The sequence below is a fragment of the Paenibacillus sp. FSL M7-0896 genome, from assembly GCF_037975415.1.
Taxonomy (GTDB): Bacteria; Bacillota; Bacilli; order Paenibacillales; family Paenibacillaceae; genus Paenibacillus_AQ; species Paenibacillus_AQ silagei.
Genome location: NZ_CP150250.1, coordinates 5592582 through 5823267, shown reverse-complemented (window position 1 = coordinate 5823267; position 230686 = coordinate 5592582). Strand labels below are relative to the sequence as shown.

The following is a 230686-nucleotide window of genomic DNA, read 5'->3' as shown; positions in this document are numbered from 1 at the left end:
ATTTCCCCGCTCGTAGAAACCTTGGGGCTACAGCCCCACGTGGAAGGCGGATGGTACAAGAGACTGTGGAATTCTCCGTTTGAGATTCCTCAGGACACGTTGGGCGAGGCTTATTCGGGCCCGCGCGCATCAGCTTCATCGATCTATTTCCTGCTTCATGCTGACGAGAGTTCGGATTGGCATACTGTATTGTCCTCCGAAATCTGGCTGTATCATTCCGGCAGCCCGATCGTGCTTAGTCTGGGAGGCAATGGCGCAGAGCCGGAGAACGTAACGGAGGTTATCCTGGGTCTGGATATCGCTGCGGGCCAGCAGCCGCAGGTAGTGATTCCTCCAGGCGTATGGCAGGCCGCCCGCCCGCTCGGCGAAGAGCCGGCGCTCGTCTCCTGCATCGTATCGCCGGAGTTCCATTTTGATGATTTCAAGCTGATCGACAAGAAATAAGCAGGTTATGTAATGGAGTACGGCCGGGAAGGGGCTGTGCTCCATTTTTGTACATAAGAGGCATACAATCTTCACGATTTGGCAACCTATTCGCTATAACGGGAACAGATTTCGCAATTGGATGATTATGAGAGCGGTAATACGGTTAAGGAAGCTTGTTGAATTCAAATTAGGCTTGGAGGGTATTCATATGAGTGAAAAGAACGCACCATTTACAGGCGGGCCTACCTTGAACGATGGAGTAACTATGCCGTGGCTGGGTCTTGGCGTATGGCAGACCAAGGATGGTGAGGAGGTTATCCGTGCGGTGAAGTCTGCGGTGGAGACGGGGTACCGCAGTATTGATACGGCTGCCGGCTATAACAATGAAGAGGGTGTAGGGCAGGCAATCCGTGAATGCGGAGTCCCCCGGGAAGAGCTCTTTATTACCACCAAGGTCCGCAACCCGGATCAGGGGTATGAATCGACACTGAAGGCCTTTGAAGTCAGCCGCAAGAAGCTGGGCCTGGAGCAGGTAGATTTGTATCTGATCCATTGGCCGGTGGCCGGTAAATATAAAGAAACCTGGAAAGCGCTGATCCATCTGCAAAAGGAAGGACTGGTCAAATCCATCGGGGTGAGCAACTTCCAGCCGCATCATCTGGAGGATATCATCGAGGACAGCGGCGTGGTGCCGGTGGTGGACCAGGTGGAATTCCATCCGCTGCTGACCCAGCGTGAATTGCTGAAGTATGCACGGGAGCATGATATCCAGCTGGAAGCCTGGAGTCCGCTCATGCAGGGAAATCTGGACCTGCCGCTGCTGAAGGAATTGGCAGAGCGTTACGGCAAGACGGTAGCACAGATTGTTCTGCGCTGGGATCTGCAGCAGGGTGTCATCACCATTCCGAAGTCGGTCCATCAGGAGCGGATCATCGAGAACGCCGGATTCTTCGACTTCACACTCAGCGATGAGGATGTTAAAGCTATCGAGGAGCTGAATCAGAACCACCGCTTCGGCCCGGACCCGGATAATTTCAATTTCTAAGCTACAGTTAGAGCATTATAAGCTGTAGATGCACAGAGCGGCCTCCTCAAGGGGGGCTGCTTTTTGTATTTGGCGGCAGTGTAGCATTTTTTTTAGGACTATTCATTTAAAATTTTTATGTTATAATCGTAATAATTACGATTAAAGATATGGAGTTGAATGCCATTATACGAACTTTGTTGCAACGCTTATTGCAGCTCATTCCTGTGCTGCTAGGCATCTCAGTCATAACCTTTGCGCTGATGCACCTAACCTCAGGTGATCCTGCAGAGATTATGCTGCGTGCTGATGGTATTAAGCCTACATATGAAGCCATTGAGGCGGCAAGAATTGCACTGGGTCTGGATGGACCTGTATATATGCAATATGTTCATTGGTTGTACCGTGTGCTCCACCTCGATCTGGGCATATCCTACAGCAGCAATCGTCCGGTATTCACAGAGCTGATGAATCGTTTCCCGGCTACTGCGCTGTTGAGCGGCTGTTCCTTATTGGCTGCTATTCTTATAGCTCTGCCTATGGGGGTAGGCTCTGCACTGTATCCGGGAAAATGGTTTGACCGGCTGGGAAGAGTATGTGCTCTGTTTAGCGTATCAATGCCAGGCTACTGGTTGGGTCTGCTCCTGATTTATTATGGTTCAGTGAAGCTGAAGCTATTACCTGTAACAGGGATGGATGGGGTCTCCAGTGTCATTCTGCCCGCTTTTACACTTGGGTTTGGGATGGCAGGGGTGTATATCCGTTTGATTCGTTCCAGTCTGCTGGACGTTCTGGCTACGCTCTACATCAAGGCGGCGAGGGCCAAGGGGGTGCAGGAATGGAGAGTCATCACCAGACATGCGCTTCGTAATGCACTGCTTCCGAGTCTTACCTTACTTGGGGTTAACATAGCAGGGCTTCTCGGCGGCTCTGTGGTCGTAGAGACTATATTTTCCTGGCCGGGGATTGGAAAGTATGTGATTGAGGCGATTTTTGCAAAAGACTATATTGTCATTCAGGGTTATGTATTATGGATGGCTGTCGTCGTTGTTCTGATTAACCTGGCAGTAGATTCACTGCATCTGATGCTGGACCCGCGAATCAGGCTGCGGTGACGCTGTAAAAGGAGTACGGTATTATGTTTCGAAGTAGCTTATTTAAGAATAATGGAGCGAAGCTGGGGGCAGGGATTATCCTTTTGTTCATTGGCGCCGGACTCTTTGCCCCCTGGCTCTCCCCTTCTGACCCGCTGCAGATTCACATGGAGCATAAGCTGAGTATGCCTTCCTGGGATTATCCGCTGGGTACGGATCATCTGGGGCGCTGTGTGCTATCCCGTTTAATCTATGGGACAAGAACTACGCTTTACTATTCATTTGCCGTTTTGACTGTAGTTTTTGCTATTAGTATCCCCGTTGGTTTACTGGCTGGTTACGCTGGCGGCAAAATTGATCAATTGATTATGCGGATCATCGACATCTTACTTGCTTTTCCCAGCTTAATTCTATCGCTTGCGATTACAGCCATGTTAGGCCCCAGTATGAAGAATCTGTTAATCGCTTTTGCAGCCGTCTGGTGGACGGGATATGCCAGAGTGATCCGCAGCCTGGTGCTTCAGATCAAGGAAGGCGGATATATCGCCGCAGCCGCAGCGTCGGGCACTTCCCATTTGCAAATTGTGCTCAGGCATATCCTGCCGGTTGCGGCGCGGCCCATTCTGGTTCTGGCTTCTATGGAGACGGGTACAATTATGCTCTCGATTGCGGGCTTGTCCTTCCTTGGTCTGGGAGCCCAGCCGCCTACACCGGAATGGGGGATGATGCTGAACGACAGCCGTGCCTATATTCAGACTGAGCCGCGGCTCATGCTCTTCCCAGGAATGGCCATCCTGCTGGCAGTTCTGGGCTTCAATCTGTTGGGGGAAGGCTTGCGCCGCTCAGCGCGTGATTACGATACCCGGGAGGTGAGTGTCCGGTAAATGAACAATGAATCCACCCTGCTGAAGGTTAGTCACTTATCGACCAGCTTCCATACCGGAAGTCAGCAAGTCAGGGCTGTAGAGGATATCAGTCTCGAAGTGAGGTCCGGGCAGATTGTTGCACTGGTTGGCGAGAGCGGCAGCGGGAAAAGTGTTACGGCGATGTCTATTCTGGGACTGCTAGATCCTCCAGGCGTCATTGATAGCGGAGAGATATGGCTTCGCGGCCACAACCTCAGGGAGTGCTCTGCCCGCCAGCTAAGGAAGCTCCGGGGAACTGAAATGGCGGTTATTTTTCAAGATCCCATGAACGCGCTGAATCCGGTGCTTCCGGTTGGAAGGCAGATCATGGAGACGATCGCCCTGCACCGGCAAGTCACTGGGCAAGAAGCAAAGCAACTGGCTATGAAGCAGATGCAGCAAGCGGGCCTTAACGATCCGGCGCAGCTATTTAGTAAATATCCTTTTCAAATTAGCGGCGGGATGTGCCAACGGGTGATGATCGCTATCGCGCTGGCTTCCGGGGCAAGCTTACTTATTGCAGATGAACCTACAACGGCTCTGGATGTAACCATCCAGGCACAGATACTCACGGAGCTGGATCGGATCAGACGGGCGAATCATATGGGCATCCTGCTCATTACGCATGATCTCGGCGTTGTCGCAGAGCTTGCAGATTATGTATATGTGATGAAATCCGGAAGGATTGTGGAATCAGGCAACGTCTTTGACATCTTTTCACGTCCAGTGCATCCCTACACTAAATACTTAATGGATTGCAGATAACAACTATGGAATTACATTTTCTACTGGGGAGGTGGTGATCCATGAAGCTGCTGGAGGCGGTAAGCCTGAATAAGAAGTATGGAATGAAAAGGGGGTGGTTCACATCTGAAGCCAGGAGTGTACAAGCTGTGAATGATGTGTCCTTCAGTCTGGAGAGCGGAGAAACCCTGGGACTGGTGGGTGAAAGCGGCTGCGGGAAGAGTACCTTAGCCAGGCTCTTGCTGGGACTGGAGAAACCCTCCTCCGGCAGAGTGCTGTACCGGAGTATGGATTATACAGATTGGAGCTTCAGCGAGATGCTTCAGATCCGCAGCAGGATGCAGATGGTGTTCCAGAACAGTCTGGCTTCCTTCAATCCACTGTTCACAGTAGAGCAAATTATCGGAGAGCCTCTGCGGAACTACGGGGAGAGGAAAGCCGGCGCGCGGAGAATTCTGGTAGCTGACACGCTTGAGCTTGTTGGACTTGAGCAGAAGCACATTCATAGCTATCCGCATGAACTCAGCGGCGGCCAGCAGCAAAGGGTCGGAATTGCCAGAGCCATTGCACTGCGCCCGGAGCTGATCATCTGTGATGAACCGTTCTCCAGTCTCGATGTCACCTTGCGTAAGCAGATGATGGATCTGTTGCAGGCATTGAAGCGTGAGCTGGAATTATCCTACGTGTTCATTACACATGACTTGTCGGTCGTGAACCGTTTTTGCGACAGTGTAGCTGTGATGGTTCAAGGGGAGATTGTGGAGAAGCAATCAGGTGAGGGGCTCATGCAGCAAGCAGACCACCCTTATACAAGGAAATTGCTCTCCTCGATACCTGTGCAAGACCCCCGCTTAAGGAGAAAAGATAGAGAAAAGGAGTACAGAGAATGAGAGCCAGCTCAAAGTCAAAAACTGTATTAACAACATCACTATTCATCCTGCTTCTTGTAATAATAATGGGGATATCAGGTTGTAGTCATTCTGATAGAGCAGCCCAAACCTCTGACTCCGGGGACAAGGCGATTACTGTTGCCATAGCGGCTGATGCCGGTCTTGACCGGCTGGATGCTGGGGCCTATGACGGTTCGATGAACGTACATGCGATGATATACGACGGATTAGTGGAGTACGGCGAGAAGGGCGAAATCCTGCCTTCGCTTGCGGAGTCATGGGACATCTCTGAGGATGGGAAGGTCTATACCTTCCATCTTCGTCAGGGTGTCAAATTCTCGGACGGTACGGAATTTAATGCGGATGCAGTCAAGTTCTCCTTCGAACGGTGGGTTAAAGATCCGGCCAATTCGCTGAATGTAGCTACCGCCATGGAATCTCTTGAGGTCGCAGACAAGCATACGATTACTATGACATTCAACAAAGCCTATTATCCTTTCCTGACCGAGCTATCCTTTGCAAGACCGGTACGGATTATCAGCCCTACCGCAGTGGAGCCAGCAGGTGATATTAACGGTACATTCGTCCGGGCGATTGGAACCGGTCCTTGGATGGCAGAGAGCTATAAGACGGATCAGGAAGCCGTACTGGTCAGCAATCCTAATTATTGGGGAGACCTGCCGAAGCTGTCCAAAATTATTATGAAGGTCATTCCTGATCCACAGTCCAGAGTACTGGCGCTGCAAAGCGGGGATGTAGATATTGCCGGGGGACAAATGGGGAAGCTTCCAGTCGAAAGTGTACCCGTGATCGAAGCGGATTCCTCACTAACTCTGCAAAAATCACCAGGAACAAGCTCGCATTTCATGATTTTTAACTATAATACATCTGCTCTGCAAGACCTGAATGTCCGCAAAGCGATTAATTTGGCGATGAACAAAAAAAGCATTGTGAACGATCTTATGAATGGTATTGGACAGGAGGCCAAGGGCTTGTTCCCGCTGACCGTTCCCTATGTCACAGAGTCCAATAACACATGGTACGGCTTCGATCCTGAAGAAGCGAAGCAACTGCTGGCCACTGCCGGCTATAAGGATTCGGATGGAGATGGAATTGCCGAGAAGGACGGAAACCCGCTTGAATTCAATTTCGTGCTGCAGCAGGCGGAATATCCGGAATGGAAGACCATCAGTGAGCTGATTCAGTCCGAACTCAAGAAGATTGGCATTGACGTCAAGCTTCAGGTGCTTGAGCCGAATGCTTATTATGATGCCTTATGGACAAGCAAAGCTTACGATCTCATCCTGTACCGGACCTATGATGATGCTTATAATCCGCATTCGTTCCTGTTGTCCCTGTTCCACCGAACCACTGAAGCACCTGCTGTGGTATGGTCTGATGCGGAGCTGGAAGCACAGATTGATAACGCAGTCGGAGCCATGGATCTTCAGGAACGTCAGAGTGCCTATGATTCCATATTTTTAAGCATGTATAAGGAAGCAATGTTTGCAGCTGTGTATTTCCCTGATGACATATTGGCTGTAAATCAAAGAGTGACCGGATTCAAGCCGGGGTACACCACGTTCACACCTGTCTTTTGGAACCAGCTGGATGTGGACAGTAAATGATCAAGATACAGTACTTGCCAAGAAGGAGTGAATGATAATGAGTATACAACAAGAGGTAGAACAGTATTGGGAAGGCGAAGCAGAGCTGTATAGTGAAGGAATCCAGAAGGAGCTGAACGGTTTCCAGCGGGAGGCCTGGCTGAAGCTTATCCTTGATCATGCTCCACAGAAGGACAGCCTGCATGTTCTGGATATTGGCTGTGGTCCCGGCTTCTTCTCCGTCATTCTCTCAAGCGCCGGACATTTGGTTACGGCCATAGATTGTACAGACAATATGCTGGAAGAGGCGCGTCTGCACTCCAGCCGGGAAGGAGTCGATGTAACGTTCCGCAAGATGGACTCGCATAAGCTGGATTTTGCTGCGGAGAGCTTTGATCTCATCGTGTGCCGCAATGTCACTTGGAGTCTTGCCGATCCGCAGTCAGCCTACAAGGAGTGGGCAAGAGTACTCAAGCCCGGGGGACGGCTGCTGGTCTTCGATGCCAACTGGAACCGTCATCTATGGGATGAAGAGATGGCGCGGAAGCACGCAGAGGATCAGCAGGCCTATATCGATAAGGGCTATGGTGAGCTTCCGCATCATACGAACATCGAAGAGACTGACCGTCTGAGTCTGGCCTTACCGCTGACAAGAGAGTGGCGGCCGGAGTGGGATGTGCGCGCACTCACAGAGGCGGGCTTCTCCGCTGTCTATACGGAAGAGAATCTGAACGGCCAGGTGTTGGATGAGCAACAGCAAGTCTTGTACCGGTCAACGCCGGTGTTCATGATTTGCGCTGAAAAATAAGGCAGACCGGCTTACTAAAATGTAAAATAAAAACAGCGACTCTCTTTGATGAGAGCCGCTGTTTTTGGTTTGAAGCGGCATCAGCCGATCGACACATTGTATGTCTTCAGCCACAGGTTGACCTGGGCCAGATAAGCGAATAATTGCGGGCCGGACATCAGCTGGCCGAACCACGGCAGATTGGTGGAGGACTCTGGCGATGCGGCGATTTCTCTGATTTTGGCCGGATCAATGAGCGGGAGAATGGGGGAGGAAGGATCGTCCAGAATGCTTAGTACCTGTGAGCGCACCTTGTTCAGATAGGCAGGGTTATGCGTTTTGGGGTACGGGCTTTTTTTGCGGTAGAGCACATCGTCCGGCAGTACGCCCTCCAGTGCCTTGCGCAGGATGCCTTTTTCCCGGTTGCCTACCATCTTAATCTCCCATGGAATGTTAAAAACATATTGCACCAGCCGGTGGTCACAATACGGAACGCGTACCTCCAGTCCCACGCCCATGCTCATCCGGTCCTTACGGTCCAGCAGGGTCGGCATGAAGCGGGTTATGTTGAGATAGGACATCACGCGCATCTGTGCCTCTTTGCTGGTCTCGCCGTCAAGCTTCGGTACCTCAGCCACCGCATCGCTGTACCGGTCTCCTAAATATTCCAGCGGACGTATCCACTCCCGGATTTCCGGCGATAATAATCCGGCACGCATATTGGGGGCCACTGACCAGGGGAAGGTGCCGGAAGATAACATCTCCTCGCGGTGGAACCAGGGATAGCCGCCGAAAATTTCGTCTGCTGCTTCGCCTGAGATGGCTACTGTAGCCTTCTTTTTGATCTCCTGGCAGAACAAATAGAGTGAGGAATCGACGTCGGTCATCCCCGGCAAATCGCGGGAGTACAGAGCGTTATCGAGTGCGGCTACCAACTCCGGGGTGTCAAAAGCAATAAAGTGATGATTCGTGTCCAGCTCGTCGACCATCCGCTGAATCCAGGGACCGTCGGCTCCGGGCTGGAAGCTATGGCTTTTGAAATGCTTATCGTTGTCAACATAATCGACGGAGAAGGTATCGACCCGGCCCTGGCCGGTCCGCTTGTAATAATCCACGGCAAGCGCAGTCAGGGCGCTGGAATCGAGTCCGCCGGAGAGCAGTGAGCAGACCGGAACATCGGAGACCAGCTGGCGCTCCAGCGTATCCTGAAGCAATTCACGCACCCGTGCTGCCGTCGCATCCACGTTATCGGTATGCTGGACGCTCTCCAGCTTCCAGTAAGCATAGCTGCGGATTCCGCTGCGGCTGTAAATCATGGCAGACCCAGGGCGAAGCTCGAATATATCTTTGTATACCCCTTGTCCCGGAGTCCGTGCCGGACCGATAATGAAAATCTCGGCGAGGCCCTCCGGTCCGACCTTCGGCTGGACGAGGGGATGCTGCAGCAGCGCTTTGGGCTCGGACCCGAAGACGAAGACATCATCGACTTGGCTGTAGAACAGAGGCTTCACGCCCAGACGGTCGCGGGCCAGGAATACCTGATCGCGCAAGCTGTCCCAGACGGCAAAGGCGAAGATGCCATTGAGCTTCTCCGTGCAATCCGGCCCCCATTCGATGTAGGCATGCAGCAGAACCTCAGTATCGCATTCCGTGAGAAAATGATGCCCGCGCTGCTTCAACTCTTTTTTCAGCTCAGGGGCATTATATAGCTCGCCGTTATATACTATAGCGTATAACTTATCCTCATGGCGGGCAATCATCGGCTGTGCACCGTTCTCGGGATCGATGACGCTGAGTCGGCGGTGTCCGAAGGCAATAGGCCCTGAAATCCAGGTTCCGGCTGCATCCGGTCCGCGGTTGGCTAACGTTTCGGTCATTCTGACGAGCAGCTGCGAGTGCCCGGTAAGATCACCGCGCCACTGGACAAATCCGGTTATTCCGCACATGTCTGATTCATCCTCTCTTTTGTGCGATTGTTGTCTGTCCTTTCTTTTTTGCCAAGTAATACAGATATATGCCGATTGAAGGGATAAAATGTATGTCCTTATCCGAACACTAGGGAAGAGGGAAATTTGCCAGGAGGGATGATGACAAGTGTATTACATTAAAGACGCCAAAATCCGCAGAATGACTGACTATGACGGCGCGCCTTGCGCAGAGGTTGGCGTATTGCCTGGAGCTGTGGGCGATTCCGCACTGCTGGTGTATATTGTTGAGGATCAGCGCGAGGAGGGCTATGAAATTGTCCGGATTCTGACGAATGATGCGGATACGGCCACCGACTGGTTCGACAATAATCTGCATGATGCCTTCAAGGACGTTACGGTTAGCGGCTTCACCGGCAGTACGGTGATGACTCCGGAGGATGAACGCTCCAAGTTCCAGCGCGAGCTGCTGATCTTCGGCGATCTGAAGCGGCAACTGGGCGAGCACTTCCGGCAGCTTCCCTGATTGACCATAGAGCAGGAGGCTTTCCGTGACGGCGGTTGCGGGAAGCTTCTTAACTGGAAGAGTTTGGTCTTGCTAATTCTGCTGAATTTGGTATAATGAATAACGTTGCGTTAATACATATCTCTTCAAAAGCTTCAAGTGATACAACGTTATCCTACATGTCCCGGTAGCTCAGTTGGATAGAGCATGCGCCTTCTAAGCGCACGGTCGGGGGTTCGAATCCCTTCCGGGACGTCAAAACAGCAGCCTTCCTTCGGGAGGGCTGTTTTGATGTCCGGGGGATGAGAACCCCCTTTTTATTTTGAGTAGGATCAACGTGGGCACTTGGGTGGACGCTCCGCAAACGGACCGTTGTTCCAATCGCTGTTGTGTCCAGATTTTATGTATTCCCCTTAGCGGTGAAAATCCGGACACAAAGGCGACCGCTATCGCTTTTACACAATCGTTCCGTCCGCTCCGCTGTTTAAGCGGGGTGCAAAATACATAACAATCCAAAAAAGCTCAAAAACCATCCATTCCAAAGGAGCGATCTTAATACGCTCAATTTAGAACGGACCAATTGACTCTAAATTTACTGAATGCGGCCCAAATGAGCGAATGAGGTACATAAGTGCTCCTGAATTCACCAATAGTGAGGAAAATGAGCAAATGAGGGGCATTAGTGCCCCAGAATGTGCCGGAAGTGGGTGTCGAGCGGAAATGAGGGGCCCCAGAATGTGCCGGAAGTGGGTGTCGAGCGGAAATGAGGGGCACAAGTGTCCCAGAATGTGCCGGAAGTCGGCGTCGAACGGAAATGAGGGGCATTAGTGCCCCAGAATGTGCCGGAAGTCAGCGTCGAGCGGAAATGAGGGGCATTAATGCCCCTAGGAGTGGGCGGATGGAGAAGGGAGAGTTGCTGTGCAAGCTGCACGGACCCGCATAGGTTCTGCTCATTCATCCGCTAGAGTAATTGGTTCTTAAGAGGCTGAAGACTCAATGTGTCTACATCCGCTCCGGCTTAGGCAGACCGAGTACGTCGAGAGCTTCCCCCAGCGTATCGGTGAAGCTCCGGGTCAGCCACAGGCGGAAGGTGATGCTGGCTTCCCCGCCCTTAAGAATCGGGCAAGCCGAGTAGAAGTTACTGAACAACGACGCCAGGGAATAGGCATAGTTACAGATCGTATTCGGCGTAAGCTCCCGGCTTGCTGTATAGAGTGTGTCTTGCCACAAGCTGAGCTGTCTCAGCAGGGCAAGCTCAGCCGCTTCGAGCTGCGCCGGGAACAGCGGTACCCCGCCCACGCCGTACTCGCCAACACTGTACTCGCCAACGCCGTACTCGCCAACACCGTACTCGCCAACGCCAGACTCGTCAACGCCGGACCCGCCAACGTCAGAATCGCTAGCGCCGAACTCGCCCACACCGGACTCGCCAACGTCAGAATCGCTAGCGCCGAACTCGCCCACATCAGACTCGCCAACGTCAGAATCGCTAGCGCCAGACCCGCTAACACCGCTCTCGCCACCCGCCGCCGCGGCCTTACTAAGCACGCGCTGCGCCCGGGCATAGGCGTACATCAGGTAGACGCCGGTGTTGCCGGAGATTTCCATTGCCTGCTTGAAGTCGAACACAATCTCGGTGCCCAGATTGAAGCGCAGCAGGTAGTAACGGATGGCAGCGGTGGCGATGAGCCGGCTGGACAGACCGTTTTTGTCCGAACGGGTGGATTCAATCATGTCTTCCATGAGCCGGACGAGCTCCGTTACCTTAATGCCGATTCCCTGGCGCCCGGACATGGCGTAGGAGCTTTTGCCGCTGGAGGTATCAATGCCCAGACCGGCCGCAGAAGCGGGACTCAGCGAAACTACCCCATAGCTGACATGATGCAGCGCGTCTGCCTGCGCACCGAATCCCAGTGCCTGGAGCGCCTGCTTGACCATCAGCTGCGGATATTCCTGCCGGTAATCGATGACGTTCACGACCTGGTCCGCCCGTCCAAAAGGCAGAGCCTGTCCGCTCAAGCCGGTCGTCCACAGTCCGCTCTGAAATTCGCTGTAGCTAAAGTCCTTCTCCAGCAGTCCGAACTTCCACAGATGATAGGCAATGTCCTTGGCGGTATAGGTCAAAATTCCGTTCGAGCGCACCAGCACCTTATCCTTCTGATGCTCCTCCAGCGTGTCTGGTGTAGCGTCTTCAGCGGGTTGCTTCAGAATCCAGCAGCCTGCCAGCTTGCCTTCGGTCTCCTGCACGAATATCTCCGTCTGCGACAGCAGCTCGAACGCCGAAGCCCAGAAGCCCTCCTTCAGAATGCTGCTCTCCCACACCAGCAGATCGTAGTCAATGCCGAACCCCCGCATCTCCTCCACATGCTCTTTCACGATCTGCCCGGCGACGAGGTTGCCAATCCAGGCAGTGTTGCCGTGGCCTTCCTCCAGCGCATGAAGAATCTCAGTTCGCTTCTGTACCATCTCCGGCTGCTGCGCATACGTTTTGTTAATCTCGGCATAGATGTCCCAGCAGTAGTCTCCGAACCGGACATGGGCTCCCGCCAGCGGAACATTCAGCAGACCGGCTACGGTATCTGCCAGCTGATTGCCGAGATCATCCACATAGTTGTGCACCTCAACGGTATGGCCGGTCGCCCGCAGTACCCTCACCAGCGCGTCCCCGATACATGAGTTTCTCAGGTGTCCAATGTGCATACTTTTATTCGGGTTGACCGAGGTATGCTCTACAATCACTTTCGACCCTCCTGCATGCTGGGGCAGCGTGAAACTCCCCTTCGACCGTGCCCAGGCCTGCCAATCCAGATACATATTAATAAACCCCGGACCGGCGACCTCGGTTCTCAGCACCAGTCCGTGAACAGAGCCCGAAGCTTCAAGCTCGGCAACGATCAGCCCGGCGATAGCCAGTGGAGCTTTGCGCAGGGGGCGGGCCAGCTGCATGGCGATATTGCTTGAATAATCCCCGTGGTCGGCACTCGCCGGCTGCTCCAGGGCAACATTTACTTCAGCGATGGCGGGCACGCCCAGGGTTAGCGCGATTTTGTGAACAGACTGCTTCAAGCTCTCTTGGATTAGCTCACTTAGCATTGGCATGAATAACAACCTCCTGAATAATATAACGACAAAAAAAGCCTTCATCTCCTAAGAGACGAGGCTTGTGCGCTCGCGGTACCACTCTCGTTGCTGAGCCTTACACGGTTCAGCCACCTTACAGGTTAACGGTCCTCGGCCGGGGCTTCCTACTCTAAGGTTCAGAAGTCCATCTCACGGGTGCGTTTCATGGTTCTAATCTGTACCGGCTTCCACTAACCCGGCTCGCTGGAGACTAGATATAAGACCATTACTCTCCCGGTCATCGATTCAATATGGGTTTGTATCAGTATAGCGAATTTCCGAAAGAAAGCAAGAGCAGATTACCGTGCAACAGGAGTCCTCCGGTTAAGAATTACTCGTCATTGGGCGCTCCTGTCAGGTTCTTGATGTCTGTTGAACCATAAATCAGCAGCACTATTACAATGACCAGCAGGAGTCCACCGGCAAATCCCTCTCCGTCAAAACTGTCCATAGCCCCGTCCCTCACTTTCACTTGCGTATGTGTTCAGGTGTTTTCGGCTTTCTTTTTCAAAGCGGCCATGATCTCGTTCAGCGTAAGGCTGCTGTTGTTATCGAGAAAGCTGACCAGCTTATCGACATTGTCATTGCTCAAATCACTTAAGGTTTTATATTTGCCCACCAGACTGACGAACATGGATGCGTCCGTGTACATCTGGATGGAGTCTACTTTCAGCTTGCCGGTCAACAGAAGTGCAGCTACAGCAAATTCAAGCCCCTTAGGTGTCTGGGTTTTGGAGCTGGACGGTGTTTTTTTGGCGGCGGGCTTCTTTCCTTTTCCTGGAGGGGGCATGGGAGTCCCTTCTTCCGTTCGGCGTTCGTATGCAGAAAGCGCGGCCCATGGGCGGTCTTTCCTTATTCAAGGATATGCGTGCCTGTGGTCATTGGTGAATAGGCTCAGGCCTGTGTCCACACCGTTACAGGAAAGTCCGAATATGAATATATCGTACTTTGACACTAGAACTTCAAGGGAGGACGAGACAGGATGGCGATTTTGTCAACAGGACCGATAGAGAACAATGCCGTTTCGGGAGTCAGACCTACGCAGACGGTGACGGTAAGAATAGTGAAGCGGAGTGCCCCGGGCAGCGCTACTATTAGTATTCAAGGGTATGTGCTGGGCACCACAAGAACGCTGTATGTCAGTGAGGTGATTGAGGTTGCTCCGAATCAAGTGGTAACCCGGGATTATTTTGCCGATCTGAATGCTTATGAATTTGTGTTCATCACTGGAGAAGTAGACGAAGATGAGCTCGGAATATCCGTGTGGGGCAAGACATCAACCGGCCAGCTGGTGAATGCACACCGTGTAGTGACGCATGAGAAATTAAGCTCAGACGTATAGAGGGTTAGGGTATTATTCTGGACTTGCCAGTTGTAAAATGAAACAGGGACCTTTCAGAGCTACTCGCTCAGAAGGTCCCTGTTTATATTGCGAATAGAGCAGAACGGGCTACAACAGGTTGTTCAACTCAGATCGAGAGGATTTCACGTATATCATGCTCGCTCAGGCTCGACAACGCCTCCTGCCCCGGCTGGATCACCTCGTCAATCAGGTTTTTCTTTTTCTGCTGCAGCTCGTACATTTTATCCTCCACCGTACCCTGGGCTACCAGGCGGATGACCTGGACGATCTTTTTCTGCCCGATCCGGTGGGCGCGGTCGGCGGCCTGCTGTTCGACCGCAGGGTTCCACCACAGGTCATAGAGAATGACCGTATCGGCGCCGGTCAGGTTGAGGCCGGTGCCGCCCGCCTTCAGCGAGATCAGGAACAGGTCGCGCTCGCCTTCATTGAAGCGGCTGCACAGCTCAACCCGCTGGGAGGCCGGGGTCTGTCCGTCGAGATAGAAATGCGTAATCCCCAGCAGCGCCAGTTCACGACTGATCATGCCGAGCATTTGCGTGAACTGCGAGAAGATCAGCATCCGTTTGCCGGAGCTCCGGCATTCGTCGATAATCTCCAGTAGCTGCTCGAATTTGCCGGAGCCTCCTGTGTACCCGTCCACGAACAGGGCGGGATGGCAGCACAGCTGGCGCAGCCGGGTCAGTCCGGCCAGCACCTTGAGCCGGCCGTTCCCGAAGCTGTCGCTGTCCAGATGCTTAAGCGCTTCTTTGCGCAATCTGGCCAGGTAGGCAACATAGAGCCGTTTCTGCTCCGGCAGCAGCTCGGAGGCCTGGAGGGACTCGATTTTGTCCGGCAGCTCCTTCAGCACATCGCTCTTCAGGCGGCGCAGCAGGAAGGGGCGGGCGCGCCTGGCGACCGTCTCCCGGGGAAGGTCATGGAACGCCTTCTTTCCGGGGAACAGTCCAGGGAAAACGACACTGAAGATCGACCACAGGTCCTCCAGCGCATTCTCCACCGGCGTACCGGTCAGCGCAAAGCGGTAGCGGGCCTGAAGCAATCTGACCGCCTGCGAAGTCTGGGTCTCATGATTCTTGATCATCTGCGCTTCATCCAGAATGAGCGTATGGAACGACTGCTTGGCATACTCATCCACATCTCTGCGCAGCAGCGGGTACGAGGTGATGATGACATCATGCCCGGCCGTGTTCCGCACGGTCCGGCTGCGCTCACCAGAGTTGCCGTCAGCAATGACTGCCTTAATCTCCGGGGCGAAGCGCTTCAGCTCATTGAGCCAGTTATAGACTAGGGAAGCAGGGGCAACCACCAGCGCAGGTACGCCGCTCTTCCGGATGTCCTCCAGCTCAGAGAGCAGGAAGGTGATGCTCTGCAATGTTTTGCCAAGGCCCATATCATCCGCCAGAATCCCGCCGAAGCGGTAATGGGCCAGCGTCCTCATCCACTGGAAGCCGTACTGCTGGTAATCCCGCAGCACAGGAGCCAGACTCTCCGGCACTGGGAAGTCCAGGTTTTCGGGACTCGCCATGTTGGCCAGCAGCCGCCGGAAGGAGCGTCCGGTCTCGATGGTCTGCCCCTGGAAGGTACCTGCATGGAGATGGAGGGCACGGACCAGCGGCAATGAGAACTCCGTACTCCGGATATCCACGCTGCGGACGCCGAGCTCGTTCATCAGCGCGATAATCTCCTGGAACTCAGCGGTATCCAGCGGGAGCAGAGCTCCGTCCTTGAGCCGGTGATATTTACGTTTTTCCTGGAGAGATTTCAGGACCGCGGTAATGTCATTCTCCGTGATGCCCTCCATGGCGAACTTGAAGTCCAGCCAGTCGGTCTTCTCGTTCCAGCTCAGGCTGACCTTGGGCGCTGCATGCTCCGTAAGCACCCGCTCCTTGACCGCAGTGGTCGTATAGACCTGAAGCAGCGGTTCCAAGAGCGGGATGGTATGGTGCAGGAAGTCGAATTCCCCGTCCTCGTCACGCATGATATATCCGCTCTCCGTCCGCGAGAAGGACTCATGGGCCATCAGGTCCAGAATCCGCCGCTCCGCTTCCCCGTCCCGCATCAGAATGACCTCGCTGCTCCGCTCATGCGCCTTCTCCTCCAGCGGATTGATGACAATCCCGTCGTACTGGAATTCCAGCCCGGCCAGCAGCCGGTCCCTTACCCGGTCCAGGTAGAGTCTGGCGTGTAGCCGGGTCTGGACGATCCGGTCCGCGATGGCGTCGGCAATGCTTACTCTGCCCAGCTTCTTCAGGCCGGGTATGACCCTGTCCATGAAGGGCTCCATCTGCTCAGGCGCAATCGCCAGGCTATCCCGCCGGCTGCTGCTGAGCATCCGCTTCAGCTCTGCGAGACGCCCGCATTCCTGCGCCGGGAGCTTCAGCAGCCTGCCTTCGGTCAAGACCAGCCCATAGCTCTCCAGAATCGTAAGCTGCTCAAGCCCCCGGACATCCAGCCGGTAGCCCTCCTCCTGTGCCTGGTCGAACTGGAAGCTGAGCGGCAGCGGCTCCTCCGAGACCGACAAGCGGTCAAGTTGAAGCTGTCCATGCTGAAGGCGTACGGCAGGCGCGGCTTCTAGCAGGGGGTACAGACTCTTCCAGAAAAAAGGGGCCACCGGCAGCAGCCGGTCATTTCCCGGATGGCTGGAGCTGGCAGCATACGGATTGTTGAGGCTGTTGTAGACTTTCTCATTCTGCATGATCTCAATCAGCTTCAGCAGGACCTCATTATCTTCCTTGGAGAAGCTGTGCAGGGCGGGGTCATAGCTGAAGTGCGCTGTGAACTCAAAAGGCTCACCCCGGCGAACCTGCTCCAGAAAAGGTCTGATCTTCTGCGCGATATAGAGGCGCTTGGGGCCCAGCTTCACTTCGATTCCAAGCATCGTGCTGCTGTAACCGAAGCTGAAGGGCCGGCAGATGAACTCGACCTGGAGCGGTGTCCGCAGGTCGATATACGTGCCGGCACCGCTTGGCAGCTGCCGCCCTCCGGTGAATATTCCGAGCATGCTGTTCACCAGCTGCCGGTCTGCGCTTCGCTCCTTGTGGTCTGCCCCGGAGAGGGGAGAGCTGCCTTGCACGAGCGGCAGACTGCCGTCCCTTGCGGGATAAGTCTCCTCTGCATCTGCCTGCATATCCGCAGCCTGTTCAGCTCCGGCCGCCCGGCTGCGGTAGAGGACCGCCACCAGCGCCGCCGCAATATGCTTGCAGAAGGGGCCGCCGCGATAGTAAGCCGGGCAGGTGCATTCCCCCTGCACATCTCCGTCACTGTCGATAATCAGCGCGATCTCATGGCTCTCCAGCCCATGGACCTCAGCGCGGTATTTGGAATATTCGTCTTCCTCGTTATGCTCCGTATAGACAAGATCCACCTTATGGGCATGATAATAAACCGCTCCCTGGTCAAAAGCAGCATTGCCGCACAGCAGCTTGATTACCCGTTCCGGCACCTGATAACCCACGTATACTCACTTCCTTTTATTGCTTCTGTCTAAGCCACCCCCACGGGGGATATTGTACTTAAAGATTATCCATTCCCGCCGATCCCGTGCAGAATGAAGCTTATCGTCTGTTCAATCTCTGCCTCATCATTCCAGTCCTGCTCCGGCATCAGCACCAGCCGGGTCAGCAGGTATCCGGCAATCGCGGAGATGGTAAAGCGGATAATCGCAGGAGTGGGCGCATCAATCACTTCACCTTCCGCTTTGAAGTGCTCGGTAATTGCAGTGACACGCGCCAGAACCTGCTCGAAGATATTCTCGGTCAGCTGCTCCTTCAGCGCAGGCTGGAAGGGGATCTCCTGAATGAGAATTTTGACGATTTTCAGATTCCTGCGGACGAACGCCAGCCGGTTCACCATGAAGGCCTTAAGGAAGGCTTCGTAGCTCTCGAACGGCACATCCAGCACACCGCTGAAGTTGCGCAGCACGAACGGGGCGATCATCCGGCTCATGGTGGGCACAACGATGGCGAGCAGCAGATCTTTTTTGGTCCGGTAATAACGGAAGATCGTGCCTTCGGCCACGCCGGCCTTCTGGGCAATCTCACTGGTGGCGGCCGCGGAGAATCCCTTCTCTGCAAAAACATCAATCGCCGCCCGCAGAATGGACAGCTGCTTGGGCGTGACCTGCTCCTTCTCGCTGAGGTCCAGCAGCTCCTGGACCCACTGGTCTTGCTCCAGCTGCCCCTGATCGGCAGCAGGGTTATTCTCCATCAATAGAACCTCCAGACTCTTGCAGTTCCTCCTAGTGTACCATAGCCTGTTCACCCTTTACATTCTGCGGTGCTTGCGCAGAGCCAGTACATTCAGCAGCATGAACAGGAGGGAGAAGCCGATCAGCATGAACACATCCCCGGCGATATTACTCCAGCCTCTGCCGCGTACCATGATATCCATCAGTGCCTCTGAGCCGTAGTAGATAGGGGTGGCGAGTCCAATGCGCTGGAGCCAGAGCGGCAGGGTATCCAGCGGGAATAATCCGCTCAGGAAGATCTGCGGCACAATGACCAGGGGGATGAACTGGATCATCTGCAGCTCATTGGCGGCGAATGCCGAGAGCAGGGTGCCGAGGGTCAGCGCCGACATCGACAGCAGCAGCGTCATCAGCAGCACGTAGCCGAAGCTGCCCGTCATCATAATCCCCAGCACCTGGATGGAGAACCAGGAGATCAGCAGGGCCTGGAAGATGGTGAAGATGCCGAAGCCGCACACATATCCGGTGACGATCTCCCAGCGCTTCAGCGGGGTGGAGAGCAGACGCTCCAGTGTGCCCGTGGTCCGTTCGCGCAGGAAGGAGACACCGGCAATCAGGAAGACAAAGAAGAACACGAACACCCCGATCATAATCGGGCCGAAGCGGTCGATCGTCTTCATATCCTCCGCGCCGTAGAGGTAGCTGATCTGCGGCTGGAGCTGCCCGCCGCCCGGAGCTTGCGGCCGGAGGCTCTGCGCAGCTTCCTGGAGCGCCATGATCACAGCGCGGTTAGCCGCCGGATTGCTGCCTTCAAGGACAACAGCAGGAGCGTCTCCCTTCATTGTAAGGAGAGCATCGATGGCTCCCGCCTTCAGGGCGGCCTGCCCGGATGCTTCATCAGCATAGCTGGTAACCTCAGCCTGCTCGGCTTCCAGCGCTGAACTGAACACTGCCGCGCCGCCGGAGACGCCGATCCTAGGCTCATAAGCATCGCTGCCGAACACCAGGCTCATCAGGCTAAGCACCAGCAGGGGAGCGATGAACATCAGCGCCATGGTTCTCCGGTCATGGATGAACTGCTGCAGAATTCTCAGGGTAATCGCCCGGATTCTCATCGGCGTACACCTCCATAGCAGAGGAAGGCTTCCTCAATGCTGGCGGTGCCGGTAGCCTGAAGCAGTCCGGCCGGGGTATCAGCCGCCAGCAGCACGCCGTCCCGGATCATCGCCAGCCGGTCACATTTCTCCGCCTCATCCATCACATGTGTGGTCAGCACAATCGTCGTTCCTTTGCGGTTCAGCGCCTTCAGCTCCTTCCAGATAGACTGGCGCAGCACCGGATCGATGCCGACGGTCGGTTCATCCAGCAGCAGCAGCGGCGGCTCGTGCAGCAGGGCAATCGCCAGGGACAGCCGGCGCTTCATGCCGCCGGAATATTGGTCCACCCGCTTCCGCAGATGCTCCTGCAGATTCACCAGCTCCATCACATCCCCGATCCGCCGTGTGCGGTTGCCGCCCTTCAAGCCATACAGAGCAGCGAAGAACTCCAGATTCTCCTTGGCGCTAAGCTCGGTATACAAGGCATCCGACTGGGCCATATATCCGATCTGCTGGAGCATGGCAAGCTTCGGCATCCGCACCCCCAGCACGGTGACCTCACCGGAGGTTACCTCGTCTATGCCCGTAAGCAGCTTGACCAGCGTGGTTTTGCCGGAGCCGGATGGCCCCAGAATCCCAAAGGTCTCTGCCTGATTCACCTGAAGCGTAATATCCTTCAACACTGTTTTATCACCAAAAGCCCGGTTCACATGAGTAACCGCAATGACAGGCTTCCCCTCATCCATACCAATCTCCTCCATTCGCCATAATAATGAGTGAGCGCTCACTCATTATACTAATGATTCCCTGCTCAAAAGTAAATAAAATTGTAAGGATTATCCGTTACTCCTGCTCTTGATCCGGGTAATAAAAGGGACATCCTATGGTTACCGGCATCCTGAAACCCAATTCACTAAAGGCGGTGGAATTATGGCAGGACATAAGCTGCTCCTTCCTCTGGCAGCTCTGCTGGCTGCGGCTGGACTTAGCGGCTGCGGCGATGCGGACAAGTCCGGCAGTGGCGGACGGTTTCATACCTTGGCAGACGAGAAGACGGAGGCAAGGCAATATTTGCCGGAGGATCTGCCGATTCCCGAAGGGGCAGGCATTACTTTTACCCAAGGTGAGCAGTCAGAGGGGAAGAAATCCTCCATGCTGGTCTATCAGACGAAGGAGAGTATGGCCGCTCTTGGAACTACATATCAGAAGTATGTAAGAGAGAAGGAGCTGGAACTCGGTACAGAGATTGTCGACAGCCATAACCTGCTGATTAACGGCAAAGTGAACGGCTCTTATTCGTATTCTATTATTGGCAGTCCCTTGGAATCAGAGCGCGGCGGGAACGAGATTATCGTGACGTGGATTGTGAATTAACACAGGATTTACAATAGGCCGGTCCGGGAGGGTTCCCGGGCGGGTCTTCTTTGGTTTGGGCTTGTAATTATTTTTACAGTTAATATTTCCATAACATTCCTGCGCAACAGAATTGACACTCGTAGACGAAAATAACATTAGCAGTTACCTATAGGAAAAGGGTGAATCTAATTGAAGAATAGTAAATGGATCGGCGCGGCTCTGGCTTCTGCACTTCTCGTAACAGGGGGAGCTGTTAGTGTTCTGGCCACAAGCAGCCAAGTAAGTGCCGCAGCTGTGAACACAGCAGCCGTAGAGGGCAGCATGTCCTGGAGCATCAACGGTACGCCGGTTACACTCAGCACAATTAACAGCGGCGGATACAAGCTCTATTCATTGAGCCAGGTAGCCGCAGAGCTGGGAGCAGGACTTGTGCACGGCAGCAGCGGAATCCAGCTGAATGACAGCAAAGGTCTACATAGTGTGCAGCTCCAGCCTGGCGTAAAAAGCTATCAGGTGGATGGCGAAGCCCTGGAATTCACAGTGGCCCCGGTTGTACGTAACGGCAAAACGTATGTGGAGCTGACGAAGCTGGTTACGGCGCTTGGCGGTGAGCTTGCGGCCGATGCCCACACGATTCTGAGCTTTGCCCGGCCCGCCGGTTCATTTGATACCCTTCACTGGAGCGCTGACGGAAGCCTGATTGCGAATAGAAGCGACGCGGAATCCACCCTGCTCTATAAATTCACCCAGACTCCAGGCAACTATGATCTGTTCTCTTCCAGCGAAGGCGCGGTGGATTTCGCAGTCTCCGCTGACCAGCAGTGGGGCGCATTCAGCGATGAGACCGGCCAGCTGAAGCTGATCAACCTGTCCACCGGCTTAATCAGTCCGCTCGGCAAGGACACCAGCGTGAAGACAGATATCGTGTGGTCCAGTGACGGCAAGACGCTCTATTTCGTCCAGGGCGACAAGCAGGAGAAGCTGGCACAGATTTCAGTAGAGACCGGAGAGATCAAGGCTCTGCTTGAAGATAAAGTGGAGAACAAATCGGAGCTTCGCATATCGGCAGACGGCAAAAGTGCAGTATACATCGTCAACATCACCGGTACCGCGAAGAATGATGCTGACAGCACAGAAGATTCACTTACCGTAGACTTCAGCAAGGCCGGAGAACAGCTCTATAAGCTGGATCTTACGACCAAAGGTGCTAAGCCGGCAGCCTTGACTACTACGCCTGACAACAAGCTGTATCCTGAGATTCTGGCTGGCGGCAGCGTGAGCTACCTGAGTGCGGATGCAGACGGCAATGCCGCTAACACGCTGAAGCTGATCACAGCAGACGGTAAAAGCACAGATGTCACCCTCGGTGCAGAGGTGAACTGGTCCACAGGCGTTAGCACGGGCCTCGTTGTCTCCGGGACTACAGCGGACGGCAGCACGGTAATTTACTCTATTGCAGGCAGTGCAGCTCCGGTTGAACTGTACCGGACAACTGAAGATGTATCGGAAGTGGCGGTATCGGCAGACGGCAGCAAGCTGGCTATTATAAGCGACGGCAAGGTACTGGTCATTCAGAACGGCAAAGCGCTGCAATTGTCAGTCTCACCGGAAGCTGCTAATTAATTACAACATTTATCGGCGCACACCGCCGGGAGGAGAATTCAGACATGAAGATGTTCAAAAAATTCACAGTTACAGCACTTACCGCGGTGATCGCGGTTACCGCATCCTTTGCAGGGGCAGCCGCAGCAGCGGACAGCCTCAAGGGTAAAATCACCGTTAACGGTTCTACGGCCCTGCTTCCGCTGACGCTGCAGGCCGCTAAGGAATTCCAGAAGCTTCACCCTAAAGTAAAGATCGCCGCTTCCGGCAAGGGCTCCGTGACTGGACCGCAGGCCGTGAAGAAGGGGATTGCCGATATCGGAGCCTGCGACTGGGATGCCAGCATTGATGTTCCGGGCTTCAAGGCCTTTGACGGACAGGTGGCGAATAAGGTCGCTGTGATTCCTTTTGCAACCATCGTTAATAAGAATGTCGGAGTAGACAACCTGACTACAGAGCAGCTCAAAGGCATCTACGCCGGGAAAATCACCAACTGGAAAGAGGTCGGCGGATCGGACGCGAATATCGTAGTGATCACCCGTGCCTTCGGCTCCGGTACGCGCGTTAACTATCAGGCCAAAGCGCTGGGCGGCGGAGACATCGTGAAGAAAGAGAAGAACTACAAGGAAACCGGCTCCAGCGGCGACATGAAAACAGCTGTAGGTACAACGCCTAACGCTATCGGCTACATCGACCTTGTCTATGTAACGGGCGGCGATATCAAGGCTGTGAAATTCAACGGTGTGGAAGCTAACACGGATAACGTAATCAACGGCTCGTACAAGATCTGGGCTTACGGCTACTACATGACGAAGGGCCAGCCGACCGGCGCGACCAAAGAATTCATCGAATATGTACAGAGCAAGAAGTTCCAGCAGGGCTCGCTTAAGAAGCTTAAGTTCATTCCAATCTCTGCGATGCAATCCTAAGATTCTTGAACCAAGCAAGCACAATAGATGGATAGGTAACAGCGGCCAGCTCCGGGATATACGGGGTTGGCCTCTTACAGGAGGGAAAGTATGGGGGCACCGGTTCATGGCCTGACAGCAAAGACACAGACAAGCCTAGAGGAAGTTAAACGTAACACCAAGCGGCACCGCAGACATCTGCTGGGCAACAGCATCTCCCGTTATTATTTTTTATTCAGCATCCTTGCGCTCTGTCTTGTGCTGGGACTAGTTATTGTATTCATCGGCAAAACGGCGCTGCTGCTCTTCACCCGCATCTCCCCGCAGGACTTCTTCTTCTCGTTCAACTGGACGCCGGAAGAGGATGCCTTCGGCGCCGCCGCCTTCATCGTAAATACATTGTCACTTACCGCGCTGACCCTGGTCATTGCCGTGCCCATCTCGGTCGGGATGGCTGTGCTCTGTGCGGAGATTGCCCCGAATTGGCTGAAGAGCTTCATCCGTCCGGTGCTTGATCTGCTGGTCGGTATTCCTTCTATTGTATACGGCTATCTGGGCTTGACCGTGCTGCTGCCCTTCCTGCGCAGAGTCAGCGGAGAAGGTCTCGGGGACGGACTGCTTGCAGCCGCACTCGTGCTGGCATTGATGGTGCTGCCGACCATCTGCCGGATCAGCGATGATGCGATTGTCTCTGTTCCGCGCAAATACCGCGATGCTGCATATGCGCTCGGCTCGACCCGCTTGCAGGTCATTATGCGCGTCGTTCTGCCCGCGGCCAGCCGGGGCATTATCTCGGCGGTGATTCTTGGCATGACCCGCGCAGTCGGGGAGACCATGGCGGTGGTGATGGTCATCGGCAATACGCCGCAGCTGGCAAAAAGCCTGTTCGCACCCACCTCGGTGCTGACCAGTAATATCGTGATGCAGATCTCCAACGTGGAGTTCGACTCCACCTGGAACTATTCCCTGCATATGATGGCCTTCCTGCTGCTGCTGATCTCGTTTGTACTCATTCTGATTATCCGGCTCCTGGGCCGCAAACGGAGGGACGCCTGATGAACGGATTCACGCGCACACGCCATACAGCCAGAGCCCAGCGGCGCAATAAACTGGCGACCATCGGCTTCTATACGCTGGGTGTTCTGGTCATGCTGCTAATCTTCTGGCTGCTGTTCACTATTCTAAGCAAAGGCTTGCCTTCGCTCAGACTGGACTTCCTGCTCAAGCAGCCGGAGGAGATCGATCCCGGCGGCGGGATTGGTCCCGTCCTGTTCAACTCCTTCTATATCCTGTTCATCTCGCTCCTGATCTCCGTTCCCATCGGGATCGGGGCAGGGATCTATATGGCGGAGTACGCGCCGGATAATGCCTTCACGGGTGCGCTGCGCATCTGCGTGGAATCCCTGTCCTCGGTGCCGTCCATCGTGTTCGGCCTGCTGGGCCTGGCGATCTTCGCCGAATATTTCGGCGTCGGCCTGACGATCCTCGGCGGGGGTGTCAGCCTGGCGCTGCTGAATCTGCCGATGCTGGCCCGCGTCACGGAGGAAGCAGTGCGAGCGGTCCCCGGCGAGATCCGAGAAGCCGGCTACGCCCTCGGCATGACGAAATTCCATGTCATCCGCAAGGTCGTCGTGCCAGTAGCCCTTCCGGCCATCGTCACAGGCGTCTGCCTGGTGGCCGGCCGCGCCTTCGGGGAGTCGGCGGTCATTATCCTGACCGCCGGGCTCAGCACCTCCGGCGAGATGTGGGACTTCAACCTTTTCTCACCGGGCGAGACGCTGGCTGTGCATCTGTGGTACGTGCAGTCTGAGGCCATCGTCGAGGATGCGCGGCAAATCGCGGATAAGTCTGCCGCTGTGCTGGTCTTTGTCGTGCTGCTGATCAACTTTATGTTCCGCTTCCCGCTGTGGCTGGGCAACCGCCGCCGGGGGCGTTGAGAGGGATGCGGATGCGCGGATTCACGCTATCGCTATAACCCTGTAAGAACAGGCTGCTCTGCTATGGAAGTTTCATGGCGGGCAGCCTGTTTGCTATGAAGGGGTTGGAGCTTCTGAGTGCTCCGGGAAGCGCTGAAACTCACCTCTAAATTTCCTGTTTCCCGGCCCTGATATGGTATAATTCGACTATAAAATACGTGCAGTCTGGACTAGCCTGTGCCCATTATAAAGGACAAGGAGGCAGAACGCTGTGAGTACGCAGAAGAAGAGTCGCCGTAAGCCGAACCGGAAGCAGACGACCGAGTATCCCTTGAATACACCGCTGCCAAGGCCGGAGCTGCTAGCCATTCTGCAGGCAGCCGATGAGATTATCGCCGCCGGAGGGCGTACGCTTTTGGCCAAGATCCTGAAGGGCTCGAAGGAGACGAAGCTGCTTGAACTCGGCTTGGATCACATTCCCGCCTATGGCTTCTACCGCGAACTGACGATGGAGCAGACCATGGAGAAGGTGGACGTCCTCATTGAGGCCGGTTACCTGAAGACCGAGCTGTCCGGGAAGCTTCCCATGATCGAATTCACCGTCTACGGCTGGACCGTCCGGCGGGAGCGGGCGACGGAGGAGCTGCTGCGGGAGTGGGAGAACTGGCTGGACCAAGGGATCACGCCGGTCAGTATGGAGTATCTGAAGGACCGGAACCGGGGGATGATTCTGATGTTCCTGTTCAAAATCCTTTGTTCCGGTGACCGGAAATACATTCCTTTTTTACAGCAATGGCAGCCCATAGAGTTCAGGAAGGTACAGGCTGAGATCAGGCAGGTAATAGCAGACCTGAATGAGCGCGAACGGCTGGTGGAGATGGAGTGGCATGAGCTGCTGCGGGAACGTGCGCAATCACTGATTGTACGTTCGCGCGATCCCGTTATACTTGTGTGTCAGGAATGCGACGGTCCGTTTGTATTCGATCACCTTGATTTTAGCTGCTACCGGGCAGATGGCATTTACTTTCCGGAGAAGTGTCCCGATTGCCTGCATCAGGAGGAGTCCTTGCATGAATAGGCTTGAACTGCGAACGAAGGTACGCCATGTGGTCAATGAAATCGTTTCGGAGAAGGGTTTCGTAAGTCCCCTGGATGTATTCTTGAGGATCGGGAAAATCACTCCTAAGCTCGTAGAAGAGTGGCGCTTCGGAAGAGTGCCATATTTGGAACGTGTGCTTCAGGGCAATCTGTCTCAATTCAGCTTTATCATGTCGCTGCTTCGCGAGAACGCGCGGGAGCTTCATTTGAAGCCGTCTTACACCGCCTATATGAGGTGGGGCAAAGGCCCGAAGCGACCGCTCCGCTTTTCAAAGTCCGGAGATCCCAATGTTGAGAAACATTACGCTACTCATTATGTGCCGGCTAAGCAGGAGGTACCTCGAAATCCATCGTTGACTAGTGGGAATATGCAGCCGAAGGGTGAGTAAGCAACATAATAAGAGGGGGACCTGCTAATGTTCAATACCGAACAAGTCAAAAGCTTTATTCTCCATCCGGAGCCGGCTGTGAGCAATACCGCTTTGAGGTATTTTGCCGACAGTTTCTTGTATGAGCACGATAATACGCTGATGCCGCTTGTGTTACAAAAGCTGAAGCAATGCAAGGATACCGAAGAGGTTCACCTGTTTCATGCTTATAAGTTCCCGCAGACCGAGGAAACGATCCGTGAGCTGCTGGCTTGGTACCAATCTCCTTCCACCCACTATAATACAAGATTTCTGGTGCTGGGAATTTTGAGGAATTGTGATCTTCGGCTATTGGACCCGTTCATGGAGTCTGTACAGGAAATTCCGGAATGGAAAATTAAGGTTGATCAGAAGATTCGCCTCTCAAAGATGACAGACCAGGAGCTGTTGGACGAATTCAGCTTATTTCTGGAGCAGAGTTCAGGGAAATACTGGGATGAGTTCGATAATGTGTACGGGGATGAGCTAGTGAATGAGCTGGCGCTTAGACAATGTCTGGACGCTGATACTGTGCTGGAAAAGCTGCGCGATAACGACCCGGATTCTCCGAGCTACGAAGTCCACTATCTAATCCAACTGGCAGGTCAGATGAAGCTGGAGACGGCTATCCCTGTGCTGTGCAGTTTTTTGGGTACAGATGATGATTTGCTTCCAACCACTTCCGTTGACGCGCTGGCTCAAATAGGCACAGCCGGGGTGATCAAGACGTTAACCGAGCAATATGTCTCTGCTTCACAGGAATTCTTCCGGATATTTGCCGCCGATGTATTCGGAAGAATTAAGCTGCCGGACTCCGAGGAGGCGCTGCTCGCCTTATTGCCGGAAGAACGTGATATTACCAATGCGACTAAACTGGCTGATGACCTTTGCCAATTGGGATCAAGCCAAGGTCTTCCGCTAGTTGAGGCCATGGTGGAGGAAGGCTATGACGAGGGGTACTTGAATCTCACAGAGTCCATCTATGCTTACTGTGTAATTTCTGATACGGCTCACCCGTCACTGCTGCAGTGGAAGAAGAAGCTTGATGCGGAAGAGGCGCGGATGGCCAAGCGCAGGAAAGAAGTAGACCGGATGTCTAGAGTTAAAGCCCCTATAGGAACTTATAACAGACTTAACGGAACTGACAAAACTTATATAAGCCCGGCAAAAGTAGGCCGTAACGACCCCTGCCCCTGCGGAAGCGGGAAGAAGTTCAAGAAATGCTGTGGTGCTAACGCTTAATGGGTGGGACTAGAGCCGGTTCATGTTGAACAAATAGAACGTAGCCACCAGCAGAGCTATCCGGACTGAGGGTACGCTATTCGCCGAAAAAACCAACTTTTCTGTCTTAAACGGACTCAGAGGACGTTAAACTGTTCATTCGAGCAGAAAAAGCGGAGAAACAGGTTACTTAACGGCCTTTGAGTCCGCATGACCCTGCGGACAGGCGGAATCCGCCGGAATAAGGGATCGTCAGTCCGCAAAGTTCGTGCATGGTTCTTATTCCTCCACTACTAAAGAGTGGTGGTTTCTTTGAAGGTTCATTTCCCGCTCAAACAGCGGAGAGGACGGAACGACCCGCGGAAAAGCGATAGCGGTCGCCTTTGTCTCCGGATTTTTACCGAATAGGGAAATAAATAAAATCTGGAGACAACAGCGATTGTAACAACGGTCCGTTCGCGCAGCGTTCACCCAAGCGACAAAAGAACATCCCGCTCAAAATAAAAGGGGGTTCTCATCCTCCGGATGACAAAACAGCCTTCCCGAAGGAAGGCTGTTTCTATGACGTCCCGGAAGGGATACAGCCAAAATTCGGCTGATTGCGAAGTAGTGCTATCGAAGCGTATGCTCCAACGTCCCCTCGCTGACGCGCTGGGTTCTCATCCCTCCGGACGACAAAACAGCCCTCCCGAAGGAAGGCTGTTTCTATGACGTCCCGGAAGGGATACAGCCCATTCGGGCTGATTGCGAAGTAGTGCTAACGAAGCGTATGCTCCAACGTCCCCGGCTGTCGCCAAGGGTTCTCATCCCCCGGACGACAAAACAGCCCTCCCGAAGGAAGGCTGTTTCTATGACGTCCCGGAAGGGATTCGAACCCCCGACCGTGCGCTTAGAAGGCGCATGCTCTATCCAACTGAGCTACCGGGACATGAAGACTGACTGAAAAGCAAGCAAAAATTATGTTATCATACATAGTTAACTTTTTCAACTTGTTTTTTTGAAACCGGGCAGGGATATGCTATAATCTACAATTGATTAAGGTTCAGAAGCGATTACAGTTCGGAGAAAAGGAGGTGCCCTCATGAATCAATTCAATTCCCCCGCCAAAGAGAACATCGTGCTGTTTCCCAAGACCCTGGATTACTACCAGATTCAGCTCACAGTTATGCTGGAGAATGAACGTTACGGGGAAGCGATGGAGCTGTTGCGTTTTTTGCTGCAGTGCCAGGGACAGGAAGAGCGGCACTACGAGGAATGGCGGTCGCTGCTGGAATGGCTGGCGGCGGCCTTCCCCTACGCGGCGCAGGGCGGTGACGGAGATGATGCGCCGGATGCGGAGGATATGGATCTGGGGGAAGAGGACATGGCCCGGATTCTGGCCAGATCCAAGCTGGAGGAGGATGCGGAGTACCCGGATAAGCTGCTGAAGCGGGTGATGAACGAACCGCTGTCTGAAGCGACCGTGCTGGCGCTGGAGCAGCTCTCCTACCTGGAGGGGAGCGGGGTGGATGAAGCGCTGACCGGCTGGCTGCAGCAGGCGGAGGTGCACCCGCTGCTGCAATTCCGCACGCTGCAGACGCTGCGGCGCAGAGGGGCTCAGGGGGCAATCAGGCTGAGCCGGGGCCATGAGGCTGCTGAGGTGGAGATCGAGACCGTGCCGCTGCAGAACGACGAGTTCCCGCCGCAGATCAGCCAGGTGCTGGAACGGGTGGCAGAGCAGGCGGAGGTGCATGAGCCGACGCTGTATTATTTTGCCCAGGAGCTGTGGGGGCAGTTCGTCATGTCCATCTACGGGACGGCGGATTACCGCAAGCTGCTGGATGGGGAGTATTCGGAGCTGGATATTTGGGCGGGGGCCCTGCACCAGATGGTGTCGGAGAGCCTGAACGGGAACCGCAAAGAAGAGGAAACACGGGGTATGTACGGCATCACCGATAGCATGCGCTTCCAATTTGAGGGGGCCTACCGTTCGCTCAGGGGATTCGTGAAGAGTTCTCTACTTGATAAATAAAGTAATGTTGTATATAATATAGTGGTTATTCTGTGCGTGAAATGTTGGACTATTTAAGTAAACATGTAACCTATTTTTGGAGGGAAAAGTATATTATGAAAGCAACTTGGGAAAAGATAGAGAAGAACCTCGGAGTTCTTGAAGTCGAAGTAGAAGCAGACCGCGTAGCTGCAGCACTCGACAAAGCCTTTAATAAAGTGGTAAAGAAAGCAAACGTACCTGGATTCCGTAAAGGTAAAGTACCGCGGCCGATTTTTGAATCCCGTTTCGGTGTTGAAAGCCTGTATCAGGATGCTATCGACATTCTTCTTCCTGAAGCTTACGGCGAAGCCGTTGAACAGACTGACATCTTCCCTGTAGACCGTCCTGAAGTGGACATCGAGCAATTCGCCAAGGGCCAGCCGTTCATCTTCAAAGCGAAGATCACAGTTAAGCCAGAAGTGAAGCTGGGCGAGTACAAAGGTCTGGAAGTTCCAGTACAGAAGGCAGAAGTTACTGACGAAGAGCTGGATGCTGAACTGAAGCGTCTGCAAGAGCGTCACGCTGAGCTTGTTGTCATTGAAGAAGGGGCAGCAGCGAACGGCGACATCACAGTAATTGATTTTGACGGTTCAGTTGATGGCGTTCCATTCGAAGGCGGACAGGCTGAGCGTCATTCCCTGGAGCTGGGCAGCAATTCCTTCATTCCAGGATTCGAAGAGCAGGTAGTGGGCATGTCCACTGGAGACTTCAAGGATGTTGAAGTAACTTTCCCTGAGACTTACCACGCTGCTGAACTCGCAGGCAAAGCTGCTGTATTCAAAGTGAAGCTGCATGAAATCAAGCGCAAACAGCTTCCTGAGCTGGATGATGAATTCGCCAAGGATGTTAGTGAATTCGACACACTGGAAGAATACAAAGCAGACCTGAAAGCACAGCTCGAATCCCGTAAGCAGGAAGAGCTGAAGAGCGTTCGTGAATCCGCGGTAGTTGACGCAGCAGCAGCTAATGCTGAAGTGGAAATTCCTGAAGCCATGATCGCCAGCGAAGTGGAGAACATGGTTCGTGACTTCGATACCCGTCTCCGCCAGCAGGGCATGAACATGGATATGTTCCTCAGCTTCTCGGGCCAGACTCGTGAAGACCTGCAGGGACAAATGAAGGGCGATGCTGAGAAGCGCGTTCGTAACAACCTTGTTCTGGAAGTTATTGCTAAGGAAGAGAAGATCGAAGTGTCGGAAGAAGAAGTTACGCAAGAGCTGGCTACTATGGCTGAAGCTTACAAGCGTACTCCTGAAGAAATCCGCAGCATTCTGGCAGCCAACGGTTCCCTGAGCAGCCTGAACGATGAGATCTCCCTGCGCAAGACCATCGAATTCCTCGTTAGCAACAGCGTGGAAGTTGAAGCTCCGGCAGCACCTGCAGAAGAAGCAGCAGAAGAAGCAAAGGCTGAGTAAGCTTCAATCCTTTACCTAGAACGGCTATCCATTAGCCTCCATAGAGATTTGATAAGGCACGTAAGTTTTTGTTACGTGCCTTATTTTTATCGGGGGCCGGGCGTTTGGTAGTACATATCATGAATCCGTCAATTGGCATTGTCCGTGGAATTGCGTTATAATGGCATGCACATGAGCAATGCGGTTTAGGGGCACAGTGAATAAATGACATCCCGCTTTGAACGTGTTAAAATATTTCTGAAACGGAAAGACTAATCTGTATAGAGAAAAGAGGTTGGTGGCATGAGTCTGGTACCAATGGTTGTGGAAACGACAAGCCGGGGAGAACGCTCATACGATATCTATTCCAGATTGCTCAAGGATCGCATCATCTTCCTGAGCAGTGCGATTGACGATGATGTCGCCAATCTGGTTATTGCGCAGTTGCTGTTCCTGGCAGCAGATGACCCCGAAAAAGACATTCACTTGTACCTCAACTCGCCCGGTGGTTCTGTCACAGCCGGCATGGGTATATATGATACGATGCAATATATCAAACCGGATGTTTCAACGATTTGTGTAGGGATGGCAGCCAGTATGGGATCATTGCTCCTGACAGCCGGAGCGCCCGGCAAGAGATATGCGCTGACCAACAGCGAGGTCATGATTCATCAGCCGCTTGGCGGCGTTCAGGGGCAGGCGTCCGACATCTGGATTCATACCGACTGGATTCTCAAGACCAAGGCGAAGCTGAATCAGATTTATGTAGAGCGCACAGGTCAGCCCCTTGACAAAATCGAACGGGATACAGACCGCGATAACTTCATGAGCGCGGAAGAAGCGAAGGAATACGGGCTCATTGACCAGGTACTCTCTTCACCGATCATATCTTAAAGGGGTGGTAAGATGTTTAAATTTAACGATGAAAAAGGACAACTGAAATGTTCCTTTTGCGGGAAATCACAAGAGCAGGTTCGTAAGCTCGTAGCGGGACCTGGCGTTTATATATGTGACGAATGCATCGAGCTGTGCACGGAGATTGTGGAAGAGGAGCTGGGCCACGAAGAAGAGCTGGATATGAAGGATATTCCGAAACCGAAGGAAATCCGTGATATCTTGGATCAATACGTTATCGGCCAGGAGCAAGCGAAGAAATCGCTCTCCGTCGCTGTATACAATCACTACAAGCGTGTGAACAGCCAGAGCAAGATTGAAGATGTGGAGCTGACGAAGAGCAACATTCTGCTGCTCGGACCTACAGGCTCCGGTAAGACCCTGCTGGCGCAGACGATGGCGAAGATCATCAACGTGCCTTTTGCCATTGCAGATGCCACTTCCCTTACGGAAGCCGGTTATGTGGGTGAAGACGTTGAGAACATTCTCCTGAAGCTGATTCAAGCGGCTGATTATGATGTGGAGAAAGCCGAACGCGGCATTATCTATATAGACGAAATTGACAAGGTAGCGCGTAAATCCGAGAACCCGTCCATTACCCGTGACGTATCCGGTGAAGGCGTTCAGCAGGCGCTGCTGAAGATTCTGGAAGGTACAGTCGCTTCAGTTCCGCCGCAAGGCGGACGCAAGCATCCTCATCAGGAATTCATTCAGATCGATACTACGAACATTCTGTTCATCGTAGGCGGTGCCTTCGACGGCCTGGAGCAGATGATCAAGCGCCGTATCGGCAAAAAAGTCATCGGCTTCAACGCTGCGGTTGAAGGACAGAAGGACCTCAAGGCCGGTGAATACCTGTCCATGGTATTGCCTGAGGATCTGCTGAAGTTCGGTCTTATCCCAGAGTTCGTCGGCCGTCTGCCGGTGATCTCGACCTTGGAGCCGCTTGATGAGAGCACCCTGGTACGTATTCTCTCCGAGCCTAAGAATGCGCTCGTGAAGCAGTATGTGAAGCTGCTGGAGATGGATAATGTAGCTCTGAAGTTCGAACCGCTTGCTCTTGAAGCGATTGCGAAGGAAGCGATCAAGCGCAACACCGGTGCCCGTGGACTGCGTGCCATCATCGAGAGCATTATGCTTGATGTGATGTACGAGGTGCCTTCACGGGATGACATTAAGGATTGTGTCATTACCGAGGAGGTTGTTAAGGAGAAGTCCCTGCCGGAGCTTAGTCTCAAGAAGGATAAGAAAAAAGAAGAAAGCGCGTAAGTCAGGCTTCATTACCCGGCCTGACCCGGCTTAACAATACAGCTCAGGGTCTCCACTTTCTCCCGCAAATCCCGCATGACCTGCGGGAGCGGAGAGGGTGGAGCTTTGATCGTTATGGGGGAGAAAACCATGTTCCTGAGACACCAGACCCGTCCCGTCAATGTTGGCGGAGTGATTATCGGGGGTAACAACGAGGTTGCCATCCAAAGCATGTGTACGACCAAGACCGCTGATGTGGAGGCAACCGTGGCCGAGATTCTGCGGCTGGAGGAAGCCGGCTGTCAGCTCGTGCGGGTAACGGTCAACAATGAAGAAGCGGCAGCAGCGATTAAGGAAATCAAGAAGCAGATTCATATCCCGCTCGTAGCGGATATTCATTTCAATTACAAGCTGGCCCTGCTGGCGATTGAGAACGGCATCGACAAGGTGCGGATCAATCCCGGCAATATCGGACGCCGTGATAAGGTGGAAGCTGTCGTTAAGGCCTGTAAGGAGAAGGGGATACCGATCCGTATCGGGGTTAACGCCGGTTCACTGGAGAATCACCTGCTGGAGAAATACGGTTATCCTACACCGGAGGCTATGGTGGAGAGTGCCTTGTACCATATCGGCATTCTGGAGGAGCTGGACTTCCACGATATCATCGTATCGCTGAAGGCGTCCGATGTGCCAATGGCCATCGAAGCCTACCGCAAGGCAGCGGAGGTCATTCCTTATCCGCTGCATCTGGGGATTACCGAGTCCGGTACTCTGTTCGCCGGAACAGTGAAAAGCTCCGCCGGGATCGGCGCGCTGCTCTCCATGGGCATCGGCAGTACAGTGCGGATCTCCCTGAGTGCTGATCCGGTAGAGGAAGTGAAGGTGGCCCGTGAGCTGCTGAAGACCTTCGGTCTGATCTCGAATGCGGCAACTCTGATCTCCTGCCCGACCTGCGGACGCCTGGATATTGACCTCTTCTCGATTGCGAACGAAGTGGAGGAGTACATCTCCAAGCTGAAGGTGCCGATTAAGGTATCCGTCCTCGGCTGTGCGGTGAATGGTCCGGGGGAAGCCAGAGAAGCGGACATCGGCATCGCCGGTGCGCGCGGAGAAGGGCTGTTGTTCCGTTACGGCAAGATGATCCGCAAGGTGCCTGAGGCGGAGCTGGTCTCCGAGCTGAAGAAGGAGATTGACATTATTGTGGAGCATTTCGAGGCGACCGGCGAGATTCCCGGCCGTAGTCATGCCGGACTGGCTCCGGCCGCTGCGCTCAGCAATTCGGAGAACGGGAATTAACAGAACGCCCCGTTCGTTACGAACCCTGTCCTAATTATAATTATGTCCATGTACCTGAAGTGCCCCGCTGCAGAAGTCTGTCCAATCAGACGTTTGCACCGGGGCGTTTTTTTATGCGAATCTTACGTATAGTCTTCTTCAACAAAGTTAGCATATAGAGCAGTAAGGGAAGAATCACCAAGAAGATGAACGCGAAATTCCCCCATACTTTTGCAATGATTTCATTAACATAAACGGTATTGATATAAGTATTCCAAGCGATGATGATGAACAATACAGCCAGGGGATAGATGAGATAGTCCTGCTTCCGCAGATGGAAGACGGATTGCAGCCCCTTCAGAATGGAGAAGTAGAGCAACGAGATTTTGATGAAAAAGGTCAGTACCCAAATGGTGATCAGAATGCCTTCGACCCGCTGCAGAATATTTCCGATATTGATCGTTTTGGCCAGTGCATAGGCGGGGAAGGTGCTGTTCTCCGTCTGTTCAATCCCGAGAATGAGCAAGCTGAGCAGCACGATGATGCTAAGGACCATGCCGCCTGTGAACGTGCCCAGCAGAAAGGCCCGCTCCCCGCTTTTTGGCTTCCTGACGAGTGGCAGGAAGGTCATCAGCACGATGAGTTCCTGAAACACAGCGGATTGATAGCCGCCAAGGAGGATAGGAGGTAACCCCCCTTCCAGGACCGGCTTGATATGATTCCATTCGATTTTGGGAATCAGGGCCAGCACCAGAATCAGGAACAGGAACAGCACCCAGGGGAATAATAATTCGCATACTCTGGCAAATACGACAACCCCTGAACTGACACTCACTATGGCAGCGATCAGGAAGATAATCTGGACCGCTTCAATTGGTGTTTCGGGCAGAATCTCACTGGTGATGAAGAAGCCGAGGTCGCCCAGCAGCGTACCGGTGAGAATCATGAAATAGAACAGATACAGTAGCGAGACAATTTTGCCAACCCATTTGCCGAAACCCGCTTCGAGTATTTCATAGAGATCTCTGCCGGGATACAGGCGGGCAACCGCGAGATACAGGATGACCATAATCAGATTAATCAGGAGGCTGCAAAGAGCAGCGACCCAGGCATCTTCTCTTGCAGTATGTGCTAATCCGCTTGGGATGATCAGAATGGAGGTTCCGATGGTGAGTCCGAAGGTCATGATATAGAACTGCCGTAAGGAAATACCCGAACGATTCTTCACAGGTGGTTCACTCCCTCGCTCATGAAAGTTATTTCAGGACAGAAGCTGCATGATACTGCGTACCCAGTCGAGCGGCCTGAACTGAGGCAAGTCTGCCATGTCCAGTAAGGTTGCCGCAACCGTAAGACTCCAGAGACTATAGAAGGCGGCTGCATCCCGCAGTGACCGTAGCCTAATTACGGCAGGTGTCTTCAGGATCAATACCAGTAACAGAAAGAACAGCAGAATCAGATTCCAAGTCATTTTTCCTCTATCTCCTGTTTCAAAGGTTGGATGATCGAACCGATGCGCTGAATCACTATCTTGGAGCGTACATTTACCTTGACGGTTCTGAAGCTGTCCTCCCAATTCTCGCGGTACGTTCGCCACAGACGGGGATACTTCCGGTGCAGGGCTTCGCCGAACCCGAAGATGTCAGCGCCGTATTTCTGCTGGACCTCCCGGATATTTTGCGTGAGGCTGAGGTCATAATCCTGCTCCAGATTCCTCTGAATATCTTCGATGCTGGCCGGATTATTCAGATTAAGCTTGCCTTGAATCGTGGTGAGATTGGCTTCAATATTTAGCCTTACCGTAAATTCAGGCTTGCCCTGTGCATCTAGCCGGACGTCCAGATTGCTGTCTGAACGGGTTATTATGAAGCCTGCAAGTCCGCCTCCGGGACTGTGTTCATTGCTAACTGTGGAGTCTACTTCATCCAGGACATAATTGACCGTTTTGCTGCCAGGTTCGTCCAGCCAGCCAACCAGCTTGTCTTTTTTGAACACTGCGATTCCCGCATGCTCGATCATGGTCTTCGGGCTGATCGTATCCACATTATTCACGGACCCTCCATTCTGCCTGTCTCCATTCAGTTGCACACCGGACATCACCGGGTTGGAGCCGCCGCGCTCCAGCTCGGTAATGAACTGCTGGAGAGTCACTTTCCCGGTGGCTGCCCATTTTTTATGCGAGACCAGAATCGAAGAATACAGGGAGTTCGCCGGAATATGCTCGAATGGGGTGATGATTTCCAGTATCTTGGAGGCCCTGGATTCCTTCGCCACCAGCAGGAAGAAATCCGTACGCAGCTCATGGTTGCGAGAGATGAAGTCCAGCACATCGCTGACTCCCCTGCGGGCCAAGGCCTCTCCGATGACTAACACGCGGATGTGGGCCAGATAGAGCATACGCGGAGTCATGCTCAACATACGCTGCAACGCATCGGGAACAGTTCTGCCAATGGCCTGATAAGTCACCACAGGCACCCCCCCGGAGCTGCCTCCCTTCTGGTTGCCCGCCTCCCCGGGATTCATCACCTGAACAGTGACGGCATAGCCGCCCGGATCGAGATCAATGCCGAGTGCCATGACGAGCGCCAGATCATTCAGCTCTTTGCGGCTCCAGCATCCGGTGAGCAAGGTAAGGCTGATGATCAGAAGGATACACAGGAATTTTCTCCACATGGCCAGCAGTCCTTTCGTTGAAGAGAGTTCATGTCGCCCTGCTAATTCTGCCCAAAATACTTCTTCATGGTGCGCCGGGATAAGCGGATGAACGTATCTTTCTGGCTCTGCCGGCGCATGGGGGCAAAAGAGGTCATGTAAGGGATGCCCATAGATTCAAGGCTGCACAGATGCAATCCCAGAATAATCAAGGCAATGATGATTCCGAATAGACCGAAGGAAGCGGCAATAACCATCAGGACAAACCGCAGCATCCGCACGGAAATTCCCACATTGAAGGCAGGCAAGGTGAAATTGGCGATGGCTGTAATGGATACGACGATAACCATGGCCGCCGAGACAAGCCCTGCATCGACCGCCGCTTGACCAATCACCAGCGTTCCGACGATGGACACCGACTGGCCGATCGACTTGGGCAGACGGATGCCGGCCTCGCGCAGAATCTCGAAGGTAATCTCCATGATGAAGGCTTCAAGGAAGGCCGGAAAAGGAATCCCCTCGCGCTGCCCGATCAGACTGATCAGCAGGGTGGTCGGAATCATCTCCTGGTGGAAGGTAGTGATCGCTATATAGAAGGAGGGAGTCAACAGTGCGATGGCAAAGCAGAAGAAGCGGAGCATCCGGACCAGAGTGGCAAAATCACTCCGCTGGTAATAATCCTCACTGGACTGGAAGAACTGCACTAATAGCGCTGGAACCACCAGGATAAACGGGGTGCCCTCCACCAGAATGGCGATCCGGCCTTCCAGCAGTGCGGATGCGGCCGAATCCGGCCGCTCCGTATTATAGACAGTCGGAAAGGGGCTGTAGCGCTGGTCCTGAATCATCTCCTCGATATAGTTACTCTCCAGCACACTGTCGAGCTTAGCGGCATCCAGCCGCCTGCGCAGCTCCTGCAGCACTTCGGGATCGGCATTGCCTTCAATATACATCACTGCGACATTGGTCTGGGTCTGCTCTCCAAGCTTCCGCTGTTCAATACGCAGCTTGGGGTTCTGGATACGCCGGCGGATCAGCGCCGTGTTCTCCCGCAGGGATTCGGTGAAGCCTTCACGCGGCCCTCTTACTACAGATTGGGATACCGCGTCTTCCACTGAACGCTGCTTCAGCGCTTCTGTACCGGCAGACAGCGCCACCCTGCTCCCTTCAATGAAGAGAATGGTGTTGCCGGACAGAATTTCATTCTCAGCTTCTGTATAGTTGCAGATCTCCCCCACCTTGCCGAGGGTAAGTGTCCGTTCCTGCAGCAGCTTAAGACAGGTCTGCGGATGGAAGTCGTCCATCTCATGGAACAGATTGGCATCCTCGTGGATGGCCTGGATCAACTCCCGCGGCTCCGACAGTCCTTCAATAAATATGATTACAGCGGACAAGGGGCCGAGCGAGATGAACCGGTAGATGATATCTGCGCTTTTGCCCATGCGGGCTTGCATTCCCTCAATCACGGAGGACAGAGATTCCGGCAGCTCCTCCTGCGGCGATTCTGCCTGTTCAAGTGGTGTCATGTGCATTCGCCTCCTGTTGTTCCGTATAGTCTTTCCGATTGTGGGAATCGTATGCAATTGAGGGACAACGAGGGCGGCGCTGGCTCTGTTTTTTTGGCGCAGGCGTTTACTAATGAGTGAAACGGCTATACTACCTAGTAGTAGTTGAATACAGGATAGATAGACGGAAGGATACAGGAGGGTGACCTATGGAACTAAGTATATTGCTGATGGTCGTGCAGCTCTTTTTCGCGCTGGTCATCGGCGTTTATTTTTGGAATCTGCTGCGGGGACAGAAGACGAACAAGACAGCGGTGGACAGGGAATCGCGCAAGGAGCTGGACAAGCTGCGGAAGATGCGGATGATCTCACTGACCAAGCCGCTCTCGGAAAAGACACGCCCCGCCTCCATTGACGATATCGTCGGACAGAAGGACGGGCTGCGCGCCTTGAAGGCCGCGTTATGCAGTGCCAATCCGCAGCATGTTATTATTTACGGGCCGCCGGGTGTAGGCAAGACGGCAGCGGCGCGGGTAGTTATGGAAGAAGCGAAGAAGAATGCGTTATCGCCATTCAAACGCGATGCCAAATTCACCGAGATCGACGCCACTACGGCGCGCTTTGACGAGCGCGGAATTGCCGATCCGCTGATCGGCTCCGTGCATGATCCGATCTATCAGGGAGCGGGGGCCATGGGGGTGGCCGGAGTCCCGCAGCCGAAGCCGGGCGCAGTAACCAAGGCGCATGGCGGCATTCTGTTCCTCGATGAGATTGGCGAGCTGCATCCTATTCAGATGAATAAGCTGCTGAAGGTGCTGGAAGACCGCAAGGTGCTGCTGGAGAGCGCCTATTACAACTCGGAGGACAGCAACACACCAGCGTATATTCATGATATCTTCCAAAATGGCCTGCCTGCCGATTTCCGGCTGGTCGGAGCCACGACACGGTCGCCGGACGAGATCTCGCCGGCGCTGCGTTCGCGCTGCATGGAGATCTATTTCCGTCCGCTGCTGCCGGAGGAGATTGCCGTGATCGGACGGGATGCCGTCCAGAAGATCGGGCTGAAGCCAAGCCCCGAAGCGGTCGAGGTCGTGCAGCAGTACGCTACGAACGGCCGCGAGGCGGTGAATATGATTCAGCTGGCTGCGGGCCTTGCCTTGACCGAAGGCCGGGATACGCTGAGCGCTGCGGAAGTGGAATGGGTCGCCAGCAGCAGCCAGCTGCCGCTGCGGACGGAGCGTAAGATACCATCCGCCCCGCAGGTCGGACTGGTCAACGGCCTTGCCGTCTACGGGCCCGGCATGGGCACACTGCTGGAGATTGAGGTCTCAGCCGCGCCAGCCCTTAACGGGCCGGGCAGGCTGAATATCACCGGGGTAGTCGATGAAGAGGAGACACGCGGAGGCTCCCGGACTGTGCGGCGCAAGAGCATGGCCCGGGGCTCGATTGAGAATGTGCTGACCGTCCTGCGCTCCATGAAGCTGGAGCCGGACAAGTATGACCTGCACATTAACTTCCCCGGCGGGACGCCGATTGACGGGCCGTCCGCCGGGGTGGCTATGGCGGTGGCCATCGTCTCTGCCATCCGGCAGCTGCCGGTGGACAACACGGTGGCGATCACCGGGGAGGTTGGCATCCATGGCCGGGTGAAGCCGGTCGGCGGCGTAGTCGCCAAGGTGGAGGCTGCCTTCCAGGCGGGAGCAACGACTGTGCTGATTCCGAAGGAGAACTGGCAGTCGCTGTTCGCCGATCTCGGCGCGCTGCGGGTGATCCCGGTGGACACGGTGGAGGAAGTCTTCCGCCACCTGTTCGGCACCGACACGGCAGACATCAGAATGCCCGCCGTATCCGGCGAGACCTTCTCTTCAGCGCCTTCACTGTTGAAGGCGGATGCTTCGGGCGAGAGTCTGCCGGGATAGTGGACGGCTGAACATTGTTTACATGAAGGGAAGCCTCCGGAATCTCTACCGGGGGCTTCTTTTTGCCGAAAATTTATAGGTTCCACACGATCCTGAAATAGTAGTTGGATATTCTCCACTTGCTGATGAACGATAGAGCCCTGCTACAATAGGAGTTGGAAAAACAGCACTTAAATCCACCCGTTTCCCCCACAGTTGCTATAACCAACAATATTAGATGCTGTTTTTCCAATTGCTTCAGTCTATCCCTCAGAAACGGGAGAATTAAGACACCTTTTTCCACTTGTTTGTTGATCTTGCTGATATGATATAATTATTAGATCAGTGTGTGGAGATATTAGTCTGCTTGACCGGCTAAAAATATATGTCTCAGGATACGTCTACCCTCTGAAATACTGTGTCAATGGAGATGACGTACATGCACGGAGAGACAAGACTGCCTAGAAACGCCAAGGAAGGTATTTTATTTTTACTCATTATTTCGATCCTATCGGTCAACACCATTGCGCCTGTGATTGTGGGACTGGAACGCGGGTTCAGCAAGGAAGTATATCTGGATACCCTGAAGGTCATTCCCTTCATGTGGATAATCGTCGTTCTGCTGGTGAAGCTGGTTGCCGGACCTCTGGTTGGCATCGTAATGCCGAGATTCATAGGATGCACCGATGGATTTAATGCCAGGGTTCTATTAAATATTGTACTGAATGTCACCGTATTATCCATACTGCTGTCTGTGATCGGGCCCTGGGTCGGCATGAGACGGATAAGTCTGGAGCCCATTAAGAACTTCCTTCACATCTGGCCGAGGAACTTCGGTGTAGCCTTCTGGATTGAACTGCTGGTGGCGCAGCCGATAGCCCGATTTGGTATGAAGCTTCTTCATGCAAGACAGGACCGCAAATCTGAAGGGTTCCAGGTATAGGGTATAACCGGACAGCCTGCTCTGCAAGACCATAATTCTGAAGGACGTCCGCAGGACGTTCTTTCTTTGTATGCAGACGGGCTTCCTCTGAATCCGGCAAACGGCATAGTCCTCTGAAGTTCAGCGAATACTAAAGGGCGACTATGCCAATAACGCCAATTGCGGACACGGGTTGTTGGTGTTTTCATGCGGCTTTTGTTAGAATGAATGCATATGACACTACTTATGAACCATGGGAGGTGCGAAAGCGATGATACAAAATAAATCCAAAGGTCGTCGTTTTCCTTTATTACCGCTTAGAGGTCTTCTTGTATATCCCAGTATGGTTCTGCATCTGGATGTAGGCCGTGAGAAGTCCGTCCGGGCACTAGAGAAAGCTATGGTTGAAGATAATCTTATTCTTCTCTGCTCCCAATCTGAAGTTAATATTGAGGAGCCGGGGCAAGAGGATATATTCCGCGTGGGTACAGTGGCGAATGTGCGGCAGATGCTGAAGCTTCCCAATGGTACGATCCGTGTGCTGGTGGAAGGCGTAGAGCGGGCTGAGATCATTCATTATACGGACAACGAGGAGTACTACGAGGTGATGGCGCGTGAGCTGCCGGAGCAGGAGGATGTGGACCAGGAGAGCGATGCCCTGATGCGCAGCGTACTGAGCCAGTTCGAACACTACATCACTTTATCCAAAAAAGTAACGCCAGAGACACTCGCTGCGGTCTCCGATATCGAAGAGCCTGGGCGGCTGGCGGATGTCATCACCAGTCATCTGGCGCTGAAGATCAAGGACAAACAGGAGATCCTGGAGACCATTGACGTCAGCAAGCGTCTGGAGAAGCTGCTCGATATCCTCAATAATGAGCGCGAAGTACTGGAGCTGGAACGCAAGATCAGCCAGCGTGTGAAGAAGCAGATGGAGAAGACCCAGAAGGAATATTACCTGCGTGAACAGATGAAAGCGATCCAGAAGGAGCTTGGCGAGAAGGAAGGCCGGGCCGGTGAAGCCGATGAGCTGCGCACCCAGATGGAAGAGAAGAATCTGCCGGAGCGGGTGCAGGAGAAGATTCTGAAGGAGATCGACCGTCTGGAGAAAATGCCGGCAAGCTCGGCCGAAGGCAGCGTCATCCGCAACTACGTGGATTGGCTGCTCGGTCTGCCCTGGAGTGAAGCCACGGAAGATGATCTGGATATCCGTAAGGCGGAAGAAGTGCTGGACGCAGACCACTACGGTCTGGAGAAGCCGAAGGAACGGGTACTGGAATACCTGGCCGTGCAGAAGCTGGTCAAGGGTCTGAAGGGGCCGATTCTGTGTCTGGTAGGTCCTCCGGGCGTCGGCAAAACCTCGCTCGCCCGCTCCATCGCCCGCTCCCTGAACCGCAAGTTCGTCCGCATCTCGCTGGGCGGCGTGCGGGATGAAGCCGAGATCCGGGGTCACCGCCGCACGTATGTCGGCGCAATGCCGGGCCGGATCATCCAGGGGATGAAGACGGCAGGCAGCATCAACCCGGTCTTCCTGCTGGATGAGATCGACAAGATGGCAGCGGACTTCCGCGGCGATCCGTCGGCGGCCCTGCTGGAGGTGCTGGACCCGGAACAGAACAATACGTTCAGCGATCACTTCGTAGAGCTGCCGTTCGACCTGTCGAACGTCATGTTCGTCACTACGGCGAATGCCGTGCACAACATTCCGCGTCCGCTGCTGGACCGGATGGAGATGCTGTTCATTCCCGGCTATACGGAGCTGGAGAAGCTGCAGATTGCCAGCCGTTATCTGCTGCCGAAGCAGCGCAAGAGCCATGGCCTTGCGGAAGAGCAGCTGTCCATCGGAGACGATACGCTGCTGAAGATTGTCCGCGAGTACACCCGCGAATCCGGGGTGCGGAATCTGGAGCAGCAGATTGCTGCCCTCTGCCGCAAGGCGGCGAAGCAGATTGTCTCGGAAGAGAAGGAACGCGTCAGCATTCTTCCGGAGGAGATCAAGGATTACTTGGGAGCCTCGAAGTTCCGTTATGGAATGGCTGAGCTGGAGGATCAGATCGGTACCGTTACCGGGCTGGCCTGGACAGAGGTTGGCGGTGATACGCTGCTGATTGAAGTCACGGTGGTTCAGGGCACCGGGAAGCTGACGCTGACCGGACAGCTCGGCGATGTAATGAAGGAGTCGGCGCAGGCCGCCTTCAGCTATACCCGCTCGAAGGCGGAGGAGCTGGGGCTTGCCCCTGATTTTCACGAGAAGAACGATATTCACATCCATATTCCCGAAGGTGCGATTCCCAAGGACGGTCCGTCCGCAGGGATTACAATCGCCACGGCGCTGATCTCCGCGCTCACCAAGCGTTATGTCTCCAAGCATGTGGCCATGACCGGCGAGATCACGCTGCGCGGACGCGTATTGCCGATCGGAGGCCTGAAGGAGAAGTCCCTGGCCGCCCACCGTGCAGGCTACAAGAAGATTCTTATGCCGAAGGATAATGAACGCGACCTCAAGGATATTCCTGAGAGTGTCCGTAATGATGTCGAGTTCGTGCCGGTATCCCATATGGACCAGGTGCTGAAGCACGCGCTCGTAGACCATGCAGAAGAAGTTAACACCGGCTCAGATTCAGATACAGAAATAAGCATTGAAGCGCCCAGTAGTGTGCATTAGAAAGGAAGTCTTATGAAAGTTAACAACGCCGAATTTATTATCAGTGCCGTAGGCCCTGACCAATACCCAGTGGATGCCTTGCCGGAGATTGCTCTGGCAGGGCGCTCCAATGTAGGGAAGTCCTCTCTGATCAACCGGATGATTAACCGCAAAAATCTGGCCCGCACCAGTTCTACGCCGGGCAAGACGCAGCATATGAACTATTATCTTGTGAATGAGAGCATGTATTTCGTTGACTTCCCGGGGTATGGCTACGCCAAGGTCTCGAAGACACAGCGCGCCTCCTGGGGCAAAATGGTCGAGAAGTACATGGCGGAGCGCGAGACGCTGAAGATGGTCCTGCTTGTCGTGGATCTGCGCCATCCGCCGACAGCCAATGACAAGATGATGTTTGACTGGCTGAAGCACTACGATCTGCCGCTCTGCGTAGTGGCTACCAAAGCGGACAAAATTCCGAAGACCCGCTGGCCGAAGCATATCAAGGTAATGAAGCAGGAGCTCGGTGTGCTGCCGGGAGACAGCTTCATTGCGTATTCATCAGAGATTGGACTTGGCAAAGACGAATTATGGGAACTTATAGATAGACATACTCTACCCACCGAAGAAGAGCTTCCGGCAGAACCGGATGATCAGGATTCCGGGGATGAACCGCAGCACGAAGCGCCTTCCGAGACTTAAGGGTTTGTCATTAAGAATTGAGGGATGTTTATGGCTCAGCGTCTGGCGATGGAATATGTGAATGCAACGATGCAAATGACCGAATTTCAGCTGAACCAGTTTCTGCTGACCGCTGATACCAGCTATATCAGTCACCGTGTGAAGGTACTAGGCGCGGGCGAACAGGAGATTGTGCTGGAGGAGGCCGGAGGCGAGGAGGTCCATCTGTCTTTTGAACGCAAAGGCGGCATCTATATGGGTTCCTTGTCCTGCAGGGTGGTGAATCCTCATCTGATTAATGCAGTCCGCAAACTATTCTTCATGTATAAGGGCACGGGGACCGTAAACCGGATTTATAAGGATCTTACAATGATGTACTACTATGAAGGCGGCTCGGTGCGCCGGATCTCGGAAGTGAGACCGGGCGGCACCAAGCTGATCTATCAGCATAAATATTCAGTGGCAGAGATGCTGGCTGTCTACAAGCGTCAGACGATAGAATGTGAGATTGAGCAGCTCCGTCAAGAGATTGATAGACTGCTCGATATGCGCAACCGTAGTCAGCAAGAGGCAGTAATTAAGGAAGTCGATGAGAGACTTGCAGAGGCGGCCGTCCGGCTGTTCCGACTGGAAGCATAAATGATATTGTTTTAAAATTTGGCAATCATTTCCTAGTGAAATGGTTGTATTTTTTTGCGAAAACTATACATATCCTCTACGAAAGGACCGATAAACAACATATGATAGATATCCATAGCCACATTCTACCCTTCATGGATGACGGAGCCGCTGATTACGACGCCGCTCTCGCCATGGCGCTTGACGCCCATAACGATGGTATTACAACTGTAGTGGCTACCCCCCACCATGCGAACGGAGTCTATATGAATCCGGCTCCGGAGATTGAAGCGGCGGTGCGGGTGCTGAACGCGAAGCTGCAGGAGGCAGGCAATCCGCTGGTCGTGCTGCCGGGGCAGGAGATCCGGATCTACGGAGAACTGCTCGATGATCTGGAGCGCGGACAACTGCTGACGCTTGCCGGTTCCCGGTATATTTTGCTGGAGATGCCCTCTTCGCGGGTGCCCCGCACGATGGAGGAGACCTGCCATGAGCTGGTCATCCAGGGCATGGTTCCGGTTATCGCCCACCCGGAGCGCAACGCGGAGATTGCTGCCGATCCGTCCAAGCTGCTGCGGTTAATAGAGCTTGGTGCCCTGGGACAGGTTACCGCACAGAGTATGGCCGGCGTATTCGGGAGTAAGCTGCAGAAGCTGTCGCTCGAATTATGCCGCCAGCATGCCGTGCATATTATTGCATCAGATGCGCATGATTCTGTGCACCGTCCCTTTGGATTAAGCGAGGCTTACGGAGTGGTGCGGCGGGAATTGGGAGAAGAATCATTCGACTTTTTTCTACAAAATGCGCGCGACGTGCTTGCAAATAACGAGATTAATCGAGTGAATTCTATTCAATCTAACAGCAAACTTCATAGATTGTTCGGATTTTTTTCTCGCAAAGGGTGACCTTCTGTGTCATTAATGGTAGAATGGGTATTACTGGATTCTTGCACTATTATTAATACAAATACATACCAAGAGGTGGATGACAAGTGACTTTGAAGAAAAAACTAGCAGTATCTACACTAGCAGTAAGCATGGCAGCGGCATCCGTTGCCGGATTCCCGTTCAGCAGCAAGGGGCTGGCTGAACATTTTGGAGTGAGTACAGCTTCCGCAGCATCACAGTCTAATGCAGAATTGAAGGCGAAGGTTGAGAAGATTTATGCTCAGCTTACAGAGACTGAGAGACAAGCCCTTCTTGCTTACGAGCAGGAAGCAGGCAATATCAGCGCTGAAGTTTTCGAACAGATTTTCCAACCAGTACTTTCCAAGCTTGCCTTAGAAGCTGATGATCTTGCAACTGCTCATAAAGCTTTCACAAGCGTATCCAGTGTAGTCTATGATGTGTATGATAAGGATTACACAGCAATTAAGGCTATCCGCTATGATGAGAAGAATGTTGACCTGCTGAAGAGAATTGCAGACAAGGCTGGCGTAAAGAATCTTACAGCTGAAGACTTCACTGAATTCCTGTTCGGCGACAAAGGCGTTGAAGCTGAACTTCGCACATTGATCAGCAGTAAGTCCAAAACTGATTTGATGAATCTGATTCTTAATGCTTCTAGCACTGATGATGCTCTGAATACATTGCTGGATGAAGCTATTACCAAGGTTCTGAATCACAACACAATTGAGGGTGGCCTTACCGTAAGCCAGGTAGTGTACAATCTTAACATTACTCCTGGAGATATTAAGCTCAGTCTCAAGAACCTGAAGGATATCATCCCAACAGCTAAGCCAGCGGTGATGGCTCTTGCTTCAGCTTATGTTAAAGCTTACATCAATGATCCCGTAATTACTGAGCCTAACCCTCCTGGAACTGGCAATGGCGGTGGCGGCAACGGCACAGTAACTGCTCCGGTTACGAACCCTACAGCTACACCAGGTGTATACGATGTATCCAAGCTGGTAACGATTGTGGGCGACAAAGCAACCCTGAAGCTCGTAGATGCTGACGTACTGAAAGCCTTCGATGCACTGGTTGCTGCCAATGCCGGTAAGACAGGTCTTACACTTACCCTGAACCTGGGTACAGTGAACGCGGCAACCGTAGAAGTGCCATTGTCCAAAGCAATCATCGAAGCAGCCAAGGCGAAAGGCATTGCCAACATTGCGATTACTTTCAACGGCTTGACCGTAACGATTCCGGTAGGACAGTTCAGTGAAGCTATTACACTGACTACTTCCACTGTAGCAGATACAACCGTAACTTCCTTGTCCAGCATGAAGCTGGCATCCAGCGTATATGACTTCGAACTGACTGTGGGCGGTGTGGTTACAACCACTTTCAAGGAGCCAATCATCATCAAGCTGCCGCTTAAGAATACAGAAGGCCTTGACCGTGAACTGCTGTCCGTTGCGAAGGTAGTCTACAAAGAATTGCAATACCAGGGCGGTGTTGTAGATGGTGATTACATCACTGAACCACGTGACGGCTTCTCTTCCTACGCTGTACTGGAGAACAAAGTCAGCTTCAAGGATGTTGCAAGTGTTCAGGCTTGGGCTGGAAGACAGATCTCAGTCGTAGCAGCCAAGGGCGCTATTGAAGGCGTAGGCAACGGCAACTTTGCTCCGAAGAACAATGTGACCCGTGCAGAATTCGCCAAGATGCTGATCCGCGCACTGAACCTGGAGAACAACTCCGCGAAGCAGAGCTTCGGTGATGTAAGCTCCACTGCCTGGTATGCTCCTTACGTAGCTGTTGCTGCTGAGAAGGGAATCATTACTGGACGCAGTGCAGCCCAGTTCGATCCTAATGCAACGATTACCCGTGCTGAGATGGCAACGATGATTGCCCGTGCCGTGAAGTCGCAGAAGCCGGAAGCTGCAACGAATGTCAGCTCCCTCAGCAAATTCTCCGATGCAGGCAAGATCGCTGCTTCCCTGAAAGACGGAGTAGCCTTCGCTGCCAGCAACAACCTGGTGATCGGTAACGCCGGCAAGTTTAACCCTAACAACACAGCTACACGTGCTGAAGCTGCAGTTATTATCTACCGTACAATCAACTTCAAGTAAGTAAATAGTATTGTGGAGAGCCTCCTCTCGTCGTATAGAGAGGAGGCACTTTTTTAGGATATAGGGTATAAGAATTTACAGCTTGGAGGGAAATGCACTTGTCAGCACAAGAATTGGATTTGCGCGATTATTTCCAGATTGTCAGGAAGAGACTGTGGATGATTATTAGCATTGTTATCGTGGCTTGTGTTCTTGCCGGGATCTACAGCTTATATATCAAGAATCCTGTCTACGAAGCTTCAACGAAGATCATTGTTAATCAGACGCCTACCCAAGCTACGGCAGCACAGCTGGATCTGAATCAGATCAATACCAACATTCAGCTGATCAATACGTACAAGGAAATTATCAAGACTCCGGCGATCCTCGATGTTGTGGCTAAGAACTACCCGCAGTTCGGGATTACGGCAGAGGAAATGCTGAAGAAGGTTAACGTGAGTTCTGTAAATAATACGCAGGTGATGACACTTGTCGTTCGAGATAATTCATACCAGAGAGCCGCAGAGATCGTGAATGCCATATCACTTGTATTTAAGCAGGAGATTCCGTCCTTGTTCAACGTACAGAATGTGTCCATCCTCAACGAAGCCAAGCTTAATCCGCCAGTTGCACCCGGACCGGTAGAGCCGAATGTGGTCATGAACCTCGCCATTGCTTTTATCGTATCCCTGATGATTGGTCTGGGGATCGCCTTCCTGCTGGAGTATCTCGATGATACGCTGAAGACAGAAGACGACATTAAGAAATACCTTGGACTTCCGACTATAGCTATGATTACCCGGCTGGGCCAGGAAGAAACCAAGACCACCGGGCAGCAGGCTCAGACACAGAGCAGAAAGGCGGGGGAACTCGAGCATGTCACAGCAGCCAAATAAACAACGTCATCTGATCACCGTGACCAACCCGCGTTCGCCGGTATCCGAAGCCTTTCGGGCACTGCGCACGAACATAGATTTCTCCTCTGTAGATGAACAGATCCAAATTATTATGGTCACTTCTTCCGGACCGGAGGAAGGAAAATCAACCGTTACTGCCAACCTGGCCGCTGCGTACGCGCAAGCGGATAAGAAGGTGCTGCTGATCGACGGTGACTTGCGTAAGCCTACAGCGCATAAGACTTTTACACTGAGTAACCGGTATGGGTTGTCCTCCTTGCTCTCGCAGCAGGCGAATCTGTCCGATGTGATTCAGGAATCCGGTGTGAACAACCTGTATCTGATGACATCTGGCCCGATTCCTCCGAATCCCGCTGAGATGATGGCCTCCAACCGGATGAGTGCGGTGCTGCAGGAGCTGCGTCAATTATATGATGTGATTCTGATTGATACTCCGCCGCTATTGGCCGTTACAGATGCACAGATTGTTGCCTCCAAGAGTGATGGCGTAATTATGGTGGTCAGCTACGGTAAGGTGAAGCGCGATATTGCAGCTAAGGCGAAGGCCAATCTGGACCGGGTCGGGGCCAAGATGCTGGGCGTGGTCCTTAACAATGTGAAGCGCAAGGCCAGTGAAGGCTACTACTATTACTACTATGGCAATTGAATTGTTTAATAGATAAAATGTTGTTTTTGGAGGCACTGAAAATGACAGCGAAAACCAGAGTGTTGGTATTATTCATGATCGATGTTGCGATCATATGGTTCAGCATCGTGACGTCCTACCTGTTCCGGTTCTACAATGAGATTCCGCCGGAATATGTGGTACAGATGATCGTGTTCGGCGTAATCTCCACGGTGGCCATCGGGGGAAGCCTGGTCTATTTCGGACTCTACCGCAGAATGTGGCAATATGCCAGTATTAACGAGATTATATCGGTTCTCAAAGCTATTGTAGTAGGAGCGGTGTTATCTTACGCTGCCGCATATCTGATCCTGCCCGAGCGCGTGCCATTCAGCATAGAAGTCCGGTCGATGGAGACGGTTCTGCTGCTGGTGGGAGGCGTCCGCTTCTTCTGGAGAGTCTTCCGAAGTGACCGGAGCAATAATAAGAATACAGAGCTTCATACACTTATTGTCGGGGCCGGAGATTGCGGAATCCTGATTGCCAAAGAACTGACGGGACCTTCTTTCGCGGACACCCGGCTGGTTGGATTCATTGATGACAGCGCCGATAAATATCACTTGTCCATACTGGGTGTACCTGTACTGGGTAACCGTTATGATATTCCGCGGATTGTGAAGGAGAAGGAGATTCACGAGATTATTATCGCGATGCCCTCGGTCTCCAGAACCCAAATATCCGAGATTATTAATCTGGCCAAGGCTACAGGTGCGAAGCTGAAGATTATTCCGGCACTGAATGACCTGATCGCTGGCAAGATCTCTGTCAAGAAGCTCCGCGATGTCAGCGTAGAAGACCTTCTGGGCCGTGAGCCGATTGTTGCAGACATGAACAGTATTCTGGGCTATGTTCATAACAAGACCGTACTGGTTACGGGGGCAGGCGGTTCGATCGGATCCGAGCTATGCCGCCAGATATCCCCTTTTGCACCGGACAAGCTGCTGATTCTGGGACACGGCGAGAACAGTATCTATACGATTGAGATGGAGCTGCGCAAGAGCTTCCCTTACCTGGAGATCGTGACCGTAATTGCTGATATTCAGGACCGCACCCGGTTAATGGATGTATTCCAGAGCTACAAGCCGCAGGTGGTCTTTCATGCAGCAGCACATAAGCACGTTCCTCTGATGGAGCGCAACCCTTCCGAGGCCATCAAGAATAATGTCTTCGGGACCCGCAATGTAGCCGACTGTGCTGACATGTATGGTGCAGAGCGCTTCGTGATGATCTCTTCCGACAAGGCCGTGAACCCGACCAGCGTCATGGGGGCTACGAAGCGGATTGCGGAGATGTATGTACAGAGTCTTAATGTAACAAGTCCTACCAAGTTCTCTGCGGTACGCTTCGGTAACGTATTGGGCAGCCGGGGCAGCGTCATTCCCGCCTTCAAGCAGCAGATTGCAGCCGGTGGACCTGTCACCGTAACGCATCCCGAGATGGTCCGTTACTTCATGACTATTCCCGAGGCTGTTCAACTGGTGATCCAGTCCGGTTCCTTCGCGAATGGCGGAGAAGTCTTTGTTCTGGATATGGGTGAACCGGTTAAGATCCTGACGCTTGCGGAGGATCTTATAACACTGTCGGGTTACGAGCCTTACAAGGACATCGACATCACCTTCTCAGGCGTCCGTGAAGGCGAGAAGCTGTATGAAGAACTGCTGACCGATGAGGAGAACCTGGGTTCCACTCAGCATGACCGGATTTTCATCGGCAGACCTAATGTCATCACCCGGAGCCAGATGGAGCTGGAATTCAAACGGTTAGAACGGGTGATCACCGAAGATGCAGAAGCCATCCGCGAAGTGATTAACCAGATCGTACCGATGCAGCCAGTGATCCAGGCAGCCATTAGCTAATTAGAGATGTGGAGGTACCTGAAGTGAAAAGATGGAAAAAAGTATTGATCTGGACGCTGTCGGTCATCGTGGTGTTAGGGGTTGGCGGACTATTCGCAGCCAATTATGCTGTCGACAAGCTGATGAATTCTATGGCTGGCGGCTTCGATGTGGAAGCTGGCAATACGCCTAGTGTTCCTCAGGGACAAGTGATTGAGCCTGTGGTAGCAGATAGCGACCCGTCTGCAGAGCCAGCAGCTTCCGTTGATCCTTCTTCAACCGCTACACCAGATAGTACGCCTGCTTCCAGTAATGCCGGTGAGCCGGCAGCTGCCAGCACGGACAAGCCTGCAAGCACTCCTGCTCCAACACCTGCGGGTGTGGATGGATTAGCCCATATCTCAACGGACAAGGCCAAGGAAGTTCAAGAGAACGTAACGATCACAGATAAAGCGAATGTGGCAGCAATCGTAGCTAAGCAGCTCAGTGTCTCAGATATCAAGAGATTGCAAGAGTTAGCCCAAGGCGGACTAACAACAGAAGAGAAGCGGGAAGCCCGCAGCATTATCCTCGGCAAGGTCACAGAGGAGCAATATAACGAATTAGCTCAGATTGCCAAGAAGTACGGCGTTAGCCAAGGCAAGACCCGGGATCAGATTCTGGCTGAAGAAGAGAAACTCAAAGCCCAAGAAAAAGGAAGTGAATAGGCATGTTCAAGATCAAGATTCCAGCAGCAGCACTTCTGAGCGTAGCCTTAATGGGCTGTGAGCCCCTGACGGCATCGGCTCCAGTTACTGTAGCGGCGGCTACTCCTGTAGCCACTGCAACAGCAGCACCTATTCCTGTAGCCACTGCAACAGCAGCACCTATCAAAGCATCCAATTCCATCAAAGTACAGAATGTGGATGTGACGATGCTATTCGATGGTGTAGCACTGCAGCCGCCAGCCGGACAACATGTGTTCATGTACAATAACACCACTTATGTCCCTTTGCGCTTCATGTCGTATGCCCTGCAGAAGAGCGTAAGCTGGGATGCCAAAAACCTAAAGGTAACCGTAGCGGAGCCAAGCAGCTCAGAGATGGTAGTCATTAAGGAATACCTGATGAATGCGACTTCCAGTCCTTCTTTTACAGCCAAGAATATTACGCTGAACAACGTTAAGGCAAGTTATGTATTTAACGGGAGTACGAAGGCATTGCCCCAAGGCCAGTCCAGTTATCTGCTGAACGGCTCGATCTATGTCCCTCTAAGATTCTTATCGGAATCTGTAGGAAATTCCATTAGCTGGAATCCGAAAACAAAGACCATTACAGCAAATTCCAAGAACTACGAAGAAAATACGGCTTCTGCGAAACCAACCGACAAGGGTCCTAGCCCATCTGCAAGTGCAACACCGGCACCAGCAGCAACTCCAACAGCTGAATCAGGTGGAGCAGCAGGCGGTTCAGGATCGGCAGGAACAGGGTCCGGTAAGGTTTCTTATGAGAGTATCACTAGTGAGACTGAGGCGAAGTTAAATGCGCTAAAATCACAAAGTACTTCTACTTTGTTTGGAATTGCTTTGGAATATGTGAATGCTACAGATGCTGCAACTAAGCAAAGTATTAAGGCCAAAGGGATAGAGCAACTAGCTTCTTTTAAAGCTTCATTTAACAGTATAATCGCTGACGCTGAACAAAAACTAAACACTAATGGATATAGCACAGCTATTATTGCTCAATATAGAGCTGCCTTTGAGGCTGAACTGGATAATGGAAGAGCTGCAGCTGAGGGTTTGGGGAAATAATAGATTTAAAAAAAGTATCAATATCAGAACAAACATGGTTTACAGTTGTAGGATGCATTCTATTCAACCGTAGCTGTAAACCATAGTATCTCAAGGACAAGGTGAGCGTATGAAGCCTTATATTATCGTCAAACAAACTTTAGATTTCATATTGGCTCTAATTGGAATGCTCCTGTTATGGCCTTTTTTCTTGATTATTGCCGTGGTGATCAAGTCCACATCTAAAGGACCTGTTCTATTCCGGCAAAAGCGGTTAGGCAGGAACAAGAAAGAGTTTTATATTCTCAAGTTCAGAACCATGCGTACAGATACACCAAGCGATATGCCTACACATCTGTTGCAAGACCCAGACTTTTTCATTACCAAAGTGGGCAAATTCCTTAGGAAGACAAGCTTGGATGAGCTTCCTCAGATTATAAATATTCTCAAAGGCGACATGAGCATAGTAGGCCCGCGCCCTGCGCTGTGGAATCAATATGACCTGATCGCGGAGCGAGATAAGTATGGAGCGAATGAGATTAAGCCTGGGCTTACGGGATGGGCGCAGATTAATGGGCGGGATGAACTACCGAATGAAGTGAAGGCTAAGCTTGATGGAGAGTACACACAGAGAATCTCTCTAGGATTGGATCTTAAAGTATTCTGTATGACGATCCTCAGTGTGCTGAAGTCAGATGGGGTTAGAGAAGGCGCAGTGAGCACAGAAGCCCCCCCCAACACCAAAGGAGCCTCGTTATAAATGGAGAAAAAAAGAATTCTTATCACAGGTAAGGGGAGTTATGTAGGTACAAGCTTCATCAACTGGGTAAAGCAATGGCCCGAGCAATACGAAGTTGAAGAGTTGTCAGTACGAGGTGAAGCCTGGAGAGAGCATGATTTCTCAGTTTATGATGTTGTGCTGCACGTAGCTGGTATAGCGCATGTGTCGACTGATCCAAGTATGGAGCAGGAGTACTATAGAGTTAATCGTGATTTAACGATAGAAGTTGCTAGAAAGGCAAAGCAAGAGAAGGTAAAGCAGTTTATTTTTATGAGTAGTATTATTGTGTATGAAGATAATGGTAGGGTTACACTTATCGATAGTGATACCCCAGCGAATCCTAGTAATTTTTATGGGAGGAGTAAACTACAAGCTGAAAAGGGTATACGAGGACTTGAGGAAGAGAAGTTTAAAATAGCAATATTAAGGCCCCCAATGATATATGGAAAAGATTCTAAGGGCAACTATAGGAAAATGGCTCGAATATCAAGAAAAATTCGAGTTTTCCCTGATTTCTATAATAAAAGAAGTATGCTACATATTGATAATTTGTGTGAGTTATTGAGACTTATCATAAATAATGAAGATAAAGGGTTCTTTTATCCCCAAAATAAAGAGTATTCTTCAACAACAGAAATGGTTAGGCTAATATCTCTTGTCCATGGAAACAAAATTCATTTCACAAAGATGTTTAATCCGGTTATGAAAATAACAGTAAAAAAAATAAGCATATTTCGAAAGATATTTGGAGATCTAATTTATGATCAGAAGATTAGTGTTTACAAAGAGAATTATCAAATTAGAACTTTAAAGGAGTCAATCAAGTTATCAGAAATTATAAACAGGAATGAGACATGAAATTGAAAAAGAAAATTCTAGTTATTGCACAATACTTCTTTCCAGAACAATTTAGGATAAATGATATTTGCTCGGAATGGGTGAAAAAGGGTTATGAAGTCACAGTAGTTACTGGTATTCCTAATTATCCTCAAGGTGAATATTATAAAGGTTATGGAATTTTCAAAAAAAGAAAAGAAATATATAACGGTATAAATATTCTGAGGATTCCACTGATTCCCCGTGGTAAAAGTTCGATTATGTTAATGATGAACTATCTCTCTTTTGTTATATCAGGCTTCTTTTGGAGTGTTTTTACTAGAATTAAAGCAGATTATGTTTTTATTTATGAAGTATCGCCAATGACTCAAGCATTACCTGGTGTTTGGTATGCGAAAAGAATAAAAATACCCTGTTATTTGTACGTTACAGATTTATGGCCAGAGAATGTTGAGATTGTGGCTGGGATTAAAAATCAACGTATTCTAAAAAGTATAGGTATTATGGTTGATTATATATATAAACGTTGCAATAGAATTTTCACCTCTTCTGAAAGTTTTATAGAGGCTATATCCGAACGAGGTATAGAAAATAATAAAATAGAATTTTGGCCTCAGTACGCTGAGGATTTTTATGTCCCAATAAATAATGGAAATGTTCATGTAAGTGAAATACCACAGGATGGAAAATTTAATATAATCTTTGCTGGGAATATTGGTGTTGCTCAGGGGTTAGATGTATTGGCTGATACTGCTCTAAAACTTAAAGAGGTAGGTGCAAAAGTTAGATTTAATATTGTGGGTGAAGGACGATACAAAGAAACTTTAATTAATTTGGTAAAAGAGTATGGTGTCGATAATATGTTCAATTTTATTGACAAACAACCTAGTTTACTTATACCTGATTTTATGTCCGTTTGTGATGCCACTTTGATATGTCTTTCCAGAAGTAAAGTATTCTCTATAACGTTGCCCGCTAAAACTCAATCTTGTCTCGCTTGTGGAATTCCGATATTAGTTTCTGCAGATGGAGAAATTCAAAAAGTTATAAGTGAAGCCGAGGCAGGTTTTTGTAGCAATGCTGGAGACGCTGGTGGTTTAGCTGAAAACATATTAAGGATGGTATCGTCTACAAAGGGTGATCGTGAGGATATGGCTCAAAATGCTCTACGATATTATCATACTCACTTTAACAAAGAAAAGCTTTTGAATCGAATGGATTTTTGGTTAAACTAATTAAAGTTGATTGGAGATAATGTGAATGTTTACGGATAAAACTTTATTAATAACTGGTGGTACTGGATCATTCGGAAATGCAGTTATGAGAAGATTTTTAGATACAAATGTTCAAGAAATTAGAATATTTTCACGAGATGAAAAAAAACAGGATGATATGCGGAAACTATATAGAAATGAAAAGTTGAAGTTTTATATTGGTGATGTTCGAGATTTAGCGAGCGTTAAAAATGCTATGCATGATGTAGATTATGTATTTCATGCAGCAGCTCTAAAGCAAGTACCATCGTGTGAATTTTTTCCGCTAGAAGCTGTGAAAACTAATGTAATTGGAACAGATAATGTTATAACTGGTGCCATTGAGATGGGGGTAAGGAAAGTCATATGTTTATCAACTGATAAAGCAGCCTACCCAATAAATGCAATGGGGATTTCAAAAGCAATGATGGAGAAAGTGTTTGTGGCTAAATCTAATACTGTTAGCCCTGATAAAACATTAATCTGTGGAACGCGTTATGGTAATGTAATGGCGTCTAGAGGTTCAGTGATTCCACTTTTTGTCGATCAAATTAAGAGTGGTGAACCGTTAACTATTACTGATCCTAATATGACTAGATTCCTCATGAGTCTAGAGGAAGCTGTTGAACTCGTTGTATTTGCTTTTCAGAACGCAGAAACAGGGGACATAATGGTGCAAAAATCTCCGGCTTCAACTATTAGAGATCTAGCACAAGCACTAGTTGAATTGTTTAATGTGAATAATGAAATAAAGATTATAGGCACACGTCATGGAGAAAAATTATACGAAACTCTTCTTACTAAGGAAGAGCATGTAGTGGCAGAAGATCTTGGAGGATTTTATAGAGTTCCCGCGGACAAAAGGGATCTTAATTATGATAAGTATTTTGTTGAAGGGAATAAGCAAATTCATCAAGTTGAGGATTACAACTCACATAACACTGAAAGGCTTGGAGTTACTGAGATCAAAAATAAATTAATGGAACTTGAATATATTCAAAATGAATTAAGAACTTGGAAAGGGAAATTCTAATGAAAGTACTTGTTCTTGGAGCAGCCGGTATGGCAGGACATACAATTTCGCTCTTTTTCAAAGAAAAAGGGCATGTGGTAACTGGTTTTAGTAGAAATGAAATTGGATATTGTGATGAAAATATTAATGGTGATATAACTGATTTTAGTTATCTCAATAGGGTAGTAGAGGAAGGGAACTACGATGCAATTATAAATGCTATTGGTATCTTAAATAAAGATGCCGAAGACAACAAAGATTTGGCAGTTCTTATAAATAGTTATTTGCCGCATTATTTGGTGAATGCAACAAAAAATATGAGCACTAAAGTTATTCAAATGAGTACTGATTGTGTGTTTTCCGGAAAAAAGGGTGGGTATATAGAAAATTCTTTTAGAGACGGTGAAACTTTCTACGATAGATCAAAGGCATTAGGTGAGCTTGAGAATAATAAGGATCTAACTTTTAGAAATTCAATAATTGGACCAGATCGAAATATGAATGGAATTGGTCTATTTAATTGGTTTATGAAGCAAGAGGGAGAAGTTAATGGGTTTACTAAAGCCATATGGACTGGAGTAACAACGTTAACTTTAGCTAAAGCAATGGAGAGAGCTCTCGAAGAAAATTTAACTGGTATATATAATTTAGTTAATAATTGCAACATTAATAAATTTGAATTACTTAAACTGTTCAACCAATATTTCAAAAATGATAGATTAACTATTTTGCAAAGCGATGCAATTTCAGTTGATAAATCTCTTATCAATAATAGAAACGATTTTTCATTTGTGGTCCCCAGTTACGAACAAATGGTTTCTGAGATGAAAGTATGGATTGAAGACCATAAAGATTTATATGCACATTATTTCTGAAAAGAAGGAGACACAAAATGAAAAAATTAAAATTAATGACAATTGTGGGTACACGACCTGAAATCATTAAACTTTCTGAAATCATAAAGAAATGTGATAAATACTTTGAACATATATTAGTACATACAGGTCAAAATTATGATTTTACTCTTAATGAGATTTTTTTCAAAGAATTAGGCTTAAGAGAGCCTGATTTTTATTTGGGAGTTGTTGGAGATAATCTAGGCCAAACTATGGGAAATGTTCTCTCAAAATCTTATGAAATAATGGTTGATCAGGCTCCAGATGCACTATTAGTTTTGGGAGATACTAATTCCTGTTTAAGTGTCATTTCAGCTAAAAGACTCAAAATCCCTATTTTTCATATGGAGGCTGGGAATAGGTGTTTTGATGAGAATCTTCCTGAAGAAATTAATCGGAGAATTGTTGATGTTACAAGTGATGTTAATCTATGTTATTCGGAACATGCAAGAAGATATCTTAATTCTTCTGGAGTACCAAAGGAACGTACTTATGTAGTGGGTTCGCCTATGGCAGAAGTTTTATCAGCTAATATTGCAAATATTAATAAAAGTAATGTTCTTGATATTTTGAAATTGGAAAAGAAAAAATATATTTTACTTTCAGCACATAGAGAAGAAAATATAGATAATGAACAAAATTTCTTTGCATTAATGAATGCTATCAATAAAATGGCTAAGACATATGAAATTCCAGTTGTTTATAGTACACATCCAAGGAGCAAAAACATAATAAATCAAAGAGGATTTAAATTCCATCCATTAGTTAGAACACTTGAACCGTTTGGTTTTTGGGACTACAATTACCTCCAAAAACACTCGTTTTGTGTAGTTTCTGATAGTGGTACACTTCCTGAGGAAGCTTCATTTTTTCAATTCCCAGCAGTATCTGTAAGGACGAGCACAGAAAGACCGGAAGCTCTTGATAAGGGGAATTTTGTTATTGGGAGTATCTCAGTCGAACAAGTACTACAAGCCGTAAATATGTCAGTTACTATGAGTAATAATGGAGATTTTGGAGTTTCTGTACCAGATTATATTGATGAAAATGTTAGCACAAAGATAGTTAAGTTAATTCAAAGTTATACAGGCATCATAAATAAGTTGGTTTGGAGAAAGTGAGAGATTTAGTGTGAATGATAAAATAGATTTTGTGATTATTTGGGTAGATGGAAATGATGATAAGTGGAGAGAAGTTAGATCAAATTACAAATCTGATTTTACTAATGATACTAATGTACATAGATATAGAGATTGGGATAATTTGCAATATTGGTTTAGGGGAGTTGAAAAATTTGCTCCATGGGTGAATAATATTTATTTTGTTACATGGGGGCATCTGCCCTCATGGTTAAATATTAAACATCCCAAGCTTAAAATTGTAAAGCATGAGGATTTTATTCCAAAAGAGTATCTTCCAACATTTAGTGCCAATCCAATTGAACTTAACCTTCATAGGATTGATGGTCTATCTAACAATTTTGTATATTTTAATGATGATATGTTTTTAATTAAAGATGTAAACGAAAATGTGTTTTTTAAAAATAATCTTCCATGTGATTCAGCAATAATGAATGTTCATTGCTACAATATAGAGGAAATGTTTATAATGACACCCTTTAGGAATATTGGGATAATTAATAAACATTTTAAAATGAAAGAAGTTTTAAAAAAGAGTCCTACAAAATGGTTTAATTTTAAATATGGTTTAAATGTACTTCGGAATTTTTATCTCCTACCATGTCCTAGATTTCCAGGACTATTACAGCAACATTTGCCAACTTCGTTTTCAAAAGAAGTTTTTAGTATACTTTGGAACAAGGAGTTTGAAGTACTCCATGAAACATGTAAAAATAAATTTAGACATATGTTAGATGTCAATCAATGGCTCATAAAGGGATGGCAAAATGCAAGCGGACAGTTTTATCCAAGAAAATATAATATCGGGAAGTCTATCGCTGCTTATGATATAAAAGCAGCTTGTGAATTTATTTCTAAACAACAAGGTTCCATGTTATGTCTAAATGATGTCGATATGGACGAAGAAACATTTATAACCTCTAGGGATTTGGTGAAAGCTAGCTTTAATACTATCCTTCCAAAAAAATCTGCTTATGAACTATAGAATTACATCAGGAGGAAATATGAAAAAAGTAGTATATTTTATTCCATCTTTAGGGACTGGTGGGATAGAAAAAATGGTGATTTCCTGGATTGAGAATATAGATAAAAATAAGGTTCAGGTTGATATTGTAACTCAAGGAATAAAAAATAAAAAAGCAAAAAGCTATTTAGAATTACTGGGGTGTAATGTGATTGATATGCCTTTTAGACAAAGGCAAATGGTAAAAAAACTTGCTTTTATGACTAAATTATTTAGATTGAAAAAGTATGACATAGTTCATGTGCACACAAGTGTTGCATTTGATTTTTTAGCACTTGTCATAGCTAAGTATTTTTGTGTAAGACATAGAATAATTCATAGTCATAATACCAATTCATTCTCAAATTCATTTATAAAAAGATTGCTTCAAAGATCCTCAAAGTTCTTTTTGAAAAGATACGCTACAGCTTTTTTTGCCTGTTCAAAAAAGGCTGGATCAGTAATGTTTGGTGATGATTTAATGGGTAAAGTTGTAGTTGTTAAAAATGGAATTGATATTGAAAAATTTAAATTTAACAAAACAATTCGTGAGGAAATAAGGGATAAACACAATTTATCAGAAAAACTTGTATTAGGGCATGTTGGGAGGTTCAATGAACAAAAAAACCACTCATTTGTTATTGATGTTTTTTATGAAATTACAAAAATAAAAAAAAATTCAGTTCTTTTGTTAATTGGTGAAGGTGAACTGTTTGATTTTTGTAGAAACAAAGTTGATAAACTTGATATATCAGATAAAGTTCTTTTTTTAGGTAGTCAAGATAATGTAAACAATTATATGCAAGCAATGGATGGCTTTATTTTCCCTTCGCTTTATGAGGGGTTAGGTATTGTTTTGGTTGAAGCTCAATGCGCTGGATTAGAATGTATAGTATCTAACGAAATTGTAGAAGAGGCAATATTATCTCAAAGAATAGAACAATTCGATTTACAGTTGTCTCCTTCTGACTGGGCTCATAATGTTTTGAAGTTACTTGATAATAATAAAAATAGACAAAATGCATGGGAGGATATTGTTGAAAAACAATTTAGTATTAAAGAAAGCGCGCAATTTTTAGAAGATTATTATTTTAAGTTAAGTTAGATTTATTGGAAGCTTCTATTTTTAATTCAAAGAAATAAATACTATTAGGTGGATATTATGAAAAAAGTAATACATATTATTTCCGCATTAATTTCGATTAATATATTTCTTTTGGGGTTACTACTCATTGATTATGATTTGCTTTTATTAAGCATACTACTCCTTTTAGTGGGAAATCTTTTTTTTGGCTTAACAAATGTAAGATATATCTTGTTTTTTATTTTTAATATTTGTATGTTTGTTTTTTTAATAAGTAGACCTTTTGTATCAATGATGAGAGGGGGCGAGTGGTGGCAGGTTGGGAGTGAACATGCTACTTTAAGTGCTCTAATTAGTTTATATTTATCATTATTTTTTATGTATATTGGAGCTTTTTGTCTTGATAAAATTATCTTAATTAAAACTAATGATTATTCGATGGTTAAAGATTTGCAACCTATAGAGTTAGAACATCCATTTATGAAAAATTTACAGAATATATCAATGATAATATTTTATATTGCGGTTCTGGCCTCTTTTATTGAGGGATGGGAAAAAATAATTTTCATGCAGTCTCATACGTATACTCAATATTATATTAGTTACCAGACTTCACAGAATTTTATTGTTAAGGGCCTAATTCAACTAATGAAACCATCTCTTTGTATTTTTTTAGCAACTATGCCTAATAAAAACAAAGCATTACTCCCACTTTCTTTATTTTTAATTTCTACATTACCCCAATTATTTGTTGGTATGAGATCACCAACAATGCTTGCCTTTGCGTTCATATTTTCTTATTTTTTCTTACGCGATGTTTATAAATTTAAAGAATCGAAAAGATGGATTGGGAAGATTGAAAAATTAGTTATTGTAATAAGTATCCCTTTATTAATGGCATTCTTATATGGGTATAATTACTGGAGGACTGGACGTGCAGTCGAATTATTTGAAGGAAACTTAATTACTAATTTTTTGTATCAACAAGGGATTTCTTTCGATGTGTTGGTTCAGGGTTTTGATGTTATGAACTTATTGCCTGAAAACAAATTCCCTGGATATATGTTCGGTCCCATATATGACAACGTCATTCATAATAGTTTAATTGGTAGACTTTTATTTGATACAGTTTCTATTAATAATCAATCTTTGGATGCATTAGCATTAGGGCATGATATGAAGGCGCATCTTTCATTTGTCCTTATGGGAAATAATTATCTGCAAGGCGCCGGTGTAGGAGTTGTTCATATACTAGAAGTTATACATGATATTGGTTGGATTGGATTGATCTTTTATAATTTGATTCTAGGTGCAGGTATGGTCAAAATGGTGGATTGGTTTGGATTATATAACGAAAATAAGTGGGTTTTAACAACTTTGGTTATATATGCACTGTTACAACTATTTTATACACCGAGATCAGATGCTATCTATATGATAGCTCCAATTTTTAGTCCATACTTTTGGATTTGTGTTTTTGTTTGTTATCTTTTTGCAAAAGCTAAAATGAGTTGGAAGAAAATATAAATTAATCTTTTTACTGGAGGAGTTATGAAAAGTGTTTTAGTAATTCTAGCGGAATTTTATCCATATCCTTCTTCAAATACAAATTGTGTAGAACCTTTTTTATATGGTTTGCTGAATGAAGGTTACGAAGTTGATGTTGTCACAAGAAGACATGACATTAGTTTACCAACTCAAGAATCTTATAATGGGCTTAATATTATCAGGGTTGATGATTATAAGACTATGAATACAGTTGCATTTAGTAAGTTGTTGAAAAATAAAACAAATAAATATTTAAAAATTATTAATAATTCTTTATCCTTTATTTCTAAGGTATTCTTCAGTATCAACTATAGGGACTTATATGGTGAACAAAGATATGCAGGTTGGGATATTAAGGAGGTTATGAATACTTGTATTAATTTAAATGAAACCCAAAAATACAATTTTATTTTGTCAATATCTCATCCAATTATTACTCATAGGATAGCCTATGGGTTAAAAAAGGAATTTAAAACTTCTAAATGGGCTATCTTCGAATTCGATCCATTTGCATACAATGATGATGAGTACGGGAGATTTAATAGAAAGAAAAGAGTCTTGCAAGAAAGTGAGTTGTTTAAGCAATGTGATAAAGTGTTCCTGACGCCCGAACTATTTGAATTTTATAAAGATACACCACTGAATAAATTTTCTGAGAAATTTCATGAGTTTAATTTTCCAAATATGAATGAAATTTCTTTTGAAAGTGAAAAATCTCTACTTAAAAAGCAGGAAGGGAAATATGATGCAGTTTACGGAGGAGCATTGTTAAAAACAATACGGAACCCAGTATTTATGATGAGTTTTTTACAAGAATTAAATGATATTGTTAATGTTACAATTATGTCGAATTCTAGAGTAAGGTTTTTGAAAAAAGAAATAAAAAAAATGTCTTCTTTAAATTTTTATTCAGGCCAAAACAAAGAAATTGCACATGCTACTATGTTAGATTCAGACATATTGGTGAATATAGGCAACACAGTAGTTTTTCAAACACCAGGTAAAATATTTGAATATATGTCTATGGGAAAACCAATAATTCACTTCAGTAAAATCCAAAACGATCCTTCAATTAAGTATCTGAAAAAATATCCATTGCTTTTTATAGTAAATGAAAAAAGTTTGGATATTGAAAAAGAAATAGAAAATTGCAGAAAATTTATTGTTGAAAATAAAGGGAAAAAAATTACATTTGAGGAAGTAATAAAATGTATGCCTGAAATGGATAGCGATTATATTGTAGGGAGTTTTCTTGAACAGATAAGCTCTTTAAATTGAGGATGGAATTTATGGGTAAAAGTAAAATTAGTGTATTTAATGCTATCAGTGCATTAGTATTATCTTTGGTTAATGGAGTATTAGGCTTGGTAGTGACAAGACTTGTCTTATCAAGATTTGGTTCAGAGTTTAATGGTTTAAACTCAGTAGCAACACAAATAATAAATATGATGCTTATAATTGAGGGAGGGATTACTTTAGCTACTAATGTAGCATTGTTAAAACCATATAGAAATCGTGAATTTAAAGCAATTAGTAGCATAATAATAGCAACAGGTAACATATTTAAGAAAATTGGTGTTATTTTTCTTATCCTTGGAGTAGTTGTTACTATAATATATAGTTACATAGTAAGAACATCTTTAGACAATATAATTGTAGTCTTGGTATTATTAATGACATTTGTCCCAGCAGCTATTAATCTTTATTTCACTATGAAATATCGTATTTTAATACAAGCAGAGCAGAAGGAGTACATTATCTCTTCAATAGCTATTTTAACAATCACTTTAGGTCACCTCATTAATATGTTCCTGATTTATTGTGATTTTAATGTTATGTGGGGAGTTAGATTAGTAGTTATGATCTGCTCAATACTTAATAGCGTAATTATTATAGTATATTGTAAGAGGAAATATAGTTTTCTTGACAAAAGTGTCAAGCCAGATTATTTATCTATTAGAGGGACTAAGGATGTATTTATACAGAAAATAACTGGAGCATTTTATAGTACATTGCCTATTATATTTATATCCATATTTTCTGCTTCAGGGACTGCAGCTGCAAGTGTCTATGCTGTTTACAATAGTGTTTTTTTACTAGTTAAAAGTATGTTGTATGCAATAACAAATGCCCCTCGTTTAAGTATGGGGCAAACTATAAGTGAAGATAAGAGTCAAAAGACATACAGTATATATTTGCAATATGAACTAATATCCCTTTTGATTTTAATTTTATTTTTGATCTCTACATCTACTTTGATAACTCCTTTTGTAAATATTTACACTAAAGGTATAAATGATATAAATTATACTGATTATTACATTTCTCTTCTTTTGATAATAATTACATTTTTAGAAATATTACATATTCCGAGTGGGCATATAATTAATATGTCTGGAAATTTTAAAATAAGCAAAATATTTCAAATTATTGCGTGTGGTATATTGTTAACCGTTACAATCGTAGGTTCAATTATTTTTGGGATATATGGGGTTTTATTTGGGGTTTTGTTAACGGCATTATTTTTAGCAATTGCAGAAATATATTATACTCATTGCGTCTTTTTTAAAAAAGGCCTAAAAACCTATTGGAAGATACTATATCCAAATATAATTGTAGGTATAATTTTAATTTCTCTTGAGTTGAATTTCACACTAAATATTGACCATTATTTTGCATTTATGATTAAAGGATTATTATTAATAATAATAAATTTCTTTCTTTTGATTCTTACTAATTTTTTATTTAATAAAAAATTAATGAAACCTATTCTTACAAGAATGAAAGATATAGTTCTTTGATATAAGCAAAAACTATGTTGAATGGAATGAATTCTAGAAAGATTAATTATAAGGTTGCTTATCAGAAGGGGTTTGGATTACTATTCACTATTTAACAAAATGTGGGTTTAATTCGTTGCCGACCGGCTGGGTCATGATAAACGTTATGCGATTGATCCGGCTAAGCTGGAGAGATTGGGCTGGAAGCCTACGTATACGTTCGAGACCGGAATTGCCCAGACCATTCAGTGGTATACGGAGAATGCACAGTGGTGGGAACAGATTCTTAGCGGCGAGTACCGGAATTAGCTTATGAGCCGTAACCTAAATAGAACTAAGATGGGCAAGCGCAGAAAAAGAATTCCCTTTCTGTACTTGCCCCTTCTGCTAATGGTCTTGCTGCTCCTGTGCGCCGGGCGTTTCCTTCCCGTATCGGAGACTCCAAAGCAAGCAGACGTCATCATCATCCTTAGCGGTGGCGGAGGACGGGTGGAGCAAGGGGTTAAGTTGTATCAAAAAGGCTACGCGCCGCAGCTCCTGCTGTCTAACGCTAAAGAGATCACCGGCCCCGCAGGTGACATGCGTGAAACAGCCCTTTCCTTGGGCATCCCGGAATCCGCTATTCTGACGGAAGATGCTGCCGAGAGCACCTACCAGAACGCCCAGCTTACGCTCCCGATCATGAAGCAGCACGGGTTCAAGTCTGCCATTGTGGTCTCTTCTGACTTCCATATGCGGCGGGTGAAGTTTATTTTCGATCATGTGTATAAGAAGTCGGGGATTGAGCTGACTTATATCGGGGCGGACTCGGGCTATAACGCGAAGGCGTGGTGGAGTGACCGGTATAGCCGGGAGACGACTTTTAACGAATATATTAAGATGATTGGCAATGCCTTCGGCTATAATGGCCCGGAAGCGAAGGGTTCGCTGGAGCAGATCAAGCGCTGGTTCCGCAGTGGGTGAAGCAGGGGAACAGTAGGGGCAGCAGCTTTGCAATTGTGATACCAGGACGACAGAGACCTTATGAGTCTACTAGATGTTTCTGCTGAATCATAACGCCGCGAAGCTGGCGGGATTGCCTGTCCGGAATTTGCCGGATATAATAACAGGATTCTAACAAAGAAGACATAGACGACGTTCATATGCAGCAGGTTATCTTTTCGATAACCTGCTCTTTATCTTGATTTACCTTAATTAAATTCTCCACCATCATCTTTATACACCTGACACTACGATATTCAAGGCTTTGATTTTCCCGTTATTAAGCGTGAAGCGGAAATCCAGTGGAATTGGACTGCCTTTGAAATTACCTGAAATGGTGGCGGTGACAACCGTTTCGTCATTTTTCTCCGCACAATTGGTGATTTCAGTCCTACCCGCAGCGTCTCTGTTTGCCTTCACAATGAACTTGCTGATAACTTCGGGACCATGAAATTCTTCTCCATTGTCAACTAATATGGCATCCTCTGCAAAGCAGTTAGCGAGAAGGTCACCGTCAAAGATATCTGAGGCATGATAATAGGCTGCAATAGGCTGCGGCAAAGGAATTGCCCTACTGTTAGAGGAAAGAACATTGTGCAGGCGTGTAATTTTATCCCCTTCCACAGTAAAATGAAAATCAAGATAGAGGGGGTCCGGTAGTCCGGTTTTGTCGTAATTTCCGTCTGATTTTGCGGTAACAACGATCTGCTTGGCATTCTGAACGACATTTATGATTTCTAGTCTTAAGCCTACTTCGAAATAATCGTGGTCGCTCCACTCTTTGATAGCGGTTTTCCCGTGATATTCTTTGCCGGCGTCAAAAACAACGGCATCCTCGGCAAAGATCGAAAGGAAGGCCGCGGGATCATCTGTATTTGTCGCATGAAAATGTTCCTCAACCGGTTGGGGTAATTGAATTTTGTTTATCATAATCATCATTCTCCTTTATAATGTGCGGACAACGCCGCAGTTGATTGTACACTTCTTAATATAAAGGACAAAACCTGACAACAGTCCGTCTGGTTTTGTGTTAATAAATATGTAAATATGACACACGGGTGTCGTGTTTAGAAAGATATACTGTACTTGAATTGAGGTGCTTTAATGCAGATCAGCAGACTTTTCGGCATTGTTTATTACTTACTTGAGAAAAAAGAAACTACGGGGAAAGAGCTTGCCGACCGTTTTGAAGTATCGGTTAGAACAATATATCGCGATATTGAGACATTAAGCAGCGCTGGCATACCTATCTATACGAATCAAGGCAGAGGCGGCGGAATCGTCATTCTTGACAAATTTATACTCAATAAGTCATTACTTTCTGAAAAAGAACAGGATGAAATACTGCTCGCCTTGCAGAATCTATCAGCAGCGCGGTATCCGGAAATTGAGACTATTCTTTTACGATTAAGCAGCCTTTTCAAAAAGAGTGATGTTAATTGGATTGAATTGGACTTCTCACCCTGGGGAAGTGATGAACGAAACAAAGAAAATTTCCATGCACTAAAAATGGTAATTATAAGCAAACATATTATTATATTCGAATATTTTAATACCTCAGGTGTGAAAAGCTTGCGCAGGGTTGAGCCGCTTAAGTTGATTTTTAAGGATAAGGCATGGTATTTGAAAGCGTATTGCTATGATAAAAGAACATACAGAACATTCAAAATATCCCGTATGGCTAATATTGAAATCACTGAAGAGGTTTTTGAGCAAGAGACATCAGTGGAATCTGCGGCTGAAGTGACAGATAATCAAGTTCAGAAATTTATTGATATTCGGTTAAAAATCTCTTCGGCTGGAGCGTATAGAATATATGATGACTTTAGTGAAAAAGAAATAACAAAACATGAAGATGGATCTTTTACTGTTATCGCATCGATGCCCGAAGGAGATTGGCTTTCAAATTACTTTCTCTCTTATGGTCCGATTATTGAAGCGATGGAGCCTCAAAGTCTACGGGATGCTGTTATGAGCAAGATAGAGGTGATGATGGGGAATTTGAATCGAAAGGGTGGACTTACCTTATGAGACTACTAGAGTCTCTATTTTTTTGCCCTCATGGCAAATGGGTTGCCTGTAGTTCACGGATTAGACTAATCTGCAGCAGTCTGCGTTATTGACCATTGGAATAATGTGACATATTATTACAACTATAAAAGAAATTATATTGGATTCCAGTTAGGTGGTGTTTGCGTGGTCCCTACTACTAGAACGATGATTCGCGATCAATTAGCGTTGTATTTGTCGCAGAAGGGAATGCCTATTAATCAATTCTCGGGACAATCCGGAATTAATTCAGGAACGCTCAGCAGGATACTCAGTGGTCACCAGCCCATTGCTATGAACCATCTGGAGCGAATCACCAAGGCGATGGATCTGCCGGAGGATCATTTTTATAGCTTATATGTGGATGAATGTTTCTTTTTCTCGTCACCCACCTGGCGGCGTCTAAGGCCATTTCTTGTGCGCTCCGCTGAGCTTGGCCGTCTGGATTGCGTTGAACAGGTGGTTCAGAATCTGCTGGAGAATCTGGTCTATGCCCCCATGCTGTTTGAAGTGGCTGAAGGCCTATTTCAAGAGGGGCTGTGGCAAGCTGCCGAATTACTCTATAAGAATGTGAGTGCCAGCGAGAAGTATCAGAATTCCGAGAGACTCGCAGTGTGTCAATACCGTCTATTCCGAATCGCCATTGGTAATGACCAGGCGCGGAATTTACAGGCGGCGCATCTCTTCGAAGGTTACCTGGACCGGCTGGATGAAGCGGATCAATTGGACGGCTTGAAGCACTTGGGTCATGTCTATGGTTCATTGGATCGATGGCATAAGGTGGATGAACTCGCGAAGAAGATGCTGCAATTAGCAACTATTCGTTATAATCTCCAGTGGAAGTCAAACCGTAGAGAGAGTAACGAGAGAAAACCTGAGAAACCCCTGTACTTCTATATCCTGTACGCACAGCTTATCCGTTCAAATGTGTGTGAGCAACTAGGAGACTATTCAGCGGCATTAGATTGGGTATCCCTCTATATGGACGGAAGCTGGATAAGGGAAGACGATGAAGAAGTGAAGCGTACTGTGGCTCAATTCCAGGAGTGGGGGCTCGCAAACAGACTGCTTTATCGGGTGATGGCAGGAAAATACGAGGCTCTCTCTGAATATATTGAATTTATCTCCCACCGGCCAGATGAGATATTTACAGCATTATACAGTATTGTCTTGTCGGCTAACCGCTATGGTTGGAATATTGATAATATTCTGGAGCGGTTTGCTGCCTATCTCCCTTACCGGACAAATCTTGCAGAGTATGGGATTAATCATAACCAACAAATCATAACCAACCAGTACTCCCAACTCCTTGCTGAATTAGCAGCCTACTATTTACATAACAAACGCAAAGAAGGAATTAGATTTGTCCTGCAAAGTTTAGAATCGTCTGTTAGAATCAATAACGAGAGCAATGTAATCAAATGTGTCGATCTGTTTGGGCAGCATCGGAATCAAGCAGATGAAGAAGAGAATCAACAATACAGAGTTCAAATTGGAGCATACCTATAAGTCTATGGGTTCGCTAGAGCAGATCATGCGCTGGTTCCGCAGATAAGGCGATTTTGGGAAATAGGCGGTAACCTTAAGGCTCTCCTTCCACAATGCGACAAACAAACCAGGTATCCCGGTCTATAATTAGGAGCAAATCTATTTATAGTCTGGGAGAAATGGACCATGCCTAATTATTATTTTAGGGAAGTGTGGACACCGTTACGCTTGTTCGGGATCAGATTCTACCGGGATGACCAGGACCGGCTGTGGGTGAAGAAGGGGAAGCAGCGGCGGAAGCTGGTACGGAAAGAGGATAATGAGACGATGGAGACCTGAGGGTCTTCATCTTTTTTTATAGGAAATGCAGGTGTATGATAATTCAGTAGACTAGATAGAGAGAAGGAGTGGCGGATATGTTGCCTAAGGAGAAAGTACATAAGTTAAGAGAGTGGATGGCGGAGCGCGGGATAGAGGCTTGTGTGGTATTAAGCGGGGATGCGCACATCAGTGAGTATGAGGGGGAGCACTGGAAAAGCCGCCGCTGGATTACCGGCTTCACCGGTTCCGCCGGAACGGCTGTGATCACGCTAACGGATGCTGGCTTGTGGACGGATGGCAGGTACTACATTCAGGCGGAGCGGGAGCTGGAAGGCTCGGGCATCCGTCTGTTCCGTATGGCTGAACCGGGCGTCCCGCAATGGGATGAATGGCTGGCAGAGCAATTGCCGCAAGGCGCACGTATGGCGGTAGATGGCAGAACGCTGTCCGTATCCGCTATGAAGGGCTTGCAGGGCAAGCTCGCGGAGAAAGGGATTCAGGCGATTACAGACGTCGACCCGGTAGGGGCGATCTGGACGGACAGACCGGCCATTCCGGCCGAGCCGCTAATGCTGCATGATGAACAGTATGCGGGCCTCAGCCGGGTAGATAAGCTGGAGCAGGTCCGGCAGGCGATGAAGCGTAAGGACGCTGATTATTATGTGCTGTCCGCGCTGGATGATCTGTGCTGGCTGTTCAACATCCGGGGACGGGATATCCCGTTCAATCCGTATGTGACTGCTTTTGCCATAGTAGGGGTACATAACGCAATATTGTTCGCCGGAGGACATAAGGCCACCCCGGAAGATAAGGATACGCTGGCCAGGGATGGAGTGGAGATCAAGGAGTATGAGGACATCCTTCCGTTCCTGCAGGCGCTCCCGGAAGCGGCTTCGGTGCTGTACGATCCGAATAAAACCGGATATAGCCTGGCGGCTGCCATCCCGGAATCCGCTTTTATTATGGAAGCGCCGGGTCTTGTGGTGGCCCTTAAATCGATTAAGAACGAGGTGGAGATCCGTAATATCCGTGATGTCTATTTGAAGGATGCCGTTGCCCTTGTAGGATTGTTCAAATGGCTGCAGGAGACCGTCCCCGTGCGTCCGGTGACAGAGGTGGAAGCAGACCAGAAGGGGCTGGAGCTGCGCCGGCAGCAGCCGTTATTCGCTGAGCTGAGCTTTTCCAGTATCTCTGCCTACGGCGCGAATGCTGCGATGATGCACTACTCGCCGTCCGCCGACCATCCGGTGCTGTTGGAAGCTAAGGGATTGTATCTGCTCGACTCGGGTTCACACTTCTTGAACGGGACGACTGACATTACCCGCACGCTGGTGCTTGGCGCGCTGACGGATGAGGAGAAGAGAGATTTTACACTAGTGCTGAAGTCTGTGATTGCGCTCTCTACGGCCAAGTTCCTCTATGGCTCCACCGGATCTACGCTCGATATTCTTGCCCGTAAGCCGATGTGGGATAATGGCCTGGATTATAAGTGTGGAACCGGACATGGTGTGGGCTATTACTCCAATGTGCATGAAGAGCCGCAGCGGTTCAGCTTCAAGCCGAATGAGGTCCGCCTGGAGCCTGGGATGATTATTACGGTAGAGCCGGGAGTCTATAAGGAAGGCCGTCATGGGATCCGTACGGAGAACACGCTGCTGATTACGGAGGATGTGACTACGGAGTTCGGAAGATTCCTGAAATTTGAAGACCTCTGTTATTTACCGATAGACCTCCGGGCGATTGAGCCGTCTATGCTAAACAGCGAGGAGCTGGATTGGGTGAACCATTATCATGCTGAGGTGTACGATAAGCTGGCTCCGCTGCTGGATGAGGAGCATCGGGCGTGGCTGAAGCGGGAGACGGGGGATTTGGTGTTGTGAGGAATAGCAGAATTGAACGGCGGAGACCTTGGGGTCTTCGTCTTTTTTATATGTTTTTGGAATTTGTTTCAGACAAAATATGACAAAAACCCGGCGTAAAGTTAACTTTCCGGGACCCTGTTAAGGAAGTAATAGACATTTTCGCGAAAAAAATGTAACATCCTTGTTGTGAGTCTTCTGAATAGGATTAACTGGGGAGGGAGTAATAATCTAACTATAAGTTAAAGTGTATGGATTGAACTGGGGAGAAGGAGATGGAATATGTATTCGAAGAAATTAAGAACGGCAGTTTCCATGGTTATGGTCGTATTATTATCGTTTTTAAGTGTGCTTGAGGTATCAGCCGCCCCGTTCAGGGCAGGGGTAGTCTCTAACGACAGGCTCCCGGACGGGACACAAAGGATTACGGTCAATAGTGTAGTAGATGTGACTTATAGCGATCTTAAGGTTCTAAATGAGGTTAAGTTCGTACTTATGAAAGAAGATGCCCAGATAGCCAGTAAGGTGAAGGCGAGAAGTGAAGCCAAGCTGACTGTGCTGGATGCAGTGTATACTTCTATGGAGTACAATTATCTTTCTTTTGAAGGGCTGGCTGCCGGTGAGGAATATTCTCTTCATGCCGAATATACGGGCGAGCAGGGGCTGGTGGTGACACCCCCGCAGAGCATCCGGGTGCCTTCAGCTACGGGGATTGAAATCTCTGTAGAACGGATGACTAAGGATTCCAATACATATGAAAGTGCTACACAATCGGAGATCCGCAGCGATGATAAGAATGTAAGGCTTACCATCCTGAATAATGGTGTTCCGCTTGTGAATGGGTCTGTGGCGGTATGGATGAATTATCAGTCTTACAACTATACCACGGATGCGAACGGACAGATTCAGCTTAGGGATAATCATCAATTATCTATGAATAGTCCGGTAATGTTCGTATTGCTTAAGCAGGGAAGCGAACAGTATGAGGCTAAGCCTATCTATGTAACTGACCGGGAGCAAGCGGGTACATATATGGTGGCTGTCCGTTATCTGGATGCCAAGGGGAAGCTGTTCACTCAGCCGTTCCTGACTAACTCCGGACTCAGTGGAATGGTGAATCAGTTTGCTGTACCGGGATATACGGTGCTGGTATTCAGAACGGGAGAGGTGTCTGGAGACTATAAAGCTTATATAGCCACTGAGGACCGTGAAGCTTACATGTTCCAGCTTCCTGCCTCTTCATTGTACGCAACGGAAGACGGGCTACACAAAGAAATCATCAAAGATGCCAGTGACTACAGCCGGATCAGCTTCCGTGCCTCCTTGGACGGTGAGCCTGTATATGTAGAGAACTATTCTCTCATTGATAATACCAGGTACAAGCAGATTGGCGATGCGAGAGGTGCTAAGCTCTTTTTCGGGCAAAGTATCTATCTTGAGAAGAATAAGGAATATGAATTCACGTCGCTTGCTAGAAATCGTGATACCGGCGTCAATATCTTATTCCGCAATAAAATCACGCCGACTGAAGCAAAACATGAAATATTCTATGATGGACATTCCCGGGATTTCAGCAAGCTGCAACTTCAGATACCGGCTATGGGGATGGGACGTGGTAAAATAAACATCTCTTATCTGAACGAAAGATATAACTATAACCAGATCAGTATGAATCTTGCTGTAGGCGATCATCTGTATGTACCTAAGGGTGAAGAAATTCACCGCTTGACGGCAAACACTACTTTTGGCGGTGCGGATTCTAACAGCAACCCGAATGAACTTGTATTGAGTTCATACTTCACTCCGGTTGACGATGAGTATACGATCCGTGGAGGCAGTACTTATAAGGCCGGAATCAGCTTCCGGGTTCCGGGTTCCAATTATTATGACGAGGCTGAACTCCGCAATCAGGTAGTTCTGGGCGAGAGTGTAGATGTTCTGGTGAAGGTGACAGATGAGTACGAGAATCGTCTTGATCTCAGCAGTAATTATAAGCTGGTCATCACAGATGAGAGCGGTGCAGTGATCTCGGATGACTCTCTGTATTGGTCTACTGAGGAACAGGAAGGCAATCCGCAGCGAATCAACATGCGGAATTGGAAGCCTGCCAAATCAGGCACGTATAAGGTTCAATTATTCCCAAACACCTGGATAAATAATGGTTATGTTCAGGGGGACTTACTGAGTGAGGCTGAGCTGAAGGTTCTGCCGAAGAACGAATTGGATATTGAGATTAGAGGCAATGACGGCAAGCTGGTGGATCTGGTAGACAAGCCATACCTGACCGTTGACCAGGCGCAGAAGGTAACGATTACTGTACGCCAGCATGATACGGGTGCCCAGGGGCAACCGGTGGCAGGAGTGCAGATCCGCCGTTATGAGGAGGTGCTTGGCACCACCGATGAGCAGGGAACGTTCACCATTCCGGCTGACAAGGCTTCTTATATAGGTGAGCTGTATTTTAAGAAGACTGATTATTTAGCTAAAAGTGTGTACGTAGCGATCATTGATCCGCAATCGCAGGCTGTCATCCGTGTACGGGGTCTCGATAAGGCGGAAGGCGGGAACTATGCGGGCGGGATTCCGCTCGATAATGCGAATATCCAGGCTATAGTGAAAAGAAGCGACGGAACTTCTGCTACCGCCTCTTCTTACATTCGCACTCCCGGATCACAGGGATTCCTGGTAGTAGATTCTCCTTCTGCCGTAGATGTTGATTTCATACGCTACAACAGAAGCCATAATGGAGTTGAGTCCAAATATGGTTACTACATGTATGGCTCCATTAACACAGAACCCGGCAAGGATTATTCGCTGGTGCTGGATGCAAGACAAGAGCTTCAGGAAGTCAGCAAGGTTCTATTAGATCAGCCGACAGACGAGCTGTATGTAGTGCGCAGGGATTTGCCAGGAGCTGATTACATTCCTTATGTGATCGACAGTAATCCTGCAGGTGAGAATTATTTCTACGCAACTCAAGGAACCTACAGCATGCTGGCACATACCCGGTCGGACACTTTTGTATACCATGATCAGGTGGTAATCGGTGCAGGAGACAATAGCTTGTCGATGGATGATAGTGCGTCCGCGCTGGCTACGCTGGTGGCGCCTGAATCGGGGACCATCTATGCGGTTAAATATACGACTGCGGGCCAATCGACACTCCAGGGCTATGCGTTCAATGCCAATCAGGTACAAGTTACCCCTGGCGATGTAGTAGTATCTGTAGACCAAATCAAGGGTGCCATCGAATACCAGTACGATATTCATTTCGCACCTGGAACGCTGCAAGCAGGCACACTAACCCAGATTGCGCCACCGGCCTTGAAAGGGCTGGATATTGTAGGGTTGCAGAATGGAAAATTAATCCGGCCCGCAGGTACGACCTTGCTTGAGATTGGACTGGTCGATACGGCAGGCAACTCCATCGGACAAATCAAGAAGCCGCAAATTCTGGTTGCCAATGGCGGATCAAGCAGAGGCAGCAAGAGTCTGTCCCCGGACAAGGCTACCTATGAGCTTCAGGACGAAGCGGGGAAAGTGCTCTCTACAGAGACGATACAAGGCTACCCGCTAATGGCGGTCTCTTATAATTATGCAGATAACAAATTTTTGACGGACGGTACTTATGTGATCAAAGCTTCGATGACTATTGATGGACAGACCTATACCCTGGACAAAAAAGTAATCCTGGAGTCGTCTGGAGGTACTGTGGTTAATCCGGCCCCGAACCCGCCGGGAAGCGATAATGGTGGTAGCGGCGGCAACACCGGTACGAATCCAAATCCTGCACCGGCACCAGGAGGAAGCGGGCCAGGAGCACCTGGACCTGCAGCAACACCGGCTGCTCCCGTTCCGGCTGCGGTAACAGGGAATGACGCGAATGTTCAGCAGCAGAATGACAAGCTGCAAGACTTGCTGAAGAATACTTCCGGCTCTGCAGCAGAGAAAGCCACGGCAGCACAGAATGCGCTGTCCAGCATTGCCGAGTCACTCAAATCGGCTAATACGCCTGCACAAGCTGAACAGAACAGTAAGAGTCTGTCTCAGGCCATGGATACAGCAGCGCAGCTGCTGGGAACTATTCAGGATTCCGCAGAGAAACAGAAGATTGTGAGTTCAATTACTCAATTGATAGGAAGTGCGCCTTATTTACTGAACAAGCTGGATAGCTCCAGCAAGGCAGTAGAGGTTGCCCAGGCCCTTATTAATAATGCGGCTGCGGTGCTGAATAACGCGCAGGGCATCAAGGCTGAAGAGGTTCAGAAGCTGAAGGATGCTGTTATTCATTCCAGCCAGGCCGCGCTTAACAAGGCTGGCGAAGTTACAATTGCCAAAGAAAATGTAACTGTAGAAGGAAATGCCGTCTCTTCACAGCTGGATTCGGGATTCATCAGCGCACATATTGAAACGGCCAAGCAGGCATTAGCATCAGTCGCTGGAGAGCTGACAAGCAAGCTTGGGGCCGGAACAGCTGCTGACCTGAAGCTGAGCCTGACGGTGAAGGTACCTCCGGTGGATAAAGGGGTTCATAAGCTCAACACCACGCTTCCCTCCGAGATTCTTACCCTGGTGCGGGAGAATGATATTGCCGGATTGAAGATTCAAATGGATCAGACGGCATTTACCATTGAGCCGGATACCTTCGGTAAGGTTGAGGCAGGCCAGAAGATTAATCTGGCAGCAGAAGTTGTACAGAATGCTGTGATTAACAAACCCCGTCAGGCAGAACCGCTGGCTAACATCCCAGTGATGGAATTCAGTGCTTCTGTTGACGGCCAGCCGGTGAAGAGCTTCGCTAAGCCGATCGATGTGACCTTTGATGTGTCAGCCATTGATATTTCGAAATATTCGGAGGCGAATCTGGAGAATCTGACCGTGTACGTCCTGAATGAGGAGAGTCTTACCTGGGAAGCGGTTGGGGGTAAATATGATCCTGTTACTCAAACTGTAACTGCGCCGAGAGGACACTTCAGCAAGTACACTGTGATGCTTGGAGCTGCTGTATTCACAGATGTGCCTGCCAGTCACTGGGCAGTGAAAGAGATCAACTACCTGTTGACCAAGGGAGTCCTGGACGAAGGCGGAGCATTTGCTCCATCTGACAAGATTACCCGTGAGCAGTTCGCGGCAATGATCGCCAGAGCTTACGGACTGAATGGTGAGGGAATGGTCTTGCCGTTTAAGGATATCAAGACAACGAATCCTTATGCGGATGAGATTGCTGCAGCTTACGCAGCAGGGATCATTAACGGTAAATCACCGGCAGCTTTTGACCCTGAGGCAACCATCACCCGTGAGGAGATTGCAACGATGCTTGCACGGGCACTTACAACGTATAACGGCAAATCGGCTGTTGCCCAGCCGGAAGCATTGATTGCCTCCTTCACAGATGGAGCCAAAATATCGAAATGGGCGGCATCCAGTGTGGCATTGACCAAGAGTATGCATCTGTTCGAAGGCTTCGGGGATCAGAGCTTCCGTCCTGCCCAGACCGCCAGTAAAGCAGAGGCTGCGGCCTTGATCTACCGGTTATATCAGTTGAAATACTGAATGATATCTAAACTCAAAAAAGCAGCGGTTCTCCCGGTATTGGAGAATCGCTGCTTTGTGTTGTGGTCAAAAGTCTGAGCTGTATAACTACAGGATCACTCCCGCCTCCGCTCAGGAATCACAAAGGATACCGTAGTGCCAACTTCGGGCTGGCTGCGGATGACGAGGCCTTCGCCGTAGAGCTGAGTCAGGCGCCGGTTGGTGTTCAGCAGGCCGATGCCGCGGTGGGCCCGGAAGGTGTCGTCGAGCAGACGGGCCACCTGTTCCCCGCTCATGCCCTTGCCGTTGTCCTCCACTTCGAAGGAGGTGTATCCCTTCTGGCGGTGAATGCGGACCTGGAGCTTGCCTCCGGCTTTGCGGCTCAGCAGGCCGTGTCTGACCGCATTCTCCACCAGCGGCTGTAGGGTGAGCGGAGGAAGCAGCAGCTCGATGCCGGGATCAACCTCCCATTCGATCTGCAGACGTTCCTCGAAGCGGGCCTTCTCAATGAAGAGATAGGATTCTACCAGCTCCAGCTCATGGGATAATCCGACGAGCTGCTGGGAGTTCATATAATCGAAGCTGATGCGCAGGTAGGAGGAGAAGGCTTCTCCGAGATCGCGCATCTTCGGCTGGTCGAATTCACTCAGCGCCATCAGCGCGTTCAGCGTGTTGAACAGGAAGTGCGGCTGAATCTGAGCCTGCAGGTAAGCTGCCTCCATCCGCAGGCTCTGGTTGATGGACTGCTTCAGTCCGGTCAGCGAGCGGACCCGGTACTTCAGCTCCAGCGCGTCCACCGGCTTGGCGACATAATCGTTGGCTCCGGCCAGGAAGCCGGTGTAGATGTCCGCCGGCTGGTTGCGGGCGGTGAGCAGCAGGATCGGCAGCTCCGAGAGGGAGAAGCGCTGCCGGACGATCCGTGTTAATTCATAGCCGGACATATACGGCATCATCACATCGGCGATCAGCAGATCCCACGGCTCGGTGCCAAGCAGCTCCAAGGCTTCCCCGGCGCTGGTGGCGGTGACCAATTGATAATGCTCTGCCGAGAGCATGCTGGAGAGCACCTTCAGATTGACCGGATCATCATCGACAGCTAGGATCAGAGACTTGGCCGACTGAGTGGCGTCCTGTATCTGCGGCGGAGCCGTTAACTCTATAGGGACTGTGAGATTGCGGATATCGGACTGTTGTAATAGCAGCCGGTTCTCCTCAAGCAGCAGTCCCTTCAGATCCGGGTTGTCCGGCTGCCTTGCGGCATCTGTATCCTGACCCGTCCTCTCCCGGGCCCCGGCAGAGGAGGCCAGTGGAAGAGTGAAGGTGAACACGGACCCTTTTCCCGGCTCAGAGTCTAGTGTAAGGTCTCCCCCGTGCAGCTCCGTCAGCTGCTTGCTGATGCTTAAGCCCAGACCGATGCCGCCTCCGTCAATGATGCCTTTGCTGCCCTGTTCATAGGGCGAGAAGATCCGCGCCTGCGTCTCCTTGTCGATCCCTGCCCCGGTATCGGCTACACTAATCCAAGCAAGCTTGCCGTCGTTAACGGCGGAGACGGTGACTGTTCCGGCCTGCGTGTATTTGATGGCATTGTGCAGCAGGTTATACAGAATCTGCACAATCCGCTTCTCATCGCCCCAGACCGGGGGCAATGAAGCGGGCAGCTCATTACGCAGCTGCAGGCGTTTGCCTTCGATCATGAATTCGAACATCCCCAGTACGCCCGAGACCAGTGAACCCATGGCCAGCGGCTCACGCTGCAGCACAATCCGCTTCTCCTGCAGACGGGTCACATCGAGCAGATCGTTAAGCATCAGGGACATCCTGTGGCTGATCGTAATGAGCAGCTCCAGATCCTTAGAGCTCTGTTCGTCCAGCACCTGTTGTTCCTTGGAGGCTACAGTCTGGGCAATGCTGATAATGCCGTGCAGCGGTGTCCGCAGCTCATGGGAGGTATTCGCCAGGAATTCGTCCTTCTTCTGGTCGCTCTCCTTCAGTTGCTGGTTGAGCAGCCGGTTCTCCTCTGCATTGCGGAAGTACCGCTTGAACCAGTAGGAGGAGAAGCCAATAATTGCGGCAATGACATCTATAGGATAATATAGGATACTTCCCTTGGCATTGGATTCCATGGCCCCGCCAATGACGCTGGAGCCGATAGCGGCGGCAGCAAACAGCAGGAAGAAGGAATCCTGCTCCTGCCGCATCACCATCCGGCCGATAGAATAGATGACTCCGGCTACCGGAAACAGGTAGAAGACGGAGAAGAAGGGTCTGGCATAGACCACGTAATGTGCCGGTAAGATCAGAACATAGGCGGTATAGACCAGGAGACCCAGCAGATAGATTTTGAACAGACGGCCGGGGCGCTCGTAGGCAGAGAAGCTGCGCGTCAGCAGTAGCATGAACAGGGACAACGCAGGATAGGCCAGCATTTTGAGCTTCAGTGCCCAGGTATAGTTAATGGGGAACCAAAGCAGGAGAATCGTATCGTTATCGGCTACAATGGTAGTTGCTACTGCCATCAGCAGGAGGAAGAAGAGCAGGAACGCCCGCTGCTTCCGGTTAAAAAAGAATAAAATCCCCGCATACAGCGCATGCAGCAGCATGATCATGAACGCCACCAGCTGGAAGCCGAGTGAATACATCCGCTCGCTATCCACCGCTGCTTGGGAGCCGAAACGGATCGACCTCACAATCCCGCCCTCCAGCGGATGGTCGTAGTTGGCTGCCCGGACGAGGAGAACAATCTCCTGTCTTCCCGGATTCTCGTAGGCTGCGGTGTAAGAGACCGCCTTAGGGATATAGTCCCCGCTATCCGTGGACAGCTTCCCGAAGCTGGTCTCTCTCTGCTCGTTAATATCGATGCTGGAGGTGGCCTGAATCCGCTGAATCCAGAAGCCGTAAGGCTCGGTCTGTGACGGATCTATAAGGATACGCAGCTTGTATGTACCATAGCCCAGAGAGGATTGCTCCCCTTCCGGGAAGCCGCTGCTCCAGTCACCGGGAACCAGGACAACATGCGGTGTGGCCGCAGCAAGTAGGGCGGAATCCTCATAGCCCAGGAGCTGGCCGGGATAGAACTCCCATTCTCCATCCAGCTGGATGGACGGGGAATTCACGAAGTCCCAGCCCCGCATATCCAGCACACCTTGCTGTGCCTCGGGATGCTCAGACGCCGTATTGGCATTGAACCACAGATAGCGCAGACTGATCAGAATGGTTAAGTAGAGAAGCAGCAATAGGGCATGCTTAGGGTTGAATCTGGCTTTTGCCTTCATTAGGTGTGTACTCATCGAGGTTATGTTCATCATACGGTTTCAATTCGACATCTGTGATAGTTATCCTGCTTACCCCCAGATGCCAATTAGCAGAATTCCGCAGAAAATGACGACCGAGCATATCATCCGCCGCAGGCCCTGCCGCTCCTTCAAGAGCAGCACACCGAGGAGCGTAGCGAATATGGTTCCGATCTCTCTCAGCGGGCTGATGTGGGCGAGCGGTGCTTGCTGAAGTGCGAACAGGAACAGCAGATAGGAGCCCGGATTCAGCACGCTGCCCAGCAGGATGGTGAATTTGTTGCGGCGCCACTCTTCAAGCAGCTTCCGCGATCTCAGGACCGCGGGGGTCAGTCCGGCCACGAAGCCGATATTGGTTACCTCAAGCAGCGCCAGCGGCGACATATGCTGAAGGTTCAGCTTATCGACGAACACGTAGCAGGTGGTGCATAATCCTACGCAGAGGGCCATGAGTATCGGTGTGTAGTAGCCTAAGGTGGTGCCGGAGCCGGAGGAAGCCGGGAGGCTTCTTCTTGCGCCGATTCCGCTGAGGACAGCGAAGCCGCCGAGCATGCAGCAGATCCCGATCCAGCCATAGACAGATAAGGATTCCTTCAGAAAAATAACGCCGATCAATGGGATCAGCAGTGTGCTCGTTCCCCGCATCACCGGGTAGATCTGGGACAGGTCGCCCATCTCATAGGTTATGGATAAAAGCCAGGAATATAAGGCCTGCAGCGCCACAGACAGCAGCAGCAGGGCGTAAGCACCGGCGGCCAGCGGCTGTGTCCACAGCTCGATAAGCAGGACCGGCAGCAGCAGCACTGTGGAGACCATCATGATCGACCACAGGAAAATGCTTTTATTCAGGCTTCTTTTGGTGAACATGCTCCACACTGCGTGGCACATTCCGGAAGCCAGCACCAAAAGAATTGGCAGCAGCATGGATAGTCAACCCCTCAGGAAGTAGTTAGTGTTGTGAATCGGCAGCAGAGAGAGGTATATGGGCAGGCTGTTCAGTGCACCGGGAGCCGTCTGCCAGCCGGAGCCAGGTATCGAAGGACGGATGGTCCTGCTCTAGACGGATGACGCGCGCGCCCCGCTTGAGGTTGTCGTGCCCGTAAGTATTATAGCCGGTTGCCCGGCCATAGCTGAGGCGGATGCCATGCAGTGTGCCGGTGAAATCATTGATATGGTCATGTCCGCAAAAGGTGCCTGCCACATCGCCCATCTCTATGAGCGTAGCGAATAACCCTGAATTCAGAACCGGGGCGCAGACCCGTTCATACTTGTGTCCGTAACAGACTTCGGTGTTCCACATCTGGTCATATTCGGGCAGCGGGATATGGAAGAACGCCAGCGCAGGACGCTTCGCTTGACCTTCTCCGGGATTCAGCCGCGCAGACTGCTCTGCCAGCCAATCCATCTGGTTACGCCGGACCCAGCTATACCCGGGAATCTGCTCCAACGGGGAGTAAGCGCCCGTATCCAGCATATAGAGGATGGCTCCCGCATGATTGCCCGCGCCTTCAATCTCCAGGACGTAATTACCTGAACCGGCAAGCTCCGCCGGACCAGCCTCAGCCAGGCAGTGCGGGGACTCCTGAGCAATCTCCATCAGCTCGCTGTAGGTCACTCCGTTCTCTGTGTCGTGGTTGCCGAATACGAACGCCCAAGGCACACCGGAATTCACTACAGCAGCCACTGCATCGCGGAAGGCCTGCTTGGGGTCCTGGCAAGGAAGCTCGCCTTCACGGACCGGGCCCGTATAGATCGTATCCCCTGTGAAAATAACCAGGTCCGGCTGCTCCGCCTTCAGCACCAGCTCCATCAGCTCCCGGGTCTGCTGATCCTCTGCTCTTCCATCCATCCAGTGGAGGTCGGTGAACTGTACGATGGTGAAGGTACCGTCTGGCCGAAATGATAATTTACTGTTCATGCGGGAAATCCCCTCTCTTGTCAATCCGATTATGGGTATGGCAGTAAGGCGTGTGGTGATGTAATAGTGCGGTGTTTGTTGATTCAATGCGTTGTTGATTCATGTTTCTTTGTGTTGTTTTATGTTGATTTTAGGCTCGGATGGTTATTCTGTCAAGCTTCATTTCGTGCTGGTTGTATTCTCTGCAATAGAAATAGCACGAGATTAGGCAAAAGCTCATTCTGCTGTATAAAGTACAATGTGTGTCACACCTGCATGCCTACCAAGGATTTTTCTGTGGCAAGGGGTCCGCATTGACAAGTGGAATTCAGATTCATATACTGGTGAAAACAACATCAATACACTAGAAACAACATTTCAACTAGGGATACCCAACATACATTTGTTTGTACTAAACTAGTAGAGAATCAGAAGTAAACAAGTGATTTCATTCCATAAATATGGTATGGTATGAAGCTGCGTTCGTAGCAAAGCAACAGGGATAAGTGTATTCTGTGCAACTAAAAACAGTGAAACGGGTGGGCTTCCTCTTCTAATTGTAGTTCGTACAACTAAATTTTCCCGGATGGGCGAAAATCCAGATATAGAGGCATTTTAATTGCAGGAACTACAACTAAACGGAGATTTGGCAGCACATAAGGCGATTTAGTTGTACAAATTGCAATTAAGCCTCCCCCTTGCACACTAAACGGGCGCGGTAAACCCTTAGCAAGCCATTAGTTAGTTAAAGAAATTAAAAATACAATCACTATAAAATCTACAACGATGGAGGGAGCTTGGATGTCGCTGACCTATGAAGAACGCAAGCACACGATTCTCGCCCAGCTGGACCTTGAGGGCAAGGTGCAGGTGCATTTTCTCGCGGAGCGGTTCGGGGTGACGACGGAGACGATCCGGCGCGATCTTGACCGGCTGGAGAAGGAAGGCCGGCTGCGCAAGGTGTACGGGGGAGCGGTGCGAATCCGCTCAGAGAATCATGAGCCTACGTTCATGAAGCGCGCCCAGATGCATCTGCCGGGCAAGCAGGCCATCGGCAGGCTGGCAGCTTCACTTATTCAAGATGGCGAGACGGTCATCCTCGATAACGGGACAACGACCCTTGAGATTATGCGCGCGCTTAAGGACCGTACACAGGTGACGGTGATCACGAACTCTGTTCCCGTGCTGAATTGTGCGCTGGAGCAGTTTGCGGGGAGGGTTATTTTTGCCGGGGGTGAGGTGAATGCAGGGTATCAGGCAGCAGTAGGAGGCACCGCCCATGATCTGCTGGGTCAGTTCAAGGTGAATAAGGCGTTCATCTCTGCCGGAGGGATCTCGCTCTCGGAGGGAATCACCGACTACCATCTGGAGGAAGCCCTCATCTCCCGCAAAATGATGGAACGGGCCGAGGAATCCATTCTGGTCGCGGATCATTCCAAATTCGGCATCACTACCTTTGCCCAGATTGCTCCGCTCGAGCATATCTCCATGGTGCTGACGGACAGCGGCTGCTCTGCGGAATGGAAGGATACCTTTGCCCGGCTCGATATCGAGCTGCTGACCGGGGCGTAACGCAGAGCTGTGCAATATCAAGGGGCTGTCCCAAAAGCCATGAAATGGCTGCTTGGGACAGCTTTTTATTTTGGAGTAGGATCAACGTGAGCACTTGGGTGGACGCTGCGCGAACGGACCGTTGTTTGGGTCGCTGTGGTCTCCAGATTTTTTTCATTCCCCTTAGCGGTGAAAATCCGGAGACCAAGGCGACCGCTGCCGCTTTTTCACAATCGTTCCGTCCTCTCCGCTGTTTAAGCGGGAAAAGTTTCTTCAAATCTTTCTAAAATCACAAAAAGAAACCTCTCTTTTGTTAAAATGGAGTTACCACACAACCATTTCAAAGGAGAGGTTTCTTTGTACATTCAATATACCATGGACCAACTTTGCTTGCCAATGGATCTGGAAGAAGATATCCCGGAAAATCACCTCGTTCGCGTCGTGAATGCCGCCGTCAATCGGCTGGACAACGCCATTTTTGACGCGGCCTATCCCGGGGGCGGCCGTGACAGCTACCATCCTAAAATGCTCACCAAAGTCATCATCTACGCTTACACTCAGCGAATCTATTCGTCTCGCCAAATCGCCAAAGCGGTCCGGGAGAACATTCCCTTCATGTGGCTGGCCGGACGGCAGCGACCCGACTTCCGCACGCTGAATCGCTTCCGTTCCCAGCGGATGAGAAAGGTCCTCGAAACGGTATTTACCGCCGTGCTTCAGTTTCTGGCTGACGAAAAATACGTGTCTCTGGAGCATTATTTTGTGGACGGAACTAAGATCGAAGCGAATGCCAATCGCTACACCTTTGTCTGGAGCAAAGCGGTCAGCAAACACAAAGCGAAACTGCAAGATAAGGTACAGGCCCTATTCGCTGACATTGAAGCAGCGGAAGAGCAGGAAGAACAAGAGAATCAGGGCAAAGATCTGGCTGAACTCAGCACGGGTTCGCAAATGGACAGTGAGAAACTCGAACAAGCCGTGCAAAAGCTTGAAGCTCAGCTTGCCGAAAAACCGAAAGACAAGCCCCTAAAAAAGACGGTTGGGAAGTTGCGTAAGGATTTGCTCCCTCGACTGCAGAAGTACGAACAATATCAAAAGCTGCTTGGGGACCGGAACAGTTTCAGCAAGACCGATCCCGAGGCAACGTTTATGCGGATGAAAGAAGATCACATGCGAAATGGCCAACTGAAGCCAGGTTACAATCTACAGATCGGGACCGAAAACCAATTTATTTTAACCTACAGTCTACATCAAAGACCGGGTGACACCCGCTGTTTAGAACCACATCTGGCAAAAACAAAGCAATTCCTCGGAAAACTTCCAAAGACGGTCATTGCAGATGCCGGCTATGGAAGTGAAGAAAACTACGCCTATCTGGAAAAGAGCGAGATACAGGCCGTCGTGAAATACAGCACCTACCACAAAGAAAAGAGTAAAGCCTGGAAAGCCGACGTCGGAAAAATCGAGAACTGGACCTACGACGGATCCGAGGATCGCTGGACGTGTTTAGCTGGACACCCGCTGTATTTCCAACGAGAGAGCAAGGAAACCACAGAGAGTGGATACGAAATTAAGAAGCGTCATTACCAAAGTCAAAGCTGCGGAGGTTGTCCGCTAAAAGAAAACTGCACGAAGGGAAGCGGAAACCGGGAAATCGCAGTCAGTTTGGAGCGGCTTAGATACCAGAAACAGGCGAAAGAAATCCTCCGAAGCGAGGAAGGCTATCTATTGGCCGTACGTCGAATGACGGAGCCGGAAAGTGTATTTGGACAATTAAAAAATAACCGGGGCTTCCGGCGCTTTCTGCTTCGCGGCATGGAAAAAGTGACGCTAGAGGTCGGTTGGCTTTCGCTTGCTCACAACCTGCTGAAGCAAGCAGCGAATGACCAGAAACGCAAGGGAGCAATCCTCCAATAACGGAGAATCGCTCCCTTTCTTACAAATTAATCTTTTAAGAAGGCATGGGATTTTTTCCCACCAGCAGAGTATCTACTTTTGGGACAGCCCCTTTGTTATGACTATGGGTAGGGTCAGCCGATCCAGATCCGCTGCGTGCTATGGTCGCTGGAGTTGGCACCGAGCATAATATCGAAGTCTCCAGGCTCGAACACGAGCTGATCATCCTGGCCGTAGAACATCAGCATGTCTCTGGTGATCTCGAAGGACACCGTCTGCTTCTCATGCGGGGCAAGGGTAATCTGCTTGAAGCCCTTCAGCTCTTTGCCGGGACGGACCACACTTGCGGTAACATCGCGGATATAGAGCTGAACGGTCTCCTTGCCGGTAACCTCCGAGGTGTTCTCCACCTGGATGGAGGCAAGCGCCTTGCCGTCTGCCGCAGCTTCTACCGTAAAGCCGCTGTAGGCAAACGTAGAATAGCTCAGGCCGTAGCCGAAGCAGAACAGCGGATCATTCGGAATATCCAGATAGCGGGTTACATAACGCACATTCGGATACTGGGGATCATAAGGGCGTCCTGTCTGATAAGCGTTATAGTACACCGGAATCTGTCCCACGGAGTAAGGGAAGCTCATAGAGAGGCGTCCGGACGGGTTATAATCGCCGAACAGCACATCTGCAATGGAATTCCCCGACTCCGTGCCGAGGAACCAGGCCTGTACCAGCGCGTCACTTGACTCAAGCACTGGCGCAAGCTCCAGCGGACGGCCGCTGAACACAATGGTGACCACCGGCTTGCCGGTTGCCTTGAGGCGGTGGATCAGCTTCTCCTGATTGGCGGACAGCCGCAGGCTGGCCTTACTGCCGCCTTCCCCGGTATCCTGCTGATTCTCGCCGACTGCGGCCAGAATGACATCGCAGTCCTTCAGCTGCTCGTAAGCCGCTTCGGAAGCATCCTCTACATCGAATACACCCTCCAGCATGCTTCCCAGCTCGCCGGTCATGGCTGTGAGCAGGTCCGCTGCCGGGATTTTGCCCGTGATGCCCGTGTATAGGGAGACCGCAGGGTCTTTCTCGGTACCAGCCCAGCCGCCAAGAACATTGATCGAGGTAGCGAAGGGACCGGCGAGGCCAATCTTCATCCCGCGCTTCAGCGGCAGGACTCCGCCTTCGTTCTTCAGCAGAACGATCGAGCGGGCGCCCATCTCGCGTGCCGCCTGAAGGTGCTCAGGACTTGGCTTATCGGCTTCGTCAGCTACAGGGTCGGCATCCTTGAACGGATTGTCGAACAGGCCGAGGGCATCCTTAAGCTCCAGTACCCGAGTAACCGCTTCGTCGATGAGGCGGAGGTCGAGCAGACCTTCCTGGACCAGCGAGGCAGCGTGGTTCAGATAGTGGGTGGACATCATCTCAATATCAAGTCCCGCTACCAGGCTCTTCAGGGCAGCTTCACGTCCGTCTTGCGCTGCGCCGTGGGGCACCAGCTCGTTCACGGAGTTGAAGTCAGCGATGGTTACGCCATCGAAGCCCCATTCCTCGCGGAGAATACCGCGCAGGAGCTTGCTGTTGCCGCTGGACGGAATGCGGTCAATGGTATTGAACGCAGCCATCACCATAGCGACACCAGCATCTACTGCCGCCTTGTAGGCTGGCAGATAGAACTCGCGGAGTACGCCGGTGGACATGTCCACCGTGTTATATTCACGGCCGCCTTCAGGCGCGCCGTAGCCGGCGAAATGCTTCACGCAGGCAGCGATCCGCCCCGGCTCCTTCAGGTCCTTGCCCTGGTAGCCCCGGACCATGCTCTCAGTCACCCGGGCGTTCAGGTAAGGGTCCTCACCGGAGGTCTCCATGACCCGGCCCCAGCGTGGATCGCGTACGAGGTCGGTCATCGGAGAGAAGGTGAGGTGAATGCCGGCGGCAGCGCTCTCCCGCGCAGCTACTTCAGCGAACTGCTCACAGGCATCAAGATCGAAAGAACAGCCTATGGCGAGCGGAATCGGCAGAATGGTCCGGTAGCCGTGAATGACATCGGCCATGAAGATCAGCGGGATCTTCAAACGGCTGGATTCCAGATGCCGGGTCTGCAGCTCAATGACATTCCGTGCGCCGATGCCGTTCAGAACGCTTCCGATGCTTTTGATTACCTGCGGCTCGATATTAAGTTCTTTGAATGGACCCGTCAAATCCACGGTATCATCCAGACCCCAATAGTATGGACCAAGCTGGGTAAGCTGGGCTAACTTCTCGTCTAGTGTCATATCGTTCACGAGATCCTGGATAAACGGTTTAGTCATGGCTAACTCCTTCGTAAGCGTACTGAAAGTTATTGTGTTACATAGATATGCAGCTGATATGCAGCTCATCGCCGGGCAGGCTCAGCAGGTGATTCTTGGCAATGCTTACCGCGCCCGGGCGGTATGGATTCGGTAGTACCTGACCGGTAACAGCAACGCCTGCTGCCTGCACTTCCGGGGTGCGGGCCTCACCTGCGCTAATGTGATAGACGAAGGTCATCTTCTTGCCGAAGCACTCATAAGTGAAGCGCAGGCCGTCAAGGCTGGCCGGAAGGACCGGATCGATAATCAGCTCTTCTTCACTGAAGCGGATACCCAGAACGGCTGAGATCAGCTGATTAAGATAGATCCCGGGACCGCTGGAGTACAGCCGCCAGCCGCCCTTCACTTCTACGCTGCCGTCACGCAGCTGGTCGAAGTTCTCCTGATAGCTGTAGCGGTCAGGGAAGTCGCCGTCCGAGCTGCTGAAGTACATATTACTCTGGCGCAGCTGGGCATTAGGCACACTCTGCCGGATGTTGATCGGGTTGATCTGGAACAGGCCATCCCAGGCACGCTTCGCTTCGCCCAGCTTGGCGGAAGCTTCAATATAGCGGATATGGGCATGTACATATTGCAGGCTGATCTCACGGCCGACGCTGGCTGCTTGCTCCGCACGGCGGAAGATGGTGCTTACGCCGCCTTCATAGCGGGCAGGACGGTCCATCAGGCGCACGCCGTCCGGGCAGTTCAGGTGCTCGTCGATCAGGCGCAGGTTCTCTGCCGCCTGATCCGGAGTAACCAGCTCCGCAATAATACTGCGGGTCATAGGTAGTAACCGGTAATGAATGCCGGTCTCTGTATCCAGCGGATGAAGCATATAATCAATGCTGCCGTCCTCCTGGAAGTAAGCGAAGCCGGCGATCACGCCGTCTTTGATCAGAAGGGTACGGAACGATTCCTTCATCTCTTCGGCCATAGCTGACAGGCTGGCGGAGAATTCAGGATCGGCAGAAGTCACCTGGGACAGATTGCGGATCACCTGGAAGGCGAGTGCGACCGTCCATGCGCTAACCAGCTTGGTCTTGAGCGCTTCATTGGCAGGCTGCAGGGTGTCATCCCAGTCGCCGCCGGCATAGTTGATCAGAGCTGTGCCCGGTACGAAGCGTTCACGGATTGTCTCTACAGCAGCCTTCACGTGTTCGAGGACTGTCTCGGTCTGCTGGCTTGGCTGAGCATCCGCCAGATGGTGATAACCGATTTTCTCGTTAAGAATCGTGTAGTCTCCGGTAGCCATGATGTAATCGCTGATGCATTTCAGCGGCCAGAGCACGACGTCGCCATGCCATTCATGAGCCTGAACCGGATGCTGGTCGAACATGAACCATTGCGGCCATTCCTTGCTCTCCCACAGCTGATGCGAATAGATCTTCAGCAGAACGTTGCGGGCCAGCTCATAATGCTGGGTCATCAGGAAGTATTCCATCGGCCCTTGACAGACATCGCGTGTACCCCAGGCTGCTCCGCCCGGCTGTTCAAGGCCATGCGGCATGATGAAGTGGGTCATCGCGTTATGGGTGTACCACCATGCGGTCTCATTCAGAATGTCGATCCGTGACTGCTCCGCGCCATCCAGCTCCAGCTGGAAGCCGGAAGTGAACGAAGCGTAGAATTCGTTAAACGCTGCCTGTTCCTTCTCCAGTGTGTAAGGTGCCGCCAGTGGATTAGCATCTGCTGCTGTAAGTCTGCCCTGAATCACAAGCTGGAAGCCGGAGGACTGCGTTACCGACAAGGTGAGCAGAGTGCCGTTGCGCGGTTGTCTGTCGGCAAAGAACATCCGGTCATCGCTGTAGGTATATGCGGTTCCCGGCAGCTGGATATCGAAATGCAGGCCCGGATAAGGAAGCTTCTGAAGTAATGCTTCATCAGGAAGAAGCTGCAGGATGCTGTCCTTCTCTTCCACCCGTACCGGATGCTGGAATTCATGCTCGCCCATGACCAGCTGGTTCGTGATCAGATAATCATAGGATTTGCCCAGCTTCGAATGTACCTGCAGCGCGACATCCGGCTGGCCTGCTGCTGCGATCGAAGTAACGGTCAGTACATCGTCTTCCAGCTGATAATGCCATTTCGCAAAATTCACGCCCATCTCGTAAGCCGCAGGCAGTGTAAGAATCCGGTAAACCCCGTCCATGCGGACATAGATCCGCTGACCGCTATTGCGTTGAATGTTCAGCAGGCCGCGCGGCGTAGAGAGCCCTTTATGGAAAGAGGTATTCCCCACCACGGTCTGACCGTTGAAAAGACCGTACATATAGTTAGTGGAGGAGATCAGGTTGTTGTCTACCTGCTTGTCGCCCAGCAGCGAGGTGATAATATGGCCATGCGGACGTTCCACAAGCAGCTCCTTAGGCTGCAGAACCACATGGACATGCCCGTCTGTGAAGAAAGAGAGCAGCTGGCCGTTCTCTATCTCCTCAAGCTTCCGGTTAGGGAAGGTGTCATCAATCTCGGCCTGTGACCACTGTGGGGAGACATAAGGCTTGCCGATGTCGTCACTCAGCACAGGAACATCCCGGCTTGGCACGGCTTCCTTGCTGCTCCAGTCGATCTCTGCATAAGCTGCCTGCAGCTCAGCCTGGAATTCAAGCCCGGTTACAGCAGCCGGATGATTCGGACGGAACAGGCCGTAGAAGGCGAATTCAACGGGAGCCGACAGGACCATAGTCTCGGTCTGGAGTGCGGTATAAGCCAGCTCGTATTGATAATTACGGTTCTGCAGATTGCCAGCAAGCGCCTCAGGCACATAGCTGCCTTTATAGGAAATGCCGAAGAATTGCATACCATCCGTGGAGTAGCCTACTGTCCGCGAGCCGACTACACCCTGCTGAAGATAAGGGAAGTTAGTTCCCTGCGGCTGGTTCTGGCGCGAGCAGACGGCGTAGCCCTGCGGGCCTTCCCAGATGCTGTGATCCAGATATTGGCTCATATACAGCTCATTAGCGAGAATGCCGCCTTTGTCTGCAATGCCTACATCCTGGCCATACACTACATCTACAGTCTCGCCGTTGCCGGAGAGCTGAAGCTGCCAGAACCAGATGCCGTCCTTGGCCGGTGCGAAGGTAACGCGGTAGCTGATTGCTTCTATAGAACCTTCAAAAATCAGTTTGTCATCGGTACGGGACAGCTTGGAGCCCGACTTAATACCTAGCAGCGGATAGCTCTGGATTCCTTGCTCCGTATATACGCGCAGATAGATATTATTGGAAGAGCCTTCTGCCGGATTACCCTGGAACAGATTAATAAGAGTGGAGCCCTGCGTGAATTCAAAAATATCTCCTGTAGGCAGGAATGTATACGACAGGTCATCCCGGGTTAAGGTAATCATGTTCATTTGTTGTTTGAATATCATATCGAGCCTCGCTTTCCAGTGCTTAAGTTAGGACATGAAATCGATCAGAACGGGGGAATTCATCATCAGATGTCACAAAAAATGGCTGACATGTCCATGTAAAGAATAAATAGAAACGTTTCCATAGGCGATACATTTCGAGTTTAGACTTTTGACTGAAAAAAGTCAATTATCTATAAAAAAAACGGCTTTTCATCTATTATGTACAGCGAAATGTAATTTTATTACTTGTTATTTAAAAATAAAAAATGTTTGACAGCGTATACAAGGAAGGAGTATGCTCTGAGCAGGGGAAACACAAAGAAATAATGGAAACGTTTCTATATGGTCGAAAAGGGTTAATTAGTTGCAGTAGAATGCTTAATTAGTTGCAGTGGAATGCAATGTTTAATTTGGAGGTGGGTTCATTGGCAAGATTTGTACAATCGGGCGGAAATGTTGTCCGGGAATTATTGAAGAACAAAGTGCTGTATCTCATGCTGCTGCCTGTCATTGTGTATTTTGCTGTGTTTCATTACGCGGTAATGCCTGGCGCTTACGTGGCATTCGTAGATTACAAGCTCAACAAAGGGATCTTTGGCAGTGACTTTATCGGACTCAAGAATTTCGAGTTCCTGATTCAGAACGGAGACCTCTGGAATATCACCAAGAATACTTTGCTCTACAATCTGGTGTTCCTTGCACTGGGTAACATCATCCAGATTGTATTTGCCATCATGCTGTCGGAGATTGCAGGCAAGTGGTTCAAGAAGATCTCCCAGTCGGTTATTCTGCTTCCGAACTTCATCTCGATGGTTATCGTCGGTGTGTTCGCGTATAACCTGTTCAATTTCAACTCCGGGTTTATCAATACGATGCTTACCAGTACGGGCTTAGACAAGATTGAGTTCTACTCCGACGCTGGAATCTGGAAATACATCATTGTAGCATTCAAGATCTGGGCAAGTACCGGTTACGGTATGATTGTCTATCTGGCAGCTATAACGGGGATCAACCATGATCTTTATGAAGCAGCCTATATGGACGGTGCCACTACCTGGCAGCGTATCCGTTATATGACTCTGCCGATTCTGAAGCCAACCTTCATTCTGCTCCTCCTGTTCGGTATGGGCGGAATTCTCAAAGGCTCCTTCGACCTCTTCTACAATCTGATTGGAACAAACTCCGTGCTGTATCCGCAGACGGATATTATAGATACGTATGTCTTCAGGTCGCTCGTAGGACAATTTAACTTCTCCATGGGTGCTGCGGTAGGCTTCTACCAATCCTTATTCGGTCTGGTTCTGGTGCTTGTGGTTAACTTTATTGTGCGCAAGGTTGAACCGGACAGCGCGTTGTTCTAAGACAAGATAAGAAACAGGGGTGTTAATATGGCAAGTAATACTATTAAACAGGATTCAGGCAGCATTTTCATTAAGGTGATCAGCTACATTTGCATCTCCGTATTTGCCCTGTTCTGTGTGTTTCCTTTTGCGCTGATGATTTCATCCTCCTTCATGAATGAGCAGGAGATTATCCGCGAGGGGTACAAGCTGATACCGAATGAGATCTCTTTCAAGGCCTATGAATTGTTGCTCAGTAACTCCTCCAAGCTGGTGGATGCTTATCAGGTAACGATCTTTATCACAGTCGTCGGTACGGTGCTCGGGCTGTTCATGATGTCCATGGCCGGATTTGTCCTGAACCGCAAGGATTTCAAATACCGTAACTTCTTCTCCTTCCTGATCTATTTCACCACCTTGTTCAGCGGAGGATTGATTCCGACTTACATTCTGATGGTTAAGCATCTGCACCTCAAGGACAATCTGTTCGCCATGATCCTGCCGGCGGTGGTAGGGGCGTGGTCGATCTTCCTGATGCGTAACTTCATGAAGGCGATCCCGGATTCCCTGTATGAATCAGCGACGATTGACGGCGCAGGCGATTTCCGCATCTACTGGCGGATTTTCATGCCGCTGGCGGTTCCGTCACTGGCAACGATCGGACTGTTCTCGGCACTGGGCTTCTGGAATGAGTGGTACAACGGAATGCTGTACATGGACACTCAGAGCAAGTTCCCGCTCCAGTACTTCCTGCAGCGCATGATCAACCAGGCGAATATGGGCAGTCTCATCAACTCGGGGGCGGTCATTAATACAGCCGATCTGCCGACCCAATCGATCAAAATGGCTACAGCCGTGCTGGCCACAGGCCCGATCATTCTCCTGTATCCATTCATTCAGCGTTACTTCGTAACCGGTCTTACCATCGGTGCTGTCAAGGGTTAATGGACGCCTGCTTCAAATGAAGGGTGTTTGTTATAGATGCAAAAACCATAATATAGAAAAGAAAAGGGAGGCTTACCGAATGAAAGGTAAAAAGATTGCTTCTTCTCTAGCCGCTGTCCTCATGCTTACTGGAGTGCTATCCGCTTGTTCGTCAAGCAATAATGCAAATGGTGGAAATACAGGCTCGTCGAACACTCCATCCACTTCCACTAATTCCGGAGGCGTAGACACTTCTAAGGAAGCGAAGCTGACGTACTACCTGTGGGGCAGTGAAGGAGTTACCAATAAAGACATTCTGGCTGAGATTAACAAGAAGCTTAAGGCCGATCTGAATACTACGCTTGAAATCAAATATATTGACTGGGGTGACGTAGCGACCAAGTATCCGCTGCTGTTCGCTTCCGGCGAATCGTTCGATCTGTCGCATGCTTCTCCGGGTGCTCCTGTGTCTTACTACACTCTGGCTACTGAAGGTGCGCTGACCGACATTACCGACATGCTGGACAAGGTAGCGCCTAAGCTGAAAGCGGAGATTCCAGAATCCTCCTGGCAGAACACGAAGGTGGATGGCAAAATCTACGGCGTACCGAGTCTGTTCAGTGAATACACGCCTGCCGGTTATGCCTACCGTACTGACCTGCTGAAGAAATACGGCATGACTGAAATTAAGTCAATCGATGATATGGTTAAATACATGGATAATGTGGTTGCCAATGAATCCTTCCCGCCAATTAACGGTAAGGCTGAGGATGCACAGAACATGTACAGAATGCTCGTAGATACTACAGGCATGTGGCTGAACGCACCTGGTATCTCGCTTAATGAATTGAACCTGGTCACTAAGAGCCCAGAGGATTACAAGACTGTATTCCATCCAGCCTTCACCCAGGAATTCGAGGATTGGGCTGTGAAAATGCGTGAGTGGGGCGACAAGGGCTACTGGGGCAAAGACGTTCTGTCCGCTTCCCTCGGCAGCAAAGACAACTTCAGAGCCGCGAACTCTGCGGGTTATCTGACTCATGCACAGGACTGGATCGGCCAGTATGGCGGAGATATCAAGGCGCTGCCTGATGCTCCTACAGCCTTCTATACTTTTGCTGAAGCCAATAAGAAAATCAAACGTAAGATGGGTGTAGACAACTCAACCGTTATTAGCGCCAATTCCAATAATCCAGAGCGTTCTCTGATGGTTATTGAGAAATTCATGACAGATGAAAGCTACTACAACCTGATGCAGTACGGTATTGAAGGCAAACACTATATCATTGAAGACGGCGTGAAGAAACAGCCTCCAGGCTTCAATGAGAAAACAGACGGCGGCGGCTTCTCGGCTTGGTCGCTCAGAAACGACAAGTTCGTGATTCCTAGTGATACTGAGAACCCGGTCCGTAAAGACCTGTTCACGGCATGGGATAAAGAAGCGATCGATGATCCGTACAACGGCTTCAGCTTCGACCCGGCTAATGTAACTACTGAAATTGCCTCGATCTCGAACGTGAATGCACAGCTTGGTATTCAGCTCATGCTGGGTAAAACAAATAAAGATCCAAAAACGGCTGTAGCAGAATACCGCGATCAGCTGAAAAAAGCAGGAGTTGACAAGGTCATTGCCGAAGTAGAGAAACAATTGGCAGATTTTACACCTGTTAACTAAAAGAATGTATAGGTTACAGGGGAGCTATATCTTATAGCTCCCTTACCTATAAATGGGGGAGTAGAGTGGACGTAAACATTAAGGATATCGCCAGGATATCCGGTGTCGGCATTTCAACAGTGTCCAGAGTGATCAATAACAAGGGTCTGGTGAGCGATGCCACCCGGGAGAAGGTACTGAGTGTCGTCAAGGAATATAACTATATTCCCAATTCCAATGCCCGAAATCTAAAGACAACCCAATCCAAGAATATTGCACTCATGGTAAAAGGGATTACTAACCCGTTTTTCTCCATTATGATTAAGGAGATTGAACGTCAGGTCAATCTGCGCGGCTATCCGTTTCTCATCCATCAGGTAGAGGACGGCACCGATGAGATCAACGCCGCCATTCAGCTGGTGAAGGAGAAGAATCTTAGCGGTATCATTTTCATGGGCGGTACCTATAACCACTCCGAAGAGAAATTCAAGCAGTTAACGGTTCCATTCGTACTCACGACCATCACCACCTCACAGGAAGTGGACCCGTCTATCTTCTCAAGCGTAACGATCGATGAATCCAAGGAAGCCTATAAGGCAACCTCTTATTTACTTTCACTTGGACACCGGAACATCGGCTTTCTCGCCAAATCCCCTTTACTGGAAGACACCACAGGCAGCCGCCGCCTTCTTGGCTACAAGATGGCGCTGGAAGAACATAACATACCTTATAATTCGGGATTCGTAGAGGATTGTGAATACAGCCCAAGCTCGGGCTTCAACGCTGCACGCAGACTGCTGAACCGCGACAGAACCGTAACCGCTATTTTTGCGGCCTCCGATACGATTGCGATCGGTGCGGCCAAGGCTGTGCTTACCGCAGGCTTATCTATCCCCGATGATATTTCGATCATCGGCTTCGACGGTATTGAGATGGCCGAATACTATCATCCTGCGCTGGATACGATCAGCCAGCCGGGCACTGAAATGGCGTTGTCCAGTGTGGGCGTGCTGTTCGACCTGATTACCAAACATTCCTCCCATCAGCATATTGTCTATGATGCGGTATTGCTCAAACGGGGTTCTTGCAAGATGATCAAGGGCCGGTAACAGCAGTGCGCTGACTATAAAACTAACTGGAGTTGATATTAAGGATGCAAGAATCTTTGAGAATAGGCACTTTGGTCCGTGGCGGCGAAGCCGTCCAGGTCATTCCGCAGATTGTGGAGCATGGCTTCGAATCCTTTCAACTGAATTTCTGGCAGACGATTGGCGATACCGATCTGGTGGAGGCGGCGGCCCGGATTCGGGAGCTGGCGGCGGAGCATCACTTCGTCATTTCTGCTGTCGGCATCTATGGTAATCCGCTTGGCGGCAACCCCGAGAGCGGGGATACCCTTGCGGGCTGGGAGCAGCTGATTGAGCACGCTCACTTGTTCGGGACGGACATTATCGGCGGCTTCACCGGACGGCTGCCCGGCTCGTCGATTGACGAGTCGCTTCCGAGATTCGCTGAGGTATTCGGCGAATTGTCGAAGCGGGCGGCAGACAAGGGTCTGCGGATTGCTTTTGAGAACTGTGCGATGGGCGGGAGCTGGCAGAAGGGCGACTGGAATATCGCGCATAACCCTACAGCTTGGGAAAAGATGTTCAACGCCGTTACGGCAGACAATCTCGGGCTGGAATGGGAGCCTGCCCACCAGTTGACTGCGCTGATCGATCCTATCCCGCAGCTGCGCAAATGGGTGGATAAGATCTTCCATGTGCACGGCAAGGATGTCACTATCGCCTGGGATATCATCAAGGAGTACGGAATTCATGGACCGAAGTCTTATGTATGGGACCGGACACCGGGCTTCGGGGATTCGAACTGGACGGATATTATTACCATTCTCCGGCAGGGCGGCTATCAGGGCACGATTGATATTGAAGGCTGGCATGATCCGGTCTATCAAGGGGAGCTGGAGATGACTGGCCAGGTCCATGCGTTGAATTACTTGAAGCATTGCCGGGGCGGCAATATGATCCCAAATCCGGTTGTATGAGTATAAAAAGAAAGACCTCATGGTTCACATCTGCTGATGTGGCCGTGAGGTCTTTTGGGTTGTAGGTATGTGATTAGATGAATCGCTTGATCGTCCAATAGGGGACGGTGAAGGTCCCTTTATTCGTTTCAATATGCAGTGCATCTGCGGAATGATCGATTTGGCATACTCCGGTGTACGTTTCTCCGCTGATCAAATGCACGCGCTGGCATAGATTGGAGAGAAGTGCATGCTGAATATCCTGTTTAATCATACTCTTCACTTCCTCCTTGAATGCAGTATGCTTGTAAATCTCTTTACTTATTATTAAACACGAATAGGAGATTTTAACAGCGAAATTGGTTACAGTTTTGTACCATTTCACACCTACATAGTTGGCCTCAGATGGAGTAACATGTTCATGTACTGTCAGAGTAATGCTCTGCTCAGAGGGTATATATATTCTAGGAGGTGTTACCGATGAATAGAACGACCAGATTACAGCAGATAACCGTAACTCTTCTTACCGCAGGTCTGCTTACCCTGTCAGGCTGGGGAGCGGCGGCTTCCCAGGTTCAGGCAGCAGCACCGGCCCCAACTCCGCCGCAGGGATGCAGCACCGGAGACCATGGGCTTCTTAAGGATCTGCAGAAGGCACACCAGGGAGCGGAAACACAGCCGCTGGCCTTCTCGGATGTAGAGTTCCTAAGCTCAGATACGGGGCGGGCAGCCGGGAATGGGTTCCTGATTGGAACCTCGGACGGCGGCTGCCATTTCCAAAAGATCTATGAAGGACAGTGGAGCTTCCAGCAGATTGATTTCCCGGATAATGTTCACGGCTGGGCGCTTGCCGCTGTTAAGGACGGACAGGCAAAATATCTGTTAAGAACGGCAGACGGCGGCTCTACCTGGACAAGGCTGTCGAACCAGGCAGTAACCTTTGAACGGATAGAGTTCTTGGACAGCAACCAGGGCTTTGGCTACAACCGCGCATCTACATATTATACGAAGGATGGCGGGGAGAGCTGGAGTCTGGTCAAGACGCCTGCCAACACACGCGGAGCAGAATTCACCAGCAGGAATAACGGCTGGGCTGTGGTAGTTGTTCCCGGGAGCGGCTATCGGGTAATGAAGACAACTAACGGCGGAGCAGCCTGGAAGCAGGTACTTAGCGCCTCCACCCTTGAGGCGAATTACGGACAGATCTACGCCAAGGACAGTCAGGTGTATGCGCTGCTGTACGGCGGCGTCGGCATGTCGCAGACCTCTTATTCCCTCTACGGCAGCTCTAACTCCGGCGGCAGCTGGACCCGGGTGATTGCCCAGGAGACCGCAGGCGGCGGTCCGGCTCCCGGCAGCGGCGTAGCTGTAGCGAAGAAGGGGCCGGCCTCGGGCACCCCCGGCAATATGGTGCTGATCGGCAAATCGGCAGCCTTCCTGGCAGGGTACCAGCCGGCAGCGGAGCAAGTGGGCATCGGGCTCACCAAGAACAACGGACAGAGCTGGAAGAATCAGCAGACTGTTCCCGGCTTCGAAGGAACGATCTCGTTCACCGATGCCAATCAGGGCTGGATGGCTGTGAAGGATATGAATAGCTCCACCCTCTACGTGACGAAGGATGCAGGTGCTACGTGGACAGCGCGGTTTTCTTTTGAGACGGCAGGGCGGTAGGTTGTCCGTAAGATAATGATGAAGGACAAAGATGAGTGATAAAGATGAAGGACAAAGATGAGTGACAAAGACGGGTCTTCTCCCTATGGGGGCGGGCCCGTCTTGATTGTTGTAATAGGAGCAATCGGCCCCCGCGCCGCTCGCCGTCCCGTTGTAATCGGTTTTTCGATTACAATCGGCCCCCGCGCCGCTCGCCGTCCCGTTGTAATCGGTTTTTCGATTACAATCGGCCCCCGCGCCGCTCGCCGTCCCATTGTAATCGGTTTTTCGATTACAATCGGCCCCCGCGCCGCTCGCCGTCCCATTGTAATCGGTTTTTCGATTACATTCGGTGCTCGCAAGCAGGCCCGGCCTGAATGTATGCGAAAAACAGCATACGTTGTGTTCGGCTGAAACGATACCGTCCTTTAAATGAACGGTATCGTTTCTATTGTGGTGCAGCAGAAGGACAGGTATTGTGGAGAATAACGTTTGCTTTGGTGTAATACTTGTGATTAGCGGGTAATGGGATAGCATAGGGGGTGAAGTATGGTTAGACCCGTTAGAATACTCTGGATAAGCGCTGTAGTAGTGAATATCATAGGATTGGCCCTCTTTCTGTTACAGACGAGCCCGGGGTTCAGCCAAGGGTTTATCCTGGATGTTGTAAATATAATGCTGCTCCAGATATTAGGCATCCCCTCTGCGGTTTTGGTTGTTGCGTCGCTTCTTCTGTTGAAGTACACAAGGAAACCGCCAGGCTGGGCGGGGTACATAGGAATCTTCATCATGATAGGGGCATTGCTGTGGATTGGGGGATATTTTCTGCTTTATGCAAGGCTGATGCTATTTGAGAACGTCCGGTAAAAATAATACTTTACTGATCGTTCTCGAATGTGCTAAGATGCTGGTACGAGGCAGATTATTTTTTTGACTATAGTAGAACGAACGGTCTCAAATAAAACAGATGAGGAGTGGTAACGATGGGGAAGCTTGACGGGAAGGTTGCATTGATTACTGGAGGAAATAGCGGGATAGGGCTGGCTAGTGCCAGGCTATTTGTGGCGGAGGGCGCAAGAGTGGTCATAACCGGCCGTAATCCGGTATCCCTGCAGGCGGCGGTAGAAGAGCTGGGTGCGGAGCATGCAGTTGCTGTCCAGGCGGATGCGACTGATCCGCAGAGTGCGGTGAAGGCTGTGAATGCAGCAATAGAGGCCTTCGGCAGACTGGATGTGGTCTATGCGAATGCAGGAATCGCGGGCTATACACCGCTGGGCAGCACAGAGCTTGCCACCTTCGAGGAAGTGCTCCGGATCAATGTGACCGGTACCTTCTTCACCGTCCAGGCTGCACTGCCTCATCTGAAGGCCGGAGCCTCCGTCATTCTGACCGGCTCCGTGTTAGCCAAGGCCGGAAGACCCGGCAATTCCGCCTATGCCGCCAGCAAAGGAGCAGTCAGCAGCATGACGAAGGTACTGGCCTCCGAGCTGTCTCCGCTGGGCATCCGCGTCAACAACATCGCGCCTGGCGTAACGCGTACTCCAATCTGGGGAGAGTCGGCGATGGATAACTGGAAGCAGGTCGAGGCAGGCATGGCACTGTCGATTCCTCTGGGCCGTGCGGGTGTACCCGAAGAGATCGCTAAGGTCGCCCTGTTCCTGGCCTCCGATGATTCTTCGTATATCCAAGGCGCAGATATCGCCGTGGACGGCGGTGCAGGCAGCTCGCCGCTGGGCGCGCCGGTATACCGGCAGAATGCATAACGCGTAAGTATAAGCTATAAGCTACAAGCCATAAGTTACGAGCTATAAGCTGCAAGCCACGAGCTACGAGCTACAAAAAGGCACAAAAGCACCTACGGGGTGTTTTTGTGCCTTTTGTATAGGGGATTTATTATATTCGTCTAGTGCGGAGGCGGATATAGTGTATGCGAAAAACTGAACACAATGGGACCGGGTGCACCGCATAAGCCGAATGTAATCGAAAAACCGAATACAATTGGACCGGGAGCGACGCATAAGCCGTACTTTTATCGCAGTGCCAGACGTATTTTCACAGAAAAACCGCATACAATGTGCTGGCATTCATCAGTGTGGTAAAATGAACTGACACATGTAAAATTATGTTATTCCCACTCAGAGCAAAAAACTAATGTTGAACGGAGGTTATCCGCATGAGGCTTACTAACCGGGGGACGATAATTGCTGTGCTGGTACTCGTTGTTGTTGCAGGAGGGATCTACCTGTCGCTAACCGGGTCACCTTATAAAAGAAGCCACATCGCTAATGAGGTCAAAGCATACCTGATTCATACCAGAGCGTATCCCGAAGCAGATATTCAAGAGATCCGTGGAGTCTATAGCTTGAAATCGGGCGATTATGAAGCGGAGGTATGGTATAAGGATGAACCTGATCAGAATTATACATACGCCAAAGTAAATGGAGTGTTCAGACTCGTCGGGGTCAGCAGCATGTACGGGAAACATATAGATGAGACTTTTTATTGAAGATTGAATTCCAATAAGAGGTAAAAGGTCTGTGCTGTCGAATAAGAGAATAGATATACAGAGGGAAAAGTTGACATGTAGGGCTAGTGTTTTGTAAACGCTCACAATTGATGCAGGAGGCGAATCAGGATGGACGGAAGCAAGTCGTTAATCTATCAAATTCTCAAGACGATTGAAGAGGGCAAGGAACCGGTGCTGGATAACCTGGAGGGCATTACGGTTGGCGGATTCCACAGCGCGCTCGAACAGATTGTGGAGAACAAACTGGCTAATAATATCAGCTTCTCCCTCAGCGGCAAAGGCAAGAAGGCAGTCCGGGTCGTGAATACAAGCGGCTCCAAGCTGACTGCGCAAGGCATTAACTATATTCATGTTCAGGACAGCCGCAGCTTCTAGCTTATCCTGATCTTGGCAGTAACGATACTACCCGAACACCTGCAGACTGGAGACAGGTCTCCTGCTGCGGGTGTTTTTTGTTGTGGGCAGAATGTGGCTTACACAAGCCTTCGGATCACTCGTGCAGTCCGGGTGAAGCCAGTTACAGTTGAATATCCGTCCCTTACAATCGGATTTTGCCTTATGGCTTGCAGTGCCGCTACTTATAATAAAGTTACGACAGCGGCGGCCGAGCAGGCAGCCAAGGAAGGAAGAGAAAAGTGATGAAACTTCGGATTAAGGAGAGTCAGAACGGCTTGCCGGCATTAACGGTCAAGACCGGGGGCCTGGGGAAGACACTGCGCAGGGACTGGTTCTTGTATGCGATCCTTGTGCCTTTTGTATTATGGTATATCCTGTTTGCCTTTAAGCCGATGTACGGGCTGCAGATTGCCTTCAAGGATTACAGCGTTTTTCAGGGCATCGCGGACAGTCCGTGGGCAGGCTTCAGCCACTTTGAAACATTCCTGCAGAGCGATTACTTCCTGCGGGTGCTGAAGAATACGCTACTGATCAGCTTGTACAGCCTGTTATTCGCATTTCCGGCGCCGATCCTGCTGGCATTGCTGCTTAATGATGTGAAGAACGCCATGTTCAAAAAAATGGTACAGACCATTACTTACCTGCCCCACTTTATCTCCGTTGTCGTTGTGTGCGGAATCGTAACCAATCTGCTCGCACCCGGCAACGGTATCGTTAACCTCCTGCTGGAGCAGATGGGCCTCGAGAAGATTTATTTCCTCGCCGTGCCGGAGTATTTCCGCACCATCTTCGTCTCGATGGGCATCTGGCAGGAAATGGGCTTCTCTGCGATTATCTACATTGCAGCGCTGGCAGGCATCAATACGGATCTGTATGAGGCGGCGGTGGTAGACGGAGCTAATAAATGGAAGCGTATGCTAAATGTGACCCTGCCGGGAATTCTGCCTACGATCATGATCATGCTGATTCTGAAGATCGGCAGTCTGCTGGAGGTCGGCTATGAGGCGATTATTCTGCTCTATCAGCCTGCAACCTACGAGACGGCAGACGTCATTAACAGCTATGTCTACAGGGAAGGGATCTTGAACGGCCGTTACGACATGGCTACAGCAGTCGGATTATTCAACTCGGTTGTGGGCCTGCTCCTCATTGTAATCTCTAACCGGCTCAGCAAAAAATACACCGGCAACGGTCTCTGGTAGGTGAAGAAATCATGACAGAAAGCCGCGGCGAAAAGATTTTTTACCGCTTCAATTATGTATTCCTGACGCTTCTGATGATCATTGTCCTGTTCCCTGTACTCTATGTGCTGTCCGCTTCCTTCAGTTCTCCGGATGCGGTGGTGTCGGGCCGGGTGATTCTGTTCCCCGTCGAGCCGACACTGGACGCTTATAAGGCGGTCTTCCGGGAGCCGACCATTTGGCTCGGGTACGCCAATACGCTCTTCTACACTGTCGCAGGTACACTGGTCAGCATGGTACTTACGATCTGCGGTGCATACAGCTTGTCCAAGCGCAGGCTCAAAGGCCGAAAGGCGATCAATCTGATGATATCCTTCACGCTTGTCTTCAATGCGGGCATTATCCCTATCTATATGAACTTCCGCAGCCTGGACATGCTCGATACGCGGAGTGCAATCATCTTCGGCTTCGCTATTTCGACCTTTAATGTTATTATCCTGCGCACCTTCTTCCAGTCTGTTCCCGAAGAGCTGGAGGAGGCAGCCCGCATTGACGGGGCGAGCGAGGCCACCATTCTGCTGCGGATTATGCTGCCCTTGTCCAAGGCTGCCTTGGCGACAGTTACGCTCTTCTATGCGGTAGGGCGCTGGAACGGATACTTCTGGGCTATGGTGCTGCTGCGCAGTGAGGACAAGGTGCCGCTGCAGGTGCTGCTGAACCGTCTGGTGGTACAGATGAAGCCGAGTGATTCCATGATGGTCACAGACAGCTCTTATCTGATTGCAGAAACGGTCATTTACGCCACGATTGTGGTTGCCGTTCTTCCGATGATGCTCTTCTATCCGTTTATCCAGAAGTATTTCGTACACGGAGTCATGATCGGTTCCATCAAGGGCTGAAGCCAGTAGCGGTGCTGCCAGGGAGGCCTTGACCGGAGGCGTACTTGTTTGCATAGAAAAGGGATAAGATATACTAGATAAAAGGGAGGATTATTGTACATGAAAAAGATGAAAAGCCTGCTGCTTGCACCAGCGCTTATGGCCGTCCTGGTATCAGGCTGCGGAGGCGGCAACGAGGGGGCAGCCCCATCCCCGTCAGCGAATGATTCAGGCGCTTCGCCTGCCGCCTCTGCTTCACCGGCAGCAAATGTGGAACCGCTAAACCTTAACTTCTATTATTATAGCCAGGCGCTTCAGATTAACGGCGATATGCCAATTTTTCAGGAAGCGGCCAAGGCTACCGGCGTCACACTGAAGAATGTAGCTCCGACCGGAGGCGACGATGCCCAGGCGTGGAATCTGCTGCTCGCTTCGGGTGAACTGCCTGATATTGTGGCTTACCAGCTGTCCGGACTTAATAATATCGCTGTTCAGGGCGCGCTTGTGCCGCTGGATGACCTGCTGGCCGAGAATGCTCCGAACTTCAAGGCGTTCCTGGACGGGAACAAGGCGGTTAAGAGTGCTATCACTGCCTCAGACGGCAAGATTTATGTCGTGCCGTTCGTGTCTGACGGGGAAGCCCAGGAGGGCTGGTATATCCGTCAGGATTGGCTCGACAAGCTGGGGCTGAAGGCTCCGGCAACAGTTCAGGAGTACTACGAGGTGCTGAAGGCGTTCCGTGAACAGGACCCTAACGGAAACGGCAAGAAGGACGAGGTGCCTTTCTTCTCCCGCAATGCCACTTCCGGCTTCGCTTCCCTGTTTCCTCTGTGGGATGCCTCGCTGTCCTTCAAGCTGAAGGACGGCAAGATCGTATACGGGCCGAACGAGCCGGAGTATAAGACGGCTGCGACCGAGACAGCCAAGTGGTACAAGGAAGGGCTGATTGATAAGGAGATCTTCACCCGCGGCAATACCTCACGTGATATTCTCTTTGCGAATGATACCGGCGGTTCTGTACATGACTGGTTCGCCAGCACCGCCAATTACAACAACAAGCTCCAGCCGACTCTGCCTAATTTCTCGCTGCGTCCTATCGCACCTCCGGCCAGCATCTCCGGCAAGGTATTTGAAGTAACCAAGCGCAATCCGCTGGGCAACGATGCCGGCTGGGCGATTTCAGCGAATGCCAAGGACCCGGCGGCTGTACTGCGCTATATGGACTTCTGGTGGACTGAAGAAGGACGCCGTCTGCATAACTTTGGAATCGAAGGCGAAACGTACACGGTGGTGGACGGCAAGCCGGTATTCACCGAGAAGGTATTGAATGAGCCTGCTGTAGTCGATTATCTGATCAAAACCACCGGTGCCCAGTTGACGATCGGCGGACATCAGGATTTCGCCTACGAAGAGCAATGGACGAATAAGATCGCTCTGGAAGGCGTGAAAATGTATGTGGACAATAACTACTTCGCCCCGGAGTACCAGGTGCCGCAGCTGAACTTCACTCTGGATGAAGACAAGAAGATTAAGGAGCTGTTCCCGCCGATCGAAACCTATGTGATGGAAACTTCGCAGAAGTGGTTCATGGGCGGAGAGGCAGTGGAGGGCAGCTATGACGCATTCGTTCAGCAGCTGAAGCAGCTGAAGCTGGATGAAGTACTGGAAATCTATAATACGGCTTACGCGCGTTATCTGGAACAACAATAATCAGTTCCGCCTCCTCCGGCCGGAGGAGGCTTTTGAAGGAGGAGGCACCTATGATCAAGCGGACATATACCATGGTCGTAATTGATGATATCCGCGCTGTCGTGAACGGGATCTCCCGGGATATGGACTGGAGCGAACTGGGGATAGACATCGTGGGCACGGCATCCAGCGGCGAGGGAGGTCTGGCGCTCGTTAAGAAGAAGCTGCCCGATATCATTGTGACGGATATCCGTATGCCCAGACTGAGCGGCATTGAGATGATGCGGGAGCTGCGGCCGCAGCTCCCACAGGCCAAATTTATCTTCATCAGCGGCTATTCCGATTTCGATCACGCGCAGGAAGCGCTTCGTCTGGGCGCCTTCGATTATATCCTCAAGCCCTTCACCCCGAAGCAGCTGGCCGAAGTGGTGAAGAAGGCTGCGGAGGAGCTGGAGAGAGAGCGGCAGCACAGCGAGGAGCTGAGCGACATGCAGCAGAAGCTGCGGGAGAGCATGCCGTTATTGCGCCAGGAATACCTCAGCCTGCTGGTCCGCTTCTCGGCCCAACCGGAGACGCTGCGCAGGCGCTGGGAATTTCTGCAGATGGATATGCAGTCCTCTCCGCTCGCCGTCGTGGTGCTGGAGATTGACCATTTCGTACAGAAGAGCGAGGAGATTCCGGTCAACGATGCGGAGCTGCTGCGGTTTGCCGTGCAGAACATCGTAGAGGAGACTGTACTCCGGGTGGCCAAGGGAACCCTGTTCCGCGAATCGGTTCACCGCTTCGTGCTCATTGTCAACACATGGAATGGGGCCAGCGCGCTGGGAATCGCCGAGGAATGCCGGGAGAACGCCGAGCGTTACTCCAAATGCACGGTCTCGGCAGGCGTAAGCCGGACGGTTCAGGAGCTGGATGAGCTTCCCGTTGCCTATCAGCAGGCAGTAGAAGCACTAACCTACACGTTCTATACCGGGGGCAACAGTGTGTTCTTCTGGGAGCATATCACGCAGCGCCCCGAGGTGCTTCCGCGTCCTGATGCCGATCTGGAGAAGGAGCTGGTCTATGCGCTGCGCTCAGGCAATGCCGGGCAGGCTGAGAAGTCGCTGCTGGCGCTGCTGGAGACTGCCGGGAAGACAGAGGCCCTGCCTTCGCCGGATAGTGCGAAGGCGCTCTGTGTAGAGCTTGCCGCTCTGATCCGCAATGCGGTGCCTGAACTGGCCGAGAGTCCGGAGCTGCCCGAGTTAATGAAGGTGTTGACCTCGCCCCGCGCGGTGCTGAACGATCTGCGCGAATCGCTGAAGCAGCTGTGCAAGCTGAGCTGTGTGCAGGTCCAGTCCCGGCTGCAATACAGCGCCCAGGAGACGATTCAGGCGGTTATCCGTTACATGCGGGAGCATCTGCATCTCAATTTGATGGTCGGCGACTATGCTGCCCATGTGCACCTGAGCACCAGCTATTTCTCCAACCTATTCAAGAAGGTGACCGGGCTCTCCGTTGGCGCTTTCGTCATCCAGGAGAAGATGGAACAGGCCAAGCTGCTGCTGGCCGGCGACCGGCCCATTGCCGAAATCGCCGAAAACCTCGGCTATGAGGAGCGCTCCTATTTCAGCGATGTATTCAAGAAAACGACCGGCATGACGCCCACGGAATTCCGGGCGGCCTATGGACCCAGACAGGGCAACGGATGAGAAAGCCTGTTCTGCGGACATTCCTGCACAATTCCACCTTCAAGACCAGGCTCTGGATCGGTATTGTGTCCATCGTGATTCTGGCAATATGGGTTACAGGCGTCTCCTCGCAATACCTGGCTTCACGGCTTCTGGAGCGAAAGACGGCAGAGCTCAGCCAGATGATGATCGGCAAATCGGCCCAGGCGCTGGAGGAGAAGCTGCGCAAGGTCCGGCTGTCGGTCCTGACCTTTATGATGAGTCCGCCCTTCGAGGATGTTCTCCGCGCCTCGCCGGGAACAGAAGCCAGCTACTACTCTTATTTCGCGCTGAACAATGCGCTGCAGGTGCCCCTGGTCCAGATGCAGCTGATCGAGCCATCCATTGATTCGGTGCTTGTGTCCACGCCCATCGGTGAATTCTATTCCGTCACCGGGGCGAAGCGGACGAATCTGGATTTCGCGGACACTCCGCTAAGCCGGATTATGCAGGAGAAGACGCTGCCACTGTGGGTTCCGGCCCACCGTGACGGGCTGTTCGAGAACAGCGGCCGTGTCCTCAGCCTGCTGATCGAGCCGATCTCCGCCTATCGGGGAACCGATGTGCAGGTGGTCGTCAATGTGCGGGAGTCTGCCATCAAAGAATATGCCGAGACGAATGTGGTCGGCGACAGCGGAAGCATTGCAGTCATTGACGCAGCGGGTAATCCGGTGATGGATGAGCATTCCCGCTTCGTGGCCCCGATGCGGGAAGAGGCCTTCCAGCGCGAGGTTAACGTGGGGCGCAATCATTTTGAATACAGGTTCGAAGGGAAGGAATATCTGGTCAATTGGGCCAAGGTGACCTTTCCGGATAATTGGATGATCTTCTATTTCCAGCCCAAGGCTGTGCTGCTGAAGGATATCCGCTATATGTGGTGGGCCACGCTTATTATCGTACTCGCGCTCATTCCGCTGGCGCTGATTCTGTCGAAATGGATTACCGGCCTGCTGATCCGGCCTCTCTACCGGCTGCAGCGTCTGATGTCCAGAGCCGGTGACAACGATCTCTCCGTGCGCTTCTCCAGCGATTACAGGGATGAGGTAGCACAGGTGGGTGAACGCTTCAACATCATGCTGGTCAAAATTGAGCAGCTCATCCAGAACGTCACCGAGGCGGAGAAGCAGAAGCGTGTCTCTGAGGTCAAGGCGCTACAGGCGCAGATTGATCCTCATTTTCTCTACAATACCTTGAATACGATTCTCTGGAAATCGGAATCCCGCAAGCAGGAGGATGTGAAGGAGATGATTGTCTCCCTGTCCCAGCTGTTCCGGCTTGGGCTTAATAACGGCCATGATCTGACAACCGTAGCCAAGGAGGTAGATCATGTCAGCCGTTACTTAAGCTTGCAGCAGCAGTGCTACGAGGAGCTGTTCACCTATGAGATAACAGTGGAGGAAGGGCTGGAAGAGCAGCCGCTGCTAAAAATCCTGCTCCAGCCCCTGGTGGAGAACTCGATTCTCCATGGATTCCAAAGTGAGGACTATACCGGACGGATTAACATCCGCGTGTACCGGGAAGGGGCCTTCCTCGTTTGTAAGGTGGAGGACAATGGGGAGGGCTTCGACAAGGAGCGGGTAGAAGCCGGACTTGTCTCAGCAGCCGGGCAGGAGAATGGCGGCTATGCTCTGCGGAATGTCTACACCCGGCTGCGCCTGCACTATGGGGACAAGGCCGTAATGGAGCTGGAGAGTGAGCCTTACAGGCTTACCTCCGTAACCCTCCGGTTTCCGGGGGGGTATGCGGATAGCTAGGGCAGCGGCGGAGAAGCCGCGCCGGTCAGGGGCCGGCAGGAAACAAACTATGATTACCTGGAGGGATTGTGTTGAAACCGGAACGACTTATTTATACCTTTGTCAGCTACGCTGCCCATTATGATGCAGACTGGGGCAAGGGTGTTGCCCTTGACGGGATTGAGCTGACTGCGGAGCTTGCGCATAAATACCGCATTCCCGTAACCTGGATTGTCAACCGGGGCTCGATTCCGGTTCTGCGGGAGCGGATCGGGGAATGGCATATCGCCTTCGGCGATGATGTCATCCTGCAATGTCCTTTCTTTGAAGAGGAGGCCGGCTCCTCCAAGGAGGTCCTGAAGCAGCGGCTGGAAGAGGATTGGTCGCTGCTGCAGGAGGCCTTCCCATGGGCCACCACCAAGGTGGCCGCAAGGGGGAAGATTTACAATGAAGTGATTGAAGTGCTGGAGGAACTGGATTTTGAAGGCATGTGGGGATATTGCTTTGAGCAGTTCTGGTGGGATGGCATCACCCATAAGGGCATTCCCTGGGGGTCATGGTATGTGGACAGCGGGAGCTTCAAGGTGCCGCATCCCGGCCGGGGCCAGGTGGTGGCCTGTGAATGGACCGCCCGTGACCTGCACGCCACCTACCATACCGGCAGCCCGGTCATCTATTCCACGGACCCCAACGATGTGCTGCGCGCCGGTCTGTGTACGGGAGAGAATATCGACTACTGGAAGCATCTGTTCGATGAATATTTGTTCAATACGGATCATAACGGGCAGGTGTTTTTCCTCCAGCAGCAGGAAGGCCATGAGATGGAGTTCACTGACCGGTTCACTGTATTCCCGGCTTCCCATGTCGGGGAATGTGCGGGAATGCTGGATCTCTTTTTCAAATATATTACCGGCTATCCTATTACCTTAACGACTTTACCTCATGCTGTACGCCTGTACAAAGAGCAGAATAAATATACGGCAGCATCCTATATGCTGACCCATGATTATCCGGTACGGCCGGAGGTTAACGAATACACCATGACTCTGGGCGGAGTAGGCTTCGGCCCTTGGCCGGAAACCTTCCTGTACTATGATAAAGAGTGCCAGCTGTCCTTCGTGGAGGGAGAATGCAGGCCCCGTCTGCTGCGCAATTACATCGGGAAGCTGAATATGAACGATGATTTCACAGAAGCTGTTCCGCCGGTGTTCGTGACGAAGTATCTGAAGACGGATGCGGTGATTGAACTTGAATATGAGATTGGGAGCAGCAGCGCTGTTCCGTTCGGGTTAGTATACTGGGATGATCTGGCGGGCTATGAAGTCAGCGCTTGTTCAGGCGGGGCTGAAGTTAAGCTGATCAAGGACAAGCTAGCCTTCCTCAGATTCAATCTGACCGGCGGCCGGCAGACAATCGGACTTACACTCCGCTTAAAAAGGAGGCTGGAAGGCCATGCATAAAGCGCTGCATGAACTCAAGGAGGATGAGCGGCTGTTCTTCGAACAGGCCCTGAAGTATGCGATGGGTATAATTGAGCAGAACCTGCCCGTATATACAGATCTGTATCCGGCGCCGGCCAGCCAAGATCTGGTCTATCCCGCGATAGAGAATACGGACTGGACGGCCAGCTTCTGGACCGGCATGGTCTGGCTGGCGTATGAATGGACCGGAGACAGCAGGTACCGGGAAGCGGCAGAAGAGCAGCTGGCTAGCTTCCGGCGGCGGGTGGAGGAGCGGATCGCGGTGGATACGCATGATCTGGGTTTTCTGTACAGCCTTTCGGCGGTTGCTGCTCACCGGATTACCGGCAATCCGGCGGCGCGGGAGATGGCGCTGGAAGCGGCCGGACTGCTGGCGGACCGTTACTTTCCGGAGGCTGGAATCATCCAGGCCTGGGGAGATCTGAATGACCCGGCGCAGCGCGGCCGGATGATTATCGACTGCCTGCTGAATCTTCCGTTGCTCCACTGGGCTGCTGAAGAGACCGGGGACAGCGCCCTGGCATCCATAGCCCACAGACATGCCCGGCAATCGGCCCGGTATCTGGTCCGCCCCGACCATACCTCCTATCACACCTATTATATGGACGCGGAAACGGGCAACCCGCTGTACGGCAACACTCATCAGGGGTATGCCGATGATTCCTGTTGGGCGAGAGGTCAGGCCTGGGGCATCTACGGTTTCGCGCTTGCCTACGCCCATACAGGCGATTCATCGCTGCTTGATGCCTCCAGGCAGCTGGCCGACTATTTCCTGGCCAAACTTCCGGCGGACGGCATTGTGTATTGGGATCTGATATTTACGGACGGCGACGGCCAGGAGAAGGACAGCTCGGCTGCTGCTATTGCCGTCTGCGGGCTGCTGGAGCTCTGCCGGCAATTACCGGCTGATGATCCGGGTGCAGCCGGGTACAGGAAAGTTGCCCTGGAGATGCTGGCCGCACTCGCAGAAGGGTATACGACGAAGGACCATTTGCATTCCAACGGTATTCTGCTGCATGGTGTCTATAATAAACCGCGGGGCTGGGGAATCGACGAGTGCACCCTCTGGGGGGATTATTTCTACTGTGAGGCCCTGATACGGGTGCTTAGAGAGTGGCGGAGTTATTGGTAGACAAGTTCTGGTGACCCGGATCGACAAATTCAATATATCATGATATATTATTATGTATGATACCGAAAAATGAACGTCAGGGGACCAGGAACGTTATGGCTGAAACAACCTCTTCCAAGCCGATGTATGAGAAGATCTTTGATGAAGTGAAGGAGAGTATCCTTACAGAGGCTTATAAACCCGGCGAGCGGGTTCCTTCCGAGAAAGAGCTGGCTGAGACCTATAGTGTCAGCCGCATAACCAGCAAAAAAGCACTTGAGATGCTGGCCGCCGAACGGCTGATTGTCCGCAAGCCCGGCCGGGGCTCGTTCGTGGCCGATGCTTTTGCTGAACAGTCTGACCCGGGGATGATCAGTACAGCCCCAGCTACCATACATTCCGATGAGAAAACAATCGGCCTGATCATCACCGACTTCGGCAACAGCTACGGGACGGGGCTGATCTACGGGATGGAGCAGGCTTCGCGCGATAATGACTGCTTTCTGGTGCTGCGGAGAACCTTCGGGATTCCGGAGAATGAAGAGCAGGCGATCCAGAAGCTGCTGAATCTGGGTGTAGACGGTCTGATTATTTTCCCGGCCCAGGGCGAGTATTTCAATGCGGAAATTCTGAAGCTGGTCATCGGGCGTTTTCCGCTCGTGCTGGTAGACAGACATCTAAAAGGAGTAGCTGCGGCCTCCATCAGCACCGATAATCTGCAGGCGGCCCTTGAAGCGACGGAGTATTTATTTGACCTCGGGCATACACATATTTCGTTTCTGTCTCCGCCTCCCGTGGACACCACTGCGGTGGAGGACCGGATTGAGGGCTTCATTCAGGCCCATGCGCAGCGGGGGGTCATGGTTGACAAGGAGCTGTGGGTCAGCGATTTGACCTCGACGCTGCCTAAGTTTTTTAATGCGGATAATATTGAACGGGACATCTCGCGGCTGGTCACCCATCTGCAGAGCCATCCGTCCGTCACTGCGTTATTTGCCATAGAATACAATATCGCGCTGCTCGCGAAGACTGCGGTGGAACGTCTGGGGCTGCGCATACCTGAGGATATCTCCATTATATGCTTCGACAGTCCGCCGACCCATCTGGGAGGCGGGTATGCCTTCACCCATATGCGGCAGAATGAAGAGGAGATGGGCCGGATTGCCCTGGAGAATGTGCTACGTATTATGAACGGGGAGGCCGTTCCCCATAAGGTGATGCTGGAAGCTGAGCTGGTGCCCGGGAATTCGACCGGCCCTGTCCGTCACAACTAACTGCTGTAATCTAAAGACCCATTCCGCCGGATATTCCGCCGGATGGGTTTTTTGCTGTGTCCAATGTGATCCGTTTCCGGCCGGAAGATTAAGCTTGCAAGTTAGCCTAGTCTAGTCAATATCAGTGTATTTCATATGTTAATATATTATTATCTAAAAATACATATTGACATATCATTTACATACCAATATACTCATTTGTGAAAGCGCTTCATTCATTACAGAGGAGGTCATTCCGATTGAAAGCGATGAAGGAAACACCTGATTCCCTGCGGGAGCTGGCTGGCCGTGTACGTCAAAAACTGCCCGGCCATCCGCACCTGGCAGACATGTTCGAACAGTGCATGCTCAATACCTGGAACACAACGATACAGCGCAACCCGGATGGAACAACCTTTGTCATTACCGGTGATATACCGGCCATGTGGCTGCGGGATTCCACCGCACAAGTCCGTCCCTTCCTGATCCCCGCCTCCGGGGATGAAGAAATCGCCGGCATGATTGAAGGGCTTATCGCACAGCAATTTGCCTATATTTCCCTTGATCCCTATGCGAATGCGTTCAACCGGGAAGCGGATGGACGGGGTCACCAGGAAGACAAAACGGCGATGAGTCCATGGATTTGGGAACGGAAATACGAAATCGATTCCCTCTGCTATCCCATTCAGCTTAGCTATCTGCTATGGAAAAACACCGGGCGGGTCACGCAGTTCAATTCAGCGTTTGAAGCCGGAGTGTGGCAGATTATTCAATTGTGGATCAGGGAGCAGAGTCATGAGAGCGGTTCCGATTATGTTTTTGAACGCGTGAACTGTGTGCCAACCGATACGCTTGTCCGCGACGGCAAAGGCTCTGTAACCGCCTATACCGGAATGACCTGGTCAGGCTTTCGTCCAAGCGATGATGCCTGCGAATACGGTTACCTGGTGCCTGCCAATATGTTCGCTGTCGTTGTCCTGCGGTACGTCAGCGAAATCGCATCCGATGTGCTTGGCAACCCGGAGCTTGCACAGGCGGCGGAAGATCTGGCTGAGCAGATTGACGGGGGAATCCGGCGGCATGGCATTGTGGAGCACCCTGAATATGGTCTTGTCTACGCCTATGAGACCGACGGCCTGGGAGGCGTGAACCTTATGGATGACGCCAATGTGCCCAGCCTGCTGTCTATTCCTTACCTTGGCTATACATCTGCGGAGGATCCGGTGTATCTCAACACCCGCAAGCTTATTCTAAGCCGGACCAACCCCTATTTCTATGAAGGCAAGGCGGCAGCGGGTATTGGCAGTCCCCATACCCCTCCGCATTATATATGGCCTATCGCCTTGGCGGTTCAGGGAATGACCTCCGGGAAGAGGGAGGAGCAGGAGGCAATGCTTGAGCTGCTGCAACAGACGGATGCCGGAACCGGATTGATGCATGAGGCTTTTCATGCGGATCATCCGGAAGAGTATACCAGACCCTGGTTTTCCTGGGCCAATATGATGTTCTGCGAGCTGCTGCTTATGCGCTGCGGAATTGAAGTGAGTAGAGGCTGAGCAGCCCGGGCTCTAATAACAGACAAATACAAATGAAGGGGATGTAACAATGAAAAAAGGATGGGTTACGGTACTCTCGGTGATGATGGTCGCTTCCTTGGCGGCAGGGTGCAGCAGCAATTCGGGAAAAGAGAGCGCTGCGAATGACGGCAAAGCCGGAAGCGGCAGCAGCGGCAAGAAGACGGAGCTGACGTTCTGGGGCGATTGGGGCGGTGAAGGCCAGAAGCAGTTCGAGACCATGGTGGATGCCTTCAACAAATCACAGGACAAAATTCATGTCAAATATGTGCTGCAGCAGGATATGATTACCAAATTCCTGACGGCGGCCACCAATGGCGGTGCACCTGATGTGCTGTTCTGGGACCGCTGGCGGACCTCGCTGTATGCTCCCAAGAACGTGCTGCATCCGGTGGATGAGTACTTAACGCGTGATGGCATTTCCAAGGATGATTTCTACAGCGAGTCATTGACCGAGCTCTCCTATAACGATAAATTATACGGGCTTCCGCTGACCGTTGATGCACGGGCATTATTCTACAATAAGAAGCTGCTGGATGAAGCAGGGCTTCAGCCTCCGACTACCTGGGATGAGCTGGAGCAGGCTGCTGCCAAGCTGACCAAGTGGAACGGCGACAAGCTGGAGGTGGCAGGCTTCTCCATGGGCGACCTCGGCCTGTTCAATATGTATCTCCAGCAGGCAGGCGGCCAGATGCTTACAGAGGACGGCAAAACCAATTTCAATAATGAGCAGGGCAAGCAGGTGCTTGAATTCTGGGACCGCCTGATGAACAAAGACAAGGTGTATAAGGTTGGCTTTGAGCTGGGACTTGGCGAAGGGCAGGATGCCTTCGTTACAGGCAAGGTCGCCATGCTCTATTCCGGCCCCTGGATGCTCAGTACCTATAACAAATACGGTAAAGATCTCGAATATGGCATTGTACCCCCTCCTGCCGGGCCGAACGGCGACAAGGGCAGTGTGATGGGCGGCTTCGGACTCGTGATTCCGGAGGGCTCCAAGCATCATGCTGAGGCATGGGAATTCATTAAATGGTGGACCGCGAACAAGGATAATGCCTTGATGTGGGCCAAGACCAGCCTGAATCTTCCGGGCTTTAAGCCTTCGATGGAAGATCCGTTTTTCCAGGATGACCCGCAGTGGAAGCCGTTCCTCGATACGCTGGAATTTGCCAAAATCCGCCCGACTCATCCCGGCTATTCCGTGATGGAGACCGATGCGCTTGCGCCTAATCTTCAGCTGAACCAGCAGAACAAGCAGAGCATTGAAGACACGCTGAAAAAGGCTCAGGAACAAGGCGACAAGATGCTGAAGGATAACGCGGTTGTTAAGTAACCAGCCTGCTGCCATGGAGCCTTGCCGGATGATGAGAGGGGGAGTTGTATGGCTTCCATGAGAAAAGTGGAACGGCACGAAGCCCGGACGGCTTATGTATTCATTACGCCTACGGTGCTGCTGTTCACTGTGTTTACAGTTATACCTGTAGTGATGGCCCTGTATTTAAGCTTCACCAACTATGATGTGCTTAGCCAGAATGACTGGGTCGGCCTGGACAACTACCGCCGCCTGATTGAAGACAGCCTGCTGTGGAAGACGTTCAAGAATGTGTTCTTCTACTCGATTATTTTTGTTCCGCTGAATATTATCATTTCCCTCCTGCTGTCCATGTTGCTGAGCAGGGCGTGGCGGGGAGTCAAGCTGTTCCGCACCTTCTATTATCTGCCCACGCTGACATCGGCTGTAGCGGCGGCAACCGTATGGATCTGGCTGCTGCATCCGGAATTCGGTCTGGTGAACGGCTTGCTGTCCTATGTGGGCATTACCGGTCCTGCCTGGCTGTCCGAGACAAGTACGGCAATGCTGTCCATTGTAATGCTCACCCTCTGGCAATCCGTCGGCTCCAATATGATTATTTATCTGGCCGGTCTGCAGGGTGTCCCGGATTATCTCTATGAATCGGCACGGCTGGACGGGGCGAATACATTTGACAGCTTCCGCTTCATCACCTGGCCGCAGCTGCGGCCAACTACCTTTCTGGTCAGCACGATGGCGATTATCGGTGCGCTGCAGCTGTTTGACCAGGCCTTTGTACTGACGCAGGGCGGCCCGGCCAATGTGACCAAGACCCCGGTCTACCTAATCTATCAGCAGGGCTTCAATCAGCTGCAGATGGGCTATGCCTCGGCGCAGGCCTTTGTGCTTGCTGTAGCCATTCTTATTTTCTCGCTGATTAATATGCGGGTCTCCAAAGCGGAGGAATCGATCATTTAGGGGCAGCTTGTCCAGGAAAAGGAGGTTTGCAGGATGGGTGTTACTGGGGGTTCGGCCTTGAAGAAGGGCCTCTACAAGCTCATTTTCTATATTGTATGTATCCTTATAGCGGTTGTCATGTTTCTGCCATTCTACTGGAGTTTGCTAACCTCACTCAAGCCGGATGATGAGATTTTTGCGATGCCGATCCAGTGGTTTCCGAAGCATCTGACCTTCGAGCATTACCGCAAAGCCTTTTCAACGGTGCCGTTTGCTTTATTCTTCTGGAATTCGCTCGTGCTTGCCGTGTCGGGCGTCCTGGCTAACCTGTTTTTCGGATCACTTAGCGGCTATGCCTTTGCGAAGCTGAGATTCAGGCTGAACAAGCCGGTGTTCCGCGTGCTGCTGGCGGCAATGATGATTCCCGGCATTGTGACCATGATCCCGACAGTGTATGTGATGCGCCATATTCCGTTTGCCGGAGGCAATGATCTTTTTGGCGGGGGCGGCAATGGGCTGATGAACTCCTTCTGGGGCATTATTCTTCCCGGTGCTTCCGGGAGCTTCGCTGTATTCTTTATGCGGCAATTTTTTCTTACGCTCCCCACTGACATGCTGGAGATGGCCCGGATTGAGGGCTGCGGGGAATTTAAAATTTTCTGGCGGATCTATCTGCCGCTTACCCGTCCGGCGCTGGCTACCTTGAGCATCTTCACCTTCCAGGCCGGCTGGAACAGCTTCCTGTGGCCGATGATCGTGCTGAATGATCCGGACAAGGCGACGATTCAGATGGGCCTGCAGGCTTTTTCTTATAATTTTCAGACGGATTACGGGCCGATGATGGCCGGGGCGCTGGTGGCGATTCTGCCGATACTGGTGCTGTTCCTGGCGCTGCAGCGTTATTTTGTACAGGGGATTGCCTTCAGCGGCATCAAAGGCTGAGCCAACTAAGGGAGGCAAATTATAGACGGGGAGAGAGACCATATGAAGCAAATAGAGCTTGAACAATGGGCGGAACGGGCGGACTCGGCGCAGGAAGCGCTGGATGTATTCTTCTGGAACGAAGACATCGGAATGTATGACATTGAGACACCATGTCCGGAAGGCGCATGTAATACGGTCTTTCATTACTGGTGGATGGCCCACGCCGTGGATGTGCTGGTCGACGGCCTGCTGCGGACCCGGGCTGCCGGATACCGCGAACGGCTGTCCGCACTGCATGCGGGGCTGCTCCGCCGCAACGGCGGCGTCTGGCCCAATGAGCTGTACGACGACATGGAGTGGATGGCCCTGGCCTGGCTTCGCGCGTATCAGGCAACCGGAGATGAGTTGTACAAAGAGACGGTTCTTATCCTCTGGACGGATATCAAAACCGGCTGGAACAGCCATTCGGGGGGCGGCATTGCCTGGCAGAAATCGCAGCTGGATTACAAGAACACCCCGGCCAATGCACCGGCGGCCATCCTTGCCGCCCGCCTGTATCAGGCCTTTGGAGATCCGCAGGAACTGGAGTGGGCGCATGCGCTCTATAACTGGCAGCAATCCCGTTTGGTGGACCCGGACACGGGCTTCGTCTGGGATGGGATGAACCGTACCGGTGACGGCGGGATCGATAAGGATTGGAAATATACGTACAATCAGGGTATTTATATCGGTGCGGCTATCGAGCTGTACCGGGTTACCGGGAACCGAGACTATCTTGTGGAGGCCCGGCGCACGTTCGGCGCAGCGGTCAAAGAGCTGGCTGGCCCGCATTCCGGCATGCTCCCGGATGAGGGAGGCGGCGATGCCGGTCTCTTCAAGGGCATTCTGGTCCGCTATGCGGCAGAACTGGCACAAGCCGTGCCGGAAGACGGAGCCGCTGCGGCCTTCCTGCGCAGCAACGCAGAGATGCTGTGGGACCAGGGCAAGCCGGCAGACAAGGTGCTGTTCGGCCCTGACTGGACTACGCCGCCTTCGGGCGTTGTGCAATTGAGCACCCAACTGAGCGGCATCAAGCTGCTGGAGCGGATGGCTGTGCTTGCAGGGACGGGGCAGGCGAATGCTCAACCCTCATTTTAAATAGGAGGAGGTGGCGTATGGATCATTACAACGGGACATCATCAGCAGAGGACTGGGCAGCGCGTGCAGACTGGCTCCAGGACTCCCTGTGGCGGCACTACTATAATGCGGACAGCGGAATTATGAACCAGTGGTATCCGCGGGAATACAGCAGGGCAGGCGACAATTTCTACTACTGGTGGCAGGCGCATGTCATTGATGCTCTGACCGATGCTTACGAACGGACGCGGGATTCTGGATATGCCGAACGCATCCGCAGCCTGAGCCGCAGCTTGCATGCCTATAACGGCGGGACGTTCAAGCATAATTATTATGATGATATGGAATGGACCGCCCTTGCGCTGCTGCGGGCGCATCAGGCTACCGGTGAAGCGGAATATCTGAGTGCTGTACTTGAATTATGGGCGGATATTCAGACAGCCTGGAATGAGCACTGCGGGGGCGGCATGGCCTGGAAAAAAGATCAGCTGGATTACAAGAACACGCCGGCGAATGCCCCGGCCGCTATTCTGGCCGCCCGCCTATACTCGCTGCTTGGGCATGAGGAGGATCTGAACTGGGCGATCCGGATTTACCGCTGGAACCAGGCCAATCTGGTTGACCCTGACACCGGGTTCGTATGGGATGGAATGAACCGGCAGGGCGATGGGCAGATCGATTACGACTGGGAATTCACTTACTGTCAGGGCGTGTTCGTGGGAGCGGGGATAGAGCTCTGCCGTGTCACCGGCGATTCCGGCTATGCCGCAGATGCCCGCCGGACCGCCGAGGCCTGCATCGGCCGCTTATGCCATTCTGATTCGCTGCTGCTGCCGGATGAAGGGATTGACGACACCGGATTGTTCAAGGGAATTCTGATCCGCTATCTGGTACAGCTGGAGCAGCATTTCCCCGGAAATGACCGGGTCCGTGAAGTCATATGGGCCAATGCCCGTACGCTATGGGCGCAAGGGCTGGACCGGACGCTGGGGCTGTGCGGACCCTCTTGGGAGCAGGTTCCCGTACTGCCGGTACAGCTTAGTGTACAGCTCAGCGGTCTGATGCTGCTTGAGGGGGCAGCCAAGCTTAGCCATTAGCCCGCTGCCGCCTGACGGTTGTGGACTGGATGTACAAATGAAGGGGGTATTTGGAAATGTTCACCTGGAAGAAAGTAAGAACGGCCGCAGTTCTCTGTCTGTTGTCCCTTTCTCTGTCTGTACCGTCTCCCGGTGCGGGAAGTACGGCAGAGGCTTTCACTGTCTCTAATGCTGATGCTGCAATGAACTCCTTTGTGCAAGTATTCTATGATTCTTCCGCCAAATACTTCTATACCAACAGCGATCATCAGATTCATTCCGAACATGCTCACGGGCCGAACGGTGGACTCTACACCGATTTCTGGTGGGAAGCTCAGCTCTGGGAGACCGTAATGGATGCCTACGAACGCACGGGCAGCAATGTCTACCGTACGATGATTGGTGACATCTACACCGGATTCAACGCCAAATACCCGGATATGATGACGAATCCGTTCAACGATGACCTGGGCTGGTGGGCGCTGGCCTGCGCAAGAGCCTATGAACTGACTGGAACGACGGAGTATCTGAACCGTGCCAGCTTCCTGTTTGGCCAAATCTACAGCGAATGGGACAGCACGTACGGCGGCGGGATCTGGTGGAGAAGGGACGCTCATGTGCCGGGTCAGGCCAACGCCCAGAAGAATAGGGCCACGAATGCCCCGATGGTTATGACCGCAGTCAAGCTGTCTAGTGCCTACAATGATCCTGCTTATCTGACCAAGGCTACTCAAATCTATAACTGGACCAAATCTACCCTGGTTGGCGGCAGCAAAATTAACGATCATATTGAAGGTGCAGGCAGCGGTATCGTTAAGGATTGGGACTTCACTTACAATTACGGAACGTTCCTGGGGGCGGCTGTGTCCCTGTATCAGGCTACCGGAACTACTGCTTACCTTACGGATGCCAATAATGCAGCCGGGTATGCCGTTAACAAAATGGTATCAGCCCAGACTCTGATGTATGAAGGGGAGAATGATGCCGCGGGCTTCAAGATGGTCTTCGCCCGCAACCTGAACCGTCTCCGTACGCTGGGCGGACAGCCGCAATACCTGAACTTTCTCCAGCAGAATGCAACGCAGGCCTGGAATCACCGCCGCGTAAGCGATGGAATCATCGGCAGCGACTGGCTGCGCAATACAGGCTCCTCCTATGTGCAGAGCCTGGCCGCCGCTGCGGGCGCTTCTATTCTGCAGCTCGTTCCCGCCGACGGCTACACCGGGTACATTGCGGGCAACGGGGCTTATGAAGCGGAGAACGCAGTGCGGACGCTGGTTGGGGGAGGCGGGATGATCAATGAGAGCACCAATGCCGGATTTAGCGGAAGAGGGTATGTCGGGGGATGGAACACAAGCGGCACCTCCATTGATTTCTATGTCAACCAGAATACGGCCGGCACCAGAACCGTCACCTTCCGCTACGCGGCGGCGGCCGGCAATGCTTCACGCTACGTGAAAGTGAACGGCGTGGTAACAGCCTCCAATCTGGTATTCAATTCTACCTCCAGCTGGAGCACCTACGGAACGGTATCCGTCACGATTCCGCTGAACGCAGGCTCGAACACTATTCAACTCGGGTATAACAGTGTACTCGGAAATACGAATTATCTGAATGTTGATTTGCTGAGCGGGCTGTAAATGCGGGGCGGCAGAACAGGCGGATTGTTAAAGCAAAAAGCAAGGGCACGCAGGAGTTTCTGGGTCCTGAGGTAATATTGCAGCACAAAGGGAGCACCGTAATTGGCGCTCCCTTCTGCTTGCTTATTAGTTCTAGTACAGCGTCAGATTTAAAGATGAAGATGGGAGTTGTTCATTGCAGCGTTTGGCAAGGTGTAACGGACTCGGGCGCGCTTATTCCAGATGAAGCTACCGCTTGGGCAAAGTAACGGACCCCATGGAGCTTATTCTTGGAATTTCTAATCTTAACCATCTCGTAGAGAGACGATAAGGTCCACTCCGTCCGTTAAACCTCAAAAAGGGGCGTTTTCCTGGGAATAGGGTCTATCAGGTCCGTTAGAGCCCGCTCATCGCGCCCACTCCAACTTTTTAAATCTGACCCTGTTAGTCCCCGGTCTCTACGATCCAGACCTCCGGCAGATTGCGGTACTGCTCGGCGTAATCCAGGCCATAGCCGACGACAAATTCGTCCGGGATGTCAATCCCGCTGTAGTCAATGGGAACATCGACGAGGCGGCGGGAAGGCTTGCTGAGGATGGTGCAGATACGCACGCTTGCCGCCTCGCGCAGGGCGAACAGCTCCTTCAGATGCTGAAGCGTCAGGCCGGTGTCGATCAGATCCTCGACCAGCAGGATATGCTTGCCGCGGATATCCATGTCGATATCCTTCTTGATCGTAATGACGCCGGAAGAGGTGGAGCTTGCTCCATAGCTGGATACTGACATATAGTCGATGCCGACCGGGAAAGTGATTTCGCGCATTAAGTCAGACATGAATACGGCGCCGCCCTTGAGAATGCCGATAAGCACAAGCTCCTTGCCTTCATAGTCACGCGATATCTCTGCTCCCAGTTCTTTAACTCTTTGCTGCAACTGTTCCTTGCTGACCAGAACTTTGGTAATTTGGGTCATGGTTGACGCTCCTTATGGATTAGGATGTGATCACGAGGATGATCTGTCCTTTTCCTTAAGCATAACATCATGTGCGCCTCCTTCAAAGATCGTTGTCGAGGAAACCAGGGTAATCTTGGCCTTCTGCTGTAGTTCCGGGATGGTCAGCGAGCCGCAATTGCACATGGTGGACTTGATTTTGCTGATGCTGAGATCGAGGTTATCCTTCAGCCGGCCGGCATAAGGAATGAAGGAATCCACACCCTCCTCGAACTCAAGCTTGCTCTCCTTATCGGTATTGCCGAAGTCATAACGCTGCCAGTTGCGGGCACGGCTGGAGCCTTCGCCCCAATATTCCTTCACGAAGTTCCCGCCGACCAGCAGCTTGCGTCCGGGGCTCTCATCGAATCTGGCAAAATAGCGCCCAAGCATCACGAAGTCAGCGCCCATCGCCAGCGCCAGCACAATATGATAGTCATAAACAATCCCGCCGTCCGAGCAGATGGGGACATAGATACCGGTCTGCTCGTAATATTCCTGGCGGGCCGCCGCCACTTCGATGACAGAAGAGGCCTGGCCCCGGCCGATGCCCTTTTGCTCCCGGGTAATGCAGATGGAGCCGCCGCCGATACCGACTTTGATGAAGTCCGCCCCCGCTTCCACGAGGTACAGGAAGCCCTCCTTATCGACAACATTGCCTGCGCCAACCTTCACCTGCTCCCCGAAAGTCTCCTTAATATAATGGATGGTCTCCGCCTGCCACTCCGAATACCCGTCAGAAGAATCGATGCACAGGATATCTGCCCCTGCTTCCACCAGTGCTGGCACACGCTCCTTATAATCCCGCGAATTAATTCCTGCGCCTACAATGAGCTGTTTGTTGTCGTCATGCAGCTCCAGCGGATACTCCTGATGGCTGTCATAATCCTTGCGGAAGACCAAATGGACGAGATGGCCGCTGGCATTCACAATCGGCAGGCAGTTCAGCTTATGATCCCAGATCATGTCGTTCGCTTCTGTCAGCGTGATGCCTTCTTCGGCGTAGATCAGCGAATTGAGCGGAGTCATGAACTCCGTAATCGGGCATTCCGGAGGCAGCCGGTTCTCGCGGTAATCGCGGCTGGTGACAATTCCCATCAGCTTGCCGGTCGGTTCCCCGTTGTCCGTAATGGCAATGGTGGAGTGGCCGCTGCGCGCCTTCAGCGCCAGCACATCCTGAAGCGTGTCTTCCGGGCGCAGGTTGGAGTCGCTGAGGACGAATCCTGCTTTGAACTTTTTGACCCGGCGGACCATTTCGACCTGCTGGCCGATGGACTGGGAGCCGTAGATGAAGGAGATGCCCCCGCTTTTGGCCAGCGCAATCGCCATGTTGTGGTCGGATACCGCCTGCATTACCGCCGAAGTCACGGGGAGGTTCATGGTCAGTGCGGGAGTCTCTCCCCGGCGGAACTTGGTTACCGGTGTGCTAAGATCCACATTGCCGGGTATGCAATCTTTGGTGGTCAGACTGGGTACCAGCAGGAACTCACTGAAGGTTCTTGAAGGCTGCTCGTAATAAAAAGCCATGGCTTGTCACTCCCCTGCTATTTTTTCACAACTCATACCTGGGACAGAAATCTGACGGGTACTCCAATGTCCGCTTCCAGTTGCTTGTAATGCTCTCCTTTGGCCAGAATCGCCTGCACGCCGACAAGCTCTATGCCCATCACGGACAACTGAGCAGCAATGCAGCGGATCGTAGCGCCGGAACTGATCACATCATCCAGCAGCAGCACCCGGTCACCGGCGGAGAAGCCGTCAAAATAAATATAATTCTCATTATACGCCGTCTCGCGTCTCACACTAACCTCATAATTCTCGTACAGCTCAGTGCTGAGGCGCAGAATATTCATCGGCTTCATCAGCTTATAGGCAGCCAGCATCCCCCAGGTATGACCGCCGGGTTCAGGGGAGACAATGTAATCAAAATCGGGAAACTGCTCCGTTACAGCATCCGCCAGATTGTGAGTGATTTCACGGATTAGCTCGGGGGCAATGTACGTACCGCGTTCTCCGAAGGGGTAGAGCTTGAAGTCATAGGCGGTGTCCTTATTCTTGTAGATTCTCACATTTCTGGCCTTACGAATCGATTCACTTAAGCTTGCGTAGGAAGCACTCATTTGCCCTCACTCCTTCTATTATAATGGATGCCAAAAACCCCAGGCTAAAGGAGGCGCAGTCCAAAGCAGGATACATCAGCGCAGAAAAGCACGGTTTCGCCCGTGAGCTCACGCTGATACATCCAGCAGGGGGCTGGCCTCTTGTAGCCTGGGGCAATTTACGGTTGCCTGTAGATACGCCCATTCCGGATTAACGGGCTTATACAAGAGAGGTTTGAAGGGGGATAACTGACGCGGTGTTAACTTAGGGACGGAGAATCAGATCATTTTTGCTACTTATGTTACAAAAGTTCACTCAGATCATTTGTTATATGCTATCATCCGTAATAAAGTGTGTCAATATTTCATCATTGTGTCATATTACATGACTTATATACTTGTTTATAATAATTATTATCTGCAATTCATAAATAGTTCAAAGGTTTTGTTAAAAGCCGTATTTTGATGTGATATACTTAACACAGCGATTTGAGATCTTGTGAAATTGATACTAATATTTGCTGCTAAGCAGTAACAGAGCCTACACCAATGAATATAGATTAGGATGGTGAACAAGCGATGCATATTGTCGTCGTTGGCCTGAATTACCGTACGGCTCCCGTAGAGGTGAGGGAACAGTTCGCTTTTGCCGAAAAGGATCTGCCTGCTGCGCTTCATCAGCTGCTGCAGACGAAGAGCGTTCTGGAAGGGGTCGTTGTCGCCACCTGTAACCGGACGGAAATTTATGTGGTCGTGGACCGCCTTCATATGTGCGGATATTTCATCCGCAGCTTCATGGAGCAGTGGTTCGGAGTAAGAAGCGATGTATTTACGCAACATATGTATATATATGAAGACGAGCAGGCGATTGCCCATCTGATGCGTGTCACCTGCGGTCTGGATTCAATGGTGATTGGCGAGACGCAGATTCTGGGTCAGGTGCGCAGTGCCTTCCTGACGGCTCAGGCGGAAGGGGTTACCGGAACCTGGTTCAACCGGCTGTTCAAGCAGGCGGTGACGCTCGGCAAGCGTGCGCATAGTGAGACCTCGATTGGCGAGAGCGCGGTGTCGGTCAGCTATGCGGCGGTGGAGCTGGGGAAGCGGATCTTCGGCATGTTCACCGGCAAAAGAGTGCTCATTCTCGGCGCCGGCAAAATGAGCGAGCTGACGGTGAAGCATCTGTACAGCAGCGGCGCGGCGGAAGTGATTGTCGCCAACCGTACCTTGTCCCGTGCCATCGAGCTGGCCGAGAAATTCTCGGGTAAGCCCAGCACGATTGAAGAGGCGCTGAAGTCTCTGGATGAAGTGGATATTGTGATCAGCTCTACGGGTGCAGACGGCTATGTGCTGACGGCTGCCCAGGTAGCCGAGGGCATGAAGCGCCGCCCTTCACGGCCGCTGTTCATGATCGACATTGCTGTGCCGCGCGATATTGACCCTGCTGCTGCCAGTGTGCCGGATGTATTCCTCTATGATATCGATGATCTGGAAGGCATTGTGGAGAGCAATCTGGAGATGCGCCGCAGTGAAGCCGCCAAGATCGAGGTTATGATTGAAGGCGAGATGGCGGATTTCCAGCAATGGCTGAAGACGCTTGGCGTCAGACCGGTGATCCGTGCACTGCAGGACAAGTCCAACGGAATATATGAAGAAACGATGGATAGCCTGTTCAACAAGCTGCCTGAGCTGGATGAGCATCAGCGCAAGGTGATCCGCCGGCTGACCAAGAGCATCGTCAACCAGATGATGCATGATCCGATCAATGTGATCAAGGAGATGTCCGGCGGCAAGCAGGGCAATGAAGCACTGGAGTATTTCACTCAAATCTTCGCTCTGCAGGAGCAGCTGGATGCAGCTCCGGCCGGTGGAAGTGTTGAACCCCATCAGCGCAGCTCTGCTGAACGGCCCTCCGGCGGAGAGATCCGGGGGCCGGGAGCGGTGCTTACCCCAGCCGGTCTGCTGGGCGGGTGAGCCACATGCTACTGCTGAACGGAATATATGATGCCGCTCTGCTGCTATATGCCCTGAGCCTGCTGTTTGTTTTCTCGGATTGCCTTCGGCGCAATCCGGGCGGAAAGCGGCTGGGCACAGGGCTTCTTGCTGTCGTAGGCCTGCTTCAGCTGACCGGCCTTGCGATCCGCTTCTCCCAGGAGGGCGGATTGCCAATTTTCACACCTTATGATTTCCTGTTCTGGTTCTCCTTCAGCATGGTGGTTACCTCGTTTGCCGTGACGTATACACGCGGTGGTGAGTTCACGGTGCTGCTGCTCAGCATGGCGGGCTTCAGCGTATTTCTGCTGAACCGGGTATGGCTGACGGCAGAGGATCATACGCTGCAGAGCTGGAGTGCGGTGCACGGGTGGCTGGCGATGCATGTCATTTTGGCGAATCTGAGCTTTGCCGCACTGACACTGGGGACAGTATTTGCGATAATGTATCTGTTCCTGCATACGAAGCTGAAGAATAAGAAGTGGGATGACCGCGTCCGCAGGCTGCCCAGCCTGGAGACGATGGACAAATATTCCTACACGGCGATCCTGGCCGGAGTTCCGCTGCTGCTGGCTTCGCTGATTCTGGCGGGACTGTCGATTGTCGCGGAAGGACGGATACCGCTTTTTCAGGATACGAAGGTCCTGACTACACTTACGGGCCTGGGCGTCTACATCGTCTACCTTGTGCTGAAGTTCTCCGGCCGCCGAAGCGGTACAGTCATGGCCCGCTGGGCGATTGCGGGTTACGGCTTCATTATTCTTAATTTCCTGCTGAATTCCTGGTCGGAGTTCCATGGCTGGGGCGGGGAGTAAAGTGGGATGGACGATGGATGAGAGTGAGTTGGAAGCGCTGGAGTGAGCGGGATGGAGAGTAGCTTGCCAGTGGGATGGACGATGGATGAGAGTGAGTTGGAAGCGCTGGGGAGAGCTGGAGTGAGCGGGATGGAGAGTAGCTTGCCAGTGGGATGGACGATGGATGAGCGCGAGTTGGAAGCACTGGGGAGAGCTGGAGTGAATGGGATGGAGAGTAGCTTGCCAGTGGGATGGACGATGGATGAGAGCGAGTTGGAAGCGCTGGGGTGAGCTGGAGTGAGCGGGATGAAAAAGTATCTGCCGATTATGCTGGATGTGGAAGGCCGGCGGGTGGTGATCGTTGGCGGCGGGGCGGTGGCTGCGCGCAAGGCGGCTCCGCTGCTGGAAGCGGGCGCGGAGCTGGTGGTGATCAGCCCCTCGCTCAGCGGGACGCTGGCTGCGATGGCTGATGAGGGGCGGCTGCAATGGATCAGCCGGCCCTATGCTCCCGGGGATCTCCAGGGAGCGGTTCTGGTCTATGCCGCCAGCGATAACAGGGCGGGGAACGAGGCCGTTGCCGCGGAAGCCCGGCAGCTGGGGCTGCCCGTTAATGTGGCCAGCCATGCGGAGGCGGGAACGTTCATTACGCCCGGCGTGCTCCGCCGCGGGCGCTTGACGGTTGCGGTCTCGACCTCCGGGGCGGGACCGTCTGCGGCTGCGGATATTACGCAGCAGATTGCGGGGCTGCTCGGCGAGGAATACGAGCCGTATCTGGATTTCCTGCATGAGCTGCGGACAGCGATTAAGCAGCTGGAGCCAGCGGCAGAGAACCGGTCGCGGCTCTTGCGGCGGCTGGGGAAGCTGGATGTGTTGAATGAGCTGAGGCAGGGCACCTTTATACCATGGACGGCCGAGGAGATTGAGGCTTGGGTGGCGCGCAACCGGGAGGAATAGGGGGCTTAAGTGGCTGGGCCACCGAGATGAGCAAAGCAAGGGCAAAAATGCCCTTAATTTGGCCGAATCAGCTCAGTCGAGCAAATTAGGTGTAAAAGTACACATGAATTCGGCTAAAGTGGCTCAATCGAGCAAATGAAGTGTATAAATACCCTTGAATTCGGCCGAAACGGCTCAATCGAGCAAATTAGGTGTATAAATACACCTGAATTCGGCCGAATCAGCCCAGTCGAGCAAATTAGGTGTATAAATACACCTGAATACGGCCGAATCAGCTCAGTCGAGCAAATTAGGTGTATAAATACACCTGATTTCGGCCGAATCAGCTCAGTCGAGCAAATTAGGTGTATAAATACACCTGAATTCGGCCGAATCAGCTCAATCGAGCAAATTAGGTGTATAAATACCCTTGATTTCGGCCGAATCAGCTCAAGCGAGCAAATTCAGGGGATAGTTACGGCGGTGTATGGAATAGGAGACTGACTTGAACAGGGGGAGTGGGCATGCGGAAGATTATCGTGGGCAGCAGACAAAGTGCGCTGGCTTTAACGCAGACGGGGCATGTGATTGCCGATCTGGAGCGGCTTAGCGGGGAGCATGGGTTTGATTTTACTTTTGAGGTGCATAAGATTGTGACCAAGGGTGACCGGATTCTCGATGTGACCCTGTCCAAAGTGGGCGGCAAAGGTCTGTTCGTCAAGGAAATTGAACAGGCGATGCTGGCGAAGGATATTGATATGGCAGTACATAGCATGAAGGATATGCCCTCCGAATTGCCGGAAGGCTTGATGAATGGTGCGGTGCCGAAGCGTGAAGATCCGCGCGACGTTCTGATCTCTAATAGCGGAGTGGGCCTGGAGGGTCTGCCGCAAGGCGCGCGCGTAGGCACAAGCAGTCTGCGGCGCTCCAGCCAGCTGGCTGCACTCCGGCCGGATCTGCTTATTGAGCCGGTACGCGGCAATATTGATTCGCGGCTGAAGAAGCTGGAGAGCGGCGAATATGACGCGATTCTGCTGGCAGCAGCGGGGCTGTCGCGGATGGGCTGGCAGGACCGGATTACGGCATATTTGCCGCCTGAGGTCTGCCTGCCCGCTGTAGGCCAAGGAGCACTCGGTATTGAGTGCCGTGAGGACGATGAGGAACTGCGCAAGCTGCTGGCGCTGTATAATGATGAGCGCACGGCACTCACGGTGACAGCGGAGCGGACCTTCCTGGGCGCCCTGAACGGTGGCTGTCAGGTGCCGATCGGCGCGTACGCGATCCTTGAGCCGGAAGGCGAAGCTGCGGGTCCGTCCATAACGTTAACCGGAATGGTCGGAACACCGGACGGCACAGTCATTCTGAAGGAGACCTGCACCGGCAATGATCCGGTGGAGCTGGGTTCGGAGGTCGCGCGTAAGCTGGTGGCCAGAGGTGCGGAGAAGATTTTGGCGGATGTAAGGGAATAAGGGGTATGGGTTAGACAGGGAATAGTGTGCGTTGGGGAGAAGCTTATGCAGGCCAGAATCGCATGTGTAGAGGGATAAGGGGATGACGGAGATGGCGGGGAAGGTATATCTGGTAGGTGCAGGTCCGGGGGATGCGAAGCTGATTACAGTCAAGGGGCTGGAGTGTATCCGGAAGGCCGATGTGCTGGTCTATGACAGGCTGGCCAGTCCAAGGCTGCTGAAATGGATGAAGCCCGGCGGTGAGAAAATATACGTAGGCAAGCTTTCGGACCGCCATACGATGAAGCAGGAGGATATTAATCAGCTGCTGGTAGATCTCGCATTGGAGGGCAAAACGGTGGTGCGTCTGAAGGGCGGGGACCCCGTGATTTTTGGCCGGGTGGGTGAAGAAGCGGAGCTGCTGCGCAGGAACGGCATCTACTATGAGATTGTGCCTGGCATTACCTCGGCCATCAGCGTCCCGGCGTATGCCGGTATTCCGGTGACCCACCGGGAGGCATCGTCTTCCCTGTCGATTATTACCGGCCATGAGAGCCCGGATAAGCTGGATCATTCCATTCAATGGGATAAAGTAACGAATGCGACAGGCACGCTGGTATTCCTGATGGGTGTCGCCAAAATCGGCTACATCAGCGCCCAGCTGATGAAGCACGGACGTCCGCCGGAGACCCCGGTGGCGCTGGTGCGCTGGGGAACCCGTGCGGATCAGGAGACGCTGACCGGTACGCTGGCCGATATTGAGGCGAAGGTTACGGCAGCGGATTTTCAGCCGCCTGCGGTTATTGTGGTCGGTGATGTTGTGCTCCAGCGGGAGCACCTGATGTGGGTGGAGGCGCTGCCGCTGTTCGGCAAGCGCATTGTAGTGACGCGGGCGCGCGCGCAGGCAAGCGAGCTGGTGGACCGGATCGAGGAGCTGGGCGGCGAGCCGTATGAGTTCCCGGTCATTGAGACGGTGATGCAGCGGGATGCGGGCAAGCAGGCGGAGATCGCTGCGGCTCTTGGCGGGCTTGCGGCGTACGACTGGGTGTTCTTCACCAGTCCGAACGGCGTAGACTTCTTCATGCGTCATCTGACGCAGCAGAAGCTGGATATCCGCAGCTTGCACGGGGCGCGGCTGTGCGCAGTGGGACCGGGGACGGCGGCGGCGCTCGCAGAGCGCGGGCTGATCTCCGAGGAGCTGCCCGGACGCTTTCAGGCGGAAGGGCTGATCGAAACCTTCGGCCCCGAGCTTAAGTCCGGGCAGAAGGTGCTGCTGCCGCGCGGCGACCTGGCGCGTGAGTGGCTGCCGGCGAAACTGAGGGAGCTGGGGCTGGAAGTGACCGAGGTGGATACGTATGAGACGATTGTCACCGGGGAGGATGATATTGAGCTGGTGAAGCTGCTGGAGGAGAAGCGCATCCATGCGGTAACCTTCACCAGCTCGTCCACGGTGCGCAATTTCCTCGGCATTCTGAAGAGAATGGGCCTGGAAGATCCGCTTACTCTGCTGGCGGGCGTCAAGATTGCCTGCATCGGCCCGGTTACCGAGCAGACCGCAGTCGAAGCGGGCCTCACTCCGGGACTGCTCCCGGAAGAAGCCACCATCGAGGGACTGGTGCAGGAGCTGTGCCGCTGGAATGAATCGACGAGGCTGAGATAGCCTGTTCCTGCCGGATCTGTATCTGTCAGCAATGTCTTTGAGCATTGCAATCGGGTCTGGCCTACTGGCAGCGATAACTTTAACATCTCAATACTGCTTAAGACGAATAGATGTGATTATATACTTACTGAACAGGAGGATACAACAAATGAGCTTTCCAATAACCAGACACCGCCGTTTGCGCGGGTCGGCCGGTATTCGCGGCATGGTGCGCGAGACCGTTCTGAATGTGCTGGATTTCATCCAGCCGATTTTTGTAACCTATGGAACAGGTGTGAAGAATGAGATCAGCTCCATGCCCGGCGTCTATCATTTCTCGCTGGATACGCTGAAGGCGGAGGTGGATGAGATTGCTTCCCTCGGCATTTCGGCGGTACTGCTGTTCGGTATTCCCGAGACGAAGGATGCGGTTGGCTCGTCCGGCTTCGCAGACGATGGCATTGTGCAGGAAGCCACGCGTCTGATCAAAAAGTGGTATCCCGACCTGCTGGTTGTCGCCGATACCTGCCTGTGTGAATTCACCGACCACGGCCACTGCGGCATGGTGCATACCCATACAGTGGACGGTGTGGTGCACGGGGATGTCATCAACGATGCTTCGCTTGAGCTGCTGACCCGCACGGCGGTCTCGCAGGCCCGGGCAGGGGCGGATATTATCGCGCCGTCCAACATGATGGATGGCTTCGTGCAGGCGATCCGTGCCGGACTCGATGCGAATGGCTTCGAGCAGGTGCCGATCATGTCCTATTCGGTAAAATACGCCTCTGCCTTCTACGGCCCGTTCCGCGAAGCGGCAGATTCCGCTCCCCAGTTCGGCAACCGCAAGACGTATCAGATGGACCCGGCCAACCTGCGGGAAGCGATTCGCGAAGCGGATTCCGATGTGCTGGAAGGTGCGGACATGCTGATGGTGAAGCCTGCGCTAGCTTATCTGGATGTCATCCGCACCATCCGCGACCAGTTCGATCTGCCGCTTGTAGCCTACAACGTCAGCGGTGAGTACTCGATGGTCAAGGCGGCTGCGCAGCAGGGCTGGATCGATGAGCAGGCGGTTGTGCTGGAGATGCTGACCGGCATGAAGCGCGCCGGAGCAGATATAATTATTACCTATTTCGCCAAGGACGCAGCCCGCTGGCTGCGCGGCTAGGATCAGGAGGGAACAAGCATGGGCAATATGCCGTTGAACCGCCGGGAAGAGGCTTCCCGCATGGCTTTTGAAGAGGCAAAACAATATATTCCCGGCGGGGTGAACAGCCCGGTCCGGGCATTCAAATCCGTAGGATTGACCCCGGTCTATGTGGAGAGGGGCGAAGGCTCACGGATCTACGATATTGACGGCAACAGCTTCATTGACTACGTCTGCTCGTGGGGACCGCTGATTATGGGACATGCCCATCCTGAGGTGGTGAAGGCGCTGCAGGAGACTGCGGCCAGAGGGACAAGCTTCGGCGCGCCGACCCTGCTTGAGACCGCTATGGCCAAAACCGTGGTAGAACGCGTAGCCTCGGTGGACATTGTCCGCATGGTGAACTCGGGAACGGAAGCAACCATGAGCGCGATCAGACTGGCCCGCGGCTATACCGGACGCAGCAAAATCCTCAAATTCGAAGGCTCCTATCACGGCCATGCCGACAGCCTGCTGATTAAGGCCGGTTCCGGGGTGGCGACCCTGGGGCTGCCGGATAGTCCGGGCGTGCCGGAAGGTGTGGCCGTGAATACGATCACGGTACCTTATAATGACCTGGACGGGGTCAAAATCGCGTTTGAACGTTACGGCAACGAGATTGCCGCTATCATCGTTGAGCCGATCGCCGGAAATATGGGCGTAGTGCCTCCGCTTCCGGGCTTCTTGGAGGGTCTCCGCAAGGTGACGACAGGGTACGGGGCGTTGCTGATTTTTGACGAGGTGATGACCGGCTTCCGTGTGGACCGGGGATGTGCGCAGGGGCTGTTCGGGATGGATCCGGATCTGACCTGCTTCGGCAAGGTGATTGGCGGCGGTCTGCCTGTAGGGGCTTACGGCGGCAAAAGAGAGATCATGGAGCAGATCGCCCCGTCCGGCCCGATCTATCAGGCGGGCACACTCAGCGGGAATCCGCTGGCGATGGCGGCGGGCTACAGCACGCTTGCGCTGCTGACCCCTGAGGTCTACACCCGTCTGGAGTCGCTTGGAGCGAGACTGGAAGCCGGACTTAAGCGCAATGCGCAGGAGACGGGAGTTCCGCTGACGATTAACCGCGTGGGCTCGATGGTATGTCCGTTCTTCACGGAGGAGCCGGTCATTAACTTCGAGACGGCCAAGACCAGTAACCTGGAGCTGTTCAAGCGTTATTTCGGCAAAATGCTGGATCAGGGCATCAGCGTTCCGCCCTCCCAGTTCGAAGGCATGTTCGTATCCGCTGCGCATAGCGAGCAGGATATTGACGATACGATTGCGGGCCATTATCAGGCCCTGAAATCGCTATGACGGCTGGACCGGAGGAGCTGTCCGGCCAGCATGGCGGCGGCGAGATCCAAGACGGAAGTGATGGCGCCAGCGGCCCCTTCGCGGGCGGCGGCAAGTGGACCCGGCGCGGCGAATGGCTGGAAGCCATGCCTGGCCGGGTCATTACAGCGGCTGCCGACAAGCAGGCCGCCATCGATGCCTGGCTGCTGGGCGTAGCCGGGATGCCAGCGAAGCTGCACGCCCGGCTGCGCCGCGAGAACGGCATCCAGTGGCGGGGCGACCGGCTGCGGCTGGCCCTGTTCCCTCACCGGGAAGCCGGAATAGAGCCGGTATGGCAGGAGGCTGCGGCTGAGGTGCTGTTCGAGGACGACTTCTGCCTTGTGGTCCACAAGCCTGCGGGTCAGGCGGTTCATCCGGACGGAAGCAGCACGGAAGTGACGCTGGATCATCTCGTAGCCGCGCATTATGCGGCCTCCGGCGGAGGGATTGCCGTCCGCCATATCCACCGGCTGGACAAGGATACTACTGGACCTGTGTTGTATGCGAAGAATGAATACGCCCAGCTTGTGCTGGATGAGGATATGCGTGAGAAGAACGTATCCCGCCTGTATGCCGCGATTGTTGAAGGCATAGTGCCGCCGGAGCTTACGGTGATCGATGCCCCGATCGGCCGTGACCGCCATCATGCGGCGCGCAGGCGGGTATCCCCGGGAGGGCAGGAGGCGGTAACACGGATTGTGGGACGCGAAGCCCTGCCCGGCGGGACCGTAGTGAAGCTGCAACTGGAGACGGGCCGGACGCATCAGATTCGTGTCCACCTCAGCCATGCGGGGCATCCGCTCTTCGGGGACGACCTCTATGGAGGATCGGCCTGGCATACTGCGGGTATTCCTTCCGGCCACAGCCTTAAGGAGAAGCAGCCCCTTCGTTCGGAGCCTGGTCAGGTGAAATCTGCCATTACGGCCTGGTTCGAAGAGCAGGAGAAGGCAGGCCTTACCCCTGGTTTGCAAGTCCAAGGCAAGCAGCCGCCAGCTCCACCTTCGAAGCCGGGAGTCAAGGCGAAGCAGGAGAGTTCCGACCGCCAGGCACTGCATGGCGAGAAGCTGATTTTCGCCCACCCCTGGACCCGAAGCAAGATCGAGGTATCTGATCCCTGGCCGGAGGATATGCGTCGCCTGCGCGAGCAAATCGGCGGCGTAGATCAGGAGTAGGCCATTACCTAATCGGTTCCGTGAAGTTAAGTAACTCAATAGATGCCATGCCCAGCCGGGCCGCGTTTCTCTGATATCTGGAGGATTGCGGCTCGGCTTTTTAGTTGTTGTTCAGTGCGACCTCCCCCAGCCGAAACATCGAACAAGAAGTGGATTTATGTTATTTAATTTACGCACTATTACTCTCCAGGGAACGTTAAGTGGATTTAGGGCATCTAATTTCCTCAATATGTCCTATATGTTTATTTTCAGGTTATATAAGTGTTGTTGTTCCAACTGTTGCCGGATATTCGTAGATTTACTGGTGAACAGTTGCCCTTTTTCCACTTATTTCATTGTAGCCACCAGTTAGCCCACGTGTCCTCTGATACATTTCCGCGCTCAAGCCCGTCTTACTAATATGAGGAGATGATCTGGCTGTGAGATTGAGATGGAATCGCAGAGTGTTAGGAATCTTAGCCTTCTCGACCCTGGTGATTGCCGCCGGAATAATGGCGGTTGTGCAACTGAACAACAACTACGGTGTACTGGGTCTGGTTGCCCAGCTTCAGAGCTTCCGGGTGACGGTGGACAATCAATCGGACTTTGAGCTGAGTATTCTGGAGACGGGAGTGGTAACCGGCGCATCAGCGGAGGCCTCAGTAGACGAAGTTGGCAAGATACTCAAAAGCGGAAAAACAGTAAAAATTAAGCCCCGGCTTAGCTTAAGCGGTGAAGGCGGAGTTTATCTGAAGTATTCGGACCCGAGAGAACCGGACGTTCCCAAAACCATCGGAGTATGCTCCTACACCGAAACTTTATCCGGATATTCCAAGGTCATAATCACGAATGACAAGGTGACGGTTAAAGAGAAGTGCAGCTAATCTATGGAGGCTGACTGCTATTTTGGCAGCTTGGTCTCCAAATATCCCCTTTAATTTCCCTCTGCGCATTTACAATCCAGATATTTGCAGATTTCCAGTAACATTTGTAACTGACGGGCTTCCAATATATTGATAAAAATATTATGTAAGCGCAGTCTATTTGATGAACTGGGGGAATATTTGTGAAAAAAGTTACTAAGTTAATGCTCGTGGCCGGCATCTCATTGGCACTGGTCGGGGTAGGGAACAGCGGCGCTCTGAACAATGTTACTTCGGCGGCGAGTGCACCGCTTAAGGTGGGCCGGGTGGAAGCGGCTGCCCATGGCACCAAATGCTTCACCGTAGCGGTTGCTGTAGTCCAGAATGGCGTAATCGTTGCGGCTTCGCTGGATGATTATCAGTTCCTGGGCAGCGATGTAGCTACTGGCGTACCGAACTCGGACAAGGATTTTGGCAAGAATTACAAAGACCCTAATATGGTGCTGGCCTCCAAGAAGACCAACGCCAAATACTACAGTGAGCACATGACGGAAGAAGCCAAATCGACAGTAGCCTATGACAAGAACCTGGCGGCTATCGAGAAATTCGCAACAGGCAAAACTATAAAATCCCTTGAAGCTACACTGACTAACAAAAGCAAAGAGCAAGTTGTTGACGCTGTAAGCGGTGCAACTCTGGTGGATACTCAAGGTTACCTGAAGGCCATTCTAAGTGCGGCCAAAGCTGCAAAATAAACAGCTGTTCCATCATTTAAACGATGTTAACCCCTTCATGGCTGCGGCTGTGGAGGGGTTTTGCTATGCTGTTTCCATTTGTCGACAGACCGGCTCCGCTGTTAAAGAGAGTGGCACCCCTGCAATTATGGGTATAACAGTAATAAGTACAAATACATCAGCATGCGCGAGTATTCATAACTGGGGGGAAGGCCATGAAATGGCAGGGTAGAAGAGGCAGTTCTAATGTGGAAGACCGCAGAGGCCGCGGCGGCGGAGGCGGGGGCAAGCTGATTGGCGGCGGAATCAGCGGGATTGTGATTATAGTAATTGTTACGCTGCTGAGCGGCGGGAACATCGGCGATATTATGGGGAATCTGACCTCAACCGGTTCGGGCACAAACTCAAGCGTCCCCTATGAACAGAGCGCCCAGGAGAAGGAGCTGTCCGAGTTCGTGTCCGTGGTGCTGGCCGATACCGAGGATGTCTGGTCCGATATCTTCAAGGAGCAGGGAATGACTTACCAGGATCCGACGCTAGTGCTCTACAGCGGCAGCGTGAATTCTGCCTGCGGAACCGCGAGCTCGGCCGTCGGCCCGTTCTATTGCCCGGGGGATGCCAAGCTGTATATCGATCTCAGCTTCTACGATGAGCTGCAGCAGCAGTTCAAGGCGCCGGGCGACTTCGCCATGGCGTATGTGATTGCCCACGAGGTGGGTCATCATGTGCAGACCCTGCTGGGCGCTTCCGAGCAGCTGAATTCAGAGCGCCAGCGTCTCAGCGAGACTGAATTCAACAAGGTTCAGGTCCGCTTCGAGCTGCAGGCCGATTATTATGCCGGGGTATGGGCGCATCATGTTCAGGGCCAGAATCTGCTGGAGGAAGGAGATCTCGAAGAGGCGCTAACTGCTGCGAGCGCGGTGGGTGATGATACGATCCAGAAGCGGGCGCAAGGGTATGTGGTGCCCGACAGCTTCACACACGGAACCTCCGAACAACGCAAGCGCTGGTTCTATAAGGGCTTTAACTCCGGCACGATTGCCGGTGGAGATACCTTCAAGGCTGCTGAACTGTAGCCGCCGGCATTCCGAAATAAGAACACTAAGAGCCGCCCATCCGCTTGACGGAGGACGGCTCTTGTTCTTATTAGGGACATTATTATGAGGAGCCGTTTCTGCTCCGCCGGGAAGCTGGAATGTATGCTAAAAACAGCATACAATGTGCTCCCGCGCAGGCGCCCGGACCGAATGTATGCCAAAAACAGCATACAATGTGCTCCCGCGCAGGCGCACGGGCCGAATGTATGCCAAAAACAGCATACAATGTGCTCCCGCGCAGGCGCCCGGACCGAATGTATGCCAAAAACAGCATACATTGTGCTCCCGCGCAGGCGCACGGACCAAATGTATGCCAAAAACAGCATACATTGTGCTCCCGCGCAGGCGCACGGGCTAAATGTATGCCAAAAACAGCATATAATGTGCTGCCGCGCAGGCGCACGGACCAAATGTATGCCAAAAACAGCATACAATGTGCTTCCCGCGCAGGCGCACGGGCTAAATGTATGCCAAAAACAGCATACAAAGTGCTCCCGCGCAGGCGCACGGGCCGAATGTATGCCAAAAACAGCATACAATGTGCTTCCGCGCAGGCGCACGGATCAAATGTATGCCAAAAACAGCATACAATTTGGCGGGTTCTGCCCGTCCCTCTCACGCCGTCCCCCTGCGCGGGAACATGTGCTTACGGCTGCACATCATTCCGGTAAGACAGACGGTTGCGGCCAAGCTTCTTGGACTCCAGCAGGAGCTGGTCGGCATAGACATACCCTTTTTCCATAGAGGTCTTCTGATCCGGGTCTGCCTTATAGTAAAAGAGTCCGAAGGATGCCGAATAGGGCACGCGGATGATCTGCTCCTCGAATTCTGCACTTACGGTGTGACCGTGAAGGCTGTCCAGAATCTCCTGAATCTGCGTCCTGCACTCCTCGAAGGTCTTGTCCCTTAGAAAGAGCGTGAACTCTTCCCCGCCGCTGCGGAACAGAATATCCTGCTCCTGCAGATGCTTCTGCAGCGTCTTGGCAAAATGAACAATAACCCGGTCACCAACGGCGTGGTTGTAGCTGTCATTGATTTTTTTGAACCGGTCGATATCCGCCACTACAATTCCGATGTACTCCCCGCTCTGGTTCAGCTCCTTCATCATCTTGTCCATATGCGCCCGGTTATAGGTTCCGGTCAGGAAGTCGCGGTAAGCCATCTGCTCGAATTTGTCGCGTTCATACTTGTGCTGGGCACTCTGCGACTTCGAATAGAACGAGATACTGACTACATAGTTGAGCAGGAACAGGGCGATCAGCATCTCCCATTTCTCCATTTGCAGCAGCCGCAGCAGCAGAGCATTACTAAGAGCCACCTTGCTGAAATCCAGCAGATTCCGGCTTCGGAACAGTAGGTTCCTCGCTTCCCGGCGTGTCTTGATATCTCCCGACAAGGCAAAGGTCAGCACCAGGAAGGTGGAGGACAGCAGGGTGGTAACGCAGACCACGAGCAGGAACAACAGCCAGTATCCGAGAGGAAGCTTGTCCGCCAGGGGAGAGAGCGCCGTATACAGATAGTACGCAGCAGAGCCGCCCAGTGTGAACGAACCGATATTGTAGAAGGTATCCAGGAACTCTCCGGGATCGGCGGTTTTTGTTTTCTTTTTATAGAAATATACGATGAACCGGTATACAGTCTCGAACAGGAGCGTGCCGAGCGGACCGGCAAAAATCCCGAAGGAGGAGGTATAGCTGATGGCATAATCGATTGTTGAGTTCCCGCTCCGGGTCACAATCCGCAATTGAAAGTAGATGCTGGAGAAGATAGTGTATAGCAGTAATGCTTTTATATAGGTAGCGTCCAGGACTACAGCATGCGCGGGAATGAAGGCTATAGCCAGGGATGCGACAAATAGAAAAAGGTCAAATACCCTCGCTTTTGACATGTCGGAAATTTCCTTTCAGGATTTATACCGATTATACCCGAAAAGATGATTCTTGATTAAAAGATATTTTTGAAATTTGCAGGGAATGATCATATATCCCTTTCCGCCTGCCCGCAGCCTACATATACTATTCTGATTAGGGTGGAGCAGACTGCTCCTGTACCTAAATACATCTATAGCCGGGGAGAGGAATGCATGAAGATATTGCTGGTCACCTACTGGGGCCTCACCAATATGGGCGGAATTTGGACGTATATGAAGCAGCTGGCCGACAAGCTGGGCGAGCAGGGCCATTCCGTTACACTGATGGGCAGCCATGTGGAGAACAATACATTGTATTTGCTCAACCGGACGGAGTCTTTTGATAAAAAAGCCTTCTATTCGCTGCTGCTGCCCCAGCTTGATATCGGCCGGTTCCCCTCGCTGCATCTGGAGCATGGCATCTTCAGCTTTGAGCTGGGGCGTTACGTATTCGAGGGCGGCGCCGCTGTGCTGGGGCTGGAGGAATATGATGTCATTCATGCCCAGGACCCTATAGCCACATATGCACTGCGGCGGATCATGCGCCGTCCTGTTCCGCTGGTCGCAAGTGTTCATGGGGCATTGACCAAGGAGACCTACTATGAGTACAAAGGACTTGAGCCCGGACTGACCCGGGAGGCCTATGAGCAGCGGCCGATCTGGAGCTACTTCCGTAGGCTTGAGACACTGGGTGCCCAGGCGGCTGACCAGATTCTGGTCTCTTCGGAGTGGATCGGACAGCTTACGCAGAGCCTGGGGGTCAGCCCGGACCGTATTCATACCTTGCCGTACGGGTTGGACCTGCATCAATATGCAGCCAGGGCCGCAGAGACGCCGCCGCTTCAATTTGCAGAAGGAATCCCTGTAATCATGTATGCCGGACGTCTTGAATATATTAAAGGCGTCCATGTGCTGATAGAGGCGCTAGGCATTCTGGAGCAGCGCTGTCAGCGGTGGATCTGTGCGGTGGCCGGAATCGGCAGCCTCCTGGAGGAGCTCATGGAGCAGGCCCGCCTGCTGGGTATCGCCGGGAAGGTCCATTTCACCGGGAAATTGAACAATATTCCGGCTGCACTCCGGGCTGCCGACATCTATGTGCAGCCCTCACTCCAGGATACGCAGCCTTTCTCGGTTACAGAAGCGCAGCTTGCCGGGATCGCGCCGATTGTCGCCGGAACCGCAGGCATGCCGGAGATGGTCCGGCAGGGAGAGACGGGCTGGATTGTTCCTCCCGGAGATGCCGCTCAGCTCGCCCTGCAGATGGAGCAGCTGCTGGGGGATGAGGGACTGAGAAGACGCACCGGCCTCCAGGCTAAGCGCTGGGCAGAGCAGACCCGTTCGCTGGATGTCATGGCTGCGGGTACGCTGCATGTATACCAGAGAGCGGTCAATCTGCGGGCGGGCCGGCCGGGAATTCCGGATCACCTCCGGTTTGGGGAAGAACCGGGCGCGGGTGCGCTGCCGGCAGCTTTTCATCCGGCAGATGTGCTTAACGAGGGTGATCCGGGGAATCCGCTTGCCGTAACGATGCGTGTCAAGCTTCCGCAGCACTACTCTATTCCTGATGCACGTACGGCCCTTCCTCCCCTGGCATAGGCGCTGTCCGCAATTGAAGCGGCAAAGTTGTCATGCCTGCCTGATTGAAGCATATACATGAGGGGAGTAACATTTTGGGCTTATACTCTGGGCTTGTCTCAGGGATAGATTATGCCAAGAAGGAGGACATTTCCCGTGTTTGACCAGTCCCATGGCTTGCGGTTTGATATTTATGAACGCATTCACCTTTCGGAAGAGCTTCCGGGAATAGCAGAGCTGGAGGAAGTCGAGCTGGTTCCCGACATCCAGGTCATCCAGCGGGAGGACCGGGCCGAGCTGCACGGACAACTGCTGCTCACCGGACTCTACCGGGGGGAGGATGACCTTACACAGCGTCTGGAGCATGCAATTCCTGTTGAAATCACTGTTCCGCTGACCCGGGTCAGCTCACTTGATGACATAGGGGTGGAGATCGAGAATTTCGATATTGATCTGCTGACGATGCGAACCGTCAACATTACCGGAGTGCTCTCGCTACGCGGAATCGGAAGTGCAGATGTACAGCCGGCCTGGCAGCAGGAGGAATACACGGTAGCGTATTCGCCGGAGGCAGGAGACAGCAGGGCGGCTGAGGAGATAATCCGCAATCCCGAGAATGATACCCTGTATGAGAATTCGCTCTGGACCTATGGCGAAGGGACTGCAGAGGGCTCTGCGGAAGATCAGAACTCCGCTGCTCCGGCTGAGGCAGCAGCTGAGCCGCTGTACGCGGAAGATACTTCTTACAGCCAGCCCGCGGCCTATCTCTCCACACCCCTGAAGGACAAGGAACCCAGAGTAAGGACCCATAGCCTGGATACGGCTTCTTCGGCAGGCAGCAAGCCGGCGGCTGATAAGGCCTCCGCTCACTTCCTCACCTCCAGAGAGAAGACGGCACCAGCGGCTGTGAACGGCTCGGTTCAGGAGGACACCACGCTTCAGACAGGCACCGCTGCCTTGAACACTGTGGATCATTGGGGCAATGCGAAGCTTCATGCCGTGTCGCAGCCGGAGCCGGTGTTTACCTCCGCTGCCAACGATGCTGCTGCGCTGTTTGAAGGGAACGAAGGAGGGGAGGCGGCAGAGGAGATCCAGGCCACAGACAATGAAGTCTTCCTGTCTGCGGAATCTTTGTCTCCCCAGGAGGAGAAGCAGGATCTCAAGGTTGCCCTTGGCAGCAAAAAAGAACCGGGAGCCGCCGAGCAGGAGCCGCTCACCTTCTCCTCGCTGCTCAGCGCAAGCCGCGCCAACAGAGAGCAGGAGGAGCTGCTCTCGGGCAATATAGACTCTGTAGCGCAGGCTGTTCCTGAGGCAGGCAATGATACAGCGTGGAAGAGCCGGTTCATCGGCGGGATGGGCGGGACAGAGCTGTTCCGCAAGGTACGGCTCTGCATCGTGCAGCGGGAAGAGACGCTGGATACCATAGCCGAGAAATACCAGCTAAGCACCCGGGAGCTGACTATGTATAACCGGCTGTCCGGTCAGATTGTAGAAGAGGGACAGGTATTATACATTCCTTGAGATTGACGCTGTGCGGAGAATTCAGGCTTAACAGGAACAGCCCTTGCCTTACGGATGGGGCTGTTCCTGTTTCTTTGTTGTATAGGAAATTATGATTCTCTTCTGTTGTAGATAAGTGTTTTTTACTTGTGCCCTGAATGTATGCGGAAAACAGCATACATTTGCTGGCGCGCGGGCATGTGCCCCGAATGTATGCGGAAAACAGCATACATTGTGCTGGCACGCAGGCATATGGCCCGAATGTATGCGGAAAACAGCATACATTGTGCTGGCGCGCAGGCATATGTCCCGAATGTATGCGGAAAACAGCATACATTTGCTGGCGCGCAGGCATATGTCCCGAATGTATGCGGAAAACAGCATACATTTGCTGGCACGCAGGCATATGTCCCGAATGTATGCGGAAAACAGCATACATTTTGCTGGCGCGCAGGTAAGCCGTTTCCACTTCCCAAGCGTTTTTTATTATGCGGCCTGTATATACGATCTCCGCTTCTGGTTTACAAACCGTTCAGCCGGGGGTAATAGTCACTACCGGCCTACATACATTACACATTCAGGCAGCTATGCGCTGGTACACTACTTCTGGAAGGATGATATATCACATGAAGAGAAAAGTGGCAGCCACTGCGGCCGCACTAAGCTTGACGCTCACAGTCTCGGCCGGTGTCTACGCCGCCAGTAATCTGCAGGAGATCAAGGCGCTCCTGAACAACAAAATCGGGATCGTCGTGAACGGCCAGGCGTACACGCCCAAAGACGGCAACGGCAAAACCCTCGCCCCGATTACCTATAACGGCATCACTTATCTGCCTGTACGCTCCATCGGCGAAGCGCTGAACACTGCTGTTACTTACGATGCTTCAACCAGCCGGGTCATCATCGGTGATGCTGCAGCTCCGGCTGTCTCCTCCGGCGGCTCGTCCACTGGAACACCAGCAGATTCTGTGAAGCGGCCGAAGAGCCTGCCGGCGGATTTCCCGCTTCCGGCGGACGCGAAGATATTTGATCTGATCGAAGGCTCGGCGACCGGTAAGCCGTCCGCAACCTTCAGCTACCGTACGAAGCAGAGCCTGGAGACGCTCGGCAATACGTACAAGGACTATTTTGTGCAAAAAGGAGCTACCTCCAAGTCTGAGGAAGTCTCCGCCTCAGCCTTCTCGATTATTGATGCCGGAAGCACATTCTCTGTTACGCTGGATGGCGCTCCCGGAACGGGCAGCCATCAGGGCTTCAATGTGGTTCAAGTGATCTGGAGCGGGGAGTAGGCATCAATGTACGTCTGCTGCGCGCCCTTTGTGTATATGCTGGTTGACTAGGGATAACACTGAATGTATTATTGAACTAAGTAATAACTAGCATAAAGACTGGGAACGGGAAGAGTAGGCGGTCAGCCCTTCAGAGAGCGGGATTATCATTGGTGTGAATTCCCGCAGGATGCAGCCCCCGAAGTCGCCCCGGAGTTGCCCTTCTGAGCTTGTCTTCATCATGAAGACGGGTTAGGATGCGGCCGGTTGCAGCCGTTACCCTGCATGAGTGTCGCGCTAAGCTTCAGGAACCTGTAAGGGAACTTAAGGCAGTGGTTTATTTTTTATTGGCGCGAAACAAAGGTGGTACCGCGAAAGAATGGCCTTTCGTCCTTTGAGACGAAGGGCCTTTTTGTATTCTCAGAAACCGCTAGCTACTCAATACATTTAACAGTGGAGGGTTCACAATGGCTGATAACAACAATGCAGCAGCAGAGCTGCCGAACGGGCAGGAAGCGGCAGAAGCTACCGCTTCAGCTAATCACAAGCAGAGCGACATGCCGACTACATATGATCCGGGAGCGGCAGAGAAGAAATGGTATGCGTACTGGATGGAGAAGGGCTTCTTCGAAGCCGGCAAGCGCCCGGATGCGGAGCCTTACAGCATCGTGATTCCGCCGCCGAATGTAACAGGAATGCTGCATATCGGACATGCGCTGGATTTCACGCTTCAGGATGTGCTGATCCGCACCAAGCGGATGCAGGGGTATGATACCCTGTGGCTGCCGGGTACAGACCATGCAGGGATTGCTACACAGACCAAGGTAGAGCAGAAGCTGCGCCAGCAGGGAATCTCCCGCCATGATCTGGGACGCGAGAAGTTCCTGGAGCAGGTGTGGGCCTGGAAAGACCAGTATGCAGAGACAATTCATGACCAGTGGGCTAAGATGGGCCTGTCCCTCGATTACTCCCGCGAACGCTTTACCTTTGATGATGGAATGAAGAAGGCGGTAAGCAAGGTATTTGTGGAGCTGTACCAGAAGGGCCTGATCTATCGCGGCAAGCGGATTATTAACTGGGACCCGGCTGCCCGTACAGCGCTGTCGGATATCGAGGTTGAATACAAGGAAGTGAACGGGCATCTGTACCATCTGCGTTATCCGCTGAAGGATGGCAGCGGCCATATCACGGTGGCTACCACGCGGCCCGAGACGATGCTGGGCGATACAGCGGTAGCGGTACATCCGGAGGATGAGCGCTATAAGGATCTGATCGGTAAGACGCTGATTCTGCCGGTTACCTTACGTGAGATTCCGGTTATTGCCGATGAATACGTAGATAAGGAATTCGGCAGCGGTGCAGTTAAGATTACACCGGCGCATGATCCGAACGACTTCGAGATGGGAGTCCGCCATAACCTTCCGCAGATCAACGTAATGGATGAAGGCGGAGTGATGAATGAGGAAGCGGGCGCTTACCAGGGAATGGACCGCAGCGACTGCCGTAAGGCCATCGTAGCCGACCTGAAGGAGCAAGGCGTGCTGATCTCCATTGAGGATCATGTACACCAGGTTGGGCACAGTGAGCGTTCCGGGGCCGTAGTAGAGCCTTATCTGTCCACCCAGTGGTTCGTCAAAATGCAGCCGCTGGCAGAAGCAGCCATCGCTGCACAGAAGGACGGTGACGGGGTCCATTTCGTGCCGGACCGCTTCGAGAAGACGTACCTGAACTGGATCGAGAATGTCCGCGACTGGTGTATCTCCCGCCAACTGTGGTGGGGCCACCGTATTCCGGCCTGGTACTCTGAATCCACCGGGGAGCTTGTAGTTGCACATGATGAAGAAGAAGCACGCCGCATCAGCGGGCTGTCCGACCTGAAGCAGGATGAGGATGTTCTGGATACCTGGTTCAGCTCGAACCTCTGGCCGTTCGCTACCTTAGGCTGGCCTGATCAGGACAGCAGCGACTATCAGCGTTACTATCCGAACAATGTACTGGTTACCGGCTACGATATCATCTACTTCTGGGTAGCGCGCATGATTTTCTCAGCCATGGAATTCACTGGCCAGAAGCCGTTCTCCGATGTGCTGATGCACGGACTCGTACGCGATGCCGAAGGACGCAAGATGTCCAAGTCTCTGGGCAACGGTATTGATCCGCTGGATGTTATCGAGCAGTACGGCGCTGACGCCATGCGCTATATGATTACTACCGGCAGTACAGCGGGCCAGGATCTGCGGTTCCGTATGGAAAAGGTAGAGCAGGCGCGTAATTTTGCCAACAAGATCTGGAATGCCTCCCGGTTCGCGCTGATGAATCTGGAAGGCGTAGCCTTTGAAGATATTGACATTACAGGTGAGCTTGGCACAGCGGACCGCTGGATTCTGCACCGCCTGAACGAAACTTCCCGCGATATTACGCGTCTAATTGACTCGTACGAGTTCGGCGAGACCGGACGCCTGCTCTACAACTTCATCTGGGATGATCTGTGTGACTGGTATATTGAATTCGCCAAGCTCTCGTTATACGGAGCGGACGCAGCTGCCAAGGCCAAGACTCAGTCTGTTCTGGCTTACGTGCTGGACCGCACACTGCGGCTGATTCACCCGTTCATGCCGTTCATTACGGAGGAGATCTGGCAGCATCTGCCGCATCAGGGCGAATCCATCACCTTGGCCGAGTGGCCGAAGTACGATGCGGCGCTTGAGAATCCGCAGGCAGTATCAGAGATGAACCTGCTGATGGATATTATCCGGGCCGTTCGCGGTATCCGTGCGGAAGTGAATGCGCCAATGAGCAAGAAGGTCGAGCTGATTATCAAGGCCGGCAGCCAGGACACCCTGGACATTATTTCCCGCAACGACAATTACATCGGGCGCTTCTGCAACACCTCTTCCTTCGAAGCAGGCCTTGCGCCGCAGACGCCGGATAAAATGATGTCCGCCGTGGTTACCGGAGCGGAGCTGCTTCTGCCGCTGTCCGGTCTGATTGATATCGATCAGGAGATTATTCGTCTCGAAAAAGAAGTTCAGACCCTGAACAGCGAAGTGGAGCGTGTGGAGAAGAAGCTCAGTAATCAGGGCTTTGTGGCCAAAGCTCCGGTGAAAGTCATCGAAGAGGAACGGGCGAAGCAGGCGGATTATTCCGACAGACGCGAGAAGGTGCTGGCCCGTATTGCAGAACTGAGAGGATAACAGACATGGAAGAGATCACCCGGAGCGGCGCTGCCACTCCCTTAAGTTCTTATACAGAAGCCGTAGACTGGATCAACAGCCTGATTCCTTTTGGAATCCGGCCGGGTCTGGAGCGGATAGAGCTGCTAATGGAGAAGCTCGGACATCCGCACCGGAAGCTTAAGTTCATTCATGTGGCGGGGACCAACGGCAAGGGCTCGACCTGCGCCTTTTTGACCTCGGCCCTTATTCAGAGCGGATATTCGGTGGGGACCTTCACCTCTCCTTATATCACGAAGTTCACGAACCGGTTCCAGTACAACGGGACGGATATTCCTGAGGAGACGCTGCTTGCGCTTGCCAATCAGCTGCGTCCGCTGGTCCAGGAGATTGCGGGCACTGAGCTAGGCTCACCGACCATGTTCGAGGTGGCGACGGCGCTCGCGATTCTCTATTACGGCGAAGTCTGTTATCCCGATGTAGTCGTATGGGAGACGGGGCTTGGGGGAAGGCTGGATGTAACGAATATCGTTACTCCGGTTGTGTCGGTCATTACCAATGTGGGACATGACCATACCGATGTGCTGGGAGATACGCTTACGCTGATTGCCGGCGAGAAAGCCGGGATTATTAAGCCGGGCGTTCCTGTAGTCAGCTGTGTAAGCCAGCCCGAGGCTGTAGCTGTATTGAAGGCCAAGGCGGCGGCTACCCGCTCGACACTCTATTTAGCGGGAGAAGATTTCAGCTATAGTAATGTTGAGCAGAGAGACGGCTGCCAGCACTTTACCTTCAATGGGCCATTCCGCGGGCTTGAGCTGGATATTGCTATGAAAGGCGAGCACCAGCTGGAGAATGCGGCCGGGGCCATGATGACGCTTGAGGTGCTGCGGCAGTATATGGCCTTCATGCTGGAGGACGAGGATGTGCTGGAGGGCTTCCGGGGCACATTCTGGGCCGGAAGACTGGAGGAAGTGAGCGTCTCGCCCAGAATTATTCTGGACGGCGCGCACAATCCGGAAGGGGCTGAGAGCCTTGCGAAGAGCCTTCCGCAGTTCCAGCCTTACGGTAAATTAAATTTGCTCATGGGGATGCTGGCAAATAAGCATCACGAGTCGTATCTCAAGCATATACTGCCTATAGTGGATACGCTCATCCTGACCGAACCGGATTTCCGTAAGAAAATGGACGCGGAAGATCTGCAGGCGATCGCAGAAAGTCTGCGGAGTAAATATGCCAAGGAAAACTTGGAAATCATAGTAGAACGTAATTGGGGCCAAGCGCTGCAGAAGCTGCAGACGATCACAGCGGACGATGACCTTGCAGTTGTGTCCGGAACGCTGTATTTGATTTCTGATGTGCGCAGTACGCTTTTACGGCAACCCGATTCTGAAAAAGGCTGGTGACGAACTGTTGGATACTACTGAACGTGTGCATTTTATAGGGATCGGCGGCTATGGTATGAGCGCGATTGCCCGGGTGATGCTGGAGATGGGATATACAGTTACAGGCTCTGACGTAGCTGCCCAGGAGTTAACGGAGAAATTGATTGCCAAAGGTGCCAAGGTCTTCATCGGGCATACGGCGGAGCAGGTAAAAGGCGCGGATCTGGTCGTCTATTCCACGGCGCTTGCCGCGGATAATGTGGAATGGGTGGAAGCGGAGCGTTTGAAAATTCCGATTCTGCACCGCTCGCAGATGCTGGCCCGGCTGCTGAATGAACGCAAGGGCGTTGCGGTGGCAGGAGCGCACGGCAAGACTACCACCTCTTCCATGATTGCTCTGGTGATGGAAGACTGCGGCGTGGACCCTACCTACATTATCGGCGGGGAGATTATGAATGTCGGCACGAATGCCAAAGCGGGACAAGGGGAATTCGTCGTGGCAGAAGCCGATGAGAGTGACGGCTCGTTCCTGCAATACCATCCTTGGCTGGGAATCGTTACGAACATAGAAGCTGACCATCTGGAGAACTACGGCGGCGACTTCGGCAAGCTGAAGGATGCTTATGTTCAGTTCATGAATCAGCTGCGCGAGGACGGGACAGCTATCGTATGTGCGGATGATGAGAATCTGAAATCCCTGCTGCCTAAGGTAAAAGGTACAGTGATCAGCTATGGGATCGAATCAGAGACGGCTGATTATACAGCGACTGATATTGTTCTCGGCGACCGGCAGGTATCCTATACGATGAACCATGGAACTGAGGTGCTAGGCCGGATTGAGCTCTCTATTCCGGGACAATACAATCTGTATAACTCCATGGCGGCAGTGATTTCTTGTCTGAAATCGGGCATTGCCTTTGAAGCCATTGCGGCTGCGATTGTGAAGTTCCATGGCGCCAAACGGCGCTTCCAGGTGCTGGGCGAGGTTGACGAGATTCTCGTCATTGATGATTATGCGCATCATCCCACAGAGATTCAGGCTACGATCAGCGCCGCCAAGGCAACCGGCAAACGCATTATCGCCGTGTTCCAGCCGCAGCGCTACACGCGTACCTTCTTCCTGCTGGATGCGTTCAGCCGTGCGTTCAGCGAGGCGGACGAAGTGATTATTACCGATATCTACTCCCCTGCGGGTGAGAAGCAGATTGAGGGCGTCACCTCCGCCAAGCTGGTAGAGCTGATCGTACAGAACAGCAACGCCGGTGCGCGGCATCTGCCGACGAAGGAAGCTGTGCTGGCAGATCTGCAGAACCGGATCGCTCCCGGTGATCTGGTCATCACCATGGGTGCAGGCGATATCTGGAAGGTCGGTTATGCGCTGGCAGACAGCCTGAAGAACCGGTAAGATAGCATCGCATTGATTACAGAAACGGCTCTACATTCCTTTAATAGGGAGTGTAGGGCCGTTTTTTGCATACGAAGTTACTATATTCCCCATAGAATCGCAGGATTGAGCGCCAGCTCGGCAGCGGGGAAGGAACTGCGTGGTCAAGCACCCGAACTTGGGTAATAGATCCTAGATGTCCCGGGCAGTCCAGGGCGAATTGATCATTGGAGAGTAGGAGAAGAGGCCATGAAGGAATCGTTGCTATTCATTTCCGCAGAGAATCCATATCCGCAGGATAGCGGGGGCAAGCTGAGAACAGGCAATATTCTGAAGCTTCTGCTCGCCAAATATGAGGTAGAGCTTATCACCTATGCCAATCCCCGGAAGACAGGGATGCCGGAGGGACTTCCGTCACTTACAGTGCATGAAGTAGAGCGTACGGTCAGCTACCGCAGAGCGCTTCTCCGTTCCCTCTATACCTGGCGGAACTGCTCGTATATGAGCCATGTTGATGTGGACATGAAGGCCAAGATTATAGAGCTCTGCAGCCGGAATTCCTACGGTCATGTATTTATTTCGCACAGCCTGCTGGGCTGCTGCATCGACATTGTACAGCGCTGCTTGCCTGACATTGTGATCATTACCGATGCGCATAATTTCGAGAGCGGACTGTCTGCACAGCTGGCAGGCGGTAAAAAGGGGATCGCCAAGGTCTACTATTTCCTTAATGCTATATGGACGCGCAGGGATGAGCTGAAGCTGATGGACAAGACCCATCTGCTGCTGACGACTTCGGAAGAGGATGCTCTGGCCTTCAAGGCACTGGCTCCAAGCCGGTCGCAGAAGGTTCATGTCATTCCCAATTTCATACGCATGGAGGATTACCGGGCCAAGACGTTGCTGTCCAAGGAGCAGTGGATTATTCTTCCGGGTAATATGAACTACTTCCCTAACATTAACGCAGCCCTCTACTTCTACCGTGAGGTATATCCTCTGATTAAGGCGAGGGTACCGGACATTAAGTGGTATATTGTCGGACGGGATGTGCACCCGGAGGTAGCGGCACTGGCCTTGAAGGATTCGTCTATCGTCATCACCGGGTATGTGGACAGTGTGGCGGATTATATACGCAAGGCGCAGGTGGTCGTAGCTCCGCTCCTGGAAGGCAGCGGGACAAGGCTGAAAATTCTGGAAGCCTGGGCGCTGAGGACTCCTGTCGTATCCAGTTCCAAGGGGGCAGAAGGGCTGCTCTATGAGCATTCGCAGAATATTATGATTGCCGATGACCCGGTTTCCTTTGCCGATAGTGTGACACTGCTGCTTCAGGATCATGAAAGAGGAGTAGTGCTTGCGGACCGTGCATACGAGATTCTGCTGGCGAATTATGAGGCGCAAAGTGTCAAGGATAAGCTGCTTCGTCTGGTCTGAAGGGATGTGGAAGGTGGAAAAATTATTTTTCCCCATAAATCGACAACCTTCTCAGAGGGATTGCGTTACTATAGATCTACATCGAAAGTTTCACATTTCTGGGCTGGATGTCATCCGGCCTTTTTTGTTTCGTACATATTCATACACATTTACATAGAACCAAGGAGCTATAGCCATGAGAGAGAGAATGCTGTTCCTTTCTGCCCGTAGTCACACACCGGGAGACCGGGAAGGAGACATCAGAACAGAGAATTTCCTTAATATGCTGCTGGAGCGGTTTGATATTGATCTGCTGGAGTATTGCTACCACCGCCGCGAGACGCAGATTCTGCGCAGTCCTGCCCTGACCGTGCATCAGGTGAAGCGGCCTGCGTCCACCCGCAGAAGCCTGCTGTTTCCGCTGAACAGGCTCCGCAAGGATGCCTCGATGATCGGCAATGACAAGTCGCTGCGGGCGGTAATAACCGAGATGTGCAGCCAGCATGCCTACAGCCATGTGTTTGTCTCATATGCCATGCTCGGCAATGGGCTGGATCTGGTCGCCTCGCTGCTTCCCGGGGCTGTTATCGTCACCGACGCCCGCCGTGCCGGTGGTATACGGGTGCAGAGCCGGGCGGCTGGCAAGCGGGGAATAAGTACAGGCTACCGCAAGCTGAATGATGCGCTGATCCGCCGCGAAGAGCGCCGGTTAATGAACAAGACCAGCCTGCTGCTGGCTGCTTCAGAAGATGAGGCGCTGTCCTTTAAGGCGCTATCCTTTGCCGATGCAGGCAAGGTGCATGTTGTTCCGCCGTACATTAATCTGAGTGCCCCCCCTTATGCAGCTGCGGGAGATACTGCCAAGGATAACTCCATCGTTCTGCACTGGAACATGTATTCTACTGACGGCAAGAATGCAGCGCTGCTGTTCTTCAAGAAGGTATATCCGCTGATTCGGGCGGCGGTGCCGGATATCCGCTGCTGCATTATTAGCAGAGAGGTGCACGCAGAGGTCGCAGCTGCCGTCCGGAAGGACTCTTCTATTTTAATTATCAGTGAAGCTATACAGACAGCCGATTATATCCGCAGGGCCAGAGCTGTGGTTGCCTCATGCTGCGAGGACTGCGGCGCTCAAAGCAGCATTCTGGAGGCCTGGGCCCTCCGCACGCCGGTGGTCAGCAGCCTGAAGGGCTCGGAGGAGCTGCTCTGTGAGCCGGGACGGAATATCCTGCTGGCAGGAACAACGGCTGACACTGCGGATCATCTGATCAGGCTGCTGACCACGCCGGAGCTTGGCTCCATTATTGCAGATCAGGCCTACCGGACACTGAGCAGGCATTATGCAGCAGACGGCGTGAAGGCGAAGCTGCTTAGTCTGGTGTAAATATATTAAAATAGCATATCTCTCTCGCATCTTTCATATCTTTCAGTATAGAACTGAAGATCGCGAGGTGAGGGTATTGAATAACGGAAGAATGACATTCCGCTTCGACGGGAACCAGGGCAGACAGCGGACAGAGACGGCAGAGCGCCGGGCAGTGAACGAAACCGGTGTGGTTCTGGAGAATAAGGACACTGACAAGGTGCGGCGCGGGGAAATTAAGACATCCTCCTATTCCAAGGCTGATGAATATATTGTGGATCTGGAGAAGGTGGAGTTGCCCCGGCCTGTAGAGGCAGATTACTTGAAGCCCCCGGGCTCCGGCCGCCGGAAACCGAAAGCTCCTGAGGATAACTATGATTTGGGGCTGTATTCTGTTGTCCGTCCTGCTTCTGCAAGGCATCTATGGGAAGAGAGTGAAGATTCGGAGGATCATTCCTTCTATGGAGGGGCAGATGAAGAAGGTCTGCATTCAGCAGATGAGTACTACCCGCTGTATGAAGATAACCGTGAATCCGCTACAGACAGTCATGATCCATCCGGAGTTCAAGGGAATAGCTACGGCGGCTCTTATCATACCCGCCGTCCCTCGTATTGGTGGAAGTTCGCACTGTCCGTCGCTGGAGCGCTGGGAACGGGAATTCTGCTCGGATACGCAGCCCTGTCGTTCATCACAGGAGGGACGGGGGAGACTTCTAAAGCTCCCGGCAATGAAGCGGTTAAGACAGGGATTACTCAGGGGCAAAAGGCGGCAAACAGCGGTAACGCGGCAGACATTACGGGCGTGCCTCCTGAGCAGACGGGAGAAGCGGTGAGCACGCAGATTCCGGTTCAGGTTGCGCCGCAGAGCTATTATCTGCTGCAATATGGCGTCTTCAGTACACCGGCAGGAGCGGAGCAGGCCCGGCAGGAGCTGCTGACCGCCGGCCTTGCCGCAGGTCTTGACCCGGCAGACGGCAACCGTGTGTACGCCGGATTGTCTCCTGACCGTGAGCAGGCCAAGCTGCTCAGCAATGGCCTTAAGGGGCAGGGCATCGAGCTGTACGTGAGAGAAGTGGCCCTGCCAGCGGTGAACCAGGTCCGCTATACCGGAACGGCGGCGGCGGTGGACAGCTACTTCAAGCTTAGCAGCCAGCTGTTAAGCGAGCTCAGCAGCTTGTCTGCCTCCCTGCTTGGCGGGGGGGACAGCGGGAACGCTGGCGGAGCGGTAAGCGATCTCCATATGCAGTGGACCCAGGCAGTCAAGGCACTGGAGCCGGGCCTCACACCGGAAGGGCAGAGAATCGCTGACGGGCTGGAGAAATCTATGAGCCAGGGGATAGCCGCCTTGAACGAATACAATAAGAATAAGGCGGAGGGGCTGCTCTGGGAGGTGCAGGAGGCCATGATGAGCTTCCTGACCGGCCAGAAAAGCCTGTTGTCCGCCATGAGCTGACAGCTGAGGCGTAATTCACCGCTGACTATAGGCTAAATAAATGATCCCCCGTACCAGGCGTTTGCCCGGCGGGGGATTGCTGTATTTCCAGACGTAATCCTGCGGTGTGATAAGTTCCGCAGGCTGCTTACGTGGTAAACATTCCCTGGATGGATTTTGAGTTTGTATTGCACTCCGTTTCACCGTATAATAATTAGGGTGTCAAAAAATGGCGAGGGAAGACTTGAATGAAGAAGAAAAATGTAGGAACACTGCTGTTATTTCTTATTCTGGGCTGGCTGGCCGGAGCCTGGATTGCCAAGCTGCTGGAACCTGTACAAGCTCTGTCTTTTCTTACAGCTTCGACTGTTCTCAAGTGGTCGCCGCAAGCCGATTTAGACATCATAACCTATGACATCACAATCCATTTGAAACTGTGCCTGCTCAGTCTTGCCGGGATTATTACAGCCGTGTGGCTGTACCGCAGGCTGTAGCCTTAGCTGGCAGCATCAAGAAGGGACGTTAATTACAGTGGAGCATGATAATTCGCGGCATATTATTCTGGCCTCAGGTTCGCCGCGGCGGCGTGAGCTGTTAGCCTCGCTTGGCCTGCCCTTTGAGGTGCTGTCCAGCGATGCTGATGAGAGTACGCCGCCTGAATGGAGCCCTGAAGCTATTGTACGGAATCTGGCGCTGCGTAAGGCAGAAGCTGTGATTCCTGTTGCAGGAGACCGGGATGCCGTTATTATCGGCAGCGATACGATCGTTGTGCTTGACGAAATGGTGCTCGGCAAGCCGGCGGACGAGCAGGACAGCGCCAGAATGCTGGGCATGCTGCAAGGCCGGACGCATCAGGTATACACCGGGGTGGCCTGCATCGGTTCCGCAGAGGGACGTACCCTGGTAGATCATAGGGTAACCTCTGTAACTATGAGAGCAATGAGCGAAGAGGAAATCTCCGCTTACATAGCGACCGGGGAGCCTGCCGACAAAGCCGGCTCTTACGCGATACAAGGACTGGGCGCCACCCTGGTGGAAGAAATTGAAGGCTGCTATTTTAACGTGGTCGGTCTGCCGTTGTCACTGCTGAGCGGTATGTTGTCCGGGTTTGGCATTTCGGTGCTGAACCGGTAAGGGTAGCCGAAGAAAGAAGGTTAGGGATGGAGTCGCAATCATTTATGCTGCGTGACCTCCCCCATGAAGAACGACCACGAGAGCGCATGATGCATTATGGGGCGGAATCATTAAGTCAAGCGGAGCTTCTGGCTATCCTGCTGCGCACAGGTGCGCACCGTGAATCAGCCCTTCTTATCGCCCAGCGGCTCTTGAGCCATGCAGGCGGTCTCCGCGGACTGGCGGATCTGAGCATTGAAGAATTGACAACAATTAACGGCATCGGCCCTGCCAAGGCCGTGCAACTCAAAGCAGGCATAGAGCTGGGAAGACGTATGGCGAATTCCAGGCTTACCGAACCGGTCATTATCCGCAGTCCCCAGGACGCGGCGGAGATTCTGACTGAGCAGCTGCGTTATTTGCAGAAGGAGCATTTTATCTGTCTGTTCCTGAATACGAAGAATCATGTTATTGCGCAGGAAACATTGTCCATGGGTAGCCTTAATGCCTCCATTGTGCATCCCCGCGAGGTGTTCCGGGCAGCCATGAAATGCAGCAGCGCAGCAATTATATGCGCACATAATCATCCGAGCGGTGATCCTACACCAAGCCCTGAAGACATCTCACTGACTTCCAGGCTGATGCAGGCAGGCGAGATTGTCGGCATTGATGTGCTGGATCATCTGGTGATCGGAGACAGCAGCTACGTAAGTTTGAAAGAGAAAGGCTACATGTAATACAATTGTCTAGATTCACATGGAAAAGGAGCATACAAGATGTTAGGTGGTTTTACGAAAGACTTAGGAATTGACTTGGGGACAGCGAATACGCTTGTCTACGTGCGCGGTAAAGGAATTGTTGTCAGAGAGCCGTCCGTGGTTGCTATTAATACCGATACTAAGACGATAGAAGCAGTAGGGGAATCCGCCAAAAAAATGATCGGACGCACACCGGGTAACATCCGTGCCATCCGTCCAATGAAGGACGGGGTCATCGCTGATTTCGATACTACAGCAACTATGATCAAATATTTCATCCGCCAGGCCCAGAAGCAGCGCTCGATGTTCCAGCGCCATCCGAATGTCATGGTGTGTGTGCCCTCCGGAATTACAGCCGTTGAACAGCGTGCGGTAGAGGATGCTACGAAGCAGGCCGGAGCGCGGGAAGCTTACATTATCGAGGAGCCTTTTGCTGCTGCCATCGGTGCAGATCTTCCTGTATGGGAGCCAACCGGAAGTATGGTTGTAGATATCGGCGGCGGAACTACCGAGGTGGCGGTAATCTCACTCGGCGGTATTGTTACCAGCCGTTCTGTACGTGTGGCAGGGGATGATGCAGATGAGTCTATCATCCAATACATCAAGCGCCAGTATAACCTTATGATCGGTGAACGTACCTCCGAGCAGCTCAAGATGGATGTGGGCTCTGCCCTGCCGCTTGAGAAGGCTGAGACGATGGAGATCCGCGGACGCGATCTGGTAACCGGTCTGCCGAAGACGCTGACCATTACCTCCGATGAAATCTGTGAAGCTCTGTCCGATACTGTGAATGCAATTGTTGAAGCCGTGAAGGTTACGCTGGAGAAATGTCCGCCGGAGCTGGCTGCCGATATTATGGACCGCGGCATTGTGCTTACAGGCGGCGGCGCACTTCTGCGCAACCTGGACAAGCTGCTGGCGCGTGAGACCGGAATGCCGGTGATTGTAGCCGAGAATCCGCTGGACTGTGTTGCAATCGGCACAGGCAAGGCGCTGGAGAATATCCACTTATTCAAGAGCCGCAGCAGTTCGGGCCTCCGCTCCAAACGCTAGGATCATGCGGACTGTGAACGTCAACCCCTGAGGTTGGAGAAATACGGTTATTAGAGGGTGCTCGAGATTGTTCAAGCTGTTTAACAATAAACGACTGTTTATATTGCTGATTACACTGGTTACGTTTATCGTTCTGATGGGCTTCAGCCTGGGGCAGAGGAAGACCCTGTCCTGGCCGGAGAACTTCCTCAGAGATACGACCGGATTCGTGCAGAAATTGTTCTACAAGCCCGCTGGATACGTAGCGGGCTTCTTCCAAGATATCGGGACTCTGAATGAGCTGGCCGAAGAGAACAAGCAGCTTAAGATTCTGGCTGCGCAGTATGCCCGGGATAAGGCGCAGTTAAATTTTATTAAAGCTGAGAATGAGCGCTACCAAAAGGATCTTAAATTCACGGAAGCCCAAAAAAACATATATAATTATGAATATCTTATCTCTAATGTGGTCAGTGTAACGACAGAACCGGGCAATAATACACTTGTTATTGATCTAGGTGCAAAAGATGGCATCAGGCTGAATATGTCCGTAACTTCTATTGAGGGGCTTGTAGGAGTTGTAAGCAATGTGAGTAACTTCACCTCTACCGTGAAGCTGATGACGATGATGGATATCAACGACCCCAACTCACAGCCTCCTATAGCAGCAACCGCTGTTAACAAGGAAGGCAAAACCTTTGGAATGATTGAGAGCTATGACCAGCAGACCGGAATGCTGCTGATGAACAAAATCCCCGTAGGCGATCCGATTGCCAAGGATGATATCATTATCTCCTCTGGGATTGGCGGACGTTATCCGCGCGGTATGCCTATCGGCACGGTGGAAGAAGTGAAGATCGGACAGTTCGGATTAACCTCTACAGCGATTATCAAGCCGGCGGCAGAATTCCAGGACTGGAAGGAACTCTTCGTTGTCTATACGGAGGAGCGTGTAGAATAGTGAGGATGCGCAGACCTGTCCTGATACTTTTGTTATTCTTTTTATTTGTTCTGGAAGGCACAGTGCTTCCCTGGCTGATTCCTGACGGCTGGCAGATGCGGATTATTCCTAATCTCGTCTTCATCGTCATTCTGTTCGTAACGGTATACCATCACCGGCATACAGCACTTATTCTGGGCTTGTCGTTCGGAATGCTGCATGATGTGGTCTTCTATGGCCGCATACTGGGTGCTCATTCCTTCGCTATGGGTTTATCTGCGTACCTGATCGGGCTGATATTCCAGATTCCCCGTGCTCCGCTGCCGCTCATGATGACAGTGGTGCTGCTGGGCAGTTTGCTGGAAGACAGTATTCTTTTTGCTATCTATAATGTGTTTAATCTAAGCCAGGAGCCATATAATTGGGCACTCTTGCATCATATGCTGCCTACCATGCTCATTCATTTTGCTGCAGGCCTGCTTCTCTACGTTCCGCTCCGGCGCCAGCTGGAGCTGCTGAAGAAAGAGACTATCGATGAGGAGGCTGCCTAAGCTGCAGCAGCATTTTCTTATCACCCAAAGAAGGAGTTTGCCCGGCCCGGCACGAATGAATGAGGATAGGGGGACAGGCATATGACAGTTAAATCCAAGCACGTAAGGATTAAGGGCATCAAGGATGGCCTGGTATTCCTGCTAGACGACAAGTGTCCCTTTGAAGATCTCTTAAGCGAGCTTCGCTACAAGCTGGAGCACAGCCATCAAAATATTCTGACCGGACCGATTGTGCATGTGGATATTAAGCTGGGCAACCGTGCTGTTACTGAAGAAGATAAAGAGGCGGTACTGGAGATCCTCAAGAGTCAGGGGAATCTGTTAATCCGTTCGGTTGAAGCTATTGAAGATCCTGAAGAGAAGGATACGGAAGCCTTGTTCATGATGAGCGGAATGCTCCGCTCGGGCCAGGTGCTGCATCATGAGGGCAATCTGCTGTTCCTCGGGGATGTGAATCCGGGAGGGACCATTACCTGTTCAGGGGATATCTATATTCTTGGAGCACTCAAAGGGATGGCACACGCCGGAATCAACGGTAATCAGGAGGCCATTATTGCCGCTTCGCTGCTCGCGCCTACCCAGCTCCGGATTGCTGAGATTATCAGCAGGCCTCCGGATGAATGGGGAACCCGGGAGAGCAGCATGGAATTTGCCTACTTATCAGGCGGTGCTATGCAAATCGACAAAATTCATAATATAGTGAAGTTACGTCAGGATTTAAATGTGTTTAAAGGGGTGTAGCCTCCATGGGAGAAGCGATTGTCGTAACCTCGGGCAAAGGCGGAGTTGGCAAGACAACCACAACAGCCAACATTGGTACCGCACTCGCCTTGCAGGGCAAAAAAGTATGTCTGGTGGATACCGACATTGGACTGCGGAATCTGGATGTTGTCATGGGGCTGGAGAACCGGATCATCTATGATCTGGTCGATGTGGCGGAAGGCCGCTGCCGGCTGAATCAGGCGCTGGTCAAGGACAAGCGCTTTGATGAGCTGTACATGCTGCCCGCAGCCCAGACCAAGGACAAGACAGCCGTTACACCGGAGCAGGTTAGGGATATCATTCTTGAGCTTAAGAAGGAGTACGAATATGTTCTGATCGATTGTCCGGCGGGAATTGAGCACGGCTTCCGCAATGCAATTGCCGGTGCTGACAAAGCAATTGTAGTTACCACTCCGGAGCATGCTGCGGTGCGGGATGCGGACCGGATTATCGGTCTCCTGGAGCAGTCATCGGTAGAATCTCCGAAGCTGGTGGTCAACCGGATTCGTCAGGGCTTGATCAAGTCCGGGGATATGCTTGATATCGAGGATATTCTGCAGGTGCTTAATATTGATCTGATCGGGATTGTACCCGATGATGAACAGGTCATCCGGGCGGCGAACAACGGGGAGCCTACCGTGATGAACCCGGACTCCTTAGCAGCGATCGCCTACCGTAATATTGCCCGGCGTATTCTTGGCGATGCGGTGCCGCTGATGCAGCTTGACCAGAAGACGGGCGCCTTTAAGAAGCTCAAGAAATTTTTTGGAATGGGCTGAATCCCGGCCACGCACTTATACACGGCTATCTTCTGTTAAGAGCCCGCTGCTGAGACATCAGCAGCGGGTTTATTTTTGTTGTGCAGTAACTTGGACAGGGCTTGTTCTAAAGCGGCTTCCGCCACTCATAAAATGGAAGTAAAACAAGCCCGCCGGAGGGATCATTATGGAATACCCGAGAGAGTCCAAGAACCGCCGCAAGAAGCGTATACAAAATCTGCTGGAGGAGAAGCCGGCAGCCGGAGCAGCACCAGCACCAGAGCGGTTCCGGCTGTCTGACAGTCCTCCCTCCTTCAGAGAATGGGGGGCTGGGGACAGGAATGAATTGGCCTCTTCCCCTGAGCCTGACCCCGAGACGGTGTGGAAGCAGCAGCGTAACCACTGGGAAGAGGAAGACGGGAGGGGACCGGGGCAGGGCTTCCGTGCTGGTCTGCTGCGGCGGACGGTGGCCAGTCTTCTGGTCTTCGGCGCAGTATGGGGCATTTTTGCCGTGCAGGAGCCATGGGCCGTGAAGGCACAGTACTTTATTACAGACATCCTTAGCAATGATATGGATTTTGCAGCAGCACAGGTGTGGTACGAGGAACATTTCAATGGAGCCCCGTCCTTTATTCCGATTTTCGGAGATGAACAGGTACCGGCGGAGAAGGTGACAGCCGCCCATGAGCTTAGCGCTCCGCTTGCAGGAAGTATTGTGCGTCCTTTTGCCACTTCGCTTAATGGCATTGAAATTATACCGGCAGACGATTCAAGTGCCAGTGTCACGGTGAAAAGTGTAGATACGGGCCGTGTGCTGGCCGTTTCAAAGGAAGCCCGGGGAGGCATCCGTATTACGGTCCGGCATACCGGGGAGATCACGGCAGAATACGGTCATTTGAGCGGGACACGGCTTGCGGTGGATGACTGGGTACAGAGCGGAGACGAAATAGGCTGGATTCAGGGGACGGAGGATGCCCGGGTTCCGTTGCTGTTTTTTGCAGTTATGAAAGACAAGACTTATATTGATCCGGCCGAAGTGGTATCGTTTGATTAGGGTCTGCGGTATTGAATTGTCACTGCATCCGCTCTTTGTGCTGATTCTCATGGTATCCGTGCTTACCGGACAGTTCCTGGAGCTGCTAACCTTGTTCCTGATCGTATTCATTCATGAGCTTGGACATGTATGTGCGGCGCTGCTGGCCGGAATTAACGTGAGATCGGTGGAGCTGCTGCCATTCGGCGGCGTTGCGGTTATAGAGGATCATGGGCGGCTTACGGCTGTCCGTGAGATCGGGATTGCCCTGGCCGGTCCGCTGCAGAACGGAATTATGATTCTGATGGCGCTGGCGCTTAAGCAGGTGGAGTATGGAAATATCGCCTATCTGGATTATTTTATCGGAGCCAACGCCATGATCGCTCTGTTTAATCTGCTGCCGGTGCTTCCGCTGGACGGTGGCAAAATCCTTCAGGCAGCCCTGAGTCTGCTGCTTCCGTATTATTACACGCTGCTGTGGACCGGCAGAGTCAGTATTGCGGCCAGCCTGCTTGTGATAGGGTACGCTCTGCTTCCGCTTGGGAACGGGGACGGCCTCCGCCTTAACCTGCTGATGATCGGAGCGTTTCTGCTCTATTCTAATTGGACGGACCAGCGTAATTTGCCGTACCGGTTTGTTGGTTTTTTGATGAACCGTGAGCGGATTTATGAGCGGTATCTAGTGGCGGAGAACATTGCCCGCCCAATAGTTGCCTCGCTCGCGAAACCTTTGGATGAGATATTGCGTCTATTTAAACGTAACCATTATCATTATATCTATGTGATGAACAACGACAGGGATATCGTAGCCGTTGTGCCGGAGCAGCGTCTGATTGCTTCGTATTTCGGAAAGTAACAAGCGAGTAACGATTCAAACCAGAGGTGAAGCCATGAAACAAATGATCGTTCACTGTACACAGCATATTACCCGCATGGCACTTCTGGAGAACGGGAGGCTGGTGGAATATGCGGCTGAACGCGATCAGCAGCAAGGTCTGGTCGGGAGTTATTATAAAGGCCGGGTAATGAATGTGCTGCCTGGTATGCAGGCGGCCTTTGTAGATATCGGACAGAAAAAGAATGCGTTCCTATACGTAGATGATGTATTGCATCCCCATCTGGACAAGCAGCCGGCCGTCAAGCCTTCGATTGAGATGCTGCTGCAGCCCGGTCAGGAGATTGTCGTCCAGGTGAGAAAAGAACCGCGCGGCGGCAAGGGCGCGCGGGTAACCACGCATTATACACTGCCCGGACGCTGGATGGTGTACATGCCCTTTGCCGAATATGTCGGGGTCTCCAAGAAAATAAGCCGGGAATCGGAGCGCAGCCGGCTCAAAGGCATCGGCGAGCGGCTGCGCCAGGGTGAGGAAGGACTCATTATGCGCACCGTCTCCGAGGACGAGCCGCTGGATGCCGTGGAGGGAGATCTGGCTTTTCTGCGGGCGCAGTGGGAAATGATTACCCGGCGTTCCAAGGAAGTGGAGGCACCCGCTCTGCTGCACTGCGATCTGAGTATCGTCCAGCGGTTCATCCGGGATGCCTTCAATCCGCAGCGTGATGAGCTGCTGATTGATTCGGCCAAGGCGGTGAAGGAAGCGGAAGCATTCCTGACGGATATGGCTCCTGAAGGGTACAAGCCTGTGGGATTCTACAGGGGGCAGGAGTCCATTTTCTCTGCTTACGGGGTGACGGATCAGCTTCATAAGAGCTTCAGCCGTAAGATCATCCTCGAAGGCGGGGCTACGCTCATCTGGGATGAGACAGAGGCCTTGACTGTGATTGACGTCAACACAGCGCAGTACACTGGCGGGACGAACCTTGAGGATACGGTAACGCGGACCAACCTGCTGGCTGCGGAGGAGATCGGGCGACTTGTCCGGCTCCGGGATACGGGCGGTATTATTATTGTTGATTTCATTGATATGGAGCGGGAAGAGCACCGCAGGCAGGTGACGGACAAGCTGGAGAGCATTATCAGCCGGGACCGGACCAAGACACATATTCTCGGCTGGACCCATCTCGGTCTGCTGGAGATGACCCGTAAGAAGGCCAGACATGATTCCGCCGGATTTGCCCCGGTGATCTGCCAGTGCTGCGGCGGTACAGGCAAGGTTGGGACATGGCTGGAGTAGGGAAGAGATGGTCAGGTTGTATATGTTTTGTAAGGAGATATTGACTAGGGATCATATGTATGATAATATCTTCAAGTATGTGTTTGGTTGTTCCATTCCTGCACATGCTGTAACCGCTCCGATCGGGTAGATGAAGCGTAATTCCCCCGGGGATTGCCACCTTGACTAGGCGAGTCTGAGACATGAGGAGGTGCAAGTACAATGTATGCAATTATCGAAACTGGCGGTAAACAATACAAAGTCCAAGAGGGCGATGTTTTGTTCATTGAGAAGCTGGAAGCTGAAGACGGCGCAAGCGTAACGTTTGACCGTGTCTTGGCTGTTTCTAACGAAGGTGGTTTGACTGCAGGAACTCCGCTGGTAAGCGGCGCGTCTGTAACAGCCAAAGTCGAGAAGCATGGTAAGGGTCATAAGGTTGTAGTTTACAAATACAAACCTAAGAAGAACTACCACAAGAAACAAGGCCATCGTCAACCGTACACCAAAGTAACTATCGAGAAGATTCAAGCGTAAGAAGGTGCGTTAATGATTAACGTGCGGATTACACGGGCTTCTGCTCAAGGTGTCATTGTCGGTTTTGCCGTCAAGGGGCATGCGGAATACGCAAGGAATGGCAAGGATATCGTCTGCGCGGGTGTTTCGACGGTTACCGTTGGAACTGTGAATGCGATTGAAAGCCTGACCGGAGTTGTTCTGGATACTTCAATGAAGGATGGATTCTTAAGCGGAACCCTGGTTCCCGTGAATGATCCCGAAGTCTCCGCCAAGGTACAGCTCTTGCTGGAATCCATGGTGCTGATGCTCAAGGATATTGCTAAATCCTACAGGAAATATATTCAGATACAGGAAGTCATCATTTGAAGAAGGAGGTTGACAACATGTTGAAATTGGATCTTCAATTATTCGCATCGAAAAAAGGTGTTGGTTCCACAAAGAACGGACGTGATTCCCATTCTAAGCGTCTTGGCGTGAAACGGGCTGACGGTCAAGCAGTAACCGGCGGCAACATCTTGGTTCGTCAACGCGGAACCAAAATCCACCCGGGCACGAACGTGGGCATCGGTAAAGATGACACACTGTTCGCACTTGTGGACGGCGTAGTGAAGTTCGAACGTTGGGGACGCGACCGCAAAAAAGTGAGCGTGTATCCGGTGGATGTCGCTCCGGTAGCAGCGGCACTGGAAGCGTAAGCTTACGGAACCTATGAAGATGAGAAGCCTCCGGCATCAGTGCCGGGGGCTTTTTTTGAAATTGTTTCGGGGTCCCGCAAAGTACCTGAGTAAGCATCGAAGCTTAAGCCTCACTTTGTGGTGGGATTCTGGTGATTGCGGAGAAAGCCTGTGTTATACTGGGAAATGGTGAATATGAAGCAAGATAAGCAGTGCTTACATTGGAATCAATTTTGCGAACCAAGGGACGGGGAGAAAGAATGAAATCCTGGAAAAGTAAGGTCTGGGCAGTCATGTTATCCGCAGTGTTTCCTTTAGGTCTCGTGTATTGGCAAACCTCCCTTTTCACATGCCTGCTGCTCGGAGTCTGGGTAGCGGCAGTGCTTGCATTCAGCTTTGTTTACAACCGGCGTCAATATGAAGAGGAACTGCGTATACAGGAGAATACTCTGCAGCAGGCGGCAAACCGGACACTGAATCATCATCGTCATGACTGGATGAATGATCTGCAGGTGCTTTACGGATATATCCAGCTGGGCAAGCCTGATAAATCCGTACAATGTGTGGAAAGAATAAAGGAGCGTATTGCGCTGGACAGCCGTATTGCCAAATTGGGAGTACCTTCCCTGGTGTTCTATCTGCAATCCTTCCGTACGTTCAGAAGCAGTCTGGAGCTGGACATACAGGTAGAGGAAGGGCTCCAGCTGGAGGACAAGCTGAGTCCAGAGGTAGGAGCTGAGCTGACTTCGGTAGTTATGCAGACGGTTAGAGCGTACCAGTACAGCGGAATAACACAGCATGGAGACACGCGGAAGCTTAAGCTCAGCTTTTCACAGGAGGGAAGAGACATTCTGATCTCTTTCAAAGGTGAGGGAGAGCAAGACAATCCCGAACTGCTTCAGGGGCAAATTTATAATATAGTACAAGGAAAAATCATGAAGGCGGAGCAGGTTCAGCCTGCCAAGGGTTATTTGGAACTGCGGTTACCGCTGGAGATGTAAGGAAGGTGAACATTTATGTTCGTAGATAAGGCTAAGATTTATGTAAAAGGCGGAGACGGCGGAGATGGTCTCGTAGCATTTCGCCGGGAGAAGTATGTACCGGATGGAGGTCCTGCCGGCGGCGATGGCGGCCGTGGTGGAGATGTGATCTTCCGCGTGGATGAAGGCTTACGGACCTTGATGGATTTCCGTTATCAGCGGCACTTCAAGGCGGATAAGGGAATTAAGGGGCGCAACAAGAGCCAGCACGGGGCCAACGCTGAGCATATGATCGTGCGGATTCCGCCTGGAACCGTGTTAATTGATGATGATACCCAGGAGATCCTTGCCGATTTAACCCGTCATGGACAACAGGTTGTAGTGGCCCGCGGCGGCCGGGGCGGCCGGGGGAATACCCGGTTTGCGACGGCGAACAATACGGCGCCGGAGCTGGCGGAGAATGGGGAAGAGGGTCAGGAGCGTTACATCGTAATGGAGCTGAAGGTCATGGCGGACGTAGGCCTTGTAGGCTTCCCTAGCGTGGGCAAATCTACGCTGCTGTCGGTCGTGTCCGCTGCCCAGCCGAAGATCGGAGCGTACCACTTTACCACTATTACCCCCAACCTGGGTGTAGTGGATGTCGGAGACGGCCGCAGCTTTGTGATGGCGGATCTGCCTGGACTGATTGAAGGCGCGAGTGAAGGGGTGGGGCTTGGGCATGAGTTCCTGCGCCACGTTGAACGGACGCGTATCATCATTCATGTCGTGGATATGTCCGGCTCGGAAGGCCGCGATCCTTTTGAAGACTGGGTACTGATTAACGATGAGCTGAAGCAGTACAATGCGGCGCTGATTGACCGTCCGCAGATCGTGGCGGCGAACAAGATGGATATGCCTGATTCCGAGGAGAACCTGGCTTCCTTCCGTGAGCGTGTCGCGGAGCTTCGCCCGGACCTTGAGATTATGCCGATCTCTTCACTGACCCGTCAGGGCGTTCAGGAGCTGCTCTACCGTGCTACAGATATTCTTGACAGTATTCCTGTGGCTCCGGTGGTGGAAGAAGTGGCTGGCAAAGAGCGCAAGGTGTATAAGCTGGAAGCGGAAGAGGATAATTTATTCACAATTACCCGTGACAACGAGGCCTTTGTAGTCAATAGTCCGCGGATTGAGCGGATGATTAAGAGAATGCAGCTAAGCACACATGATGCCATTCTTAGGCTGGCCCGTACTTTGCGTCACATGGGTGTGGATGCCGAGCTGCGTAGACGCGGCGCTGTCGAAGGTACGATCGTGCGCATTGCTGATTTTGAATTCGAATTTGTCGAGAACAGCAGCTACTATTAATAGAGAAGCAAGGTTACCGGCTGTATCTTCCGAGAGGGAGATGCGGCCTATTTTCATTGCTTAACAGGTGGCAAAACCATTTCTGCTAATAAAGTTTTCTTTATATATCCGGATTAATTTACTACAATCATTATAGCAAGAGACGCATGAAGTTGAATCCAAAGGGTGTAATCTGCGTATATCATACATACCTGTCAGGAAAGAGGGAATGGACAGATGGCCATTATTGAAGTAGTCAAATATGACGGACCTCCGGGTGTCTTCGCCTGGAAGTATCCGAACCAGGAGCTGGGCACCTGGACACAGCTGATTGTGAATGAAGCCCAGGAAGCGATTCTGTTCAAGGGCGGGCAGGCGCTGGATTCGTTCACAGCCGGACGCCACACCTTAAGCACAGCGAATATTCCGATTCTGTCGAATGTAGTGAATCTGCCGTTCGGCGGCAAGTCTCCGTTCACCGCAGAGATATGGTTTGTGAATAAGATGAACTCCATGAATGTGAAGTGGGGGACCAGTGCACCGCTGCAGCTGCAGGACCCTAAGTACAAGATCATGGTAGCGGTCCGGGCCTTCGGGCAGTTTGGCGTGCGGATTGAAGATCCCCGCAAATTCCTGCTGAAGCTGGTAGGGACGCTGCCGGTCTTCGATCAGGATACGATGATCGGTTATTTCCGCGGCCTGCTGATGTCTAATATCAATGAACTTATTTCTTCTTATCTGGTGCACAAAAAAATCAGCATCCTGGAGATCAACGCCTACGTGGTTGAAATCTCCAAGCATATTCAGGGGCGCTTATCCTCCTCGTTCCTGGACAGCGGTATTGAACTTAATAATTTCTATATTGATTCGATCAATATTCCCGATGATGATCCGGCAACCCAACGCCTCAAGGAAGCCTTGGCCAAAAAAGCGGAGATGGACATTATCGGCTTCACCTACCAGCAGGAACGAAGCTTCGATGCCATGGAGGAGGCAGCAGGCAATCCTGGCAATATAGGGGCGAGCATGATGAATGCGGGGCTGGGGCTCGGCATGGGCTTCGGGCTGGCCGGGCCTGCGGCTGAGATAGCTACCCGGATGACCCGTAGCATGTCTCTGGACGGCAGTACGGGCAGCCAGCCGGCACCTCCTGCTGCTTCTAAATCCTGCTCGGACTGCGGAACCCTTAATCCGGCAGATGCACGCTTCTGTACCGGCTGCGGCCGCAGTCTGCAATCCCCGCCGGCGGTGGAGGATAAGGTATGCCATAGCTGCGGTAAGGCGGTCATCCCAGGTGCCAAATTCTGTCCGCATTGTGGAGAGGGCCTGATCCTGAAGTGTGCAGGCTGCGGACATGAGCTGAAGCCCGGACAGAAATTCTGTCCAGAGTGCGGCACCAGAGCGGCTAACGGGTGAACGGAATGCAGAGGCAGAGGTCATATACGGGTCTAGTTACTGGCATTTATGTTGCTGTTCTGGCAGTTACTGCGGGTACCTTCTTCACGCTTGGATTCTCGGAATCGCTGCTGCGCTTCGTAGTGACTCTGCTTGCTGTTGGTATAGCAGAGACTGTGGTTTACGTGTATTGTACGCTATGGCTGCGCCGTGCTCCTGAAGCGGGCCGGACTTCACCGGTATTCATCAGCGGAGCTGTAATTATAGCCTTCTATCTGGCTGCGGTATTTGCTTCGGCTATTCTGCTCGACTGGATTCTGGAGCTGAGTCCGCTCTGGTACGCAGGAGAGCAGCTGCTGATCCTGATTGTAGCTTCCATCGTCCTTGTGGCTACAGGGGGATATGGGTGGAATGCCGCCTCCGGGGAGCGCAGGGCTGCGGAAGCTTCGCGGAGCCTGCGTACCCACATGCAGGAGCTGCAGGAGATCAGAGGGATTGCCGGCACCTGGAAGCATTCTGAGGCAAGCAGGCTGGTAGAACTGATTGATTCTCTGGAGGAGAAATTCCGCTACAGTGACCCGGTGTCGAGACCGGGATTGTATGCCACGGAAGACATCATTAGGCAGCAGATCTCTCTGCTGCATGACCATGTGGCGCTGCTGCTTGTCTTGAAGGAGCTGCCGGCCCGCTGGGACACGGAGACAGAGGAGTTAACGGAGAGTATTGCCAGCACGCTCCAGCGGCGTAACCTGGAGCTGGCGGCGCTTAAATAGGAGGAATAGACAGCAATGGGGATAGGGAATGAGCTGGGGGGACTGTTGCCGGGCCGGGAAGGACAGCCCTCTGATAGTCTGCCTAAGTATGAGCGGACTACTTTTGATATTGTAACTATCGGTGCCGGATATTTGTTTATGCCGTTGGGACTTGCGTTTGCGCTGGTACGCATGCTGAGCACACACTATAAAAATTACCGCAAGCCCGTCAATTATAGTCTGTTGTTCCATGTATTTGTGGGCGGCTTCGTGCAGTTGATGGGAATTGTCGTCAATTCCATCTTCAGTGAAGTCGCCGTTGATACTGGTACGTTAATTGGAATGTTAATTATGTTCTCATTGATAACGCTTCTGCCTGCGGCCGTATTTGCCAGAAGCACGGCCAAAGCCAGATTCCGCTTCTCGCAGCTCGCCAATCAGTATGTACATCTGATCACGGTGGAGAGAGTTCGCTATACCGGGAATCTGGCGGACCGTACCGGGCAAAGTGAAGGGGATGTGAATAGAGACCTTCTCTATCTGCAGAAGTACGGGGTGCTGGACTCCGGGCTTCTCATCCATGAGGGAGCGGATGCAGCGCCGCAGGCCCGGGCGGGGCAGGCAGCAGCATCGCCCTTCACGCCGCCTGCAGGGCAGCCGTCCTATCAGCAGCCGAGAACGCAGCAGCTTCCGAAATCTGTGCGCTGTCCCGGCTGCGGGGCACAGAATACGGTAGCTCCGGGCCAGTCTACCAGCTGTGATTACTGCGGGACGACCATTGCCTACAGCTGACCGGGTTCTGCAGGTGAAGGCTGTTCTTCCTAGCTAATAGGGGAACAGCCTTTTCCGCATGTTTGCAGAAAGTTATTGCAATAAAAGCCTTCAATCCCGTATAATGTCCACTATGTACATACAAAAGTCTTTGGGGTGAGGACGTTCGTGAAAGAACGCTATTATTTGGTCCGGGAGGACATTTTGCCCGATGCGGTGCTGAAGACCATGCAGGTCAAGCAGCTGCTGGAAGCAGGAGATGCCAAAACCGTACACGAGGGCGTGGAACAGGTCGGGCTTAGCCGCAGTGCTTTTTATAAATACAAAGATGGGATACACTTAATTCATCAGCTGGAGCGCGAGCGCATTGTGACGATCTCGATTGATCTGGAGCACGAGTCAGGCATGTTGTCCAAGGTGCTCGGTTCGGTGGCTGTTCACGGGGCGAATGTGCTGACCATCCATCAGAGTATCCCGCTGCAAGGACGGGCGAACGTGGTGATCTCTGTCGAGATCTCCCATCTGAATGAAGAGCTGGGCGACTTGCTGGACAGTCTCAAGGCAATTCCCGGTGTGAAGCGTGCGTTAATTATTGGTCAGGGGTGAGAATACGAATGAAGCCGGTTAAAGTAGGTCTGCTGGGTCTGGGTACTGTGGGTACGGGCGTTGTCCGTATTGTGGAAGGAAATCAGGAGGATTTGAGCAGCCAGGTCGGCTCGCCGATCCTGATTGAACGGATTGCCGTGAAGAATACGGAGAAGCCGCGTGATATCGAAGTGGACCCGTCCAAGATTACCGATGATCCATGGGCCGTTATCCGCGACCCGGAGATTGATGTCATTGTTGAGGTCATGGGCGGGGTCGCAGGGACGAAGGAGTACATTCTGGAGGCACTAGAGCGCGGCAAGCATATCGTAACAGCCAATAAGGACCTGATGGCCCTGCACGGCTCGGAGATTCTGGCCAAGGCACAGGAGAAGCAGTGCGATGTGTTCTATGAAGCAAGTGTGGCGGGAGGCATACCGATTATCCGCACGCTGATCGAAGGCTTTTCCTCGGATAAGATTATGAAGATTATGGGGATTGTGAACGGGACAACCAACTACATCCTCAGCAAAATGAGCCAGGAAGGCGCATCTTATCTCGACGCACTGCAGGAAGCGCAGGAGCTGGGCTATGCCGAGTCTGATCCGACGTCCGATGTGGAGGGACTGGATGCAGCCCGCAAGATGGCCATTCTGGGCACGCTGGGCTTCCGGACCAATGTAGAGCTGAGCGATGTCAGTGTAAGCGGGATTTCCGGCGTCAGCAAGGAGGATATGGCTTTTGCCAAACGGTTGGGGTACGAGATGAAGCTGCTCGGGATTGCAGAACGCCAGGATGAAGAATTCAGCATTAGCGTCCAGCCTACAATGATCCGTACGAATCACCCGATTGCCTCCGTGAACGGCGTCTTTAATGCGGTATATGTATATGGTGAGGCTGTAGGAGAGACGATGTTCTACGGTGCAGGGGCAGGGGCGATGCCTACGGCAACCTCGATTGTGGCGGATCTGGTGGCGGTCATCAAGAACCTGAAGCTGGGGGTCAACGGGCTTAAGCAGATTGTGCCGTACAAGCAGAAGAAGCTGAAGAGCGACGAGGATATTTATTACAAGAACTTCCTGCTGCTTCATGTCGATGACAAGGCGGGTGTACTGGCGAAGATTACCCAGGTATTTGCCGAATATGATGTCAGTCTGGATTCCGTTGTGCAGCAGGCCAATCCTAATAATCCTGATGCCGAAATTATCATTGTCACTCATAACGCCAGCAGAGCGAGTATGAACAAAGTGCTGCGCCATCTGGAGCAACTGAATGTCATTCACCGCATCAAAAGTCATTACCGTGTAGAAGGCTAACTATCGCAGGTGTCCATGGAACACAGGGCTTGCGCGCAAATATAATGAAGGAGATTTACCCGCCATGAGTATTTACGGAAGGTCTAGAGTGAAGGTCCCTGCGAGCACGGCCAACCTCGGTCCGGGCTTCGATACGCTGGGCATGGCTCTGTCGCTGTATGCCTGGATTGAAATGGAGGAAGCCGCTGAAACGGTGTTTCATCTGTATGGAGATGAGATGGCCGGTCTTCCCCGGGACAAAAGCAATCTGCTCTACAAGGTTGCGCAAATGGTATTTGCAGAGGCCGGGGTCCAGGTTCCGGAGTTGTCCATCTCCATGTATTCGGAAATCCCGCTCACCCGCGGGCTGGGCAGCAGTGCTTCGGCCATTATTGGCGCGCTGGCTGCGGCGAATGCTATGATAGGTTCACCGCTGAGTCAGGCGAAGCTGTTCGATATGGCTACAGCGATCGAGAAGCATCCCGATAATGTCGGAGCGTCGCTCTTCGGGGGAATTATTACGGCCGTATGGGACGGCGAGCATGCCGATTACATCCGGATTGAGCCGCCGCAGGAGCTGGAATTCCTGGTGGTCATTCCTGAATTCGAGCTGGAGACCGTCAAGGCCAGAGAGGCGCTGCCTGCGGAGGTTACGCTCGGCGATGCTGTTCATAATATCAGCCGTACCTCGCTGCTCACCGCAGCGTTAGCCGCAGGCCGGCTGGACCTGATTGGCACAGCGATGCAGGACCGGCTGCACCAGCCCTACCGTGCACCGCTGGTGCCGGGGATGGAGAAGCTGCTGGCGGAAGCGCCCGGCCATGGTGCGCTGGGCATTGCGCTTAGTGGTGCAGGCCCGACATTGCTGTGCATGGTGGACCGCAAGGAGGCGCGGAAGCAGGAGCTGGAGCTGTTTTTGACAGAGACTATGCAGGAGAACGGGATTTCTGCCCGTACCGTATGGCTGTCCCCATGCACCACAGGTGTCACGGCAGAGCTGCTTGAAAGAAACGGGATGCAAAACGAATCATTTTTGGATATGATAAAAGGAGAATTACAGTCATGAAATCAATAGCGTTATTGCCTCAGGGCTCCGTCTCGCATGAAGCGCTGCTGCATTTATTTGGCGGTAACCCTGCTCATCTGGAGCATCATAAGCTCATATCCGATGTCTTTCTGTCCACGGCTGGCGGAGTCACCGATTACAGCGTCATTCCGATTGAGAACACGATAGAAGGCTCGGTCAGCCTGCATATCGACTGGCTCATTAATGAAGTGAATCTGCCGATGCAGGCGGAGTGGATTTTCCCGTCGATACAGAATCTGATCAGCTGTCCGCAGGAATTCACGAAGGAGAACGGGGACAAGGATTATACCAAGATTGTCAAGATCCTGTCCCATCCGGTGGCTATGGCGCAATGCACGCAGTTCATCCGTAAGGCTATGCCCTGGGCTGAGCTGGAGTCTGTGGGAAGCACCTCTGAAGCGGTGGAGATTGTGAAGGGCAATCCCGGCAAAGGCTGGGCTGCCATCGGTACCGCGCTTGGAGCCGCTACGCACGGGCTGGAGGTTGTGGAACGCCAGATTACAGACCATAATAACAATTACACACGGTTCGTGCTGGTTGGTCCGCAGAAGCTGGAGCTTCCGCAGAAGAGCAGTGGAGACAAGACGAGTATTCTTGTTACGCTGCCCGAGGATTTCCCTGGTGCACTGCATCAGGTGCTGGCTGCTTTTGCCTGGCGTAAGCTGAACTTGTCCCGTATTGAATCACGGCCGACGAAGAAGAAGCTGGGTACTTATTATTTCTATATTGATGTGCTGGAACCGATAGAATCGGTACTGCTCCCGGGTGCGATTGAAGAGATCAAAGCCTTGGGCTGTCAGGTACGGATTCTGGGGTCCTATCCCACATACACCTATGAGGAAGAGAAAGCGGAGGTGCAGTAAGTTCATGGCTGAGCAATGGATCTATCTGGATGGACAACATGTAACGAAGGACAAGGCAATGGTGTCCGTATTCGATCACGGTTTTTTATATGGAGACGGAATTTTTGAAGGTATCCGTATTTATAACGGCAACATCTTCAAGTGCAAGGAGCATCTGGACAGGCTGTATGATTCGGCGAAGTCGATTATGCTGGACATTCCGCTGGCCTATGATGAGATGCTGGAGGCCATGGCCGAGACAATCCGCCTGAACGAAATGCGGGACGGCTACATCCGGCTGATCGTATCACGCGGTCCCGGCAACCTGGGTCTTGATCCGCGCCGCTGCCCTAAAGCAAGTGTGATCATCATTGTTGAGCAGCTCGCGATCTACCCGGAACAGGCTTATCTGAACGGACTTCGTGCCGTTTCGGTGTCCCAGCGCCGCAATATCCCGGATGCGCTGAATCCGAAGATCAAATCGCTGAACTATCTCAACAATATTTTGGTGAAGATTCAGTCGAATCTGGCGGAAGCCGATGAAGCGATCATGATGAACGCTCAAGGATATGTAACCGAAGGCTCCGGCGATAATATCTTCATTATCAAAAGAGGGGTAGTCTATACACCGCCTTGTTACCTGGGTGCCCTGGAGGGAATCACCCGTCTGGCGATCATTGAGCTGTGTGAGAAGCTGGGACTGCCGCTGAAGGAAGAGCCGTTCACCATGCATGATGTCTATATTGCCGATGAAGTCTTCTTCACCGGAACAGCGGCTGAAGTTATTGCTGCCCGTGAGATCGACGGCAGAGTCATTGGTTCCGGCCAGGCCGGGCCGATTACCCTGCAATTGCTGGAAGAATTCCGCAATGTGGTTGATAAAGACGGATATAAGGTTTGGGAATAGTACAGAAATTTCGCGTGAGCGAATAGAGAAAAATCCTTTCATGCCAAGCATGGAAGGATTTTTTTTGCATATAGGGATGTCATTCGCCCATGGGCTGCATAAGATGTAGTAACGAAGGAGGCGGCTGTACCGCAACTACCGAATCTGGAGGGCTATCATCCCTGAACCGGGGTGCAGTGCCGATCAATAGATACTTTTAGGAGGTAAATGCTGCGTGAAAATACACATTGTTAAGCAAGGTGATTCGCTGTTTGCGTTATCACAGAAGTATGGAGTGCCGCTGCAAAAAATAATTGAGGCCAATCCGCAAATCACCAATCCAGATGTGCTTGCTGTAGGAGACAAGGTTAAGATCCCGGCTGCGCCCGTAGCTCTGCCTGTTCCGGACAACAACGATATCTACTATAAGCATACAGTCAAGCAAGGCGATACCTTATGGAAGCTCTCCAAGGCTTGGGGAGTTACACTCAAGGATATGATTGATGCCAACCCGCAGCTTAAGAACCCTAATGCACTGATGACGGGTGAAGTCGTGAATATCCCTAAGAAAGTCAGTACCTCTCCAATCCAGGCCCAATCCATCGATCCGGTAAAAGCTAATACGACCCCAATTCAGGCTCAGTCCACCGCTCCGGCAGTGGTCGATAAAACGGCGATTGGCGGTAAAACCTACACTGGTGTCATCGAAAAGCCGGCTCCCGCACCTGCGCCAGTTCCTGCACCTGCTGCAGAAGCAGTCCCTATCCCGTTGGCGGTTCCTGCACCTAACCCTGCACCTAACCCTGCACCTAACAAAGCGCCGGAAGTCAAGCCAGTTCAGGAAGCCGTCTATGAGAAACAAAGCTTGTATGTGCAAATCTCTGTTCCCGCGCAGGAAGAGAAAACCAAAGAAGTGCATCATAAGTCAGAGGTTCAGCCTGCCGCCTGGGATGAGGGTAAAACCTCGCCCTGGGGAAAGAGCGATGGCTATCCCGGCCTTAGCGAGAATCCGTATTTTATGAATTATGCACCCGTGTATCCCGTATATGAGCCAATGGCCAATATGAATATGAACAATATGAATATGAACAATATGAATATGAACAATATGAATAACGCTCCAAGTTATGTTCAGCCTGCAGCGTTTATGCCGGAATGCCCGCCGTTCTATGCTCAGCCGGTTAATCCTTGTCCGCCTGGACAATACCCCGGAGCATGGTATCCTAATGCAGAACCGGATTATAACAATGTGAATATGTCAGCAGTCAGCCCTGTCAGTGACAATGCTGCGTTTGCTCCGCAGTACCAGAGTGAGCAGGTTAATCTTCCGTGGCCTTCCTGCGGATGCGGCGCAATGTCGATTCAGCCCTATCCTTATGAGCAGCCGATGTATAACGGGTATCCGGTGTACGGCATGCCGCAGATGGGGATGGTTTCTCCTTATGCTGGAGGAATGAATGCCATGCCTAACGCGGTGTCACCGATGTATGAACAGCCTATGGTATCGAATATTCCGCCATATCCGGCTTATCCGGGCATGGAGAATTTTGCCCACAACCGCGTACCCGAGATTCAGATTCCTGAGCCTGTGGTTGAGGAAGCGGAGGAGGTGCCGGATAAGGGGCGCACTGAGGCCACAACAGCAAAGGATACAAAACCAGGGAAATCCAAACCGGCAGCGGCAAAAGCGAAAACCTCCAGCCAGAACTCTGCCGCCAAGGATAAGGCCCACTCCAAGCCGCGTTCGAGCTCAAGCGGACGTTCAAGTACAGATAAGAAGAATCAGACTCCTTGGATTCCCAATTAAGAGGATAGTCCCTAAGAGGAGAGTTGCACATGCAGGTCCTGCTAGATATGAGGGCCGGCATGTGCTTTTGGGGCATGGTTATACAGGTACAGAGGCTTGTATAGGATATCTATGAAAGTCTATAGTACTATCTCGAAAATAGTAGAAATTAAGGGTTGTTAGCAGGGATATATAATGTTATATTATATATCCAATCGCAAGGCGGGTGCCTTGCACAAGGTTGGACATGTTGCTCTGATGAATACACACTTTGCTTCATCGAAAATAAGTGTTGCATTCAGAAGAAGAACATGTTATATTATAAGAGTTGCTGGTGACGACAACATCGTCGCTAACAACGAGCTTGATCTTTGAAAACTGAACAACGAGTGAGTATCGGAGATCGCTTCGGCGAGATCCAAGAATGAGAATGTAAATTCTCGTCAGATGTTTCAAAATGAGCAATCGCTCTTTCTAAATACCAATTTGGAGAGTTTGATCCTGGCTCAGGACGAACGCTGGCGGCATGCCTAATACATGCAAGTCGAGCGGAGTTTGAGAGGAAGCTTGCTTCCTTTCAAACTTAGCGGCGGACGGGTGAGTAACACGTAGGCAACCTGCCCTCAAGCCTGGGATAACTACCGGAAACGGTAGCTAATACCGGATAATTTCTTTTTTCTCCTGAGAGAAGAATGAAAGGCGGAGCAATCTGCTGCTTGGGGATGGGCCTGCGGCGCATTAGCTAGTTGGTGGGGTAACGGCCCACCAAGGCGACGATGCGTAGCCGACCTGAGAGGGTGAACGGCCACACTGGGACTGAGACACGGCCCAGACTCCTACGGGAGGCAGCAGTAGGGAATCTTCCGCAATGGGCGCAAGCCTGACGGAGCAATGCCGCGTGAGTGATGAAGGTTTTCGGATCGTAAAGCTCTGTTGCCAGGGAAGAACGTCCGGTAGAGTAACTGCTACCGGAGTGACGGTACCTGAGAAGAAAGCCCCGGCTAACTACGTGCCAGCAGCCGCGGTAATACGTAGGGGGCAAGCGTTGTCCGGAATTATTGGGCGTAAAGCGCGCGCAGGCGGTTATTTAAGTCTGGTGTTTAAACCTTGGGCTCAACCTGAGGTCGCACTGGAAACTGGGTGACTTGAGTACAGAAGAGGAAAGTGGAATTCCACGTGTAGCGGTGAAATGCGTAGATATGTGGAGGAACACCAGTGGCGAAGGCGACTTTCTGGGCTGTAACTGACGCTGAGGCGCGAAAGCGTGGGGAGCAAACAGGATTAGATACCCTGGTAGTCCACGCCGTAAACGATGAGTGCTAGGTGTTAGGGGTTTCGATACCCTTGGTGCCGAAGTTAACACAGTAAGCACTCCGCCTGGGGAGTACGGTCGCAAGACTGAAACTCAAAGGAATTGACGGGGACCCGCACAAGCAGTGGAGTATGTGGTTTAATTCGAAGCAACGCGAAGAACCTTACCAGGTCTTGACATCCAACTAACGAAGCAGAGATGCATCAGGTGCCCTTCGGGGAAAGTTGAGACAGGTGGTGCATGGTTGTCGTCAGCTCGTGTCGTGAGATGTTGGGTTAAGTCCCGCAACGAGCGCAACCCTTGACTTTAGTTGCCAGCAGGTGAAGCTGGGCACTCTAGAGTGACTGCCGGTGACAAACCGGAGGAAGGTGGGGATGACGTCAAATCATCATGCCCCTTATGACCTGGGCTACACACGTACTACAATGGCCGGTACAACGGGAAGCGAAGCCGCGAGGTGGAGCCAATCCCAGCAAAGCCGGTCTCAGTTCGGATTGCAGGCTGCAACTCGCCTGCATGAAGTCGGAATTGCTAGTAATCGCGGATCAGCATGCCGCGGTGAATACGTTCCCGGGTCTTGTACACACCGCCCGTCACACCACGAGAGTTTACAACACCCGAAGTCGGTGGGGTAACCCGCAAGGGAGCCAGCCGCCGAAGGTGGGGTAGATGATTGGGGTGAAGTCGTAACAAGGTAGCCGTATCGGAAGGTGCGGCTGGATCACCTCCTTTCTATGGAGAATCGTCTTCTGCAATGAAGACATTCAAATCGGAAGCTTTGCTTCCACAATAGAACCCTTGGGTTCGAATGCTCACTCGTTGGTCAGTTTTGAGAGTTTAAGCTCTCATCTTTAAACTTGATCCTTGAAAACTGGATACCGAAACGAATTTGCGTTTTAGAACATTCCTTTAAGCTGAACTTGTGTAAACAAGTTTCATATTAATGGCGATACTAGCGATTTTCCTTAGGGAAAACGCATTGGTTAAGCTACTAAGAGCACACGGAGGATGCCTAGGCGCCAGGAGCCGACGAAGGACGTGGCGAACAACGAAACTGCCTCGGGGAGCTGTAAGCAAGCTTTGATCCGGGGGTGTCCGAATGGGGAAACCCAGCTGTGGTAATTCGCAGTTACTCGTATCTGAATACATAGGATACGCAGAGGCAGACCAGGGGAACTGAAACATCTAAGTACCCTGAGGAAGAGAAAACAATAGTGATTCCGTCAGTAGCGGCGAGCGAACGCGGAACAGCCTAAACCAAGAGGCTTGCCTCTTGGGGTTGTGGGACGTCTCACATGGAGTTACAAAGGAATTCAGTAGGCGAAGAGGTCTGGAAAGGCCCGCGATAGAGGTAAAAGCCCTGTAGCCTAAACTGTGTTCCCTCCGAGACGGATCCCGAGTAGTGCGGGGCACGTGAAACCCCGTATGAATCCAGCAGGACCATCTGCTAAGGCTAAATACTACCTGGCGACCGATAGTGAAACAGTACCGTGAGGGAAAGGTGAAAAGCACCCCGGAAGGGGAGTGAAATAGAACCTGAAACCGTGTGCTTACAAAAAGTCAGAGCCCTCTTTATGGGTGATGGCGTGCCTTTTGTAGAATGAACCGGCGAGTTACGTTTAACATGCAAGGTTAAGGTGAGAAGCCGGAGCCGCAGCGAAAGCGAGTCTGAATAGGGCGATTTAGTATGTGGACGTAGACCCGAAACCGTGTGATCTACCCCTGTCCAGGGTGAAGGTGCGGTAACACGCACTGGAGGCCCGAACCCACGCATGTTGAAAAATGCGGGGATGAGGTGGGGGTAGCGGAGAAATTCCAATCGAACTCGGAGATAGCTGGTTCTCCCCGAAATAGCTTTAGGGCTAGCCTCGGTGAATGGAGTGGTGGAGGTAGAGCACTGATTGGGTGCGGGGCCCGCAAGGGTTACCAAGCTCAGTCAAACTCCGAATGCCATTAACTTCTTGCCGGGAGTCAGACAGTGAGTGCTAAGATCCATTGTCAAAAGGGAAACAGCCCAGACCATCAGCTAAGGTCCCCAAGTGTGTGTTAAGTGGGAAAGGATGTGGAGTTGCACAGACAACCAGGATGTTGGCTTAGAAGCAGCCACCATTGAAAGAGTGCGTAATAGCTCACTGGTCGAGTGACTCTGCGCCGAAAATGTAACGGGGCTAAACACACCACCGAAGCTATGGCTAGATGCACTAGCATCTGGGGTAGGGGAGCGTTGTATGTGGGTTGAAGGTGTACCGTAAGGAGCGCTGGACAGCATACAAGTGAGAATGCCGGTATGAGTAACGAAAAGATCAGTGAGAATCTGATCCGCCGAAAGCCCAAGGTTTCCTGAGGAAGGCTCGTCCGCTCAGGGTAAGTCGGGACCTAAGGCGAGGCCGACAGGCGTAGTCGAAGGACAACAGTTTGAAATTACTGTACCACCGTAATCCGCTATGAGCGATGGGGTGACGCAGGAGGGTAGTGACGCGGACTGATGGATGTCCGTCTAAGCAGTGAGGCTGGTGTGCAGGCAAATCCGCACATCGTAAGGCTGGGCTGTGATGGGGAGCGAAAATTATAGTAGCGAAGGTCATGATCTCACACTGCCAAGAAAAGCCTCTAGCCAGGAGAAGGTGCCCGTACCGCAAACCGACACAGGTAGGCGAGAAGAGAATTCTAAGGCGCGCGGAAGAACTCTCGTTAAGGAACTCGGCAAAATGACCCCGTAACTTCGGGAGAAGGGGTGCCTCGGTAGGGTGAATAGCCCGAGGGGGCCGCAGTGAAAAGGCCCAAGCGACTGTTTAGCAAAAACACAGGTCTGTGCGAAGCCGCAAGGCGAAGTATACGGGCTGACGCCTGCCCGGTGCTGGAAGGTTAAGGGGAGCGGTTAGGAGCAATCCGAAGCTGTGAACCGAAGCCCCAGTAAACGGCGGCCGTAACTATAACGGTCCTAAGGTAGCGAAATTCCTTGTCAGGTAAATTCTGACCCGCACGAATGGCGTAACGACTTGGGCGCTGTCTCAACGAGAGATCCGGTGAAATTTTAATACCTGTGAAGATGCAGGTTACCCGCGACAAGACGGAAAGACCCCATGGAGCTTTACTGCAGCTTGATATTGAATTTGGGTACGATCTGTACAGGATAGGTGGGAGCCGTGGAGGCAGGAGCGCAAGCTTCTGCGGAGGCGCCGTTGGGATACCACCCTGATCGTATCTAGGTTCTAACCTAGTGCCCTCATCGGGTACGGGGACCGTGTCAGGCGGGCAGTTTGACTGGGGCGGTCGCCTCCTAAAGAGTAACGGAGGCGTTCAAAGGTTCCCTCAGAATGGTTGGAAATCATTCGCAGAGTGCAAAGGCATAAGGGAGCTTGACTGCGAGACCTACAAGTCGAGCAGGGACGAAAGTCGGACTTAGTGATCCGGTGGTACCGCATGGAAGGGCCATCGCTCAACGGATAAAAGCTACCCTGGGGATAACAGGCTTATCTCCCCCAAGAGTCCACATCGACGGGGAGGTTTGGCACCTCGATGTCGGCTCATCGCATCCTGGGGCTGAAGTAGGTCCCAAGGGTTGGGCTGTTCGCCCATTAAAGCGGTACGCGAGCTGGGTTCAGAACGTCGTGAGACAGTTCGGTCCCTATCTGTCGTGGGCGCAGGAAATTTGAGAGGAGCTGTCCTTAGTACGAGAGGACCGGGATGGACGTACCGCTGGTGCATCAGTTGTTCCGCCAGGAGCATGGCTGAGTAGCTACGTACGGACGGGATAAGCGCTGAAAGCATCTAAGCGTGAAGCCCCCCTCAAGATGAGATTTCCCAGTATGTAAGACCCCTTGAAGACGACGAGGTAGATAGGTTGGAGGTGGAAGTGCAGCAATGCATGGAGCTGACCAATACTAATCGGTCGAGGGCTTATCCAAGAACTACCCCAAAAAGTGAAGATGAAGCTAACGAAGCGGATTCCGAATACTTTCCGGGGGCCCCGTAACAAGGGCAAACGCAGATTCGTTTCGGATTCAGTTTTCAGGAATCAAATTGTAATTTATGGAGCTCAAGTAGCTCTGTAAAGAAGATTTGTTTTCAGCATTTGGCGATGCTGAAACCTGAATAATAGCATTTGATATTCAAATGCCCGTTTGGTGGCGATAGCGGAGGGGTTCCACACGTACCCATCCCGAACACGACCGTTAAGCCCTCCAGCGCCGATGGTACTTGGACCGAAGGGTCCTGGGAGAGTAGGACGTTGCCAAGCACTTAAGACCACTGTTGATTATCAATGGTGGTTTTTTGTTGCGTGACTTTATCTATTCGATGCTGGTATACCTGGATTCAGGCTATGGCGGAAGCATTACCTATGACACTAGTACCTCATCAGATCTAAAAGGATGAAAAGGATGAATAAGCTTGTTAAACCTTATCAACCCAAAATCTAACGGACCGGAGAGATCTTATCCCCGCGAAAACGCCACTTTTTGCAGCTTAACGGACTCAGTGGACTTCTGTCAAGAAAGTAGACTGTTACGCAACGGATTTTTTAGTGAATTGCTTAGCAAAGCGGGCGGGGGAAAGATACCCCAGTGAGCTGTGCATTCGCTTGCGATTGTAATAGAACTCAATGTATTGGAAAATAGCATCATATGCCTGTTCCGGGTTTTTGAAGCGCGGATTACAGTAGATGAGCTCTTTCTTTAAAATACTGTGCCAAGACTCAATGCAGGCGTTATCGTAACAGTTTCCTTTACGGCTCATGCTGGATTTCATGTGGTATGTCTTTAGTTGGTCGACATATTCTTTTGAGGTATATTGAGACCCTCGGTCAGAGTGGTGCAGTAGGCCCTCGCCGGGTCGCTTCGCCGTGTAAGCCGCCTGCAGCGCGTCTAAGACCAGGCTCGTCTCCATATGGTTATACAGCCGCCACCCTACAATTTCTCGCGTGCATAGATCCATGACGCTAGCTAGGTATAAGCGACCTCCACGACAAGGGATATACGTGATGTCGGTGACCCATACGGTATTGGGCTTAAGCACCTTAAACTCTTGGTTCAGTGTGTTTGGTGCAATGGGATTATTATGCTTGGAATCGGTCGTCTGCACTCGGTATGGCTTAGATACAATAGAGCGGAGCTTCATTTCTCGCATGTACACACTCACTGTGCGTTCCGTGACCGTATAGCCTTCCTGATGCAGCAGGCGGGTGATCTTCGGACTTCCATACCGTTTTTGATGGTCGTCAAAATGGTACCGGATTCGCTCCATAACAGCAGCCTTGCGGAGGGCTTGCACACTGGCTTTGGCGTTCAGCCACTTGTAATATCCGCTCCTGGATACCTGTAGGGTACTGCACATCTTCTCCAAGCGAAATGCGGAGCGATGGTCCTTCATAAACTGGAATCTTAATTCCTTGGTTTGCTGAAGATGTGCACTGCTTTTTTTACGATTGCCAATTCTTCCTCTGTATCGGCAAGTCGACTGTCTTTCTCTTGGAGCTGACGGCGCATCTCTTGGAGCTCGGCTTCGAGTTCCCGTACCCGATCCATACTGGCTACCGGTTCATTCTTTAGCTCCCGGTATTGCCCCATCCACTGGTGCAGCGTACTTTTCGGAATGTCCAGCTCTTGCGCGATGTCCCCTATGCTCTTCGTCTGCTCTTGAATGAACTTTACCGTTTGCTTCTTATATTCTTCGTTATACCGTTGTCGTTTTTCTCCCATAGGGATGCACCTCCGTTGCCCTTATTATCCCTCCGTCCGTTAACTGTCGTCTACTTTCAATTCTAATCCCACAGTGGACCTTATCGTCTCTCTATGAGATGTTTCGGAGCTGAAGTGCAAAGGATAAGGCTTGTGGAGTCCGTTACTCGCCCAATTGACGACTTTCTTCCCAAATAAGAGCACCTCAGTCCGTTACGCTAAGCCAAACGCCCCTGAAGAACAACTCCCGATTGGAAAAAAGAAGTAATTTGAAGAGGAATTGCGTCTGCTCCACTATTTTTAATCTGATGCAGTACTAGTGGAAGAAGCGTATTTCATAGAGATTGTGGGCAGGCTGAGACGCGAGGGACGAGATGTTCGTCAATTTAACCTTGTCTGCTTCCTCTGAGACTCTATACTGTTGACTGGAGAGCCGTGATGAAGGCAGGAGTCCCTGGGGCGCTTTACAGATGGAGAGATGTCTTAGAGGGCATGAGAATAAGCTCATTGCATGTGATGTAGATACTGACCATATACAATATTAATATTTCTATTGTATTATACTGTTTTATTTGATATAATATCTTTTGTTGTCGAAAGATTGTTTGCTTATCTGGCTCGTTGGTCAAGGGGTTAAGACACCTCCCTTTCACGGAGGTAACATGGGTTCGAATCCCATACGAGTCACCACTTTCATCTTTAATAAAATTAATGGTTGTATATCTTATGGAAATGTGTTATGATCATTAAGTTGCTTCTTCGATGGAGGCTTAGCTCAGCTGGGAGAGCATCTGCCTTACAAGCAGAGGGTCGGGGGTTCGAACCCCTCAGCCTCCACCATGCAGACTTTGCAAGCTAGAAGAGAATATTTTTTTACTGACGCGGGGTGGAGCAGCCCGGTAGCTCGTCGGGCTCATAACCCGAAGGCCGCAGGTTCAAATCCTGCCCCCGCAATATTATCTTGGAACCGTGGTGTAGTTGGCCTAACATGCCTGCCTGTCACGCAGGAGATCGCGGGTTCGAATCCCGTCGGTTCCGCCATTTTCATTAAAGCAGTTGAATACATACCGTGTGCGGACGTGGCTCAGCGGTAGAGCATCGCCTTGCCAAGGCGAGGGTCGCGGGTTCGATTCCCGTCGTCCGCTCCATATTTTGCGCCCTTAGCTCAGCTGGATAGAGCGTTTGACTACGAATCAAAAGGCCGGGAGTTCGAATCTCTCAGGGCGCGCCATTATTACTTTATTGAATGTTTTTCATTTTAAATTTAATTATCCATGATGGATATATATGATATTAAGCCGGCGTGGCGGAATGGCAGACGCGCTCGACTCAAAATCGAGTGGGAAACCGTGGAGGTTCGAGTCCTCTCGCCGGTACTACCAAAAGGTTTATGACATTGTATTTTGGACAATGTCATAAACCTTTTTTGTTTTTATTGCACTGAAACTATATTAACTGATTTAGCCTGCTTTCAGGTTCTTCCCCGTATTGTACACGTTTTATATTCTTTATGAAGAAATCATATCTTTTTTGGTGGAATTTCCGGCCGTCAGGCATTCCTGCGGTATGGGGAGTAAGGATCACGTTATCCAGCGTGCGGAGCTCACTGTCTATAGGAAGCGGTTCGGATTCATACACATCCAGGCAGGCTCCGGAAATATCTCCGTTTTTTAATGCGTCCAGCAAGTCTCTTTCGTTGACAATCCCCCCGCGGGCGGTATTGATAAAAATAGCAGTATCCTTCATTTTCTTGAAGACTTCTTGGTTCATCAGGTGCTTGGTTTGCTCAGTCAAGGGTACGTGAACACTGACGATGTCGGATGTGCTTAGGAGTGTATCGAAATCGGTCATTTTCACTATGCCGTCCGATGGCGCTTCGGTATTTCTCGCATAAGCCAACACATTCATATCAAAAGCGCTGCAAAACGCAGCTACCTTTTTTCCGATAGCGCCCAGCCCGATAATCCCCATGGTTTTGCCCTCTAATTCACTTCCTGTGTACTCCAAGTGATGTTCATCCATCCTGTTTTTCATGAAATGATCAAGAAACGGGATGTTTTTATAATAAGCCAGCATTAGTGCCATTACCTGCTCGGCCACGGCCTGTGCGTTCACTCCTGCAGCATTGGCCACCCAAATGCCGAGCTGTGTGCAGGCAGGGATATCGACATTATCATAACCTGCACCTGTCTGTACCAATTTTAATTTTTTGGCGCTAGCCAGCAGGCTAGGGTCCACTTGGATATGTTCAGGAATGAGGACCTGACAATCTTCAATATGATGCAGCATATCTTGTCCAGGCGGGACAATGATAACGTTCCAGTCTTGCGGAAAATACCCGGTAATCTTTGATTGTGCAGTTTCGTTAAAATGACCAACGATGAGAACCTTCATAGCTAAACCACCTTTTCATAACCTGGACTATTTGACCCCTTGTCTGTGTTAATGATAATTTTAGACATAAAGAATAATGTTGTAAAACGCAAATATTTTGTGAACTATATTAATATTTTCTATATATTGAGGAGGTATTCTATGTATTTTCCTGGGATAGAAGCGTTTTTAGCTATCGTACGGACTGGGAGTATAAGTAAAGCGGCCGATCTGCTGCATCTGTCACAAGCAACGGTAAGTTACCGCTTAAAGACATTAGAGCAAGGGATGGGCGGACTGTTAGTGGAGCGAAGAAAAGGGGCAGCCAAAATCAGCCTGACCCCAAAAGGGGAGAACTTTTTTAGTATTGCGGAAAGATGGGAGGCGCTCTGGAGGGAAACTCAAATTTTAAAGGCGAATGGTTCGCAGTTAAGTCTGGCCATAAGCGCTGCCGAAAGTATAAGCCACTTTGTCTTGCCTCCGGTATATAGAATGCTTAATCAGCATACTCCGTCCATCCGATTGCAGATTCGTACGCAGCATACTCAGGAGGCTTTTGATAGTATTGAGCGGCGTGAGATGGATGTGGCGTTTGTGGTACGGGAAATTGTGTCGCCTAGCGTTACTGTTCAACCGTTTTTCACTGAAGAAATGGTGCTGTTGCGCTTGGCTGTGCCAGGGCGGCAGGCTGGAGATACGGTGGAAATGGAAGAATTGGCGGCAGAGCATGAAGTCCTCGTCAATTGGAATCGGGAGTTTCAATTCAGACATGACCAGTGGTGGGACCCGCTGTGTCCGTCCCGTGTACATCTGGACTCAGCGGGACTCATCACTACTTTTTTGACGAATGCCAGACAATGGACGATTGTGCCCGCTTCGATTGGCGCCCATATGAAGGGGATGGGAGAATTTGTTCTTCAGAAGCTGGCGGTGTCAGTGCCCCCTAGAGTAGGCTATAAGGTAACTCATAAGTTTCCAAACCAGGCGTTACACGAGCCCCTTCAGATTCTTGATAGCTATCTGCGAGATACATTTGGAGTCCAATGACCTGGCCGCAGTGCTGTGCAATCATTGTATCCGCTTGGAAATCGGGTGGTCTGCGTTCATCTGCAGCAGGTCCCACAGGTTGCCGTACAAATCCTTGAATACCGCAACGATTCCATAAGCTTCTTCTTTGGGTTCTCTAACGAATTCAATCCCCCTGGAGACCATTTCATGATAATCTCGCCAGAAGTTATCGGTGTTCAGAAATAGGAATACTCGTCCGCCTGCCTGATTGCCGATAAAGAACTCCTGTTCAGGCTTCGACGCCCGGGCCAGCAGAAGGGTAGTGCCTGATGATCCGGGAGGGGAGACTACGACCCATCTTTTATCCTGCTCGGGCTGATAGAGATCTTCAACTAATGTGAAATTCAGCTTGTTGGTATAAAATTCTATAGCTTCATCATAATCCTTAACGACTAGAGCAATGTGCACAATGGACTGAAGCATCCCGGTCATCCTCTCATTCTAGGCAATGGTATAGCTCTTATTATTCTACTATAAATGGACCTAATCTACACCAGCTCGATTACCGCCATCTGATGATTCTCCAGGTAAGGAATCGTGAAGGTGATCCCGCCCCCGCTGCTGACGGTGAACGGCAGCTCTGTCATCGACGGGGCCAGATAGACCCGGTGTACGGGGTCAGAGGAGGGGAGGCGCAGGCTGACGGAAATGTCCCGCAGCGGCACAATATCCTCGATGACTTCGATCCGGCCTTTGAGGGCGGGAGCGGCGTAGAGCAGATGATGCACATAGCGCTGCTCTGCCTGCTGGTACTGCAGGGTCGTTATGCCCCGGGCCGGCAGATTCGTACGCAGTGACGGCTGAGGGAGCAGCCGCGACAGTGCATGCAGCACCATTTCCTTCAGAATAAGATGGCCGGCATCCGCATACTCGCTGAATACATCCCAGGCAATATAGATCCCGCTGCTGCTCTCCACCATCCCCGGCCCATTGTCTTCCTGTGCACCCGGCGTATGCTGGTGCGAGCAGAAGGTGAAGACATCGCGGTTGAAATAAGGATTCTCCAGATGACCGAGCGATTGTCCTTCCAAGAGTTCCACCAGCTGACCCTCGCCGTACATTACATAGGAGGCGGGCAGCAGGGCGCCGGGCGTGAAATGGGGCTTGAAGTAAGACGGCCGGTAAGGGTTGGCCCCCAGCCAGCTGATCCCCAGGTTCAGTGCAAAAGCATCGCCTTCCGGATTCAGGCCGGAACGTCCGGTGGCCAGCACCTTGCCGCCTCCGGCGGTAAAGGCCCCGATCGCGTCGGCCAGCTCCGGCCATACGGGCACCTCATCGGGCAGCACCAGCACTTTGTAGGCGGTGAAGTCGCTGAACGTATCTACGATGTCATACAGGTAATGGCCTTCTGTCAGTATGCGTACCGCACCGGCATCGGCCAGATTGCGTTCCCCCCTGCGTGCCTGTCCGCCGGGGCAGGCTTCACGTGCAGCCTCCAGGGACAGGACGGCAATATCTGCAACGGACGTAACCCCGCTGCACCACTCCTCCTTCGCCTCCACCTCGCTGTAGGCGGCGCCGATCAGGGCATAGGTCGCTTCATCCATCCAGCCGGAAGGGTGAAGCTGGTCGCCGATGGAGCATCGGGCGCCATGGGCGAGGCTGAGCGCGGCTTCGAACCGCAGCGCGTTCGGATGCTTATACCCGCCGAATTCGCCCCAGGAGGTATGGAATTTGCCGGTCATGCCGAGGAATTCCATGCCGAGCGTCTGGGCGTAGCGTGCTGACAGCGGGAAATGGTCATACCCCCAGCCTCCGGTAGGAAGCGACTCCAGCTCCAGATGGCTGTTGACCTGCACCAGATCGCGGCGTCCCCGCTGCTGATGGCCGTTGTTGTGATAGACCGGCAGGCCGGGCTTCACGGCATCAATCGTCTCCCGCACACGGCGGGCATAATTCAGGTAGGTCTGCTCGCCGAGGGCGATGACGGCTGCTTCGTCGCGGGGGTCCCGGCCGGCTGCCCGCAGGGCGGCGACGCAGTATTGACAGCGGCACTTGCGGACGCCGACAATGTCGAGGAAGATACCGTCTGCCTGGTACCGGGAGACGGCTTCATGAATCTGGGCCAGCAGGATGTCCAGGTAAGGCGTGTTCAGGCAGAACTCATGGTAGCCCGGGGTCATGAAGTCTTTTACCCAGCGTGTACGGTCCTCGGCATCGCGGATCAGCCACTCCGGATGACGGCGGGCCAGCTTCTCATCAAGACCGGCTGACAGATAGACCGGAGTCTTGACCCCGATTTCATGAGCGGCTTCAATCATCTCGCCCAGCAGGTCAAAGGAGAGGCCGGGATGAATCTCATTGGCGTCGCTGGGATGATAGGCCCAGCCGTGATGGCATTTGGAGAATACGGTGACCGAGTCTACGTGACCTGAGCGCAGCATGGACTGGAACTGGGATTTGAGAAGGCCTGCCCGATGCCGGGAATGGCTTCAGAAGTATGGAAATCAAGATGAACCTGACGGAAACGCATGGATACACAACCCCTTAGAGAATTGGATGAAAAGCGGATTCCCAGTCAATGTACCTCTTTTCCGCCGTGGCAGCCAGTGATAATATAGACTTTGAATAGCACAAAATCGACCTGAGACAAGGGGGGCTATGATGCTGTGCCTGGAATTTGCGATTCCCCCGCTGCCGCAGCTGGTTACGGTGGGACATGCGGTCTGGTCTCCGGGGGACCGGCATTTCGCCCGCACGTTCGGTGTGTACGATCTGCTGCTGGTCAAGCGGGGAACGCTCTATATGGCAGAGGAAGGCAAGGAATACGCAGTGGGTGCGGGACAACTGCTGGTGCTGGAGGCGGGAAGGCCGCATGACGGGTACCGGGCCTGTTCGGAGGATACGGAAATTTACTGGGTGCACTTCATCCATGAGCATAAGCCGGGATATATCCGGCGCGGGGAGATCCCCTGGTCTTCACTGCTGGCTAAGGGAACGGTGGAGGATGAGGAGCCGTCTGTGCAGCAGCGCCTGTATCTGCCCAAATTCGCCCCGGTTGATATAGAGGCATTGGAGCCGGTACTGCAGGAGATGAACGAGATTCACAGCCGGCTGAGCGCAGAGAATGCACTCCGGCTCCAGCTGCTGCTGGCCGGTCTGCTGGCAGCGCTGCAGGCGGAATGCCAGCGGACGGGCCAGCCGGAGCCGGCGGCCCGGCTGGCCCGGGCTGCCGCTGCTTATCTGGATGTCCACTGGAGACAGCCGTTTCATCTGGCCGGGCTTGCGGAGGAGCTGCATTTCCAGGCGGATTATATTACGAGGTGCATGAAGCAGCATATCGGCACGACGCCGCTGCAGTATGTGCTGCAGCGGCGCCTGGAGGAAGCGAAGAAGCTGCTTGGCGGTACGGTGCTGGACATTGCTGAAATTGCCGAACGGGTCGGTATTCAGGACCCGAACTATATGACACGCCTGTTCAGCATGAGGTTCGGTGTCACCCCCGGGGCCTACCGGCGGCGGCTGCGCATGCGGGATGAGGCCGCCGCCGATACGGAGGAAATCTAAGCGATGGCCGGGGATAAGGTCAGGAATTCTGGATTCGCTCGCGGTACTGGGTGGGGGTGCAGTTGAATACTTTGCGGAACTGGCGTGAGTAGTAATTCTGGTCATGGAAGCCGCTGTCCATCGCCACCTGGGAGACGCTCAGGCCGGGGCTGCGCAGCAGCGTGCAGGAATAATCCAGCCGCTTGCGGATTACATAATCCATCGGCGTGGTCTGGTAGTTGCGGGTGAACACTCTCAGGAACTGGCGGGTGGACATATAGGCCATATCCGCCATGGACTGCAGGGTGACCGGCTGCAGGAAATGCTCCTCGATATAGGTGACCGTCTCACCGATCCGCAGCGCCTTGTTATCCTCGTGGCCGCTGCTGTTCTGATAATAACGAGAGAGCATGCCTACCAAGGCGGTGAAATAGGTGCGGATCATCAGCCGGTATCCTTCAGGCTGACGGTCATGCTCTTCCAGAATGTCATCCAGCAGCCGCGTCGCCTCCCGGAGCTGCCCGGCTTCCAGGGAGAGCATGCCCTTGAAGTACATCTCCTTCCGGTAGAACGGCTCGATATAGAATAATGCCTGGAACCCCGGCAGCAGTCTGAGCTCGGACTGCTGGAGCAGCTGTTCAGGCTGGAACATCACATTGACGTATTCGATGCCTTCGACATTCTTGTAGCCATGGGAAACGTTGCTGTGGATCAGAAAAACCTGGCCGGCGGTAACCGGATACTCTCTCCCTTCAATGATATGCACGGCGTTTCCCGACAGAATGACGACCAGCTCGGAGAAGTCATGGCTGTGGACGTAGTAATCATGGGTCAGCGGGCACTTCTGGATTCTGAAGGTGAAGCCGGGCTCAAGTCCAATGTCCCGCGCTAGTATTTTGGTTGTCATGGCAATATTATGCTAAAGAAGGTCGGGATCGTCAAGGCGGAGAACGGCGGGCGGCGCTACCATTAGATTGCGGGCATATTTGCCTGGCTGGGGACAGCCGGGGGGACCTGCGTAATGGTCAGGAGGGAAAAGAATGCTTCATTTACTAAATCACAGCGTACTGAATCATAAAGAAAAACCAAGTACCGGAAATCTCCGGATACTGTTCCTCGGGGACAGCATTACGGCAGACGGCCGGTATATCAGCCTGGTCCGGGAAGGCTTAAGCAGGCACCGGCCGGAGCTGGCGGTGGAACTGCTTGCGTGCGGGGTTCCCAGCGAGACCGTCTCGGGACTCAGCGAAGCCGCGCATCCATTTCCGCGGCCCTGTGTCCATGACCGGCTGGCAGGCGAGCTGGCGGCGGCCAGTCCCGATGTGGCCGTTGCCTGTTACGGGATGAATGACGGGATCTATCATCCCTTCTCGGAAGCGCGCTTTGCAGCCTATCAGTCCGGGATGAAGCGTCTGAGCGCTCTTATCCGTGAAGCGGGAGCCGCTGCCGTGCTGCTGACACCGCCGCCGTTTCACGCCGCCTCGATGGACGGTCCGCTGCAGCCCGCAGAGGCGGCTGATTTCAGCTATCTCGCGCCTTACCGGGATTATGACCGTGTATTGGAGCGTTATGCGGACTGGCTGATCTCCGGCGGCTGTCCTGCAGACGGTGTCATCGACATACGTACACCGCTGCTGGAGCATATCCGGCATGAGCGGCTGCTTCATGACTCTTACCGCTACGGGGACGGTATCCACCCGGATCTGTCCGGTCACCGGATCATGGCGCAGGTGCTGCTGCGGGAGTTATTCCGCCAGGATCCGGACGGACTCCGGGAGCAGCCCTGTTCCTGAACCCCTGATTGACAAGCAAAATAGCGCGGGATTATAGTAGTGTCACCCTAAGAGCCGGGAGAGAGGACCATGAATATACTTCAGACAATCCGCTCGCGCAAATATTTACAGCGGATTCTGCTCAGCTTCATGCTTGTTGTCGCCACACTGGCGGCGGCCTCGCTGTTTGTGAACTCGGGTGCCCGCAGCAAGGTGCTTAGCCTGCAGAACGAGGCAGACCGCAAGCTGCTGACCCAGATTAATTACAACATAGAGAACATGAACGGCATCGTTAAGGATTTGGCCGTATCTCTATACAATGATGAGGAGCTGCTGGCCCTGAAGTCAGGTGCGGATTACAGGCAGAGCATTCTCAAGATCGAGCGCCTGAATCATACCGTGGCGGCTTCCCCTTATCTGCACGCTGCCGTGTTCTATAACGGCGCCCAGCACCGGTTCTTCTCGTCGCTGAATCATGAGATTGATAACCGCGTTCTGTACGATTCCCTGAAGGGTTACATGGGCTCCCGGGCGGATCTGCCCAAGCTGCAGCTGATTCCCCTGGACCTTGACGGAAAGGGCGGGGGCATAGACGTCTTTGCCTTCTTCCTGTATGACGGGGAGTCGCTGGGTTCAATCAATGACAACGTGCTGATATTGACGGTGAAGCCGGGGTGGATGCTGGATAATATGAAAGCGCTTAACCAGGTGGCCGAGCGGCAGAATGATGTCCTGTTCGTAACGGACAGCGAGGGTGAGGTGCTTATTTCTACGGACGGCCTGCTTCCTGCCGGGCTGAATATCAGGGGTGAGCTGCTGCCGCGGATCAGCGCCTCGGGCAAGCCGCTGAATTCCTTCAATTATACACATGAAGACAGGAAGTATAAGGTCACTTATCTGAGCAAAGCGCTGAACAACTGGCAGATTGTCAGCATGCAGGATTACGATGTTGTGCTGGGCAGCGTCCGGCAGATGAAATGGACGGAAATCGCGGTTACGCTGTCTGTTGTTCTGCTGGCCGTGCTGTTGTCCGTGTTCTTTGCGGTGCGGCTGTATAAGCCGGTCGGCCAGCTGCTGACGCTGGTGCCGCAGGAGGCGCACGGCACTCCGCAGGCGAAGGATGAGCTGTCGCTGATTGCGGCCAATGTGACCGAGATGATCAGCAAGCTGAAGGGGCTTGAGCTGGAGCGGGCCTCGCAGTCGAATATTGCCAAGCTCTATCAGCTGCGCAGCCTGATCGGGTCCAGCCACAGCATGGATGAGGCTGCCTTCAGGCAGCTCAGGGAGCAGCATGGCATTGACATCGCTTATCCGTCTCCGCTCCGTCTGGCGCTGGTGCAGATTGATAATCTGCAGGGGCTGGCCGCCGAACCGGGGCTGCCGATGGAGTCCCTGCTGTATTTCGCCATTGCTAACATCGGCCAGGAGCAGCTGCGGCTGGAAGGCACTTGTGAAGCGGCCGATATGAAGAGCGGTCATCTGGTCTTTATATTCGGCAGTACAGCAGAGAGCCTTGCACAGCTGGAGGAGCACTTCAGAGGGCTGCAGCAGACGATTGAAGGATATTACCATATTACCTTCACGGTTACGCTGAGCGAAGTGTTCACGGATTACCGCAGCATCACGGCGCATTACAATCTGGCCATCCGCCACTCCGGCTACCGGATGATCTACGGCAAGGGGGCAGTGCTTGAGCCGGGGATGCTCCGGGAGAATGAGGCAAATGAATCCCTTCGTATCCCGCAGGAGCTGGAACGGCAGCTGACGGAGGGACTGAAGGGCGGGGATCTGGCAGAGACGGAGCAGACGATCCGCAAATGGAGAGAGCTGCTGGGCAGCTTCAGCTACGAGAATATGTTCTCTGCGGTGCTTCATCTTGCGGTTACGCTAAGCAACACGCTTGGCGAGATGAACAGCCGCAACGTCAACCCGGTCTCGGTCAACCTGCAGGCCGTCAACCGCCGTATTCTGGAAAAGGAAACGCTGGATGAGATCGAGGCTGTGCTCCTGGAGGTGGTGCGTGAGGTCGCTGAGCAGCGGCGGAGCGGGCGCGAGGATAAGAACAAGCTGCTGGCGGAGACCGTGAAGGAAATTATTGATAAGCATTACGCCGATCCTGACCTTAATGTGCAGCGCATCGCCGACATGCTCAAGATGAGCTCCGTCTATCTGGGCCAGGTATTTAAGGCGCAGGAAGGAACGACGGTGGTTGATCAGATCAACGCAGCCCGCCTGGCCTACGCCAGAGAGTATCTGGAGCAGAAGGACCTGACCGTGACAGAGATTATGGAGAAGGTCGGGTTCGGGAATGAAAGCTATTTCTACCGCCTGTTCAAACGCCGCTACGGCACCACGCCGAAGGAATACCGCCTGAAATCGGCCATTGACCGCAGCAAATAAACCAAGCCAATAAACAGGGTTTTCAGCCTTAAGCCAGGCCCGCTAATGGACATTGTTCCTATAGCGGGCTTTTTGCTGCGCGATGCATGCCACGGCCCGGCCGGAGCAGGAATCTGGCAACAATACAGCCCGGATCTACAGCAATCTTGCAATTGTACAGTAACGCAGTGGCCTGGTTCTGCGCTATGTTAGTCGTGCAAAGCCTGGGACACAGGCAGACAGCTGCAGCTAAGGAAGGAAAGGAAGGGGCTTTGGTTATGTTGAATAAGGTTCCACTGGCGGAACAACAAGCAAGTCCGGGTGCGCCTGCGGCAACGCGCAAAAAGACCTGGATCGGAAGGGAGCTTCACCATTTCCGGAACAACCGGGAGCTGTTTCTGCTCTCGCTGCCGGGACTGCTGTACAAATTGATTTTTGCCTATATTCCAATGATCGGCCTGATTATCGCCTTCAAGAACTACAGGTACGATCTCGGGATCTTCGGCAGCAAGTGGGTGGGACTGGACAATTTCCGTTACTTATTCACTACGGATACGGCGTGGCGGATCACCCGTAATACGGTTCTATATAATACCGCGTACATTCTGGTGGGGACCTCGGCAGCGCTGCTGCTGGCGATTCTGATGAACGAAATCAAGGCGAAATGGAGCAAGTTCTACCAGACGGCCCTGTTTCTGCCGCATTTCCTGTCCTGGGTGCTTGTAGGTTATGTGGCGTACGCCTTCCTGAACCATTCGGACGGATTTATCAACCGCACCCTCGAATCCTTCGGGCTGAACCCGGTGAGCTGGTACCAGGATGCCGGGCCGTGGCCGGTGATACTTATTCTGGTCCAGCTATGGAAGGTTGTGGGGTTCAACACGCTGATTTATTTTGCCGGCATTATCGGCATTAACAGCGAATATTACGAGGCGGCGCGGATCGACGGGGCGACCAAGCGGCAGATGGCCTTCAAAATCACGATTCCCCTGATGGCCCCGATCATCATCATTATGCTGATCCTGTCTATTGGCAACATGTTCCGCGGAGACTTCGGCCTGCATTATTTCATCCCGAACAATTCGGGCTTTCTCTACGGCTCTACCGACATCATTGATACCTATGTGTACCGCGCGCTGCGCGAAGTCGGCAATGTAAGCATGTCTGCGGCTACAGGCTTCTACCAGTCGGTGGTCGGTCTGGTGCTGGTGCTGACGGCCAACGGAATTGTGCGCAAGGTTGATCCCGATAATTCCCTGTGGTAAGGAGGTGCCCTGAGCATGGGCAAAACATTCGAATTTTCCAAGCTGTTCATTAATCTGCTGTTTACGGTGCTGTCGCTGGTGGTCATTCTGCCGTTTGTGCTGGTCATCGCAGTCTCGCTGACGGATGAAAAGTCGCTGACTGCAAACGGGTACCAGTTCATCCCCGAGTCCTTCAGTCTGGATGCCTACCGCTATCTGCTGGACGCGCCTGACATCCTGCTCCGGGCCTATGGCGTGACCTTCACGATAACCATCATCGGCGCGCTGACCGGGCTGCTGCTGACCGCGATGACGGCATACGTGATTTCAAGGCAGGATTACCGGTATAACCGGGCGACGACCTTTTATGTATTTTTCACCATGCTGTTCAGCGGGGGGCTCGTTCCTTCCTACATTCTGATTACGCAATATCTGCATCTGAAGGACAGCCTGCTTGCGCTGATTCTGCCCATTCTGCTGTCGCCGTTCAATATTATGGTCATGAAGGGCTTCATGTCCAAGATCCCGCTGGAGATCATCGAATCGGCCAAAATCGACGGCGCACGGGAATTCCGTATTTTCTTCCGGATCATCCTGCCGCTCTCAACGCCTGCGCTGGCTACTCTGGGCCTGCTGATTTCCTTCACCTACTGGAACGAATGGTTTAACGCGATGCTCTACATTGATGATCCGAACAAGGTGCCGCTGCAGCTTCTGCTGGTGCGGACGCTCAACAGCATCGAGTTTCTCACGACGAACTCTGAATTTACCGGGCAGCTTGGCATTGATCTGAGCAGCTTCCCCAACAGCTCCGCGCGGATGGCGATTGCCGTACTGGCCGGCGGACCGATGCTGGTCATCTTCCCGTTCTTTCAGCGGTTTTTCGTCAAAGGGCTTACGGTTGGCTCCCTAAAGGGTTAACATACAATTACATGTACTAAGTACAGGAGGTCACTTACATGAAAAAAGGGCTGGTTGGCGTATTGGCATCTGTAATGCTGGCTGCATCCGTGCTGTCAGGCTGCGGGGGCAACAATAACGGCGGCAACGGTAATGCCGCTAAAGGGACGGAAGGAAGCGGAGCGGAGGCAACGCAAAGTGCGGCTGCGGAAGGCGGGAAGGATGGCGAGCTGAAGCCGGTCGAGCTGACCTGGTATTATCCGCTGTCCCAGCTTCAGGCAGACCAGGATAAGGTGCAGGAGGAAGTCAACAAGATTACGAAGGCGAAGATCAATGCCACCGTCAAGCTGATGCCTGTAGCGATCGGGGATTATGTGCAGAAGATGAACACGGTGCTTGCAGCAGGCGAGAAGTTCGACATTCTCTGGACCGGCTACATGCTGAAGCCGGAAGAGCTGGTGCGCAAGGGTGCGATTCAGCCGATGGATAAGCTGCTGGAGGAATACGCGCCGGAGCTGAAGGCGGAGGTGCCGCAGGTGATGTGGGACGGCCTCTCGGTGGACGGGGAGATTTACGGTATCCCGAACCAGCAGATCAACGGCTCCCGTTACGGATTTATCATCCAGAAGCGTTTTGCCGACAAGTATAATCTTGATACCGCTTCCATCAAAAAAATAGAAGACATTGAGCCGTTCCTGGCCCAGATTAAGCAGAACGAGCCGGATATCATTCCGTTTGGCGTATTCGGCACTTCCTTCATCAATCCGCAGTCGCATGACGACAAGTACTGGGTAGTTCCCGGTCTGGATGACCATTTCTATATCAAAACCGATGATCCTACGTATACGCTCCAGCGCTATCCGGAAGAAGAGCTGGACAATTTCCGGCTGGCCAGCAAATGGTATAAGGAGGGCTATATTTACAAGGATGCCGCTACCGAAAAAGCGAATGATTACCTCGCCAAAGGCCAAATTGCCGTCGATTTCAACGTGACGCTGAAGCCGGGCGTGGAAGCGGAGGTCAAGGCCAAAAACGGCGGTAACGATGTCATTACGGTTCCGCTCAGCGACTGGTTCTCCAACGGCTATTCGGCGACCACCAACCAGTCGATCAGCCGTACTGCCCCTAATCCGGAGCGTGCCATGATGCTGCTGAATCTGGTCAATACCGACAAGGAGCTGTACAATCTGCTCTGCAACGGCATTGCCGGAGAACACTATGACAAGTTGGACGGGGAGTACATCAAGGCCAAAGCGGACTCCCGTTATCTGCCGAATATGGACTGGGTGTTCGGCAGCGTATTCAACTCTTATCTAAAGGAAGGACAGCCGGAGAATGTCTGGGAGGAGACCAAGAAGATCAACTCGAGTTCCGAGGTTAATCCTGTAGGTGCCTTCAAATTCAATTCCGAGCCGGTGAATACGGAGATTGCCAACCTGAACGCCGTGTGGGGAGAATACAAACGCGGACTCGTGACCGGAACGCTTGATTTCGAAGAAACCTGGCCTGCGCTGTACGGCAAGCTGAAGGAAGCGGGCGAAGAGAAATACGTGGCTGAAGTCACCAAACAATTTGAACAATTCCTTAAGGATAAAGGTCTGAAGAAGTAAGCCCCTACATCCCACGTTGAAAGGAAGAGGAGCCTTGGTGAAAAAACGTTTGCTTGCGGCACTTGCGGCCAGTCTGCTGTTCACGCTCAATCCCTCTACTCCGTTTGCGTCCCCTGTACATGCGGAGGAGGTGTTGTCCGGGACCGCATTTTATGTGGCTAATAATGGAAGCGATTCCAATGCCGGGACGCTGAATGCCCCATTTCTGACGCTTGAGAAAGCACGCGATACGATCCGGACGCTCAAAGCGGAGGAAGGACTGCCGGAAGGCGGCGTTACGGTGTATCTGCGTGAAGGCAGGTATGAACGGACGTCTAGCTTCGAGCTGCGGGAGCAGGATTCGGGCGAGGCCGGCAAGCCGGTCACGTACACGGCCTATCCGGGGGAGTCGGTTACGCTGTCAGGCTCCCGCCAGCTGGCCAAATCGGCATTCGTTCCGGTCACGGATCCGGCCATTCTCAGCCGGATCATCAGCCCGGAGGCGAGAACGAAGGTGCTGGCCGCAGATCTGGGAGCACTGGGCATCACCGATTACGGCCAGCTCAGCCGCCACGGCTATTATCTGGCCAATGATCTCAGCGAGGTGCCGCCGATGGAGCTGTATGTGGCCGGGCAGGGCATGACCCTGGCCCGCTGGCCCAATGAGAGCACCGTCCAGATGGATGAAATCCTTGATCCCGGTCCGACCCGGAAGGACCCGAACGGGGAAGTGCATACGCGCGGGGGCACCTTCACCTATACGTATGACCGGCCCCAGTACTGGACGCAGGCAGACGATATCTGGCTGGACGGGATTTTCGGCTACAGCTGGGAATGGTCGTACAATAAGATTGCTTCCATCGATACGGCCGCTAAGAGCATCACCCTCCGCTACGGGGAGATGAGCGGCATCTTCAAGAACTGGTATCCTGACTTCCACTTCGCGCAGAATCTGCTGGAGGAAATCGATATGCCCGGCGAATATTATATCGACCGCCCGGCCGGCAAGCTGTATTTCCTGCCGAACGCCGAGTTCGCTGCTGCGAATCCCGATATTGAAGTCACAATGCTGAAGAGTCCGATGATTAACGCACTGAATGCTTCGTACATCGACTTCTCCGAGCTTATTCTGGAGAACGGCCGTGATTCGGCAGCCGTATTCATGGGCGGCAGTCATATGCGTATCCTGAACAGCGAGATCCGTAACTTCACCAACAGCGGGGTGCTGGTCAATACGCAGAGCCGGTTCTACTACAACAATTTTGAAGGGGCGCCGGGTACGGACCATGCCATTATCAGCAGCCATATCCATCATATCGGCGGCACTGCCGTCACGCTGACAGGAGGGAACAAGACAACGCTTGCGCCCGGGAACAATGTGGTGGAGAATTCGCATATCCACGATTTTGCCTACTACCACAAAGCCTATAATCCCGGTGTATTGCTGTCCGGCGTCGGTAACCGCATGTCGAACAATGAGCTGCATGACGCGCCCCATCCCGGTGTGCTGATCTTCGGCAATGACCATACCGTGGAGTATAACGAGATCTATGACGTATGCACCACCTTCTCGGATCTCGGCGCGATCTATATGAATGCGGGGGAGCAGCCCCATGAGCGTGGGACGGTCATCCGGCGCAATTATTTCCATAACATCGGCGAGAGCAAAGCCGGAGTAGAAGGGGTATACCCTGACAACTTCACGATGGGACTGACCATTGACGAGAATATTTTCTACAAGATGGGCAATTCGGCCATTAAAAATAACGGCGGATCCCATATCCTGACCCGCAACAATATCTTCATCGACAGCAAGATTCCTTATGATTATGCGGATATGTTCCTGGGCGACGAGCCGGATGATCAGGTGCCGCTCAACTACATGCCGAAGTGGCAGGCGCTGTTCGCGGCGAACAATAATTTCACCGGCACCCCTTATATGACCAAGTATCCCGAGCTGGCGGATTTCTTCACGGAGAACCGGTATTATCCCGACACCAATACGTTCCAGGGGAATGTCGTCTACAACCCGTCGGTTCCACGCAGCGTAACGACCAATGTGTACGGGGCCTACGACAAGTTCGGACTGGTCCAGTATGCGAATAACTGGGTGACTGCCGCAGATCCCGGCTTCACCGACCTGGCGGGAGGCGATCTGTCGCTGCGTCCGGATGCGGATGTCTTTGGTGCCATTCCCGGCTTCCCTGACATTCCGTTTAACGATATCGGCGTTGACGGCAAGGCGGGCACGACAACCGGTCCGGACAGCTATCCCGTGCAGGGAGTTGCCGTCTATGACAATGAAATAACCGTGGACCGCTGGAAAACGTTGAAGCTGCGCACGGCGGTGCTTCCGTGGAATGCGGATCATCCCGCCCTGACCTTCACTTCGGCTGATCCCGCCATCGCGGCAGTGGACGGCGCAGGTAATGTTACCGGCCAGTCGGTCGGCAGCACGGTCATTACGGTAGCCTCGGCAGAGAATCCGCTGCTGACCGCCACGGTCACGGTTCATGTGGAGGCCGGCGACGGCGTGATGGATTTCACGGACTTTGAATCCGGTGCGAACGGCTGGCTGCAGGATGCCAACCGCAGCATTGAGAAGATTGGCACGAACCGCTGGTACAAGGTACTGAACGGGGCCTCATCGCTCAGTGCCAAGACCTTCTCCGAATATGAGCTGAGCTTCAGGCTGAAGACGCCGGAGGTGATGGGGAATAATGCGACCCTGTATATCTTTGACCGTCAGGCCGGGAGCGGCTCCAGCCGGATCGGCTACAAGACCCGGGCGGACGGCAGCTCTGCGTGGCTGCTGTACAATTCGGCCTGGACGGTGCTGAAGGAAGTCAAGCTGCCGGGGCATGACCTGCAGCCGGATACGGAATACAGCGTCAAAATGCTTGTGAAGGGCGGCGATATCAGCGTCTATCTGGACGGAGCCTTCCGCTTGAAGGGCACTGATCCGGGACACAATGCAGAGGGCAAAGTCGGCTTCTACGTCAGCAATGTCAGCCAGATGCACTTCGATGACATTCAGTTCAAGGCTCTGACGACTACGCTGGCCGGGATTATTCCGGCGGAGAGCGCGGTGCGTCTGGCCGCAGGGGAGCAGCGGCCGTTGCAGGTGGCCTTCGATCCTGCAGATACGCCGGACACAGGCGTGACTTGGCAGTCGGCCAACCCGGCGGTCGCTACGGTGGACAATACGGGCGTTGTGCATGCCGTATACGAGGGGCAGACGGTCATCTCGGCGGTGTCTACGGTGAATCCGCTCATCAAGGCGGATATTACCGTCACCGTCTCTAATATTATGCATGAGACGGACTTCGAGAACGGGGGCAACGGCTGGCCGGTGGACCCTAACCGCAGCATCGCCGCTGATCCGGACGGCAACCGCCGCTATAAGCTGCTGAACGGCGCGTCAGGCCTGCTGGACCGCAGCTTCACGGATTATCAGCTGGAGTTCAAGCTGAAGACGCCGTCCGTGATGCCGGATAACGGCATCCTGTACATCTTCCACCGCCAGGACAGCCCCGGCTCCACCCGGATCGGCTACCGGACCCGGGCAGACGGATCTTCCTCCTGGATCCTGTATGATACAGCGTGGCAGAAGCTTACCGAGAGTGTACTGCCGGGGCATGACCTGCTGCCGGATACGGAATATGATGTGAAGGTAACGGTGAGAGGCGGAGATATCGCCGTATCTGTGAATGGTTCGCCAAGGCTCTCCGGCAGCGATCCGAACCACCGCCCGTCCGGCAAGGTCGGCTTCTATACCAGCGGCTTCGCTTATATGCTGTTCGACGATATCACCTTCTCGGTTCTGCCGTAACGGAGGGCGGGCGCTGCTTGCGCAGAATCCGAACGGGTGCAGTTAGAATAGACCACGGGTCCAGCTGGAATAGACCATGGATACGGCAAGAAGCCGCTCCCTTACGGGGCGGCTTCTTTGGCTTGCGCGGCCGTCTATCCGGCCAACGCCGACCGGATCTGCCTCGTGTAGAACAGGCGGACAATGAAGAAGTAGATTACCTGAATGACGAAGAACAGGCCCAGCACAAGCAGGGACTCCCTGAATATGGAGTACTGGAACATATGCGACAACGCTGTAAGGGCAACGGCTCCATGGATAAGGGCGACCACGATCGGCGCGAAGAAGAGCAGGCTGAGCTGGCGGTTCAATATCCGGCGAAGCTCTTTGTCACTCAGCCCCAGCTTGGAGATGGCCCTGAACTTCTGTTTGTCCTCATCCAGATCGCTGTACAGCCGGAAATAGAGAAAGCTGCCGGCAGAGACAAAAAATACGATCCCGACAAAAAAACCGATGAACATCACGGGGCCAAAGCCGTCATTCGTCTTGGAGGTTAAATACTCGAGTGCATAGAAAGTATACTGCTCATCATAGGGAAGCTCATTCGTCAGCTTTGCGCCTGCCTTCTCTGCACCCGGCTGTCCAATCGCTCCGTGCCATGCATAATACCGGCTCACTTTGAGCGGCTGTCCAAGCTTGCCGATCCATTCATCGGGGACGACGTAATAACCGCTGACTCCCCGCACCGCCCAAGATACGATAGCCTGGTCCGCCTCGATGACGATTCCTGACTGCAGCTCGACTGGCTGGTTGAGCATTTCTTCTCCCTCGCGGGACAGGCCGAAATCTACAACGGCTGCTTTCCCTGCGGTAAGCCGGATGGGATTTAGCCCCAGCAGTTCGGCTACATGGTTATATTCGGATTGCTTCACCAGAACCAGTGTCCGGCTGCCATCCGTAGCCTTATAATCGTTAAGCTTCAGACTCATTTTTTCGGCAGCAATCCCGGCTCTGCCCAGGCTCTCGTCAATCAGCTGTATATGGGCCTGTGCCTTGCTGTCTCCATCCAAGGACTGATAGGTGAACAGATAGGGATTCTTCTGCGTCAGCGCTCCGTTGATCATCGACTGGAAGCCATATAAAGCTCCTATTGCGCTGAAGGACACAGTAGAGATGATCGCGACCAGGAAAAAGGAACGCGCGTTGTCCTTCATCCGGTAGGCCAGATCAGAGAGCAGCAGCATATTGGTTCTGCGCCAGAATAGCTGCTCACGCGCCTTCAGCTTACGGATCAGGTACACACTGAGCTGTGTGAACAGCAGATAGGTTCCGATTGACACCATAATGACCACCGGCGCGAGCAGCAGCACCACACTCAGACCGCTCGCCCGAAGAGACAGGAAGTAGCTGATTCCCAGCAGTGTTACCACCAGCAACGACAGCAGAAGCGAGGCCTTCGGCTCCGGCTTGGGCTGACGGTTTGAATGGATGAGCGTAATTAGCTTGCCGCTGCGCAGCACCGTAGAGATGAACAGGGAGATCAGGACGAACAGCAGCAGGAAGGAGATCAGCGTCAGTACTATCGCCTTGAAGGGGAAATAGAATTGCAGCGGCTCATTCAGCGCAAGCACATTCTCCCCGGCAAGCAGAATCCCCTTGGCAAAAATAACGCCGAGTCCGATGCCGCTGAGCGTGGCGCCTGACCCGACGATCATATTCTCCAGAAAGATCATCCGCCGGAGCTGCCGGACCGTCATGCCATGCATCATCATCAGCCCGAATTCCCGTTTCCGTGATTGCAGAAATGCACTCATGGAATAGAGCACGAAGAAGAAAGAGAACACATAGATCACCCATTTGGAGACCGAGAGCGCAAGAGCCGCACTGGATTGAATATTGTCCCCGCTCAGCACCGGATGGTAGGCAAAGATGGAAAAGGTAAAGAAGACCATCACGGTAAACATACTGCTGAGAAAATAGGCGGTGTATAGCCTCGTGTTCCGGGTGACATTACGGAATGCGAACTGGCGGAATGTCATGGCTATATCCCCCTAACAGCGAAAGTGTGTCGATGATTTTCTGGAAAAAGCTCTGGCGGTTATCCCCGCAGTGAATCTCCGTATAGAATCTGCCATCCTTAATGAAGACGACCCGGTGACAATAGCTGGCGGCTACAGCATCATGGGTAACAAGCATCATCGTCGTGGACTGCTCACGGTTGAGCGTTTCCAGCAGATCCATCACATCCCTGGCGGCTTTGGAATCGAGATTGCCGGTAGGCTCATCCGCCAGCAGCAGCTTCGGAGAATGAATCATGGCTCTGGCGATTGCTGTCCGCTGGGCCTGTCCGCCGGAGATCTCATAGGTGCGTTTTTTCATAATGGCGCTGATCCCCAGCTTACCGGCAATCTCCCGGGCCTTATGCTTCATTTCACTGACCCGGGTTCCATCCAGTGTCAGCGGAAGCACGATATTCTCCTCCACAGTCAGGGTGTTCAGCAGGTTGAAATCCTGAAACACAAACCCCAGCTCCCGGCGGCGGAAGACCGCCAGCTCATTTTTGTCCAGCTTGCCCGTATCCTTGTTATCAATCCTAATGCTTCCGGTAGTCGGAACGTCCATTGTGGCAATCAGATTCAGCAGAGTGGTTTTTCCGCTGCCCGAGGGTCCCATTATCCCCACGAATTCTCCGGCTGCAATGGTTAAATCAATGTCGGTCAAGGCCCGGTAGGCGACGTTTCCTTCATAGATTTTACTGACCTTTTTTACCTCCAGCATATGGCTGTACTCCCCCTCTATGTGTGCAACACACTTGTTCTGTAACCAATATACCGGAGACGGCAGCAGCTCAGCCATCGATTTAGATTTCACTTTTATTACATGCCTGTAAGCTAAGCTAAGGATTCGCCGTCAAAATAATCCGCACCACCGTTCCCTCGCAGGCCGCCGATTCCAGCTCAAGCCGGTGTCCGAGACGGTCTGCGGACTCCTTCGTCAGATACAGCCCCATTCCGGTAGACTCACGCAGTCCGCGCCCGTTGCCGCCAGTGAAGAAAGGGTCGAATACCCGTTTGAGATCAGACGCCTGAATCCCGATTCCCCTGTCTTTGACCTCAATGACCGCATCCGTTCCTCTGAGATAGCAGGCTACAGTGATTGTCCGGCCGTTCTCCGTGTTAGCCGCCGCTGAATACTTGATGGCATTGTTCATAATCTGCGACAGCATGAAGAACAGCCATTTCTCATCCGTCTGGGCGGTAATGTCCGGAGCAGAGGCGTGGACCTCGGGGTAGATATGGCTGCGGATGAACAGGCGTCTGTGATCATGGACAACCTCGTTCACCAGCTTCGGCAGGACGACAGGCTTGATGTGGAAATCCTTCTCAAAAGCCCGCAGCCTGGCCATATACAGCACGGTATGCAGTCCGCTGCGCATACGCTCCAGCTCCTCGCGGATGCTGGCAAACTCCGGCTCGTCCATATTCTGCACGGTCAGCTCTATGACCGACAACGGCGTCTTCATCTGATGGACCCATTGGTCGATGAAAGTCAGATGCTGCTCCTGCTGCTGCTTCACCGCCGTCAGCTGCTGCTGATAGTAGCCGTACTGGGTGTGCAGCAGCTGCTCCAGCGCTGTGGATACAGGGTGGTTCTCCAGCTTCTGAAAGGATTCGTCCAGTGTCTCCAGAGGTCTGCTGAGGCGGAGATAATAACGGCGCCTGCTGATATACTGGTAGATTAAGTAGCAGCTGAGGAAGAAGAAGCCTATGAAGACCGCATAGAGCGCGGTCGGGAGATCGCGGTAGCCGTCCAGCCAGTAAATGGACAGCATAGCGCCGAATTGCACGATCTGCACAGCCAATAACAACGCATGCTCACGGAGAAACAGCCTCATGACTCCGCCTCTGACCAGCTGTTGTTGAGCCGGTATCCCGAACCCCTGACGGTAAGCACGGCATCCTCCATCCCCAGCTCCTGGAATTTCTTGCGGACCCGTGCGATATTCACATTCAGCGTATTCTCATCCACAAAAGCCTGCGGGTCCCATAGCTTCTCCAGCAGCGCTTCCCGGCTGGCAACCCTCGGGTAACGCTCCATCAGACTCTCGATGAGATCCGATTCCTTGCGGGTAAGGGGCACGACCGCCTGCCCGTACTGCAGTTCAAGCCTTTCAGGATACAGCATCAGCCCTTCCTTCTCCAGCACCAGCTCCTCGCGCTTAGCCGCATATTCCCCGTAGGCCCGGCGGAGATGGCTGTGGATCTTGGCGAGCACAATTCCGGAATGAAACGGCTTGGTGATATAATCATCCCCTCCGTTCTCAAGCGCCATGATCTGGTCCATCTCACCGTCGCGCGCCGAGATGAACAGCACAGGACAGGTGGAGACCCTGCGGATCTGCCGGCACCAGTAATACCCGTCATAGCTGGGCAGATTCACATCAAGCAGAACCAGCTCCGGTCTCATCTCCTCGAATTCCTGCAGCACCAGGCGAAAGTCCCTGACCCTTACGGCCTCATATCCATATTTCTCAATAGCCGAGTGCAGCAGATCTGCAATCTTCGGATCATCTTCCACAATCATGATTCTGGACATATTTATGGGGCTCCTTGTCTTGTTCAGTTAAGTACATATATAACACGGGTGGAGGTGTAAGGGAAGCTAGCGGGGAGGATGGTTGGAAGTCATAAAGGGTGGAAGTGCTATACGATTAGGCACACTACCTCGCAGCAGCAACTTTTATTTTAATCATTCTATGCCTGGAGACAGACATAGAGGATCGCATACCATTTAGGTACGGGGAGTTAATGAGAGTATAACGGCCCGAAAGCTTTTTATGAAAGGAAACCATATGATTAATCACCTGTTTTCACTTGCTAGACAACCTGCACTCTGGCAACGAAGCGTTGAACCCTTTTGGAATGACGGGCATATCTCGAAGCAAATGCTGGAAGCTCATCTGAATCCGGACTGGGAAGCGGCGAGCCGCAGGCACAGCGATATTGACTGTTCAGTGAAGTGGCTTAGCCGTCTGATCCCGCCGGGGAGCCGTATTCTTGACCTTGGCTGTGGACCGGGACTCTATACCAAGCGTCTCTCTGAACAGGGGTATAATGTAACGGGACTTGATTTCTCAAGACGTTCAATCGCCTATGCCCAAGAGCATGATACGCGGAGCCGGTATATCTATCAGAATTATTTGGAGCTGAATTATACCGAAGCGTTCGATAGCATCACCTTGATTTATTGTGATTACGGCGCGCTTACACTAAGTGAGCGAAACACCCTACTGTCTAAGGTATACCTTGCCTTAAAGCCAGGCGGTCTGTTTATCTTCGATGTGTTCACGCAGAAGACGAATTGGAGTAAGCAGGATAGTACCTCGTGGAGGGTGTATCCAGACGGAGGTTTTTGGAATGCTGAACCGCATGTATGTCTCGAAGCGTCTTATTTCTTCGAGGGGCATACCGTGGAGGCCCGTCAGACCGTCATACTTACCGATCATGAGCTTCATCATTATTTGATCTGGAACACGGTGTTTACACAGGAGACCCTTGCGGATGAAGTGTTGCCTTGGGGATTTCAACTGGACAGTGTTTACGATGATAGTTGCGGGAGTCCGTATACGGGGGGAGCAGACACGCTATGTTTTGTACTTAGGAAGGCACAGCCTGCATAGAGAAAAGCAAGAAAAGAAGAGATATGCTCTCTTTTCTTGCCTCGTCTGGTTATAAGATCTACATCGAATACTCTCTGTTACTCCCCTGATGCAGTAATCAGGTCATACAGCTTATTCAAATTTGTCTTGAAATAGGTTGTGAAGTACCAAGCCCGGTATTCTTCGGGTATTTCAATCTCTTCAATACTCTGCTGATTCTGAACGGCTTCGGTCACGATGGCGATCATTCTGCTTATGTATCCCTTCACCTCATGAAGCTGTTGCAGGGAGCAGACCTCACCATGCCCCGGTATAATCGTCTCCACATCCAACCGCTCAATCTGCTCCAGAATATGCAGCCACTCCTGAGGGTTGGCATTGGCCAGAACCGGATGGTGGTTTGAGAGCACGAGGTCCCCGATGATGACAATTTTATCTTCCGGGAGGTACACAATGGCATCACTTTGTGTGTGTCCTCCGCCATATGTAATGAGCTGCGCGCTGCGGTTGCTGCCGTGAATGGTCATTTGCCGGTCAAAAGTTATCGTCGGCACCGTATGCACCAGCTGCGGCAGCATATTCACAAATTCACGGTCCGTTGCATTCTCCCAGGCCATTTCCTGCTGCAGCTTAGTATCCGTCTCCTGCTCGCATTGCAATTCAGCTTCTCCGATCGCCTCTAGCATCTTCTCTCTGTTGTTCTGGTACTGGGCTACCCGGTCTCTGGCAAATGTATTCATCGTCTCATGTGTGCCCAATGTTGCAATCAGCTGAGCGTCAGGCACAAACACCTGATTGCCAGTGGTATGATCGCTATGCCAGTGTGTGTTGATTACATAGGATACAGGGTTCCCTGTGAGATGCTCAGCAGCAGCCTTCAAATCCTGAGCCGCCTCCAGCGTAGCGTATGTATCCACCACCAGAGTGAGTCCCCCCAGATCAATAATGGCTGCGTTTGCGAGTGAGCCTGTGCCTGGAACCGCAACCGCTGCAACGGTGCTATCTGCAACATATTGCAGACGGAAATGCCTGGAGCCTTGAAATGATTCAATCCTGTTCAGCATAGTAATCTCTCCCTTCCAACATGGGAATATACTATACGCTACAAGAGTCCGCTAGACAATATTTTTCTGGATTTTCATTTGATTTCCGTTTAATTGGTGATATTCGCAGAGCTTACGAACGGTTCAATTTGAAGAAGAATCCTGCCAAAAAATGCAATAATACTGCTCCTTAAAAGCGGCCGGTGAGAAAGGCATTAGCATCGTTCACCCGCAGGGTGATTTTGTTCTTGATTAGGAAATTGTGATTTGCGTCCGATATGGATAAGTTGTGCATAAAGTTGGGGGTAAGTGTCTTGGAGCATCGGCAGGATGACTATATTCTGGATCAGTAATAGGAATGACTTCGCTGATTTCACCGAATAGCCGGATATGGTCAAAAAACCGACCACATTCGGTGCGGCAGAGGCGTGTGGGCCGGATATGGTCGAAAAACCGACTACATTCGGTGCGGCAGAGGCGTGTGGGCCGAATATGGTCGAAAAACCGACCACATTCGGTGCGGCAGAGGCGTGTGGGCGGGATATGGTCGGAAAACCGACTACATTCGGTGCGGCAGAGGCGTGTGGGCCGAATGTGGTCGAAAAACCGATCACAATGGGGATGCCGCAGGATGATTTTGTTCTTAATTCGTCCTCTTAAAATCTAGATAGTATATTATTTCACTCTGTCCCCCCGCTCATACCAATACCCCGGTACACCACGCGCAAGACGCAGCAGCGCCTCCAGGAAGAAGTAATCGCCCCAGATCATGAAGTCATCCGGGGAGGCGTTGCCTCTGACGGAATAGGAGCCGTGCCGCAGAAATCCCTCTTCTAATGGGTGGCCTGCGGTGAAGTAGTGATTGATCAGCGAGTCCATGGATTTGTTCACGGCGTCCCTGAAATAGTCCCGGTCCGGATCATTCTCCGGCAGATGCTCCAGCAGCTCCAAGAGTCCGCATGCTGTGATAGCGGAAGCGGAGCTGTCGCGCGGGGTGCCTTCCTGCTGCGGGGCATCGAAATCCCAATAGGCGACATGATCGGCGGGGAGATGCTCCACGAAGTAGCGGGCCATTCTTTTGGAGGTTTCAAGATAATGCGGATCTTGGAAGCTGCGGTAAGCGAGAGCGAAGCCGTAGACGCCCCAAGCCTGGCCCCGTGTCCAGGTGGAGCCGTCCTGATACCCCTGCGCCGTCCCCCCGCGAAGGGCATCCCCCGTCTGCTGGTCGAAATAAAAGGTATGGTAAGAAGAGTCGTCGCCCCTCACCAGGAAGCGGCGGCTTGTCTCGGCGTGAATACGGGCAGCCCTGGCATAGCTCGGGTCGCCGGTCTGTTCGCTGGCCCAGCAGAGGAGCGGAAGATTCATCAGGCAGTCGATGATGATTCGCCCGCCGTTGTCTTCATCGCCCTCGGGTCCCCAAGCCTGAAACAGCTGCGGACCGGGGCGCCAGCGCTTCATCAGCTGGTCCGCTGCCTGAAGAGCGAGCAGACGCGAGGCTTCATCCTTGTCTGCAATCCAGCGGGCCTTGGCCGAGAGCGAGTACAGGAAGCCGATATCGTGGTGATCCAGCGCCTGCCCGTCCAGCATGCGCTGGCGGAAGGAATCTGTCGCCTGGATGGCGGCGGCATGAATCTCCGGGTCCTGGCTGTATTCATAGCTTAGCCACAGAATGCCGGACCAGAAGCCCTCCGTCCAGTTGGTGTGGTCTGTCAGATGGTATTTGCCGTTCCCCATACTTACGATCGGAAAGCTCTTCCCAAATCGCTTCACATTAAGCCGCGTAGTCGTAAGCGTCTGCTCAATCGCCTGCTCCCAGTTCATCATACCCGCCATAACCTCCATCATATCGCTATAGTGTGCTTAACCATATTATAAGCCGGTTAAGCTGTAGGTTTGTTGCGCAAAACTATAGTTATATTGCGGATCTGCTATGAACGGACCTGCCCGTAGACGCTCCAGCTGTTGACTAAATGACCGGCGGCGAACAGACAGGCCGGAACAACGAATAACCAGGACTGGAGCCATACGCCAAGCAGCAGGAAGTAGAGGGCCGGGAAGACGGCCATCGGAACGGGGATACCCAGCCAGGGCTTGAACAGCACCGCAAAAGCTCTCCCGCTCCGGTAATAGCGCACCCAGCAGCCATAGTACACCAGCATGCAGAGTGCCATCAGTATGGCGGATACTCCCAGGGGCTCAGCAGCAATCATTCGGCCGAAAAGAATGGGCATCATGAAGCAGGTGATCTGACCTGCCCGCTCCAGGAGCGTGAAGACCAGCGGGACGGAGTCCAGGGAGCCGGGAACACTCCTGGGCGGGAAGAATATGAATAGTAGATTCGGCAGTAATACGAGTAAAGAGATGATAAAACCTTGAGCATGCAATCCCATCGCAGAAATCCGCCTTCCTGAGCATTGATAGTGGCCGTACCTGACAAATACATAGCATAACTCTATAATTGCATTATATATCCTAGAGAGTCTGGAGCGGGAGGAAGATATGCAATTTCAACCTATATATGAAGACGGAGAATTAATTATGCCGAAGCTTGAGCTTGATCTGTCTGCGAGCCCTTCGGTTGGTATTATCACAGATTTGAGGCGCAAGCAGTTATTAATGGAGCAATTGTCCCGGGAATCCGGCAATTATTTGTCGTGGGCCGGGCAGAACGAATATATGCGGTTGACGGTAGAGGAGCTAATCTCGTTTCTGATCCGAATGTCGGGACGGGAGGAGCGGGCGGCTGTGTTAACTGATTATTTTGCGCTGAAGGAGGAACGTAAGGTCAGATTGATGCAGCTCAGCTCTTCGAAAAGGGTGTATGTGACCCTGCTGCGGGCCTTTTTCGCCCATCAGTCCACGCTCGTATTGGAGGAGCCGTATTTCTATCTGGAGGAGCAGGACCGCCGCCAGCTGAAGCGGATACTGGATGACCTGTCGCAGCAGAAAAGGATACTCATTCTGACCTCGAATCTGGAGGATGCGCTGATCTCCTGTGATGTCATTTACCGGCTGAGCGGGTCCGGGCTTCATCAGCTGGATATCCGCGATTCGGAAGAGGAGAAGCAGGAGGCAGTGAAGCAGGATGAGGCCAACATCACCTTGCAGAAGGTCTCGACCAAACGGGAGGATAAGGTGATTTTATTTGATCCGCCCGAGATTGATTTTATTGAAAGTGTAGAAGGCTCTATCCTGGTACATGTCGGCGGTGAGCATTATGACTGTGCCCTGACCTTGACCCAGCTTGAAGCGCGGCTGCTGAATTTCGGCTTCTTCCGGTGCCACCGGTCCTACATCGTCAATCTGCAAAAGGTACGTGAGATCATTACCTGGACGAAGAACAGCTACAGTCTGCGGCTGAACACCGGCAAGGAGGCCGTGGTTCCGTTATCCCGCTCCAAATTGCAGGAACTTAAGGCGCTGCTTAAGCTGTAAAAGGTACCGTTCAGGCCGGAATGGGTACAATTCACCCGGTTTTGGTGGCTGAAAGGCTGAATTCTGGATAACGTTAAGTCATCAACAACATAAGGATGTGGTGAGATGGCGGTTATTCAGGTAGAACAGGTCCGCAAGACCTTCGGGGCGAGAGATGCGCTGACAGAGGTGTCCTTCAGTATTCCAAAAGGGGAGATTTTCGGGTTCCTCGGTCCGAGTGGTGCAGGCAAAACCACCTTGATTAAGATTCTGACTGCACAGCTGAAGCCGACAGGCGGAGTGGCCAAAGTATTCGATCAGCCGGCGGAGGCGATGCAGCAGTCGGCCCAGAAGATGCGTTTTGGCATTCTGACCGATAACAGCGGCTTGTACGAGCGGTTGTCCATCGAGGAGAATCTGGAGCTGTACCGGAAGCTGTACGATCTTCCCCGCTCTGCGGTGGAGCAGGTGCTGCAGTTCGTTAATTTAAGCAGTGAGCGCAAGAAGAAAACAAATACGCTGTCCAAAGGGATGCGTCAGCGGGTGATGCTGGCCTGCGCCATTATCCATGAGCCGGAGCTGTTGTTCCTGGATGAGCCGACCTCGGCACTGGACCCTGTGAATTCAGCGCATATCTATAAAGGTTTACGTTATCTGAATGAGAAGGGGACCACCATCTTCATCACCACGCATGATATGGCGGAGGCGGAGCTGCTCTGTAACCGTGTAGCAATTCTCTATCAGGGACGCATCCAGACCATCGGCTCACCAAGGGAGCTGAAGCGGCAGCACCGCGAGAACCTGATCCGGGTGGAGCTGACCAGCGGAGAGGCTTGTGAGCTTCCGGTGGATGGGGACACGGCGGACCGGATCGCGGATTGGATGAAGCGGGGACTCATTGAACGGGTAGAGACGAAGGAACCTAGCCTGGGTGATATTTTTATCAAAATGACGGGAAGTGAGCTGCTATGAACATCTCCTATAAGCGGGCCAGCGCGATCTTTGTGAAGGATTATAAGGAATTCTCGCGCAATTATGCGCTGTCCATTATGCTGCTGTTTCCGATTCTGTTTGCGGTGCTGTTCAAAAGCGCAGGTGCATCCTTGCCGGGAGCTGCCGGATTTCTGTTCAACAGCTCGTTTGTTCTACTGACCTGCTTCGCCCAAGCTTGCCTGATTGCGGAAGAGAAGGAGCGCAACACGCTGCGTACACTCATGCTGACACCGGCTACAACAATGGATGTGCTGATGGGTAAAAGCAGTCTGGTCTTTGTCATGTCGACGGTGGTTCTCGCCATTTCTACACTATTGTTTGGCTATGAGCCTGCAAATATAGGGGTATTCGTAGCCGCGATCGTTCTTTCCATTGTTCTCTACACGGCAGCCGGGACGATCTGCGGTCTCTATTCCAAAACCTTACTGGATGCGTCCTTATCGATCATCCCGGTAGCCTTCATCTTCATGGGCGCACCTTGGGGTGCCGTACTGGCGAAGAATTATCCGGTGTTCGGGGTGCTGGATTACATGCCAAGCAGCCAGCTGGTGCACTTGCTGAACCTAAGCCCAGCCGGTTATTCGGCGGGAGAGGTGTGGCCGTCTCTTCTAATTATTGCGGCGTGGACAGCCGTGCTGACCCTTGTGTCTGTGGTGCTGTACCAGAAGCGGCTCCGGGACGAATAGGCTGGCGGGGCTGTGACAATTCGTGGCGCGGGCTGTCCTTACAGCCGGGCAGAAGGCTAAATAGCCGCTCCGGAAGGAGCGGCTTTCTTGGTGTACAGGAATTGCGCAGGTGCATGGCCCGAATGTATGCGGAAAACAGCATACATTGTGCTCGCATGCAGGTGCATGGCCCGAATGTATGTGAAAAACAGCATACATTGTGTTCGCATGCAGGCGCATGGCACGAATGTATGCGGAAAACAGCATACATTGTGCTCAAATGAAGGCGCATGGCCCGAATGTATGCGGAAAACAGTATACATTGTGTTCAAATGAAGGCGCATGGCCCGAATGTATGCCGAAAACAGCATACATTGTGCTCAGATGCAGGCGCGTGGCTCGAATGTATGCGAAAAACAGCATACATTGTGCTCAGATGCAGGCGCATAGGCTAAATGTATGTGAAAAACAGCATACATTGTGCTCAGATGCAGGCACATAGCCCGAATGTATGCGAAAAACAGCATACATTCTGCACGCACGCAGGTAATCTTATTCATCCGTTAGGATGATTTTGTTCCGCGTGCGTACAGCGAGCGTCAAGCTTTTATACCATATTAGGAATCTCTACGGCAGGGTCTGTCTCAGCTTCATAGTCTACGCCTTCGGTACGGAAGCCGAACAGATGGAAGAAGTCGTCCTGATAGCCTTCCAGATCCGCCAGCTCAGGCACATTATCCGTCTCCAGCTCATTCCAGCGTCTCATGACCTCGATCTGCACATCCTCGCGCATCTCCCAGTCGTCAATACGGATCAGGTGGCTGCCGTCTGCAGCCGCTTCACCGCCGTTATACAAATGGTCTGCGAACAGACGGTACATCTGCTGGATGCAGTTCTCGTGCAGCTCCTTCTCCTTCATGACTCTGTACAGGGCGGAGATATACAGCGGCACCACCGGGATCGCAGAGCTGGACTGGGTAACCAGTGCCTTATTCACGGATACGAAGGCCCGGCCGCCGGTGGCGGATAGCTGCTCGTTCAAGGCAATAGCGGTCTGCTCCAGATGGTTCTTCGCCTGGCCGATAGTTCCGTCCTTGTAGATAGGATGCGTAATCTTGGGTCCGATATAAGAGTACGCTACGGTAGTTGCTCCCTCAGCAAGCACACCGGCCTCCTGCATCTGGCTGATCCACATGCCCCAGTCTTCCCCGCCCATCACGGCGATGGTCTGGCGGACTTCATCCTTTGTAGCCGGTTCAATGGTAACGGTGGAGACCTCTCCGGTGTGGAAGTTCATCGTCTTGTTCGAGTAGGCTTGGCCTACCGGCTTAATCACCGAGGAGAATACCTCTCCGGTTACCGGATGGGTGCGGCGCGGGGAGGCCACGCTGTATACGACCAGATCAACGGTGCCGAATTCGGCCTTGATCAGCTCGATTGTTTTGGTCTTGATTTCATTCGAGAAGGCATCGCCGACGATGCTGAAGGATTTCAGCCCCTGCTTGGCCGCTTCACGTTCAAAGGCAGCAGAATTGTACCAGCCTGCGGAAGCGGTGCGGGTGCCTTCAGCAGCCTTGTCGAAGAAGACGCCGATGGTGTTCGCGCCTGCGCCAAAGGCAGCGGCAATCCGCGAAGCCAGTCCATAGCCTGTGGAAGCGCCGATGACCAGCACGTTCACCGGGCCGGTAAGCTTCTTTTGGGACCGTACATAATCTATCTGTTCCTGTATTTGTCCGGCACATCCCTCCGGGTGAGCTGTTGTGCAGATAAAGCCGCGTGTTTTTGGCTGAATAATCATCAAGGATATCCCCTTTGTTTTAGTTTTTAACTTTTTTCGTTAATATAGAGTATAGCAAATGATGGCATAGAAAGATAAGCCTTCAATATAATGAATAGCAATTTTGTATGCCTGCCGCTATGAATTTGCAACTTTTCCCAATCCGCAGCGTCAGTGGGTAGAGAGAGGTTGCGGATGGATTCAGGGAGGAGATTGGCATGGGCAAAAGATTATCGACACTTATACTGGCCGTACTGCTCTTGGGCGGCTGCAGTGAAGGAGGTTCGGGCATGAGCTACCCGGAGAGACAGGCTGCCGCAGCTAAGCTCGATTCAGGTCTGGCTGACAGCAGCAACCGGCTGGGCGTGAAGCTGTTCGGCCAGTTATGGAAGCAGGGGAGCGGGAACCTGACGATATCCCCGTACAGTGCCGCTGCCGCTCTGGCCCTGGCCTATAACGGCAGTGCGGGAGAGACGGCAGAGGAGCTGGGGAAGCTGCTCGGCTATACCCCGGACGAACGGCAGAAGCTGAATACCGGCCATCAGTCATTAATGAAGCTCTTGAATGATGGGGGACCGGGCGTGGAGCTGAAGATCGCGAATTCAGTCTGGGGTATGAAGGGCCTGCCGCTGCGCAGGGACTACCTCAAGACCGGTGAGAACTTCTATGCTGCGCAGATTAAGACCGTGGACCTGACGGCAGAGAAGTCTGTTAAGGAGATTAACGGATGGGTGGCAGACCATACGGGACAAGATTCAGGAGATGCTCACGGAGCCGCCCGGGCCGCAGGCTGTTGCCGTCCTTGTCAATGCGCTGTATTTCCAAGGTGCCTGGACGGATGTGTTCGAGGAACAGGCTACGAAGCAGGCGGACTTTTATCCTCCGGACGAATCGGCAGTACAGGTAATGATGATGAAGCGGAGCGGTATGTTCGAGTATGCCGTCCACGAGGATTGGCAGGCGGTGAAGCTTCCTTACGGAGAGGGACAGCTGGAGATGGTAGTGGTCCTTCCGGGTGAGCAATCCTCCCTCGCGGAGCTTGTGGGTCAACTGGAGAAGGGGACTCTGCCGATGGATGAGGATTTTGCCAGTACCCTGGGGACGCTGCTGCTGCCAAGATTCACGGCCAGCTATGGCACAGAGCTCTCCAAGGTCCTGCAGACGCTGGGTGTGAAGCTCGCCTTTGATCCGAGCCAGGGTGATTTCTCTCTTATGTCGGATCTGGACAGCCCGATCTATTTTGAACAGGTCATCCACAAAACCTATATCGATGTGAATGAACGGGGAACGGAGGCGGCGGCTTCCACTGTAATTGATATGCGTGCCGGATCAGCGCCCCCTGTAGACATGCCCTTTGAAATGAACGTCAACCGGCCGTTCCTGTTCATTATTAGGGACACGCAGACCGGAGTCGTGCTGTTCCTTGGGGCCATTGAGAATCCCCAGCGTACGGATTGAATCCATGCTGGGATGAATTTCAAGCATTTACGCATAAATGATCCCTTCACAGGTCACAATAGGAAAAAACCAGAATGAAGGGATTAACGTGAATGCTTTTCGCCTGAAAAAACAACTGTGGCGGCGGTGGAGACGCTGGAAAAAAGCTCCCTGGGTAGGTGCGGCATGCCTCGTGCTGACGTTGCTCGCCTGGCGCGGCATGCAGGTTCCGGAAGAGATCAGTACGCTGCTTAAATCTTCGTCATTCCTGAGCGGAAGCGCAGTGCAGAATCTGGAACCCGGAAGCAGCTTACCGGCTGTAGCCGCCGTATATAACCATACAGACGATGATGCTGAAGAGGATGCCGCCGTGATGAACAGTCAAGAGCTGCTGAAGGCTGTGGGCAAGGAAGCCATCAGCAGAACGGTGCATCTTAAGACCCTCTATGTAGCCGGTGAAGAGGTGCAGACCCTGCCCGGCAAGCAGACTCCGGCTCAGCTTAGCGAGCTGATTGTCCGGCATGCAGGCTGGAGCGGCTGGCTCAGCCGGGAAGGGGACCTGTGGCTGGAGCAGCGGGTCAATGATCTGTCGCCTCTGACCAAAAAAGAAGCCTACTTCGGGGTGGACGAGCAGGGCAATCTGACCTTGTTCCAAGGCCCGCCCGAGGCGGAGCGGGTCATGAAGACCTTTTTCCAGATGGACATGGGCTCCATCAAATCCTCTCTGCCCAAGGGCATCTGGGAGCAGCTTCATCAGGGCATCCGGGTGCAGGATCTGGAGGAGTACAACAGCGTGCTCTCCACCTTCAGCGACTATGCTCGTGATTCCTCTGAACAGGTGATGCATGCGGAGTGAGGGAGAGACTATAGAAGACTCGCGGCGTGCAAGTGGCCTGCGGGTCTTTTTGTGCGGGGAATGAAAGGGAAAAATCCCATTGGTGATGCGGGAAGTGGGGCGGATAAGTAAATGAAGGGGATAAATCCCATAGGTTCGGCTGAAAGTGGGCAAACGTGAAATTTAAAGGTATAAATCCCATAGGGTGGCGCCAAGTGCGGCTAAATGAACGTAGTGAGGAGCATTAGTGCCCCTGAATTCAACGAAAGCGGGCCAACTGAGCAAATGAGGAGCATTAATGCCCCTGAATTCAACGAAAGCGGGCCAACTGAGCAAATGAGGAGCATTAATGCCAATGTCATTAAGATAAGTTCAAAGATAAGTTTGGAATTAATAAAGAGAATCCAAAACGGTATGGGGAAACGTCCTATGCCGTTTGTTTTTGGTGTAAGGAAGGAAAAAAGCGCATAGCAAACAAAGCGGATGGAAGATCCACTTAAAAAAATGTTCATGCGAACCGAATTATGCTACTCTGTAGACGAAGCTAATGGCGGATTTGCTACGTATTCTGCGTGTATTCCTTTGCCCAGGACGGGTGAGACGAATCGGCAAAATATTTTTGCGAATCAAAGCTTCCACATCAGGCGGGGGTCCATCACCCTTGGAGCGCAGGAAATGTCTACAGACGTGAACGGCTACCGTGAAGTTGACTTGGTAGAGGTGCCGTTTATCCTTTTGGGAAATGACTACGTGCGAGGTAATCATTTCAGCGAAGTTGTAGAGGATCATTCTTGCGAATATCTCTTGGGTAATGGACTCTTGCTTTTTTGCGTGAAAATGGGTCAAACCAATGGTGTATTTCAAAGCCCGGAAAGAGGTCTCAATGCCCCATCGCAGATGATACAGATCCCAGAGTTCATCCGGTGAGAATTCAGCAGTAGACAGATTGGTAATGACGGTTTCATAATCGCCACTGGGCAGGAGGAAACGAACCACCCGAAAGGAAATGGGGTAAAACAAGTTCTCTTGCATGTCCAGAAAATCAAAGCTAGAGGTAGCCGGAAGAACTTTATAGATTTCGGGGCGATTCCTGAACTCTTTTGTTTGTTTTTTAGTCAGCGTCAGGTGAATCTCCTGATCAAACGCTCCGTCCAAGGTCAAGTGCAAACCCGAAAGAATACCATTCGAATGCAAATCCTTGACGCGTATGACGTAATTCCATCCTTTCCGTTCCAGATGTGCGAACGTATTATAGCTTTCAAATCCTCGATCCCCCGTCACAAGGACGTTACCCTGAATGGGGGAGCGATCCACCATTGTGGCCAGTGCCCTTCCTTCGTTGCGGAACTTTCGAGGTTGAACAATGGCATCCACATAAAGCCGGTTACAGAGGTCATAGGCTGCGTTCAAGTGCAGAAGGTTAAAGCCTTTCGAATGTGGCTGACTTTGAGAATAGGTCAACGGGTCCGCAGGATCTGTTGCAATATGCAGATCGGAACCGTCAATGGCCAATAATCGATAGCCTCGATAATCCTTGAATTCTGTATGGGACGCGGTAAAGGTGTGAAACAAAGATTCGACCGCAGACGGCAAAATTTTATTTCTTTGCTGAACAAAAGCAGAAGAAGTTGCGGTGTTAACGTCATAGCCCTGCGATTCCAACAGTTCCTTATAGAGGCTGTTGCCGCCCATAAAGATCAGGGTTTGCATAACCGTTTCAAACGGTAGTTTTTTCGTTCGGGTAAAATCCTTTCCCGGGTTTCTGACGTAAGGCGCGGGGGCAGCCGCCATCTCACGGATGAGAGATGTCAGTCTGTCTTTCAGCGAATTTGCATAAGCATTCATTGGCGTAACCTCCTCGTTTTTTCAAGGGGCTTCGCCACACGTTTTCTACGGATTGTCAAGATTTTTTTGTGCAAAAAAAGAGCAGGCTATCTTTTCGATAACCTGCCTTTTTTTCTTGTTTTGGCTCTATATCTTAACTTAATGACATTGGCATTAATGCCCCTGAATTCAACGAAAGCGGGCCAACTGAGCAAATGAGGAGCATTAGTGCCCCTGAATTCAACGAAAGCGGGCCAACTGAGCAAATGAAGAGCATTAGTGCCCCTGAATCTCCTGAGCCTGACTGGCAGACATACAATACTGTTTCATTTCCCCGGACAAACTTTTTGTCTCCCGGGGAATTTTTTTTGCTATAATGGGTGGAAGGAATACATATGTTCGCTTTAGGGCCGGACGGATGGATGCAGAGGGCTTGTACCCGCAGGGTTATTCTGCCCCGGTATCTATCCGAAAGTATCCGCCCGGGCATAGAGGAGAGAGAAGGACTTTGCGCATTTTGGGGATTGATCCGGGGCTGGCGATTGTCGGTTTTGGCTTTGTCGATAAGGTCGGCAACAAATTAACACCGGTCCAATACGGCTGCATCCAGACAGAGGCACATACCCCGGAAGAAGAGCGTCTGCTGCATGTCTATGAAGGCATGGTGCAGTTGATTGATAAGTATAAGCCGGACGCAGTAGCGGTAGAGAAGCTGTTCTTCAGCCGCAATGTGACTACAGCCTTACCGGTGGCGCAGGCACGCGGGGTGCTGATTCTGGCAGCCGTGCAGCGCGGGCTTCCCGTGGCAGAATACACCCCGATGATGGTGAAGCAGGCTGTGGTCGGTTACGGCAAGGCGGAGAAGAAGCAGGTGCAGGAGATGGTTAAGCTGCTGCTGAAGCTGACGGCTGTGCCGAAGCCCGATGATGTGGCGGATGCGCTGGCGGTGGCGGTATGCCATGCCCATTCCGTGAGTCTTAATTCCAAATTAAATGAGGTATTGCGAAAATGATAGATTTTCTTAGAGGACCGGTTGCACATTTGGAGCCGGAATACGTTGTGCTGGATGTGCAGGGCGTGGGGTACCGGGTATTCTGCCCGAATCCGTACGCTTTTGCCAAGACTGAGGGTCCGGTGACTGTGTTCATTCATTATCAGACCCGCGAGGATGCTACGCTTCTGTTCGGATTCCCTTCACGCGAGGAGCAGCGCCTGTTCCGCAAGCTGATTGAGGTATCGGGCATCGGCCCGCGCGTTGCGCTGGGCATTCTGACCGGCGGAACGCCGGATCAGCTGATCGCGGCCATCTATCAGGAGAATATCACCTTCCTGACGAAGCTGCCGGGGATTGGCAAGAAGACGGCGCAGCGGATGATTCTGGATCTGAAGGACAAGCTGGACGGCTTCGGCGGGGCGGCCCTGCAGACGGGATTGTTCGCAGTAGCGGCTGAAGCGCAGAGCAAGGCGGAGGCGCTGCCGTGGGAAGAAGCCAGGGATGCGCTGAAGGCGCTCGGTTATACCGATGCCGAGCTGGACAGGGTGCATCTGAAGATGAAGCAGGAAGGCACGGATACCGGACCGGTGGATGTGCTGATGAAGAAGGCGCTGGGGCTGCTGTATACCGCCAAATAGGTCCCTGAAGAACGGAGTGAGGAAGAATGGATGACCGGATTATATCGGCTAATCTGATGATGGACGAGCAGGCGGTGGAATTAAGTCTGCGTCCCCGTTATCTGGGTGAATATATCGGCCAGAACCAGGTGAAAGAGAACCTGAAAATATATATAGAAGCGGCCAAGATGCGCAGTGAAGCACTGGATCATGTCCTGCTGTACGGGCCTCCGGGTCTCGGCAAGACGACGCTGGCCAATATTATTGCCAACGAGCTGGGTGTCAATCTGCGGACCACCTCCGGTCCGGCGATTGAACGGCCCGGGGATCTGGCAGCACTGCTGACGAACCTTCAGGAAGGCGATGTGCTGTTCATTGACGAGATTCACCGTCTGCACCGGACGGTGGAGGAGGTCATGTATCCGGCAATGGAGGATTTCGCGCTGGATATCATGATCGGCAAGGGGCCAAGCGCACGGTCAGTCCGGCTGGACCTGCCGCCCTTCACGCTTATTGGGGCGACGACACGTGCGGGACTGCTGTCTGCTCCGCTGCGTGACCGCTTCGGAGTGGTCAGCCGGCTGGAGTATTACACCATCGATGAACTGAGCTTCATCGTGGCGCGCAACGCTGAACTGCTGGGCATCGAGATTTTGGGCGATGCAGCGGAAGAGATTGCCCTGCGGGCCCGGGGGACACCGCGGATTGCCAACCGTCTGCTGAAGCGGGTACGCGATTATGCCCAGGTCCGGGGCGACGGAATCATCACCCCGGAGATTGCTGCTGAATCGCTGAAGATGCTCCAGGTGGACCCCCGGGGACTGGACAGCATCGACCATAAGATGCTGCAATCCATGATCAGCTCCTTCCGGGGCGGGCCTGTCGGACTGGATACCATCGCCGCTACGATAGGCGAAGAGAGCCAGACCATTGAGGATGTATACGAGCCTTATCTGCTGCAGATCGGTTTCCTGCAGCGCACGCCTCGCGGGCGCATTGTTACGCCTGCAGCGTATCATCATCTTGGCCTTCCGCTTCCCCCGCAGCAGAACTGATTACTGAGAATCCTGCCCATAGTACAACATCTTACGTATTGTTTGGGCTACAAACTGAAGTGGATGTATCATTAATACTTTTTAGGAGGCCTACAATGAAACTTGCGAAGTGGACAACAACAGGAATCGGGCTGCTGGGCCGGGGGGCGCTGGCTGCATTGCTTGCAGCAGGCAGTCTGCTCATCCCGGCAGATCACGCCCGCGCCGATTCCGGCGGGTCGATCCGGGTTGCACTGTATGCCGATATTGGCAGCAAATATAAATCTACCGTACCGCTGGTAACCCTGCAGTCCGAGCAGAGCTTCAGCCTGCTTCCGGCAGCCGGCGGCAGCCCGTTATTGTCGGTTCCGGCCCAGAACAAGGTCCGTGTCAGTCTAGACGGGTACCGGGTGAAGGTGCTGGAGACGCCAAGCTGGCAGACCGCTGCGGATGCGGCGAAGAAGCTCCAGTCTTCTTCCAATAAGCCGCAGATTTTTATGGCTGCGAGAGGCGGAGCCAAGGTATATCAGCTATACACTGGAGGCTATGCCAGTGAGAGTGCAGCCAATAACGGGCTGAACGCAGTCCTCAAGGCCGGTCTGGCAATTCCTGAGGGGCAGACCCCTGCGGTGGCCGGAACCAAGCATCTGTCTGCGGGCTCCTACGCTACACTCGAGGAAGCCCAGGCGGTAGTGGGCAGCCTGACCACTGCCGGCTTAGATGCCTGGCCGGTATTCATATCCGGTGAGGGCGGCAGTGCGCGTACCGAGGTATGGGTAGGCGAGGCGTCAAGTGACAGCGAGCTTGCGGCGGTCTCTGCTTCGGCAGCTGCGCTGCTTCCTCAGCTTGCTCTGACGCCTGTGGCTCCGGGTACACCCGGAGTAATGATCCGTATGGACGCAGGGCTCGATTTCAACAGCGAAGTCCAGGCCTTTCATTATCTGTTATCCGGAAGTGACGCAAAGTTCATCTTGTCCGGCAATGAAAAGGGAATCATGCTAACCGAGCGATCCAAGCGGATCTATCGCGGCGATATGGAGCTTGGAAATCTGAATGGTTCATTGTCTGTCATTAACGTGGTTCCGCTGGAGCAATATTTGTATGCGGTTGTGGGGGGAGAGGTATCCTCCGGCTGGCCGGAGGAAGCGCTGAAGGCCCAGGCTGTAGCGGCGCGCAGCTACGCGCTGTCCCAAGGGAACCGCTTCGATGTTGCCAATGTGGTGGATACAACGCTCAGTCAGGTCTATAACGGAATCGGTGCAGAAGCACCCACAATCATCAAGGCGGTCGATGCCACTGCAGGTGAAGTGCTGCAGAGCGGCGGCAAGGTCGTAGAGGCGGTATTCTCTTCGAACAGCGGCGGCGTTACGGCTGACCCGTCGGAAGTATGGAACAGCGGCGGCAACTATGCCAGTGTGGCCAGCGCAGAGGATGTGGCTGCGGTGGGCTCTGCTAAGAAGTGGTACTATGTACTGCTGGACAGCGGCGTCTCCGGCTATGCCCGGGAAGATAACATCAAATTAACAGGCAGCAAGACAGCCGCAGGGCTCCCCATTGCCACAGCCACTGCCAAGGATGTGAGTATCCGGCCGCTGCCTGTCGTTGACAGCAGTGCTGCTCCGGCAGGCAAGCTAAATCCCGGACAGAACGCCGTAGTGCTGAATCAGGTCTATGAATCCGGCAGCTACAGCTGGATCAAAGGTCCGTATTCTTCAGCCGAACTGCTGAAGAGCTTGGCCGGCAAGACCAGCGGCACTCTGCCCTCTTCTATAACCACTCTGGAGGTTACCCGGCGCGGGCCATCAGGAAGAGCAGTGGAGGTCAAGGCGAACGGCCAGATCCTGCAGGTGAAGTACCCGGATCTGTTCCGTTCCTCCTTCGGAGGATTGCCTAGCACCTTGTTTGATATTGTACCTGCCGGAAGTTATACTGTATTAGGCGCTGACGGCTCTACAGCTGCTATCGGCAGCACCAGCTCGGCCGGAGTGCTGTCTGCCTCGGGCCAAGTGACGTCCAGCGGCAGCGGTACGGTCGTGATGGGCGCGGATCAGACCGCAAGAGTCGTGACTGGCAGTCCGGGCTTCTATTTCATCGGCTGGGGTTACGGGCACGGACTCGGCATGTCTCAATGGGGTGTGAAGGGAATGGCCGACAAAGGGTATGATTATAAGCAAATATTGCAACACTATTTTAATAACGTTACTATAATTAAGAATTAAGGAATGAAGATCCTATTATGAATGTTGAACTTTATGATTTCAATCTGCCGGAGGAGCTGATTGCCCAGACTCCGCTTGCCGACCGCAGTTCATCCAGACTGCTGCTGGTAGACAAGGAGAGCGGGCAACTGGACCACGGTCATTTCACGGATATACTGGGGCAGTTCCGCCCGGGCGATACGCTAGTACTTAATGATACACGGGTTATTCCCGCCAGACTGTTCGGAGTCAAGGAAGATACCGGAGCCAAGGCGGAGGTCCTGCTGCTTAAGAATCTCGAAGGGGACCGCTGGGAGGCGCTGGTGAAGCCCGGCAAGAAGCTGAAGCCCGGCGCGGTCATTGTATTCAGTGAAGAGCTTCGTGCCGTGATTGAAGATGAAGCAGATATGGGCGGGCGGACACTCCGCTTCATCTATCAGGGGATTTTCCAGGAGATTCTGGACAGGCTCGGCTCCATGCCGCTTCCTCCTTATATCAAGGAAGCTCTGGATGACCGTGAGCGGTATCAGACCGTGTATGCGCGGCATGAAGGCTCGGCGGCAGCGCCGACAGCCGGACTGCATTTCACCACCGAGCTGCTGGAGCATATTGCAGCCATCGGTGTGAATATCGTCTATGTCACACTTCATGTTGGTCTCGGGACCTTCCGTCCCATGTCTGTCGAGACTGTGGAAGAGCATGTCATGCATGCCGAATATTTCGAGCTGTCCCAGGCAGCGGCGGATGTGCTTAATGAAGCCAGAGCAAGGGGCGGAAGAATAATAGCTGTAGGCACAACCTCATGCCGGACCCTGGAGACCGTAGGCAGACAATGCCAGGGCGGGCCGATTGAGGCATGCAGCGGCTGGACGGATATTTTTATCTATCCGGGTTATGAATTTACTGTCGTTAATGCACTGATCACCAATTTCCATCTGCCCAAGTCAACCTTGGTCATGCTGGTAAGCGCTTTGGCTGGCCGGGAGCTGATTCTCGCCGCATATGAAGAAGCGATTAAGCAGCAGTACCGGTTCTTCAGTTTTGGCGATGCAATGTTCATTTATTAAGCAAGAGGAAGGGTTAAACCAATGGCAGCAATCACTTACGAACACATTAAGACCTGTAAGCAATCCGGGGCACGGCTCGGAAGAGTCCACACCCCGCACGGAATTATTGAGACACCGACCTTCATGCCTGTAGGCACCCAGGCTACTGTCAAGACGATGAGTCCTGAAGAGCTTAAGCAGATGGAAGCACAGATTATTTTGAGTAATACGTACCATCTGTTCCTTCGTCCGGGTCATGAGATCATCGGCGAAGCGGGCGGCCTGCATAAGTTCATGAACTGGGACCGCCCGATCTTGACCGACAGCGGCGGCTTCCAGGTATTCTCCCTGAGCGACATGCGTAAGATCACCGAAGAAGGGGTTCATTTCCGCTCCCATCTGAACGGGGACAAGAAGTTTCTGTCTCCCGAAGTCGCTATGGAGATCCAGAATGCGCTCGGTTCCGATATTATGATGGCCTTCGATGAATGCCCGCCTTATCCGGCTGAATATGAGTATGTGAAAAAATCGCTCGAACGCACCACCCGCTGGGCCGAACGCTGCCTCAAAAGCCATGCCCGTCCGAATGATCAGGGACTGTTCGCTATCGTACAGGGAGGCATGCATGAGGATCTCCGCCGCCAGAGCGCGGCTGATTTGACTTCCATGGATTTCCCGGGGTATGCTATTGGGGGACTCAGCGTCGGAGAGTCCAAGCAGCTTATGTATGAGGTGCTGGATTATACGGTTCCGCTGCTGCCGCAAGGGAAACCGCGCTATTTGATGGGCGTAGGTTCACCGGATGCGCTGCTGGAAGGTTCAATCCGCGGAATAGACATGTTCGACTGCGTTCTGCCTACCCGTATTGCCCGTAATGGAACAACGATGACCAGTCAGGGAAGACTCGTAGTGCGTAACGCCCAGTATGCCCGTGATTTCGGGCCGCTGGACCCGGAGTGTACCTGTTACACCTGCCGGAACTATTCCCGTGCTTATCTGCGTCATCTGATTAAGGCCGACGAAACCTTCGGCTTGCGGCTGACAACGTACCATAACTTACACTTCCTGTTGGAATTGATGCGTAAAGTGCGTGAAGCCATCATGGAAGATCGGCTGCTTGATTTTCGCGATGAGTTTTTTGCACAATACGGATTATATGATAATCTAAAAGGCTTCTAGAGAGTACGGAGTGTTCATGTTTATTCTTGAAAGGGGGGAAATGATATGTCACAGTTTTATATGGCGGCAGGTACAGGCGGCGGAGGCAGTATACTGGGTCTGGTAGGTCCGTTTGTACTGATGTTTGTTGTGTTCTACTTCCTGCTGATTCGTCCGCAGCAGAAGAAGACCAAGGCACGCAACGGAATGCTCAAAGCGCTGAAGAAGGGCGATAAGGTAGTTACCATCGGCGGTCTGCACGGAACGATCATGGAGATTTCGGATGACATCGTTATTCTGCGGGTTAATGATGTAACCCGATTGACGTTTGACCGGGGCTCGATCAGTCACGCAGTTGTGGAAGTAGAAGACAAGATGTAATAGTCTCTCTGCTAAATTACATAAAAATCGGCGTTTCTCTTACGAGAGAACGCCGATTTTTTTATACGTCATATACGGAATTGAGGGCCTTAACGTGTATTGGTGACCCGGCCCCGCACTCTCAAGCCCTGTTCCCCGCTGCGCAGGGTAAGCTTGGCAAGCGGTACGGCGATAGCCGTGGACAGTACAGCCAGCAGGGTGCCGCCAATCATGTCGGTCAGCCAGTGAATGCCGAGATAGAAGATTCCAAACACGATAATAACGGCTGAGATTGTACTGATCACCATCCAGCGGCGGTTGCCTGAGCGGTAAGCGAGCAGAGCCATGGATACGGAGATAGCGGTATGTAGGCTCGGGAAGCAGTTATTGAGGCCGGATAGCGGCCGGTATTCCTGTTCAAACTTCGGGAAAACATCCAGCATGATGAACCGAACCCCGGCAGGCGCATAGGACCACACCTCATTGACCGGAAAGTACAGATAGAACGGAATAGCGATAGCATAGGTTAAAATAATGGTGTAGCAGGTCGCATAGAGGATCACACGGTTTTTGTCCAGCAGATAGATCCCCAGTGAGGCTGCCAGCACGGCCTGCAGCATGAAGATATAGAAGAAGACAATCACCGGTGTCAGCCAGGGAGCGTAGAACAGCTCTTGAACCATCCGGACGAAATGCCCCTCCAGGCCGAAGATGAAACCTGTGTAATCTGCGGTCAGCCGCATCTTTTCTTCGATCTGCAGCTCATATTTATTCAGGGCAAGAATGCTGAACATGCCTATAATAATGAGTGTGAATTTATAGGATCTCAGCAGCTCTCTCCCGATTTCAACTAAGGCCATCAGCGGATTGCGCCGTGCGCCGATCCAGATTAAGATCACAACAATGGCAACGGTATATACAACTACAAGATTCATGGACTGATACAGCAAAGCATTCGAAGCCTCCTTGATAATCGCTCATATGAAGTCAGACATAGGTAGTGTACCATATTTTCAAGGGAAGGTTTCAATTTTTGAAATTATATTAATTAGGATTTCTGTAAATTAACTCCAAACATTCCTCCAAGTGCGCTAATGCCTGCAGCCGCCAGAACCCACAGGAAGTCCATTCCTCCCGGTGAACTGTCAAGCGCCAAAAATCCGATCAGCAGTACAGCCAGTCCGTATAACATGCCTGTGAGTGCTCCTTGGTACCAGCCTCTGCGGACGGCCCTGCTGCCTGCGGTCAAGCCTCCGAATGCGGCAGCGACGCCGTGCACAATGTAGGTGTACATGGTGAGATCCTGTTCCTGCAGTCCGCTGCCCCAGAGCAGGAGGGAGAGGATAAACGCACCCAGCATCATCCACAGGAACGAGCGGATTAAACCCGATAATACCGGACTAGATATTTTCCATGAGAATAGACGCCTGATCAGAGACATGGTAAAACCCCCTAAAAGTTTGTTAACCGGATACTAATTATTGTATGGGGAGGCTTGCCCCAATAGTACAAGAATAGGCGGTATGACTTTTACCAGTAATTAATCAGCAGCTTTCCGAATGTTCCCTTTACGGTCAGGTCAGAATAGGGGTACATTAATCCGCCAGTATGGGGAGTAGCGGAAGGGGAGCGAAGAGAATATGTTCCAGCATATTACGACCCATATCTTTCTGACCGTGCTGATGTATATCTTCATTTTCCTGAGCATGCGCATCATGGGCAAACGTGAAATCGGCAAGCTGTCTGTATTTGACCTGACCATTTCCATCATGATTGCCGAGATTGCTGTCTTTGTAATTGAGGATATCGAGCGGCCTATTTATGATGGTGTTGTTCCTATGGCGACCCTGGTGCTGATTCAAGTGCTGGTCGCACAGCTCAGCTTGAAGAGCCGGAAGCTGCGCTTAATGGTGGATGGCAGGCCCAGCATTCTGATCTCGGACGGGAAGATTCACCGGGGCGAAATGCGCAGGCAGCGGTATAATATTGATGATCTGCTGCTGCAGCTGCGCGGGCAGAATATTGTCAGTCCGGCAGATGTGGAGTTCGCTATCCTGGAGACAAGCGGGCAGTTAACGGTGATTGAGAAGAATACCAACGTCACCTCATCCAATCAGTCGGGCAACAGCAGCTCCGGCGCAGAGCGGAAGGAGAAGAACGGCGATAACCAGAAGGACTCCGGCGAAGCTGAATCATCCGGCGGCGACTCTGCTTCCGTGAAGCTGCCGAAGCATAAGATCCGTTATGAAGGACTGCCGATTCCGCTGATTATGGACGGGAAGGTGCAGGACGGCAATCTGGAGATGATCGGCAAGAACCGGTTCTGGCTTAGAACCCAGATCCG

187 protein-coding genes, 9 tRNA genes, 3 rRNA genes, 4 pseudogenes, 1 riboswitch and 2 other annotated features (2 of these 206 only partly in view) are annotated in these 230686 nt (G+C 52.1%); of the genes and pseudogenes, 161 read left to right on the top strand and 42 right to left on the bottom strand.

Annotated features, from left to right (window positions below; genetic code table 11):
- The 8 genes from MKY12_RS25060 to MKY12_RS25025 all read left to right on the top strand — a co-directional run.
- Positions 1 to 444 carry the 3' portion of a cupin domain-containing protein gene (locus tag MKY12_RS25060; RefSeq protein WP_076083140.1) on the top strand. The gene continues 15 nt to the left of window position 1, outside the view, so only the last 444 of its 459 coding nucleotides appear in the window; its start codon lies beyond the left edge, outside the window; it ends in the stop codon at positions 442 to 444.
- Between the two features lie 190 nt (positions 445 to 634).
- Positions 635 to 1471, top strand: coding sequence for an aldo/keto reductase (locus tag MKY12_RS25055; protein WP_209876846.1), 837 nt, complete (start codon positions 635 to 637; stop codon positions 1469 to 1471).
- Between the two features lie 179 nt (positions 1472 to 1650).
- Positions 1651 to 2565 carry a nickel ABC transporter permease gene (gene nikB / locus MKY12_RS25050; RefSeq protein ID WP_339311368.1) on the top strand — a complete coding sequence of 305 codons (915 nt, stop codon included), beginning with the start codon at positions 1651 to 1653 and terminating at the stop codon, positions 2563 to 2565.
- 23 nt (positions 2566 to 2588) lie between these two features.
- Positions 2589 to 3428 carry a nickel transporter permease gene (gene nikC / locus MKY12_RS25045; RefSeq protein ID WP_339311367.1) on the top strand — a complete coding sequence of 280 codons (840 nt, stop codon included), beginning with the start codon at positions 2589 to 2591 and terminating at the stop codon, positions 3426 to 3428.
- Complete coding sequence (locus MKY12_RS25040) at positions 3429 to 4214, top strand: ABC transporter ATP-binding protein (RefSeq protein ID WP_339311365.1); 786 nt, start codon at positions 3429 to 3431, stop codon at positions 4212 to 4214.
- A 41-nt stretch (positions 4215 to 4255) separates the two neighbouring features.
- Positions 4256 to 5083 carry an ATP-binding cassette domain-containing protein gene (locus MKY12_RS25035; protein WP_339311363.1) on the top strand — a complete coding sequence of 276 codons (828 nt, stop codon included), beginning with the start codon at positions 4256 to 4258 and terminating at the stop codon, positions 5081 to 5083.
- 65 nt (positions 5084 to 5148) lie between these two features.
- Entirely contained in the window at positions 5149 to 6711 is a 1563-nt protein-coding gene (locus MKY12_RS25030; protein WP_339311362.1) for a nickel ABC transporter substrate-binding protein, read from the top strand.
- Positions 6712 to 6748: 37 nt separating this feature from the next.
- Entirely contained in the window at positions 6749 to 7498 is a 750-nt protein-coding gene (locus MKY12_RS25025; protein WP_339311361.1) for a class I SAM-dependent methyltransferase, read from the top strand.
- An 80-nt stretch (positions 7499 to 7578) separates the two neighbouring features.
- Here MKY12_RS25025 and asnB read toward each other — a convergent pair whose 3' ends face one another.
- Positions 7579 to 9423 (bottom strand): asparagine synthase (glutamine-hydrolyzing), encoded by a 1845-nt coding sequence (gene asnB / locus MKY12_RS25020; RefSeq protein WP_339311360.1) that lies wholly within the window; start codon positions 9421 to 9423, stop codon positions 7579 to 7581.
- Positions 9424 to 9571: 148 nt separating this feature from the next.
- Here asnB and MKY12_RS25015 point away from each other — a divergent pair, with 148 nt between their 5' ends.
- Together MKY12_RS25015 and MKY12_RS25010 are read left to right on the top strand one after the other, a co-directional pair.
- Complete coding sequence (locus MKY12_RS25015) at positions 9572 to 9928, top strand: hypothetical protein (protein ID WP_036726047.1); 357 nt, start codon at positions 9572 to 9574, stop codon at positions 9926 to 9928.
- A gap of 160 nt (positions 9929 to 10088) precedes the next feature.
- Positions 10089 to 10162, top strand: a tRNA-Arg gene (locus tag MKY12_RS25010).
- Between the two features lie 747 nt (positions 10163 to 10909).
- Here the strand turns inward: MKY12_RS25010 and argS are convergent.
- The 3 genes from argS to MKY12_RS24995 form a co-directional block, all read right to left on the bottom strand.
- On the bottom strand, positions 10910 to 13000 hold the full coding sequence (gene argS / locus MKY12_RS25005; RefSeq protein ID WP_339314973.1) for an arginine--tRNA ligase: 2091 nt from the start codon (positions 12998 to 13000) through the stop codon (positions 10910 to 10912).
- A 54-nt stretch (positions 13001 to 13054) separates the two neighbouring features.
- Positions 13055 to 13278, bottom strand: a binding site (T-box leader).
- Positions 13279 to 13358: 80 nt separating this feature from the next.
- On the bottom strand, positions 13359 to 13499 hold the full coding sequence (locus MKY12_RS25000; RefSeq protein ID WP_209877049.1) for a hypothetical protein: 141 nt from the start codon (positions 13497 to 13499) through the stop codon (positions 13359 to 13361).
- 12 nt (positions 13500 to 13511) lie between these two features.
- Positions 13512 to 13817, bottom strand: a complete 306-nt coding sequence (locus MKY12_RS24995) for a hypothetical protein (protein ID WP_339311359.1) — start codon at positions 13815 to 13817, stop codon at positions 13512 to 13514.
- A 192-nt stretch (positions 13818 to 14009) separates the two neighbouring features.
- Between MKY12_RS24995 and MKY12_RS24990 the strand changes: the two genes are divergently transcribed.
- Positions 14010 to 14369 (top strand): hypothetical protein, encoded by a 360-nt coding sequence (locus tag MKY12_RS24990; protein WP_036726044.1) that lies wholly within the window; start codon positions 14010 to 14012, stop codon positions 14367 to 14369.
- Between the two features lie 127 nt (positions 14370 to 14496).
- On the opposite strand, the gene MKY12_RS24985 is transcribed toward MKY12_RS24990, so the two are convergent.
- From MKY12_RS24985 to MKY12_RS24970, 4 genes are all read right to left on the bottom strand, one after another.
- Positions 14497 to 17841, bottom strand: a complete 3345-nt coding sequence (locus MKY12_RS24985) for an SNF2 helicase associated domain-containing protein (protein ID WP_339311357.1) — start codon at positions 17839 to 17841, stop codon at positions 14497 to 14499.
- Between the two features lie 65 nt (positions 17842 to 17906).
- A complete protein-coding gene (locus tag MKY12_RS24980; RefSeq protein WP_339311355.1) occupies positions 17907 to 18593 on the bottom strand; it encodes a helix-turn-helix domain-containing protein in 687 nt (228 codons plus the stop codon).
- A gap of 57 nt (positions 18594 to 18650) precedes the next feature.
- Entirely contained in the window at positions 18651 to 19688 is a 1038-nt protein-coding gene (locus tag MKY12_RS24975) for an ABC transporter permease (RefSeq protein ID WP_339311354.1), read from the bottom strand.
- Positions 19685 to 20416 carry an ABC transporter ATP-binding protein gene (locus MKY12_RS24970; RefSeq protein ID WP_036726041.1) on the bottom strand — a complete coding sequence of 244 codons (732 nt, stop codon included), beginning with the start codon at positions 20414 to 20416 and terminating at the stop codon, positions 19685 to 19687. Before MKY12_RS24970 ends, MKY12_RS24975 begins: the two co-directional genes overlap by 4 nt.
- A gap of 184 nt (positions 20417 to 20600) precedes the next feature.
- Here MKY12_RS24970 and MKY12_RS24965 point away from each other — a divergent pair, with 184 nt between their 5' ends.
- From MKY12_RS24965 to MKY12_RS24930, 8 genes are all read left to right on the top strand, one after another.
- Positions 20601 to 21044 (top strand): hypothetical protein, encoded by a 444-nt coding sequence (locus MKY12_RS24965; protein WP_339311352.1) that lies wholly within the window; start codon positions 20601 to 20603, stop codon positions 21042 to 21044.
- 171 nt (positions 21045 to 21215) lie between these two features.
- Entirely contained in the window at positions 21216 to 22649 is a 1434-nt protein-coding gene (locus tag MKY12_RS24960; RefSeq protein ID WP_339311350.1) for a stalk domain-containing protein, read from the top strand.
- A gap of 44 nt (positions 22650 to 22693) precedes the next feature.
- Positions 22694 to 23557: a phosphate ABC transporter substrate-binding protein gene (locus MKY12_RS24955; protein ID WP_036726036.1), complete on the top strand. Its 864-nt coding sequence runs from the start codon at positions 22694 to 22696 to the stop codon at positions 23555 to 23557.
- Positions 23558 to 23647: 90 nt separating this feature from the next.
- The gene (pstC, locus tag MKY12_RS24950) at positions 23648 to 24592 is read left to right on the top strand and encodes a phosphate ABC transporter permease subunit PstC (RefSeq protein WP_339250674.1); all 945 of its coding nucleotides are present in this window, start codon (positions 23648 to 23650) and stop codon (positions 24590 to 24592) included.
- On the top strand, positions 24592 to 25473 hold the full coding sequence (gene pstA / locus MKY12_RS24945) for a phosphate ABC transporter permease PstA (RefSeq protein WP_076086486.1): 882 nt from the start codon (positions 24592 to 24594) through the stop codon (positions 25471 to 25473). The genes pstC and pstA overlap by 1 nt, the downstream gene beginning before the upstream one ends.
- 250 nt (positions 25474 to 25723) lie before the next feature.
- Positions 25724 to 26530, top strand: a complete 807-nt coding sequence (locus MKY12_RS24940) for an RQC-minor-1 family DNA-binding protein (protein WP_339311348.1) — start codon at positions 25724 to 25726, stop codon at positions 26528 to 26530.
- Positions 26523 to 26939: a hypothetical protein gene (locus tag MKY12_RS24935; protein WP_339250670.1), complete on the top strand. Its 417-nt coding sequence runs from the start codon at positions 26523 to 26525 to the stop codon at positions 26937 to 26939. Before MKY12_RS24940 ends, MKY12_RS24935 begins: the two co-directional genes overlap by 8 nt.
- 27 nt (positions 26940 to 26966) lie before the next feature.
- Positions 26967 to 28199, top strand: a complete 1233-nt coding sequence (locus MKY12_RS24930; protein WP_339311346.1) for an SEC-C metal-binding domain-containing protein — start codon at positions 26967 to 26969, stop codon at positions 28197 to 28199.
- 833 nt (positions 28200 to 29032) lie between these two features.
- On the opposite strand, the gene MKY12_RS24925 is transcribed toward MKY12_RS24930, so the two are convergent.
- A tRNA-Arg gene (locus tag MKY12_RS24925) sits at positions 29033 to 29106 on the bottom strand.
- A 153-nt stretch (positions 29107 to 29259) separates the two neighbouring features.
- On the opposite strand from MKY12_RS24925, the gene MKY12_RS24920 reads away from it, so the two are divergent.
- The 5 genes from MKY12_RS24920 (at position 29260) to ispG (ending at position 35042) form a co-directional block, all read left to right on the top strand.
- Positions 29260 to 30189 (top strand): hypothetical protein, encoded by a 930-nt coding sequence (locus tag MKY12_RS24920; RefSeq protein ID WP_209876881.1) that lies wholly within the window; start codon positions 29260 to 29262, stop codon positions 30187 to 30189.
- A gap of 95 nt (positions 30190 to 30284) precedes the next feature.
- Positions 30285 to 31625 (top strand): trigger factor, encoded by a 1341-nt coding sequence (tig, locus tag MKY12_RS24915; RefSeq protein WP_339311345.1) that lies wholly within the window; start codon positions 30285 to 30287, stop codon positions 31623 to 31625.
- Positions 31626 to 31907: 282 nt separating this feature from the next.
- Positions 31908 to 32498 (top strand): ATP-dependent Clp endopeptidase proteolytic subunit ClpP, encoded by a 591-nt coding sequence (clpP, locus tag MKY12_RS24910; protein ID WP_036726029.1) that lies wholly within the window; start codon positions 31908 to 31910, stop codon positions 32496 to 32498.
- 12 nt (positions 32499 to 32510) lie between these two features.
- The gene (gene clpX, locus MKY12_RS24905) at positions 32511 to 33767 is read left to right on the top strand and encodes an ATP-dependent Clp protease ATP-binding subunit ClpX (RefSeq protein ID WP_209876883.1); all 1257 of its coding nucleotides are present in this window, start codon (positions 32511 to 32513) and stop codon (positions 33765 to 33767) included.
- 129 nt (positions 33768 to 33896) lie between these two features.
- A complete protein-coding gene (gene ispG / locus MKY12_RS24900) occupies positions 33897 to 35042 on the top strand; it encodes a flavodoxin-dependent (E)-4-hydroxy-3-methylbut-2-enyl-diphosphate synthase (protein WP_209877026.1) in 1146 nt (381 codons plus the stop codon).
- Positions 35043 to 35127: 85 nt separating this feature from the next.
- On the opposite strand, the gene MKY12_RS24895 is transcribed toward ispG, so the two are convergent.
- Genes MKY12_RS24895 through MKY12_RS24880 form a run of 4 tightly spaced genes read right to left on the bottom strand, consistent with a single transcriptional unit; the run spans position 35128 to position 39199 of the window.
- Complete coding sequence (locus tag MKY12_RS24895; protein WP_339250661.1) at positions 35128 to 36249, bottom strand: endospore germination permease; 1122 nt, start codon at positions 36247 to 36249, stop codon at positions 35128 to 35130.
- 33 nt (positions 36250 to 36282) lie between these two features.
- Entirely contained in the window at positions 36283 to 36492 is a 210-nt protein-coding gene (locus tag MKY12_RS24890; protein WP_209876889.1) for a hypothetical protein, read from the bottom strand.
- On the bottom strand, positions 36489 to 37694 hold the full coding sequence (locus MKY12_RS24885; protein ID WP_339311344.1) for a Ger(x)C family spore germination protein: 1206 nt from the start codon (positions 37692 to 37694) through the stop codon (positions 36489 to 36491). Before MKY12_RS24885 ends, MKY12_RS24890 begins: the two co-directional genes overlap by 4 nt.
- A 41-nt stretch (positions 37695 to 37735) precedes the next feature.
- Positions 37736 to 39199, bottom strand: a complete 1464-nt coding sequence (locus MKY12_RS24880; RefSeq protein WP_339311342.1) for a spore germination protein — start codon at positions 39197 to 39199, stop codon at positions 37736 to 37738.
- A gap of 188 nt (positions 39200 to 39387) precedes the next feature.
- On the opposite strand from MKY12_RS24880, the gene lonB reads away from it, so the two are divergent.
- The 25 genes and pseudogenes from lonB (at position 39388) to MKY12_RS24755 (ending at position 67413) form a co-directional block, all read left to right on the top strand.
- Positions 39388 to 41097 carry an ATP-dependent protease LonB gene (lonB, locus tag MKY12_RS24875; protein WP_036726022.1) on the top strand — a complete coding sequence of 570 codons (1710 nt, stop codon included), beginning with the start codon at positions 39388 to 39390 and terminating at the stop codon, positions 41095 to 41097.
- A 418-nt stretch (positions 41098 to 41515) separates the two neighbouring features.
- Complete coding sequence (locus MKY12_RS24870; RefSeq protein ID WP_339311340.1) at positions 41516 to 42019, top strand: hypothetical protein; 504 nt, start codon at positions 41516 to 41518, stop codon at positions 42017 to 42019.
- A gap of 250 nt (positions 42020 to 42269) precedes the next feature.
- Complete coding sequence (lon, locus tag MKY12_RS24865) at positions 42270 to 44663, top strand: endopeptidase La (protein ID WP_339311338.1); 2394 nt, start codon at positions 42270 to 42272, stop codon at positions 44661 to 44663.
- A gap of 12 nt (positions 44664 to 44675) precedes the next feature.
- The gene (gene yihA / locus MKY12_RS24860; RefSeq protein WP_036726020.1) at positions 44676 to 45341 is read left to right on the top strand and encodes a ribosome biogenesis GTP-binding protein YihA/YsxC; all 666 of its coding nucleotides are present in this window, start codon (positions 44676 to 44678) and stop codon (positions 45339 to 45341) included.
- 30 nt (positions 45342 to 45371) lie between these two features.
- Entirely contained in the window at positions 45372 to 45959 is a 588-nt protein-coding gene (locus MKY12_RS24855) for a non-ribosomal peptide synthetase module (protein ID WP_339250651.1), read from the top strand.
- Positions 45960 to 46060: 101 nt separating this feature from the next.
- Positions 46061 to 46843 carry a CpsB/CapC family capsule biosynthesis tyrosine phosphatase gene (locus MKY12_RS24850; protein WP_339311336.1) on the top strand — a complete coding sequence of 261 codons (783 nt, stop codon included), beginning with the start codon at positions 46061 to 46063 and terminating at the stop codon, positions 46841 to 46843.
- Between the two features lie 92 nt (positions 46844 to 46935).
- Complete coding sequence (locus tag MKY12_RS24845; RefSeq protein ID WP_339311334.1) at positions 46936 to 48954, top strand: S-layer homology domain-containing protein; 2019 nt, start codon at positions 46936 to 46938, stop codon at positions 48952 to 48954.
- A gap of 98 nt (positions 48955 to 49052) precedes the next feature.
- Positions 49053 to 49829, top strand: coding sequence for a Wzz/FepE/Etk N-terminal domain-containing protein (locus MKY12_RS24840; protein WP_083678063.1), 777 nt, complete (start codon positions 49053 to 49055; stop codon positions 49827 to 49829).
- A complete protein-coding gene (locus tag MKY12_RS24835) occupies positions 49810 to 50496 on the top strand; it encodes a CpsD/CapB family tyrosine-protein kinase (RefSeq protein ID WP_209876903.1) in 687 nt (228 codons plus the stop codon). Before MKY12_RS24840 ends, MKY12_RS24835 begins: the two co-directional genes overlap by 20 nt.
- A gap of 41 nt (positions 50497 to 50537) precedes the next feature.
- Positions 50538 to 52370 carry a nucleoside-diphosphate sugar epimerase/dehydratase gene (locus MKY12_RS24830; RefSeq protein ID WP_339250642.1) on the top strand — a complete coding sequence of 611 codons (1833 nt, stop codon included), beginning with the start codon at positions 50538 to 50540 and terminating at the stop codon, positions 52368 to 52370.
- A 23-nt stretch (positions 52371 to 52393) separates the two neighbouring features.
- Positions 52394 to 53056, top strand: coding sequence for a hypothetical protein (locus tag MKY12_RS24825; RefSeq protein WP_339250640.1), 663 nt, complete (start codon positions 52394 to 52396; stop codon positions 53054 to 53056).
- 2 nt (positions 53057 to 53058) lie between these two features.
- Positions 53059 to 54138 carry a stalk domain-containing protein gene (locus tag MKY12_RS24820; protein ID WP_339250638.1) on the top strand — a complete coding sequence of 360 codons (1080 nt, stop codon included), beginning with the start codon at positions 53059 to 53061 and terminating at the stop codon, positions 54136 to 54138.
- A gap of 109 nt (positions 54139 to 54247) precedes the next feature.
- Positions 54248 to 54877 (top strand): sugar transferase, encoded by a 630-nt coding sequence (locus MKY12_RS24815; protein WP_339250637.1) that lies wholly within the window; start codon positions 54248 to 54250, stop codon positions 54875 to 54877.
- Positions 54878 to 55756, top strand: coding sequence for an NAD-dependent epimerase/dehydratase family protein (locus MKY12_RS24810; RefSeq protein ID WP_339250636.1), 879 nt, complete (start codon positions 54878 to 54880; stop codon positions 55754 to 55756).
- Between the two features lie 2 nt (positions 55757 to 55758).
- A complete protein-coding gene (locus tag MKY12_RS24805; RefSeq protein ID WP_339311332.1) occupies positions 55759 to 56970 on the top strand; it encodes a glycosyltransferase family 4 protein in 1212 nt (403 codons plus the stop codon).
- Positions 56971 to 56995: 25 nt separating this feature from the next.
- Positions 56996 to 58021, top strand: coding sequence for a nucleoside-diphosphate sugar epimerase/dehydratase (locus MKY12_RS24800; protein WP_339250634.1), 1026 nt, complete (start codon positions 56996 to 56998; stop codon positions 58019 to 58021).
- Entirely contained in the window at positions 58021 to 58875 is an 855-nt protein-coding gene (locus MKY12_RS24795; protein ID WP_339250633.1) for an SDR family oxidoreductase, read from the top strand. The genes MKY12_RS24800 and MKY12_RS24795 overlap by 1 nt, the downstream gene beginning before the upstream one ends.
- Before the next feature lie 17 nt (positions 58876 to 58892).
- Positions 58893 to 60017, top strand: coding sequence for a UDP-N-acetylglucosamine 2-epimerase (non-hydrolyzing) (gene wecB, locus MKY12_RS24790; protein ID WP_339250632.1), 1125 nt, complete (start codon positions 58893 to 58895; stop codon positions 60015 to 60017).
- Between the two features lie 10 nt (positions 60018 to 60027).
- The gene (locus MKY12_RS24785) at positions 60028 to 61020 is read left to right on the top strand and encodes a hypothetical protein (protein ID WP_339250630.1); all 993 of its coding nucleotides are present in this window, start codon (positions 60028 to 60030) and stop codon (positions 61018 to 61020) included.
- 19 nt (positions 61021 to 61039) lie between these two features.
- Complete coding sequence (locus tag MKY12_RS24780; RefSeq protein ID WP_339250628.1) at positions 61040 to 62143, top strand: glycosyltransferase family 1 protein; 1104 nt, start codon at positions 61040 to 61042, stop codon at positions 62141 to 62143.
- A 57-nt stretch (positions 62144 to 62200) separates the two neighbouring features.
- Complete coding sequence (locus MKY12_RS24775; protein ID WP_339250626.1) at positions 62201 to 63649, top strand: O-antigen polysaccharide polymerase Wzy family protein; 1449 nt, start codon at positions 62201 to 62203, stop codon at positions 63647 to 63649.
- Between the two features lie 24 nt (positions 63650 to 63673).
- Positions 63674 to 64948 carry a hypothetical protein gene (locus tag MKY12_RS24770; RefSeq protein WP_339250624.1) on the top strand — a complete coding sequence of 425 codons (1275 nt, stop codon included), beginning with the start codon at positions 63674 to 63676 and terminating at the stop codon, positions 64946 to 64948.
- An 11-nt stretch (positions 64949 to 64959) separates the two neighbouring features.
- Positions 64960 to 66471 carry a hypothetical protein gene (locus MKY12_RS24765; RefSeq protein WP_339250622.1) on the top strand — a complete coding sequence of 504 codons (1512 nt, stop codon included), beginning with the start codon at positions 64960 to 64962 and terminating at the stop codon, positions 66469 to 66471.
- A gap of 111 nt (positions 66472 to 66582) precedes the next feature.
- A pseudogene (locus MKY12_RS24760) lies at positions 66583 to 66759 on the top strand (dTDP-glucose 4,6-dehydratase); the annotation flags it as partial.
- Between the two features lie 81 nt (positions 66760 to 66840).
- Positions 66841 to 67413, top strand: coding sequence for a YdcF family protein (locus tag MKY12_RS24755; RefSeq protein WP_339311331.1), 573 nt, complete (start codon positions 66841 to 66843; stop codon positions 67411 to 67413).
- 252 nt (positions 67414 to 67665) lie between these two features.
- On the opposite strand, the gene MKY12_RS24750 is transcribed toward MKY12_RS24755, so the two are convergent.
- The gene (locus MKY12_RS24750; RefSeq protein ID WP_339250618.1) at positions 67666 to 68361 is read right to left on the bottom strand and encodes a nuclear transport factor 2 family protein; all 696 of its coding nucleotides are present in this window, start codon (positions 68359 to 68361) and stop codon (positions 67666 to 67668) included.
- Between the two features lie 174 nt (positions 68362 to 68535).
- On the opposite strand from MKY12_RS24750, the gene MKY12_RS24745 reads away from it, so the two are divergent.
- From MKY12_RS24745 to MKY12_RS24725, 5 genes are all read left to right on the top strand, one after another.
- Positions 68536 to 69462 carry a YafY family protein gene (locus MKY12_RS24745; protein ID WP_339250616.1) on the top strand — a complete coding sequence of 309 codons (927 nt, stop codon included), beginning with the start codon at positions 68536 to 68538 and terminating at the stop codon, positions 69460 to 69462.
- A 165-nt stretch (positions 69463 to 69627) separates the two neighbouring features.
- Positions 69628 to 70989 (top strand): helix-turn-helix transcriptional regulator, encoded by a 1362-nt coding sequence (locus MKY12_RS24740; protein ID WP_339250614.1) that lies wholly within the window; start codon positions 69628 to 69630, stop codon positions 70987 to 70989.
- A gap of 189 nt (positions 70990 to 71178) precedes the next feature.
- Positions 71179 to 71307 carry a hypothetical protein gene (locus tag MKY12_RS24735; RefSeq protein ID WP_339311330.1) on the top strand — a complete coding sequence of 43 codons (129 nt, stop codon included), beginning with the start codon at positions 71179 to 71181 and terminating at the stop codon, positions 71305 to 71307.
- A gap of 77 nt (positions 71308 to 71384) precedes the next feature.
- On the top strand, positions 71385 to 73169 hold the full coding sequence (locus MKY12_RS24730) for an aminopeptidase P family protein (RefSeq protein WP_339250612.1): 1785 nt from the start codon (positions 71385 to 71387) through the stop codon (positions 73167 to 73169).
- A gap of 261 nt (positions 73170 to 73430) precedes the next feature.
- Entirely contained in the window at positions 73431 to 78701 is a 5271-nt protein-coding gene (locus MKY12_RS24725) for an S-layer homology domain-containing protein (protein ID WP_339250610.1), read from the top strand.
- Between the two features lie 95 nt (positions 78702 to 78796).
- On the opposite strand, the gene MKY12_RS24720 is transcribed toward MKY12_RS24725, so the two are convergent.
- From MKY12_RS24720 to MKY12_RS24710, 3 genes are all read right to left on the bottom strand, one after another.
- Positions 78797 to 81952, bottom strand: a complete 3156-nt coding sequence (locus MKY12_RS24720) for an ATP-binding protein (protein WP_339250608.1) — start codon at positions 81950 to 81952, stop codon at positions 78797 to 78799.
- A gap of 69 nt (positions 81953 to 82021) precedes the next feature.
- Entirely contained in the window at positions 82022 to 82894 is an 873-nt protein-coding gene (locus MKY12_RS24715) for an EamA family transporter (protein ID WP_036725981.1), read from the bottom strand.
- Between the two features lie 25 nt (positions 82895 to 82919).
- Positions 82920 to 83888, bottom strand: a complete 969-nt coding sequence (locus tag MKY12_RS24710) for a metallophosphoesterase family protein (RefSeq protein ID WP_339311329.1) — start codon at positions 83886 to 83888, stop codon at positions 82920 to 82922.
- Positions 83889 to 84668: 780 nt separating this feature from the next.
- Here MKY12_RS24710 and MKY12_RS24705 point away from each other — a divergent pair.
- Positions 84669 to 85439 carry a DeoR/GlpR family DNA-binding transcription regulator gene (locus MKY12_RS24705; protein WP_339311328.1) on the top strand — a complete coding sequence of 257 codons (771 nt, stop codon included), beginning with the start codon at positions 84669 to 84671 and terminating at the stop codon, positions 85437 to 85439.
- A 336-nt stretch (positions 85440 to 85775) separates the two neighbouring features.
- Positions 85776 to 87335 carry an IS1182 family transposase gene (locus MKY12_RS24700; protein WP_339311327.1) on the top strand — a complete coding sequence of 520 codons (1560 nt, stop codon included), beginning with the start codon at positions 85776 to 85778 and terminating at the stop codon, positions 87333 to 87335.
- Between the two features lie 113 nt (positions 87336 to 87448).
- Here MKY12_RS24700 and bglX read toward each other — a convergent pair whose 3' ends face one another.
- Positions 87449 to 89683, bottom strand: coding sequence for a beta-glucosidase BglX (gene bglX, locus MKY12_RS24695; RefSeq protein WP_339311325.1), 2235 nt, complete (start codon positions 89681 to 89683; stop codon positions 87449 to 87451).
- Positions 89652 to 93005, bottom strand: a complete 3354-nt coding sequence (locus tag MKY12_RS24690; RefSeq protein ID WP_339311324.1) for a cellobiose phosphorylase — start codon at positions 93003 to 93005, stop codon at positions 89652 to 89654. Before MKY12_RS24690 ends, bglX begins: the two co-directional genes overlap by 32 nt.
- Before the next feature lie 407 nt (positions 93006 to 93412).
- On the opposite strand from MKY12_RS24690, the gene MKY12_RS24685 reads away from it, so the two are divergent.
- From MKY12_RS24685 to MKY12_RS24665, 5 genes are all read left to right on the top strand, one after another.
- Positions 93413 to 94348: an ABC transporter permease subunit gene (locus MKY12_RS24685; RefSeq protein ID WP_036725975.1), complete on the top strand. Its 936-nt coding sequence runs from the start codon at positions 93413 to 93415 to the stop codon at positions 94346 to 94348.
- A gap of 27 nt (positions 94349 to 94375) precedes the next feature.
- Entirely contained in the window at positions 94376 to 95272 is an 897-nt protein-coding gene (locus tag MKY12_RS24680; RefSeq protein ID WP_036725974.1) for a carbohydrate ABC transporter permease, read from the top strand.
- A gap of 79 nt (positions 95273 to 95351) precedes the next feature.
- A complete protein-coding gene (locus MKY12_RS24675) occupies positions 95352 to 96926 on the top strand; it encodes a DUF3502 domain-containing protein (protein ID WP_339250597.1) in 1575 nt (524 codons plus the stop codon).
- Between the two features lie 65 nt (positions 96927 to 96991).
- Positions 96992 to 98014, top strand: coding sequence for a LacI family DNA-binding transcriptional regulator (locus MKY12_RS24670; RefSeq protein WP_036725971.1), 1023 nt, complete (start codon positions 96992 to 96994; stop codon positions 98012 to 98014).
- 56 nt (positions 98015 to 98070) lie between these two features.
- Positions 98071 to 98949: a sugar phosphate isomerase/epimerase family protein gene (locus MKY12_RS24665; protein ID WP_339250593.1), complete on the top strand. Its 879-nt coding sequence runs from the start codon at positions 98071 to 98073 to the stop codon at positions 98947 to 98949.
- A 73-nt stretch (positions 98950 to 99022) separates the two neighbouring features.
- On the opposite strand, the gene MKY12_RS24660 is transcribed toward MKY12_RS24665, so the two are convergent.
- On the bottom strand, positions 99023 to 99202 hold the full coding sequence (locus MKY12_RS24660) for a hypothetical protein (RefSeq protein WP_036697495.1): 180 nt from the start codon (positions 99200 to 99202) through the stop codon (positions 99023 to 99025).
- 206 nt (positions 99203 to 99408) lie between these two features.
- On the opposite strand from MKY12_RS24660, the gene MKY12_RS24655 reads away from it, so the two are divergent.
- Positions 99409 to 100599, top strand: a complete 1191-nt coding sequence (locus MKY12_RS24655) for a hypothetical protein (protein ID WP_339311323.1) — start codon at positions 99409 to 99411, stop codon at positions 100597 to 100599.
- A gap of 83 nt (positions 100600 to 100682) precedes the next feature.
- Here the strand turns inward: MKY12_RS24655 and MKY12_RS24650 are convergent, their stop codons facing one another.
- On the bottom strand, positions 100683 to 100940 hold the full coding sequence (locus MKY12_RS24650) for a hypothetical protein (protein WP_339311322.1): 258 nt from the start codon (positions 100938 to 100940) through the stop codon (positions 100683 to 100685).
- A gap of 187 nt (positions 100941 to 101127) precedes the next feature.
- Between MKY12_RS24650 and MKY12_RS24645 the strand changes: the two genes are divergently transcribed.
- From MKY12_RS24645 to MKY12_RS24555, 19 genes are all read left to right on the top strand, one after another.
- The gene (locus MKY12_RS24645; protein ID WP_339311320.1) at positions 101128 to 101445 is read left to right on the top strand and encodes a hypothetical protein; all 318 of its coding nucleotides are present in this window, start codon (positions 101128 to 101130) and stop codon (positions 101443 to 101445) included.
- A gap of 116 nt (positions 101446 to 101561) precedes the next feature.
- Positions 101562 to 102341, top strand: coding sequence for a glucose 1-dehydrogenase (locus MKY12_RS24640; protein WP_339311318.1), 780 nt, complete (start codon positions 101562 to 101564; stop codon positions 102339 to 102341).
- Between the two features lie 410 nt (positions 102342 to 102751).
- Positions 102752 to 103084, top strand: coding sequence for a DUF3139 domain-containing protein (locus MKY12_RS24635; RefSeq protein ID WP_339311317.1), 333 nt, complete (start codon positions 102752 to 102754; stop codon positions 103082 to 103084).
- 129 nt (positions 103085 to 103213) lie between these two features.
- On the top strand, positions 103214 to 103480 hold the full coding sequence (locus MKY12_RS24630; RefSeq protein WP_339311315.1) for a hypothetical protein: 267 nt from the start codon (positions 103214 to 103216) through the stop codon (positions 103478 to 103480).
- A gap of 263 nt (positions 103481 to 103743) precedes the next feature.
- A complete protein-coding gene (locus MKY12_RS24625) occupies positions 103744 to 104703 on the top strand; it encodes an ABC transporter permease subunit (RefSeq protein ID WP_339311313.1) in 960 nt (319 codons plus the stop codon).
- Positions 104704 to 104714: 11 nt separating this feature from the next.
- Positions 104715 to 105581 (top strand): carbohydrate ABC transporter permease, encoded by an 867-nt coding sequence (locus MKY12_RS24620; RefSeq protein ID WP_076079419.1) that lies wholly within the window; start codon positions 104715 to 104717, stop codon positions 105579 to 105581.
- Positions 105582 to 105680: 99 nt separating this feature from the next.
- The gene (locus tag MKY12_RS24615; RefSeq protein ID WP_339311312.1) at positions 105681 to 107270 is read left to right on the top strand and encodes an extracellular solute-binding protein; all 1590 of its coding nucleotides are present in this window, start codon (positions 105681 to 105683) and stop codon (positions 107268 to 107270) included.
- Positions 107271 to 107320: 50 nt separating this feature from the next.
- Positions 107321 to 108937, top strand: coding sequence for a response regulator (locus tag MKY12_RS24610; protein ID WP_339311311.1), 1617 nt, complete (start codon positions 107321 to 107323; stop codon positions 108935 to 108937).
- Positions 108934 to 110709, top strand: coding sequence for a sensor histidine kinase (locus tag MKY12_RS24605; RefSeq protein ID WP_339311310.1), 1776 nt, complete (start codon positions 108934 to 108936; stop codon positions 110707 to 110709). Before MKY12_RS24610 ends, MKY12_RS24605 begins: the two co-directional genes overlap by 4 nt.
- A gap of 71 nt (positions 110710 to 110780) precedes the next feature.
- A complete protein-coding gene (locus MKY12_RS24600) occupies positions 110781 to 112148 on the top strand; it encodes a hypothetical protein (RefSeq protein WP_339250568.1) in 1368 nt (455 codons plus the stop codon).
- Positions 112141 to 113301 carry a glycoside hydrolase family 88 protein gene (locus MKY12_RS24595; RefSeq protein ID WP_339250566.1) on the top strand — a complete coding sequence of 387 codons (1161 nt, stop codon included), beginning with the start codon at positions 112141 to 112143 and terminating at the stop codon, positions 113299 to 113301. The genes MKY12_RS24600 and MKY12_RS24595 overlap by 8 nt, the downstream gene beginning before the upstream one ends.
- A gap of 95 nt (positions 113302 to 113396) precedes the next feature.
- A complete protein-coding gene (locus MKY12_RS24590; protein WP_339250564.1) occupies positions 113397 to 114554 on the top strand; it encodes a GntR family transcriptional regulator in 1158 nt (385 codons plus the stop codon).
- Between the two features lie 248 nt (positions 114555 to 114802).
- Positions 114803 to 116089, top strand: coding sequence for a glycoside hydrolase family 125 protein (locus MKY12_RS24585; protein WP_339257601.1), 1287 nt, complete (start codon positions 114803 to 114805; stop codon positions 116087 to 116089).
- A gap of 49 nt (positions 116090 to 116138) precedes the next feature.
- On the top strand, positions 116139 to 117440 hold the full coding sequence (locus MKY12_RS24580; RefSeq protein WP_339311308.1) for an ABC transporter substrate-binding protein: 1302 nt from the start codon (positions 116139 to 116141) through the stop codon (positions 117438 to 117440).
- Between the two features lie 48 nt (positions 117441 to 117488).
- A complete protein-coding gene (locus MKY12_RS24575; RefSeq protein ID WP_339250561.1) occupies positions 117489 to 118376 on the top strand; it encodes a sugar ABC transporter permease in 888 nt (295 codons plus the stop codon).
- Between the two features lie 33 nt (positions 118377 to 118409).
- Positions 118410 to 119297, top strand: coding sequence for a carbohydrate ABC transporter permease (locus tag MKY12_RS24570; RefSeq protein WP_036725951.1), 888 nt, complete (start codon positions 118410 to 118412; stop codon positions 119295 to 119297).
- 42 nt (positions 119298 to 119339) lie between these two features.
- Entirely contained in the window at positions 119340 to 120416 is a 1077-nt protein-coding gene (locus MKY12_RS24565) for a glycoside hydrolase family 76 protein (RefSeq protein WP_339311306.1), read from the top strand.
- Between the two features lie 17 nt (positions 120417 to 120433).
- Entirely contained in the window at positions 120434 to 121492 is a 1059-nt protein-coding gene (locus tag MKY12_RS24560; protein ID WP_339311305.1) for a glycoside hydrolase family 76 protein, read from the top strand.
- 56 nt (positions 121493 to 121548) lie between these two features.
- On the top strand, positions 121549 to 123111 hold the full coding sequence (locus MKY12_RS24555; RefSeq protein ID WP_339311303.1) for a glycoside hydrolase family 76 protein: 1563 nt from the start codon (positions 121549 to 121551) through the stop codon (positions 123109 to 123111).
- A gap of 423 nt (positions 123112 to 123534) precedes the next feature.
- On the opposite strand, the gene hpt is transcribed toward MKY12_RS24555, so the two are convergent.
- The 3 genes from hpt to MKY12_RS24540 are packed head-to-tail and all read right to left on the bottom strand — an operon-like array spanning position 123535 to position 126200.
- Positions 123535 to 124062 carry a hypoxanthine phosphoribosyltransferase gene (hpt, locus tag MKY12_RS24550; RefSeq protein WP_339311302.1) on the bottom strand — a complete coding sequence of 176 codons (528 nt, stop codon included), beginning with the start codon at positions 124060 to 124062 and terminating at the stop codon, positions 123535 to 123537.
- Between the two features lie 30 nt (positions 124063 to 124092).
- Entirely contained in the window at positions 124093 to 125607 is a 1515-nt protein-coding gene (locus tag MKY12_RS24545) for an IMP dehydrogenase (protein WP_339311301.1), read from the bottom strand.
- Positions 125608 to 125639: 32 nt separating this feature from the next.
- Positions 125640 to 126200, bottom strand: a complete 561-nt coding sequence (locus tag MKY12_RS24540) for a phosphoribosyltransferase (RefSeq protein ID WP_076079433.1) — start codon at positions 126198 to 126200, stop codon at positions 125640 to 125642.
- 124 nt (positions 126201 to 126324) lie between these two features.
- Positions 126325 to 126427, bottom strand: a riboswitch (purine riboswitch).
- A 331-nt stretch (positions 126428 to 126758) separates the two neighbouring features.
- On the opposite strand from MKY12_RS24540, the gene hemA reads away from it, so the two are divergent.
- From hemA to MKY12_RS24480, 12 genes and pseudogenes are all read left to right on the top strand, one after another.
- The gene (gene hemA / locus MKY12_RS24535; RefSeq protein ID WP_036725939.1) at positions 126759 to 128150 is read left to right on the top strand and encodes a glutamyl-tRNA reductase; all 1392 of its coding nucleotides are present in this window, start codon (positions 126759 to 126761) and stop codon (positions 128148 to 128150) included.
- 5 nt (positions 128151 to 128155) lie between these two features.
- Complete coding sequence (ccsA, locus tag MKY12_RS24530) at positions 128156 to 128983, top strand: cytochrome c biogenesis protein CcsA (RefSeq protein WP_209877043.1); 828 nt, start codon at positions 128156 to 128158, stop codon at positions 128981 to 128983.
- Positions 128984 to 129034: 51 nt separating this feature from the next.
- On the top strand, positions 129035 to 129253 hold the full coding sequence (locus tag MKY12_RS24525) for a hypothetical protein (protein ID WP_339311300.1): 219 nt from the start codon (positions 129035 to 129037) through the stop codon (positions 129251 to 129253).
- Between the two features lie 15 nt (positions 129254 to 129268).
- The gene (locus MKY12_RS24520; RefSeq protein ID WP_339311298.1) at positions 129269 to 129916 is read left to right on the top strand and encodes an NAD(P)-dependent oxidoreductase; all 648 of its coding nucleotides are present in this window, start codon (positions 129269 to 129271) and stop codon (positions 129914 to 129916) included.
- 503 nt (positions 129917 to 130419) lie between these two features.
- Positions 130420 to 131364, top strand: a complete 945-nt coding sequence (gene hemC, locus MKY12_RS24515) for a hydroxymethylbilane synthase (RefSeq protein ID WP_036725936.1) — start codon at positions 130420 to 130422, stop codon at positions 131362 to 131364.
- Positions 131365 to 131455: 91 nt separating this feature from the next.
- The gene (gene cobA, locus MKY12_RS24510; RefSeq protein ID WP_339311296.1) at positions 131456 to 133003 is read left to right on the top strand and encodes a uroporphyrinogen-III C-methyltransferase; all 1548 of its coding nucleotides are present in this window, start codon (positions 131456 to 131458) and stop codon (positions 133001 to 133003) included.
- Positions 133004 to 133151: 148 nt separating this feature from the next.
- A complete protein-coding gene (gene hemB / locus MKY12_RS24505) occupies positions 133152 to 134150 on the top strand; it encodes a porphobilinogen synthase (RefSeq protein WP_339311294.1) in 999 nt (332 codons plus the stop codon).
- Between the two features lie 18 nt (positions 134151 to 134168).
- Positions 134169 to 135470, top strand: a complete 1302-nt coding sequence (hemL, locus tag MKY12_RS24500) for a glutamate-1-semialdehyde 2,1-aminomutase (protein WP_339250538.1) — start codon at positions 134169 to 134171, stop codon at positions 135468 to 135470.
- Positions 135471 to 135595: 125 nt separating this feature from the next.
- A pseudogene (locus MKY12_RS24495) lies at positions 135596 to 136321 on the top strand (RNA pseudouridine synthase); the annotation flags it as partial.
- A gap of 782 nt (positions 136322 to 137103) precedes the next feature.
- The gene (locus MKY12_RS24490; protein WP_339250536.1) at positions 137104 to 137523 is read left to right on the top strand and encodes a hypothetical protein; all 420 of its coding nucleotides are present in this window, start codon (positions 137104 to 137106) and stop codon (positions 137521 to 137523) included.
- A gap of 182 nt (positions 137524 to 137705) precedes the next feature.
- A complete protein-coding gene (locus MKY12_RS24485) occupies positions 137706 to 138257 on the top strand; it encodes a hypothetical protein (RefSeq protein WP_209876979.1) in 552 nt (183 codons plus the stop codon).
- Between the two features lie 194 nt (positions 138258 to 138451).
- Entirely contained in the window at positions 138452 to 139312 is an 861-nt protein-coding gene (locus tag MKY12_RS24480) for a neutral zinc metallopeptidase (protein WP_209876981.1), read from the top strand.
- Positions 139313 to 139979: 667 nt separating this feature from the next.
- Here MKY12_RS24480 and MKY12_RS24475 read toward each other — a convergent pair.
- A complete protein-coding gene (locus MKY12_RS24475) occupies positions 139980 to 141221 on the bottom strand; it encodes a GGDEF domain-containing protein (RefSeq protein ID WP_339311292.1) in 1242 nt (413 codons plus the stop codon).
- A gap of 195 nt (positions 141222 to 141416) precedes the next feature.
- Between MKY12_RS24475 and MKY12_RS24470 the strand changes: the two genes are divergently transcribed.
- The 37 genes from MKY12_RS24470 to rrf all read left to right on the top strand — a co-directional run bounded on the left by MKY12_RS24470 (position 141417) and on the right by rrf (position 183228).
- Positions 141417 to 142838, top strand: a complete 1422-nt coding sequence (locus MKY12_RS24470; protein ID WP_339250528.1) for a glycosyltransferase family 4 protein — start codon at positions 141417 to 141419, stop codon at positions 142836 to 142838.
- Between the two features lie 135 nt (positions 142839 to 142973).
- Complete coding sequence (locus MKY12_RS24465; protein WP_339250526.1) at positions 142974 to 144338, top strand: LysM peptidoglycan-binding domain-containing protein; 1365 nt, start codon at positions 142974 to 142976, stop codon at positions 144336 to 144338.
- A gap of 605 nt (positions 144339 to 144943) precedes the next feature.
- The gene (locus MKY12_RS24460; protein WP_339250524.1) at positions 144944 to 145606 is read left to right on the top strand and encodes a stalk domain-containing protein; all 663 of its coding nucleotides are present in this window, start codon (positions 144944 to 144946) and stop codon (positions 145604 to 145606) included.
- A gap of 92 nt (positions 145607 to 145698) precedes the next feature.
- Positions 145699 to 145983, top strand: a binding site (T-box leader).
- A gap of 159 nt (positions 145984 to 146142) precedes the next feature.
- Positions 146143 to 148779 (top strand): valine--tRNA ligase, encoded by a 2637-nt coding sequence (locus MKY12_RS24455; protein WP_339314971.1) that lies wholly within the window; start codon positions 146143 to 146145, stop codon positions 148777 to 148779.
- Positions 148780 to 148784: 5 nt separating this feature from the next.
- On the top strand, positions 148785 to 150161 hold the full coding sequence (locus tag MKY12_RS24450) for a folylpolyglutamate synthase/dihydrofolate synthase family protein (protein WP_339311290.1): 1377 nt from the start codon (positions 148785 to 148787) through the stop codon (positions 150159 to 150161).
- A 7-nt stretch (positions 150162 to 150168) separates the two neighbouring features.
- Positions 150169 to 151545: a UDP-N-acetylmuramate--L-alanine ligase gene (gene murC / locus MKY12_RS24445; protein WP_036725920.1), complete on the top strand. Its 1377-nt coding sequence runs from the start codon at positions 150169 to 150171 to the stop codon at positions 151543 to 151545.
- A 228-nt stretch (positions 151546 to 151773) separates the two neighbouring features.
- Positions 151774 to 152955 carry a glycosyltransferase family 4 protein gene (locus MKY12_RS24440; RefSeq protein WP_339311289.1) on the top strand — a complete coding sequence of 394 codons (1182 nt, stop codon included), beginning with the start codon at positions 151774 to 151776 and terminating at the stop codon, positions 152953 to 152955.
- 175 nt (positions 152956 to 153130) lie between these two features.
- Complete coding sequence (locus tag MKY12_RS24435; RefSeq protein WP_339311287.1) at positions 153131 to 154318, top strand: glycosyltransferase; 1188 nt, start codon at positions 153131 to 153133, stop codon at positions 154316 to 154318.
- 76 nt (positions 154319 to 154394) lie between these two features.
- Entirely contained in the window at positions 154395 to 155750 is a 1356-nt protein-coding gene (locus MKY12_RS24430) for an SPOR domain-containing protein (RefSeq protein WP_339311285.1), read from the top strand.
- 227 nt (positions 155751 to 155977) lie between these two features.
- Positions 155978 to 156223, top strand: a complete 246-nt coding sequence (locus MKY12_RS24425; RefSeq protein ID WP_036698966.1) for a DUF4321 domain-containing protein — start codon at positions 155978 to 155980, stop codon at positions 156221 to 156223.
- Positions 156224 to 156260: 37 nt separating this feature from the next.
- Positions 156261 to 156863, top strand: a complete 603-nt coding sequence (locus MKY12_RS24420; protein WP_209877001.1) for a Maf family protein — start codon at positions 156261 to 156263, stop codon at positions 156861 to 156863.
- Between the two features lie 26 nt (positions 156864 to 156889).
- Positions 156890 to 157579 carry a DNA repair protein RadC gene (radC, locus tag MKY12_RS24415; protein WP_036725914.1) on the top strand — a complete coding sequence of 230 codons (690 nt, stop codon included), beginning with the start codon at positions 156890 to 156892 and terminating at the stop codon, positions 157577 to 157579.
- Positions 157580 to 157618: 39 nt separating this feature from the next.
- Entirely contained in the window at positions 157619 to 158653 is a 1035-nt protein-coding gene (locus MKY12_RS24410; RefSeq protein WP_036725912.1) for a rod shape-determining protein, read from the top strand.
- Positions 158654 to 158720: 67 nt separating this feature from the next.
- Complete coding sequence (mreC, locus tag MKY12_RS24405; protein ID WP_339250510.1) at positions 158721 to 159590, top strand: rod shape-determining protein MreC; 870 nt, start codon at positions 158721 to 158723, stop codon at positions 159588 to 159590.
- Positions 159590 to 160120, top strand: coding sequence for a rod shape-determining protein MreD (mreD, locus tag MKY12_RS24400; protein WP_081751172.1), 531 nt, complete (start codon positions 159590 to 159592; stop codon positions 160118 to 160120). The genes mreC and mreD overlap by 1 nt, the downstream gene beginning before the upstream one ends.
- A gap of 81 nt (positions 160121 to 160201) precedes the next feature.
- Positions 160202 to 160861, top strand: coding sequence for a septum site-determining protein MinC (gene minC, locus MKY12_RS24395; RefSeq protein WP_036698972.1), 660 nt, complete (start codon positions 160202 to 160204; stop codon positions 160859 to 160861).
- A gap of 5 nt (positions 160862 to 160866) precedes the next feature.
- Positions 160867 to 161661: a septum site-determining protein MinD gene (gene minD / locus MKY12_RS24390; RefSeq protein ID WP_036725909.1), complete on the top strand. Its 795-nt coding sequence runs from the start codon at positions 160867 to 160869 to the stop codon at positions 161659 to 161661.
- Between the two features lie 166 nt (positions 161662 to 161827).
- Positions 161828 to 162694, top strand: a complete 867-nt coding sequence (locus MKY12_RS24385) for a M23 family metallopeptidase (RefSeq protein WP_036725905.1) — start codon at positions 161828 to 161830, stop codon at positions 162692 to 162694.
- The gene (locus MKY12_RS24380) at positions 162687 to 163529 is read left to right on the top strand and encodes a M50 family metallopeptidase (protein ID WP_036725904.1); all 843 of its coding nucleotides are present in this window, start codon (positions 162687 to 162689) and stop codon (positions 163527 to 163529) included. The genes MKY12_RS24385 and MKY12_RS24380 overlap by 8 nt, the downstream gene beginning before the upstream one ends.
- A 34-nt stretch (positions 163530 to 163563) precedes the next feature.
- Positions 163564 to 164805, top strand: a complete 1242-nt coding sequence (locus tag MKY12_RS24375) for an Rne/Rng family ribonuclease (protein ID WP_036725903.1) — start codon at positions 163564 to 163566, stop codon at positions 164803 to 164805.
- 201 nt (positions 164806 to 165006) lie between these two features.
- Positions 165007 to 165318 (top strand): 50S ribosomal protein L21, encoded by a 312-nt coding sequence (gene rplU, locus MKY12_RS24370; protein WP_036698983.1) that lies wholly within the window; start codon positions 165007 to 165009, stop codon positions 165316 to 165318.
- 12 nt (positions 165319 to 165330) lie between these two features.
- A complete protein-coding gene (locus tag MKY12_RS24365; protein ID WP_036725900.1) occupies positions 165331 to 165666 on the top strand; it encodes a ribosomal-processing cysteine protease Prp in 336 nt (111 codons plus the stop codon).
- A 17-nt stretch (positions 165667 to 165683) separates the two neighbouring features.
- On the top strand, positions 165684 to 165995 hold the full coding sequence (gene rpmA / locus MKY12_RS24360) for a 50S ribosomal protein L27 (protein WP_020429282.1): 312 nt from the start codon (positions 165684 to 165686) through the stop codon (positions 165993 to 165995).
- A gap of 239 nt (positions 165996 to 166234) precedes the next feature.
- Positions 166235 to 166975 (top strand): Spo0B domain-containing protein, encoded by a 741-nt coding sequence (locus MKY12_RS24355; RefSeq protein ID WP_339311283.1) that lies wholly within the window; start codon positions 166235 to 166237, stop codon positions 166973 to 166975.
- A gap of 15 nt (positions 166976 to 166990) precedes the next feature.
- Entirely contained in the window at positions 166991 to 168298 is a 1308-nt protein-coding gene (obgE, locus tag MKY12_RS24350; protein ID WP_339311281.1) for a GTPase ObgE, read from the top strand.
- A 216-nt stretch (positions 168299 to 168514) separates the two neighbouring features.
- Positions 168515 to 169693, top strand: coding sequence for an SPFH domain-containing protein (locus MKY12_RS24345; protein ID WP_339311279.1), 1179 nt, complete (start codon positions 168515 to 168517; stop codon positions 169691 to 169693).
- A gap of 5 nt (positions 169694 to 169698) precedes the next feature.
- Positions 169699 to 170445 (top strand): hypothetical protein, encoded by a 747-nt coding sequence (locus MKY12_RS24340; RefSeq protein WP_143803726.1) that lies wholly within the window; start codon positions 169699 to 169701, stop codon positions 170443 to 170445.
- 15 nt (positions 170446 to 170460) lie between these two features.
- The gene (locus MKY12_RS24335; RefSeq protein WP_339311277.1) at positions 170461 to 171216 is read left to right on the top strand and encodes a hypothetical protein; all 756 of its coding nucleotides are present in this window, start codon (positions 170461 to 170463) and stop codon (positions 171214 to 171216) included.
- Positions 171217 to 171363: 147 nt separating this feature from the next.
- Positions 171364 to 171801 carry an ACT domain-containing protein gene (locus MKY12_RS24330; RefSeq protein ID WP_036698990.1) on the top strand — a complete coding sequence of 146 codons (438 nt, stop codon included), beginning with the start codon at positions 171364 to 171366 and terminating at the stop codon, positions 171799 to 171801.
- Between the two features lie 8 nt (positions 171802 to 171809).
- The gene (locus MKY12_RS24325; RefSeq protein WP_036725890.1) at positions 171810 to 173096 is read left to right on the top strand and encodes a homoserine dehydrogenase; all 1287 of its coding nucleotides are present in this window, start codon (positions 171810 to 171812) and stop codon (positions 173094 to 173096) included.
- 64 nt (positions 173097 to 173160) lie between these two features.
- Complete coding sequence (gene thrB, locus MKY12_RS24320; protein ID WP_036725886.1) at positions 173161 to 174141, top strand: homoserine kinase; 981 nt, start codon at positions 173161 to 173163, stop codon at positions 174139 to 174141.
- Positions 174138 to 175025, top strand: a complete 888-nt coding sequence (gene pheA / locus MKY12_RS24315) for a prephenate dehydratase (protein WP_036725885.1) — start codon at positions 174138 to 174140, stop codon at positions 175023 to 175025. The genes thrB and pheA overlap by 4 nt, the downstream gene beginning before the upstream one ends.
- Before the next feature lie 4 nt (positions 175026 to 175029).
- On the top strand, positions 175030 to 175911 hold the full coding sequence (ilvE, locus tag MKY12_RS24310) for a branched-chain-amino-acid transaminase (protein WP_209877020.1): 882 nt from the start codon (positions 175030 to 175032) through the stop codon (positions 175909 to 175911).
- 214 nt (positions 175912 to 176125) lie between these two features.
- The gene (locus tag MKY12_RS24305; RefSeq protein WP_339311275.1) at positions 176126 to 177697 is read left to right on the top strand and encodes a LysM peptidoglycan-binding domain-containing protein; all 1572 of its coding nucleotides are present in this window, start codon (positions 176126 to 176128) and stop codon (positions 177695 to 177697) included.
- Positions 177698 to 178159: 462 nt separating this feature from the next.
- Positions 178160 to 179720 (top strand): 16S ribosomal RNA (locus tag MKY12_RS24300).
- Positions 179721 to 179969: 249 nt separating this feature from the next.
- Positions 179970 to 182896: ribosomal RNA gene (locus tag MKY12_RS24295) — 23S ribosomal RNA — on the top strand.
- Positions 182897 to 183111: 215 nt separating this feature from the next.
- Positions 183112 to 183228, top strand: a 5S ribosomal RNA gene (gene rrf, locus MKY12_RS24290).
- Together the 16S, 23S and 5S rRNA genes form the textbook arrangement of a ribosomal RNA operon.
- 266 nt (positions 183229 to 183494) lie before the next feature.
- Here the strand turns inward: rrf and MKY12_RS24285 are convergent.
- A complete protein-coding gene (locus MKY12_RS24285) occupies positions 183495 to 184358 on the bottom strand; it encodes an IS3 family transposase (protein WP_339311273.1) in 864 nt (287 codons plus the stop codon).
- 11 nt (positions 184359 to 184369) lie between these two features.
- Positions 184370 to 184687, bottom strand: coding sequence for a transposase (locus MKY12_RS24280; protein WP_036725045.1), 318 nt, complete (start codon positions 184685 to 184687; stop codon positions 184370 to 184372).
- Positions 184688 to 185281: 594 nt separating this feature from the next.
- On the opposite strand from MKY12_RS24280, the gene MKY12_RS24275 reads away from it, so the two are divergent.
- The 7 genes from MKY12_RS24275 (at position 185282) to MKY12_RS24245 (ending at position 186042) form a co-directional block, all read left to right on the top strand.
- Positions 185282 to 185356: transfer RNA gene (locus MKY12_RS24275), tRNA-Glu, on the top strand.
- Positions 185357 to 185430: 74 nt separating this feature from the next.
- Positions 185431 to 185506 (top strand) — tRNA-Val (locus MKY12_RS24270).
- Between the two features lie 40 nt (positions 185507 to 185546).
- Positions 185547 to 185620, top strand: a tRNA-Met gene (locus tag MKY12_RS24265).
- A 9-nt stretch (positions 185621 to 185629) separates the two neighbouring features.
- Positions 185630 to 185707 (top strand) — tRNA-Asp (locus MKY12_RS24260).
- Between the two features lie 32 nt (positions 185708 to 185739).
- Positions 185740 to 185814, top strand: a tRNA-Gly gene (locus MKY12_RS24255).
- A gap of 6 nt (positions 185815 to 185820) precedes the next feature.
- Positions 185821 to 185897 (top strand) — tRNA-Arg (locus MKY12_RS24250).
- Between the two features lie 66 nt (positions 185898 to 185963).
- Positions 185964 to 186042, top strand: a tRNA-Leu gene (locus MKY12_RS24245).
- Between the two features lie 70 nt (positions 186043 to 186112).
- Here MKY12_RS24245 and MKY12_RS24240 read toward each other — a convergent pair.
- Positions 186113 to 187060, bottom strand: coding sequence for a hydroxyacid dehydrogenase (locus tag MKY12_RS24240; RefSeq protein ID WP_339311270.1), 948 nt, complete (start codon positions 187058 to 187060; stop codon positions 186113 to 186115).
- A gap of 99 nt (positions 187061 to 187159) precedes the next feature.
- On the opposite strand from MKY12_RS24240, the gene MKY12_RS24235 reads away from it, so the two are divergent.
- Positions 187160 to 188086: a LysR family transcriptional regulator gene (locus MKY12_RS24235; RefSeq protein WP_339311268.1), complete on the top strand. Its 927-nt coding sequence runs from the start codon at positions 187160 to 187162 to the stop codon at positions 188084 to 188086.
- A 21-nt stretch (positions 188087 to 188107) separates the two neighbouring features.
- On the opposite strand, the gene MKY12_RS24230 is transcribed toward MKY12_RS24235, so the two are convergent.
- Positions 188108 to 188530 carry a VOC family protein gene (locus MKY12_RS24230; RefSeq protein WP_339311266.1) on the bottom strand — a complete coding sequence of 141 codons (423 nt, stop codon included), beginning with the start codon at positions 188528 to 188530 and terminating at the stop codon, positions 188108 to 188110.
- Positions 188531 to 188595: 65 nt separating this feature from the next.
- Positions 188596 to 190580, bottom strand: a pseudogene (locus MKY12_RS24225) (alpha-amylase family protein).
- 131 nt (positions 190581 to 190711) lie between these two features.
- Here MKY12_RS24225 and MKY12_RS24220 point away from each other — a divergent pair.
- The gene (locus tag MKY12_RS24220; protein WP_339311264.1) at positions 190712 to 191614 is read left to right on the top strand and encodes an AraC family transcriptional regulator; all 903 of its coding nucleotides are present in this window, start codon (positions 190712 to 190714) and stop codon (positions 191612 to 191614) included.
- A 19-nt stretch (positions 191615 to 191633) separates the two neighbouring features.
- On the opposite strand, the gene MKY12_RS24215 is transcribed toward MKY12_RS24220, so the two are convergent.
- A complete protein-coding gene (locus tag MKY12_RS24215; RefSeq protein ID WP_339311262.1) occupies positions 191634 to 192500 on the bottom strand; it encodes an AraC family transcriptional regulator in 867 nt (288 codons plus the stop codon).
- A gap of 133 nt (positions 192501 to 192633) precedes the next feature.
- Between MKY12_RS24215 and MKY12_RS24210 the strand changes: the two genes are divergently transcribed.
- From MKY12_RS24210 to MKY12_RS24185, 6 genes are all read left to right on the top strand, one after another.
- The gene (locus MKY12_RS24210; protein ID WP_339311260.1) at positions 192634 to 193386 is read left to right on the top strand and encodes a GDSL-type esterase/lipase family protein; all 753 of its coding nucleotides are present in this window, start codon (positions 192634 to 192636) and stop codon (positions 193384 to 193386) included.
- Between the two features lie 69 nt (positions 193387 to 193455).
- Positions 193456 to 195765 (top strand): helix-turn-helix domain-containing protein, encoded by a 2310-nt coding sequence (locus MKY12_RS24205; protein ID WP_339311259.1) that lies wholly within the window; start codon positions 193456 to 193458, stop codon positions 195763 to 195765.
- A gap of 257 nt (positions 195766 to 196022) precedes the next feature.
- Positions 196023 to 197009 (top strand): ABC transporter permease subunit, encoded by a 987-nt coding sequence (locus MKY12_RS24200; RefSeq protein WP_051478672.1) that lies wholly within the window; start codon positions 196023 to 196025, stop codon positions 197007 to 197009.
- 15 nt (positions 197010 to 197024) lie between these two features.
- Complete coding sequence (locus tag MKY12_RS24195) at positions 197025 to 197909, top strand: carbohydrate ABC transporter permease (RefSeq protein WP_036732429.1); 885 nt, start codon at positions 197025 to 197027, stop codon at positions 197907 to 197909.
- Positions 197910 to 197947: 38 nt separating this feature from the next.
- Positions 197948 to 199498, top strand: coding sequence for an ABC transporter substrate-binding protein (locus MKY12_RS24190; RefSeq protein ID WP_339311257.1), 1551 nt, complete (start codon positions 197948 to 197950; stop codon positions 199496 to 199498).
- 37 nt (positions 199499 to 199535) lie between these two features.
- Positions 199536 to 203309: an Ig-like domain-containing protein gene (locus tag MKY12_RS24185; RefSeq protein WP_339311255.1), complete on the top strand. Its 3774-nt coding sequence runs from the start codon at positions 199536 to 199538 to the stop codon at positions 203307 to 203309.
- Positions 203310 to 203443: 134 nt separating this feature from the next.
- On the opposite strand, the gene MKY12_RS24180 is transcribed toward MKY12_RS24185, so the two are convergent.
- The 4 genes from MKY12_RS24180 to MKY12_RS24165 form a co-directional block, all read right to left on the bottom strand.
- Positions 203444 to 205327, bottom strand: coding sequence for an ABC transporter permease (locus MKY12_RS24180; RefSeq protein ID WP_339311254.1), 1884 nt, complete (start codon positions 205325 to 205327; stop codon positions 203444 to 203446).
- On the bottom strand, positions 205299 to 206066 hold the full coding sequence (locus MKY12_RS24175; protein WP_339311252.1) for an ABC transporter ATP-binding protein: 768 nt from the start codon (positions 206064 to 206066) through the stop codon (positions 205299 to 205301). Before MKY12_RS24175 ends, MKY12_RS24180 begins: the two co-directional genes overlap by 29 nt.
- A gap of 118 nt (positions 206067 to 206184) precedes the next feature.
- Entirely contained in the window at positions 206185 to 207183 is a 999-nt protein-coding gene (locus MKY12_RS24170; protein ID WP_339311251.1) for a sensor histidine kinase, read from the bottom strand.
- Positions 207180 to 207884, bottom strand: coding sequence for a response regulator transcription factor (locus tag MKY12_RS24165; protein WP_209872412.1), 705 nt, complete (start codon positions 207882 to 207884; stop codon positions 207180 to 207182). Before MKY12_RS24165 ends, MKY12_RS24170 begins: the two co-directional genes overlap by 4 nt.
- A gap of 241 nt (positions 207885 to 208125) precedes the next feature.
- Here MKY12_RS24165 and MKY12_RS24160 point away from each other — a divergent pair, with 241 nt between their 5' ends.
- Positions 208126 to 208968 carry a class I SAM-dependent methyltransferase gene (locus tag MKY12_RS24160; RefSeq protein WP_339250443.1) on the top strand — a complete coding sequence of 281 codons (843 nt, stop codon included), beginning with the start codon at positions 208126 to 208128 and terminating at the stop codon, positions 208966 to 208968.
- 77 nt (positions 208969 to 209045) lie between these two features.
- On the opposite strand, the gene MKY12_RS24155 is transcribed toward MKY12_RS24160, so the two are convergent.
- Positions 209046 to 210011, bottom strand: coding sequence for an MBL fold metallo-hydrolase (locus MKY12_RS24155; RefSeq protein WP_339250441.1), 966 nt, complete (start codon positions 210009 to 210011; stop codon positions 209046 to 209048).
- A gap of 369 nt (positions 210012 to 210380) precedes the next feature.
- On the opposite strand from MKY12_RS24155, the gene MKY12_RS24150 reads away from it, so the two are divergent.
- Positions 210381 to 210650, top strand: coding sequence for a hypothetical protein (locus MKY12_RS24150; protein WP_339250439.1), 270 nt, complete (start codon positions 210381 to 210383; stop codon positions 210648 to 210650).
- A 15-nt stretch (positions 210651 to 210665) separates the two neighbouring features.
- On the opposite strand, the gene MKY12_RS24145 is transcribed toward MKY12_RS24150, so the two are convergent.
- Positions 210666 to 211814 carry a glycoside hydrolase family 88 protein gene (locus tag MKY12_RS24145; RefSeq protein WP_339311250.1) on the bottom strand — a complete coding sequence of 383 codons (1149 nt, stop codon included), beginning with the start codon at positions 211812 to 211814 and terminating at the stop codon, positions 210666 to 210668.
- A 104-nt stretch (positions 211815 to 211918) separates the two neighbouring features.
- Positions 211919 to 212380, bottom strand: a complete 462-nt coding sequence (locus tag MKY12_RS24140; RefSeq protein WP_339250435.1) for a hypothetical protein — start codon at positions 212378 to 212380, stop codon at positions 211919 to 211921.
- A 109-nt stretch (positions 212381 to 212489) separates the two neighbouring features.
- Here MKY12_RS24140 and MKY12_RS24135 point away from each other — a divergent pair, with 109 nt between their 5' ends.
- From MKY12_RS24135 to MKY12_RS24125, 3 genes are all read left to right on the top strand, one after another.
- Positions 212490 to 213425 carry a LytTR family transcriptional regulator DNA-binding domain-containing protein gene (locus MKY12_RS24135; protein WP_051478662.1) on the top strand — a complete coding sequence of 312 codons (936 nt, stop codon included), beginning with the start codon at positions 212490 to 212492 and terminating at the stop codon, positions 213423 to 213425.
- Positions 213426 to 213530: 105 nt separating this feature from the next.
- Positions 213531 to 214376, top strand: coding sequence for an ABC transporter ATP-binding protein (locus tag MKY12_RS24130; RefSeq protein WP_339250432.1), 846 nt, complete (start codon positions 213531 to 213533; stop codon positions 214374 to 214376).
- The gene (locus MKY12_RS24125; protein ID WP_339250430.1) at positions 214373 to 215083 is read left to right on the top strand and encodes an ABC transporter permease; all 711 of its coding nucleotides are present in this window, start codon (positions 214373 to 214375) and stop codon (positions 215081 to 215083) included. Before MKY12_RS24130 ends, MKY12_RS24125 begins: the two co-directional genes overlap by 4 nt.
- A 586-nt stretch (positions 215084 to 215669) precedes the next feature.
- On the opposite strand, the gene fabV is transcribed toward MKY12_RS24125, so the two are convergent.
- The gene (gene fabV / locus MKY12_RS24120) at positions 215670 to 216860 is read right to left on the bottom strand and encodes an enoyl-ACP reductase FabV (RefSeq protein WP_339311249.1); all 1191 of its coding nucleotides are present in this window, start codon (positions 216858 to 216860) and stop codon (positions 215670 to 215672) included.
- A gap of 197 nt (positions 216861 to 217057) precedes the next feature.
- Here fabV and MKY12_RS24115 point away from each other — a divergent pair.
- The 3 genes and pseudogenes from MKY12_RS24115 to MKY12_RS24105 form a co-directional block, all read left to right on the top strand.
- A pseudogene (locus MKY12_RS24115) lies at positions 217058 to 217576 on the top strand (serpin family protein); the annotation flags it as partial.
- 25 nt (positions 217577 to 217601) lie between these two features.
- A complete protein-coding gene (locus tag MKY12_RS24110) occupies positions 217602 to 218297 on the top strand; it encodes a serpin family protein (RefSeq protein WP_339311248.1) in 696 nt (231 codons plus the stop codon).
- Positions 218298 to 218334: 37 nt separating this feature from the next.
- On the top strand, positions 218335 to 219132 hold the full coding sequence (locus MKY12_RS24105) for a BofC C-terminal domain-containing protein (RefSeq protein ID WP_339311246.1): 798 nt from the start codon (positions 218335 to 218337) through the stop codon (positions 219130 to 219132).
- A gap of 501 nt (positions 219133 to 219633) precedes the next feature.
- On the opposite strand, the gene MKY12_RS24100 is transcribed toward MKY12_RS24105, so the two are convergent.
- Entirely contained in the window at positions 219634 to 220956 is a 1323-nt protein-coding gene (locus MKY12_RS24100; protein WP_339311245.1) for an IS4 family transposase, read from the bottom strand.
- A 487-nt stretch (positions 220957 to 221443) separates the two neighbouring features.
- Between MKY12_RS24100 and ruvC the strand changes: the two genes are divergently transcribed.
- The 7 genes from ruvC (at position 221444) to yajC (ending at position 228363) form a co-directional block, all read left to right on the top strand.
- Entirely contained in the window at positions 221444 to 221947 is a 504-nt protein-coding gene (gene ruvC, locus MKY12_RS24095) for a crossover junction endodeoxyribonuclease RuvC (protein ID WP_036690559.1), read from the top strand.
- Positions 221944 to 222567: a Holliday junction branch migration protein RuvA gene (gene ruvA / locus MKY12_RS24090; RefSeq protein ID WP_209872343.1), complete on the top strand. Its 624-nt coding sequence runs from the start codon at positions 221944 to 221946 to the stop codon at positions 222565 to 222567. Before ruvC ends, ruvA begins: the two co-directional genes overlap by 4 nt.
- 26 nt (positions 222568 to 222593) lie before the next feature.
- A complete protein-coding gene (gene ruvB / locus MKY12_RS24085; RefSeq protein ID WP_036732369.1) occupies positions 222594 to 223601 on the top strand; it encodes a Holliday junction branch migration DNA helicase RuvB in 1008 nt (335 codons plus the stop codon).
- 95 nt (positions 223602 to 223696) lie between these two features.
- Positions 223697 to 225799, top strand: a complete 2103-nt coding sequence (locus MKY12_RS24080; RefSeq protein ID WP_339311243.1) for a SpoIID/LytB domain-containing protein — start codon at positions 223697 to 223699, stop codon at positions 225797 to 225799.
- Between the two features lie 17 nt (positions 225800 to 225816).
- Entirely contained in the window at positions 225817 to 226845 is a 1029-nt protein-coding gene (gene queA / locus MKY12_RS24075; RefSeq protein WP_339311241.1) for a tRNA preQ1(34) S-adenosylmethionine ribosyltransferase-isomerase QueA, read from the top strand.
- A 21-nt stretch (positions 226846 to 226866) separates the two neighbouring features.
- Positions 226867 to 228003 carry a tRNA guanosine(34) transglycosylase Tgt gene (tgt, locus tag MKY12_RS24070; protein WP_036690552.1) on the top strand — a complete coding sequence of 379 codons (1137 nt, stop codon included), beginning with the start codon at positions 226867 to 226869 and terminating at the stop codon, positions 228001 to 228003.
- A 45-nt stretch (positions 228004 to 228048) separates the two neighbouring features.
- Complete coding sequence (gene yajC, locus MKY12_RS24065) at positions 228049 to 228363, top strand: preprotein translocase subunit YajC (RefSeq protein ID WP_036732365.1); 315 nt, start codon at positions 228049 to 228051, stop codon at positions 228361 to 228363.
- 89 nt (positions 228364 to 228452) lie between these two features.
- Here the strand turns inward: yajC and MKY12_RS24060 are convergent, their stop codons facing one another.
- Together MKY12_RS24060 and MKY12_RS24055 are read right to left on the bottom strand one after the other, a co-directional pair.
- Positions 228453 to 229277 (bottom strand): phosphatase PAP2 family protein, encoded by an 825-nt coding sequence (locus MKY12_RS24060; RefSeq protein WP_051493143.1) that lies wholly within the window; start codon positions 229275 to 229277, stop codon positions 228453 to 228455.
- Between the two features lie 113 nt (positions 229278 to 229390).
- Positions 229391 to 229783 (bottom strand): TIGR04086 family membrane protein, encoded by a 393-nt coding sequence (locus MKY12_RS24055; protein ID WP_209872331.1) that lies wholly within the window; start codon positions 229781 to 229783, stop codon positions 229391 to 229393.
- Between the two features lie 199 nt (positions 229784 to 229982).
- Here MKY12_RS24055 and MKY12_RS24050 point away from each other — a divergent pair, with 199 nt between their 5' ends.
- On the top strand, positions 229983 to 230686 hold the 5' portion of the coding sequence (locus tag MKY12_RS24050; protein ID WP_339311239.1) for a DUF421 domain-containing protein. It continues 106 nt past the right edge of the window; the window shows 704 of its 810 coding nt (coding positions 1-704); it begins with the start codon at positions 229983 to 229985; its stop codon lies off the right edge, out of view.

Excerpts from the sequence above, each read along its gene's own strand:
- pheA (WP_036725885.1), top strand. The coding sequence starts at position 174,138 with ATGAAATCAATAGCGTTATTGCCTCAGGGCTCCGTCTCGCATGAAGCG.
- hpt (WP_339311302.1), bottom strand. The coding sequence starts at position 124,062 with ATGACCCAAATTACCAAAGTTCTGGTCAGCAAGGAACAGTTGCAGCAA.
- MKY12_RS24455 (WP_339314971.1), top strand. The coding sequence starts at position 146,143 with ATGCCGACTACATATGATCCGGGAGCGGCAGAGAAGAAATGGTATGCG.
- MKY12_RS24720 (WP_339250608.1), bottom strand. The coding sequence starts at position 81,952 with ATGAAGGCAAAAGCCAGATTCAACCCTAAGCATGCCCTATTGCTGCTT.
- MKY12_RS24965 (WP_339311352.1), top strand. The coding sequence starts at position 20,601 with ATGGCAGGACATAAGCTGCTCCTTCCTCTGGCAGCTCTGCTGGCTGCG.
- MKY12_RS24615 (WP_339311312.1), top strand. The coding sequence starts at position 105,681 with ATGAAAAAGATGAAAAGCCTGCTGCTTGCACCAGCGCTTATGGCCGTC.
- MKY12_RS24995 (WP_339311359.1), bottom strand. The coding sequence starts at position 13,817 with ATGCCCCCTCCAGGAAAAGGAAAGAAGCCCGCCGCCAAAAAAACACCG.
- tig (WP_339311345.1), top strand. The coding sequence starts at position 30,285 with ATGAAAGCAACTTGGGAAAAGATAGAGAAGAACCTCGGAGTTCTTGAA.
- MKY12_RS24545 (WP_339311301.1), bottom strand. The coding sequence starts at position 125,607 with ATGGCTTTTTATTACGAGCAGCCTTCAAGAACCTTCAGTGAGTTCCTG.
- MKY12_RS24365 (WP_036725900.1), top strand. The coding sequence starts at position 165,331 with ATGATTAACGTGCGGATTACACGGGCTTCTGCTCAAGGTGTCATTGTC.
- MKY12_RS24795 (WP_339250633.1), top strand. The coding sequence starts at position 58,021 with ATGAAAGTACTTGTTCTTGGAGCAGCCGGTATGGCAGGACATACAATT.
- fabV (WP_339311249.1), bottom strand. The coding sequence starts at position 216,860 with ATGATTATTCAGCCAAAAACACGCGGCTTTATCTGCACAACAGCTCAC.
- MKY12_RS24130 (WP_339250432.1), top strand. The coding sequence starts at position 213,531 with ATGGCGGTTATTCAGGTAGAACAGGTCCGCAAGACCTTCGGGGCGAGA.
- MKY12_RS24880 (WP_339311342.1), bottom strand. The coding sequence starts at position 39,199 with ATGACACCACTTGAACAGGCAGAATCGCCGCAGGAGGAGCTGCCGGAA.
- thrB (WP_036725886.1), top strand. The coding sequence starts at position 173,161 with ATGAGTATTTACGGAAGGTCTAGAGTGAAGGTCCCTGCGAGCACGGCC.
- ccsA (WP_209877043.1), top strand. The coding sequence starts at position 128,156 with ATGCTACTGCTGAACGGAATATATGATGCCGCTCTGCTGCTATATGCC.
- MKY12_RS24140 (WP_339250435.1), bottom strand. The coding sequence starts at position 212,380 with ATGGGATTGCATGCTCAAGGTTTTATCATCTCTTTACTCGTATTACTG.
- nikC (WP_339311367.1), top strand. The coding sequence starts at position 2,589 with ATGTTTCGAAGTAGCTTATTTAAGAATAATGGAGCGAAGCTGGGGGCA.
- rpmA (WP_020429282.1), top strand. The coding sequence starts at position 165,684 with ATGTTGAAATTGGATCTTCAATTATTCGCATCGAAAAAAGGTGTTGGT.
- minD (WP_036725909.1), top strand. The coding sequence starts at position 160,867 with ATGGGAGAAGCGATTGTCGTAACCTCGGGCAAAGGCGGAGTTGGCAAG.
- minC (WP_036698972.1), top strand. The coding sequence starts at position 160,202 with ATGACAGTTAAATCCAAGCACGTAAGGATTAAGGGCATCAAGGATGGC.
- MKY12_RS24205 (WP_339311259.1), top strand. The coding sequence starts at position 193,456 with ATGAATATACTTCAGACAATCCGCTCGCGCAAATATTTACAGCGGATT.
- MKY12_RS24525 (WP_339311300.1), top strand. The coding sequence starts at position 129,035 with ATGGAGAGTAGCTTGCCAGTGGGATGGACGATGGATGAGAGTGAGTTG.
- MKY12_RS24410 (WP_036725912.1), top strand. The coding sequence starts at position 157,619 with ATGTTAGGTGGTTTTACGAAAGACTTAGGAATTGACTTGGGGACAGCG.
- MKY12_RS24215 (WP_339311262.1), bottom strand. The coding sequence starts at position 192,500 with ATGACAACCAAAATACTAGCGCGGGACATTGGACTTGAGCCCGGCTTC.
- MKY12_RS24630 (WP_339311315.1), top strand. The coding sequence starts at position 103,214 with ATGGACGGAAGCAAGTCGTTAATCTATCAAATTCTCAAGACGATTGAA.
- MKY12_RS24835 (WP_209876903.1), top strand. The coding sequence starts at position 49,810 with ATGTCACAGCAGCCAAATAAACAACGTCATCTGATCACCGTGACCAAC.
- MKY12_RS24610 (WP_339311311.1), top strand. The coding sequence starts at position 107,321 with ATGATCAAGCGGACATATACCATGGTCGTAATTGATGATATCCGCGCT.
- MKY12_RS24125 (WP_339250430.1), top strand. The coding sequence starts at position 214,373 with ATGAACATCTCCTATAAGCGGGCCAGCGCGATCTTTGTGAAGGATTAT.
- MKY12_RS24750 (WP_339250618.1), bottom strand. The coding sequence starts at position 68,361 with ATGATAAACAAAATTCAATTACCCCAACCGGTTGAGGAACATTTTCAT.
- hemA (WP_036725939.1), top strand. The coding sequence starts at position 126,759 with ATGCATATTGTCGTCGTTGGCCTGAATTACCGTACGGCTCCCGTAGAG.
- MKY12_RS24765 (WP_339250622.1), top strand. The coding sequence starts at position 64,960 with ATGGGTAAAAGTAAAATTAGTGTATTTAATGCTATCAGTGCATTAGTA.
- MKY12_RS25055 (WP_209876846.1), top strand. The coding sequence starts at position 635 with ATGAGTGAAAAGAACGCACCATTTACAGGCGGGCCTACCTTGAACGAT.
- MKY12_RS24580 (WP_339311308.1), top strand. The coding sequence starts at position 116,139 with ATGAAAAAAGGATGGGTTACGGTACTCTCGGTGATGATGGTCGCTTCC.
- MKY12_RS24560 (WP_339311305.1), top strand. The coding sequence starts at position 120,434 with ATGGATCATTACAACGGGACATCATCAGCAGAGGACTGGGCAGCGCGT.
- MKY12_RS24885 (WP_339311344.1), bottom strand. The coding sequence starts at position 37,694 with ATGTGGAGAAAATTCCTGTGTATCCTTCTGATCATCAGCCTTACCTTG.
- bglX (WP_339311325.1), bottom strand. The coding sequence starts at position 89,683 with ATGAGCTGCATATCAGCTGCATATCTATGTAACACAATAACTTTCAGT.
- MKY12_RS24775 (WP_339250626.1), top strand. The coding sequence starts at position 62,201 with ATGAAAAAAGTAATACATATTATTTCCGCATTAATTTCGATTAATATA.
- MKY12_RS24520 (WP_339311298.1), top strand. The coding sequence starts at position 129,269 with ATGAAAAAGTATCTGCCGATTATGCTGGATGTGGAAGGCCGGCGGGTG.
- MKY12_RS24935 (WP_339250670.1), top strand. The coding sequence starts at position 26,523 with ATGAATAGGCTTGAACTGCGAACGAAGGTACGCCATGTGGTCAATGAA.
- MKY12_RS24540 (WP_076079433.1), bottom strand. The coding sequence starts at position 126,200 with ATGAGTGCTTCCTACGCAAGCTTAAGTGAATCGATTCGTAAGGCCAGA.
- MKY12_RS24620 (WP_076079419.1), top strand. The coding sequence starts at position 104,715 with ATGACAGAAAGCCGCGGCGAAAAGATTTTTTACCGCTTCAATTATGTA.
- radC (WP_036725914.1), top strand. The coding sequence starts at position 156,890 with ATGGAGTCGCAATCATTTATGCTGCGTGACCTCCCCCATGAAGAACGA.
- MKY12_RS24200 (WP_051478672.1), top strand. The coding sequence starts at position 196,023 with ATGTTGAATAAGGTTCCACTGGCGGAACAACAAGCAAGTCCGGGTGCG.
- MKY12_RS24920 (WP_209876881.1), top strand. The coding sequence starts at position 29,260 with ATGAATCAATTCAATTCCCCCGCCAAAGAGAACATCGTGCTGTTTCCC.
- argS (WP_339314973.1), bottom strand. The coding sequence starts at position 13,000 with ATGCTAAGTGAGCTAATCCAAGAGAGCTTGAAGCAGTCTGTTCACAAA.
- MKY12_RS24155 (WP_339250441.1), bottom strand. The coding sequence starts at position 210,011 with ATGCTGAACAGGATTGAATCATTTCAAGGCTCCAGGCATTTCCGTCTG.
- MKY12_RS24930 (WP_339311346.1), top strand. The coding sequence starts at position 26,967 with ATGTTCAATACCGAACAAGTCAAAAGCTTTATTCTCCATCCGGAGCCG.
- MKY12_RS24475 (WP_339311292.1), bottom strand. The coding sequence starts at position 141,221 with ATGTCAAAAGCGAGGGTATTTGACCTTTTTCTATTTGTCGCATCCCTG.
- MKY12_RS24355 (WP_339311283.1), top strand. The coding sequence starts at position 166,235 with ATGAAATCCTGGAAAAGTAAGGTCTGGGCAGTCATGTTATCCGCAGTG.
- MKY12_RS24575 (WP_339250561.1), top strand. The coding sequence starts at position 117,489 with ATGGCTTCCATGAGAAAAGTGGAACGGCACGAAGCCCGGACGGCTTAT.
- MKY12_RS24745 (WP_339250616.1), top strand. The coding sequence starts at position 68,536 with ATGCAGATCAGCAGACTTTTCGGCATTGTTTATTACTTACTTGAGAAA.
- MKY12_RS24780 (WP_339250628.1), top strand. The coding sequence starts at position 61,040 with ATGAAAAAAGTAGTATATTTTATTCCATCTTTAGGGACTGGTGGGATA.
- MKY12_RS24210 (WP_339311260.1), top strand. The coding sequence starts at position 192,634 with ATGCTTCATTTACTAAATCACAGCGTACTGAATCATAAAGAAAAACCA.
- MKY12_RS24705 (WP_339311328.1), top strand. The coding sequence starts at position 84,669 with ATGTCGCTGACCTATGAAGAACGCAAGCACACGATTCTCGCCCAGCTG.
- MKY12_RS24980 (WP_339311355.1), bottom strand. The coding sequence starts at position 18,593 with ATGGAGAATAACCCTGCTGCCGATCAGGGGCAGCTGGAGCAAGACCAG.
- queA (WP_339311241.1), top strand. The coding sequence starts at position 225,817 with ATGAATGTTGAACTTTATGATTTCAATCTGCCGGAGGAGCTGATTGCC.
- MKY12_RS24590 (WP_339250564.1), top strand. The coding sequence starts at position 113,397 with ATGGCTGAAACAACCTCTTCCAAGCCGATGTATGAGAAGATCTTTGAT.
- MKY12_RS24470 (WP_339250528.1), top strand. The coding sequence starts at position 141,417 with ATGAAGATATTGCTGGTCACCTACTGGGGCCTCACCAATATGGGCGGA.
- MKY12_RS24100 (WP_339311245.1), bottom strand. The coding sequence starts at position 220,956 with ATGAATGCTTATGCAAATTCGCTGAAAGACAGACTGACATCTCTCATC.
- MKY12_RS24105 (WP_339311246.1), top strand. The coding sequence starts at position 218,335 with ATGATCCCTTCACAGGTCACAATAGGAAAAAACCAGAATGAAGGGATT.
- MKY12_RS24970 (WP_036726041.1), bottom strand. The coding sequence starts at position 20,416 with ATGGATGAGGGGAAGCCTGTCATTGCGGTTACTCATGTGAACCGGGCT.
- MKY12_RS24675 (WP_339250597.1), top strand. The coding sequence starts at position 95,352 with ATGAAAGGTAAAAAGATTGCTTCTTCTCTAGCCGCTGTCCTCATGCTT.
- ispG (WP_209877026.1), top strand. The coding sequence starts at position 33,897 with ATGTTCCTGAGACACCAGACCCGTCCCGTCAATGTTGGCGGAGTGATT.
- MKY12_RS24060 (WP_051493143.1), bottom strand. The coding sequence starts at position 229,277 with ATGAATCTTGTAGTTGTATATACCGTTGCCATTGTTGTGATCTTAATC.
- rplU (WP_036698983.1), top strand. The coding sequence starts at position 165,007 with ATGTATGCAATTATCGAAACTGGCGGTAAACAATACAAAGTCCAAGAG.
- yajC (WP_036732365.1), top strand. The coding sequence starts at position 228,049 with ATGTCACAGTTTTATATGGCGGCAGGTACAGGCGGCGGAGGCAGTATA.
- MKY12_RS25030 (WP_339311362.1), top strand. The coding sequence starts at position 5,149 with ATGGGGATATCAGGTTGTAGTCATTCTGATAGAGCAGCCCAAACCTCT.
- MKY12_RS24990 (WP_036726044.1), top strand. The coding sequence starts at position 14,010 with ATGGCGATTTTGTCAACAGGACCGATAGAGAACAATGCCGTTTCGGGA.
- MKY12_RS24345 (WP_339311279.1), top strand. The coding sequence starts at position 168,515 with ATGGCCATTATTGAAGTAGTCAAATATGACGGACCTCCGGGTGTCTTC.
- MKY12_RS24230 (WP_339311266.1), bottom strand. The coding sequence starts at position 188,530 with ATGCTTCAGTCCATTGTGCACATTGCTCTAGTCGTTAAGGATTATGAT.
- MKY12_RS24725 (WP_339250610.1), top strand. The coding sequence starts at position 73,431 with ATGTATTCGAAGAAATTAAGAACGGCAGTTTCCATGGTTATGGTCGTA.
- MKY12_RS24810 (WP_339250636.1), top strand. The coding sequence starts at position 54,878 with ATGGAGAAAAAAAGAATTCTTATCACAGGTAAGGGGAGTTATGTAGGT.
- MKY12_RS24175 (WP_339311252.1), bottom strand. The coding sequence starts at position 206,066 with ATGCTGGAGGTAAAAAAGGTCAGTAAAATCTATGAAGGAAACGTCGCC.
- MKY12_RS24690 (WP_339311324.1), bottom strand. The coding sequence starts at position 93,005 with ATGATATTCAAACAACAAATGAACATGATTACCTTAACCCGGGATGAC.
- MKY12_RS24770 (WP_339250624.1), top strand. The coding sequence starts at position 63,674 with ATGAAAAGTGTTTTAGTAATTCTAGCGGAATTTTATCCATATCCTTCT.
- MKY12_RS24220 (WP_339311264.1), top strand. The coding sequence starts at position 190,712 with ATGCTGTGCCTGGAATTTGCGATTCCCCCGCTGCCGCAGCTGGTTACG.
- MKY12_RS24150 (WP_339250439.1), top strand. The coding sequence starts at position 210,381 with ATGGTCAAAAAACCGACCACATTCGGTGCGGCAGAGGCGTGTGGGCCG.
- MKY12_RS24145 (WP_339311250.1), bottom strand. The coding sequence starts at position 211,814 with ATGATGAACTGGGAGCAGGCGATTGAGCAGACGCTTACGACTACGCGG.
- tgt (WP_036690552.1), top strand. The coding sequence starts at position 226,867 with ATGGCAGCAATCACTTACGAACACATTAAGACCTGTAAGCAATCCGGG.
- ruvB (WP_036732369.1), top strand. The coding sequence starts at position 222,594 with ATGGATGACCGGATTATATCGGCTAATCTGATGATGGACGAGCAGGCG.
- clpX (WP_209876883.1), top strand. The coding sequence starts at position 32,511 with ATGTTTAAATTTAACGATGAAAAAGGACAACTGAAATGTTCCTTTTGC.
- MKY12_RS24635 (WP_339311317.1), top strand. The coding sequence starts at position 102,752 with ATGAGGCTTACTAACCGGGGGACGATAATTGCTGTGCTGGTACTCGTT.
- MKY12_RS25025 (WP_339311361.1), top strand. The coding sequence starts at position 6,749 with ATGAGTATACAACAAGAGGTAGAACAGTATTGGGAAGGCGAAGCAGAG.
- MKY12_RS24110 (WP_339311248.1), top strand. The coding sequence starts at position 217,602 with ATGCTCACGGAGCCGCCCGGGCCGCAGGCTGTTGCCGTCCTTGTCAAT.
- MKY12_RS24565 (WP_339311306.1), top strand. The coding sequence starts at position 119,340 with ATGAAGCAAATAGAGCTTGAACAATGGGCGGAACGGGCGGACTCGGCG.
- MKY12_RS24660 (WP_036697495.1), bottom strand. The coding sequence starts at position 99,202 with ATGATTAAACAGGATATTCAGCATGCACTTCTCTCCAATCTATGCCAG.
- ruvA (WP_209872343.1), top strand. The coding sequence starts at position 221,944 with ATGATAGATTTTCTTAGAGGACCGGTTGCACATTTGGAGCCGGAATAC.
- MKY12_RS25040 (WP_339311365.1), top strand. The coding sequence starts at position 3,429 with ATGAACAATGAATCCACCCTGCTGAAGGTTAGTCACTTATCGACCAGC.
- MKY12_RS24435 (WP_339311287.1), top strand. The coding sequence starts at position 153,131 with ATGAGAGAGAGAATGCTGTTCCTTTCTGCCCGTAGTCACACACCGGGA.
- MKY12_RS24645 (WP_339311320.1), top strand. The coding sequence starts at position 101,128 with ATGGTTAGACCCGTTAGAATACTCTGGATAAGCGCTGTAGTAGTGAAT.
- MKY12_RS24190 (WP_339311257.1), top strand. The coding sequence starts at position 197,948 with ATGAAAAAAGGGCTGGTTGGCGTATTGGCATCTGTAATGCTGGCTGCA.
- hemC (WP_036725936.1), top strand. The coding sequence starts at position 130,420 with ATGCGGAAGATTATCGTGGGCAGCAGACAAAGTGCGCTGGCTTTAACG.
- hemB (WP_339311294.1), top strand. The coding sequence starts at position 133,152 with ATGAGCTTTCCAATAACCAGACACCGCCGTTTGCGCGGGTCGGCCGGT.
- MKY12_RS24890 (WP_209876889.1), bottom strand. The coding sequence starts at position 36,492 with ATGACTTGGAATCTGATTCTGCTGTTCTTTCTGTTACTGGTATTGATC.
- MKY12_RS24180 (WP_339311254.1), bottom strand. The coding sequence starts at position 205,327 with ATGACATTCCGCCAGTTCGCATTCCGTAATGTCACCCGGAACACGAGG.
- MKY12_RS24815 (WP_339250637.1), top strand. The coding sequence starts at position 54,248 with ATGAAGCCTTATATTATCGTCAAACAAACTTTAGATTTCATATTGGCT.
- MKY12_RS24440 (WP_339311289.1), top strand. The coding sequence starts at position 151,774 with ATGAAGGAATCGTTGCTATTCATTTCCGCAGAGAATCCATATCCGCAG.
- MKY12_RS24480 (WP_209876981.1), top strand. The coding sequence starts at position 138,452 with ATGAAATGGCAGGGTAGAAGAGGCAGTTCTAATGTGGAAGACCGCAGA.
- MKY12_RS24425 (WP_036698966.1), top strand. The coding sequence starts at position 155,978 with ATGAAGAAGAAAAATGTAGGAACACTGCTGTTATTTCTTATTCTGGGC.
- MKY12_RS24625 (WP_339311313.1), top strand. The coding sequence starts at position 103,744 with ATGAAACTTCGGATTAAGGAGAGTCAGAACGGCTTGCCGGCATTAACG.
- MKY12_RS24135 (WP_051478662.1), top strand. The coding sequence starts at position 212,490 with ATGCAATTTCAACCTATATATGAAGACGGAGAATTAATTATGCCGAAG.
- MKY12_RS24955 (WP_036726036.1), top strand. The coding sequence starts at position 22,694 with ATGAAGATGTTCAAAAAATTCACAGTTACAGCACTTACCGCGGTGATC.
- MKY12_RS24595 (WP_339250566.1), top strand. The coding sequence starts at position 112,141 with ATGCATAAAGCGCTGCATGAACTCAAGGAGGATGAGCGGCTGTTCTTC.
- MKY12_RS24830 (WP_339250642.1), top strand. The coding sequence starts at position 50,538 with ATGACAGCGAAAACCAGAGTGTTGGTATTATTCATGATCGATGTTGCG.
- MKY12_RS24680 (WP_036725974.1), top strand. The coding sequence starts at position 94,376 with ATGGCAAGTAATACTATTAAACAGGATTCAGGCAGCATTTTCATTAAG.
- MKY12_RS24165 (WP_209872412.1), bottom strand. The coding sequence starts at position 207,884 with ATGTCCAGAATCATGATTGTGGAAGATGATCCGAAGATTGCAGATCTG.
- clpP (WP_036726029.1), top strand. The coding sequence starts at position 31,908 with ATGAGTCTGGTACCAATGGTTGTGGAAACGACAAGCCGGGGAGAACGC.
- MKY12_RS24325 (WP_036725890.1), top strand. The coding sequence starts at position 171,810 with ATGAAGCCGGTTAAAGTAGGTCTGCTGGGTCTGGGTACTGTGGGTACG.
- cobA (WP_339311296.1), top strand. The coding sequence starts at position 131,456 with ATGGCGGGGAAGGTATATCTGGTAGGTGCAGGTCCGGGGGATGCGAAG.
- MKY12_RS24375 (WP_036725903.1), top strand. The coding sequence starts at position 163,564 with ATGAAACAAATGATCGTTCACTGTACACAGCATATTACCCGCATGGCA.
- obgE (WP_339311281.1), top strand. The coding sequence starts at position 166,991 with ATGTTCGTAGATAAGGCTAAGATTTATGTAAAAGGCGGAGACGGCGGA.
- yihA (WP_036726020.1), top strand. The coding sequence starts at position 44,676 with ATGAAAGTTAACAACGCCGAATTTATTATCAGTGCCGTAGGCCCTGAC.
- MKY12_RS24170 (WP_339311251.1), bottom strand. The coding sequence starts at position 207,183 with ATGAGGCTGTTTCTCCGTGAGCATGCGTTGTTATTGGCTGTGCAGATC.
- MKY12_RS24055 (WP_209872331.1), bottom strand. The coding sequence starts at position 229,783 with ATGTCTCTGATCAGGCGTCTATTCTCATGGAAAATATCTAGTCCGGTA.
- MKY12_RS24460 (WP_339250524.1), top strand. The coding sequence starts at position 144,944 with ATGAAGAGAAAAGTGGCAGCCACTGCGGCCGCACTAAGCTTGACGCTC.
- asnB (WP_339311360.1), bottom strand. The coding sequence starts at position 9,423 with ATGTGCGGAATAACCGGATTTGTCCAGTGGCGCGGTGATCTTACCGGG.
- MKY12_RS24280 (WP_036725045.1), bottom strand. The coding sequence starts at position 184,687 with ATGGGAGAAAAACGACAACGGTATAACGAAGAATATAAGAAGCAAACG.
- MKY12_RS24715 (WP_036725981.1), bottom strand. The coding sequence starts at position 82,894 with ATGCTGCTGCCAATTCTTTTGGTGCTGGCTTCCGGAATGTGCCACGCA.
- MKY12_RS24870 (WP_339311340.1), top strand. The coding sequence starts at position 41,516 with ATGCACGGAGAGACAAGACTGCCTAGAAACGCCAAGGAAGGTATTTTA.
- lonB (WP_036726022.1), top strand. The coding sequence starts at position 39,388 with ATGGAACTAAGTATATTGCTGATGGTCGTGCAGCTCTTTTTCGCGCTG.
- hemL (WP_339250538.1), top strand. The coding sequence starts at position 134,169 with ATGGGCAATATGCCGTTGAACCGCCGGGAAGAGGCTTCCCGCATGGCT.
- MKY12_RS25035 (WP_339311363.1), top strand. The coding sequence starts at position 4,256 with ATGAAGCTGCTGGAGGCGGTAAGCCTGAATAAGAAGTATGGAATGAAA.
- MKY12_RS24240 (WP_339311270.1), bottom strand. The coding sequence starts at position 187,060 with ATGAAGGTTCTCATCGTTGGTCATTTTAACGAAACTGCACAATCAAAG.
- MKY12_RS24340 (WP_143803726.1), top strand. The coding sequence starts at position 169,699 with ATGCAGAGGCAGAGGTCATATACGGGTCTAGTTACTGGCATTTATGTT.
- lon (WP_339311338.1), top strand. The coding sequence starts at position 42,270 with ATGATACAAAATAAATCCAAAGGTCGTCGTTTTCCTTTATTACCGCTT.
- MKY12_RS24655 (WP_339311323.1), top strand. The coding sequence starts at position 99,409 with ATGAATAGAACGACCAGATTACAGCAGATAACCGTAACTCTTCTTACC.
- MKY12_RS24385 (WP_036725905.1), top strand. The coding sequence starts at position 161,828 with ATGGAATACCCGAGAGAGTCCAAGAACCGCCGCAAGAAGCGTATACAA.
- MKY12_RS24730 (WP_339250612.1), top strand. The coding sequence starts at position 71,385 with ATGTTGCCTAAGGAGAAAGTACATAAGTTAAGAGAGTGGATGGCGGAG.
- MKY12_RS24160 (WP_339250443.1), top strand. The coding sequence starts at position 208,126 with ATGAAAGGAAACCATATGATTAATCACCTGTTTTCACTTGCTAGACAA.
- MKY12_RS24555 (WP_339311303.1), top strand. The coding sequence starts at position 121,549 with ATGTTCACCTGGAAGAAAGTAAGAACGGCCGCAGTTCTCTGTCTGTTG.
- pstC (WP_339250674.1), top strand. The coding sequence starts at position 23,648 with ATGGGGGCACCGGTTCATGGCCTGACAGCAAAGACACAGACAAGCCTA.
- MKY12_RS24335 (WP_339311277.1), top strand. The coding sequence starts at position 170,461 with ATGGGGATAGGGAATGAGCTGGGGGGACTGTTGCCGGGCCGGGAAGGA.
- MKY12_RS24585 (WP_339257601.1), top strand. The coding sequence starts at position 114,803 with ATGAAGGAAACACCTGATTCCCTGCGGGAGCTGGCTGGCCGTGTACGT.
- MKY12_RS24975 (WP_339311354.1), bottom strand. The coding sequence starts at position 19,688 with ATGAGAATCCGGGCGATTACCCTGAGAATTCTGCAGCAGTTCATCCAT.
- pstA (WP_076086486.1), top strand. The coding sequence starts at position 24,592 with ATGAACGGATTCACGCGCACACGCCATACAGCCAGAGCCCAGCGGCGC.
- wecB (WP_339250632.1), top strand. The coding sequence starts at position 58,893 with ATGAAAAAATTAAAATTAATGACAATTGTGGGTACACGACCTGAAATC.
- MKY12_RS24800 (WP_339250634.1), top strand. The coding sequence starts at position 56,996 with ATGTTTACGGATAAAACTTTATTAATAACTGGTGGTACTGGATCATTC.
- MKY12_RS24640 (WP_339311318.1), top strand. The coding sequence starts at position 101,562 with ATGGGGAAGCTTGACGGGAAGGTTGCATTGATTACTGGAGGAAATAGC.
- MKY12_RS24080 (WP_339311243.1), top strand. The coding sequence starts at position 223,697 with ATGAAACTTGCGAAGTGGACAACAACAGGAATCGGGCTGCTGGGCCGG.
- MKY12_RS24605 (WP_339311310.1), top strand. The coding sequence starts at position 108,934 with ATGAGAAAGCCTGTTCTGCGGACATTCCTGCACAATTCCACCTTCAAG.
- MKY12_RS24855 (WP_339250651.1), top strand. The coding sequence starts at position 45,372 with ATGGCTCAGCGTCTGGCGATGGAATATGTGAATGCAACGATGCAAATG.
- ilvE (WP_209877020.1), top strand. The coding sequence starts at position 175,030 with ATGGCTGAGCAATGGATCTATCTGGATGGACAACATGTAACGAAGGAC.
- MKY12_RS24710 (WP_339311329.1), bottom strand. The coding sequence starts at position 83,888 with ATGAACAGTAAATTATCATTTCGGCCAGACGGTACCTTCACCATCGTA.
- MKY12_RS24850 (WP_339311336.1), top strand. The coding sequence starts at position 46,061 with ATGATAGATATCCATAGCCACATTCTACCCTTCATGGATGACGGAGCC.
- MKY12_RS24755 (WP_339311331.1), top strand. The coding sequence starts at position 66,841 with ATGGTCTTGCTGCTCCTGTGCGCCGGGCGTTTCCTTCCCGTATCGGAG.
- MKY12_RS24285 (WP_339311273.1), bottom strand. The coding sequence starts at position 184,358 with ATGAAGGACCATCGCTCCGCATTTCGCTTGGAGAAGATGTGCAGTACC.
- MKY12_RS24570 (WP_036725951.1), top strand. The coding sequence starts at position 118,410 with ATGGGTGTTACTGGGGGTTCGGCCTTGAAGAAGGGCCTCTACAAGCTC.
- MKY12_RS24450 (WP_339311290.1), top strand. The coding sequence starts at position 148,785 with ATGGAAGAGATCACCCGGAGCGGCGCTGCCACTCCCTTAAGTTCTTAT.
- MKY12_RS24195 (WP_036732429.1), top strand. The coding sequence starts at position 197,025 with ATGGGCAAAACATTCGAATTTTCCAAGCTGTTCATTAATCTGCTGTTT.
- MKY12_RS24820 (WP_339250638.1), top strand. The coding sequence starts at position 53,059 with ATGTTCAAGATCAAGATTCCAGCAGCAGCACTTCTGAGCGTAGCCTTA.